The 230,686-nt window shown below is 69.6% G+C and carries 202 protein-coding genes and 4 tRNA genes (2 of these 206 only partly in view); 81 read left to right on the top strand and 125 right to left on the bottom strand.

Annotation, left to right across the window (positions count from 1 at the left end):
• The 3 genes from FB390_RS17175 to FB390_RS17165 all read left to right on the top strand — a co-directional run.
• A protein-coding gene (locus FB390_RS17175) for a 2-oxoacid:acceptor oxidoreductase subunit alpha (RefSeq protein WP_141809835.1) crosses the window boundary here: on the top strand, positions 1-1,474 show its 3' portion. It extends 488 nt beyond the left edge of the window; only the last 1,474 of its 1,962 coding nucleotides appear in the window; the start codon falls outside the window, past its left edge; it ends in the stop codon at positions 1,472-1,474.
• Positions 1,474-2,553, top strand: coding sequence for a 2-oxoacid:ferredoxin oxidoreductase subunit beta (locus FB390_RS17170; protein ID WP_141809834.1), 1,080 nt, complete (start codon positions 1,474-1,476; stop codon positions 2,551-2,553). Before FB390_RS17175 ends, FB390_RS17170 begins: the two co-directional genes overlap by 1 nt.
• Before the next feature lie 101 nt (positions 2,554-2,654).
• Complete coding sequence (locus tag FB390_RS17165; protein WP_141809833.1) at positions 2,655-3,806, top strand: FIST signal transduction protein; 1,152 nt, start codon at positions 2,655-2,657, stop codon at positions 3,804-3,806.
• Between the two features lie 110 nt (positions 3,807-3,916).
• Here the strand turns inward: FB390_RS17165 and FB390_RS17160 are convergent, their stop codons facing one another.
• The 3 genes from FB390_RS17160 to hisS form a co-directional block, all read right to left on the bottom strand.
• Positions 3,917-4,924, bottom strand: coding sequence for a malate dehydrogenase (locus FB390_RS17160; protein WP_141809832.1), 1,008 nt, complete (start codon positions 4,922-4,924; stop codon positions 3,917-3,919).
• A gap of 128 nt (positions 4,925-5,052) precedes the next feature.
• Positions 5,053-5,634, bottom strand: a complete 582-nt coding sequence (locus tag FB390_RS17155) for a hypothetical protein (protein WP_425465909.1) — start codon at positions 5,632-5,634, stop codon at positions 5,053-5,055.
• A gap of 192 nt (positions 5,635-5,826) precedes the next feature.
• On the bottom strand, positions 5,827-7,107 hold the full coding sequence (gene hisS / locus FB390_RS17150; protein WP_141809830.1) for a histidine--tRNA ligase: 1,281 nt from the start codon (positions 7,105-7,107) through the stop codon (positions 5,827-5,829).
• Positions 7,108-7,246: 139 nt separating this feature from the next.
• Here hisS and FB390_RS17145 point away from each other — a divergent pair, with 139 nt between their 5' ends.
• Both FB390_RS17145 and FB390_RS17140 read left to right on the top strand, forming a co-directional pair.
• The gene (locus FB390_RS17145) at positions 7,247-8,116 is read left to right on the top strand and encodes a peptidylprolyl isomerase (protein ID WP_141809829.1); all 870 of its coding nucleotides are present in this window, start codon (positions 7,247-7,249) and stop codon (positions 8,114-8,116) included.
• Between the two features lie 414 nt (positions 8,117-8,530).
• Positions 8,531-9,085 carry a hypothetical protein gene (locus tag FB390_RS17140; protein ID WP_141809828.1) on the top strand — a complete coding sequence of 185 codons (555 nt, stop codon included), beginning with the start codon at positions 8,531-8,533 and terminating at the stop codon, positions 9,083-9,085.
• A gap of 62 nt (positions 9,086-9,147) precedes the next feature.
• Here FB390_RS17140 and FB390_RS17135 read toward each other — a convergent pair whose 3' ends face one another.
• From FB390_RS17135 to FB390_RS17025, 23 genes are all read right to left on the bottom strand, one after another.
• On the bottom strand, positions 9,148-9,531 hold the full coding sequence (locus FB390_RS17135; protein ID WP_245910580.1) for a DUF4913 domain-containing protein: 384 nt from the start codon (positions 9,529-9,531) through the stop codon (positions 9,148-9,150).
• A 151-nt stretch (positions 9,532-9,682) separates the two neighbouring features.
• The gene (locus tag FB390_RS17130) at positions 9,683-11,527 is read right to left on the bottom strand and encodes a type IV secretory system conjugative DNA transfer family protein (RefSeq protein WP_141809827.1); all 1,845 of its coding nucleotides are present in this window, start codon (positions 11,525-11,527) and stop codon (positions 9,683-9,685) included.
• A 40-nt stretch (positions 11,528-11,567) separates the two neighbouring features.
• Positions 11,568-12,095, bottom strand: a complete 528-nt coding sequence (locus FB390_RS17125; protein ID WP_246124066.1) for a hypothetical protein — start codon at positions 12,093-12,095, stop codon at positions 11,568-11,570.
• Between the two features lie 101 nt (positions 12,096-12,196).
• On the bottom strand, positions 12,197-13,858 hold the full coding sequence (locus tag FB390_RS17120) for a peptidoglycan DD-metalloendopeptidase family protein (RefSeq protein WP_141809826.1): 1,662 nt from the start codon (positions 13,856-13,858) through the stop codon (positions 12,197-12,199).
• A 61-nt stretch (positions 13,859-13,919) separates the two neighbouring features.
• On the bottom strand, positions 13,920-14,228 hold the full coding sequence (locus tag FB390_RS17115) for a transposase (RefSeq protein WP_067779958.1): 309 nt from the start codon (positions 14,226-14,228) through the stop codon (positions 13,920-13,922).
• 79 nt (positions 14,229-14,307) lie between these two features.
• The gene (locus tag FB390_RS17110) at positions 14,308-16,638 is read right to left on the bottom strand and encodes a hypothetical protein (RefSeq protein WP_141809825.1); all 2,331 of its coding nucleotides are present in this window, start codon (positions 16,636-16,638) and stop codon (positions 14,308-14,310) included.
• A 7-nt stretch (positions 16,639-16,645) separates the two neighbouring features.
• The gene (locus FB390_RS17105; protein ID WP_141809824.1) at positions 16,646-18,136 is read right to left on the bottom strand and encodes an SCO6880 family protein; all 1,491 of its coding nucleotides are present in this window, start codon (positions 18,134-18,136) and stop codon (positions 16,646-16,648) included.
• Entirely contained in the window at positions 18,133-19,611 is a 1,479-nt protein-coding gene (locus FB390_RS17100; protein WP_141809823.1) for a hypothetical protein, read from the bottom strand. The genes FB390_RS17105 and FB390_RS17100 overlap by 4 nt, the downstream gene beginning before the upstream one ends.
• Positions 19,605-20,456: a DUF8175 domain-containg protein gene (locus FB390_RS17095; RefSeq protein ID WP_141809822.1), complete on the bottom strand. Its 852-nt coding sequence runs from the start codon at positions 20,454-20,456 to the stop codon at positions 19,605-19,607. The genes FB390_RS17100 and FB390_RS17095 overlap by 7 nt, the downstream gene beginning before the upstream one ends.
• Entirely contained in the window at positions 20,450-21,262 is an 813-nt protein-coding gene (locus FB390_RS17090) for a DUF8175 domain-containg protein (protein ID WP_141809821.1), read from the bottom strand. The genes FB390_RS17095 and FB390_RS17090 overlap by 7 nt, the downstream gene beginning before the upstream one ends.
• Positions 21,263-21,418: 156 nt before the next feature.
• A complete protein-coding gene (locus FB390_RS17085; RefSeq protein ID WP_246124065.1) occupies positions 21,419-22,081 on the bottom strand; it encodes a DUF8175 domain-containg protein in 663 nt (220 codons plus the stop codon).
• Positions 22,082-22,112: 31 nt separating this feature from the next.
• Positions 22,113-22,385, bottom strand: a complete 273-nt coding sequence (locus FB390_RS17080) for a hypothetical protein (protein WP_067779947.1) — start codon at positions 22,383-22,385, stop codon at positions 22,113-22,115.
• 7 nt (positions 22,386-22,392) lie between these two features.
• Complete coding sequence (locus FB390_RS17075) at positions 22,393-22,689, bottom strand: hypothetical protein (protein WP_097248000.1); 297 nt, start codon at positions 22,687-22,689, stop codon at positions 22,393-22,395.
• Between the two features lie 40 nt (positions 22,690-22,729).
• Positions 22,730-23,374: a hypothetical protein gene (locus tag FB390_RS17070; RefSeq protein ID WP_067779941.1), complete on the bottom strand. Its 645-nt coding sequence runs from the start codon at positions 23,372-23,374 to the stop codon at positions 22,730-22,732.
• Entirely contained in the window at positions 23,371-24,252 is an 882-nt protein-coding gene (locus FB390_RS17065; RefSeq protein ID WP_141809820.1) for a MinD/ParA family ATP-binding protein, read from the bottom strand. The genes FB390_RS17070 and FB390_RS17065 overlap by 4 nt, the downstream gene beginning before the upstream one ends.
• 16 nt (positions 24,253-24,268) lie before the next feature.
• Positions 24,269-25,195, bottom strand: a complete 927-nt coding sequence (locus tag FB390_RS17060) for a DUF8176 domain-containing protein (protein ID WP_141809819.1) — start codon at positions 25,193-25,195, stop codon at positions 24,269-24,271.
• A 56-nt stretch (positions 25,196-25,251) separates the two neighbouring features.
• The gene (locus tag FB390_RS17055; RefSeq protein WP_141809818.1) at positions 25,252-26,889 is read right to left on the bottom strand and encodes a cutinase family protein; all 1,638 of its coding nucleotides are present in this window, start codon (positions 26,887-26,889) and stop codon (positions 25,252-25,254) included.
• Positions 26,890-27,282: 393 nt separating this feature from the next.
• Positions 27,283-29,751 (bottom strand): RelA/SpoT family protein, encoded by a 2,469-nt coding sequence (locus FB390_RS17050; RefSeq protein ID WP_141809817.1) that lies wholly within the window; start codon positions 29,749-29,751, stop codon positions 27,283-27,285.
• 263 nt (positions 29,752-30,014) lie between these two features.
• The gene (locus FB390_RS17045; protein ID WP_141809816.1) at positions 30,015-30,932 is read right to left on the bottom strand and encodes an alkaline phosphatase family protein; all 918 of its coding nucleotides are present in this window, start codon (positions 30,930-30,932) and stop codon (positions 30,015-30,017) included.
• Positions 30,933-31,152: 220 nt separating this feature from the next.
• Positions 31,153-31,557: an HIT family protein gene (locus tag FB390_RS17040; RefSeq protein ID WP_141809815.1), complete on the bottom strand. Its 405-nt coding sequence runs from the start codon at positions 31,555-31,557 to the stop codon at positions 31,153-31,155.
• Between the two features lie 87 nt (positions 31,558-31,644).
• Entirely contained in the window at positions 31,645-32,286 is a 642-nt protein-coding gene (locus FB390_RS17035; protein ID WP_141809814.1) for an NUDIX hydrolase, read from the bottom strand.
• 58 nt (positions 32,287-32,344) lie between these two features.
• Positions 32,345-33,598: an adenylosuccinate synthetase gene (locus FB390_RS17030; RefSeq protein WP_141809813.1), complete on the bottom strand. Its 1,254-nt coding sequence runs from the start codon at positions 33,596-33,598 to the stop codon at positions 32,345-32,347.
• Positions 33,599-33,668: 70 nt separating this feature from the next.
• Entirely contained in the window at positions 33,669-34,619 is a 951-nt protein-coding gene (locus tag FB390_RS17025) for a hypothetical protein (protein ID WP_141809812.1), read from the bottom strand.
• A 385-nt stretch (positions 34,620-35,004) separates the two neighbouring features.
• Between FB390_RS17025 and FB390_RS17020 the strand changes: the two genes are divergently transcribed.
• From FB390_RS17020 to FB390_RS17005, 4 genes are all read left to right on the top strand, one after another.
• Complete coding sequence (locus FB390_RS17020) at positions 35,005-36,387, top strand: XRE family transcriptional regulator (protein ID WP_141809811.1); 1,383 nt, start codon at positions 35,005-35,007, stop codon at positions 36,385-36,387.
• Between the two features lie 129 nt (positions 36,388-36,516).
• Positions 36,517-37,347, top strand: a complete 831-nt coding sequence (locus FB390_RS17015; protein ID WP_141809810.1) for an isocitrate lyase/PEP mutase family protein — start codon at positions 36,517-36,519, stop codon at positions 37,345-37,347.
• 123 nt (positions 37,348-37,470) lie between these two features.
• On the top strand, positions 37,471-38,697 hold the full coding sequence (locus tag FB390_RS17010) for an MFS transporter (protein WP_141809809.1): 1,227 nt from the start codon (positions 37,471-37,473) through the stop codon (positions 38,695-38,697).
• 67 nt (positions 38,698-38,764) lie between these two features.
• Entirely contained in the window at positions 38,765-39,214 is a 450-nt protein-coding gene (locus tag FB390_RS17005) for a TIGR03667 family PPOX class F420-dependent oxidoreductase (RefSeq protein ID WP_141809808.1), read from the top strand.
• Between the two features lie 71 nt (positions 39,215-39,285).
• Here the strand turns inward: FB390_RS17005 and FB390_RS17000 are convergent, their stop codons facing one another.
• Complete coding sequence (locus FB390_RS17000; protein WP_141809807.1) at positions 39,286-40,890, bottom strand: peptide ABC transporter substrate-binding protein; 1,605 nt, start codon at positions 40,888-40,890, stop codon at positions 39,286-39,288.
• A gap of 202 nt (positions 40,891-41,092) precedes the next feature.
• On the opposite strand from FB390_RS17000, the gene FB390_RS16995 reads away from it, so the two are divergent.
• Genes FB390_RS16995 through FB390_RS16955 form a run of 9 tightly spaced genes read left to right on the top strand, consistent with a single transcriptional unit; the run spans position 41,093 to position 49,767 of the window.
• Positions 41,093-42,388 (top strand): lysine N(6)-hydroxylase/L-ornithine N(5)-oxygenase family protein, encoded by a 1,296-nt coding sequence (locus FB390_RS16995; protein WP_141809806.1) that lies wholly within the window; start codon positions 41,093-41,095, stop codon positions 42,386-42,388.
• Positions 42,385-42,801, top strand: a complete 417-nt coding sequence (locus FB390_RS16990; protein ID WP_221639284.1) for a cupin domain-containing protein — start codon at positions 42,385-42,387, stop codon at positions 42,799-42,801. The genes FB390_RS16995 and FB390_RS16990 overlap by 4 nt, the downstream gene beginning before the upstream one ends.
• On the top strand, positions 42,798-44,342 hold the full coding sequence (locus tag FB390_RS16985) for a class I tRNA ligase family protein (protein ID WP_141809805.1): 1,545 nt from the start codon (positions 42,798-42,800) through the stop codon (positions 44,340-44,342). The genes FB390_RS16990 and FB390_RS16985 overlap by 4 nt, the downstream gene beginning before the upstream one ends.
• Before the next feature lies 1 nt (position 44,343).
• Positions 44,344-45,387 carry an NAD(P)/FAD-dependent oxidoreductase gene (locus FB390_RS16980; RefSeq protein ID WP_141809804.1) on the top strand — a complete coding sequence of 348 codons (1,044 nt, stop codon included), beginning with the start codon at positions 44,344-44,346 and terminating at the stop codon, positions 45,385-45,387.
• Between the two features lie 16 nt (positions 45,388-45,403).
• Complete coding sequence (locus FB390_RS16975) at positions 45,404-46,702, top strand: ATP-grasp domain-containing protein (RefSeq protein ID WP_141809803.1); 1,299 nt, start codon at positions 45,404-45,406, stop codon at positions 46,700-46,702.
• Positions 46,699-47,022, top strand: coding sequence for an avidin-fold protein (locus FB390_RS16970; protein WP_141809802.1), 324 nt, complete (start codon positions 46,699-46,701; stop codon positions 47,020-47,022). The genes FB390_RS16975 and FB390_RS16970 overlap by 4 nt, the downstream gene beginning before the upstream one ends.
• A complete protein-coding gene (locus FB390_RS16965; protein WP_141809801.1) occupies positions 47,019-47,222 on the top strand; it encodes a hypothetical protein in 204 nt (67 codons plus the stop codon). Before FB390_RS16970 ends, FB390_RS16965 begins: the two co-directional genes overlap by 4 nt.
• Entirely contained in the window at positions 47,219-48,592 is a 1,374-nt protein-coding gene (locus FB390_RS16960; RefSeq protein WP_141809800.1) for an FAD-binding oxidoreductase, read from the top strand. The genes FB390_RS16965 and FB390_RS16960 overlap by 4 nt, the downstream gene beginning before the upstream one ends.
• Complete coding sequence (locus FB390_RS16955; RefSeq protein WP_141809799.1) at positions 48,589-49,767, top strand: acyl-CoA dehydrogenase family protein; 1,179 nt, start codon at positions 48,589-48,591, stop codon at positions 49,765-49,767. The genes FB390_RS16960 and FB390_RS16955 overlap by 4 nt, the downstream gene beginning before the upstream one ends.
• A gap of 51 nt (positions 49,768-49,818) precedes the next feature.
• Here FB390_RS16955 and FB390_RS16950 read toward each other — a convergent pair whose 3' ends face one another.
• The 4 genes from FB390_RS16950 to FB390_RS16935 form a co-directional block, all read right to left on the bottom strand.
• Complete coding sequence (locus FB390_RS16950; protein ID WP_141809798.1) at positions 49,819-50,610, bottom strand: class I SAM-dependent methyltransferase; 792 nt, start codon at positions 50,608-50,610, stop codon at positions 49,819-49,821.
• Positions 50,611-50,642: 32 nt separating this feature from the next.
• Positions 50,643-50,861 (bottom strand): excalibur calcium-binding domain-containing protein, encoded by a 219-nt coding sequence (locus FB390_RS16945; protein WP_185757062.1) that lies wholly within the window; start codon positions 50,859-50,861, stop codon positions 50,643-50,645.
• Positions 50,862-50,984: 123 nt separating this feature from the next.
• A complete protein-coding gene (locus FB390_RS16940; protein ID WP_141809797.1) occupies positions 50,985-52,601 on the bottom strand; it encodes an ABC-F family ATP-binding cassette domain-containing protein in 1,617 nt (538 codons plus the stop codon).
• Positions 52,602-52,791: 190 nt separating this feature from the next.
• The gene (locus FB390_RS16935; RefSeq protein ID WP_185757061.1) at positions 52,792-53,292 is read right to left on the bottom strand and encodes a winged helix-turn-helix transcriptional regulator; all 501 of its coding nucleotides are present in this window, start codon (positions 53,290-53,292) and stop codon (positions 52,792-52,794) included.
• Between the two features lie 80 nt (positions 53,293-53,372).
• Here FB390_RS16935 and FB390_RS16930 point away from each other — a divergent pair, with 80 nt between their 5' ends.
• The gene (locus FB390_RS16930) at positions 53,373-53,789 is read left to right on the top strand and encodes a nuclear transport factor 2 family protein (protein WP_141809796.1); all 417 of its coding nucleotides are present in this window, start codon (positions 53,373-53,375) and stop codon (positions 53,787-53,789) included.
• Between the two features lie 3 nt (positions 53,790-53,792).
• Here the strand turns inward: FB390_RS16930 and FB390_RS16925 are convergent, their stop codons facing one another.
• The 7 genes from FB390_RS16925 to FB390_RS16895 all read right to left on the bottom strand — a co-directional run bounded on the left by FB390_RS16925 (position 53,793) and on the right by FB390_RS16895 (position 63,457).
• Entirely contained in the window at positions 53,793-55,862 is a 2,070-nt protein-coding gene (locus FB390_RS16925) for a CocE/NonD family hydrolase (RefSeq protein WP_246124064.1), read from the bottom strand.
• 139 nt (positions 55,863-56,001) lie between these two features.
• Positions 56,002-56,574 carry an adenine phosphoribosyltransferase gene (locus FB390_RS16920; RefSeq protein ID WP_141809795.1) on the bottom strand — a complete coding sequence of 191 codons (573 nt, stop codon included), beginning with the start codon at positions 56,572-56,574 and terminating at the stop codon, positions 56,002-56,004.
• 37 nt (positions 56,575-56,611) lie between these two features.
• Entirely contained in the window at positions 56,612-58,324 is a 1,713-nt protein-coding gene (locus tag FB390_RS16915) for an ABC transporter substrate-binding protein (RefSeq protein ID WP_141809794.1), read from the bottom strand.
• 27 nt (positions 58,325-58,351) lie between these two features.
• Positions 58,352-59,581, bottom strand: coding sequence for a protein translocase subunit SecF (secF, locus tag FB390_RS16910; protein WP_141809793.1), 1,230 nt, complete (start codon positions 59,579-59,581; stop codon positions 58,352-58,354).
• On the bottom strand, positions 59,578-61,272 hold the full coding sequence (secD, locus tag FB390_RS16905; RefSeq protein ID WP_141809792.1) for a protein translocase subunit SecD: 1,695 nt from the start codon (positions 61,270-61,272) through the stop codon (positions 59,578-59,580). The genes secF and secD overlap by 4 nt, the downstream gene beginning before the upstream one ends.
• Positions 61,273-61,375: 103 nt before the next feature.
• Entirely contained in the window at positions 61,376-61,726 is a 351-nt protein-coding gene (gene yajC, locus FB390_RS16900; protein ID WP_141809791.1) for a preprotein translocase subunit YajC, read from the bottom strand.
• Positions 61,727-61,966: 240 nt separating this feature from the next.
• On the bottom strand, positions 61,967-63,457 hold the full coding sequence (locus tag FB390_RS16895) for a flavin-containing monooxygenase (protein ID WP_141809790.1): 1,491 nt from the start codon (positions 63,455-63,457) through the stop codon (positions 61,967-61,969).
• Positions 63,458-63,534: 77 nt separating this feature from the next.
• Here FB390_RS16895 and FB390_RS16890 point away from each other — a divergent pair, with 77 nt between their 5' ends.
• Entirely contained in the window at positions 63,535-64,185 is a 651-nt protein-coding gene (locus FB390_RS16890) for a TetR/AcrR family transcriptional regulator (RefSeq protein WP_372508100.1), read from the top strand.
• Between the two features lie 169 nt (positions 64,186-64,354).
• Positions 64,355-64,921: a DivIVA domain-containing protein gene (locus FB390_RS34635; RefSeq protein WP_281292309.1), complete on the top strand. Its 567-nt coding sequence runs from the start codon at positions 64,355-64,357 to the stop codon at positions 64,919-64,921.
• 18 nt (positions 64,922-64,939) lie between these two features.
• On the opposite strand, the gene FB390_RS16880 is transcribed toward FB390_RS34635, so the two are convergent.
• From FB390_RS16880 to FB390_RS16860, 5 genes are all read right to left on the bottom strand, one after another.
• Positions 64,940-65,455, bottom strand: a complete 516-nt coding sequence (locus FB390_RS16880; RefSeq protein ID WP_141809788.1) for a GtrA family protein — start codon at positions 65,453-65,455, stop codon at positions 64,940-64,942.
• A 107-nt stretch (positions 65,456-65,562) separates the two neighbouring features.
• On the bottom strand, positions 65,563-66,648 hold the full coding sequence (gene ruvB / locus FB390_RS16875) for a Holliday junction branch migration DNA helicase RuvB (RefSeq protein ID WP_141809787.1): 1,086 nt from the start codon (positions 66,646-66,648) through the stop codon (positions 65,563-65,565).
• Between the two features lie 6 nt (positions 66,649-66,654).
• Positions 66,655-67,260 (bottom strand): Holliday junction branch migration protein RuvA, encoded by a 606-nt coding sequence (gene ruvA / locus FB390_RS16870; protein ID WP_141809786.1) that lies wholly within the window; start codon positions 67,258-67,260, stop codon positions 66,655-66,657.
• Positions 67,257-67,826 (bottom strand): crossover junction endodeoxyribonuclease RuvC, encoded by a 570-nt coding sequence (ruvC, locus tag FB390_RS16865; protein ID WP_067779840.1) that lies wholly within the window; start codon positions 67,824-67,826, stop codon positions 67,257-67,259. Before ruvC ends, ruvA begins: the two co-directional genes overlap by 4 nt.
• Before the next feature lie 186 nt (positions 67,827-68,012).
• A complete protein-coding gene (locus FB390_RS16860; RefSeq protein WP_141809785.1) occupies positions 68,013-68,519 on the bottom strand; it encodes an O-acetyl-ADP-ribose deacetylase in 507 nt (168 codons plus the stop codon).
• Positions 68,520-68,594: 75 nt separating this feature from the next.
• Between FB390_RS16860 and FB390_RS16855 the strand changes: the two genes are divergently transcribed.
• The 3 genes from FB390_RS16855 to FB390_RS16845 all read left to right on the top strand — a co-directional run bounded on the left by FB390_RS16855 (position 68,595) and on the right by FB390_RS16845 (position 69,743).
• Positions 68,595-68,801 carry a DUF5988 family protein gene (locus tag FB390_RS16855; protein ID WP_141809784.1) on the top strand — a complete coding sequence of 69 codons (207 nt, stop codon included), beginning with the start codon at positions 68,595-68,597 and terminating at the stop codon, positions 68,799-68,801.
• 76 nt (positions 68,802-68,877) lie between these two features.
• The gene (locus FB390_RS16850) at positions 68,878-69,240 is read left to right on the top strand and encodes a metalloregulator ArsR/SmtB family transcription factor (protein ID WP_141809783.1); all 363 of its coding nucleotides are present in this window, start codon (positions 68,878-68,880) and stop codon (positions 69,238-69,240) included.
• Complete coding sequence (locus FB390_RS16845; protein ID WP_141809782.1) at positions 69,237-69,743, top strand: SRPBCC family protein; 507 nt, start codon at positions 69,237-69,239, stop codon at positions 69,741-69,743. The genes FB390_RS16850 and FB390_RS16845 overlap by 4 nt, the downstream gene beginning before the upstream one ends.
• A 54-nt stretch (positions 69,744-69,797) precedes the next feature.
• Here FB390_RS16845 and FB390_RS16840 read toward each other — a convergent pair whose 3' ends face one another.
• The 4 genes from FB390_RS16840 to FB390_RS16825 all read right to left on the bottom strand — a co-directional run bounded on the left by FB390_RS16840 (position 69,798) and on the right by FB390_RS16825 (position 73,191).
• Positions 69,798-70,550, bottom strand: a complete 753-nt coding sequence (locus FB390_RS16840) for a YebC/PmpR family DNA-binding transcriptional regulator (protein ID WP_141809781.1) — start codon at positions 70,548-70,550, stop codon at positions 69,798-69,800.
• A 144-nt stretch (positions 70,551-70,694) separates the two neighbouring features.
• Entirely contained in the window at positions 70,695-71,528 is an 834-nt protein-coding gene (locus tag FB390_RS16835) for a C1 family peptidase (protein ID WP_141809780.1), read from the bottom strand.
• A gap of 140 nt (positions 71,529-71,668) precedes the next feature.
• Positions 71,669-72,319 carry a pyridoxal 5'-phosphate synthase glutaminase subunit PdxT gene (gene pdxT, locus FB390_RS16830; RefSeq protein WP_141809779.1) on the bottom strand — a complete coding sequence of 217 codons (651 nt, stop codon included), beginning with the start codon at positions 72,317-72,319 and terminating at the stop codon, positions 71,669-71,671.
• Positions 72,320-72,372: 53 nt separating this feature from the next.
• Positions 72,373-73,191, bottom strand: coding sequence for an acyl-CoA thioesterase (locus FB390_RS16825; RefSeq protein WP_141809778.1), 819 nt, complete (start codon positions 73,189-73,191; stop codon positions 72,373-72,375).
• Between the two features lie 186 nt (positions 73,192-73,377).
• Between FB390_RS16825 and FB390_RS16820 the strand changes: the two genes are divergently transcribed.
• Positions 73,378-73,989 (top strand): nucleoside/nucleotide kinase family protein, encoded by a 612-nt coding sequence (locus tag FB390_RS16820; protein ID WP_141811836.1) that lies wholly within the window; start codon positions 73,378-73,380, stop codon positions 73,987-73,989.
• A gap of 235 nt (positions 73,990-74,224) precedes the next feature.
• Here FB390_RS16820 and FB390_RS16815 read toward each other — a convergent pair whose 3' ends face one another.
• The 13 genes from FB390_RS16815 to FB390_RS16755 form a co-directional block, all read right to left on the bottom strand.
• Complete coding sequence (locus FB390_RS16815) at positions 74,225-74,716, bottom strand: WKL family lipoprotein (RefSeq protein WP_141809777.1); 492 nt, start codon at positions 74,714-74,716, stop codon at positions 74,225-74,227.
• A gap of 194 nt (positions 74,717-74,910) precedes the next feature.
• The gene (pdxS, locus tag FB390_RS16810) at positions 74,911-75,831 is read right to left on the bottom strand and encodes a pyridoxal 5'-phosphate synthase lyase subunit PdxS (protein WP_067779814.1); all 921 of its coding nucleotides are present in this window, start codon (positions 75,829-75,831) and stop codon (positions 74,911-74,913) included.
• Positions 75,832-76,271: 440 nt separating this feature from the next.
• The gene (locus FB390_RS16805) at positions 76,272-77,315 is read right to left on the bottom strand and encodes an NUDIX hydrolase (protein ID WP_141811835.1); all 1,044 of its coding nucleotides are present in this window, start codon (positions 77,313-77,315) and stop codon (positions 76,272-76,274) included.
• Complete coding sequence (locus FB390_RS16800; protein WP_141809776.1) at positions 77,315-78,439, bottom strand: glycosyltransferase family 4 protein; 1,125 nt, start codon at positions 78,437-78,439, stop codon at positions 77,315-77,317. The genes FB390_RS16805 and FB390_RS16800 overlap by 1 nt, the downstream gene beginning before the upstream one ends.
• Positions 78,436-79,410: a phosphatidylinositol mannoside acyltransferase gene (locus FB390_RS16795; RefSeq protein WP_141809775.1), complete on the bottom strand. Its 975-nt coding sequence runs from the start codon at positions 79,408-79,410 to the stop codon at positions 78,436-78,438. Before FB390_RS16795 ends, FB390_RS16800 begins: the two co-directional genes overlap by 4 nt.
• A 70-nt stretch (positions 79,411-79,480) precedes the next feature.
• Entirely contained in the window at positions 79,481-80,143 is a 663-nt protein-coding gene (pgsA, locus tag FB390_RS16790) for a phosphatidylinositol phosphate synthase (protein WP_141809774.1), read from the bottom strand.
• Positions 80,144-80,196: 53 nt separating this feature from the next.
• Positions 80,197-80,781, bottom strand: coding sequence for an ATP adenylyltransferase (locus FB390_RS16785; RefSeq protein WP_141809773.1), 585 nt, complete (start codon positions 80,779-80,781; stop codon positions 80,197-80,199).
• The gene (thrS, locus tag FB390_RS16780) at positions 80,778-82,838 is read right to left on the bottom strand and encodes a threonine--tRNA ligase (RefSeq protein WP_141809772.1); all 2,061 of its coding nucleotides are present in this window, start codon (positions 82,836-82,838) and stop codon (positions 80,778-80,780) included. The genes FB390_RS16785 and thrS overlap by 4 nt, the downstream gene beginning before the upstream one ends.
• 311 nt (positions 82,839-83,149) lie before the next feature.
• Positions 83,150-83,767 carry a (2Fe-2S)-binding protein gene (locus tag FB390_RS16775; RefSeq protein ID WP_185757060.1) on the bottom strand — a complete coding sequence of 206 codons (618 nt, stop codon included), beginning with the start codon at positions 83,765-83,767 and terminating at the stop codon, positions 83,150-83,152.
• Positions 83,764-84,195 (bottom strand): TIGR02611 family protein, encoded by a 432-nt coding sequence (locus FB390_RS16770; protein ID WP_141809770.1) that lies wholly within the window; start codon positions 84,193-84,195, stop codon positions 83,764-83,766. The genes FB390_RS16775 and FB390_RS16770 overlap by 4 nt, the downstream gene beginning before the upstream one ends.
• Before the next feature lie 112 nt (positions 84,196-84,307).
• A complete protein-coding gene (locus tag FB390_RS16765) occupies positions 84,308-86,551 on the bottom strand; it encodes a SulP family inorganic anion transporter (RefSeq protein WP_141809769.1) in 2,244 nt (747 codons plus the stop codon).
• A gap of 225 nt (positions 86,552-86,776) precedes the next feature.
• Complete coding sequence (locus tag FB390_RS16760) at positions 86,777-89,047, bottom strand: SulP family inorganic anion transporter (protein WP_141809768.1); 2,271 nt, start codon at positions 89,045-89,047, stop codon at positions 86,777-86,779.
• A 358-nt stretch (positions 89,048-89,405) separates the two neighbouring features.
• A complete protein-coding gene (locus FB390_RS16755; protein WP_141809767.1) occupies positions 89,406-90,692 on the bottom strand; it encodes a cytochrome P450 in 1,287 nt (428 codons plus the stop codon).
• 305 nt (positions 90,693-90,997) lie between these two features.
• Between FB390_RS16755 and FB390_RS16750 the strand changes: the two genes are divergently transcribed.
• The 3 genes from FB390_RS16750 (at position 90,998) to FB390_RS16740 (ending at position 110,710) form a co-directional block, all read left to right on the top strand.
• A complete protein-coding gene (locus FB390_RS16750) occupies positions 90,998-92,674 on the top strand; it encodes a GMC oxidoreductase (protein WP_246124062.1) in 1,677 nt (558 codons plus the stop codon).
• Between the two features lie 167 nt (positions 92,675-92,841).
• Positions 92,842-110,238, top strand: coding sequence for a non-ribosomal peptide synthetase (locus FB390_RS16745; protein WP_185757059.1), 17,397 nt, complete (start codon positions 92,842-92,844; stop codon positions 110,236-110,238).
• 298 nt (positions 110,239-110,536) lie between these two features.
• Positions 110,537-110,710, top strand: a complete 174-nt coding sequence (locus tag FB390_RS16740; RefSeq protein ID WP_185757058.1) for a hypothetical protein — start codon at positions 110,537-110,539, stop codon at positions 110,708-110,710.
• A 64-nt stretch (positions 110,711-110,774) separates the two neighbouring features.
• Here FB390_RS16740 and FB390_RS34630 read toward each other — a convergent pair whose 3' ends face one another.
• The gene (locus FB390_RS34630; protein ID WP_141809765.1) at positions 110,775-111,329 is read right to left on the bottom strand and encodes a hypothetical protein; all 555 of its coding nucleotides are present in this window, start codon (positions 111,327-111,329) and stop codon (positions 110,775-110,777) included.
• A gap of 321 nt (positions 111,330-111,650) precedes the next feature.
• Here FB390_RS34630 and FB390_RS16730 point away from each other — a divergent pair, with 321 nt between their 5' ends.
• Positions 111,651-112,478 carry an SDR family NAD(P)-dependent oxidoreductase gene (locus FB390_RS16730; RefSeq protein ID WP_141809764.1) on the top strand — a complete coding sequence of 276 codons (828 nt, stop codon included), beginning with the start codon at positions 111,651-111,653 and terminating at the stop codon, positions 112,476-112,478.
• Between the two features lie 36 nt (positions 112,479-112,514).
• Here the strand turns inward: FB390_RS16730 and FB390_RS16725 are convergent, their stop codons facing one another.
• The gene (locus tag FB390_RS16725) at positions 112,515-112,880 is read right to left on the bottom strand and encodes a winged helix-turn-helix transcriptional regulator (RefSeq protein WP_185757057.1); all 366 of its coding nucleotides are present in this window, start codon (positions 112,878-112,880) and stop codon (positions 112,515-112,517) included.
• Positions 112,881-112,963: 83 nt separating this feature from the next.
• Here FB390_RS16725 and FB390_RS16720 point away from each other — a divergent pair, with 83 nt between their 5' ends.
• Both FB390_RS16720 and FB390_RS33555 read left to right on the top strand, forming a co-directional pair.
• A complete protein-coding gene (locus FB390_RS16720; protein WP_141809763.1) occupies positions 112,964-113,827 on the top strand; it encodes an NAD(P)-dependent oxidoreductase in 864 nt (287 codons plus the stop codon).
• Positions 113,828-114,466: 639 nt separating this feature from the next.
• The gene (locus FB390_RS33555; RefSeq protein ID WP_185757056.1) at positions 114,467-114,619 is read left to right on the top strand and encodes an excisionase family DNA-binding protein; all 153 of its coding nucleotides are present in this window, start codon (positions 114,467-114,469) and stop codon (positions 114,617-114,619) included.
• A 232-nt stretch (positions 114,620-114,851) separates the two neighbouring features.
• Here the strand turns inward: FB390_RS33555 and FB390_RS16710 are convergent.
• Positions 114,852-114,923, bottom strand: a tRNA-Val gene (locus tag FB390_RS16710).
• A 397-nt stretch (positions 114,924-115,320) separates the two neighbouring features.
• Between FB390_RS16710 and FB390_RS16705 the strand changes: the two genes are divergently transcribed.
• The 4 genes from FB390_RS16705 (at position 115,321) to FB390_RS16690 (ending at position 116,924) form a co-directional block, all read left to right on the top strand.
• Positions 115,321-115,393: transfer RNA gene (locus FB390_RS16705), tRNA-Gly, on the top strand.
• A gap of 45 nt (positions 115,394-115,438) precedes the next feature.
• Positions 115,439-115,509 (top strand) — tRNA-Cys (locus FB390_RS16700).
• Between the two features lies 1 nt (position 115,510).
• Positions 115,511-115,585, top strand: a tRNA-Val gene (locus FB390_RS16695).
• Positions 115,586-115,730: 145 nt separating this feature from the next.
• Positions 115,731-116,924 (top strand): sigma-70 family RNA polymerase sigma factor, encoded by a 1,194-nt coding sequence (locus FB390_RS16690; protein WP_246124061.1) that lies wholly within the window; start codon positions 115,731-115,733, stop codon positions 116,922-116,924.
• A gap of 240 nt (positions 116,925-117,164) precedes the next feature.
• On the opposite strand, the gene FB390_RS16685 is transcribed toward FB390_RS16690, so the two are convergent.
• A complete protein-coding gene (locus tag FB390_RS16685; RefSeq protein ID WP_246124060.1) occupies positions 117,165-118,121 on the bottom strand; it encodes a hypothetical protein in 957 nt (318 codons plus the stop codon).
• Positions 118,122-118,491: 370 nt separating this feature from the next.
• Here FB390_RS16685 and FB390_RS16680 point away from each other — a divergent pair, with 370 nt between their 5' ends.
• Positions 118,492-119,520: a hypothetical protein gene (locus FB390_RS16680; protein ID WP_141809761.1), complete on the top strand. Its 1,029-nt coding sequence runs from the start codon at positions 118,492-118,494 to the stop codon at positions 119,518-119,520.
• Here FB390_RS16680 and FB390_RS16675 read toward each other — a convergent pair whose 3' ends face one another.
• From FB390_RS16675 to FB390_RS16655, 5 genes are all read right to left on the bottom strand, one after another.
• The gene (locus FB390_RS16675) at positions 119,521-120,426 is read right to left on the bottom strand and encodes a LysR family transcriptional regulator (protein ID WP_141809760.1); all 906 of its coding nucleotides are present in this window, start codon (positions 120,424-120,426) and stop codon (positions 119,521-119,523) included.
• A 70-nt stretch (positions 120,427-120,496) separates the two neighbouring features.
• On the bottom strand, positions 120,497-122,065 hold the full coding sequence (locus FB390_RS16670) for a flavin-containing monooxygenase (RefSeq protein WP_141809759.1): 1,569 nt from the start codon (positions 122,063-122,065) through the stop codon (positions 120,497-120,499).
• 129 nt (positions 122,066-122,194) lie between these two features.
• Positions 122,195-123,511 carry a cytochrome P450 gene (locus FB390_RS16665; protein ID WP_141809758.1) on the bottom strand — a complete coding sequence of 439 codons (1,317 nt, stop codon included), beginning with the start codon at positions 123,509-123,511 and terminating at the stop codon, positions 122,195-122,197.
• Between the two features lie 132 nt (positions 123,512-123,643).
• A complete protein-coding gene (locus FB390_RS16660) occupies positions 123,644-124,870 on the bottom strand; it encodes a cytochrome P450 family protein (RefSeq protein WP_141809757.1) in 1,227 nt (408 codons plus the stop codon).
• Between the two features lie 58 nt (positions 124,871-124,928).
• Positions 124,929-126,425, bottom strand: coding sequence for a flavin-containing monooxygenase (locus FB390_RS16655; protein ID WP_141811830.1), 1,497 nt, complete (start codon positions 126,423-126,425; stop codon positions 124,929-124,931).
• 412 nt (positions 126,426-126,837) lie between these two features.
• On the opposite strand from FB390_RS16655, the gene FB390_RS16650 reads away from it, so the two are divergent.
• Positions 126,838-127,377, top strand: coding sequence for a GNAT family N-acetyltransferase (locus FB390_RS16650; RefSeq protein WP_425465869.1), 540 nt, complete (start codon positions 126,838-126,840; stop codon positions 127,375-127,377).
• A gap of 12 nt (positions 127,378-127,389) precedes the next feature.
• Here the strand turns inward: FB390_RS16650 and FB390_RS16645 are convergent, their stop codons facing one another.
• The 3 genes from FB390_RS16645 to zapE all read right to left on the bottom strand — a co-directional run bounded on the left by FB390_RS16645 (position 127,390) and on the right by zapE (position 129,498).
• Positions 127,390-128,142, bottom strand: coding sequence for an alpha/beta fold hydrolase (locus tag FB390_RS16645; RefSeq protein ID WP_141809756.1), 753 nt, complete (start codon positions 128,140-128,142; stop codon positions 127,390-127,392).
• A 153-nt stretch (positions 128,143-128,295) separates the two neighbouring features.
• Complete coding sequence (locus FB390_RS33550; RefSeq protein ID WP_185757055.1) at positions 128,296-128,448, bottom strand: hypothetical protein; 153 nt, start codon at positions 128,446-128,448, stop codon at positions 128,296-128,298.
• A gap of 30 nt (positions 128,449-128,478) precedes the next feature.
• On the bottom strand, positions 128,479-129,498 hold the full coding sequence (gene zapE, locus FB390_RS16635; protein WP_141809755.1) for a cell division protein ZapE: 1,020 nt from the start codon (positions 129,496-129,498) through the stop codon (positions 128,479-128,481).
• 35 nt (positions 129,499-129,533) lie between these two features.
• Between zapE and FB390_RS16630 the strand changes: the two genes are divergently transcribed.
• The 4 genes from FB390_RS16630 to msrB all read left to right on the top strand — a co-directional run bounded on the left by FB390_RS16630 (position 129,534) and on the right by msrB (position 133,799).
• Entirely contained in the window at positions 129,534-130,295 is a 762-nt protein-coding gene (locus FB390_RS16630; RefSeq protein WP_141809754.1) for a pyrimidine reductase family protein, read from the top strand.
• A gap of 32 nt (positions 130,296-130,327) precedes the next feature.
• Positions 130,328-131,884, top strand: a complete 1,557-nt coding sequence (locus FB390_RS16625) for an alpha/beta hydrolase (protein ID WP_141809753.1) — start codon at positions 130,328-130,330, stop codon at positions 131,882-131,884.
• 95 nt (positions 131,885-131,979) lie between these two features.
• Positions 131,980-133,359: a glycosyltransferase family 87 protein gene (locus FB390_RS16620; RefSeq protein WP_246124059.1), complete on the top strand. Its 1,380-nt coding sequence runs from the start codon at positions 131,980-131,982 to the stop codon at positions 133,357-133,359.
• Complete coding sequence (gene msrB / locus FB390_RS16615; RefSeq protein ID WP_067779651.1) at positions 133,356-133,799, top strand: peptide-methionine (R)-S-oxide reductase MsrB; 444 nt, start codon at positions 133,356-133,358, stop codon at positions 133,797-133,799. Before FB390_RS16620 ends, msrB begins: the two co-directional genes overlap by 4 nt.
• Positions 133,800-133,884: 85 nt before the next feature.
• On the opposite strand, the gene hemQ is transcribed toward msrB, so the two are convergent.
• From hemQ to hemE, 3 genes are all read right to left on the bottom strand, one after another.
• The gene (hemQ, locus tag FB390_RS16610) at positions 133,885-134,580 is read right to left on the bottom strand and encodes a hydrogen peroxide-dependent heme synthase (RefSeq protein WP_141809751.1); all 696 of its coding nucleotides are present in this window, start codon (positions 134,578-134,580) and stop codon (positions 133,885-133,887) included.
• A 96-nt stretch (positions 134,581-134,676) separates the two neighbouring features.
• Positions 134,677-136,023, bottom strand: a complete 1,347-nt coding sequence (locus FB390_RS16605; RefSeq protein ID WP_141809750.1) for a protoporphyrinogen oxidase — start codon at positions 136,021-136,023, stop codon at positions 134,677-134,679.
• Positions 136,024-136,265: 242 nt separating this feature from the next.
• Positions 136,266-137,321, bottom strand: a complete 1,056-nt coding sequence (gene hemE, locus FB390_RS16600) for a uroporphyrinogen decarboxylase (RefSeq protein ID WP_141809749.1) — start codon at positions 137,319-137,321, stop codon at positions 136,266-136,268.
• A 204-nt stretch (positions 137,322-137,525) separates the two neighbouring features.
• On the opposite strand from hemE, the gene FB390_RS16595 reads away from it, so the two are divergent.
• Positions 137,526-138,077, top strand: coding sequence for a DUF3000 domain-containing protein (locus FB390_RS16595; RefSeq protein WP_246124058.1), 552 nt, complete (start codon positions 137,526-137,528; stop codon positions 138,075-138,077).
• 22 nt (positions 138,078-138,099) lie between these two features.
• Complete coding sequence (locus tag FB390_RS16590; protein WP_141809747.1) at positions 138,100-139,368, top strand: ribonuclease D; 1,269 nt, start codon at positions 138,100-138,102, stop codon at positions 139,366-139,368.
• A 46-nt stretch (positions 139,369-139,414) separates the two neighbouring features.
• Here the strand turns inward: FB390_RS16590 and FB390_RS16585 are convergent, their stop codons facing one another.
• Positions 139,415-139,807, bottom strand: a complete 393-nt coding sequence (locus FB390_RS16585; protein WP_141809746.1) for a PPOX class F420-dependent oxidoreductase — start codon at positions 139,805-139,807, stop codon at positions 139,415-139,417.
• 140 nt (positions 139,808-139,947) lie between these two features.
• Entirely contained in the window at positions 139,948-141,843 is a 1,896-nt protein-coding gene (dxs, locus tag FB390_RS16580) for a 1-deoxy-D-xylulose-5-phosphate synthase (RefSeq protein ID WP_141809745.1), read from the bottom strand.
• Between the two features lie 243 nt (positions 141,844-142,086).
• On the opposite strand from dxs, the gene glsA reads away from it, so the two are divergent.
• The 3 genes from glsA (at position 142,087) to FB390_RS16565 (ending at position 145,592) form a co-directional block, all read left to right on the top strand.
• Positions 142,087-143,952: a glutaminase A gene (gene glsA, locus FB390_RS16575; RefSeq protein ID WP_141809744.1), complete on the top strand. Its 1,866-nt coding sequence runs from the start codon at positions 142,087-142,089 to the stop codon at positions 143,950-143,952.
• Positions 143,953-144,016: 64 nt separating this feature from the next.
• On the top strand, positions 144,017-144,700 hold the full coding sequence (locus FB390_RS16570) for an SIMPL domain-containing protein (protein ID WP_141809743.1): 684 nt from the start codon (positions 144,017-144,019) through the stop codon (positions 144,698-144,700).
• A gap of 88 nt (positions 144,701-144,788) precedes the next feature.
• The gene (locus tag FB390_RS16565; RefSeq protein WP_141809742.1) at positions 144,789-145,592 is read left to right on the top strand and encodes an enoyl-CoA hydratase; all 804 of its coding nucleotides are present in this window, start codon (positions 144,789-144,791) and stop codon (positions 145,590-145,592) included.
• A 48-nt stretch (positions 145,593-145,640) separates the two neighbouring features.
• Here FB390_RS16565 and FB390_RS16560 read toward each other — a convergent pair whose 3' ends face one another.
• The 4 genes from FB390_RS16560 to FB390_RS16545 all read right to left on the bottom strand — a co-directional run bounded on the left by FB390_RS16560 (position 145,641) and on the right by FB390_RS16545 (position 149,855).
• A complete protein-coding gene (locus FB390_RS16560; protein ID WP_141809741.1) occupies positions 145,641-146,006 on the bottom strand; it encodes a VOC family protein in 366 nt (121 codons plus the stop codon).
• 105 nt (positions 146,007-146,111) lie between these two features.
• Positions 146,112-146,414, bottom strand: coding sequence for a DUF1330 domain-containing protein (locus FB390_RS16555; protein ID WP_141809740.1), 303 nt, complete (start codon positions 146,412-146,414; stop codon positions 146,112-146,114).
• Between the two features lie 26 nt (positions 146,415-146,440).
• Positions 146,441-147,841: a class I SAM-dependent RNA methyltransferase gene (locus FB390_RS16550; RefSeq protein WP_141809739.1), complete on the bottom strand. Its 1,401-nt coding sequence runs from the start codon at positions 147,839-147,841 to the stop codon at positions 146,441-146,443.
• Positions 147,842-147,863: 22 nt separating this feature from the next.
• Positions 147,864-149,855 (bottom strand): APC family permease, encoded by a 1,992-nt coding sequence (locus FB390_RS16545; protein ID WP_141809738.1) that lies wholly within the window; start codon positions 149,853-149,855, stop codon positions 147,864-147,866.
• Between the two features lie 193 nt (positions 149,856-150,048).
• Between FB390_RS16545 and FB390_RS16540 the strand changes: the two genes are divergently transcribed.
• Positions 150,049-150,714: a potassium channel family protein gene (locus FB390_RS16540; protein WP_141809737.1), complete on the top strand. Its 666-nt coding sequence runs from the start codon at positions 150,049-150,051 to the stop codon at positions 150,712-150,714.
• Positions 150,715-150,716: 2 nt separating this feature from the next.
• Complete coding sequence (locus FB390_RS16535) at positions 150,717-151,388, top strand: potassium channel family protein (RefSeq protein WP_141809736.1); 672 nt, start codon at positions 150,717-150,719, stop codon at positions 151,386-151,388.
• 34 nt (positions 151,389-151,422) lie between these two features.
• On the opposite strand, the gene FB390_RS16530 is transcribed toward FB390_RS16535, so the two are convergent.
• The 3 genes from FB390_RS16530 to FB390_RS16520 form a co-directional block, all read right to left on the bottom strand.
• On the bottom strand, positions 151,423-152,055 hold the full coding sequence (locus tag FB390_RS16530; RefSeq protein ID WP_141809735.1) for a sigma-70 family RNA polymerase sigma factor: 633 nt from the start codon (positions 152,053-152,055) through the stop codon (positions 151,423-151,425).
• Positions 152,056-152,193: 138 nt separating this feature from the next.
• Complete coding sequence (locus FB390_RS16525) at positions 152,194-152,934, bottom strand: DUF3159 domain-containing protein (protein ID WP_141809734.1); 741 nt, start codon at positions 152,932-152,934, stop codon at positions 152,194-152,196.
• 5 nt (positions 152,935-152,939) lie between these two features.
• The gene (locus tag FB390_RS16520) at positions 152,940-153,317 is read right to left on the bottom strand and encodes an OB-fold nucleic acid binding domain-containing protein (protein WP_067779602.1); all 378 of its coding nucleotides are present in this window, start codon (positions 153,315-153,317) and stop codon (positions 152,940-152,942) included.
• A gap of 126 nt (positions 153,318-153,443) precedes the next feature.
• Between FB390_RS16520 and FB390_RS16515 the strand changes: the two genes are divergently transcribed.
• A complete protein-coding gene (locus FB390_RS16515) occupies positions 153,444-154,163 on the top strand; it encodes an alpha/beta fold hydrolase (protein ID WP_185757053.1) in 720 nt (239 codons plus the stop codon).
• An 87-nt stretch (positions 154,164-154,250) separates the two neighbouring features.
• Here FB390_RS16515 and FB390_RS16510 read toward each other — a convergent pair whose 3' ends face one another.
• Together FB390_RS16510 and dut are read right to left on the bottom strand one after the other, a co-directional pair.
• Positions 154,251-155,105, bottom strand: a complete 855-nt coding sequence (locus tag FB390_RS16510; protein ID WP_141809732.1) for a DUF3710 domain-containing protein — start codon at positions 155,103-155,105, stop codon at positions 154,251-154,253.
• Between the two features lie 7 nt (positions 155,106-155,112).
• Positions 155,113-155,613, bottom strand: a complete 501-nt coding sequence (gene dut / locus FB390_RS16505; protein WP_141809731.1) for a dUTP diphosphatase — start codon at positions 155,611-155,613, stop codon at positions 155,113-155,115.
• A 62-nt stretch (positions 155,614-155,675) separates the two neighbouring features.
• Between dut and FB390_RS16500 the strand changes: the two genes are divergently transcribed.
• A complete protein-coding gene (locus FB390_RS16500) occupies positions 155,676-156,188 on the top strand; it encodes a DUF3093 domain-containing protein (RefSeq protein ID WP_141809730.1) in 513 nt (170 codons plus the stop codon).
• Between the two features lie 54 nt (positions 156,189-156,242).
• Here the strand turns inward: FB390_RS16500 and FB390_RS16495 are convergent, their stop codons facing one another.
• Complete coding sequence (locus tag FB390_RS16495; RefSeq protein ID WP_067779587.1) at positions 156,243-156,545, bottom strand: DUF4193 domain-containing protein; 303 nt, start codon at positions 156,543-156,545, stop codon at positions 156,243-156,245.
• A gap of 377 nt (positions 156,546-156,922) precedes the next feature.
• Between FB390_RS16495 and cei the strand changes: the two genes are divergently transcribed.
• Positions 156,923-157,600 carry an envelope integrity protein Cei gene (cei, locus tag FB390_RS16490; RefSeq protein WP_141809729.1) on the top strand — a complete coding sequence of 226 codons (678 nt, stop codon included), beginning with the start codon at positions 156,923-156,925 and terminating at the stop codon, positions 157,598-157,600.
• A gap of 40 nt (positions 157,601-157,640) precedes the next feature.
• Here the strand turns inward: cei and FB390_RS16485 are convergent, their stop codons facing one another.
• Entirely contained in the window at positions 157,641-158,546 is a 906-nt protein-coding gene (locus tag FB390_RS16485; RefSeq protein WP_141809728.1) for an inositol monophosphatase family protein, read from the bottom strand.
• 173 nt (positions 158,547-158,719) lie between these two features.
• Here FB390_RS16485 and ppgK point away from each other — a divergent pair, with 173 nt between their 5' ends.
• The 4 genes from ppgK to FB390_RS16465 all read left to right on the top strand — a co-directional run bounded on the left by ppgK (position 158,720) and on the right by FB390_RS16465 (position 162,682).
• Complete coding sequence (gene ppgK / locus FB390_RS16480) at positions 158,720-159,478, top strand: polyphosphate--glucose phosphotransferase (protein ID WP_141809727.1); 759 nt, start codon at positions 158,720-158,722, stop codon at positions 159,476-159,478.
• Between the two features lie 234 nt (positions 159,479-159,712).
• The gene (locus tag FB390_RS16475) at positions 159,713-161,092 is read left to right on the top strand and encodes an RNA polymerase sigma factor (protein WP_141809726.1); all 1,380 of its coding nucleotides are present in this window, start codon (positions 159,713-159,715) and stop codon (positions 161,090-161,092) included.
• Between the two features lie 245 nt (positions 161,093-161,337).
• Positions 161,338-162,417, top strand: coding sequence for an MHYT domain-containing protein (locus FB390_RS16470; RefSeq protein ID WP_141809725.1), 1,080 nt, complete (start codon positions 161,338-161,340; stop codon positions 162,415-162,417).
• Between the two features lie 7 nt (positions 162,418-162,424).
• A complete protein-coding gene (locus tag FB390_RS16465) occupies positions 162,425-162,682 on the top strand; it encodes a rhomboid-like protein (protein ID WP_342780445.1) in 258 nt (85 codons plus the stop codon).
• 156 nt (positions 162,683-162,838) lie between these two features.
• Here the strand turns inward: FB390_RS16465 and FB390_RS16460 are convergent, their stop codons facing one another.
• Genes FB390_RS16460 through FB390_RS16450 form a run of 3 tightly spaced genes read right to left on the bottom strand, consistent with a single transcriptional unit; the run spans position 162,839 to position 165,262 of the window.
• Positions 162,839-164,020: a cation:proton antiporter gene (locus tag FB390_RS16460; protein WP_141809724.1), complete on the bottom strand. Its 1,182-nt coding sequence runs from the start codon at positions 164,018-164,020 to the stop codon at positions 162,839-162,841.
• Positions 164,021-164,023: 3 nt separating this feature from the next.
• Positions 164,024-164,506 carry a cation:proton antiporter regulatory subunit gene (locus FB390_RS16455; protein ID WP_067779578.1) on the bottom strand — a complete coding sequence of 161 codons (483 nt, stop codon included), beginning with the start codon at positions 164,504-164,506 and terminating at the stop codon, positions 164,024-164,026.
• 60 nt (positions 164,507-164,566) lie between these two features.
• The gene (locus FB390_RS16450; RefSeq protein ID WP_246124056.1) at positions 164,567-165,262 is read right to left on the bottom strand and encodes a GAP family protein; all 696 of its coding nucleotides are present in this window, start codon (positions 165,260-165,262) and stop codon (positions 164,567-164,569) included.
• A 109-nt stretch (positions 165,263-165,371) separates the two neighbouring features.
• On the opposite strand from FB390_RS16450, the gene FB390_RS16445 reads away from it, so the two are divergent.
• Both FB390_RS16445 and FB390_RS16440 read left to right on the top strand, forming a co-directional pair.
• Positions 165,372-166,592, top strand: a complete 1,221-nt coding sequence (locus FB390_RS16445; RefSeq protein ID WP_246124055.1) for a sensor histidine kinase — start codon at positions 165,372-165,374, stop codon at positions 166,590-166,592.
• A 29-nt stretch (positions 166,593-166,621) separates the two neighbouring features.
• On the top strand, positions 166,622-167,269 hold the full coding sequence (locus FB390_RS16440) for a response regulator (protein ID WP_141809722.1): 648 nt from the start codon (positions 166,622-166,624) through the stop codon (positions 167,267-167,269).
• Positions 167,270-167,279: 10 nt separating this feature from the next.
• Here FB390_RS16440 and FB390_RS16435 read toward each other — a convergent pair whose 3' ends face one another.
• Complete coding sequence (locus tag FB390_RS16435) at positions 167,280-167,639, bottom strand: DUF952 domain-containing protein (protein WP_141809721.1); 360 nt, start codon at positions 167,637-167,639, stop codon at positions 167,280-167,282.
• A gap of 274 nt (positions 167,640-167,913) precedes the next feature.
• Between FB390_RS16435 and FB390_RS34265 the strand changes: the two genes are divergently transcribed.
• Positions 167,914-168,108 carry a DUF7455 domain-containing protein gene (locus FB390_RS34265; RefSeq protein WP_029903635.1) on the top strand — a complete coding sequence of 65 codons (195 nt, stop codon included), beginning with the start codon at positions 167,914-167,916 and terminating at the stop codon, positions 168,106-168,108.
• Between the two features lie 161 nt (positions 168,109-168,269).
• Here FB390_RS34265 and FB390_RS16425 read toward each other — a convergent pair whose 3' ends face one another.
• Entirely contained in the window at positions 168,270-168,995 is a 726-nt protein-coding gene (locus FB390_RS16425; protein WP_141811827.1) for a TetR/AcrR family transcriptional regulator, read from the bottom strand.
• A gap of 373 nt (positions 168,996-169,368) precedes the next feature.
• Between FB390_RS16425 and FB390_RS16420 the strand changes: the two genes are divergently transcribed.
• Together FB390_RS16420 and FB390_RS16415 are read left to right on the top strand one after the other, a co-directional pair.
• Positions 169,369-170,937: a DEAD/DEAH box helicase gene (locus FB390_RS16420; RefSeq protein ID WP_246124053.1), complete on the top strand. Its 1,569-nt coding sequence runs from the start codon at positions 169,369-169,371 to the stop codon at positions 170,935-170,937.
• Positions 170,937-171,485, top strand: coding sequence for a hypothetical protein (locus FB390_RS16415; protein WP_141809719.1), 549 nt, complete (start codon positions 170,937-170,939; stop codon positions 171,483-171,485). The genes FB390_RS16420 and FB390_RS16415 overlap by 1 nt, the downstream gene beginning before the upstream one ends.
• A gap of 27 nt (positions 171,486-171,512) precedes the next feature.
• On the opposite strand, the gene FB390_RS16410 is transcribed toward FB390_RS16415, so the two are convergent.
• Positions 171,513-172,253, bottom strand: coding sequence for an SDR family NAD(P)-dependent oxidoreductase (locus FB390_RS16410; RefSeq protein WP_141809718.1), 741 nt, complete (start codon positions 172,251-172,253; stop codon positions 171,513-171,515).
• 105 nt (positions 172,254-172,358) lie between these two features.
• Here FB390_RS16410 and FB390_RS16405 point away from each other — a divergent pair, with 105 nt between their 5' ends.
• On the top strand, positions 172,359-172,955 hold the full coding sequence (locus tag FB390_RS16405) for a TetR/AcrR family transcriptional regulator (RefSeq protein WP_141809717.1): 597 nt from the start codon (positions 172,359-172,361) through the stop codon (positions 172,953-172,955).
• Positions 172,956-173,054: 99 nt separating this feature from the next.
• Here FB390_RS16405 and FB390_RS16400 read toward each other — a convergent pair whose 3' ends face one another.
• On the bottom strand, positions 173,055-174,821 hold the full coding sequence (locus tag FB390_RS16400) for a DEAD/DEAH box helicase (protein ID WP_141809716.1): 1,767 nt from the start codon (positions 174,819-174,821) through the stop codon (positions 173,055-173,057).
• Positions 174,822-174,987: 166 nt separating this feature from the next.
• Between FB390_RS16400 and FB390_RS16395 the strand changes: the two genes are divergently transcribed.
• Positions 174,988-176,097, top strand: a complete 1,110-nt coding sequence (locus FB390_RS16395; RefSeq protein WP_141809715.1) for a YihY/virulence factor BrkB family protein — start codon at positions 174,988-174,990, stop codon at positions 176,095-176,097.
• Positions 176,098-176,119: 22 nt separating this feature from the next.
• On the opposite strand, the gene FB390_RS16390 is transcribed toward FB390_RS16395, so the two are convergent.
• A complete protein-coding gene (locus tag FB390_RS16390) occupies positions 176,120-176,356 on the bottom strand; it encodes a DUF3039 domain-containing protein (RefSeq protein ID WP_067780064.1) in 237 nt (78 codons plus the stop codon).
• A gap of 107 nt (positions 176,357-176,463) precedes the next feature.
• Here FB390_RS16390 and FB390_RS16385 point away from each other — a divergent pair, with 107 nt between their 5' ends.
• A complete protein-coding gene (locus FB390_RS16385) occupies positions 176,464-176,877 on the top strand; it encodes a DUF3099 domain-containing protein (RefSeq protein WP_141809714.1) in 414 nt (137 codons plus the stop codon).
• A 6-nt stretch (positions 176,878-176,883) separates the two neighbouring features.
• Here the strand turns inward: FB390_RS16385 and FB390_RS16380 are convergent, their stop codons facing one another.
• Positions 176,884-178,179, bottom strand: a complete 1,296-nt coding sequence (locus FB390_RS16380; protein WP_141809713.1) for an MFS transporter — start codon at positions 178,177-178,179, stop codon at positions 176,884-176,886.
• A gap of 241 nt (positions 178,180-178,420) precedes the next feature.
• On the opposite strand from FB390_RS16380, the gene FB390_RS16375 reads away from it, so the two are divergent.
• The 3 genes from FB390_RS16375 to FB390_RS16365 all read left to right on the top strand — a co-directional run bounded on the left by FB390_RS16375 (position 178,421) and on the right by FB390_RS16365 (position 181,961).
• Positions 178,421-179,161: a VOC family protein gene (locus FB390_RS16375; protein WP_141809712.1), complete on the top strand. Its 741-nt coding sequence runs from the start codon at positions 178,421-178,423 to the stop codon at positions 179,159-179,161.
• A 117-nt stretch (positions 179,162-179,278) separates the two neighbouring features.
• On the top strand, positions 179,279-180,796 hold the full coding sequence (locus tag FB390_RS16370) for a DUF7782 domain-containing protein (protein WP_141809711.1): 1,518 nt from the start codon (positions 179,279-179,281) through the stop codon (positions 180,794-180,796).
• Between the two features lie 196 nt (positions 180,797-180,992).
• Positions 180,993-181,961 carry a sigma-70 family RNA polymerase sigma factor gene (locus FB390_RS16365; RefSeq protein ID WP_067779550.1) on the top strand — a complete coding sequence of 323 codons (969 nt, stop codon included), beginning with the start codon at positions 180,993-180,995 and terminating at the stop codon, positions 181,959-181,961.
• A gap of 136 nt (positions 181,962-182,097) precedes the next feature.
• Here the strand turns inward: FB390_RS16365 and FB390_RS16360 are convergent, their stop codons facing one another.
• From FB390_RS16360 to FB390_RS16350, 3 genes are all read right to left on the bottom strand, one after another.
• Positions 182,098-182,406, bottom strand: coding sequence for a DUF4333 domain-containing protein (locus tag FB390_RS16360; RefSeq protein ID WP_141809710.1), 309 nt, complete (start codon positions 182,404-182,406; stop codon positions 182,098-182,100).
• An 87-nt stretch (positions 182,407-182,493) separates the two neighbouring features.
• Positions 182,494-185,181: a bifunctional acetate--CoA ligase family protein/GNAT family N-acetyltransferase gene (locus FB390_RS16355; RefSeq protein WP_246124052.1), complete on the bottom strand. Its 2,688-nt coding sequence runs from the start codon at positions 185,179-185,181 to the stop codon at positions 182,494-182,496.
• Positions 185,174-186,439 (bottom strand): acetoin utilization protein AcuC, encoded by a 1,266-nt coding sequence (locus FB390_RS16350; RefSeq protein WP_141809708.1) that lies wholly within the window; start codon positions 186,437-186,439, stop codon positions 185,174-185,176. The genes FB390_RS16355 and FB390_RS16350 overlap by 8 nt, the downstream gene beginning before the upstream one ends.
• A 185-nt stretch (positions 186,440-186,624) precedes the next feature.
• Between FB390_RS16350 and FB390_RS16345 the strand changes: the two genes are divergently transcribed.
• Together FB390_RS16345 and galE are read left to right on the top strand one after the other, a co-directional pair.
• Positions 186,625-187,314: an iron-dependent transcriptional repressor DtxR gene (locus FB390_RS16345; protein ID WP_141809707.1), complete on the top strand. Its 690-nt coding sequence runs from the start codon at positions 186,625-186,627 to the stop codon at positions 187,312-187,314.
• A 3-nt stretch (positions 187,315-187,317) separates the two neighbouring features.
• A complete protein-coding gene (galE, locus tag FB390_RS16340) occupies positions 187,318-188,298 on the top strand; it encodes a UDP-glucose 4-epimerase GalE (RefSeq protein WP_141809706.1) in 981 nt (326 codons plus the stop codon).
• A 71-nt stretch (positions 188,299-188,369) separates the two neighbouring features.
• On the opposite strand, the gene FB390_RS16335 is transcribed toward galE, so the two are convergent.
• Both FB390_RS16335 and FB390_RS16330 read right to left on the bottom strand, forming a co-directional pair.
• The gene (locus tag FB390_RS16335; RefSeq protein ID WP_221639282.1) at positions 188,370-189,737 is read right to left on the bottom strand and encodes a DUF4192 domain-containing protein; all 1,368 of its coding nucleotides are present in this window, start codon (positions 189,735-189,737) and stop codon (positions 188,370-188,372) included.
• A 273-nt stretch (positions 189,738-190,010) separates the two neighbouring features.
• Positions 190,011-190,718 carry a sensor domain-containing protein gene (locus FB390_RS16330; RefSeq protein ID WP_246124051.1) on the bottom strand — a complete coding sequence of 236 codons (708 nt, stop codon included), beginning with the start codon at positions 190,716-190,718 and terminating at the stop codon, positions 190,011-190,013.
• Between the two features lie 298 nt (positions 190,719-191,016).
• On the opposite strand from FB390_RS16330, the gene FB390_RS16325 reads away from it, so the two are divergent.
• The 4 genes from FB390_RS16325 (at position 191,017) to speD (ending at position 196,943) form a co-directional block, all read left to right on the top strand.
• Positions 191,017-191,949, top strand: a complete 933-nt coding sequence (locus FB390_RS16325) for a PAC2 family protein (protein ID WP_141809705.1) — start codon at positions 191,017-191,019, stop codon at positions 191,947-191,949.
• 65 nt (positions 191,950-192,014) lie between these two features.
• A complete protein-coding gene (locus tag FB390_RS16320; RefSeq protein ID WP_141809704.1) occupies positions 192,015-194,513 on the top strand; it encodes a DEAD/DEAH box helicase in 2,499 nt (832 codons plus the stop codon).
• A gap of 97 nt (positions 194,514-194,610) precedes the next feature.
• Entirely contained in the window at positions 194,611-195,726 is a 1,116-nt protein-coding gene (locus tag FB390_RS16315) for a type III PLP-dependent enzyme (RefSeq protein WP_141809703.1), read from the top strand.
• An 8-nt stretch (positions 195,727-195,734) separates the two neighbouring features.
• Positions 195,735-196,943, top strand: a complete 1,209-nt coding sequence (speD, locus tag FB390_RS16310) for an adenosylmethionine decarboxylase (RefSeq protein WP_141809702.1) — start codon at positions 195,735-195,737, stop codon at positions 196,941-196,943.
• Positions 196,944-197,065: 122 nt separating this feature from the next.
• Here speD and FB390_RS16305 read toward each other — a convergent pair whose 3' ends face one another.
• The 7 genes from FB390_RS16305 to FB390_RS16275 form a co-directional block, all read right to left on the bottom strand.
• Positions 197,066-198,460, bottom strand: a complete 1,395-nt coding sequence (locus tag FB390_RS16305; RefSeq protein ID WP_141809701.1) for a cation:proton antiporter — start codon at positions 198,458-198,460, stop codon at positions 197,066-197,068.
• Between the two features lie 225 nt (positions 198,461-198,685).
• Complete coding sequence (locus FB390_RS16300) at positions 198,686-198,889, bottom strand: tautomerase family protein (protein ID WP_141809700.1); 204 nt, start codon at positions 198,887-198,889, stop codon at positions 198,686-198,688.
• Complete coding sequence (locus FB390_RS16295; RefSeq protein ID WP_141809699.1) at positions 198,889-199,626, bottom strand: SDR family NAD(P)-dependent oxidoreductase; 738 nt, start codon at positions 199,624-199,626, stop codon at positions 198,889-198,891. The genes FB390_RS16300 and FB390_RS16295 overlap by 1 nt, the downstream gene beginning before the upstream one ends.
• A gap of 80 nt (positions 199,627-199,706) precedes the next feature.
• Entirely contained in the window at positions 199,707-200,297 is a 591-nt protein-coding gene (locus FB390_RS16290; protein WP_141809698.1) for a TetR/AcrR family transcriptional regulator, read from the bottom strand.
• Positions 200,298-200,321: 24 nt separating this feature from the next.
• On the bottom strand, positions 200,322-200,879 hold the full coding sequence (locus FB390_RS16285; protein ID WP_221639280.1) for a gamma-glutamylcyclotransferase family protein: 558 nt from the start codon (positions 200,877-200,879) through the stop codon (positions 200,322-200,324).
• 119 nt (positions 200,880-200,998) lie between these two features.
• Positions 200,999-201,778, bottom strand: coding sequence for an MBL fold metallo-hydrolase (locus tag FB390_RS16280; RefSeq protein WP_141809696.1), 780 nt, complete (start codon positions 201,776-201,778; stop codon positions 200,999-201,001).
• Between the two features lie 40 nt (positions 201,779-201,818).
• Positions 201,819-202,727, bottom strand: coding sequence for a hydrogen peroxide-inducible genes activator (locus tag FB390_RS16275; RefSeq protein WP_141809695.1), 909 nt, complete (start codon positions 202,725-202,727; stop codon positions 201,819-201,821).
• A gap of 110 nt (positions 202,728-202,837) precedes the next feature.
• Here FB390_RS16275 and FB390_RS16270 point away from each other — a divergent pair, with 110 nt between their 5' ends.
• From FB390_RS16270 to FB390_RS16260, 3 genes are all read left to right on the top strand, one after another.
• Positions 202,838-203,425: a peroxiredoxin gene (locus FB390_RS16270; RefSeq protein WP_067779506.1), complete on the top strand. Its 588-nt coding sequence runs from the start codon at positions 202,838-202,840 to the stop codon at positions 203,423-203,425.
• A 107-nt stretch (positions 203,426-203,532) separates the two neighbouring features.
• Positions 203,533-204,072, top strand: coding sequence for an alkylhydroperoxidase, AhpD family (gene ahpD / locus FB390_RS16265; RefSeq protein ID WP_141809694.1), 540 nt, complete (start codon positions 203,533-203,535; stop codon positions 204,070-204,072).
• 167 nt (positions 204,073-204,239) lie between these two features.
• Entirely contained in the window at positions 204,240-204,914 is a 675-nt protein-coding gene (locus FB390_RS16260) for a PhzF family phenazine biosynthesis protein (RefSeq protein WP_141811824.1), read from the top strand.
• Positions 204,915-204,923: 9 nt separating this feature from the next.
• On the opposite strand, the gene FB390_RS16255 is transcribed toward FB390_RS16260, so the two are convergent.
• The 4 genes from FB390_RS16255 to FB390_RS16240 form a co-directional block, all read right to left on the bottom strand.
• Entirely contained in the window at positions 204,924-205,502 is a 579-nt protein-coding gene (locus tag FB390_RS16255) for a DUF5134 domain-containing protein (RefSeq protein ID WP_185757050.1), read from the bottom strand.
• A 127-nt stretch (positions 205,503-205,629) separates the two neighbouring features.
• Positions 205,630-207,453, bottom strand: coding sequence for a vWA domain-containing protein (locus tag FB390_RS16250; protein WP_221639278.1), 1,824 nt, complete (start codon positions 207,451-207,453; stop codon positions 205,630-205,632).
• 2 nt (positions 207,454-207,455) lie between these two features.
• Entirely contained in the window at positions 207,456-208,514 is a 1,059-nt protein-coding gene (locus FB390_RS16245; RefSeq protein ID WP_141809692.1) for an AAA family ATPase, read from the bottom strand.
• A gap of 77 nt (positions 208,515-208,591) precedes the next feature.
• Positions 208,592-209,623, bottom strand: coding sequence for an AraC family transcriptional regulator (locus FB390_RS16240; RefSeq protein ID WP_246124050.1), 1,032 nt, complete (start codon positions 209,621-209,623; stop codon positions 208,592-208,594).
• Between the two features lie 239 nt (positions 209,624-209,862).
• On the opposite strand from FB390_RS16240, the gene FB390_RS16235 reads away from it, so the two are divergent.
• Positions 209,863-210,573 carry an SDR family NAD(P)-dependent oxidoreductase gene (locus tag FB390_RS16235; protein ID WP_185757049.1) on the top strand — a complete coding sequence of 237 codons (711 nt, stop codon included), beginning with the start codon at positions 209,863-209,865 and terminating at the stop codon, positions 210,571-210,573.
• On the opposite strand, the gene FB390_RS16230 is transcribed toward FB390_RS16235, so the two are convergent.
• Positions 210,570-212,207, bottom strand: coding sequence for an acyl-CoA synthetase (locus tag FB390_RS16230; RefSeq protein WP_141809689.1), 1,638 nt, complete (start codon positions 212,205-212,207; stop codon positions 210,570-210,572). The two genes, FB390_RS16235 and FB390_RS16230, sit on opposite strands and share 4 nt — an antisense overlap.
• A gap of 99 nt (positions 212,208-212,306) precedes the next feature.
• Between FB390_RS16230 and FB390_RS16225 the strand changes: the two genes are divergently transcribed.
• A complete protein-coding gene (locus FB390_RS16225; protein ID WP_221639276.1) occupies positions 212,307-212,795 on the top strand; it encodes a GNAT family N-acetyltransferase in 489 nt (162 codons plus the stop codon).
• Positions 212,796-212,804: 9 nt separating this feature from the next.
• Here the strand turns inward: FB390_RS16225 and FB390_RS16220 are convergent, their stop codons facing one another.
• Positions 212,805-214,028 carry an aminotransferase family protein gene (locus FB390_RS16220; protein WP_141809688.1) on the bottom strand — a complete coding sequence of 408 codons (1,224 nt, stop codon included), beginning with the start codon at positions 214,026-214,028 and terminating at the stop codon, positions 212,805-212,807.
• A 435-nt stretch (positions 214,029-214,463) separates the two neighbouring features.
• On the opposite strand from FB390_RS16220, the gene hrpA reads away from it, so the two are divergent.
• Positions 214,464-218,531: an ATP-dependent RNA helicase HrpA gene (gene hrpA / locus FB390_RS16215; RefSeq protein ID WP_141809687.1), complete on the top strand. Its 4,068-nt coding sequence runs from the start codon at positions 214,464-214,466 to the stop codon at positions 218,529-218,531.
• 88 nt (positions 218,532-218,619) lie between these two features.
• Here hrpA and nrdR read toward each other — a convergent pair whose 3' ends face one another.
• From nrdR to FB390_RS16200, 3 genes are all read right to left on the bottom strand, one after another.
• Entirely contained in the window at positions 218,620-219,090 is a 471-nt protein-coding gene (gene nrdR / locus FB390_RS16210) for a transcriptional regulator NrdR (RefSeq protein WP_067779472.1), read from the bottom strand.
• Positions 219,091-219,210: 120 nt separating this feature from the next.
• On the bottom strand, positions 219,211-220,458 hold the full coding sequence (locus FB390_RS16205; RefSeq protein WP_141809686.1) for a hypothetical protein: 1,248 nt from the start codon (positions 220,456-220,458) through the stop codon (positions 219,211-219,213).
• A 138-nt stretch (positions 220,459-220,596) separates the two neighbouring features.
• Positions 220,597-221,043, bottom strand: a complete 447-nt coding sequence (locus tag FB390_RS16200; protein ID WP_141809685.1) for a hypothetical protein — start codon at positions 221,041-221,043, stop codon at positions 220,597-220,599.
• Positions 221,044-221,306: 263 nt separating this feature from the next.
• On the opposite strand from FB390_RS16200, the gene lexA reads away from it, so the two are divergent.
• Positions 221,307-221,984, top strand: a complete 678-nt coding sequence (gene lexA, locus FB390_RS16195; protein ID WP_097248151.1) for a transcriptional repressor LexA — start codon at positions 221,307-221,309, stop codon at positions 221,982-221,984.
• A 2-nt stretch (positions 221,985-221,986) separates the two neighbouring features.
• Here lexA and FB390_RS16190 read toward each other — a convergent pair whose 3' ends face one another.
• The 4 genes from FB390_RS16190 to FB390_RS16175 form a co-directional block, all read right to left on the bottom strand.
• Positions 221,987-222,355, bottom strand: a complete 369-nt coding sequence (locus tag FB390_RS16190; protein WP_246124049.1) for a helix-turn-helix transcriptional regulator — start codon at positions 222,353-222,355, stop codon at positions 221,987-221,989.
• Positions 222,356-222,574: 219 nt separating this feature from the next.
• Complete coding sequence (locus FB390_RS16185) at positions 222,575-223,456, bottom strand: SDR family oxidoreductase (RefSeq protein WP_141809683.1); 882 nt, start codon at positions 223,454-223,456, stop codon at positions 222,575-222,577.
• 41 nt (positions 223,457-223,497) lie between these two features.
• Positions 223,498-224,307, bottom strand: coding sequence for a class I SAM-dependent methyltransferase (locus FB390_RS16180; protein ID WP_141809682.1), 810 nt, complete (start codon positions 224,305-224,307; stop codon positions 223,498-223,500).
• 157 nt (positions 224,308-224,464) lie between these two features.
• Positions 224,465-225,382: a LysR substrate-binding domain-containing protein gene (locus tag FB390_RS16175; RefSeq protein WP_141809681.1), complete on the bottom strand. Its 918-nt coding sequence runs from the start codon at positions 225,380-225,382 to the stop codon at positions 224,465-224,467.
• Positions 225,383-225,499: 117 nt separating this feature from the next.
• Here FB390_RS16175 and FB390_RS16170 point away from each other — a divergent pair, with 117 nt between their 5' ends.
• A complete protein-coding gene (locus FB390_RS16170) occupies positions 225,500-226,570 on the top strand; it encodes a YeiH family protein (protein ID WP_141809680.1) in 1,071 nt (356 codons plus the stop codon).
• Between the two features lie 79 nt (positions 226,571-226,649).
• Positions 226,650-227,294, top strand: coding sequence for a histone deacetylase (locus tag FB390_RS16165; RefSeq protein WP_185757048.1), 645 nt, complete (start codon positions 226,650-226,652; stop codon positions 227,292-227,294).
• Positions 227,295-227,310: 16 nt separating this feature from the next.
• Here FB390_RS16165 and casI read toward each other — a convergent pair whose 3' ends face one another.
• The 3 genes from casI to FB390_RS16150 form a co-directional block, all read right to left on the bottom strand.
• On the bottom strand, positions 227,311-228,978 hold the full coding sequence (gene casI, locus FB390_RS16160) for a steroid-22-oyl-CoA synthetase (RefSeq protein WP_141809679.1): 1,668 nt from the start codon (positions 228,976-228,978) through the stop codon (positions 227,311-227,313).
• 37 nt (positions 228,979-229,015) lie between these two features.
• Positions 229,016-229,567, bottom strand: a complete 552-nt coding sequence (locus FB390_RS16155) for a nuclear transport factor 2 family protein (RefSeq protein WP_141811820.1) — start codon at positions 229,565-229,567, stop codon at positions 229,016-229,018.
• Between the two features lie 124 nt (positions 229,568-229,691).
• Positions 229,692-230,686: the 3' portion of a PucR family transcriptional regulator gene (locus tag FB390_RS16150; protein ID WP_246124048.1), read on the bottom strand. 184 nt of this gene lie beyond the right edge of the window; the window shows 995 of its 1,179 coding nt (coding positions 185-1,179); its start codon lies beyond the right edge, outside the window — the gene reads right to left on this strand; it ends in the stop codon at positions 229,692-229,694.

The following is a 230,686-nucleotide window of genomic DNA, read 5'->3' as shown; positions in this document are numbered from 1 at the left end:
CGGCCAGCGCGCGAAGAACATGTTCGCGCTCGGCCTGCTCTCCTGGATGTACGGCAGGCCGATCGGCGGCACCGAACGCTTCCTGCGCGAGAAGTTCGCCGGCAAGCCGGACATCGCCGAGGCCAATGTGCTCGCCTTCCGCGCGGGCTGGAACTACGGCGAGACCACCGAAGCCTTCGCCACGACCTACGAGATCGCGCCCGCCACACTCGCGCCGGGCACCTACCGCCAGATCACCGGCAACACCGCGCTGGCCTACGGGCTGGTCACGGCGGGACAGCTGGCCGGGCTGCCGGTCTTCCTCGGCACCTATCCGATCACGCCGGCCTCCGACATCCTGCACGAGCTGAGCAAGCACAAGCACTTCGGCGTTACCACCTTCCAGGCCGAGGACGAGATCGCGGGCATCGGCGCGGCCCTCGGGGCCGCGCTCGGCGGCGCGCTCGGTGTCACCAGCACCTCCGGGCCCGGTCTCGCGTTGAAGAGCGAGACGATCGGTTTGGCGGTGATGACCGAGCTGCCGCTGGTGATCGTCGACGTGCAGCGCGGCGGACCCTCCACCGGTCTGCCCACCAAGACCGAGCAGGCGGACCTGTTGCAGGCGCTGCACGGCCGCAACGGCGAGTCCCCGGTGGCGGTGCTCGCGCCGCGCTCCCCCGCCGACTGCTTCGCCACCGCCGTGGAAGCGGCCAGGATCGCGCTCACCTATCGCACGCCGGTGCTGCTGCTCTCCGACGGCGCCATCGCCAACGGCTCGGAGCCGTGGGCGATTCCGAACGTCGCGGAGCTGGCGCCCATCGATCCCGGCTTCGAACCGGACGCCGACGACGAGGCCGGATTCCAGCCTTACGCGCGCGATCCGGAAACCCTGGCCCGCCCGTTGGCCGTGCCCGGCACAAAGGGCCGCGCGCATCGCATCGGCGGACTGGAGAAGGCCGACGGCAGCGGCAACATCTCCTACGATCCGGCCAATCACGAGCTGATGGTCCGGCTGCGGCAGGCCAAGATCGACGGCATCGCCGTCCCCCGACTGGAGGTCGACGACCCCGACGGGCGCGCCGAACTGCTGCTGATCGGCTGGGGCAGTTCCTACGGCCCGATCGGCGAGGCCTGCCGCCGCGCCCGCCGCCGCGGCGTACCGGTCGCCCAGGCGCACCTGCGGCATCTGAATCCCTTGCCGCCCAACCTCGGTGCGGTGCTGCGCCGCTATCGGACGGTGGTCGCGCCGGAGATGAACGGCGGCCAGCTGGCCATGCTGCTGCGCGCCAAGTACCTGGTGGACGTGCGACCGTGGACGAAGATCGCGGGCACCGCCTTCTCGGCGCAGGAACTCGTCGGCGTCATCGACGCAGCGCTGGACGGCTCCCTCGAGGACATGGAACAGGACAAGGCGTTCGCCGCCCGCGCGCGGGCCACCTATCGGACACAGGACACACGGCGCGCGGCCACCGCCGAGCGGATCGGGGGCAACTGATGACCATCGTCGAAACCTCGCTCATCGGAACCGATCTCGGTCTCTCCGGAGTCTCCGGAGTGCCCGGCGCGGACGGCCCTCAGAAGGTCAAGGACTTCACCTCCGACCAGGAGGTGCGCTGGTGCCCCGGGTGCGGCGACTACGTCATCCTGGCGACCGTGCGCGGGTTCCTCGCCGAGCTCGGATTGCGCAGGGAGAACTTGATGTTCGTGTCGGGGATCGGCTGCTCGAGCCGCTTCCCGTACTACCTCGAGGCCTACGGCATCCACTCCATCCACGGCCGCGCGCCCGCCATCGCCACCGGCCTTGCCGTGACGCGCCCGGATCTCTCGGTCTGGGTCGTCACCGGCGACGGTGACGCGCTGTCCATCGGCGGCAACCACCTGATCCACGCCTTGCGCCGCAACGTGAACATGACGATCCTGCTGTTCAACAACCGCATCTACGGCCTGACCAAGGGCCAGTACTCGCCGACCTCGGAGCAGGGCAAGATCACCAAGTCCACGCCGATGGGCTCGGTCGACCACCCCTTCAACACCCTCTCGCTCGCGCTGGGAGCCGAGGCCACCTTCGCCGCCCGCGCCATCGACTCCGACCGCGCAGGCCTCACCGAGGTGCTGCGCGCCGCCGCCGAACACCGCGGCACGTCCTTCGTCGAGATCCTGCAGGACTGCCCCATCTTCAACGACGGCTCCTTCGACGTCCTGCGCCGCGGCGACGCCGAATCGCGACTGATCCCGCTGCACCACGGACAACCGCTGCGCTTCGGCGCGGAGGGCGAATTCGCCGTCGTGCGAAGCGGTTTCGGTCTGCGCGTGGCTCGCACGGCGGACGTCGACGAGGCCGACATCGTCGTGCACGACGCCTACACCGACGACCCGGAATACGCCTACGCCCTCTCCCGCCTGTCCGATCAGGACCTGGGTCACGTGGTCACCGGCATCTTCCGCAGCGTCACCCGCCCCACCTACGACGACGCCGTGCGCGCGCAGAACACCGCCGCCGCCGACCGCAACCCCCTCACCCCCGACTCGCTGCAAACCCTGCTCACCGGTCCCGAAACCTGGACCGTCGCCTGACCCTCGCGGCGCCTCCCCACGCTTCGCATCGGCTGACGCCTGCGAAGCGTGCGATGGCCGTGCCAGGTGTCCCCGCGACCGCCGCGCCCTACGATGGATTTGTGCGGATCGCGGTCGGACTCTCCACCGCGCCCGACGCCAAGGACGCCGGCGCGGAGGCGGCCATGCGTGCGCGCGACCGGCTCGCGGGTGCGTCGCCCTCCCTCGCTGTGCTCCTCGCATCGCGAGCACACATAGACGCGGCTGCTGCCGTGCTCGACGGCGTCCATCACGCGGTCCGCGTACCCGCGCTCGTCGGATGCGTGGCGCACGCGGTCGTGGCCGGGCGGCGCGAGCTCGAGGACGAACCCGCGGTGGCGGTGTGGCTGGCGGCCGGTGCGGCCGCCGAGACGTTCGAACTGGACTTCGTCCCCACGGCCTCGGGCGGGCTGCTCGCCGGCTACCGCTTCGACCGCGCCGCGCACGATTTCCACCTGTTGCTGCCCGACCCCTTCACCTTCCCGGCCGAAGCGCTGCTCGAGCACATGAACGCCGATATGCCCGGCACCATCGTGATGGGCGGGCTGGTGAGCGGCGGCCCGCGTCCGGGCGGGAGCAGGCTGTTCCGCGACCACGAGGTGGTGTCCTCGGGCGCGGTCGGCGTGCGGCTTCCCGGACTGTCCGGTGTGCCGGTCGTGTCGCAGGGCTGCCGCCCGATCGGACAGCCGTACATCGTCACCGATGCGCAGGGCGCGGTGATCAACGAACTCGGCGGCCGATCGCCGATCTGGCGGTTGCGCGAGATCGTCGACGCGCTGCCGCCCGATCAGCAGGAACTGGTGGCGCGTGGCGTGCAGATCGGCATCGTGGTCGACGAGCATTTGGCCATCCCGGGGCAGGGCGATTTCCTGATTCGCGGGCTGCTCGGCGCGGACCCGGCGAGCGGCGCGATCGAAATCGGCGAGGAAGTCGAGATCGGCACCACCGTGCAATTCCAGGTCCGCGATGCGGTCGTCGCCGACCGGGACTTGCGCGCCGCACTCGTGCAGGCCCGCGCGGCGCTCCCCGGCCGCCCCGCCGGCGCCCTGCTGTTCACCTGCAACGGACGCGGCAGGCGAATGTTCGGGGTCGCGGATCACGACGCCACCGCCATCGAGGACGTGCTCGGCGACATTCCGCTCGCGGGCTTCTTCGCCGCGGGCGAGATCGGCCCGGTCGCGGGTCGCAACGCGTTGCACGGGTTCACCGCATCGATGGCGCTGTTCGGCGAGTGAGCGTCTCCCCGCAGCGGCTACCGACGACCTGGACATCGGCTGGCCTCGCGACGCGCCTCGCAGAGGTACATACCGCGAGGCGAGTCAGCGAGCCCCTGTAGTCGACCCGCTCAGCCGCGCTTGGCGAAGCCGAGGTCGACGACGGCGTCGCGTTCCTGTTCCAGTTCGGCGACCGTGGCGGTCAGGCGGGCACGAGAGAAGTCGTCGAGCGAGAGGTCGGGGACGATGGTGTAGCCGCCATCGGCGCAGGTGACCGGGAACGAGCTGATGAGCCCCTCGGGGACGCCGTAGGAACCGTCGGACGGGACGGCCATGGAGGTCCAGTCGCCTTCTGGGGTGCCGAGGACCCAGTCGTGGATGTGGTCGATGGCGGCGCTGGCCGCGCTGGCGGCCGAGGACGCGCCGCGGGCCTGGATGATGGCGGTGCCGCGCTGCTGCACGGTGGGAACGAAGTCGTCGCGCAGCCAGGCTTCGTCTACCAGTTCGAGGGCGGGACGGCCCGCGATGGTGGCGTGGCCGACGTCGGGGTACTGGGTGGCGGAGTGGTTGCCCCAGATCGTCACGCGGGCGATGTCGGCGGCGGGCGCGCCGGTCTTCTTGGCCAGCTGGGCGATGGCGCGGTTGTGGTCGAGACGGGTCATCGCGCTGAAACGCTCGGCGGGCACGTCCGGGGCGTTGCTCATGGCGATGAACGCGTTGGTGTTGGCCGGATTGCCGACCACGAGCACCTTCACGTCGTCGGCGGCGCTGGCGTTGATGGCTTGGCCCTGCTCGGTGAAGATCGGGCCGTTGGCGGCGAGCAGATCGGAACGCTCCATGCCCGCCGTGCGCGGGCGCGCGCCGACCAGCAGCGCGACGTTGGCGCCCGCGAAACCGACCCACGGGTCGTCGCTGATGTCGATGGAGTCCAGCAGCGGGAACGCGCCGTCCTCGAGCTCCATCGCCACGCCCTCCAGGGAGGCGACCGCGGCCGGGATCTCGAGTAGCCGCAGCCGCACGGGCGTATCCGGTCCGAGCATCGCGCCGGAGGCGATACGGAACAGCAGGCCGTAGGCGATCTGCCCGGCTCCACCGGTCACGGCAACGGTCACGGGCGTGTTCCGAGCGGCGGTGCTCACACGAACTCCTTGCGTTGGACGGATACTCAGGCCCAACCGTACTCGGCCTCACGTCCGCCGAAACCCGCCCGTGAGCAACGCCTCACGCCGTAGAAGGGGGCGTTTTCGTGGGGCATATGCGGCCGGGATCAGCCGAGTTCGGCGACCTCCCGGTCGGTCAGCACCACGGGCGACACGTAGTCCTTCGCGCGGGCCAATTGCACGGCCCGATACAGGGGGCGTTCCTCCAGGCGGGCGTCGCGCGCTTCGGCGCGCAACTGGTGCACGAGCAGCGCCGAGACCGCGACCGCCGCGGCCAGGTGGCTGGCCGCGAGGGCATCGGCGAGCTTGCGCAGCCCGAGCAGGTGCAGCTCCCGTCCGCTGCCCGCGTCGGTGTACATGGCGAGCGGGACGAGCTGGACGTCCGGGCCCGCGGTGACGCGCAGCACGATGCGGCTCAGCCGCGCGGGAAAGACCAGGAGCTCGACGCCGGTGGCCGCCGCGACCTCGACCCGCCGTTCGCCGAACACCCGGCGGGCGTGGATGGTGGTACCCGTCACCCACATCCGGCGGCGCCGCAGCGCCAAGGCGTAGCCCACGGTGGGCAGGCCGACGACCAGACCGATGGCGACCGCGATCGGCCACTCGACCACGGTCGCCGCGAGCAGCGCCGCGCCGATCCCGACGCCGGCCGCCGCCAGCGCCAGCCTGCGCAGCATCGGCTCGTACATCTCGGGGGCGACGAGATCGAGTCCGACCGGCGTAACCGATTCCGGCTGACCAGGATTCGCGTCCACTCTCCACCTCTCCGCAAGGTCACCGCACCGGCGGTGCGCAGACACGGTACCGCGCGCGAATCCGAGGGGTGCGGCGTTGGGCGGCGCACGGGACTTTCGTCCTCGCGCCCCGCCCGCCGCGCCGGGTCAGTGCCCCGCGATCAGCGCCTCGCGCAGGATGCCGACGACCTCGCTGAGCGGCACGTGCCGCTGGTCGCCGGTCGCCATGTCCTTCACGGCGATGCTGTTCTCGGCCAGGTCGCGGTCGCCGAGCACCACGGTGAACTTCGCGCCGGAGCGGTCGGCCGCCTTCATCGCGCCCTTCACGCCGCGCCCGCCGTAGGCGAGGTCGACGCGGATGCCCGCGCCGCGCAGCTGCGCCGCGAGCACCACGAGGCGCTGCTTGGCCGCGTCGCCCAGCGGCACGCCGAACACCTCGCAGCGCGACGGAACGGCCGCCGACTTGCCCTCGGCTCGCAGCGCGAGCACGGTGCGGTCGACGCCGAGACCGAAGCCGATCCCCGACAGCGGCTGGCCGCCGAGCTCTTCCATCAGCCCGTCGTAGCGGCCGCCGCCGCCGATGCCGGACTGCGCGCCCAGCTGGTCGTGCACGAACTCGAACGTGGTCTTGGTGTAGTAGTCCAGGCCGCGCACCATCCGCGGGTTCAGCACGTACGGCACGCCGAGCGCGTCGAGGTGGCCGAGCACCTGCTCGAAGTGCGTCTTGGCGCTCTCGGAGAGGTGATCGATCATCAGCGGGGCGTCGGCGGTGAGCTCGCGGACCTCGGGACGCTTCTCGTCGAGCACGCGCAGCGGGTTGATCTGCGCCCTGCGCTTGGTCTCCTCGTCCAGCGGCAGGCCGAACAGGAAGTCCTGCAACAGCTCGCGATACTGCGGACGGCAGGTCTCGTCGCCGAGCGAGGTGATCTCCAGCCGGAACCCGTCCAGACCGAGACTGCGGTAGCCCGCGTCGGCGATCGCGATGACCTCGGCGTCCAGCGCCGGATCGTCCACGCCGATCGCCTCGACGCCGACCTGCTGCAACTGCCGGTAGCGGCCGGCCTGTGGGCGTTCGTAGCGGAAGAACGGACCCGCGTAGCACAGCTTGAGCGGCAGCTGACCGCTCTTGTCCAGGCCGTGCTCGATCACGGCGCGCATCACGCCCGCGGTGCCCTCCGGGCGCAGCGTGAAGCTCTCGCCCTTGCGGTCGGCGAAGGTCCACATCTCCTTGCTGACCACGTCGGTGGACTCGCCGACGCCCCGCGCGAACAGCGCGGTCTGCTCGAACACCGGCAGCTCGATGTGCCCGTACCCGGCCAGTCGGGCCGCGTGCACGAGGCCGTCGCGCACGGCGACGAACTCGGCGGAGCCGGGAGGCACGTAGTCCGGTACCCCCCGCGGGGCGGAGAAGCTGCTGGTCTTGGTCACGATGGTCCAGTTTCCACCACCACCGCCCGTCAAGTCCAACCGGTTTGCCTCCGACCCGTCCGAGGAACTTCCGAGCGGTCTCAGGAAGAGATGGCACACTCTTACCTCGGAAGCAAGCCGACACGGGAGGAACGTGGTAGTGCCGAGCAACGAACAGCGACGAGCAGCGGCCAAGCGCAAGCTCGAGCGCCAACTGGCCAACCGGGCCGAACGGGCGCGCCGACGCAAGCAACTGACCATCGCCGGATCCGTGCTCGGTGTGGTCGTCGCGGTCGCGGCCGTCACCGGCGTCTACTTCCTCACCAAGGGCGAGGACAACCAGAACAGCGCCTCCGAGACGAAGGACGCGTCGCTGTCCGCCGCCGCGCCGCCCGCCGCCAAGGCCAAGCCCGAGCTGGTCGACTGCACCTACCGCGACGGCGCCAAGCCCGCCGACAAGCCGGTGCAGAAGCCGTCCAAGGCGCAGGGCATCCCGACCACCGGCGGCGACGCCAAGGTCAGCCTGAGCATGGACACCAATCAGGGCCCGATCGGCCTGACCCTGAACAACGCCGAATCCCCCTGCACCGTCAACAGCTTCGTCAGCCTGGCCAGCCAGAACTACTTCGACGGCACCGACTGCCACCGGATGACCGCGGACGAGACGCTGAAGGTGCTTCAGTGCGGCGATCCGACCGGCACCGGAATGGGCGGTCCCGGTTACGAATTCGACAACGAGTACCCCACCGATCAGTACGCCGAGGGCGACCCGAGCAGCCAGGTGCCGATCGACTACAAGCGCGGCACGCTGGCCATGGCCAACGCGGGCCCCGGCACCAACGGCAGCCAGTTCTTCATCGTCTACGGCGACTCGCAGCTGCCGCCGCAGTACACCATCTTCGGCACGGTGGACGAGAACAGCATGGCGACCCTGGACAAGATCGCGCAGATCGGACAGGACAACTCCAACGGTCCCGGCGACGGCAAGCCCAGCGCCCCGGTGACCATCCAGTCGGTTCAGCTGGACTGAATCACCGGCAACTTCGTCGGGCCCGGCGCCGTGATCGGCGACCGGGCCCGAACCTTGTGCGCTACGGCAACTCAGGGTAGGCGAGCCTAATTATCCGGCGGCACAGGACTTGTGCCGGAACTACTCCGGCGCTTCGCTGCGCGAGTCGGAATTGTGCGATATATGCTGTTACCGGCACGTCCGTACGGTTGTGCCACGCGTTTCTCGGGTAATCTCGAAACAAGGAGTTCGCGTAGCGTAGCCATCCCTAAAATGGGCGATCCCCAGCCACAAGGGATGCCGACGACACGAGTTCTCCTGGTGTCCACGTTTGCAGGCGGGGCATCCGCCGACGGGCTACAGTTCCGCGTGGCGGTGTCCGTGACGAAGCACCACAATCATCCATAGTGATCACTGCAGCATCGGGGAGCAGCCATGTCCGAGGAACTGGACGACATCGGCCGGGAAACCGCGGCCATGATGAAGAGTATGTTGCAGCTGGCGACCCTGGTCGCACTGCGCACCCGTGAGCGTGGTCAGAAGGAAGCCGAGGCGCGCGCCAAGATCACCGAGGCCCGCATGAAAGAGGCTCGCGAACTCCAGATTCGGGAGGCTCGCGACGCCAAGGCCAAGGACCCGCGCAACCTCGAGCTCGCGCGCATGGTGGAGAAAGCGGCACCGGCCAAAGGCATTTCACTGGAGAAGGATCGGTTCTCCGCGCAGGCCGAAGCCACGCGCATGGCGGCCACCGCGTCCGCCGCGAAACAACCGGTCGTTCGGTACGATTCGGCCGAGCGGCGCATGGCGATCGCGGCGCATCTCTCGCGCATAGGCGTCGCACCGGAATTGGCGGCGGTCCGCATGCTCATCGAGGTAGGGCAGGGACAGCCGCCGGAGGAAGCGGTCCGGGCCCGCACCGAGGAGAACCGCTCCGTCGCGGCGCGTGGTCGCGAGCCGGACGCCCGTGGCCTCGAACGCACCCGGCAGTAATCCACTCCGAAAACCGAAACATCAAGAACGCCCGCTGAATTCAGCGGGCGTCTTGGTGTCGGCTAGACCCGGAAGTCGCCGACCGTCGGATCGCCGAACATGCCTTGCGCGGGCGACTTCAGCGGCAGCGGGCTCAGCATGTCCTTGTGCCCGTTGCGCACACTGCAGTACTTGAACGGCCCGCGCGGGTCGAACAGCTTGGTCATGTGCGGGTCGGCGTGGTCGAGGAACCAGACACTCAGTCCGGTGCTCGGTTCCATGCGGTAGTGCTCCCAGGCGCGCCACAGCGCGTCCAATCGAGCCACCGCCTCGGCGTGCTTCCACCACTCGGGGCACCACACCGTTTCGCTGATGTCGGTCACCTGCCGCCGGTAGACCAGGCTCAGGTAGTTCTCGACGAATTCGACGACGTTGGTGTAAATCATGTGCTGCTGCTGTTCCGTCACGATTGCGCCTCGCTGACGCTCGGCTCCATCGCGACGGGTCGTGCTGTGTTGATGGTTCGCTCGCTACGCTCCCTCACGGGTCGCGCCTCGCTGACGCCCGGCTCCATCGCGACGGGCCGTGCTGTGCTCATGGTTAGCTCGCTACGCGCGCTCACAGGGGCCGAACCTCCTCGACTTGCCCGGCATCGGGTTGCTGCGGGGGGACCTTGGTCAGCGAGGGCGAGCCGATCAGGTCCGTGATCTCGGTCTTGCGTTGCGGATCGTGCTGCGCGATCGACTTCTTCACGTCCGCAGCGTACTCGCCCTCCCACCACGGAACCGTTCGGATGAGCACCGCGGGCTGACCCGAGGTGAACACGATCGCGCGGCCGCGCGGCAGCGTGGTGAGCGCGTTGACGCTGAACGTCCTCGACGAGCCCAGCGATCGCGAATAGCTCTTGCCGCCTTTGGATTCCGAGACCGAACCGGAGATGGAGTCGTACTCGCCGATCGCCTCGGAGCGGTCGCGCAGGAAGTTCATGTCGTCGACGCCGCTGCCGAGCACCTTGATGTTGGCCGCCGACCACAGCGCGAGCATGCCCGCGTCGCCCCAGCAGCGCGCGCCCTGCGCCCAGGACTGCAACACCGTCATCACGACGATGCCGCGCGAACCGAAGTGGCTGTACTGCTTGGGCAGATCCTTCCAGCGCACCACGTTGGCCGCCTCGTCCAGCACGGCGAGCAGCGGGATCGGCAGGCGGCCGCCGCGCGAGCGGGACGCCTTGCGCATGGCCACGTCGATGACCGCCTCGGTCAGCGCGCTCACCAGCGGCGCCGCCGAACCACGCCCTTCCAGCGAGAGGCAGTACAGCGTGCCGTTGCGCTCGATGAACTCGAGCTCGTCGAACTGCCTTCGGGTCTGGCCGGTGCTCGGGTCGGCGCCGGGCAGGATCCAGTCGTGCACGTTGGACAGCTGCAGGCAGCGCACCATCTTCTTGGCGGTACCGAAAATGCCGCTGCGGGTGCGGGGATCGGCGTTGTACTGCATCGCGAGGCCGGAGGCCATGTAGTGATGGCGGGCGTTGCGCAGCAGCTCGATCGGTTCGGTGTCGACCGGGTTGGTGACCCAGTCCCAGACCTGCACGATCGGCCGCTGCCCGACCGCCGCGGCGAGGAACAGCGCGGCGAGCAGATCCTCGGCCTCGGGATCGAAGAACTCGTCGGACTTGGACTCGGCGCCGTTGTCGGCGTCGGCGAAGTGCCCGGCCAGCCGCTGCGCGCGCATCTCACAGCCCTCGTGCCGCGCGTCGACCCAGTCCAGCGGGTTCCAGTACCAGCTCGGGCTCTCGTCGGCGACGCCCTGCGGGTCGAACACGAACGTGGGGCTGCCCTTGGACTCTCGCACGTCGCGGGTCGCGTCGACGACGTCGCGCTTGTTCGAGGTGGACAGCACCGGGCCGATGGCGGACAGGATCGCCGGGATGACCCGGGACGTCGACTTTCCTTGGCGCGGACCCCAGATGTCCAGGTGCAGATCCTCGTAGGAGCCGTACAGCATGACGCCGTCGACGACGCCGACGCCGATCGGCACGCCGGGCGCGTCGTCGTAGCCGAGGTTCATCCCGAGCTGTTCGGCCTTCTCCCGCACGCCTGCCTCGGTGAGCGCGCGGATCGCGCCGCCCGATCCCATGTGCTGGGCCTTCTCGTCCACCGGCAGTGCGCCTTTGGTCTTGCGCTTGGTCATCTGCCTGCGCACCACCAGGTACGCGACGGCGCACGACACCACGATCAGCAGAATGACGGTCGCGCCGGTCGGCCAGGTGTACTTGCCGCGCGCTATCCCGGCGACGATCTCGATCGGGTTGATCGGCAAATCCTGCGGCTCGGCCGCCATCTGGTTGCCGAGATGCAAAGCGACCAAGAGCGTTCCGATCACCACGGCACCGGCATAGACCGATAACAGGCCGAGATCGGGTCCGGGTATCGCCGGATCCGTCACCTTCTTCTTCTTTGCCATGTCTGCCTCCTCGAATCGCCGTGCGGTCGAAAGCGTGTGGTCAGCGGAACGCGTCGAGCCGCCAGCCGTCCGGCGTGCGCACCACGGTGGCGATCACCGTCGCGGGCGCCAGCGGTTCCTTGCGCCCGTTCGGGTAGACGACGGTCTGTTCGATGCCGATCTTGAACTGCGCCAGGTCCGGATCGAGCCCCGGCGGCGGCCGGTCCCCCGAGGCGAAGGTGAACGCCTCGACGGTGGCCTTCGCCTTGGCCCAGTCCGCCCACTGCAGCGAGGGCTTGGGCGTCTCGGTGACCGACGGATCGCTGTCCAACATTCGTATCATGCTGGGCCCCAGCCATTTTCGCGCCCTGGCCAGCGATTCGCCCGGCGCCTCGCTCGCGGGCCGCCAGGTGTAGATCTCGCGCAACGCCGCCACCGCGACACCGTCGGGCGTCACCGGGTCCGGCGCGGGAACGTTCTCGAGCAGCCTGGTCGTGGACGTGGCGCGCTGCGGCGCACCGGAACCCGATTCGCCGGTCTCGTCGCGCCCACAGGCCGCGATCGTCATCGCCACGCTCAACACCAGCATCACCACCAGTTTCGCGCGTGCAGTTGCTCTGTCTTTCAAGGCTAACCGCCCGGACCGACACGGTGGTGGTCCGATCAGCACTCGCGCCTCGGCGTGTTCGCTCACAGTACCCTCCGCAGCCGTGCGTCGCCGGGCACCGCGACCTCGATCACGCCGCCGCCCGACCGCGCGTCCGAACCAGGCACGGACTGGATCATGCGTCCGTCACCGGCGTAGATTCCCACTTCAGCGGGCCCGCGCGGCCCGAAGGAGCTGAACACCAGATCTCCCGGTTGCGCCTTGCTCCTCGGCACCTCGTCGCCCGCCTCCCACTGCTGTTCGGCGGTGCGCGGCAACGTCACCGCGCCCGAGGAGGCCGCGAACACCGCGGCCGCGGTCAGGCCCGGGCCGTCCATGCCGCCGCCGGTGGGACCCTGCGGCCCGCCACCGCCCCACACGTACGGTGTGCCGAGCCAGTCGTGCGCGGCCTCCAGGATCTGTTCGCCGCCGCTGCCCTCCTGCGGGCTGAAACGTCCCGTCGAACCCGGCGCGCGGTACTGCGGTTCCATCGCGAGGATGTTCGCCACGTAGGGCCGGGTCTCGGAGTAGTGCGCCGCATACTGATTCGGCATGCCGCCCGACGCGAGCACCGCGCCCTCGCCCGCGTTGTAGGCCGCCAGCGTCAGCGCGGTGACATCACCCTGGACGCGCCCTTCGGCCACCCACTGGGTGACCTTGCGGGCGATGGCGCACATGTAGCGGCCCTGCCCGATGATCGCGTCGCCGTCGTCCCACACGCTGGCCACGCCGTTGCCGTCGGCATCGATGACGTACGGCCTGCCGTCGTCGGGGTTGGTCGCGGCCGCGGTGCCGGGCAGGAACTGCGCGAGACCCTGTGCGCCCGCGGGCGAGGTGAGGCCCCTGCGGAAACCGGATTCCTGCCTGCCCTGGGCGGCCAGCAACGAGGACGTGATCTGCGGGCACAGCGAACCCGCGCGGCGGTACCAGATCTCGAGTTCCTGGGGCACCTTGCCCGCGGCGAGCGCGCCGCCCGCGCTGCCGAAGCCGCGCTGGCAACGCGGATCGGCGGAGTACCACTGCGCCCCGCCGAGATCCGGGGTCGGCGCGCCGTCCAGCCACGGAAGCGGGTCGATCTGACGGCCGCCGGTGAAGCGTCCGCCCGGGACGATCTCGAAATGCAAGTGCGGACCGCTGGATTCGCCGGCCGAGCCGACCGCGCCGATCTGCTGACCCGCACGCACGCTCTGCCCCACCCGAACCAGCACGCCGTGATCCCACATGTGCCCGTACACAGCCGAATACGACCGGCCGTTGGTGTCGACCGAGTCGACGACGATCCAGTTGCCGAAGCCCGAGGCCGGTCCGGCCGCCACCACCCGGCCGTCGGCGACCGAGAAGATCGGGGTGCCGTCGCTCGCCGCCATGTCGACGCCGCGGTGCCCGCCGTTGCGGGAGCCGAAGGTGTCCGAGATCGTGAAGGTGCCTGCGGCCATCGGCAGGGTGCGCCGGATCGGGCCGATGCCCGCGGCCAGCGAGGGAGTGCCCGTGACGCTCGGATTCGCCTGGGCGGCGGTCGATTCGGCGGCGGCGGGACTGTCGCCCGGCGCGTCGCCGCCCAGCGGGGGCAGTGCGGTCTGTGAGGGGCCGAGCACCGACGCGTCCTCGCACGGGTCCTCGACGGCGGGCAGCACCACGACCAGTACCAGGGCGATCAGTCCGATCACCGCGCCGAGGGCCGTCCACAACACGCCGCGGGCGGTCACCACGCCCTCGCACGGGGACGCGGCGGGGCGCCGGTAATCGAATGCGACTCGGGGGGAATGGTCACGTGTGGCGTCGGGCTTCGTTGAGGGTGTCGGCGAGGGTGCGGTTCATTTCGGCGGCGGCCGCCAATTGCTGTTGCAGCAGCGCCACTTTCCGGCGCAGCGCGGTCGCGTCCATGCGTTCCAGTCCGGGGCCTTCCGCGGCGCGCACCCAATTGCGCACCGAGTTGGTGTGGACGCCGATCTGCTCGGCGACCACCCGGCATGCCTCGGATTCACTGCGTAGTTTGCCGGTCAGCGCGATGACCTGCTCGACGGCGGCCTTACGCACTTCCGGCGACACTCTGCGATACGAACGATGCGGCATCATGCGGCACTCCTTCCGCCGAACAACACCGCCCATCCAGGCGCTCGGCCGATCCTTGTTGCTTCGCGTCCTGGACGGTATCTCATGCCGCGCTCCCGTTCGGGGATTCACCGCCACGCGCGGTGGATTCGGTATTCGGGCCGCCGGTGAATTCACTGAACCGCTGGTTCGTGTCGTGGATCCCGCTTTCCTTCTCCGACAATGTGAATTCCATGTGGAAGGGAATGCCGGGACGCCGATCCTCACCGATCTTCAGCAGGAATTTACCCGTGCCCGGCGGAGAGGGGCGCTGCTGGCCCGGTTTCAGCGCCTCACCCGTCAGTGCCTGTGGCGCCGACCATCCGGTCACCATCTCCTCCTCGGCGGAGGTGAACGGCACCGTGCTGTCGAGCCGCTTGACCTCTTCGGCGGGCAGCGCGCCGAAGATCTTGGCGCGCGCCCGCTCCAGGAAGCCGAGCGCCTTGGCGATCGCGGCTTCGGAGCCGAGTGCCTGGAGGTCCTTGATCGTGTGGCTGATCATGATCAGCGCCGTGGCCAGGCCGCGCTGCAAACGGGTCAGCTCGTCGACGCGGTCGACCATGAAGTCGCCGAGGCCGAGCACCTGCCACAGCTCGTCCATCACCACCTGGAAGTAGCGCTGCGGGCCGAGACCCGCGTCGGCCAGCACGTGCGCGGCCTCCACCGAGGCGAAGCCGTCGGCCCAGCAGGCCAGCATCACAGCGGCTTTGAGCTTCTTGTCGCCGGTCGGGATGTGCGAGACGTCGATGCAGACGGCGACCGCCTCGGTGTCGATCGGCACCGAGGTCTGGCCGTTGAAGACCGCCCCGAAAGGACCCTGGGTGAGCGCGCGCAGCGAGCGGCGCAGGTTCTTGATCGCGACCTGGTACTCGGCGGGATCGTCGGCGCCCGCGTCGAGCTGGAGTTCCTCGCCGCCCGCCTGGATCACCTCCAGCAGGTTCTCCATGATAGGCGGCTGGTCCGGGGTGTAGCCGCTGCCCGGCTGGTAGAGGATGCGCAACGCGGTCGAGATGAGCGTTTCCTCGTAGTCGCGCACCCGCGCGCCGCGCACCAGCTCGATCAAGCCCGCGATCAGCGTGACCTGCCTTGCCCGCATGTCTTGCAGCACTTGCAGTTGCAGCGCGGGGAACTCTTCCAGCCGCGGCACGACCGAGCCGAGCACACCGGCCGCCAGCGGGTTCAGCTTGCCGTGGCCGTAACCCAGATCGATGATCTGACCGCCGACCAGTTCCACCAGCTTGCGGTAGTCGGGCTTCACGTCCGCGAGCACCAGCGGCGTGATGCCCTGCGCGATGCCGCCGAGCACGATCCGGCGCACCAGCGAGGACTTGCCGAAACCGTTGAGGCCCAGCACGAAAAGGCTCGGTGCGGTGATGAAGCTGCCGCGCATGAACCAGTTCATCGGGTCGAAGCAGACCGGGGCTCCGGTGTGCAGGTGTGAGCCGAGCGGCGTGCCGATCAGCGGCGCGCCGGCGCCGACCGACCACGGCCACAGACCGGCCACCTGCGCCGTCGTGGCGCGATATTCGACGGGGCGGCCGACCACGTTCATCCGGCCGCCGCCCGCGCCCGCGTAGCCGCGGTCGGTGAGTTGGGCGGTGCTGCGGTCGAATCCGTCCTCGATGGTCTGTTCGGCGCGCGCGGCGTAGTTGCGGCGGCGGATGTCGTCGGTGCGGATGCGGAAGGTCGCCCATGCCGCGCGCAGGCCCGAGCCCTCCCGGCTGACGGCCTCCAGCCGGGCCCGCGTCGAGTCGTCGAGCAGCGGCGGGCCGGACTGTTTGCGCTTGTCCGCCTTGGCTTTCGCGCGCCGGGCGGCCTTGTCGACATGTGGTGCGCCCATGGCGCGGTCGGCGGTGTAGTCGACCTTCGCCGGACGCTGCTGAGCGCGCCCGCCGCGACCGTTGTCGGAGCGGACGGGCCGCTCGCCGCGCATCGGCCGTTCCGCAGGCCGTTGTGGCCGAGCGCCGTTGGCGCGCGCGCGTTCGTGGGCGGCCCGCTCGGCGCGCGCGTGCTCGGCGCGGGCCCGGTCCATCGGAGGGCGGTCGGCGTGCGCCCGCTCGGGACGGACGCCGTCGGCACGGCCGGGGCGCGCGCGCCGCTCGCCTCCGTCCCGAGGCTGCCGCCGCTCCCGATCGGACACCTCCCCCAGACCGGTCCGCTCCTCGCCGCTCACCCGCGCCGGATCCCCGGCCGGACGCCGCCTCCGCTCGGGCGTCTCGTCGATGCCCGAGCGCTGGCCGCCGCGCCGGCTCGTGCCCTCGACGGGCGGGCGGTGCGGCCTGCCCTCGGTCGAGGGGCGGCCCCACGCCTCGCGTTCGACGTCCTCGCGTCGCCTGCCGCGGCGCGCCTCCGCCTCGTCGCGCTCCCGTACGGGTGGCTCGTTGTCACGTGCCATGAATCGCTCACCCCGCCAATGCCTTCGGAATCGTCGCGTGCTCCGGCAGGATCACCCCGCACCCGAGGGAAGCCGCGAAGGCCGCCGCCTGGTACCGGTAGCACCGCCGGATCTTCAAACGCGCCTGGGTCGACAGGTCGCGCGTGATGGCCTCGATACGCGGCAGATCGCCGCGCAGGGGCTCGGTGATGGTCACCAGCGCCCCGAAGCGGGTCACACCGTGACCCCTCGCCTGTTCCTCACGGGCCTGCTGGGTGGCGCCCACCCGCAGGGTCGCGGCGGCCGAGACGACGCCGCGTTCGCTTTGCTGCGCCACCAGCGCGTTCTTGAAGTCGTCGTCGACGATCTCGGCGGCGTCGGCGGCCGAGTGCGGCCGGTAGACGATGGCGATGCGCTTGCGCGGCACCTCCGGGTTCGGCGCGAGCAACCGCTGCAACACCCGCTCGTCCACCGCGCCCTCGGGGGCGGCGTCCATCTCCCAGGTGACCGACCGGCCGCCGTCGTGGATGAAGTGGTCCCACTTCTCGTCGTGCGAGACCGGGCCCGCATCGGCCCAATCCAGCCCGTGCCCTTCGGGTTCGGAGGCCGCGACCTCGAGGTCGGCCTGCGAGGCCGGGTCGTAGCTGCGCCGGATGAAGGCGATCACCTCGTCGGCCGACATCGGCTGGGCGCGCACGCCCGCCTCGGCGAGCGCCGCGCAGATGCCGGGCAGCCGCCGGCCGATCTCGACGGCTTCCTCGGCCGGGTTCTTGCGACGCTCGGCGGTGGTGGCCTTGAACGTGATGGCGACGCGCGGCAGCAACTGCACTCGCTCCTGCGGCAACTCGGTGGCCAGCTCGTACATCACCTGCTGGGCCAGTTCCGGCGCCTCGGGGCGGGTGATGGTGGAAACCTCGGTGAGCAAACGGTTTCCGGTCTCGGGAACGGTGTCGATGACCGGGACCACGGCCACGATGTCGCTGGTCTGGCCCACCGAGGCGAGAAAGGTGCCCCAGGCCGAGACCCAGCGGTCGATGACCGGCTGGTCCACCGCCTCGTGGCCCTGCGGCCAGGCCCGTAGCACCACGGTGTACTGGGCGAACTGCGGCAGGTGGATCATGCCGAAGCTGTAACCGCCCGCGTCGATGCCCTCGTACAGCTTCGAGGGCGCGAGCAGGCCGGGCAGCCGGGTGACGCCGCCGGGGATCCGGGAGAACCGTCCGCCCCGATACACGTGTTCGCCGCGGTTCCGCGAGCGCATCCAGTTGAACATCATCAATCCCGTCTCGTAGCCGGAGCGGCCCCCCGTCCGCCACACCAGTGGAACCATCACGGCGACGCCGACGCCGCCGACGATGAGACCCCATTGGAAGCCGCCGACCATCGCGCAGATGAGCGCCGTGATCACGACCACGAAGCCGATCACGGTCTCTTCCCAGCGCAGGCCGAAAAGACCTGCGCTGCGCGGCTTCTGCCAGAGCCCGTAGGAACGGCGCTCGTAGGGTTCGGTCATCGTCATCGCGGAATGGTGCTCCTCCCGAGGTCGGGCGACCGGTTCGCCCAACGGTCGCCTGCCACATCACCCATGGAATCGTCGGCGTTGCGCATACTGCCCGCCGCGGCTCTCGCCGCGCCGATGCGGCCTGCCGCTCGCGCCGCTCCGGACGGTACTCCGGCCGAGCCCTGCGGCTCGGAGGCGCGCGGTGGTTGACCCGCCGCGCCCCCGCCGCCACCGCCGCGCGGGGGCGTGGGACGTGGTGCGCCACCGCCGCGTCCGCCGCCCGCGCCACCCGGCGGGCGCGGGCCGGAGCCGCTGCCGCTGACGTAGCCCGCCGAACCGGGCGAGGCCGCGGCCTTGACCCCGACCGCCTTGGTGCCCATGGCGCCGAGCGCCAGCGCACCGACCACGGCGCCGCCCGTCCAGGCCAGACCCGAGCCGCCGGAACCGACGATCGCGACGGCCGGGGTGACCAGCCGCATGAGCGCGGGCAGCACGAACGCCACGCTGCACAGCAACACGATGGCGACCAACATGCGCTGTGCCTCTTCGCCTTCCGGCAGGCCGGTGGTCGAGGTGAGCCCGTCCACGTGGCCCGCCGTGGTGAACGCGATCATGTAGACGATCGCCGCCACCGGTTTGAACAACATGAAGGCGATGATCCAGCCGATCAGCTTCTGATACGAGGATTTGCCGATGTTCATGCCGGACGCGGCGGCCGCCAGCGGCAGCACGCCCGCCGCGATGATCAGCAGACCCTGGCGGACGATGGCGAACACGATCTGCGCGAGCGCGCCGAGCAGGCCGACGATCGCGATGATCAGCACGAGACCTGGCGAGAAGGCTTGCAGCTTACTGGTTTTCACCATCAGCTCGGCAAGATCTTTCGCGTTGCCGTTGGTGGAGTCGTTGATGATCCATTCGGCGAACCGATCCGAGGCCTGCGTGCCCGCCACGATGATGGCGCCGAGCATCCAGGAGCTGAACACGACCCTGGCGAACATGCGGAAGGATTCGGCCGCTTCGCTCACTGCCGCACCGCGTCTCGCCTCGGCGAGTCTCGCGCCCGACAGGATGACCGAGGCTATGAGCAGCAGGATCTGGATCTGATAGGTGTAGTCGTTGATCCTGGTGAACAACGAACCGTTGTCGCTGGCCGCCTCGTTGGGCACCTTCATCCAGAACGTCAGCGCCAGGATGATGGCCTCGCCGAGGCCGTTCATCAGCGAGTCCACCACCTTGCCGAAGGTGGAATCCCACGCCTTGTCCTTGATGGCATCCGCGGCTTGGTCGGGGTGCGACGTAGCATTGCCCGCCTTGCACACCGCGGACGCGGCGTCGCCGAGGGAGATCCCCGGCAGGCCGACGCCGTCGAGGGTGTCGTGGATCTCGTTGCACGTCTCGTCGAAGCCGTAGGTCTGGCCGTAGGCCACCGTCGGCGTCGCGATCATCACGGTGAAGATGACCGCGAGGATCGTCACTAGTTTTTTCACCATCGTGTCCACCCCTCGATGCTCCGCAGGGACTCGATCTGGACTTGCTGCTCGCCGGTCACCGGCCTGAGCTTCCAATCGCCGTCGCGCCAGACGACCGCAAGGCGCATGCCCACCCATGTTGGTTGGCCATCAACTGTTTCTCGTGCCTTTCTCGCGAACCGCACGATCGCGGAATCGTCGGCGTAGCTTTCGATTCGGTACGCGTCCGAAGCGAACAGCAGGGGTCTGAGCTTCTCCGGTATCCGTTCGGAGACCTTGCCGTCGGCGACCAACCGGTCGTACTCCGCCAGGTACTCCGGAGACACCTCGACCAGCCGGAGCAGCAGGTCTCGATCGCGCGGGTTGGCGTTGGTGCGCCAGTAGATCTGTTCGGCGGCGAGCGCCGCGCCCCGCGGGGTGTGCGCGAAACCGACGGCGGCGTTGCCCTCGATACGCGCGGGCCCGTCCGAGCCAAAGAAACGCACGACGGGACCGCCGAACAGCTTCTGCCAGATGCCTTCGCCCTCGGCGGGCGCCGGAGCGGCGGTGAGCCAGTCCGGCTGATCGGGTCGCGTCGGCAGACCCGAAACCTGTGCCAGCGCAACGCCGGCCGGATTCACGGGGACGTCCACCGGCCTGCCGAAGAGGTCGGCCTCCCGTCCCGCGAAGCCGACGAGGCCGTGCGGACCCGGCGGTCCGGCGATGGGTTCCGTCGTTCCGGTCGCGGTCGCCTCGGCGGCCACGCTTCCGTCGCGCGTCGCGGACACCGTCACGCCGACGGCGATCGCCACCGCCAGCGCCGCGCCGAAACCGAGGAGGGGTAGCGGTGCGCGCCCGCGGCCGGATACCGGGCCCGCGGTCACCATTTCGTCCACCCCTCGAGCGACTCGATGTATTCGGTCTGCGCGCCGTTGCTCGTCGCGGGCTTGAGCCGCCAGTCGCCCGCGTCCCACACCATGACCAACCGCAGCGCCGCCCACAGCTGCTTGCCGTCGACGACCGGCCCGCGCGAGGCGAACCGGACGATGGCCAAGTCGTCGGCGTAGTTCTCCACCTTGAACGCGTCGGAGGCGACGAAGTAGCGAGTCACCTTCTCCGGCTGCTGTTTCGGCAGCCGGTCCTCGTCGAGCGCGCGGTCGTAGGCGGCGATCTGCTGTGCCGAGACGCGCACCTGCCGCACGTAGAGGTCGCGGTCGGCGGGGCGGGCGTTGAGCCGGTAGGTGATCTGCGCGGCCGCCAGCGCGGCGCCCTGCGGGGTGTGCGCGTAACCGACGGCGAGCCCGTCCTCGATGCGGGTCGGCCCGTCGGAGGTGGAGAACGGCACCGATGCGCCGTACACCCGCTGCCAGCCGCGCGGGGCCAGGGTGCCCTCCGGCGCCGCGGTCAGCCAGTCCGGGTCGGACGGCTTGCGCTGAGTTGTCGGATCCTGCGGAAGCGGTTGTCCCGCAGGGTTGTTGGGAACGTCGACGCGCCTGCCGAACAGGTCGACCTCCGGGCTCGCGAAACCCTCGCCGGTCGTCGCGGCGAATTCGGCCTCGTTGTTGCCGGTGGCCTCCTCGTCGCGACCCAGATAAACCACCGCACCGACGATCACGATGAGCGCGAGCAGCGCCGCGGACGCGATCGCACCGAAGGAGACGCGATCGCGCGCGTAAGACTCCTTCTCACTCACGACTCCACCTCGCTGACGCTCGGCTCCGTCGTGCGCGAGAGCACACTGCGCTGATGGTTCACTCGCTGACGCTCGCTCACGACTCCACCTCGCTGACGCTCGGCTCCGTCGCGCGCGAGAGGACACTGCGCTGATGGTTCACTCGCTGGCGCTCGCTCACTTCGGCGCCTCCAATGTCACTATGTCGGTGGGTAATACGTCGATGGCCTCGACCGGGCGGGCGGTCGAATCGGGGTCGGGCAGTCGTAATCTCCAGTCCTCGGCGAACCACTCGACGACCGTGTGGTTCACCGCTTTCGAGCCGTCCGAATACTCGGTGTACACGTCGACGGCGGTGCGTTGGTCGGTGTAGTCCGTGATCTTGTATCCGAGCAGCCGCGGGGCGTACTCGGGGTCGGCGGGCCCGGTGATGGACAGCTGCACCCGGCTCACCGCCCACTCGTCGCGCGCGGGACCTGGAACTACTTCGGCTGCGATCACCTTCGGCCACTGGTCGTCGGCGGCCACCGACAAGCGCACGGTGTGGGTGATGGCGGCGACGGCCGCACCCGGCGGCGACTGCTCGAAACCCGTTGCGGCGCCGTCGGCGAGCGACTCGGGTCCCTGGTCGGTGTGCGGCAGTGCCACGCCTTGGTAGGCCTGCCAGCGCAGCCCGCTGGGCCGCGCGGCGAGATCCGGGCCCGCGGGCTCGTCCGCGCCGCCGCAGCCGACGGCGGCCACCAGCAGTACCGCGCCGACCACCCCGGCCGCGGATCTGCCGCGCCGCCCCGCGCTGTGCGGGTGCGCCACCGAACGCGGCCGCGCCGCTGTGCAGTTCATGTCCGAACCGTCTCCATCAGAGTCCCGCGGCTCACGTCGGCAGGAACGCCAACGCGATGCCGGAGGCGGTGCTGGCGACGATCGCGCCGATCAGGCTCATCACCACGCCGTGGGTCGCGTCGTTGACGGCCAGATCGCTGCGGAAGGCGATCCACAGCCTGCCCGCGGACAGGATCATCCAGGCCAGGCACACCAGCAGCACGAACCACAGCAGCCAATTCAGCAGCTGCATCAGCGGTTCGAGCACCTCGGAGGGCATCTGCTTGTAGGCGAGCAGCTCCGTCGACATTCGCACGGTGGACATGGTCGTCCTAGGTGCCGATGACGGCGTTCATGATGGTGCCCGCGCTGGTGGCGACCACGCCGCCGATCATCGCGCCCGCCACCATCTTCGGCGATTCGAGCCCGCCGCCGGTCCACTTCTCCCAGGCGAACTTGCCGCCCGCGTAGATGATGCCGCAGATGCCGGACAGCAGTACGAACCAAGTCAGATAGCGGACCAGCTGCAGGATCTTCTCCGATCCGGGTGGCGCCTCGGGCGTCGGGTTGCCGACCTGGGCCAGCACGGTGCCGTACGTGTCCTGCACGGCGAGGAGGAACATGCTCATCGGATGCCTTTCTCGAAATTGCTGCGCGCGCCGGTCGACCTCACGAATCCTCCCCCTCGTCGAAAGCCGCTGTGCTGTCCAGCTTCTCACGCACCGCGGAGACGATGTCGACGCCCAGCTCGCGCACCTCCAGCGGGACCTCGGCCAGCGGATCGATCTTGCGTTTCTTCTCCGGCATCGGATCTCCCGGCGTCCACACCGGCAACTGCTCCGGCTCGACCAGGGTCCACTCCTCGTACCACGGCACCTGCCACAGCGGGCCCGCCAGCGAGCCGACCACGTCGCGGTAGCGCCGGATCTCGGCGGGCATCCTGCCGGGCCGCGCGGCCACGGTGATCAGGCCGAGCACCTCGGAGGGGCCGCCGAAACCGAAATGGTGCTGGCGCAGCAGGTCGTGCGCGCGGGTCAACCCGGCGATCGTCTCCCTGGCCACCAACACGACGAACGGGGATTCACGCTCGAAGACGCCTGGCCAGCGGCGGCTCGAATCCGCCGCGGGCGCAAGCACATGCGCGAGGGTAGTTGCTCCGGCTCCGCCGTGCACACCCAGCAGCCAGACCAGCGGCGCGCGTCCGACACCGGGCACCGGACGGTCCCAGACGGGCGCGCGACGGGACTCGGGCGGCGCGACGACGCCCGCGGGCTGCGGATCGAGTTTCCGGCGAAGTTTCATGGCGGCGGTCATGATGCCACCCCCGCCAACAGCACCCCGTACGCGCGGCGGGTCTCGGCGGCCAGCGCGCTGTGCCGGACGAGTTCGCCGCGTGCCAGATGCGGATCGTAGGGAATCTCCCTGATGTCGCGGACCCAGCCGCCCAGGTGTTCACGCAAATGATCGGCAACCCGCGAATCCGCGCCGGGCTGCTGATGCGAGACGACGATGGTGGTGTCGCCGACGATGCCCGCGCCCTGCCCCTCGGTCGAGTCGCCGAACTGATCGTCGAGCCATTCCAGGGTGACGCGCAGCCGGTTCGCGGCGTCCGGTCGCGCCGGAATGGCAAGCACCAGAGCGACATCCGCGTCGTCGAGCAGCGGACGCAGCTGGCGTCCCGCGATCGGGCTGCCGCCGTCGTAGACCGCGGTGAATCCCGCGTCCTCCACCGCGCGCGCGACCGTCAGATACGTGGCGCGGCGGCGCAGCGGGGCGGCGTCGCGCCAGAGCAGGCCGATGCCGGAGCTGGCGCGGGACAGGCACTCCTTCAGCGGGGCCGGTTCGTCGTCGCCGCGCCCGTACAGCCACGATTGCAGACTGATCGGGTGCAGGTGCTCGTCGGCGCCGCGCAGCGCGAGATCGCTGCCTGCCGCGGTGGCGTCCACCGCGACCGTAGACGTTCCGCCCGAACCCAATTCGCCAGCGATACCCAGGGCGGTCGTGGTGGTTCCCGCGCCACCACACCCGCCGACCACCAGAATCGGCCGCTGTGTCGGGCCGGTGTCCTCCTCGCCGTCACCCCGCTTGCCGCGCCGCAACCGCACCACCGGAGCCTTCGAACGCGCTTGACGACCCGGCGGAGGGCCCTCCTCGGGCGCCTCGTCGAGCCAGCGGCTCCAGTCCTCTCCCATCGTTCTCAGCTCTCCTTCATCCGGCCGCGATACCCGTGATCAGGGTGCGGCCGCCGATCACCGCGGTGGTGACCGTCTGCTTGTTGTACGTGGCGGGCGCTCCGCCCGGCCGGTACTCGGTGACCTCCACCGAATACATGTCGCCTCCCACCGTCGCGACGCGCACGCAGTGCGTGGTGCCCTCCGGGACGGTGTCGATTCCACGCTGAATCGTCGGGGCGGCGGGGACCGCCGCGTCCGGCGCGACGAATGCCCGTGCCCGCTCGCCGGACCGCTCCACGTAGTAGGCGTACTGGAAGGCGAGCACGACGTCCGGGCCGCTGTGCGTGCCGCCGGCCTCCGCGCTGCGGATCAGCCGTTCGGCGCGCTCGGTAGGACAGCCCGAGGTGATGCCCGCCTGCGCGCTGCCCGCGGTGAATTGCATCGGCGGCGTGGTCGGCGCGACGGCGGCGCGGTTGCCCGAGGACCGCAACAAATACAGCGCACCCACCGCGACGAAGGCCAGCAACAGGACCGCAACGATCAACACCAGGACGACGCGGCCGCGGCGCGAGGCCGGGTGGTCGCGCAGCGAGCGCGGGTGCGGGCGGACGAGCGGCGCGGGCTCGTCGTCGTAGTCGTCGTCCTCCGGCCACGGGAAGCGGACCAGATCGCCGTCGCGCGGTGCGTAGTCGTCGTCGGGGCCCGGCGCGTGGACGGCGACCCAATCGGACCAGCCGCCGGTGAATTCCGCGCGCCGCGAAGCCAGATCCGCCGGAACCTCGTTCCGCGCGCGCGCCTCCTCGGGATCCTCTTCCTCGCGGATATAGTGCGGATACCGAGCCGGTCCGTCGTCCTCCACCGGATCGAGGCTCGCGTCGTCCTGCTGCGCCGGAGCGGGCGCACCGTTGTCGGGTTCGAGCGCGTCGTACCAGCGGGACAGATCTTTGTACGACTTCAACATTCCCCCATTCCCGCAGAGCCAGGCACGTGGTATCGCATCGTCGGACCTCTCGGCGATCAGTTCGTGGAGAACGGGTAGGCGTTGTTGGCGGTGCCGGGTCGCTCGGTGGGCGGAATCGAGGTCGCGCCGCCGGATGAGGCGCCATCGGCTCCTGTCCCGAACGGAAATTGTCCCGTACCGGACGAATTCGGCGTAGTCGACGCGCCGGTACTTTCGCCGAAGAATCCGGTAGGCGGCTTGGCGGCCCCACCCTGCGGCTCGGCGCCCGCGCCGAAGCGATCGGCCAGGTCACGGGCCAGTGCGGCGAACCAGTCGGCGACGAAGCGGGTGGGCGCGTCGCCGTTGGCGGCCACCGCCGCGGTGCTGTATGCGCCGTGCCGTTGCACGGTGTCCCAATACCGCACCCAGGTCGTGACGTCGATCAGTTCGCGGTTGTCGGTGATGTTCTGCACCACCGCGTCGAACGCCTGGGTGACCAGCCGGGACACCGTCGTCGGCGGGATCAGTTGTGGAATGGCGCCGATCAACTTCGAGCCGAGCAACAGCAGACCGGCCGCCGGATTGGAGAGCCCCGCGCCGGCCAGCTGCGAGATCGCCGCCGGACCGATCACCGTCTTGACGACGGTGGCGACCGCGTTGAGGCCGATCATGCCGACCTTCAGCAGAGCGCGCAGCGCGCCGTTCAGATCCAGCGGGGTACGCGGGTCCGAGGCGTCGGCGATGCGCTGGGAGATCGACTTCTTCGGGGAGAGCGACAGATTCGCGAGCGAGGTACCCTGCACGTCCTCGTCGACGACCTTGGTCGCGGTCTTGATCGAGGTGAACGCGAGCGCCTGCGCGATGGAGACCAGCGAGGCGATGGGGTCGCCGCCGCTCAGCTTGGCTTGACCCGCGACCGACGCCACGGCCTTCAGAATCGGCGCGCCCTGCGGCGCGTCACAGGCGAGATCGCCTGCCGCACAAAAACTCGCCACGCGACCGGTGAGGGCCGCGAAGTTGGCCGCCTGGTCCCGTTCCGGGCCGATGCCGCCGCCGTTCGCCGGCGTCTGCGGCAGCGCGGCGATGGTCGCGATCTCGGCGCCCGTGGTGCCGGGCGCGGGATCCGGCGTCCGCTTGCCCGGCGAGCCGGGGAACAGCGGCGCGCCCGGATTGCGGGTCGGGTCGGCGAACAGCGCGACGGCCGCGACCCGGTCGGCGGGCACCACGCCGCGGCCCTGCCCGACCTCCTGGGCGAAGACCGAGGCGACGTGCGCGCCCTGGGAGTAGCCGACGATGGCGAGGCGCGTGTCGGCGCACCGTTGGGCGACCTGAGCGGCCATGTCCCGCAGCCGCGTCAACCCGCCTTGCACGGACTCCACGTACGGCGCCGGGCCGCCGTTCACAAAGCCGCCGAAACCGGATTCGTATGGCACGTAAGCGCGATCGACAAGGCCGGGCCGAGCGGCCTTGGCCAGCAACGGCATGAAGACCGTGGAGAGCATGCCGGTGTCGGTGGTCGGCGCGGCGTCCGGGGAGGACTCCCCCGTGCCCTGAACGCCCAAGGCGTACAACGCCGGACAGTCGTCGATGGCCAGATCGGTCGAGGGGGCGGGGGAATTCGGCGGATCGGCGAGCGCGGGGCTCGCCGTCGCGGCGGCGACGGCAACGGTGGTCGCGACCACCAACCCCGAGAGTCTTGCCGTGTAATCAGTCATAGCGATCCGCAATCAATCCCGTGTTGCCGCAGCTACCCTCAACGCCATGAAACGCAATAGACCGTAACAGATTCCGGCTATTACTGCCGCAACAGAGAAAACTTTTCGCGAAACGCCGAAGCATAACGCACACCGACCGGCGCGGCGCGGAGATCGGCCCGGCAAGTTTCCGACCGATCGCGCGAGACCGCTACCGAGGAGCGATAATTGGGCTCTACCGGGCCAGCAACCCCTCTTGACGACCCAGCAAACATTTCAGGTTCGCCAGCAAACTCGCCGCGCGGCAACGCTTTCCGGGGCGGCATTCCGGTCGCTCAGGCGCGCTGAATCGACCGGAATGCCGCGGCTACCCGACGAACGCGGGTTATCGCTCGAGTCCGCGACGGACGGGCCTCAGGCGGCCGAGGTGACGCGGTAGACGTCGTAGACGCCCTCCACGTTGCGCACCACGTTCAGCAAGTGGCCCAGGTGCTTCGGATCGCCCATCTCGAAAGTGAACTTGCTGATCGCCACCCGGTCGCCGTGCGTGGCCACCGAGGCGGACAGAATGTTGACCTTCTCGTCGGCGAGCACCTTGGTGACATCCGACAGCAACCGGGTGCGGTCCAGCGCCTCGATCTGGATGGCGACCAGGAAGACCGACGAGGGCGAGGGCGCCCACTCGACATCGATGATCCGCTCGGCCTGCTCGCGCAGCGAACCGGCGTTGGTGCAGTCGGTCCGGTGCACGCTCACCGCGCCGCCCCGGGTCACGAAGCCCATGATCTCGTCGCCGGGGACCGGCGTGCAGCACTTGGCCAGCTTGGCCACGGTGCCCGGCGCGCCGGGGATCAGCACGCCCGCGTCGCCCGTGACGCGCTGACGGCTCGGCGTGGTGGACGGCGTCGAGCGCTCGGCGAGCTCGTTCTCCACGTCGCCGATACCGCCGAGCTGGGCCATGAGCCGCTGCACGACATGGTGCGCGGAGACCTGGTGCTCGCCGACGGCGGTGTAGAGGGTGGAGATGTCGGTGTAGTGCAGCTCGTGCGCGACCGCGGTCATGGCGTCGACGCTCATCAGCCGCTGCAGCGGCAGTCCGACGCGGCGGACCTCCTTGGAGATCTGCTCCTTGCCGCTCTCCAGCGCCTCCTCGCGGCGTTCCTTGGCGAACCACTGCCGGATCTTGGCCTTGGCGCGCGGCGAGACCACGAAGTTCTGCCAGTCCCTGCTGGGACCGGCGTTCTGCGCCTTGGAGGTGAAAACCTCGACCACTTCACCGTTTTCGAGCTGACGCTCCAGCGCGACGAGACGTCCGTTGACGCGCGCGCCGATGCAGCGGTGGCCGACCTCGGTGTGCACGGCGTACGCGAAATCGACCGGAGTCGACTTCTGCGGCAACGTGATCACGTCACCCTTCGGGGTGAACACGAAGATCTCGGGCGACTTCAGGTCGAAGCGCAGCGACTCCAGGAACTCCGCGGGGTCGGCGGCCTCGCGCTGCCAGTCGAGCAGCTGGCGCATCCAGGCCATGTCGTCGACTTCGGCGGCGTCACCGGAGTGCTTGCCGCGGGTCTCCTTGTAGCGCCAGTGCGCGGCGATGCCGAACTCCGCGGTGCGGTGCATGTCCTGGGTGCGGATCTGCACCTCGAGCGGCTTGCCGTCCGGACCGACCACGGTGGTGTGCAGCGACTGGTAGACGCCGTAGCGCGGCTGAGCGATGTAGTCCTTGAACCGGCCCGCCATCGGCTGCCACAGCGAGTGCACCACGCCGACCGCCGCGTAGCAGTCGCGGACCTCGTCGCACAGGATGCGGATGCCGACCAGGTCGTGGATGTCGTCGAAGTCCTTACCCTTGACGATCATCTTCTGGTAGATCGACCAGTAGTGCTTGGGCCTGCCCTCGACGATCGCGTTGATGCGCGAGGCGGCCAGCGTGTTGACGATCTCCGCGCGCACCTTCGCCAGGTAGGTGTCGCGGGAGGGCGCGCGGTCGGCGACGAGACGGACGATCTCGTCGTACTTCTTGGGGTGCAGGATCGCGAACGCGAGGTCCTCGAGCTCCCACTTCACGGTCGCCATGCCGAGGCGGTGGGCCAGCGGCGCGATGACCTCGAGCGTCTCCTTGGCCTTCTTCGCCTGCTTCTCCGGCGGCAGGAAGCGCATGGTGCGCATGTTGTGCAGGCGGTCGGCCACCTTGATCACCAGCACGCGCGGGTCGCGCGCCATGGCGATGATCATCTTGCGGATGGTTTCGGCCTCGGCGGCCGCGCCGAGATTGACCTTGTCCAGTTTGGTGACGCCGTCCACCAGATGCGCGACCTCGGCGCCGAAGTCCGCGGTCAGCTGCTCGAGCGAGTAGCCGGTGTCCTCCACCGTGTCGTGCAGCAGCGCCGCGACCAGCGTGGTCGTGTCCATACCGAGCTCGGCGAGGATGTTGGCGACGGCCAACGGGTGGGTGATGTAGGGATCACCCGACTTGCGGAACTGGTGCGCGTGGCGTTCGTCGGCGACGTCGAATGCCCGCTGCAGCAGGGTCAGATTCGCCTTCGGGTACAGCTCGCGGTGCACCGTCGCGAGCGGTTCGAGCACCGGCTTGACGGCGGCGATGCCGCGCTGACCGGTCATCCGGCGGGCCAGCCGCGCACGCACCCGCCGTGAGGCGGAGGTGGGGACCGCGGCGGTGCCGGGCTGGCGCTGCGCCGGTTCGGCCGCACGCTGCGTCGTTCCGGACGGACGCTGGGCCCGATCGGGCTGCCGCTGGGGCACATCGTTGGGCGTCGGCCGGGCGGGCTGCGGGCTCGCGGGGGCGGCCGCCGCACCGTTCGACTGCGGGGCAGATGCCGCCGATTGCTCGACATTCGCCTCGCCCAGATGCTGAGTCATGCCACCACCTCTCCACGCCGCGGTCGGACCACCCTATCCGACCGCTGCAACCGCCCAGACCACAACTTTAGTCCCCGGCCAGGCACACCGTCGGATCCGCAGCTGCCGAGACCGGAAGCTGTCCGGTTTCCAGCCCCGCGACCGGACTTCTCGAGGCGATCACGGGAGCCCCACGGAGGATTCCTCCGAACCGAACTTCACCGAGGCAGAACGGATTTGCCACCGTCATTCGGGAGGGTAGAACGGCGTAGCGGCGACCCGCGCTACCACTCGCGGGCGGCAGCCGGACGGGCCGGCATGGAACCGCCGTCCAGGCCGCGCGGGACCGGGACGCCGAGCAGATCCAGCGCGGTGGGGGTGATGTCGACGAGGGCGTAGTGCGCGTCGGTCACGCCGGGGGCGAAGGCGGGTCCGCGCGCGATGACGAAGGTGGCGGTCTCGTCGCGGGTCTGTCCGCCGTGGCCGCCCTTCGGGAGGTGGCCGTGGTCGGTCGTGACCAGCACGGTCCAGCGCTCGCCGTGGCGCGCGTCCGCGGCCGCGACGATCCGGCCGACCTCGCGATCCGCCCGGATGGTCGCGTCCAGGAAGGCCTTGGACGCCGCCCCGTGCCGGTGACCGGCGAAGTCGATCTGGTCGAGGTGGACGAAAAGGAAGTCGGGGGCGTCCCCGGTGAGCTCGGCGATCGCCGCGTCGGCGGTGGCGGCGTCGGTCTTCGCCTCGTCCGGGTCGTCCGGTACCGGCTCGGTGACCCGGATCCGGCTCGCGCGCGGCGTTCCGCTGCCCGCGATGGTCGCGATCTTCGACCACGTCGCGACGGCGGCTGTGCGGCGTCCCGCGCGCTCCAACAGGGTGAACACCGTGGGGTACCGGTCGAAGGGGGCTGCGTCGAAGTCGTTGTGGGTGACGCCGTGCTTGCGGTCCCACACGCCGGTGAGGGCGGTCGCCCAGGACGGGCCGGACAGGCTGATGTGCGGCACGAGCGAGGTTTGGGAGAGGGTGCCCGCGGCGACCAGCCGCAGCAGGTTCGGCGCGCGGGCCTCGCGGAGCTTGGCATACATCGCGCCGTCGAGGCCGATGACGAGAACCTTGGTGCGACCGGGGGCGGCGGTGGCGGTGACCGCGCCCGGGACCAGGGCGGCCGCCATGACGGCCGTGGCCCGCAACAGCGACCGTCTTCGCATACCGTGACGATGACGGCCCGCAGACCGGTCCCACCAGCCTTTCCCCGGTCTGTTCATCGAGCTTTCATCGCCCGACTCGGCGCCGGTCGCCTCCCTGAACTCCGGCCGAACGCCGCGCGACCGGCGGGTGCCCGGCCGTGTCGATCGCTCGCTCCCCGCCGCAGTTCGCCCTGGCGGCGCTCACCGAGATCGGCGGCGCGTGGCTGGTGTGGCAGGTCCGCTACGGAAACTGTTCAGGCGGCCCGAAGTAGGGCGACAGCCGTGCGCAGAGCTGGTCGAGACCGGCATCGTCCAGGATCGGGGCGCCCGCCCACTCGTCCGCGCCGAACCAGGGAATCTCATCCGGCGTCCCCGTCGGCCTGGCGAAGACGTGCTGGTGGAAATGCGCCCAGGTGCGGCCGGTGATCGCGGAGAAGACGTGCTCCGGCGCCAGCTCGTGGCGCAGCGCACGCGCGGCGCGCGCCACCGCCCAGCCGACGGCCCTGCTCTCGTCGTCGCCGAGGTCGGCGACGCCCGCGGTGTGGCGTCGAGTCTCCACGAACAGGTAACCGGGCAAGCGCCCCTTGCTCAGCGGCCGGTGGGTGACCACGACCAGCTCGTCGGCGAAGAGGAGCGGCCCGACCAACGGTCCTTCGCCCCGGTGTTTCGCACAGATGCCGCATGGAGTCCCCACCGGGCCACCGTACGGCAGACAATCCGTTGCGGCCCAGGTTTATTCGGCCCAGGAGGGTTCGTCCGAGGTGAAGGCCCAGACGGCGGCGGGGCGGCCGGTGGGTTTGGTGCGGCGGCGTTCGGTGGTGCGTTCCAGGCCGGGGAGGGCGGCCAGGGTCCGGTTGAGGTTGGCCGGGTCCGGGCGCAGGCCGAGCAGCGAGGTGCTCAGCTCGACGGCTCTGGTGGCGGGGAATTCGGCGCCGAGCATCGCGCGGGTGAACACGGCGTCTTTCCAGAGCAGCCGGGCCAGCACGGCGCGGGAGTCCTCGACGATGCGGTTGTGGTCGAACGCCAGGGTGGGCGTCGCGTCGAAGGAGACCCACTGGGCCGGGCCTTCGTGCGGGGCGACCACCGCCCACATGGCGATGGACAGGGTCGGGCCGCGCGGGTCGCGGTGCGGTTCGTCGAAGGTGACGAGCTGGCCGACGGCGCCGATCGCCGCGTCGGGGACACCGAGCTTGGTGTGCACCGCGCGGCGGGCGGCCGCGGCGAGGCGCTCGCCACGGCCGAGCAGCACGCCGGGCAGCGCGAGTTCGCCGGTGAACGGTTCGTGGCCGCGCGGCGCGATTCCGATCGTGACCCCGGCGTCCTCGGGCCAGAACCGGAGCGTCACCACGTCGACCGACACAACGGATTGCTCCACGCCGAACCATCCTGCCCTCCCCCGGTCGCCCCGTGCGCGCCCGGCCCGGCCGCGCCTTTCAGGCGGCGACCTCCGCCCGCCACCCGGTGCGATCGGCCCGGCTCGGACCGTCCGCGCTGAGAACGACCGGCGCGCCGAGCGTCCGCTCGAACCAGGACAGCCGATCCTCGGGCAACTCGGTGAGTATCGGCTCGGCGGTGGCGAGCAACTCGGTGAGCCGCCGCTGGTGTTCGAGATCGCGCCACGGACCGAGCGGCAGGTCGCGGACGATTCCCGCACTGGTTCGGTAATCCGTTGCGGCGAAGCCGGTTCCGATTGCATCCAGGTGGTTGACCACGAGCCCGTCGACACCACCGCAGGCCGCGACGGCGTAGCGCAGCAGCACCGCGTCGAGATGACCGAGGCGGAACGCACCCTGGTACTCGCCGAAGCCGTTGTGCGGCTCGGGAATCGCGAGCCCCGGGTCCTCCGTCGGCAGCGGGCCCGCACCGTGCCTGGTCTGGTAGGTGCGCGTGACGCCGATGGTGTACCCCGCGTGACCGATCGCCGCCAGCATGGCGCGGGCGTTGCGCGGCTCGACGGTGGACCAGGTGGTGTGCGGGTGAAATCCGCGCCACTCGTCGAGCAGCACGCCCTGCGCGCCCTCGAAGACGAGGCGGCCGCGCCGGGCCGCCGCCGCCAGGTACCGTCCGTCCACGATCCGCACCGCGGCCGCGAACTCCCGGTACATGTCGACCAAGTCGTCGATCGGCTCGTAGCGGTGCGCGCTCGCCGCGATCAACGGACCGTAGTGCGCGGCCAACGCGCGCAGCTTGGCGCGCAACACCGCGGGGTTGCGGCAGTCGGCCACCGTCGGCGCGTCGTGTTCGAGGGCGTACCAGGCGGTCTCGCCGATCCCCCGGCCGCAGGACCCGTGCCGCGCCGCACCTCGGGCGTCTTCGCGAGCCCGGTTGGCAGCGATGTGGATCGGCGTCGTCAGCAGTGCGCGGCCGTCGATACGCAACAGCGCCAACGGATCCCGCACGCCCGACGCCAGCAGCCGCCGCGCCTCCCCCGCCAACGCGATCGGTTCGACGAGCATGTGCTCGGAGAGCAGGGTCGGCACGCCGGCGAACGTGCCGGACCCGAACTGCGCGAACGTGTGGTGCCGCCCGTCGGCGATCACGTTGTGCGCGGCCTGCGCGCCGCCGTTGAAGCGCACGACCACGGACACGTCCAGACCCGCCTCGGGCGAGCACAGCCAGTCCACCGTCGCCCCCTTCCCCACGTCACCGAAGCCGAGGTCGACGACGATCAGATGCGAGCCGTTCATGCTGTCCCGCCTTCCCTTTCACGAACACCGAGCGCGCCGCGCCGACCCCGCGACGGTGCGGCGCACCCACTCAGCGCGACCCACCCGGCAGCGCCCGCACGGCCGGACGCGCGTGCGCGCCCAGCGCCTTGCCCACCGAATCCACCTCCGCCGCCGATCCGACGTCGCGCAGATCCGCCAGACCCGTGTCGATGTCGACCCGTCCCTCCGCGAGCCCGACGGTGAGCGCGATGAGTTCGCACACCGCGGCCGGATCGTCGAGCTTCAGGAAGTTCTGGCCGAGCAGCCCGCGCCAGTGCTCCGCGATCTCGGGATCGTCGTAGTAGCTGGACTGGTTCGGCAGGACGTAGTGCACGTGCCACTTCTCGGCCAGCTCGCGATAGATCGAGTCGACCGCGATATCGCTGCGCACGTGATCGCCGATCACCGCGCGGATGTGCCGCGAGGCGAGCCTCGGCTTGTTCAGCTCGTCGCCGATGAGGAACAGGTAGCCGCGCTTGCGCCGCTTCTCCCACGCGTCGGTGACGACGTGGGTGGCCATGAAGTAGGCCGCCAGTTCGTAACTTTCGGACTTCTGGCCGCCACCGCCGCCCTCGAGCAGGATGTCGCGCAACTGCTGGTCCATCCGGTTGTCGGATTCGAACTGGCCGATCTGCAGCGGCGCCCGGTCGGTGTCCGCGTCGCCGACCGCGCCGAACAAAATCTGCGGATCGTCGGCGTACTTCTTGCGCTGGAGCAGTCCGTGCAGCTTGCCGAGTTTGTCCTGCATGATGATCGGCACCTGCCCCATCGAGCCGGTCACGTCGAACAACACCGCGATGGGCAGCGAGTTGCCGTGCTCGGCGGAGTCCCGGCATTCGCGCGCGCCGACCCCCAGCGGGTCGAGCGACGGATGCGCCCGCCAGCTCGTGTACGGCCGCTCCCGCATCTCGGCGGTGTAGCCGAAGTCGTCGATCCCCCGGCTGGCGCGATAGGTCTTGGCCGCCCGGTAGGCGGTGTCGTCCCAGTGTCCGTATCCCATGTCGCCACTCCTCTCGTGTGCGTAGTTTTAGTGTAAGTGACTAAAACTCGAGCGGTCAAGGGACCTGACCGAACGAAGGCGCATCGGGTTGTTAATACCCAAGGCACACACCGCGATTCAGGCTTAGGCGGCACGTCGCCTATTGCATGCCATAGCGACGCTGGCCGTTCACCCTCCGGATGGACGATCGCGGAACGGGAAATTCGGACTCGCCGGACGCGCGGTGCGGAGCTCCCCGGAAGTGCGGTCTGAATCAGGGGCAAACCGCCGAGGCCGGTGCTCGCTAGGCGGTGCGCGTCATGGGGGGAGCCGACAGGGTCGTCGGCTGCCAGGCTGCGGCATAGGGGCAAGTGTGCCGCAACGCATTTCAGGGAGTGGAGCACCGATGGGGAGACGAGAGAAGCCGATCGATATCCGGTCGGGCCCGATCGCCGCGTTCGCGGGCGATCTGCGCAAGTTGCGGGCCGCGGCGGGCAATCCGTCCTACCGGCAACTGGCCAGCGTGGCCCTCTACTCCCCTTCCGTCTTGTCGGACGCCGCGGGCGGCCACCGGCTGCCGACGCTGCCGGTGGCGCTGGCGTTCGTCCGCGCCTGCGGCGGCGACCCCGGGGAGTGGGAGCGCCGCTGGCGCGAGGCGCGCGGAGACGGCGCGCCCACCGAGCCGCTGCCGATCGTGGTGGACGAGACGGCCGACGCGGGACCGCCGCGTCCGGTCCAGCTGCCCATCGGACCGGACGATTTCGTCGGCCGGGTCGCCGAATTCGACGGCACGCGCGCGGCGACGGCGGGCATCGCCGACTCGCGAGTCCCGGTGGTGGTGCGCGGGCCGGTCGGCGTCGGCAAGACCGCGTTCGCGCTGCGGTTCGCGCACCGGCTCGCCGAACAGTTCCCCGACGGGCAGCTGTTCGCCGACATGGCCGCCATCCGCGGCGACGACGCCGCGCCCCTGGAGGTGATGGCCGGTTTCCTGCGCGCGCTCGGCGTGCCGCCCGACCAGGTACCCGCCGACGACATGCACCGGATCGGGCTCTACCGCTCGATGCTCGCCGAGCGCCGGGTCATCGTGCTGCTCGACAACGTCCGCGACGAACCGCAGGTGCGCCCGCTGCTGGCGCGCTCGCTCAACAGCCAGATCGTGGTGACCAGCCGCTCACGGCTGCTCGGCCTGGACGGGGTACGCCGCGTCACTCTCGGCCCCCTCCCCCGCGCCGAGTCGGTCGACCTGCTGCGGCTGCTCATCGGCGGCGACCGGGTCGGAGCCGAACCGGCCGCGGCGAGCAGCATCGCCGAGTTCTGCGGACACCTGCCCCTGGCGCTCACCATCGCGGGTCGCAAGATCGCCGCGCAGCCGGGGCGCCGCCTGTCGGAGATCGCCGCGCGCCTCGCCGAGGGCGTGAACGTGTCGAACTGGCTGCGCATCGGTGACGTGAGCCTGGCCGACGCGGTACTGCCCGCCTACCTGTCGCGTCCGCCGTTGGCCAAGCACGTGCTGCACATGCTCGCGGGCGGGGCCGACGAGGTCACGCCCGCGACACTGGCACGGACCTTGCACATCTCGATCGAATCGGCCGAGTATGCGATGGACAGTCTCATCGACGGCGGTCTGCTGCACCGGGTCTCGGAGCCCGACCGCTATGTGATGTCGCCGCTGATCGGTCAGGTCGTCGCGCAGGAGGCGGACCGGTTCGCGCTGCGCCGCGGCGCCGACGAACTGGACGCCGACCCGCTACGCGCGGCGATCGGTTTCGACAGCGGATTCGGGCGCTGAGCCGAACATGTTGTCCGGCATTGACGTTCGTTTGTCCGCGGTGGTTCCCGGCAGCGCCGATCCGGCCGATTCCGGGGTTAGGTTCGTCGAGTTCGACCAGATCAGGACAACAACTCAGAAGGAGCCGACGTGGCGGACGAGATCCAGCAGAGCCGGGCGAACGCGTTTCGAAACCTGCACGTGGCAGGCACATTCGTGCTGCCCAACGCATGGGACCCGATCAGCGCCGCGGTGATCGCGCAGGCGGGCGCCCAGGTGATCGCCACCACCAGCGCGGCCGTGGCCTGGGCGCTGGGCCGCACCGACGGCCAGCGGATGACGCGGGAGGAGGCCGTCGCCCAGGTGGCCCGCATCGTCGCGGCCGTCGACGTGCCGGTCACCGCCGACGTGGAGGGTGGCTACGGTCCCGCGCCGGAGGACGTCGCGGCCACCGTCGCCGCCGTTGTCGGCGTCGGCGCGGTCGGCGTCAACGTGGAGGACTCCACCGCGCCGGTCGGGCCGCTGTTCGACCGCGCGGCACAGCGCGACCGGTTGCGCGCCGCCCGCACCGCGGCCACCGAGGCCGGCCTGCCCGAACTGGTGATCAACGCGCGCACCGACGTCTACCTGTTCGGAATCGGCGCGCCCGAGGACCGCTTCGACGAGGTGCTGGCCAGGGCGGTGGAGTATGCCGAAGCCGGCGCGGACAGCCTGTTCGTCCCCGGCCTGCTCGACCTGCCGACGCTCACCGATCTCGCGGGCAAATCGCCGATTCCGCTGAACGTGATGACCGGGCCGGGCGCGCCGAGCGTGCCGGACCTGGCCGCCGCGGGAGTGCGCCGGGTCAGCCTCGGACCGGCGCTGGCCCAGGCCGCCTACGCGCGGGCCGCGGCCGCCGCCCGCGAACTGCTCGACACCGGCACCTACACCGAACTCGCGGACGCGCTGGACTTCGGCGCGGTCGAAGCGCTGCTGCGCTGAGCTGACGAGCGCTGCTGCGCTGAGCCGACGAAGCGCGGCCGCGCCGACCTCTCCAAGCGCTGCCACGCCGAGTAGTCCAAGCACTGCCCGCACCTCTGCCGCCCCGGCGACCAAGGACTCACGATGAACGCAATCGAAACCGACTCTCGCACTGGCGTTTTCGCCGCGCTGCGCCAGACCCCGCGCCCGGTCGTCTACCTGCTCATCGGCGTGCTGGTGAACCAGCTCGGCGCCTTCGTGCAGACCTTCCTGGTGCTCTACCTGACGCATCGCGAATTCAGCATCGGCCAAGCCGGTCTCACGCTCACCGCCTACAGCGCGGGCGCGGTGTTCGGGACCATGCTCGGCGGCGAGCTGACCCACCGGCTCGGCCCGCGCTCGACCATCATCGCCGCGATGACCGGATCCTCCATCCTGCTCGCGGTGATCCCGCTGCTCGCGACGCCGGGCATGTTCGCGGTGCTGCTCGCGGCGGTCGGCGCGGCCGGCTTGGTCACCCAGTCCTATCGACCGGCGGCGGCGCTGATGCTCGGCGATCTGATGCCGGAAGAGCATCGGGTGATGGGCTTTTCGATGATGCGCATCGCGCTCAACGCGGGCGCGGCGCTGGCGCCGCTGATCGCCGCGGCGGTGATCCTGATCGACTGGAATCTGCTGCTGTGGCTGGACGCCGCCTCCGCCCTCACCTACGCGGTGCTGGCGCTGCTGCTCCTGCCCAACGTGACGGCGGTGCAGGACGCGCCGGAACCGGCGACCGAGCGGCGCACCGGCTACGGCGTGATCCTGCGCGACCGGCGCTACCAGCTGTTCCTGGCTTCGGTGCTGATCGGCTCGATCATCTACGTGCAGTACACCGTCGCACTGCCGCTGAACATCACCGCCGATGGTCACTCCACGGGCCTGTACAGCGCGGTGCTCGTCACGGCCTCGGTGGTGCTGATCCTGTGCGAGCTGAAGATCACCTCTTACGTCAAGCATCTGCGGGCGCCGCTGGTCGGCGCGGTGGGCACCGCGATCATGGGGCTCGGCGTGGCCGGATACGCCTTCGCCGAGCACGGCGCCGCGCCGATCCTGCTGGCCACCGTGGTGTTCGTGCTCGGCGTGATGATCAACGGCCCCACCATGTTCGCCTACCCGTCGACCTTCCCCGCGGCGGTGAAGGCTCGCTACATCGGCACCCATCAAGCCACCTTCGGCCTCGGCATGGCGCTGGGCCCCACGCTGGGCGTGCTGGCGTGGGATCGCCTCGGCGCGGGGATCTGGCCGCTGTGCGGTGTGCTCGGGCTCGTCGCGGCCTGGTGCGCGTACGCGGGGATGCGGGCGGACGACACAGCGGCTACGGACGGCTAGCCTCGTATCCGCACGTCCCCCGAGAACCGCTGCCGAACAGGCACTTTCGCACGAGACGAAGGCATCCATGAACCTGACATCCCATCTTCCCTCCGGTCGGCGCGCGCACGTCGAGGGCAGGCTGCGCGGCAATCTCATCGCGTGGCTGACCACGGTCCGCCCGGACGGCAGGCCCGACAGTGTGCCGGTGTGGTTCCTGCTGCGCGAGGACGAGACGGTCCTCGTCTACAGCCAGCCCGGCAAGCGGAAGCTGCGCAATGTGGCCGCCAATCCGCACGTGAGCCTCGGTCTCGACGTCACCGACATCGGCCGCGACATCGTGCGCCTGGAGGGCACCGCCGAGCTCGCGCCCGATGCGCTGCCCGCGGACCGGGAACCCGGGTACGCGGCCAAGTACGCCGAACGCATCGGCGCGATGTTCGGCACCCCGGCGGAGTTCGCCGCGCTGTTCTCCGCCGCCCTGGTCATCACGCCGCAGCGGCTGCACAGCAGCGGCTCGGTCAGCGCGCTCGACTAGCGGCGAATCATCCTCCGGCACAAACGAAAAGGCGGTGGCGTTCGAAACGCCACCGCCTTCGTCGTGTCCGGTCAGTCCATCTCGACCGCGAACAGATCCAGTTGCAGCAGCTGCGAGACGGCCACGTCCCTGGTCCGGTTCGACCAGCCGGACTGCACCTTCTGGAACCACAGCGGGATCGCGGGCATGTCCTGGAGGATCTGGCGCTCGGCCTGCTGGTACAGCACCCAGCCCTCGCGCTCGGCCGGCGCGGCGTCCGCGGCGGCGAGCAGGGCGTCGACCGCGGGGCTGGAGTATCCGGTGCCGTTCACCGCGGCGCCGGTGCGGAAGATCGGGTTGAGGAAGTTCTCGATGGACGGGTAGTCGGCGACCCAGCCGGAGCGGAAGATCGTCGACATGCGGCGGTCGTTGATCAGCGTCCGGAATTCGCCGAACGTCGGCACGGGCGCGTACCGACATTCGCGGCCGAGTGCCTTGCCGATCGTCGCGCAGGCCGCGTCCATCCACACTTGGTTGGCCGAGTCGTCGTTGGAGGTCAGTTCGATCGGCCCTTGAAAGCCGGTCGATTCGAACAACTCGCGCGCTCGCTCGGGGCGGTACTCGCACAGTTCCCCGCACTGCCCGGCGACGTATCCCGGCACCGTGGACGGCACCAGTCCGTCGGCCAGGATCTTGTCCCCGTCGAAGGCCGTGTCCACCACGTACTTCCGGTCGATCGCCATCGAGATCGCCTGTCGCAGGCGCGGGTCCGCGTACCGGGGGTCGTAGAGCGGGAAGGAGACGGACTGGACGCCGAGGTAGGTGTGCGACAGGTTCCGCCCGGACAATTCGGTCTTGTACCGGCCACCCGCCAGCGCGTCGGCGGGGACGAAGTCGAGATAGTCCAGTTCGTTCGCCACCACGTCGGCGTAGGCGTCCTCGAGGGCCTTGTAGAACCGGAACTCCACGCCCTCGATGTGCGGCTTGCGCGTGCCGCCGTAGGCCTCGTACCGGTGCACGACGATGTTCTCGCCGGGGGTGTGCGAGACGAAACGGAAGGGGCCGTTGCCGACGGGTTCGGCCTCGAACGCGGCCCGGTCGGCGAAGAAGCTGCTCGGCAGCGGGAAGAACGCCGCGTAGCCGAGCTGGGTCGGGAACGCCGAGAACGGCGCCGAGAGGGTGACCTCGAAGCGGCGATCGTCGAGGATCCGCAGACCCGAGAACCCGGTCGCCGCACCATCCCGCAGCGCCTCGTAGCCCTGGATGTGCGACAGGTACGTGGCGCCTTGCAGTTCGTTCGGCCCGTAGGCGGTGTAGTTCCAGGCGTCCACGAAACTCTGTGCGGTGACCGCTGTTCCGTCGTGGAAGGTCCAGCCCGGAGCGAGGGTGACGGTGTAGACACGCGAGTCGGCGGTGACGATGGATTCGGCCACCGCGTTGCGGGGTTCGGCGGTGACGGTGTCGTATTCGACGAGACCGGTGAACAACGCGTTCACGATCTTGACGCTGTCGCGTTCGGTGGCATCGCCCGGGATCAGCGGGTTCTCCGGCTCGGTCCCGTTGTAGCTCAGAATATCTCGATCCGAGGAGTCCGCGGCGGGCTCGCCGCCGCAGGCGACGGTGAGCAACGCGGCGGACGCGACGGCGGTGATCCCCGCGGCGATGCGGAGCGCTAGTGATCTGGTCGAGGTGCTCATCTGGCCAGCTCAGCAGAGCGCGAAATTGATCGGCAGTGCTGTGCCGCAGAAACATTCAATCGACTGTCAGGCGCGATAGACCGGCCGGACGGCCCCGCTGTCGACAGGTTGTCGTGCGGATCGGCGCGCGGGTTTCGGTCAACTCGCGCAGCGCATTCACTGGGTCGGAGCAACTGATACCCATCGAGACTCAGGTGGAAATGTGAGCGATCACGAAGTCGACGTCCTGGCCATCGGCGCCGGACCCGCCAACCTCGCGCTGGCTGTCGCGCTCGAGGAATCCGACGCGCCGCGGCTGGCCCAGCGGACCCTGCTGCTCGAGCAGCACCCCGACGTGAAATGGCAGCGCAACCTGTTGCTTCCGTGGGCGCGCAGCCAGGTGTCGTTCCTCAAAGACCTGGTGACACTGCGCAATCCGCGCAGCCGGTTCTCCTTCCTCAACTTCCTGTACGAGCGCAAGCGCCTGGACGAGTTCGTCAACCTGTCCACCTTCAACCCCTACCGCTGGGAGCTGTCGGACTACCAGCAGTGGGTCGCGCATTCGCTGGAGCGGGTCTCGGTGCGCTACGACGCCCGCGTCACCAGGATCGCGCCGCGGCGCACCAGCGACGGCAGGCTCGTCGGCTGGACCGTCACCCTCGCCGACGGTGACACCGTCGACTGCCGGGACTTGGTCGTCGGCACCGGCCGCGACGCGCACATCCCCGAGGTCTTCGAAAACTTGCCCCAGGATCGGGTGATTCACAGCACCCAGTACTGCACCCGGGTCGCGCAGCTGCCGACCGACCGGCCGATCCGCCCGGTCGTGATCGGCGGCGCGCAGAGCGCCGCGGAGATGTTCATGGCGCTGCACACCGATCTGCCGCTCAGCGCGCCGACCATCGTCATGCGGTCCATCGGCCTGCAGAACTACCAGACGAGCAAGTTCGTCAACGAGCTGTTCTTCCCGTCCTTCGTCGACGAGTTCTACCACTCCGAGGCCGACGTGCGCGGCCGCATCCTCGACGAGGTGCACCTGACCAACTACGCCGGCCTGGCCCCGCCCTTCCTCGACGAGCTCTACGCCATGCTCTACCAGCAGCGCATGCTCGGCCAGGAGCGCTCGACGGTCCGCTCGATGACCGAGGTGGCCGGCGCCAGGATGGACGGCGACGAGGTGGTGCTCGAGCTGCGCGACCGCAAGAACGGCAAGGTCGAACCGCTGCGCTGCGACGTGGTGCTGCTCGGCACCGGGTACGAGCAGACGATGCCCGCGCTGGTCCGTGATCTCGCGGACGAACTCGGGCTCGACGAGGTCTCGGTGAGCCGCCGCTACCGCCTCGATCTCGGCGAATCCGCCTGGGGCGCGGTGTATCTGCAGGGCGTCAACGAACAGACGCACGGCATCTCCGACACCCTGATCAGCGTGCTCGCGCACCGCTCGCAGGACATCGTCGACGACATGCTCGACCGCCGCCACGTCACCGCGGGCGCCTTCCCGGAAAGCCGCACGGCATGATCGAGATCCGCAGCCTGAACCGGGAGGGCCTGACCGAGGCCTACGGCGTCGCCTCCGAGCGTCTGCTGCCCTGGCCCGCGCTCAACGCGCCGTTCGAGGGGGCGTGGTGCGTGCTGCGTCCCGGCGACGTCTCCACCGCGCACGCCCACCACGAGTACGAACTGTTCATCGCGATGACCGGTCGCGCCGTCCTCGAGGTGGACGGCGAGCGGCGCGAATTCGTGGCGGGCGACCTGGCCCACCTGCTCCCCGGCACCACCCATCACGTCCGCAACGTCGGCGACGCCGATTTCGAGTGGTACGCGATCTGGTGGGACACCGACATGTCGGCCGAATTCGTGCGCAGGCATTCGACCGAGTCGCCGATCAAGGCGAGCAACGCTGTGCCGCAGGAAGTTTCGGTGTCATCGTGAACGGCCCCACCGTCGTCATCTCCCCCGCGCCGACCGCCAACGGCGACCTGCACCTCGGCCATATCGCGGGTCCGTTCCTCGCCGCCGACGTCTACACCCGCTACGCCCGCGCGACGGGCGGGCAGGTGCTGTTCGGCACCGGCGTGCAGGACACCTCCACCTATGTCACCACCACCGCGCACCGGCTCGGCATCGAGCCGCAGGCGCTCGTCGAGCGCTCGGCCAAGGAGGTCGAGGCGACGCTGGCGGCGCTCGGCATCGCCGTCGACGCCTTCACCGGATGGGAGCGGCGCTTCACTTCCTATGTCGCCAGGGTCGTCACCGAACTGCGGGCCAAAGGCGCGCTGCGGTTGCGGCCGATGCCGTTCCCGTACGCGCCGAGCACCGGCGAATACCTGGTGGACGGGCACGTCGCGGGCGGCTGCCCGGTCTGTCTCGCCGACAGCTGCGCCGGATTGTGCGAGAGCTGCGGGCACGCGGTGACCGCGGGCGAACTGCTCGATCCACGCTCGACGCGAAACCCCGAGGAGCGGTTGGAGATCCGCGAGGTCGAGGTGCTCGTCCTCCCCATGGAGGACTACCGCGAGCGGCTGCGCGCCCACTTCGCCGAGGCCGCGGGGCTGCTGCGCCCGCACGCGGCGCAGGTGGTCGCCGAGCTGCTGGACCGTCCGCTGCCGGACTTCCCGGTCACCTATCCGATCTCCTGGGGCATCCCGGCGCCGGAGCTGCCCGGGCAGGTGGTCAATCCGAACGCCGAGCCGGTCGCCTGGACGATGTACTGCTCGATGCTCGCGGCCGAGAACCGCGGCATGGAGCCGAGCTCGGAGGACGCGCTGTGGCGTCCCGAGGCCGCGGCGCGGGTCGTGTACTTCCTCGGCATCGACAACATCCACCCGTTCGGGATCTCGGGGCTGGCGATGCTGCTCGCCCTCGGCGACTACGCGCTGCCGAAACTGTTCCTCACCAACGAGTTCTACGAGCTGCGCCACGAGAAGTTCTCCACAAGCCGCGGACACCTGGTGTGGGGCCGCGACCTGGCGGCGCGGGCGCCGCGCGACCTGATCCGCTTCCACCTGGCCTGCAACAGCCCGGAATTCCAGCGCACCAGCTTCAGCCACGACGAACTGGTCGCGCTGACCAAGACCCGGCTGGTGGAGCCGTGGAACCGGGTGGCCGCCAAGGCCGACGACTGGGTGTGGCGCGGTGCGCTGCCGATCTCGGATCGGGGCCGGTCCGAGGCGCTGCGCATGGTCGAGCGGTTCGAGGTCGCCTACGAGCTGCCCGGCTTCAGCCTGAACCGGGTCGCCGAGACGCTGACCCAGCAGCTGGCCCGGCTGGACCGCGTGCCGGTCGCCGACGGTGGCGACTTCTGCCATCAGGTGGACGTACTGGTGCGTTGCGCCGCACCGTTGCTCGTCGATCTGGCCGAAGCGGCGCTTGCGGGTTCGGACATGCTGCCGGGGACCGATCCGCGCGACGTGGCGCGGCGCACCGTGATCGAACCGGTCCGGCTGCCGCGACTGCATGCGGTGCGGGGCTGACATGACCGACGTCGTCATCGCGGGCGCCGGTGTCACCGGCCTGATCGCGGCCGTGCGCTGCGCGCGGGCCGGGCACCGGGTCACGGTGGTGGATCGGGGCCCGATCCCGAACCCGGCGTCGAGTTCGTTCGATCACCACCGGGCCGTTCGGGCGCTGAGCCCCGGCGACCCCGCCGCGACCGCGGCCGCGGCGGCGCTGCACCGGCGCTGGCTGCGGTTGCAAGCGCTGCTCGGCGGCCCCTTCTACCGGCGCATCGGGGTGGTCACCGGTTGGCCGGCCGCGTCGATCGACTTCGCCGTGGCGGAGGCTCGCCGCATCGGGTTACCGGTGCGCGTCGTCGAGCCGAAGTCGCTGCCCCACATCGTGTTTCCCTCGGACCACTACGGACTGCTCGAGGCCGACGCGGGCGTGCTGCTCGCCGAACGGGTGCTGCACGCCGCCGCGCGCTGGTTGCGCGCGCAGCCCGCGGTCACGCTGCTGCCCTGGCGGCAGGTGGTCGAGGTGGACACCGACGCCGCCAGGCTCCGATTGCGCGACGGCGCCCGGATCGGTGGCGATCTGGTGCTGCTGGCGACCGGGGCGTGGACGGGCGAACTCGTCGACGTGCCGACCGTGCTGCACCGGCAGACGACCGTCTACCTGCGCCCGCCCGCCGATCTGGCCGCGTGGTGGGAGCAGGCGCCCAGCGCCGGGCGGATCGGCGCGGACGGCACCGGCTGGCTCATGCCACCCGGGGCGGGCACCTTGCTCAAGCTCAGCTCGTCCCGGCTCTGCCGCACCGTGGAGGCCGTCGGCACGGACGCCGAAAGTCTCCATGCCGCACGAGATCACGTGGATCACGTGCTGGCCGACGCGCACCGGTACCGCATCGCCGCGGTCAAGCAGTGCCACTACACCGTCGACGCCGCGACCGGCGGCGCCACCCTCGCCCGGCCGGGACCCGCGGTCTTGGCCCGCGCCGCCACCGGCGGCGACGGGTTCCGTACCGCACCGCTGGTCGCCGACCACCTCGTCGAGCTCGCGGCCGCCCGACCGGCCGCCTGATGTGGAAGGAACCACCATGACCCCCACCAACGACGTGCTGCTGGTGATCGGCAGCGGACTGCGCCTGTACCGGGAATACCTGGTGCGCTCGGTCACGGCGCGGGCGCGCTCCCGCGGCCTGGATCTCGTGCTGCTCAACAACCTCGAACCCACCTGGCAGCACGCCTATTTCGACGAGATCGTGGTCGCCAACGTCTTCGACCACCCCCTGCTGGCCGCCGAGGCGCGCAAGGTCGCCGCCCGCAGGCGGGTGGTCGGCGTGCTGTGCTGGGACGAGCCGCTGGTCCAGCCCGCTGCCGACCTGGCCGACGAGTTCGGCGTGCCCGGCCTGACGGCCACCGGTGTGCGCGGCTGCCGCGACAAGAACCGGACCCGCGCGGTGCTCACCAACGCCGGGCTCGTGCAACCCCGTTTCGAGCTCACCGGCACGCTCGAGCAGGCGCGGGCGGCCGCCGACCGCATCGGCTACCCGGTGGTGGTGAAGCCGCAGGCGCTCGGCGCCAGCATGGGCGTGGTGCTCGCCGCCGACCGCACCGAGCTCGACGCCGCCTTCGCCACCGCCACCGGCGCGAGCACCATCGGCGACGAACCGTTCCGCGGCACCGCCATCGTCGAGGAGTTCGCGGTCGGCCCGGAGATCAGCGTCGACGCCGCGGTCTACAAGGGCGAGTACCTGCCGATGTTCCTGGCGCGCAAGCGGACCGGGCTCGAGCCCTACTTCGAGGAGCTGGGCCATCTCGTCGACGCCGCCGACCCGCTGCTGGCGGACGAGGCACTGATCGGCACGCTCGCCGCCGCGCACCGCGAGCTCGGGGTGGAGAACGGCATCACGCACACCGAGGTCCGGCTGACCGCGCGCGGGCCGCTCATCATCGAGGTCAACGGCCGGCTCGGCGGCGATCTCATCCCGTTCCTCGGCAAGATCGCCACCGGCATCGACCCCGGCGAGGTGCTCGTCGACGTCGCCACCGGGCACCGGCCCGCGACCAGCCCCACCCGCAAGGCCGCGGCGGGCATCCGCTTCGGCTATCCCGAACGCGACACGCTCGTGCGCTCGGTGACGGTGCCCGAGCACGCGCCCGGTCTGGTCACCGCCGCCGCGATGGTGGAGCCCGGCGCGGAGCTGCGGCTGCCGCCCGGCGGCTACATCGCCCGCCACTCGTTCGTCGTGTGCGAGGCCGCCGACGCGCCGCGCTGCTCCGAATTGCTCAAGGCGGCAAGCGCTTCGGTCGCGCTGGTCGGAGATCCGCTGGAACCGCTCGCGCCCGGCGCCGCGTTCACCCTGCCCGCCGGACTCCTGGACGCCGACAAATGATCGACTACGACGGCCGCCGGTTCCGCAACCCGGACAGCGACGACGGGGTCGTCGCGCGCTACCACCAGCGCGGCGATCTGGTGTGGGCGTCCTTCGCGGGCGGCAAGGTGCGCCGCGGCGCGCTCAACGGCCTGTGCGACGCCGACGGCGTGCTGCACCTGGCTTACACCATGGTGCTGCACGGCGGCGACATCGTCTCGGGCTTCACCCGTTCGGAACCGGAGCCCTCCGACGGCGGACCGCTGCGGCTGCGCGAGGAATGGGAACGCTACGGGCCCAACGCGAGCAGCGGGATCTCCTACCTGGAGGAGATCCGATGAACCGGCTGCTGCACCGGTTCGGCGTGCGATCGTGGGACGGGTCCGCCGGTGCGGATCTCGACGGCATCGACCCGCGGCGGCAGCTGCCATCGCCGGGCACCGGAGCCGACCGTCGGTGGGCGGCGATCGGGCGTGGCACGCCCGACCTCGCATCCGCCGCCGGAAGCGGTGGCGCGACCTCGGCGGAGGTGGTCCGATGATCGCGAGCCTGGACCGCCTGGACGCCGGGACGGTGCGCTACCCCGGCGACGACGGCTTCGAAGCGGTGAGCGCCCCGTTCAACAAGCGCTACGCCGACATTCGGCCGAGCGCGGTGCTGTCGGTCCGCGACGCCACCGATGTCGCGCGCGCCATCCGCTGGGCGCGCGAGGAAGACGTGCCGCTGGTGGCGCGCGGCGGCGGGCACAGCTACGCGGGCCATTCCGTCGGCACCGGGCTGGTGCTCGACCTGCGCGGCCTCGGCGAGGTGCGGGTCGATCCGGCGAACGGTCTGGTCACCGTGGGCGGCGGCGCGACCAACGGCGCGGTGTACGCCGCGCTGCAAGAGCACGAACTCGCCGTCCCGCTCGGCAATTCGAATCAGGTCGGCATCGGCGGGCTGGTGCTCGGCGGCGGCGTGGCCGCGGTGTCGCGCGCGTTCGGGCTCACCGCGGACGCGCTGGTGGCGACCGACATCGTGCTCGCCGATGGCAGCACGCTGCGCTGCGACGCCCACGAGAACGCGGACCTGTTCTGGGCCTGTCGCGGCGGCGGCGGCGGAAATCTCGGGGTGAACACGTCGTTCACGTTCCAGGCTCGCGACACGGTGCCCAGCTCGACCTGCCTGCTGCTGTGGGAGTGGCGCGACGCCCGGCGGGTGCTTGCGATCATGCAGGAGATCATGGCGGCCGCGCCCGACGAATTCGCGGCACGCATCGGCGCGAGCCGCGCGGGCGACGATCCCGGCGTCGTCTCCGTGATCGGCCAGCACCTCGGTCCCGCGACGGAATTGCGGGAGCTGCTCGCACCCGCGCTCGCGGCCGCGACGCCGCGCCGGGTCGACATCGCCGACCGAGACTACTGGCAGGCCAAGGACTTCCTGCACCACGAGACCTCCGGCGACCCGTTCGCGGTGCGCACCCGATGCACGCCGAAACCGTTGACCGAGGCCGGAATCGACGTCGTCGTCGATGCCGTCGATCGCTGGCCGGGCAGCGCCAACCCCGACGGCGCGGGCGTCGCGCTGTTCACCTGGGGCGGCGCGATCAACCGAATCCCCATCGGCGACACCGCTTTCCCGCACCGCGACACCCTGTTCCTCGTCTCCATGGACACCTCGTGGAGCACGACCGACTCGGCGCGCACGATGTGGTGCAACCTCGAATGGCTCGACGGCCTCTACGCGGAGCTGGGCGGTTACGCCACCGACGCCGCCTACGTCAACTTCACCGACCCCGCCCTCACCGACCTGTCCGCCTACTACGGACCCAACCACGCCCGCCTGGCGCGGGTGAAGCACCGGTACGACCCGGACGGCTTCTTCCGCTTCCCCCAGGCGATCGCCGCACTCAGCAAGGAGACCCAGGGATGACCCTCGTCGACGAACCACCCACCACCTCGCTCGGCGCGGGCGCCGAGATCCTGGCCCGCGCCCAGGCGCTGGCGCCCCAAATGCGCGAGCGCGCCGAGGAGATCGAGGCCGCCCGCCGCCTGCCCGCCGACATCGTCGAGCTGCTGCGCGACGCGGGCGTCTTCCGCATGGCGTTCGCCCGCGACTGGGGCGGGCCCGAGCTCACCTCGATCGAGCAGACCGAGGTGGTCGAGGCGCTGGCCTACGGTGACGCCTCGGTCGGCTGGTGCGCCATGATCGGCTCCGACACCGGCCTCTACGCTCGCTTCCTCGACGAGCCGGTCGCCAAGGAGATGTTCCCGAGCCTGGACATGGTGACCGCGGGTCTGCTGTTCCCGACCGGCCGCGCCGAGCGCGTGCCAGGCGGGTTCCGGCTCAGCGGACGCTGGCAGTTCGGCAGCGGCATCACGCACGCCGACTGGGTGGTCTCCGGCGCGTTCGTCGTGCGCGACGGCGAACCCGAGCGCGACGCGTCGGGTGCACCGGATTCGCGGCTGTTCATGGTGCCGCGCGCGCAGGTGGAGGTCATCGACACCTGGCACACCACGGGGCTCGCGGGCAGCGGCAGCTGCGACTACCGCATCGCCGAGGTGTTCGTGCCCGACGAGCACACGCTCGAATTCGCTTCCGTGCGGCACGGTTTCGGCCCGCTGGGCCAGCCCGAGGTGCACATGCGCAACATGCCCGCCGTGCCGTTGGGCGTGGCGCGGGCCGCGCTGGATTTCGCGCGCGCCGAATCCGCCGCCAAGTCCGACGACTACCGCGTCCAGGTGACCATCGCCGAATGCGAGGCCGAGCTGCACGCCGCCCGCTCCGGCGTCTACGCGGCGCTGCGCCGCCAGTGGGAGATTCTCGAGGCCGGCGGCACACTCGACGAACTCACCCCGACCGAACGCACCGCGCTTCCCCTCTCGCGCCTGCACGCGTTCCGCACCGCCCGCACCATCGTCGGCCGCCTCTACGACTTGCGCCAGACGGCCGCCATCTACCGGCCCTCGCCGCTGGACCGCTGGCTGCGCGACACCAACACCATGTGCCAGCACATCGTCGCCCAGGACCGCATCCTCCAGTCCGCGGGCGCGTATCTGATGGGCGGCACGCCCTCGTTCAAGCTCTGCCTCGGTGTGGTGAGCTGAGCGACCGGGCCGCCATTTTTCTCCGTCGAAAGGGAGAGATGGTGGCCCGGTTCAGTCCGAGGGGCGGCGGACGAGGATCTCGAGGCGGACGAAGGTCTGGTCGTAGGTCCCGTCCGGACGCAGCAGTTCGTCGGTGGCGGCGACGAGCTCGTCGACCAGGCGATGCGCGTCGGCGGCATCGGCCTGCCGGGTGAGGGACACCGACGCGGTCGTGCGCAACATGTCGGCGAGCTGGGCGCGGGTGAACGGGCGCAGCTGGGCGACCGTGCGGACGCCGTCGGCCGGGATGTCGAATCCCGTGGTCCGCAGCATGTCGAACACGGTCCCGGCGTCCGGGAACGGCCTGGGCGGTCGCAGCCCGTTGGCCACCGCGATGCGCTCGAGCAAGGCCATCAGGCCCGCCATGTTCCCCGCGCCGCCGGATTCCGAGTGGAACCAGCCGCCCGGTCGCAGCGTCCGATACACCGCGCCGAAGACCGCAGGATAGTCCGCGACCGCGAGCCAGTGCAGCATGGACCGGCTCACCACCAGATCCGCGACGCCTGGCTCGAGGTGCCGATCGAACTCGGTGGCCGAGGCACGCACGAACTCCAGGTTCGGCGCCGAGTACCGGTCCGCGGCCGCGAGCATGGACGGATCCTCGTCCACTCCGATCACGCGCCCGCGCGGCACCGACTCCGCGAGCACGGCGGTGAACTCCCCGCTACCGCACCCGAGATCGACGACGGTGTCCTCGGGCTCGGGCCGTATCCGCGTCAGGAACCACTCGTCCACCGCACGGTGATGTGCCGAAGTCTCCGCGTACTCCGCACCGAGCCACCGCGACCGCCGCTCGCCCGCCATCCCCCGATCCTACGACCGGGCGGCGGGACAGATCAGCGCTTGGATTCGCAGGCGATGCCGTCGCCGTCGCGGTCCAGGTGCTCGGCGTAGCCCGGCTCACCCTCGTAGAGCGGGGCTTCGCCGGCTTCCCGGACGGCGGCGCAGTTCTTGTAGTACGGCTCCGAGTGGGCCGTACCCGCGGCGGCGGAGCCCAGCGCGACCAGGGCGGCGGCGGCGAAGAACGTGCTGGCGAGGCGTCGGGCGAACTGCACCGAGTCGACCCCCTTCGATCCTGGGCAGGGCCTCGGAAGCGCTGCCCGACAGTGCTTTTCGTCTCCAATCGGACGACTCGGACATATTGCCAGGCGGAAGCACCGGTTCGCAAGGCGCGCATGTCAGACCGTCGGCTCCTCCGGCACGTCCTCCTCGACGACTCGATCGGCGTCGACCAGCCCGTCCTCGGTGAGTTCGAGCTGCCGGGTGACGCCGATGTCGTCGAGGAAGCGCGGGTCGTGGCTGACCACGATCAGCGCGCCCTCGAATCCGGCCAGCGCCTGGGTGAGGTGGTGCAGGCTCGGCAGATCGAGGTTGTTGGTCGGTTCGTCGAGCAGCAGCAGTTTCGGCGCGGGTTCGGCGAGCAGCAGCATGGCGAGGGCGGCGCGCAGCCGCTCGCCTCCCGACAGCGCGCCCGCGGCGACGTCGGCGTCCGCGCCACGAAACAGGAAGCGCGCCAAGTGAGATCGGATCCGCAGTGGCGTCGCCTCCGGTGCGGCGGCGGACACGTTCTCGAACACCGAACGACTCTCGTCGAACACGTCCAGCCGCTGCGGCAGCATCCGCCACGACACCTTCGGCGGCGCTTCCGCGATCCGGCGCAGCAGCGTCGACTTGCCGACACCGTTGCGCCCGGTCAGCGCGATCCGCTCCGGGCCCGACACCCGCAGGGGGACCGTCGGTCCGCAGGCCAACGTCACCTCGTCCAGCGCGAGCACGTCCTGCCCCGGGTAGAGCCGGGTGCCGGGCAGATCGATGCGAATCTCCTTGTCGTCGCGAACGAGTTCCTCCGCCTGCTGGAGCTGCTCCTTGGCGGTGTCGAGCCGCTCGATGTGGGTGTTGCGCAGCTTGCCCGCCGACACCTGCGCCGCCCGCTTGCGCGCACCGGCGAGGATCTTCGGCATGTTCTCGGCCTGCTTCTTGCCGTAGCGCTGCCTGCGGTCGAGCTTGACGCGCGTCTCGACCAGTTCCTGCGCCTGCCTGCGCACATCGTTGCGCGCCTCGCGCAGCGCGGACCGCGCCGCCTGCTGTTCGGCCTCGACGATGCGCTCGTAGTCGCTGTAGTTCCCGCCGAACAGCCGCAGCTCGCCGGCCCGCAGTTCCGCGATGGCGTCCATCCGCTCGAGCAGTTCGCGATCGTGGCTGACCGTGAGCACGGTGCCGGAGAACTGCCCGATCACCTCGTAGAGGCGTTCGCGCGCAACGTGATCCAGGTTGTTGGTCGGCTCGTCGAGCAGCAACACATCGGGCTCGGCGAGCAGCTCGGCCACCAGCCCGAGCAGCACCGTCTCACCGCCGGAGAGGGTGTCCAGCCTGCGGTCGAGTCCCTCGGCCGAATCGGCGACGTAGTGCAGCCCGAGCCTGCCGAGCAGCGCGACGGCGCGCTCCTCGACATCCCATGCGGCGCCGACGGTCTCGAAATCGCGCTCGTCGCCCGCACCGGATTCGATGCGGTGCAGCGCCTTTCGCACCGCGTCGATGCCGAGCACCGCGTCGACCCGTTCACCGTCGGCCAGCCCGAGGTCCTGGCGCAGGTAGCCCAGATGCCCCGAGACGGTGACCGATCCGCGCGACGGCGTCAGCTCACCGGCGATCAGGCGCAGCAAGGTGGATTTCCCGGCGCCGTTGACGCCGACGAGGCCGATGTGCCCGGCCGGGAACACCGCGCCGAGTCCTTCGAACACCGGAGTGCCGTCCGGCCAGGAGAAAGTGAGATCGGAAACAGACAGAAAGGTCATGCGGAACCCCTGAGGTCGCGACGGAAACGCGGCGCGCGAGATGCGGGCCGCCCGAAAGCGCTACCTCAAAGAAATCAACGCATGCTCCGATCGACGGGGACAAGACCGCTCCAGGCTAGCCACCCAACCGGTGATCGCGCCAGTGCAATTTCGCTCACATGCCGCGATCTCGCCGCCTACCTGGCGCGAATCAGTCTGCGGCCGCGATGAAATCGCCCACCAGCATCGTCCCCGGCCCCCGCCGCGCGCCGGGTCCCGGCTCCCACCGCACCGTCTCGGCGGTGAGCGGTTCGCCGCATTCCTCGCACACCACCACGCCCGAGGCGTGCCGTCCGCACGGGCGGTGGACCGAGACAACGGGCGGCCCCTCGGGCCCCGCTTCCCACTTGTCCCCCCAGGCGATCAGCGTGGCCAGCACCGGGTACAGCTCGCGCCCCTTGGCGGTGAGCAGGTACTCCCGCCGCACCGGATTCGTCTGGTAGACCCGCGATTCGACGATGCCGTGCGCGCGCAACGTGTCCAGCCGGGCGGCGAGCACGTTCGAGGCGATGCCGAGATCGCGCCGGAGGTCCTCGAAGCGGGTCATCCCGACGAACAGGTCGCGCAGGATCAGCGGCGTCCACCGCTCCCCCACCGCGTCCAGCGTGCGGGCGATCGAGCAGACGATCTCGGAAAGGTCAGCCTTGGCCACCACCTCATCCTAGTCCGTTGCAAAAAACAAGTGACTCGGTTACGTTCGATCGCATAGACCAACGGAAGGGGTACCCGGACATGTCGGATGTGGTGGACCGGTTCTGCGCGGCGACCGAGACAGCAGATATCGACGCGCTGATGGACACGCTCGCCCCGGACGCCGAGCTGCGTTCGCCGATCTCGGGCACCCTCGTCTTCCGCGGCCACGAGGACCTGCGCGTCCTGCTGACGGTCGTCTACCGCGGTGTCTCCGGACTGCGCTGGACCGCGCGGATCGGCGACGGTCCGCGCCGGGTGCTGCTCGCGGAGGCGAAGGTCGGCCCGTTCCGTATGACCGAGGCCATGGTCCTCGACTTGGCCGAGGACGGGCGCATCCGCAGGCTCGACCCGCACCTGCGCCCCTGGCTCGCCCTCAGTTTCCTCGCCGCCAAGCTCGGCCCCGGCCTGCTGCGCTACCCGGCGATGATGCGGCGGGCACGGAGCGCCGAAGCATAAGGTCTAAGGGTTCGTCCGCAGCGGCCGATCGGTGGGCAGGTTGACGTAGCTCGGCTCGTCCGGATCGATGGCCAGGAACTGCGCTTTGAGCTCGGTGTTGTTGAGCATCGGCCGGAACGCGACCGCTTTGGGCGGGTTGCCCGCGAACACGTCGACCCGCAGCCGGTGTCCGGGCTTCAGCACGGCCTGGGTGGGGATGACGGCGATGTCGAGCGCGATCGGCTCGCCCGGCGTGACCGGCAGCACGCTGTCCAGCGTGATCGGGTTGTGCGGCGCGGAGTAGTCGCCGGAGGGCGACCGCTCGCTCTTCGCCTCGTCGACGGCGCGCATCGAGGTGGTCAGCTGGCCGGCGGTCAGGACCAGCGAGGTGCCGTCGGGCGCCACGTCGTTGATGGTGACGTTCCAATAGCCGTCGACGGCGTCGTGCACGGTGTTGAGGTGCACGTTGATCGGCCCCGAGATCACTGTCGGCTCGGCGACCGGCGGGCTGGTGAAGGTGAGCGCGTTGCGTTCGGCGATACGAGAATCCTTGGCGCACATGTCCAATACGGCGCTGAGGCCCGCCGATCCCTGGGCGGTGTCCCGGGAGCAGATCGTGGTGAGGCCCGGCGCGATGGTGAGCGTCTCCGCGTCGGCCGGGCGAGTCCGGCTCAGTGAACCGTCGTACGCCACGTCGTCGGCGGTGCCGCTCGGCGCCGCGGACAAGTAGACGCGGCGGTGCACGACGCCGGGCTTCGGAAAGCGTTCCAGGGTGACCCAGTCGCCGCCCTGCTCCCAGACGACGATCGGGCCGAAGTCGTCGATGCCGTTGTCGACGTCCTTGAGCCACCGGTCGAACCACGCGCGTTGCAGTACGTCCAGGCGGGGCGGCGCGCCGGGCACACCGGTCCCCGCGCCGGGATTGGCGTGATAGGTGTCGCCGACGACGAGCTTCTTCTTGTCGTCCGGCAGCGGCATGGCGTTGTACAACTTGGTAGCGCTGTTGGCGAAGATGTCGTGCCAGCCGCCGTAGACGAAGGCCGGGACGTTCACTCGCTCCGGACGCCCGAGAATGCCCTGCCGGAACGGACTCTCGGCGTCGAGCGCGGCGGCCAGCGCCGGCGGCACGTCGTCCAGCGACGGCGTCGTCAGCGCCTGGGCGAGCAGATCGAAGTTGGTGTTCGGGTCCGACACTCGCTCGCGGAACCACGCCCAATCGAAGGTGCCGTTGAGCATCGAGGCCACGTCGGGGATCAGCTTGAGCTGGTTGACGTTGCTCAGCCACATCGGAAGGAACATCGTGCCGATGCCGCCGCCGGGCGCGACCACGTCGCGCATCAGGTCGCTGCCCGGTTCCACAGGAAAGATCGCCTTCAGCGGCTCGGGCGCGTCCTCGGCGGCCCGCAGCTGGTTGATCCCGGCGTACGATCCGCCGCTCATCGCGATATCGCCGTTCGACCACGGCTGCGCGGCGGCCCACTGGATGACCTCGCGGGTATCGAGCTGTTCGCGGGTGCCGAGGGTGTCCCAGCTGCCCTGCGAGTACCCGGTCCCGCGGACGTCGACCACGACCAGGTTGTAGCCGCTGCGGATCAGTTTGCGATCGATGCCGAGGACCGTCTGCACCGTGCCGCCGTCCAGCGCGTGCACCAGATCCTCGAACCCGCTGATGGGCGTGCCGGAGAGGTTGAGCCGCCCGGCGAAATCCATCGTGAGCTGCTGCAGCCCCGGCACCGCCAACGCCGAGTCGATGAGATTCGTCATCAGCTTGGTGTAGGGCGTGAGGTTCACGATCGTCGGCAGCGGCTTCGTCTCCACCGGACCACCGGTCTGGGCGGGCCGGTACACATTGGCCTTGAGGACGATGCCGTCGCTCATCTCGATGGGAACGTCCCACTGGATGTTCACATCCGAGTACGGCTGCGGTCCGTCGTGCAATTCGGTCCACCGATCGGCCAGAGCCGCCAAGTCCGGCTGTTCCGGTGCCGGGTGGAAGGCCCCGATCGCGACCACCGCCAGAACGACCGCGACCGCGCCGACCACCGATCTGATCACCGAGCCCGACAGCCCCCTCGGCTGCAATGTCCTGGCCACCCCTGCCCTTTCCATCGTCACCGGTCAGTCGACACCGACTGGGACGATAGCAATCGGCTACCGGGGAATCGCGGAACTTCGGGCCGGTCGGCACGTCGAAACATGCCGCGTCAACGGTCTGGCACGACCGCCAAAGGGGTCAGATCCGGACGACGGAGGTCAGCGGGTAGTCGCCCTGACGGCTCCGGCCCTCGAGGAAGCTCAGCTCCAGAACGACCGCGGCCGAGACGACCTCGGCGCCCGCCGCGCGGAACAGCTCCGCGGCCGCGGCCAGGGTGCCGCCGGTGGCGAGCACGTCGTCGAGCAGCAGCACCCTGCGGCCCGCCAGGTCGACGCCGTCACCGGGGATCTCCAGCGCGGCGGTGCCGTACTCGAGGCTGTATTCGCGCGTCAGCACGGGCGGCGGCAGCTTGCCCGCCTTGCGGACGGCGAGGACTCCGGTGCCGAGGGTGGCGGCGACGCCCGCGCCGAGCAGGAAGCCGCGGGCGTCCACGCCGGCGACCAGATCCGCGTCCGGCGCGCAGGCGGCGAGGCAGTCGATGACCGCGCGGAAACCCTCGGGATCGGCGAACACGGGGGTGAGATCGGCGAAGCGAACGCCGGGCGTCGGGAAGTCGTCGCGCCAGCGGGTCAGGCGTTCGACCAGCTCGGCCGCCTTGGTGGTCCGCTCGGCGACAATCTCGTCGGACTCGACCGCCGCGTGCTTACTCATCGACACCTCTCCATGATCACTCACCCACCAACACCTGTCACCGCCGCAACACCCAGCGGTCCATGTTCCAGCCGGTGCCACCCTGGGTGGGACCGGCCACACCGTTGCGCAGACCGTCGCCGAAAGCGATCGTGCGCGGAGTGGCGAACAGGGGAATGCTCGGCATCTCCGACCACAACAGGTTCTCGGCCTCGGTCAGCAGACCCAGCTGCGCGGCCGAGTTGTCGTCGGCCGCAAGCTGATCGGTGATCGCATCGTAGCGGCCGTTCCCGAATCGTCCGAAATTGAGCCCGTTGCCGGTGCGCAACGCGCTGGTCGCCGCCACGCCGGTCAGCGAACCGGCCGGACCCGGCGCGCCCGCGGTGCTCGCCAGCACGGCGTCGACACGCCCCTCGGCGAGCTGACCGGGGCGGAAGTCGGGCGCGCCCGCGTCCACCACGGCGATGCCCGCGGGTTTGCACGCCTCGGCGATCATCCGCACCGTCTTCGCGCGGCGCTCGTCAGGGGCCAGATAGCCGATGCGGATCGTCGGATTGGCCGCGCGCGCCGAGGCGAGCGTGGCGGTGGCCGCCGAGACGTCGCCGCCACGGTAGCGTTCGGCGGCGCCGGTCGTCGCCCCGTAGAACAACGAATCCTGCTGTGTGGTACGGGAATTCAGCGGGCCGGCGCCGAGTCCGGTGGTCGGCACGTCGGCGGCCTTGCCCAGGGTGTCGAACAGGGCCTGGCGCGGCACGCAGAGCGCGAAGGCGCGGCGCGCCTCCACCGACCCGAACACGCCGCCGGTGGCCAGCACCAGCTGCTCGGCGCCGCGGCCCGGCACGGTCTTCGCCGAGAAGCCGCCCAGATCGAGGTCTTGCACCGAGTTCGCGCCCACGTCGACCACGCTCACGGCGTTGTCGGAGACCTTGCTCTTCAGGTCGGCGGTCTTGTCGAAGACCACGATGCGCCCGGTCTCGGCCTTGTTGCCCCACCACCGTTCGTTGGCGATCAGCACCAGACCGTCCTTCGGGCTGAAGGATTCGATCCGGTACGGACCCGAGGACGGGAACCGCGACAGATCGAGCTTCTCCGCGCCGATGGTCCAGCCGGTGTTCCAGAAGTCGGCGAGCCGCTGCACCGCGCCGAGATCGCCGGACTGCACGGCCGACACCACGTTCGGCACGTTGGCCACCCGCGCGGCGACGTGGGCGGGCATCACCTCGCCCGCGGTGAACAGCTCGCGCCACGGACCGAACCGCCGGTCCGGGCGGAACACCACGGTGGCGTCCTTGGACCCGGGCTGACACTCGACCCGTTCGATGTCCGCGTAACCCGCGGTGTCGGCGGCGTCGAAGAGCGAGCCGCCGTCGGGCTTGGTGAAGCGCCCGCTGTGCGCGGCCCAGGTCAGCACCAGATCGTCGCAGGAGGTCGGCACACCGTCGGAGTACACACCGTCGGGGTTGAGCCGGTACTGGATGGTCTGGGACTCGCCGGGCACCTCCTTGGCGGTGCCGAAATCGGTGTCGGCGACCTGTTGCCCGTCGGGTCCGGTGTAGAAGAACCCGGTGAGCACGCGCTGGAACACCGCCGCCGAGCCGCTGCTCGCGCCGAGCGTGCTGCCGCCGTTGTAGCTGGCGATCACGGCGTCGACGGCGTAGCCGATGGAGGGCACCTGGTTCTGGCCGGAGCACCCGGCCGCCATTCCGGCGGCGAGGGCGCCCGCGGCGACCGCTCCGATCAGACGCACCGCAACGCTGCGTGGCTGTCGCATCGAACGAAACCCCCTACCGTCGGTTGGTCAGTGCCTCTTCTTCTGTCGCTTCCCGGAGGGCCGGGCGCCCGGGCGCGGGGACTGGCTCGGCTCCCGGTACCGCCGGGCCGGGGCGTCCGGCAGGCCGCGACCGGTCGCGGCGACCACGCGCTGCTCGGCGGCCGCGCCCGCCCGGGCCGCTGCGATCCCGGAACGCTTGGTCTGCACCTTCTTGGTGTGCGCGGCCACCGGACCCCAGCGCTCCTTGATCGAGACCAGCAGCGGGGTGGCGAAGAAGATCGACGAGTAGGTGCCGACCAACAGACCGACCAGCTGCACGAGCGCGAGATCCTTGAGCGTGCCGACGCCGAGCATCCACACCGCGATCACCATCAGCCCGACGATGGGCAGGATGCCGATGAGCGCGGTGTTGATCGAGCGCATCAGCGTCTGGTTCACAGCCAGGTTGGCCTGTTCACCATAGGTGCGGCGGCTCAGATGCAAGATACCCCTGGTGTTCTCCTCGACCTTGTCGAACACGACGACCGAGTCGTAGAGCGAGAAGCCGAGGATCGTCAGGATGCCGATCACCGTCGCGGGGGTGACCTCGAAGCCGACCAGCGAGTACACGCCCGCGGTGACCAGGACGTCGAAGACGAGCGCGGCCAGCGCGGCGATCGCCATGTCGCGCTCGAAGCGGACGGCGATGTAGATCGAGACGATCACCAGGAACACCGCGAGCGCCCGCAGGGCCTTCTCGGTGATCTGGCTGCCCCAGGTCTCGCTGACATCCGAGGTGCTGATCGCGGCCCGGCTCGGAGTGCCGTTCTTGTCCAGGGGCTTGAACTCTTCGAACAGCGCGCCGTTGAGCTTGTCGACCTGCTGCACGTCGAGCGCCTCGGAGCGGATCAGCATCGTGGCGGTCGACCCGGTGCCGACGGTCTGCACGGAGACCGGATCGGTGCCGATCGCCTCGCGGTACACGTCCTCCACCTGGGAGGTGGTGGCGTCGCCCGCCGGGAACTGGATCCGGGAGCCGCCCTCGAAGTCGATGCCGAAGTTGAATCCGCGGAACAGGATGGTCGCCAGCGAGATCAGCACGATCACGGCGGTGATGCCGTACCACATGCGCCTACGGCCGATGACATCGATGGCGCCGGTTCCGGTGTAGAGACGGTTGAAGAAGCTGTGCTCGGACGCGCCCTGCCCGTAGGCGTAGTCGTCGAAGGGCCGTTCGGCGTCCTTGCGCAGCGAGGGACTGGTCTGGCTGTTGGTCATCGCGTCCTCACGCCTTCTGCGACTGCGGCTTCTGCGGCACGGCGCTCACGCGCGACCTCTTGGATCGCGCCGAGGCCGTTGACCGACGGTTTCGACCAGAACACGCTCCGCGAGGCCAGCAGCACCAGCGGCGCGGTGACCAGGAACACGACCACCACGTCGAGGATGGTGGTGAGGCCGAGGGTGAACGCGAAGCCCTTGACCTGTCCGGCCGCGAGCCAGTAGAGCACCGCGGCGGCGATGAAGCTCACCGCGTTACCGGACAGGATGGTGCGGCGGGCCCGCTGCCAGCCGCGCGGCACCGCCGAACGGAAGCTGCGGCCCTCGCGCATCTCGTCCTTGATGCGTTCGAAGAAGACCACGAACGAGTCAGCGGTCATACCGATACCGATGATCAGACCCGCGATGCCCGCCAGGTCGAGCGTGAACCCGATCCAGCGGCCGAGCAGCACCATGATGCCGTACACGGCCAGGCCGGAGGCGATCAGCGACAGGCCCGTCAGGAAGCCGAGCATGCGGTAGTAGACGAGGCAGTACAGCAGCACGATGGCCAGGCCGACCGCGCCCGCGATCAGACCGGCGCGCAGCGAGGAAAGACCCAGGGTCGCCGAGACGGTCTCGGCCTCGGAGGTCTGGAACGACAGCGGCAGCGAGCCGTACTTCAGCGTGTTCGCCAGCTCCTTGGAGCTGGTGGCGGTGAACGAGCCCGAGATCTGGGTGGTGCCGCCGAGCTGCGGACCCGCCTGGACCTGCGGTGCGCTGACCACCTTGGAGTCGAGGGTGAACGCGACGCGCTTGTAGAGGTACTCGCCGGTCAGGTCGGCCCAGGCGTCGCTGCCGGTCGACTTGAACTCCAGGTCGACCACCCAGCGCGACTGCTGCTGATCGAGGTTGGCGACCGCGTTCTTGATCTCCTGACCGTCGATGCGGCTCTTGTCCAGCAGGAAGACCTCGGTGCCGTCCTGCGAGCAGGTGACCAGCGGCAGGTTCGGGTCGTCGTTGCCCGCGAGCGGGTCGGCCTTGGCGCAGTCCAGCGCGGCCATCGCGGCCTGCTGGGTGGCCGGGTCGGTGCTCTGCCTGGTCGCCTTGGCCGCCGCGATCTCGCGCTGCGCCTCTTCCTGCGGGGTCAGGCTCGGATCGACGGGCTCGGTGGGCGCCTGCGCGGGGAAGACGCGCTGCTGCGGCGCGGGCGCTTCCTCGGCGGGCGGCTCCTGCGCGGGCGCCTCGGGAGCCGGCGCCTCGGTCGGGACCTGCTGTCCCGCGTCCGGCACTGGCAGCTGGGCGGGGGGCGTCTGCGGAATCGTCGCGCCCTTCGGCACGGCCTGCAGCACCGGACGGATGTAGAGCTTGGCGGTGGTGGCGAGCGCGCGGGCCTGCTGGCCGTCGTCGCCGGGCACCGTGATCACGATGTTGTCGCCCTCGATGGCCACCTCGGAGCCGGAGACGCCGAGACCGTTGACGCGGTTCTCGATGATCTCCTGCGCCTTCTGCAGGCTGTCCTGGCTCGGCTTGCTGCCGTCCGGGGTGCGGGCGGTCAGCGTGACCCGGGTGCCGCCCTGCAGATCGATGCCGAGCTTGGGGGTCGGGGACTTGTCACCGGTGAAGAACACCAACGCATAGATCACGGCCAGCAGCGCGGCGTAGACACCGAGCAACCGGAGCGGATGCGCCGATCCCTGGGAAGGTGGCACAGTTCGTATCTCCTAGGCGGGAAGTCGAGGGTGGATCAGGCGCGCACACGCGTACGCCGCCGAACGCTACAGCGTTCGGCGCGCGGTCGTGGCGCAGCCGACGTCAGTCCTTGGTCAGCCGGGTCTCGGTCTGCTCCGGCGTTTCCTCGGCGGTAGCCGCCGGGGTCTCGTCGGTACCGGACTCGTCGGCGGTCGTCTCGTCGACGGTGCGGACCTCGCGGATCGCCTGGCGCAACCAAGTGGTCACGACGTCCTCGGCGATCTCCAGGTCGACCGTGTCGTCGTCGAGGTCGACAACAGTGCCCCACAGACCCGACGTAGTAGTCACCGCGTCGCCGATCTTCAGGCTTTCCTGCATGGTCGCTACCGCCTCGGCCTCCCGCTTCTGGCGGCGGATACCGAGGAACATCGGCACGAGCAGGGCTACCAGTAGCAGCGGAAACAGAAGTTCCATCGTCGAAGTCAGTCCCTGTCTTGTGGGTGGGATGGACAAGTACCACCACAGTCTGCCAGCTGTTGTCGGCACTGCCACACCCGCACACCCTTGACGTGCGCCACTCGGGTCGTCCCCAGCGGCGCGCGGCACGTCGGCGGGCGTACTCCTCCGCCGCCGACAGGGCAGCAAGACCGTCCGGTTCGGACACACGAATGCCCCGTGACCAGGAATTTTCCCGGTCACGGGGCAAGTGCGATATCAGGCCGACACGCCGTAGACGTAGTCGTCGAGCGGGAAGCTCACCGCCTTGCGGTGCGTGCTGACCGTGCTGTTCGGGCGCAGCAGCGCCGCCTCGCCGTGCTGGTTGAAGTAGTAGCTGCGCGCGCTCGCGCAGTCGCCGCCGTAGAACACCGAGGCGCCGAGCTTGTCGGTGACCGCGTCCAAGAAACGGGCGTTGGCCGCCTCGGTCACCTCGAAGGTGGTCTCGCCACGCCGGAACAGTTCGCCGAAGAGCCTGCCCATGTGCTTCATCTGCGCCTCGATGGTGGTGAAGTAGGACAGACCGCTGTAGGAGTACGGGCTGTTGAGGCTCAGGAAGTTCGGGAACTTCGGCACGGTGATGCCCTCGTAGGCCTGGAATCGGTTGTCGCGCCAGAACTTTCCGAGGTTCACCCCGTCGCGGCCGATGATCTCCACGGCCGGGAAGTTCACGTCCCACAGGTTGAAGCCGGTGGCCAGGATCAGCGTGTCGATCTCGGTCTTGTGCCCGTCGGCGGTGACGATGCCGTCGGCCTCGACGTGGTCGATCGAGTTCGTCTCCAACCGGACGTGCGGCGCGTTGAAGGTCTTGAAGTAATGGTTGGAGAAGGTGGGGCGCTTGCAGCCGAAGTCGTAGTGCGGGGTGAGCTGCTGCCGGGTCCGCTTGTCGCGCACCTGCGCGCGCAAATGCGCCTTTGCCAGCAGGCCCGCGCCCTTGTTCAGCACTTTGGCCTGCTTGAAATGCAGCACGCCGACCACCATCAGCGCCTCGAGCATCGAGGTGTTGACCATGCGCGCCGCCTTCTGAGTGGCGGGCACGTTGGCGAACAGCTTCTGCACCGACGGCGGGATCGGCGCGTCGACCTTCGGCACCACCCAGATCGGGGTGCGCTGGAAGACGGTGAGCGCGGCGGCCTTCTCGGCCACCTCGGGCACCAGCTGCACGGCGGTGGCGCCGGTGCCGATGATCGCGGCGCGGCGGCCGGTCAGATCGAAATCGTCCTCCCACGCGGTGGTGTGGATGATCTTGCCCGCGAACGACTCGATACCGGGGAACGGCGGCGTGTAGGGCTGCGAGAGGAAGCCCGTGGCCGTGAGCAGGTAGCGGCCCGTGACGGTCTCACCGCCCGCGATCGAGACGACCCAGTGCTGGTTCTCCTCGTCCCAGCGGGCGCCGTCCACCACCGTGCCGAAGCGCATCCTGCGGCGCAGGCCGTACTTGTCGGCGACGTGCTCGGCGTACTTCTTGAGCTCCTTGCCCGGCGCGAACAGCCGCGACCAGTAGGGATTGGGCTCGAACGAGTAGGAGTAGGTCACCGAGGCGATGTCGACCGCGAGGCCCGGGTAGTGGTTGACGTGCCAGGTGCCGCCGAGATCGTTCTCGCGCTCCAGGATCACGTAATTGCTCAGTCCGAGCCGGTCGAGCTCGATGCTCGCGCCCATGCCACCGAAACCCGCACCAACCACGACCGCGTCGTACTGAGGCGCCACGTCGAACCTCCAAGCTGTGAATCAGTTGTCACGGAATGACACATCATTCCGCTTGTGACGACCGTATCATCGTCAGGGTGACGAAGCCATCCACCCGAGCGACCCGGTCGGCGGCCGGAAGCGCGCTCCAGCGACGCAAGGCCGAATTGCGGCAGGAGATCATCGACACGGCGTTCGTCTGCTTCGCCGAGAAGGGCTACCACGCCACCGGCATCGCCGACATCGCCAACGAGCTAGGCATCGGCCACGGCACCTTCTACCGGTATTTCGCCAACAAGCGCGACATCATCGACCACGTCATCGACGATCTGTCCGCGCGCATCGTCGACGCGCTCGGCACCCAGAACGCACCGGACGCGGCGGGCTCGCTCGACGAGTACCGCGCCCAGCTCGAGCGCATCGGCACGGCGCTGTCGCACATCCTCATCGAGGAGCGACGCATCCCGCAGCTGCTGCTCTTCCACGCCACCGGCATCGACGACGAACTCACCGCGCGGCTCTACGGCCTGCTCGACACGGCCGACGCGCTCACCGCGGGATACCTGGAGCACGGCGTCGAAATGGGTTATCTGCGCGCCGATCTGGACACCGCCAACACCGCGCGCGCCGTGACCGGCATGCTGCTGGCCGCCGTCATCCACGGCATGCGCGACCCGGACGAGGCCGCGATCCAGGGGCTGAACCAGGCGATCCGCCGCCTGCTCATCGACGGCGTGCGGAAGGACTGACGACCCGCCGTGCGAATCGCCCCCGGCGACTACAGTGTGGGTGCACAAGCCGGCACTGGTTCGCATGGGGGCGTTCGTGTTTGCAAGAGACGTGTTCGCGCGAGACCGCGCGGTCCGAAATACCGGCATTCGACCGGAACCGAGCGGTGACCCTGACACAATGTCGCGGATGATGACCCCCGAGGACGTGAGCCGCATCCATTTCGCCACGCAGGCATTCGGCCATCGCGGCTATCACGCCGACGAGGTCGACGCCTTCATGGAACTGGTCGCCGCCACCCTCGACGGTTACGGCGCGCTCACCGCCGACGACATCCGCCACGTCGCGTTCGGCGCGCCCCGCTTCGGTGCCCGCGGCTATCAGGCCGATCAGGTGGACGAGTTCCTGGACCGGGTACGCGCGGAACTCGAACACCGCCAGAACGGCACGCGTCCGCTGCCAGCGGGCGGCAACGGCCCCGGCCCCGCTCCCCTGCTCACCCCGGACGACGTGCACCGGATGCGGTTCACCCAGTCCTCCGTCGGCCGCCGCGGCTACCACGAGGAGGAGGTGGACGCCTTCCTCGATCTGGTGGCCGCCAGCCTCGCGCACGGCGGGCCCGGCAGTCTCACGGTCGGCGACGTGCGCGCGGTCCGTTTCACCGAGGCGCGGCTCGGCACTCGCGGATACCAGCGCGACGAGGTCGACGCCTTCCTGGATCTGGTGGTCACCGCGCTCGAGCACGCGCACCACTGAGACCGGTCCGAGGCCGAATCAGCCCTGGATGCTGTGCAATTCGGCCTCGTGGAGGTCGTCCGGGAACACGAAGCGGCGCAGCGCCCAGAACCGGAAGGCCATGGCGAGCAGCACGCCGAGGATCTGGCCGGTGACGAAGTTGGCCACCGCCTGGGTCACCGGCCCGACGTGCGGCACCCGCAGGTCGAGCACGTACAGCGAGATCGCCTGCGGGATCATCGTGACGCCGATGCCGAGCGCGCTCACCGCGAAGAACAGCGCGGCCTCGTGGTGGCGCTGACGGCCGCCCCTGGTGCGGAAGGACCACTCGCGGTTCAGGATGTAGGACGCGATGGTGGCGATGAGCACGCCGAGCAGGCGCGCGGTCAGCGGCTTCTCGCCGAGCACCGTCAGCTTGGCGGCGTAGACGACGCCGGTGTCGATGAACCAGGTGATGGCTCCGACCGTGGCGAACTTCAGCAGTTCGCGGTGCTCGATCGCCTTGCTGCGATACGGCTCGGGGATGCGGTCGAGCACGGAATGGACCACCGTCATGTCCCGACTCTATCGGCGCGCGCTCGGGCGCGCCGCTCGCGCGGACCTGGCATCGGTGGGACAGGACATTCACCTGCTGTCCGGTGCCCGCGCACGCGAAAGTCGGGTCAGTCGAACAGGTCCAGCGTGGGGTGCGGTTCGCGGCCGCGCACCTCGATCGAGCCGAACACCAGGTCGGGCGGCGGCACCAAGCCGAGGTGTTCCCAGGCCGCGGCTGTGGCGACACGACCGCGCGGGGTCCGCGCCACCATCCCGGCGCGCACCAGGAACGGCTCGCATACCTCCTCGACCGTGGCCGCCTCCTCCCCCACCGCGACGGCGAGGGTCGAGACGCCCACCGGTCCGCCGTTGAAGCTTCGGACGAGGGCGCCGAGGACCGCGCGGTCGAGCCGGTCCAGCCCGAGCGAGTCCACGTCGTAGACCTCGAGCGCGGCCTCGGCGATGGGCCGGGTGATCAGGCCGTCCGCGCGCACTTCGGCGTAGTCGCGGACCCGGCGCAGCAGCCGGTTCGCGATGCGCGGCGTGCCGCGGGACCGGCCCGCGATCTCCGCGGCCGCGTCGGTCTCGATGGCGACGCCGAGGATGTGCGCCGAGCGCTGCAGGATGCGCAGCAGCTCGTCGGGTTCGTAGAAGTCCATGTGGCCGGTGAAGCCGAAGCGATCGCGCAGCGGGCCGGTCAGCGCTCCGGACCGGGTGGTGGCGCCGACCAGCGTGAAGGGGGCGATGTCGAGCGGGATCGAGGTCGCGCCCGGCCCCTTGCCGACCACCACGTCGACGCGGAAGTCCTCCATGGCCAGGTAGAGCATTTCCTCGGCGGGGCGCGCGATGCGGTGGATCTCGTCGATGAACAGCACGTCGCCCTCGACCAGATTGCTCAGCATGGCGGCCAGGTCACCGGCTCGCTCCAGCGCCGGGCCGGAAGTTATGCGCAGCGCGGTGCCGAGTTCGGCGGCGATGATCATCGCCATGCTGGTCTTGCCGAGACCGGGCGGACCGGACAGGAGCACGTGGTCGGGGGTGCCGCCGCGCTGTTTGGCGCCGCGCAGCACCAGGGCGAGTTGTTCGCGGACCCGGGGCTGGCCGATGAAATCGTCGAGCGACTTCGGGCGCAGGCTCGCCTCGATCTCCCCGTCGGATTTCAGATAGCTTGCGCTGACCGGGGATTCGACCGCATCGGTTTCGTCGTGATCCATCACGGCCTATCGGTTCTTGCCGAGCAGCGAGAGCGCGGCGCGCAGCGCGGTCGAGGTGTCGGCGGCGGGCTGGTCGGCCAGCACGGTGTCCACCGCCTGTTCGGCCTGCTTGGCGGGGAAGCCGAGCCCCGTGAGCGCCTCCACGACCTGCTCGCGAACCGGGGTGACCACCGGCGCGGGCGCGCTGCCGGGCGGTCCCGCCTGCACCGGAACGAGATTCACCTTGTCGCGCAGTTCCACCACCATGCGCTCCGCTCCGCGCTTGCCGATGCCGGGCACCCTGGTCAGCGCGGCGACATTGCTCTCGGCCAGCGCCTTGCGCAGCGCCTCCGGCTCGAGCACCGCGAGCACCGCCATGGCCAGGCGCGGGCCGACGCCGGAGACCGTTTGCAGCAGACCGAACAGGTCGCGGGCCTCGGTGTCGGCGAAGCCGTACAGCGTCATCGAGTCCTCGCGCACGATCATCGCCGTGTAGAGGCGGGTTTCCTCGCCGCGGGTCAGCGCGGCCAGTGTCGAGGGGGTCGCGTTGAGCCGGTAGCCGACGCCCGCCGCCTCGATCACCGCGTGGTCGAGCGCGATCTCCAGCACCTCGCCGCGTACCGACGCGATCACCCGCGCACCGCCTTCCGTTGTTCCGCCAGTCGTTCGGTGTAGCGCCGCCGCGCCTCGGCCGCCTTGGCCTCGGCCGCGGCCATCCGCTCCAGCAGCGGCGCCCGCCAACAATGACAGATCGCCAGTGCCAGCGCATCCGCCGCGTCCGCCGGTTTGGGCGCGACCTGGAGGCCGAGGATGCGGGTGACCATCGCGGTCACCTGCGCCTTGTCCGCCGTGCCGTTGCCGGTGACCGCGGCCTTCACCTCGCTCGGCGTGTGAAAGGCCACCGGAATCCCGCGCCGCGCCGCGGCCAGCGCGATGACCCCGCCCGCCTGGGCGGTGCCCATCGCGGTGCGCACATTGTGCTGGGCGAACACCCGCTCGATCGCGACCGCCTCCGGCCGGTGCGTGTCCATCCAATGCTCGGCGGCGTCGGCGACACGCATCAACCGCTGCGCCAGTTCCATGTCCGCGGGGGTGCGCACCACATCGACATCGAGCGCGGTGACCTTGCGACCGAGCCCACCCTCCACGATGCTGAGGCCGCACCGGGTGAGCCCGGGGTCGACGCCCATCACCCGCACGAATTCCCCTCTCGCAGACACGAACAACTGTTCGAGAGTCTAACGGAGCGCGGGCACGCGGGTCACCAGCGACACGGTCGGCACGCGGGGAGGACGCTTCCGGACGCAGCCCGTGCACGGTCCGAGCGAAGGCGGCGATACTCCTGCGCGACGCACGCGCGTACAGCCGCAGAGGAGGCGAAGCGCTTACGCGTGTTCGGCGAAGGCGGCGTAGGCGCGTTCGTCGAAGAGCACGAAGCGCACGGTTTCGACCGCGGTGTCGGCGGCGCGGACGGTCTCGACCGCGATGCGCGCGCCGTCCTCGATCGGCCAGCCGTAGATGCCCGTGGAGATGGCCGGGAAGGCGACGGTGCGCGCGCCGAGTTCGTCGGCGACCCTGAGGGATTCGCGGTAGCAGGAGGCCAGCAGCTCGGACCGGTCCTCGGTGGCCGACCACACCGGGCCGACCGTGTGCACCACCCAGCGCGCGGGCAGCCTGCCCGCCGTCGTGGCCACCGCCTGTCCGGTGGGCAGACCCTTGCCGTAGCGCGAAGCGCGTAGGTCACGACACTCGGACAGGATTTCCGGACCGCCTTTGCGGTGGATGGCGCCGTCGACTCCCCCGCCGCCGAGCAACGAGGAGTTGGCCGCGTTCACCACCGCGTCGACCGCCTGCTCGGTGATGTCGCCACGCACGAACTCGATACGGACCATGCCGGGCATTCTCCCGCGCCCAGCGGTCCGGCGAAAATGCCGAGGTAGCGGCGGCGCCGGAACTACCATCGGACGATGAGCAACGGTGCGAAAGCCCTCCTCGAAGGCGGACCGGCGGATTTGCCGGAGCGGATCGTTCCCATCACTCCGCCGGGGATCGAGCTGAAAATCCCCTTCAAGGACGGCTACGAACATTTCAAGGTCACCCAGCGGCAGGCCGACACCGAGTCGGGTCGCCTGACCGTCTACGAGTGGTGTGACCGCACGAAGATCGCCGAATAGCTTCGGGGCGATTCCGCGTGGGCTCGTCCGACGCGACCCATGGACAAATTCGTAACTAAGTGGTTACGCTTTTCGCGTGGACGAGGTGGCCGCGGCGATCGCCGACCCGGTGCGCAGGGAAATCCTGGAGATGCTGCACGGCGCAAGGCTGACCGCGGGCGAGATCGCCGAGCGGTTCGAGATCAGCAGGCCCGCGGTGAGCAGGCACCTGCGGGTGTTGCGCGAGAGCGGGCTGGTGCGCGACGAACCGATCGGCCGACAGCGCTTCTACGCGCTGAACGCCGAACCGCTCGCGGAGCTGGCCGGGTGGATCGCGCGCTTCGAGCGGCCCGCGGGCTGGGCCCAGCGCCTCGACGCACTCGAAACCGAGATCTATCGCACCCGCCGGGAGCGCAGGCAGCCTCCCGGAGAACGCACGACGAGGGAGAACACGGCATGACCAAGCAACCCACCGGGCGCCTGCTGCCCGCCGACCAAGGGCGCGATCTGGTCCTGACCAGGACCTACCGCGCCCCCATCGCGGACGTGTGGGCGAGCCTCACCGAATCGGACCGCACCGCGCGCTGGTTCGGCCCGTGGAAGGGCGAGGCGGGACCGGGTCGCACCGTGCAGGTGCAGATGGTCCACGAAGACGAGCAGCCGTGGATGGACATGACCATCGACGCCTGCGAACCGCCGCACCGGCTGGCGGTCTCCGCGATCGACGAGTACGGCTCCTGGGTCCTCGACGTGCGGCTGACCGAGACCGACGGCGTCACCGAACTGCGTTTCACCCATCACCTGCGCACCGACGACGAGATCGCGCAGGCGCCGCAGGTCGGCCCGGGCTGGGAGTACTACCTGGACCTGTTCGGCACGGCGCGCGACGGCGCGGAACCGCCGAACTTCGACGACTACTACCCGCCCATGGCCGACTACTACCGCGCGCAGCTCGGCGCCTGACCCCGGAAAACGACAGCGAGCCCCGGACCGGTCCGGGGCTCGCCGTGTGACAGCTCAGTCTTCGAGCTGCGCGAGGACCTCGTCCGAGACGTCCACGTTGGTGTAGACGTTCTGCACGTCGTCGCTGTCCTCGAGGGCGTCGACCAGCTTGAACACCTTGCGCGCCCCGTCGGCGTCGACCGCGACCGACACCGACGGCTGGAAGCCGGATTCGGCGGAGTCGTAATCGATTCCGGCCGCCTGCAGCGCCTTGCGCACGTCGATCAGATCGCTCGGGTCGCTGATGATCTCGAAGGACTCGCCGAGGTCGTTGACCTCCTCGGCGCCCGCGTCCAGCACGGCCATCAGCACGTCGTCCTCGGACAGCCCGTTCTTCTCCAGGGTGACGATGCCCTTGCGATGGAACAGGTAGGCCACCGAGCCCGGGTCGGCCATGTTGCCGCCGTTGCGGGTCATCGCGACGCGCACCTCGCCCGCGGCGCGGTTGCGGTTGTCGGTGAGGCACTCGATGAGCACCGCGACGCCGTTGGGGCCGTAGCCCTCGTACATGATGGTCTGCCAGTCGGCGCCGCCCGCCTCTTCACCGCCGCCGCGCTTGCGGGCGCGCTCGATGTTGTCGTTGGGGACCGACGACTTCTTGGCCTTCTGAATGGCGTCGTACAGCGTCGGGTTGCCATCCGGATCACCGCCACCCGTGCGGGCCGCCACCTCGATGTTCTTGATCAGCTTCGCGAAGAGCTTGCCCCGCTTGGCGTCGATCGCGGCCTTCTTGTGCTTGGTGGTGGCCCATTTGGAGTGGCCGCTCATTCCCTACTTCCTTCAGGTCGGTTGCACTGGGAGTGACCGCCGGGGACGGCGGCGCCCCGGGGGAGGGATCGAGCCGCGTGCCAACCGAACGGACAACTCCTCCAGCCTAATGGACGCCGTCCGGACGGCGTTCTCCCCAGCCCCTCAGAGCGAGACCACGTATGCCTCCGGGAAGAAGGCGCCCTTGATGTACTTCGGCGACGCGTACGCGAAGCCCTTGTCGCCCCACGCGGTGCCCCAGCTGTTGCGGACGATGAAGTGCCCGCTGGGCAGGTAGCCCACGATGGCGACGGCGTGCCCGCCGCGTTCGGTGCCCGCCGCGAATTCCTCCAGGAAACCCCCGTTGGCGGTGGCGTTGTCCCAGGTGTCGTCCACCATGAACCCCGCGAGGATCGGGCGGCCGTCGGCCAGCACGGTCTTCCACTGGTTGAGGTTCTTGCCGACGTTGAAATACGAGGCGATGCGCAGGGTGGCCGCGTGCGCCCAGAAGGTGTTCTCCTGGCCGCGGTACATCTTGGTCTGGATGTGGAACGGCAGCAACGACTCCTCGACGACGCCGTACTTCTTGCAGACCTCGACGGCCGACTTCAACTCGGTGCCCGCGCCCTCGATGAAGGTCTCCGGCCGCTGGAAGAACGCGTCGGTCTCCTTGGAGGCCATCCACACGAACCGCGGCGAGACTCGTCGGTCGCTGTTCAGCTTGCTCGCGGTCACCAAGTGGTAGCGCATCAGTCCGTCGCCGGTCGCCCAGCCGACGCAGGACCCGGTGTCCTCCTGGTCGCCGATGGTCCACCAGTCGCGGCGCAGGTCCACCGAGTTGGGCAGTGCGGTGACGGCGCCCAGCGCGCCGACGGACAGCGCGTCGGTGAACGTCCAATCCCGCGCGGTGTCGCGGGAGGGGACCAGATTGCAGATCCGTGCCTCGGCGGGCACCGGCTCTTCGCTGTTCGCACGGGGTGCGGAGATGACTTCGGTCATGTTCGTGCTTCGTTCGTCCGGTGGTGTCGCCACCACGCCCGGGTCGGTCGGGATCGCCCGGATGGCAGCGATGATTCACCCCGCGGCGCGGCGAAGCGCGAGTACTCGGTTACCCGTTTCACCAGCGGGTTCGGCGCGAACTACGCAGCTCGGACCAGATCGACGAACATGCGGTGCACGCGGAGATCGCCCGTCACCTCGGGGTGGAAGGAGGTGGCGAGCACCTTGCCCTGGCGCACCGCGACGATGCGGCCCTCGAACGGGCCGGAGGGCACCGTGGCGAGCACCTCGACATCCGCGCCCGCCCGCTCGACCCACGGCGCGCGGATGAAGACCGCGCGGACGGGTCCGTCGGCCAGACCCGCGAATTCCAGATCGGTCTCGAAGGAGTCGACCTGGCGTCCGAAGGCGTTGCGGCGCACCGTCATATCGATGCCCGACAGATGCTTGGCGTCCGGCCGGGTGTCGAGCACCTCGGAGGCCAGCAGGATCATGCCCGCGCAGGAACCGAAGGCGGGCATGCCGTCGCGCAGCCGCGCGCGCAGCGGTTCGAGCAGCTCGAACGCCTCCAGCAGCTTGCTGATCGCGGTCGACTCGCCGCCCGGCAGCACCAGCCCGTCCACGGCGGCCAGCTCCGACGCCCGCCGCACCAGCACCGGCTCCGCGCCGCACTGTTCCAGCGCCGCGACGTGTTCGCGCACATCGCCCTGCAGGGCCAGCACACCGATGGTGGGCCGGGACGGCGTCTGCCGCGCTTCGGCGGCGGGTGCGGCGACCGATGATGCGTTCACCCCGCCGAGCTTATTAGTCCCGTCGCTGTGTGCCCGCTCACGGTCGGCTTCGGTCAGCCGCGCAGGGTGCGGATCAGTCCCTCCTGCACGACGGCCGCGACGAGTTCGCCCGCGCGGTTGAAGATCTTGCCGCCGGTGAGCGCGCGGCCGAAACCGGCCGAGGGCGAGGACTGGTCGTAGAGCAGCCAGTCGTCGGCGCGGAACGGTCGCAGGAACCACATCGCGTGGTCCAGCGACGCGTCCTGGGTCCGCTCGTCGGGATGGGTGACCTTCGAGGAGCCGAGCAGCGTCATGTCGCTCATGTAGGCCAGCGTGCACACGTGGAACAGCGGGTCGTCGGGCAGCGGGTGCCGGTAGCGGAACCACACCTGCTGCTGGGAGACCACGCCGTCGCGGCGCGACACCGACTCCTGCGGCACGGTGCGGATGTCCCAGTGCTCCCATTCGCGCATCGCCCACAGCCGTTCCGGGCTCATCGAGGTCTGGGCATCGGGGAGGTCTTCCGGCGCCGCCACCGCGGGCATCACGTCCTGGTGTCCCGGGCCCTCGTCGCCGACGTGGAACGAAGCCGACATCGTGAAGATCGCCGCGCCGTCCTGCACGCCGGTGACCCGGCGGGTGCAGAAGGAGCGGCCGTCGCGGATCCGCTCCACCAGGTACACGGTCGGTTCCTGCGGATTGCCCGGCCGCAGGAAGTATCCGTGCAGCGAATGCACCTGGAAACGCGGCTCCACCGTACGCACCGCCGACACCAGGGCCTGCCCGGCGACCTGGCCGCCGAAGGTGCGGGGAAGCTGGGTCTTCGTGGACGCGCCACGGAAGATGTCCCGCTCCAGGCGTTCGATCTCCAATGCCTCTTCGATTGTCGCCATGCGCTGAGGTTAACCCGCGGCGTCCGATTCACCCCGTTCGGCCACCGGCCGGGGATGCCAGGGGGTTGCGGCATGTCGCGCTCGTCACAGCACGACGGCAGCGGAATTCGCCGCGGCTCGGCCTGCCACCCGGGTCGCGCCGGGCCGCAGGAAGACCCGCGGGCGGGCGTCTGCTGTGATGGAGCGGTGCCGCAGTTCGTGCCGATCACCCAGGACGGCCTCGCCGATCTGCTCGCCGACCGGCTCCACGCGCTGCCGGGCCGTCGCGTGATCGCCGTCGACGCGCCCGACGCCGCACAACCCGTCGCGTTCGCCGAGCGCGCCGCCGAAAGACTGCGCGGGACAGGACGTTCCGCCGAGGTGGTCGCCCTGCACGACTACGTCCGCCCCGCCTCGCTGCGCATGGAATTCGGTCGCGAAGACGAATTCTCCTACCGCACAGCGTGGTTCGACTACGATGCGGTCCGCCGCGAGGTGGTCGACGCGCTGCGCGAACACGGCCGCTGGCTGCCCGCGCTGTGGGACGAGACCGCCGACCGCTCGGCCCGCGCTGCCGTCCGCGCCGCACCCGCCGATCTGGTTCTGTTCCTCGCGGGTCCCATGCTGCTCGGCCGCGACCTGGCCTTCGATCTGACGGTGCGCCTCGACCTCAGCGAAACGGCGCTGCGCCGCCGCACGCCACAGGACGAGCACTGGACCATCCCCGCGCTGCTGCGCTACGACCGCGAGAATTCCGAGACGCCAACGTTTTCGGCGCGCTGGGATCATCCCGATCGCCCGGCGCTCAGCCGAGACTGAACCTGCGCGCAGCCCTATATCCGTTGCGCCGCATGGTGAATCAGGTATCCAGGCGCCGAAAAAGAAACACCCGGACGCGATGCGCGCCCGGGTGTTGTTCAGCTCCTGCGGTTTCGACGGCGTCCGACGAGTGGCACACATAGCGGTAGCGGAGCTTCCGCTACCCCCGACGTTGTGCGCCACTCGCCCGCCGAGACGTGTGCGGCACGATCCGCGCTCCGGCGGATCAGCGCTGTCAGGCGCAGGCGGCCGACTGCTGACCGAGGTTGGTCAGCATCCCGCAAGCCCACGCCTTCTGGACCTTCCACGTGCCGTCCTCGGCAACGAACGGCACGTCGGCGATGTTCTCCTGGTTGTTCAGCACGATCTTGGCCTTGGCGTTGATGGTGTCGCCGAAGGCGTTCACCTCGGTCACCACGACGCTCGCCCCGGTCTGCTGGTACGCCTGCGCCAGCCGGCCGGGCAGCTCGGGATCGGCCTCGGCGCCCTGGATCATCGCCAGCTTCTCCTCGTTCGGCACCGCCGGATCGAGCGCCCGCTGCAGTTGCGCGTTCAACTGCTCCACGGTCGGCACCGGCGGCACATTCGCGGCGGTGGCCTTGGCGCTGGTCGTGGTGCGGGTCGGCGCGGTCTCGCTCTTGTCGTCGCCGCCGCACGCCGTCAGGCTCAGCGCCGCCGCGACGGCCAGGCCCGCGATCGCGATTCTTCCGGGGTTGCGAAGCTTCAACTCTTGATCCTTTGCGTTCGAATCGGTCGGCTGTCACCGGCGACCCGTCCTGCTCGCCGTGCCCCGAAACCTACTCAGCGGCTCTGTGGGAACTCTGAGATCGGGATGTGGCGCTTCGAAGAGTCGAGAGCCGCGAACGGGAAACGCCCGGTCCCTGGCTGAGCCGGGAACCGGGCGTCACGAAAACAGCAAGCTCACCAACCGCGTTCGGCGAGCCGGTGCGGCTGCGCGATCTCCTCGACGTTGATGCCGACCATGGCCTCGCCGAGGCCGCGGGAGACCTTGGCCAGCACGTCCGGGTCGTCGTAGAAGGTGGTGGCCTTGACGATGGCGGCGGCGCGCTGCGCCGGGTTGCCGGACTTGAAGATGCCCGAGCCCACGAACACGCCCTCGGCGCCGAGCTGCATCATCATCGCGGCGTCGGCCGGGGTGGCGATGCCACCGGCGGTGAACAGCACGACCGGCAGCTTGCCGGTCTCGGCGACCTCGCGGACAAGCTCGTACGGCGCCTGCAGCTCCTTGGCCGCGACGTAGAGCTCGTCGGCGGGCAGGGCGGCGAGCTTGCGGATCTCCTGGCGGATCTGGCGCATGTGGGTGGTCGCGTTGGACACGTCACCGGTGCCCGCCTCACCCTTCGAGCGGATCATGGCCGCGCCCTCGGTGATGCGGCGCAGCGCCTCGCCCAGGTTGGTGGCGCCACAGACGAAGGGAACGGTGAAGTTCCACTTGTCGATGTGGTTGGTGTAGTCGGCGGGGGTGAGCACCTCGGACTCGTCGATGTAGTCGACGCCGAGGCTCTGCAGGATCTGCGCCTCCACGAAGTGGCCGATGCGGGCCTTCGCCATGACCGGGATCGACACGGCGCCGATGATGCCCTCGATCATGTCCGGATCGCTCATCCGGGACACGCCGCCCTGGGCGCGGATGTCGGCGGGCACCCGCTCGAGCGCCATGACCGCGACCGCGCCGGCGTCCTCGGCGATCTTGGCCTGCTCGGGGGTGACGACGTCCATGATCACCCCGCCCTTGAGCATCTCGGCCATGCCGCGCTTGACGCGGGCGGTGCCGACGGTGTTGGTGGTCTCGGGCGTGGTCACGGCAAACTCCTGGGTCATGTGCGCCTATCAGGTCGCGCGGAACGAAACGACCTAATTCTAGGCGTGCCGAGAAAGCCACTTGATAGCCAGTTGAGGGCCACTGGACTGGTACCGAGGTCGGCCCGGGGGCCAGCCGCGCGTGGTGTGACGAGCGCCACTCCCCCAGTGGAATCGGCTTACGGCTATCAGCGAACCGTTCGCAATCGAGCCCGCGTGGAATCCGCCGGGCCGACTCGGCTCAGAGCGGAGCCACGACCAGTAGCTGGGCCCAGTACTCGGCGGCCGACGGGCCCACGAGCGGCAACAGGAAATCGAACAGCAGATACGACATGAACTAGCTACCTCCAACACCGGACAAGGACCGCCCCGCGTCATCGCGCGGCACCGACTCCGGATACCCACGGGGACGCGATCCAGTCACGAAGCTATCACGATCGTGAACCAGATCACAGGCGCGCTCAGCGGATGGAGCGGACCTCGGGGTCGTCGGAGCCAGCGGCGATCCCGGCGGCCTCGGGAAGCAGTTCGTCCAGGTGGTAGGGGTAGACCGTCTCGCCGGAGCGGTCCAGGGCCGCGATGTCGGCGGGCGTGCACCACTGGTGCCCGGTGATGGATCGGCGCTCGATCACGGTCAGGTTGCCCGGTTCGGGCGTGAAGGCGCGCACCCGCAGCACGAAGAACAGCTCCTCGGCGCGGATCAGCTCCCCGTCGAACGGGAACACCGCCACGCGCCGCCAGATCGGGCCGCGCAGGCTCTCGGGATCGGCGCGATACCCGGTCTCCTCCCACAGTTCCCGCACCGCGGCCGCGCGCAGCGACTCACCCGGCTCCACACCGCCGCCGATCGTGAACCAGAACGAGACCGCCGGGGTCTTCGGGTCGTTGCCGCGCATCAGCAGCACCCGGTCCTGCTCGTCGAGCAGGACGACGCGCGCCGAGGTGCGGATCGTGTCCACCGCGAGACCGGTCGAGGCGGCGGGCGTCGCGCGCTCGGTGATCTCGAAATAGGTGGGCAGTGGCGCGGTACCGCCCAAGTGCAGCAGGCGGACCGGGCGGCGGGTGCGCAGCGCGAGCGTGTCGCGGACGGCGTCGTTGTGGAAGCGCCGGGCGATCAACACCCTGGCCTCGGCGTCGGCGAGTTCGGCGACCAGCTGCGGGCGCAGCTGGGCGATGTCGACGGCCGAGAGCGCCGAGGAGAGCTGGTTCTCCACCGTCTCGCGTTCCGCGCGTCCGGCGCGTTCGGCCCGATCGGCCAGGCTGGACAGCCGTTTGGCCTGGTCGGTCAGCGCCGGGTCGGAGACCGGACCGGCGATCGCCATCGCCACCGCGCGCGCCACCACCGCCCGCCTGGCCAGCGCCGAGTCCAACGCCTGCCAGGACTGGTCGGAGCGCACGTGCAGCCGGTCCAGCCGGTTCGCCGTGGAGTAGGCCCACAGACCGATCGCGACGACGACCGCCGCGATCAGCGCGAGAACGAGAACCGTTGTGGCCGAGAAGGTGATCATCCGGCGGCCCGCACCCGGGTGTCGCCGATGGTGACGGTCTCGTAGACCCGCAGGATCTGCTCGGCGACCACCGGCCAGTCGTATTCGCCGACCACCTGATTGGCCGTGTGCACCAGCGATTCCCTGCGCACCTCGTCGGTCAGCACGGTGTCCAGCGCGGCCGCGAGCCGCGCCGAATCCCCGACCGGGACGAGCATGCCCGCGGTGCCGTCGCGCAGCACCCTGCGGAACGCGTCGAGTTCGCTGGCCACCACCGCGGTGCCCGCGGCCATCGCCTCGATCAGGATGATGCCGAAGCTCTCACCGCCGAGGTTGGGCGCCACGTAGACGTCGGCGCTGCGCATGGCCGAGGCCTTCTCCTCGTCGGAGACCTGGCCGAGGAAGCGCAGGTGCCCCGCGTTCGGCCCGGCCTCGCGCCGCAGCCGCTCCTCGTCGCCGCGGCCGACGATCAGGATCTCCACGTCGGGGTGGCGGCGCACCAGCTCCGGCAGCGCGCCGAGCAGCACATCCATGCCCTTGCGCGGTTCGTCGTAGCGTCCGAGGAACAGCACCGTGCCGCCCGCGCGCGGATAGCCCGGCAGCATCGGAGCGCGCGCGAAGGCGGCCACGTCGACGCCGTTCGGGATCTCCACCGCGTCGGAGCCGAGCGCCTCCACCTGCCAGCGCCTGGCCAGCTCCGAGACCGCGATCCGTCCGCTGATCTTCTCGTGGTAGGGCCGGAGCACGCCCTGAAAAGTGCTGAGTACCAAAGACTTCGTGGTCGAGGTGTGGAACGTCGCGACGATCGGGCCCTCGGCGATCTTGAGCGCGAGCATGGACAGGCTCGGCGCGTTGGGCTCGTGGATGTGCAGCACGTCGAAATCGTTGCCGTCGATCCAGCGGCGGATCCTGGTGTAGGCCATGGGGCCGAACGAGAGCCTGGCCACCGAGCCGTTGTAGGGGATCGCCACCGCGCGTCCGGCGGAGACGACGAACTCGGGCAGCGGGGTGCCCTCCGAGGCGGGCGCGAGCACGCTCACCCGGTGCCCGCGCTCGATGAGCACCCGCGCGAGCTCCACCACGTGCGCCTGCACACCGCCGGGGACGTCGAACGAATAGGGACAGACCATGCCGATCTTCACGGCGCCTCGTCTCCTCCGCCCTGCGCTTTTCCACCCTGCGCCGCGAGTCCGCCCTGCGCGGCGGCGATCCTGGCCCGCCGTTCCTCGGACAGGTCGCTCTCCCACAGCGGTTGCAGCATGTGCCAATCGGCGGGGTGCTCGGCGATATTGGCGGCGAAACGGTCCGCCAGCAGCTGCGTCGCCGCCGCCACGCCACCCGAGACGTCCAGCCGCTCTTCGCATTTCAGGCCCCATGCCTCCACGCCGTCGTCGTCGACGGTGAACCAGGCGTGCACCGGTATGAGCGCGGCGCCGGTCTCGATGGCCAGCTTGGCCGCGCCCGCGGGCATCCAGGTGCGTTCGCCGAAGAAGGTGACCGGCACCCCGCGACCGGTGAGATCCCGCTCGCCCATCAGGCAGACGATCTTGTTCTCACGCAGGCGCTCGGCCAGCACGCCGAACGGTGGCTGCTCGCCCCCGGTCAGCGGGAACACCTCGAAACCGAGGCTCTCCCGGTAGGCGACGAAGCGCTCGAACAGCGACTCCGGCTTCAGGCGCTCGGCGATCGTGGTGAGACCGCCGTAGTTCTGGACACACCACAGCCCGGCCATGTCCCAGTTGCCCGAATGCGGCAGCACCAAGATCGCCCCGCGCCCCTCGGCCAGCGCCGCGTCCAGGTACTGCAGTCCGCCCACGGGTAGCCGCGAGGACTTGCCCAAGGCCGCGTGGTCCATCGTCGGCAGCCGGAACGCCTCGCGCCAGTATCGGGCGTAGGAGCGCATGCTCGCCCGGATCAGCTCGTCGGGCACCTGCTCGGGCGGCACGCCGAGCACGCGAGCGAGGTTGCGCCGCAACTGGATCGGGCCGCCGTCGCGCGCGGCCAGCTCCCCGCCCCAGTCGAACACGCGACGGGCCGCGCCTTCCGGAAGCGCCCGGACCAATCGCCAGCCCGCCGCGTAACCGGCGTCGCTCAACCGTTCCCCGATACTCACCGTTCCCCCGATCCCACAGCACCGACGGTACGACCGAAAACCCGAACCGGTGCGCGGAGTCTCGGTGCGCTCACCGGGCCTCCTGCGGCGCGGCGGGCGGGATGACCTCGCGCGCGCCGGGCGAATTGCGCACCGCGAGCACCCGCTGGAACACCGTCACGATGCTGAGCACCGCGAGGATCCACATGGCCACGTGCACCGCCCAGGTCAGCCACTCGATGCCCCAGTGACCGCCGAGACCGGTGAAGCCCGCGCCGACGAGCACGATGATCAGCCGGTCCGGGCGCTCGATGATGCCGCCGTCGGCGGACAGGCCGCTCGCCTCGGCGCGCGCCTTGGCGTAGGAGATCACCTGCGAGGTCACCAGCACCACCAGCGTGGCGAAGAACAGCCACTTGTTGTGCTCGTGGTACACCGCCCACCAGGCCAGACCGCCGAAGATCGCGCCGTCGGCGACCCGGTCGCAGGTGGCGTCCAGCACCGCACCGTATTTCGTGCCGCCGCCGCGCGCCCGCGCCATGGCGCCGTCGAGCATGTCGAACATGACGAACAACCAGATCACCATGGTGCCCCAGAACAGGTGACCGGTCGGGAAGAGCGTGACCGCGGCCGCGATCGAGGCCGTCGTTCCGATCAGGGTGACGGCATCCGGGGTCAGGCCGGTGCGCACCAGCGCCTTGCCCAGCGGAGCGGTGGCTTTGGCGAACGTCTCACGGCCGAAGAAACTCAGCACCGGCTACACCCGCATCCGGTCGGCTCCGACGGACGACGCACCGCGGTGCTCGATCACTCCGTCTCCTTCCACGCTGCGGCGAGCAGAGCTCTGGTCTCGCGCAGCAACTGCGGCATCACCTTGACCCCGCCCACCACGGTGATGAAGTTCGCGTCGCCGCCCCAGCGCGGCACGATGTGCTGGTGCAGGTGGTCGGCCAGCGAGCCACCCGCGACGCCACCGAGATTGAGCCCGACGTTGAAGCCGTGCGGGCGCGAGACGCTTTTCATCACCCGGATGGCCCGCTGGGTGAACGCCATCAGCTCGGCGCTCTCGGCGTCGGTGAGGTCCTCCAGGTTGGCCACCCTGCGGTAGGGCACCACCATCATGTGCCCTGGGTTGTACGGGTACAGGTTGAGCACCGCGTACACCAGCTCACCGCGGGCGATGATCAGGCCGTCCTCGTCGGACATCTTGGGGATGTCGGTGAACGGATGCCCGGTGGCGTCCTTCGGACGGGATCCCGCGGCCTCGGTGATGTAGGACATCCGGTACGGCGTCCATATTCGCTGCAGCCGATCGGGTTCGCCCGCACCGATGTCCACGATGTTCCCCTGCTCCGTGTCGTCGTCCAGGCCGTAGAGCCCGTCCGCGGTCATGCCCGGCCCGCCGGCACGATCTCGAACCCCTCGGCGGTCGGCGAGGCGTTCTCGCGGCGCGCGATCCACGCGACGACGGTGGCCACCGCGTCGGCGACCGGCACCCCGTTGACCTGGGTGCCGTCCCGGAAGCGGAAGCTCACCGCGTCGGCGTTCACGTCGCGCTCACCGGCGAGCAGCATGAACGGCACCTTCTGCGCGGTGTTGTTGAAGATCTTCTTCTGCATGCGGTCGTCGCTGCGGTCCACCTGGGCGCGGATGCCCTCGTCGTGCAGCCGCTCGATCACCCGATCCAGGTGCGGCGCAAAGGCTTCCGCGACCGGGATGCCGACCACCTGCACCGGGGAGAGCCAGGCGGGGAAGGCGCCCGCGTAGTGCTCGGTGAGCACGCCGAAGAAGCGCTCGATGGAGCCGAACAGCGCGCGGTGGATCATCACCGGCCGCTGCTTGGTGCCGTCGGAGGCGGTGTATTCCAGGTTGAAGCGCTCGGGCAGGTTGAAGTCGAGCTGAATGGTCGACATCTGCCAGGTGCGGCCGAGCGCGTCCTTGGCCTGCACCGAGATCTTCGGACCGTAGAACGCGGCCCCGCCCGGATCGGGCACCAGCTCCAGGCCGGAGGCCGAGGCCACCTTGGACAGGGTCTCGGTGGCCTCCTCCCAGATCTCGTCGGAGCCGACGAACTTCTCGGGATCCTTGGTGGACAGCTCCAGATAGAAGTCGTCCAGGCCGTAGTCCTTCAGCAGGTCCAGCACGAAGCGCAGCGTGTCGGTCAGCTCCGCGTGCATCTGCTCCTTGGTGCAGTAGATGTGCGCGTCGTCCTGGGTCATGCCGCGCACCCGGGTCAGGCCGTGCACCACGCCAGACTTCTCGTAGCGGTAGACCGAGCCGAACTCGAACAGCCGCAGCGGCAGTTCCCGATACGACCGCCCGCGCGCACGGAAGATCAGGTTGTGCATCGGGCAGTTCATCGGCTTGACGAAGTAGTCCTGGCCCGGCTTGCGGACGGTGCCGTCCTCGTTGAGCTCCGCGTCCAGATGCATGGCCGGGAACATGCCGTCCCGGTACCAGTCCAGGTGGCCGGAGACCTCGAACAAGTGCCCCTTGGTGATGTGCGGGGTGTTCACGAACTCGTAGCCGGCGGCCACGTGGCGGCGGCGCGAGTACTCCTCGAGCTCCTTGCGGATGATGCCGCCCTTGGGGTGGAACACCGGGAGGCCGGAGCCGAGCTCGTCGGGGAAGCTGAACAGGTCGAGTTCCAGGCCGAGCTTGCGGTGGTCGCGGCGCTCGGCCTCGGCGAGCAGGTGGAGGTACTCGTCCATGGCCTCCTGGGATTCCCAGGCGGTGCCGTAGATGCGCTGCAGATCCTCGCGGTTCTGGTCGCCGCGCCAGTAGGCGGCCGAGCTGCGGGTCAGCTTGAAGGCCGGGATGAACTTGGTGGTCGGGATGTGCGGGCCGCGGCACAGGTCGCCCCAGACCTTCTCGCCGGTGCGCGGGTCCAGGTTGTCGTAGATCGTCAGCTCTTTGCCGCCGACCTCCATGACCTCCGGGTCGTCGATGCCGGACTTGTCGCTGATCAGCTCGAGCTTGAACGGCTCCTTGGCCAGCTCGACGCGGGCCTCGTCGATCTCCACCACGCGACGCGAAAAGCGCTGGGCGCCTTTGACGATCTTCTTCATCCGGGATTCCAGCTTGGCCAGATCCTCGGGGGTGAAGGGCCGGTCGACGCGGAAGTCGTAGTAGAAGCCGTCCTTGATGGGCGGGCCGATGCCCAGCTTGGCCTCGGGGAACTCCTGCTGCACGGCCTGGGCGAGCACGTGCGCGGCCGAGTGCCTGATCACGCTGCGTCCGTCTTCGGTGCTTGCGGCGACCGCCTCCACCTCGACGTCGGCGTCCGGGGTCCAGGACAGGTCCTTGAGCTGGCCCTCGCCGTCGCGCACCACGACGATGGTGTCGGGTCCCTTGGTCGGCAGACCCGCCTCGCGCACCGCGGCGCCCGCCGTAGTCCCGGCCGGCACCCGGACGAGGGTGGCTTGGCTGATCGGGGCTGAGGTCGTCACGGCGGCGCTCTCCTTGGCGTTCTCGTGGGCGGGCCTGTTCCCGCGCGTCGTCACCGGGCGGCAATCGCCCGGCGCGACCAATGCTAGCTGTCCCGCCGTCCTGCGATTCGCGCCGGTCGCGAGCGCCTCGAGCGTGGCGTCACGAGCCGAGTGCCACGTCCCCGGCCGGGTTCTCGGCGTATCCGGCGCGGGGTCGGTGTGCGCGAAACCCGCTGTCACGGCGGGGTAGCTGGTTGTCGGCGTGTCGGCACCCATCTTGCAGGACATCGCGCCGGGCGCAACTCGAATACCGCCGCCGCGAGCGGGGTGGATCAGGACCCCGCGGCGAGCTTCGCCAGCAGTGCCTCGCGGTCGGCGGCGGGGCGCTTGGGGCAGCTCGTGCACATCTCGCAGCCCGGGATCTCGAAGACGAGGCAGCAGGAGATCCGCCGGACGAAGGTGCGACCGCCGACTTCCACGAAACGCGGCATCGGCAGCTTCTCGCCGACCTGGGCGGCCAGTTCGGCGCCCGCCGCGCCGTTGCCCGCGTCGAGGGCGCGGTTGCCCATCGCGTCGGCGGCGATGGCCCACAGGGCGGGCACGCCCGCGCCGGAGACCGCGGCGACGGCCGGGATCACCACCGCGAGGGTCTCCCCCAACACCGCCGCGGACCGCGCCGCGTCGGGAGCGTCGCACGCCGCGATGCGGACGCGTTCGACACCACCGTCGGGCCGGATCTCGCAGTCGATGCGGTCCAGCGCCGGTTCGGGCGGCAGCTGGCCGGTCGCCGCCGCCCGCGCCAACGGCTCGACGAGCGCGGAGGCGACCATGCACCACCACAGCGTGCCCGCGATGCGGGTCGATGAGGTGCCCCAGGACCGGCCCATCTCGGTGATTCGTGCCGTCAGCCACTCCGGTGACGTGAGTGTCGCGCCGGGGACCGTGCTCACCACTTCAGGGGACTGCGCAACCATTCCGATTCGACTCCGATCCAGCCGCCGACCAACTCGTACGTGCCGAGAACCCAGAGCGTCGCGACCACCAGCAACGCGGTGAATATCGCCGCGGTCGCCCGCATGGCAAGGCCCCGCGAGGAGTACCAGGCCATGCCCTGCCGGTACCTGTCCCGCAGCCAGGTCAGCGCCCGGCGCGCCCAGGCGAATTCGGTCGCGAGAATGCCGAGACCGGCGAACACGATCGCCCAGCCCGGACCGGGATACGGAATCGCCAGGATGCCGAGGGTCAGCACCAGCAAGCCGATCACCGCGACGCCGATACGGTAGGCGAGGTTCAGCGTAGGGCGGGTGGCCACGCCGGTGCGGAAGGCGCGCCATCCGGTCGGCTCGTCGGTCGGTCTCTGGTCCAGCTCGGCACTCACATCAGCCAGCGTACGAGAAAGCCGGAGGGCGCAGATCGCGCTCGAGCCTGGCGAACACAGAGAACACCCGCGGGAGCCGAAGCGGCGCCCGCGGGTTGTCCCTACTCATCGATCAGACCAGTTCGGGCACGGGGCGCTCGTCCACGTCCTCGATGTGCGCGAGACCGTCGATCGTCACCTCGACGACCCGCGCGCGACCGATGTCGAAGAACAGACCCGACACCCGCACGCCCCGCTCGATCACGGCCCGGCGCACCGCCGGGTGGCGGTGCAGCGTCTCCAGCTGCAGCGCGACGTTCACCATGCTCAGCTGGTCCACCTCGCCGTAGCCCGCGGCACGTGCCGCCTCCGCGACCGGGTGGCCCGCACGGAATTGCTCCAGGCTCGGGTGCGCGTGCGCCAGCCACGGCCCGATGCCGGGACCGGTGTCGGCGCCCGAGTACAGCGCCTTCATGGCGCCGCACGACGAGTGGCCGCAGACGACCACCGAGCGCACGTTCAGCTCCTCGAGCGCGAACACCAGCGCCGCCTCCACCGAGGCGTCGCCCGTCTCCGGCACCAGATTGCCGACGTTGCGGACGGTGAACAGGTCGCCTGGACCGCTGTTGGTGATGACGTTGGGCACGATGCGCGAGTCGGAGCAGGCCAAGAAGAACGAGTGCGGATCCTGCCGGTCGGCCAGGCTGTCCAGGTGCGGACGCACCACGTGGGCGTGGCTGCGGTGGAAGGCGGCGACGCCCGCGGCCAGCGGGTTGGGGTGCTTGTCCTCGCGCCGCCACGGGCCGAGGATCTCGTCCCACACCGCGCGACCGAAACCGCGCGCGGGCGGCCCGGTCAGCGCGTCGGCCATCCGCGCCGTGCCGATCTCCACGAACTCGACGCTGCCGCCGCCGTGTTCCTGCTGGCGCACCCACTCCTCGATGGCCTCGAAGGCGGCGTGGTCCAGGAAGTCGACGGTCATCTCGACCGTCACGTCGGCGCCCGCGGGCACCTTGGCCAGTTCGGCCGAGAGCTTCGGCAGCGCGAGGAAGGTGCAGGAACCGTCGATGGTGACCAGCCAGCGCTGCGACTGCGGGATCTGCTCGGCGGTGATCGCCACCCGCACCACCCGCCACAGCAGCAACCCGAAGGCGAGCGCGAGGCCGATCATCACGCCCTCGAGCAGGTTCAGGAAGACCACGCCGAGGATCGTCACCGAGTAGACGAGCAGATCGCCGGTGCGGCGGGCCAGCTTGATGTGCGCGAGCTTGACCAGCTGGATGCCGATCACGATCAGCAGACCGGCCAGCGCGGCCTTCGGGATCTGCTGCACGACCGCGGTCAGGGCCACCGAGAACAGCAGGACCCAGACGCCGTGCATGATCGCCGAGGCGCGGCTGCGCGCGCCCGCCTGGACGTTGGTGGCGCTGCGCACGATCACGCCGGTGACCGGCAGGCCGCCGAGCAGGCCGGACAGCACGTTCGCCGAACCCTGACCGATCAGCTCCCGGTCGAAATTGGTGCGGCGGCCGTTGTGCATCTTGTCGACCGCGACCGCCGAGAGCAGGCTCTCCACACTGGCGATCAGCGCGATGGTGAGCACCATGAGCGCGACCGCCGACCAGCCGCCGTCCGGGATCTCCGGCAGCCCGATGGCGTCGAACAGCGAACCCTCCAGCACGATGCGCTCGACCTCGGTCGGCAGCACCATCGACAGCACCGTGCCGATGAACACCGCCACCAGCGGACCCGGCACGACCCGGATTTTCTCCGGCGCGTACTTCCAGCCGAGCATCACCGCGATCACCACGGCGCCGACCAGCGCGTCACCGCCGTGCAGCGACATCAGCTGGCCGGGAAGTTCGGTGATGTTGTTCCACGCCGAGCTGTGCGACGACCCGCCGAGCAGCACGTGCACCTGCTGCAGCGCGATGGTGACACCGATGCCCGCGAGCATCGCGTGCACCACGACCGGCGCGACGGCCAGCGCGGCCCGCGCGATGCGGCTGAGACCGAAGATGATCTGCAGGATGCCCGCGGCCACCACGATGAAGCCGGTGACCTTCCAGCCGAACTTGTCGATGGATTCCGCGACGACGACGGTGAGGCCGGCGGCCGGGCCGCTGACCTGCAGCACCGAGCCGCCGAGGGTGCCCGCGACGATGCCGCCGATCACGGCGGCGATCAGACCGGCGAGCACGGGCGCGCCGGAGGCCAGTGCGATGCCGAGCGAGAGCGGCAGCGCGACCAGGAAGACCACGATCGATGCGGGTAGATCGTGGCGCAAGACGGATGTCAGACGATCGGACAGAGTGCCCGGGCCTTTGCCCGGCGCAGGTGGGGACAGCGGTGGAGCCAGATCGCTCTCGACAGCCATGACTTCTCCTTCGCCGACTCGACGCCGCGGCGTCGAGGTCGGTTGACGATCAACATGTCCAGCAGGGCAATAGACCGCGAACCGGCATCTCGCGGTGAAGCAGTTCCCGACACGGCACTGGGCCGAGATGTAAACCCGTTCAAGGGTATTGGTAAAGACTTAGCAAAGCCTGAGAACTGCGGTAGAAGTGTCACTTTCCATATCGCGGTTTCGGTGTGAAATCGTTCACATCGTCGTCGAAATACGCCGTCCGGCAACCCCTTCCGTTCGCGACCGCATCCCGCCGCCGCGGGCCCGGACCGGCTCGGCCGTGACATTGCTGTCCACATCGTCGAACTCGGCGATTCCGTCCACCCGCACCTCGATGAGGCGCGCGGTCGCGAAGTCGAAGAACAGGCCCGACACCGCCACCCCGCGTTCCTCGATGCCTTGGCGCACAGCGGGATAGGCGTACAGCGTCTCCAGCTGCACCGCCACGTTGACCATGCCCAGCTGGTCCACCTCGCCGAACCCGGCGCGCGCGGCGGCCTCGGCGACCGGATGCCCGAGCCGGAACCGCTCCAGCGCGGGCCTGGCGTGCGCAAGCCAGTCTCCCAGGCCCGGACCGGCCTGGACCTCTCGGTGCAGCGCCTCCATCGCGCCGCATCCCGAATGCCCGCACACCACCACCGCGCGCACGTCCAGCTGTTCCAGCGCGTAGACCAGCGCGGCCTCGACCGAGACGTCGCTGCCGCCGACCGGCACCAGATTGCCGACGTTGCGGACGGTGAACAGGTCGCCGGGGCCGCTGTTGGTGATGACGTTGGGCACGATCCTGGCGTCCGCGCAGGTCAGGAAGAACGAGTCCGCGTCGTGGCGGTTGCGCAGACCGTCCAGGTGCGGGCGCATGAGGTGCGCGTGGCCGCGGTGATAGGCGGCGATGCCCGCCGCGATCCGGTCCACCCGGCTGCCGGTGCGCCGCCACGGCCCGATCACCTCGTCGAGCACCTTGCGCGAATGTCCGCGCTCGGGCGGGCCGTGCACGACGGCCGCCATGCGCGCGGCGCCGAACTCGGCGAAATCGACTGGGGCGCCGGAGTCTTCGCGCTGCCGCGCCCAGTCGGTGATCAGTTCGTAGGAGGCGTGGTCGAGGAAGTCGACCGTCATCTCCAGCGTCACCGGGACGCCGGGCGGCACCTTGGCCAGCTCCGCGGTGAGCTTCGGCAGCGCGAGGAAGGTGCAGGTGCCGTCCATGGTCACCACCCAGCGCCGCGCGCCTGCCACCTGCTCGGCCAGGATCGTCACCCGGACCACCCGCCACAGCAGCAGCGCCACCGACAGCGCGAGCCCGATCGCCATGCCCTGCAACAGATTCAGGAAGACCACGCCCAACACAGTCGCCAGGTAGACCGCCAGATCACCGTTGCGCCTGGCGAGCCGGATGTGCGCCAGCTTGATCAGCTGCACGCCGATCAGGATGAGCAACCCGGCCAGCGCGGCCTTGGGTATCTGCTGCACGAGACCGGCCAGCGCCACAGCGAAGACCAGCACCCAGAGGCCGTGCAGGACGGTGGCGGCCCGTGTCTGCGCGCCCGCGTTGGCGTTGGTGATGCTGCGCACGATCACCCCCGCAACGGGCAGTCCGCCGAGCATGCCGGAGGTCATGTTCGCCGCGCCTTGGCCGATCAGTTCGAGATCGAGATCGGTTCGGTGACCGGGCCGCGCCTTGTCGACGGCCACCGCCGAAAGCAGGGTCTCCACGCTGGCGATGAGCGCGATGGTGATCATCGCGACGCCTACCGCGAACCAGCCGCCCGTCGGAATCGCGGGCAGGCCGATGGCATCGAACATGGCGCCGCTCAACACGATTCGATCCACGTCGAGGAACAGCGACAGCAGCGTCGCCACCACCACCGCGACCAAGGGACCTGGCACCGTGCGCAGCTTGCGCGGCAGGAAGCGCCACGCGATCAGGATCGCGATGACCACCAAGCCCACGCAGAAGTCCGCGTGGTGCACCGACACGAGTTGGTGCGGTAGCTGGATCAGGCTCTGGAACGGTGAACTCAGCGACGCGCCGCCCAGCAGCACGTGCACCTGTTGCAGGGCGATGATCACGCCGATACCCGCCAGCATCCCGTGCACCACCACCGGCGCGATGGCCAGCGCGGCCCGCGCGATTCGACTGAGCCCGAACAGAATCTGCAACACACCCGCTCCGATCGTGATGAAACAGGTTGCCGCCCAGCCGAAATGGTGGACGCTCTCGGCGACCACCACGGTAAGGCTCGCCGTCGGCCCGCTGACCTGGACGGCCGAGCCGCCGAGCAGCCCGGCCACCACGCCGCCGACGACCGCGGCGATCAGACCCGCCGCGACGGGCGCGCCGGAGGCGACCGCGATGCCCAGCGAAAGGGGAAGGGCGACAAGGAAAACCACGACGGAGGCGGGGACATCGTGATGCAGGATCCGAGCGAGCTGCGACGTCCGTGGTGCGAGATCGGTGTCGGTCGACATATTTCTCCTTCGCCGTCTCGGCGGCAGCCGATCCGGTTCATCGGGCAACATGCACTGGCATCGAAAGCGGGCGGTGGGCGAAGCTTGGTGGAGCCGGGGAGCGAGCGGGTCGAGCGGCACTTCGGCGAAGCGGCGACCTCGTGGCGCACAGGTCGTCTCAATGGTAAAGACTTCGCAAAGCGCGTGGAAAGTTATATGGTGCGAACGGGACAACCGCTATCGAACTGTGATGCAAGTCACAGTTGAGTGGCAGGCTCGCCGACCTCCGCTTCGATCGCACACGGCGGCAGATCGGTCACCTGGGGGCGCACGAAGGACCGCCCGCGACTGCCACGCGCACCGCGGAGCCGCTCGACGGCTAGTTGGCGGATAGTTCGGCGGGCATGGAGCGGTAGCTGTTCAGGTTCACCAGGCCACGCGGGATCGGCGGGCCATCCAGACGCAAATCCGGGTACCGCTCGAAGAGGGCTCGCAGCCCGATGGCGCCTTCCAGCCGGGCGAGATGGGCTCCCAGGCAGCTGTGCACCCCGCTGCTGAACGAGAGATGTTCCGCGGCGTTGGCCCTGGTCACATCGAATCGTTCGGGATCGGGAAAGACGGCGGGGTCCTTGTTGGCGCCCTGCAGCAACAGCAGGATCAGGGAACCGGATTCGACGTGCTGATCGGCGATATCGACGTCACAGCTCGCGATGCGGCCGGTTATCCGGATGGGACCGTCGTAGCGCAGGACCTCCTCGACCGCGCCCGGCCACAGCTCCGGCTGCGCCATCAGCAATTCCAGCTGGTCCGGATGGCGTGTCAGCAGGGCGATTCCGTTGCCGAGCATGTTCACCGTCGTCAAGAATCCGGCGTCGAGCAGCAGGGCCGCGTTGGCCACCTGCTCGCGGCGGGTGAGCTCGCCACCTGTCACCAGCATGCTGAGCACATCGTCGCCCGGTTCGGCGGCGAGCCCGGCGATGTGCTGGTCGAAGAACCGCTGCCCCTCGGCCAAGTCTTCGATAGCGCGGCGGAAAGCGGCCCAGGTCAGGCCTCGATCGAGCAGCGGCGCACCGGTGTCTCCCCACCTCAGCAGGGTCGAATGCATGTCGGCGGGCAACCCGAGGATTTCGGCGATGATCGCGATGGGCAACCGCTCGGAGAAGTCGCGGATCAGATCCGGCCGCGGCGTCGAGCTCAAGCGTTCGAGCAGCTCATCGGTCACTTCTACGACCCGCTCCTCGAGTTTGGCTATCGCCTTGGGAGCGAATGCCTGCCCGACCAGGCGTCGGTATTTGGTGTGCTCCGGCGGATCGGTCACCAGCATCGAGGGCGGTTCCGCGAGGTTGGGAAGCCCCAGATCCGTCTTGGTCAGTACCCATCGGATCTGCTTCGGCACGGCTCGATTGTTGGGCGTGACCGTGCCGAAGCGGCGGTCCCGCAGGATGAGCCTGCACAATTCGTGGTCCGGGGTCACGCGCACCTGCTGCGCTATCGTGGGCATCCGGCCCCGCTGCCGGATCTCCTCTACGGAGCGTGGCGCGCCGCGCTCGCGATCCGGACCGACCACGATCTGCGCGAAGGGATCGCCCCGACGCGCCGACACCAAGAGATAGGTCCGTGCCAGGCGATGGAGGAACAGCCATCGTATCCACGCGCGCGCCAACATTTTGCCACCTCCCACGCTGGATCTCCCCATCGTAGAGCGACGCCGCCCGCACGGTGGCTAATAGTTGGCTAGCCAACGTCGACGACGTCGGCGACCGGGACCGGAAGGCACTGTTCATGGCCCGCACGGTGGGTCGATCGCACCGACTCCGACTCCCCGGTCCTGGCACGCAGGTAGCGTGGTAGAGCGGATTATGTCTTGCTCAGCAAGCTCCCAGGACGCACCTCGCGATGATCATCGCCAGGTTCCGGCCCGCCCGCGCGTAACCGAGTTTCCCAGCACGAATCACGAGGTATGGGGATGCGATGGAGCGACATTCGGATCACCTGAGGGCCACGATGGACCGGCGCGGTTTCGTCAAAGGCGTCGGCATCGCCGCCGCGATGCTGGGTCTCGCGGGTGGCAGCTCGCTCGCGCCGGGCGCTTCTCCGGTGCGGGCCGACGACTACAGCCCGAGCCCGAATTCGTTGCTGTACCGCGTGCTGGTGCCGGAGATCTTCGCGCCGCTGCCGGATCCGGCCGACCATGTGCCCGCGATCGTCGTCGGATCGGGGTTCGGGGCATCCATCGCCGCGCTGCGCCTGGCACAGTCCGGGACCGAGGTCGCGGTGCTAGAGCGCGGGTCGCGCTGGCCGAATGATCCGTGGCGCAACATCTTCGCCGTCGATACGATTCCGGATGGCCGTGGCTTCTGGCATCGCACCACGTTCACCGGCGTGACCAGGGCCCCTGTGTCGTTCGATTCGTTCGGCGGGGTCCTCGACGTTTCCAATTACCCGGGCATCGATGTGTGGCGCGGTGCCTGCGTCGGCGGTGGCTCGGTGGTGTTCACCGGGGTGATGATCGAGCCCGAGCAGCGCTTCTTCGAGCATGTGTTCGGCGGTGCGGTCGGCTACCGCGAGATGCATGACGTCTACTACCCCAGAGTCCGCGATATGTTGCGGCCGAGCCCGATACCGGACGACCTCTATCACTCCGTGGCGTTCGCGCACTCGCGGGCCTGGGACGATCAGGTCCGCGCCGCCGGCTATCTGCCGCAGCGTATCGACGGCATGTGGAATTGGAACATCATCCGCGACGAGCTGGCCGGACGATCGCAGCCGTCGGCGACGGTCGGCTGTTCGAACCTCGGCAATTCCAACGGCGCGAAGTTCGACCTGAACCAGAACTACCTGCGCTATGCCGAGGGCACCGGCCGCGCCCGGATCTACCCGGGCCACCGCGTGGACGCCATCGCCAAGGAACCGGGACCATCGGGTCGCTATACCGTCGCCTTGACCAAACTGGCGCCTACCGGCGAGGTGCTGCGGACCAGGACGCTGACCTGCGACCGGTTGTTCCTCGGTGCGGGCTCTATCGGCACCTCCGAGCTGCTGGTGCGCGCGCGGGATACCGGCGCGCTGCCGGACCTGAACGAACACGTCGGCGAAGGCTGGGGCAGTAACGGTGATGTCGGCTTGGCGCGACCGCTGACCTCACTCGAGCTAGGCACGCAGGGCGCACCGTCCGCGAGCCGGATTCTGGACGAGGCGGGCACACCTGTGTCGCTGGAGAGCTGGTTCATCCCCGGCGTGACGCCTTTCGACATCACCACTCTCGGATCGCTGGGCATCGTGCTCGACGACACCCGCGGCCGGTTCGTCCACAACCCGGCCGATGGGCGAGTGGACCTGCAGTGGCCCGACAACGGCGCAGCCGGCTACCTCGCGCGAGCCCTGGAAGTCAACGACAAGGTGGCGTGCGACTGCCCGCCCATCGCCCTACGGGTCATCGGCGGGGACGCATCGTTCACCTCACACCCGTTGGGCGGCGCTGTGATCGGACGAGCAACCGACGAGTACGGTCGGGTGCGCGGTTATCGAGGCCTGTACGTGATGGACGGGGCGGCTGTGCCCGGCAGCACCGGAACCGTGAACCCGGCGTTGACGATCAGCGCGCTGGCCGAGCGCAATATCGAACAGATCATCAGTTCTGGGGAGTAGGCCGAGACGCACGTTCGGGCATCTCATCGACCCCGCTGCGCCCGGCGCTCGATCACGAGCGAGCAGACGCATTCCGTAATCGGGCATCGAACGTAATGGCATCGAGGCGTCGAACCACAGCGAATGATTCTTTCAGTCGAGCCGATCGCTATACGCGCCCGATATCTATGTGGCGGAGCCGGGGAGCGCCGACTATCACTTTCGAAAAAATAAACGCTATTACGCGACGCGGATCATGGTTTCGGGGGTGTCCCGTACCAATCAGTCGGCTTATACTGGGGCGCGGTCGGGTCTGGAGGCAAGTGATGACCGCGCGACCGCAGTTCCCGCCCGACCAGAGATCAGACGGGAACTCCGAGCCCGACGTGTCGGTCACTCAGCTGGTGCCGCTGTCCGCGGGGCAGCGGGGGCTGTGGCTGGCACAGAAATTGAGCCCGGATGTGCCGATATGTGAGGCACAGTATCTCGAGTTCCATGGGGATCTGGATCTCGACTTACTTCGCGAGGTTTCGATTCGAGCGGGCCACGAATGCCAATCGGGGTATATGCGACTGGTAGAGATCGACGGTGAGCCGTATCAGTTGTTCGACCCGTCGCTGGATTCGACCGGACCGCTCATCGATATGCGTGGTGAACCGGACCCCGTGGCGGCGGCTTTGGAGTGGATGCGCCGGGAGTACACCTCACCTTTCGATATGCTCCGCGACCGGTTGCTGAGATGGGTGGTTCTGCAGGTCGGGGATCGGCATTTCCTGTGGTACCTCAAGGGCCACCACGTCGCAGGGGACGGCTACGCCGCGATGACGGTGATGAACCGGGTCGCGGCGCTGTACACAGCGGCGGTGCAGGGCCGGACGGCGGAGCCGAACCGGGCCGCGGACTTGCGCACCCTCTACGAGGCCGATCGCAGTTACCGAGAGTCCGAGCGATTCACCAGCGACAAAGCATATTGGCTGGACAGGCTCGCCGACGTCGAGGACGAGTCCAGCCTGGCCGACGGATACGCACCGGCACGCGCGGACAGTGTCGTGGCAAAAGGCGAACTGCCCACCGAGACGGTAGGGCGGATCGCCCATTCCGCGGAGGCGTTGGAGGCGAGCCCGGCCGCGGTGGTGATCGCCGCGTTCGGAAGCTACCTTGCCCGTATGACCGGCCGGGACAAGGTCCTGGTCAATATTCCCGTATCGGGTCGTACCACCGCGGTGCTGCGGCGGTCCGCCGGAGTCTTCGTCAACGTTGTGCCGCTTCCGATTACGCTCGGTACGGACGACACGATCGCGACGCTGGTGCGGCGCGTGCAGTCCGACCTGGTTGGAGCGTTACGGCACCAGCGGTGCGGACTCACCGACATTCGCGCCGCCGCGGGACACAACGGGCAGCGGCGTTTCGCGGGCCCGCTGGTGAATGTCATGTTCTTCCACCAGGAACTCCGGCTCGGGTCGATGACCGCGGAATTCCATATTCTCAGCTCAGGGCCGGTCGAAGATTTGCTTGTCGACCTCTACCAGGCCGGAGACCCGCCGCAGACGATCCTCCACTTCATGGCCAATCCCAACCTCTACACGGGCCCTGAACTATCGGCGCATTACACCAGATTCGTACAGTTCCTCGACGAGTTCGCCGCCGCCGCACCGGACACCGAACTCGAGCGGGTCCACCCAGACAGCGTCCGCCACGGCGCCGGGATACGGCGCCGCCGCGAGAACCTGGCGTTCTGGCGAGCCACGCTCGCGGACCTTCCCGAGGAGCTCCGTCTCCCGGTGGACAGGGCACGGCCGGTGATGATGTCGGATCGGCGGGCCACCCTCAGCTACCCGATGGGCGCCGAGTTGGTTCGGGCGTTGGAAACGCTCGCGCGGCAGCGTGGTTCGCCACTGTTCATGGTGATCCATGGTGCGTTGGCGGTCCTGCTCGCCCGGTTGAGCGGTTCGACCGATATTCCGATCGGCACGCCGGTCGCCGTACGCGGCGCGACCGAATTCGACGACGTGGTCGATATGTTCGTCAACACCCTGGTGTTGCGGACGGAGGTCGATCTCGACGAGTCGTTCACCGACCTGCTCGGCCGGGTCGGACAGCTCGATCGGGATGCCTTCGGGCATGCCGATCTTCCGTTCGAGCAACTGGTGGAGCGACTCGATCCGCAGCGGTCGCGGTCGCGACACCCGCTGGTCCAGGTGATGCTGGCTTTCCGGAATCTGGAGCGGGTGGCGCTGGAGTTACCAGGTCTGGATGTGTCGGTCGCCGAACTCTCCGACGAGGTAACTCGTTTCGACCTGCGGGTCGTGTTGTCGGACGATCATGACAGTGGCGGCATGGCGGTAGCGGTCACCTATGCCACTGATCTGTTCGATGCCGCGACGATCGATTCTTTCGCACACCGGTGGATCCGGATACTCGAGTCGATAGCCACCGACCCCACCGTTGCGGTGGGGGGCATCGAGGTGCTCGAGCCTGCTGAGCGAGCCGATCTGGTGTCGCGCTCTGGTGCGCCCACGGCCGCGCCCACTACTTTGGCCGACTTGGCGACCGCGGCGGCCGCACGGGATCCCGACGCCGCAGCGATCGTTTTCGACGGGCGGCAGCTGACCTATCGAGAGGTGGACGAGCGTTCGAATCGGTTGGCTCGGTTACTGATTCAGCGAGGTGTCGGTCCGGAGGATGTTGTCGCGATCGGTATTCCGCGCTCCCCCGACTCGGTACTCGCGGTATGGGCGATCGCCAAGTCGGGCGCTGCTTTTCTGCCGATCGACCCGACGTATCCCGTCGAACGCATCACCCACATGCTGACCGATTCCAAGGCGTCGATCGGTCTGACGGTGACCTCCGCGCGAACGCGATTGCCCGACGACATCGACTGGTTGATACCGGAGGACCTCGGCGAGGCCGAGGACCGTCCTGTCACCGACGATGACCGGGCACGCCCGCTACGTGTCGATGACGTCGCCTATGTCATCTATACCTCCGGATCGACCGGACTGCCCAAAGGCGTCGCGGTCACCCACCGCGGGCTCGGCAACTGCGCCGCCGAGCACCGCGATGCCTTGCACATCGAATCCGATTCTCGGATAGCGCATTTGGCTTCGCCGAGCTTCGACGTGTCGGTACTGGAATTGTTGTTGGCGTTGTGCGCGGGCGCCACGCTGGTCATCGCGCCCAGCGATGTCTACGGTGGCGCCGAACTCGGCGAACTACTCGACCGCGAGCACGTCAGCCACGTCCTGATCACGCCAACGGTGTTGTCCACGATCGACCACAATCGTTGGCCGCTACCGGATTTGCGATACCTGCTGGTCGGCGGCGAGGGCTACGGCACCGAGTTGGTCGAGCGATGGGGCGACTACGGCCGGAACATATTCAACGAATACGGGCCAACAGAGGCCACCATCGCCGTGACGCTGACTTCCCCGTTGGTGGCGGGTGAGCTGGTTACGATCGGTGGCCCGATTCGCGGTGTCTCGCAATGGGTGCTGGATCAGCGGCTGCAACCGGTGCCCGTTGGTGTGGCGGGTGAGTTGTATGTCGCGGGCCCCCTGCTGGCTCGCGGATACCATCGCCGGGCAGCTTTGACGGCCGAGCGTTTCGTGGCGTGTCCTTGGGCGCCAGGCGAACGGATGTATCGCACGGGGGACGTGGTCCGGTGGACAGCCGATGGAACGCTCCAGCATCTCGGCCGATCCGATTTCCAGGTCAAGATTCGCGGTCTGCGCATCGAGCTCGGCGAGATCGATGCGACGCTCGCCGCCCACGAAAGCGTCGGCTTCGCCGTGACCATCGGCCATCGCAACGATTCCGGGGGCGAGTCACTGGCTTCGTATGTTGTTGCCGCGCCCGGTGCTTCGATCGATACGACGACCCTGACCGAGTACGTGGCCGACCGGTTGCCGTCCTATATGGTCCCGTCCGCGATCATGGTGCTGAAGCGTATTCCCTTGACGCCGGTGGGCAAACTGGACCGCAAGGCCCTACCGGATCCGGTATTCACCGACTTCAAGGCGTTCCGTTCACCCCGGACGCCCCTCGAACGCAGGATCGCCGAATCATTCGCCGAGGTATTGAGAATCGATGCCGTCGGCCTCGACGATTCGTTCTTCGCCCTCGGCGGGGACAGCGTGGTCGCGACCCGGGTTGCCGCGCGACTCGGGGCCGCGCTGGGTACCGAGATTCCGGTGCGGCTGTTGTTCGAGGCGCCCACGGTGGCGGCGCTCGCTACCCGTATCGAGCAGCATTCCGGCACGGGGCGACAACGCCCACCGCTGATCGCCGGACCGCGCCCGGATCTGGTGCCATTGGCTCCGGCCCAGCAACGGATGTGGTTCTTCAACCAGTACGACATCAGCTCGGGGGCATACAACGTGCCGATCGCCATTCGGTTGCGTGGCGAGTTGCGCGTGGACGCCCTGCGATCGGCCATGGTCGACGTGCTGCGCAGGCACGAGTCTTTGCGGACACGGTACCCGGACCACGACGGAATGCTGATCCAGCTGATCGAACCCGCCGACGAAATAGACGCCGAGCTGGCCTTGGTGCCGGTTCCGCCGAGCGAATTGGCCGCGGCGGTAACCGAATTCGTCAGCGAAGGCTTCGACGTGAGCACCCGGGCGCCGGTCCGTGCCCGATTGTTCCGCGCTGCCGGTAGCGAGGAGCCCGACTACGTGCTGGCCGTCGTGGTGCACCACATCGCCGCGGACGGTTTCTCCATGGCACCACTGGCCCGCGATGTGACGACTGCGTACACCGCGCGGATCCACGGAGAAGCCCCTTCGTGGACACCGCTGCCTGTCCAGTACGCGGATTACGCCCTGTGGCAACGAGCTACCCTCGGCTCGCCCGACGATCCGGAATCGCTGGGCGCCGAGCAGATCCGGTACTGGACCGAAACTCTGGACGGGGTTGCCGAAGAGCTTGGTTTGCCTGCCGACAGGCCACGGCCGGTGGTGGCGTCCAATCGGGGTGCCACCATCGACTACACCTTGGACGCCGAATTGGTGCGGGCGCTGGAACAGCTCGCGCGACAACATAATTCGTCACTGTTCATGGTGATCCACGGCGCACTGGCGGTGCTGCTCGCCCGGCTGAGCGGTACCACCGATATCCCGATCGGCACACCGATCGCCGGGCGCGGCGCGGCGGAACTCGACGACGTGATCGGCATGTTCGTCAACACCCTGGTGTTGCGGACCAGAATCGATCTCGATGAACCGTTCGCCGACCTGCTCGATCGGGTCAGGCAGATCGATCTGGATGCCTTCGGACACGCCGACGTGCCGTTCGAGCAACTGGTGGACCAACTCGCTCCCCAGCGGTCCCAGGCCCGGCACCCGCTGTTCCAGGTGATGCTGGCCTTCCAGAATCTGGAAAAGGTGAAGCTCGAACTGCCCGGGCTCGATGTATCAGTGGTCGACCTCCCCAACGAAGTGTCTCGTTTCGACCTGCAGGTCGTACTGTCGGACAACCACAACGGTGGCGAGATGGCGGTGGCGGTCACCTACGCCACGGATCTGTTCGACACCGCGACGATCGACTCCCTCGCACACCGGTGGATCCGGATACTCGAGTCGATAGCCACCGACCCCACGATTCCGGTCGGGATGATCGAGGTGCTCGAGGTCGCCGAACGTGCCGATCTGCTGTCGCGCTCCGGTGCGCCCGCGGCGGCGCCCGCCACACTGGCCGACCTGTTGACCTCGGCGGCCGCAAGGGATCCCAAGGCCACAGCGATCGTTTTCGAGGGGCGGCAGCTGAGCTATCGAGAGGTCGACGAGCGTTCGAATCGGTTGGCCCGGGCACTGATTCAGCGAGGTATCGGCCCGGAAGACATCGTCGCGATCGGCATGCCCCGCTCCTTGAATTACATACTCGCGGTATGGGCCGTCGCCAAATCGGGCGCTGCTTTCCTGCCGATCGACCCGACCAATCCCGTCGAACGCATCACCCACATGGTGACCGATTCCAAGGCGGCGATCGGTCTGACCGTGACATCCGCGCGAGCACAACTGCCCGACGACATCGACTGGTTGACATCGGAGGACCTCCCCCAGGCCGAGAACGGCCCCGTCACCGACAGCGACCGGGTACGCCCACTGCGTGTCGACGATATCGCCTACGTCCTCTACACCTCCGGATCGACCGGACTGCCCAAAGGCGTCGCGGTCACCCACCGCGGGCTCCGCAACTGCGCCACCGTGCACCGGCATTTCATGAGAATCGAATCGGGTTCTCGTATCGCGCATTTGGCTTCGCCGAGCGTCGACGTGGCGGTACTGGAATTGCTGGACGCGGTGTACTGGGGCGCGACCATGGTCATCGCGCCCAGCGATGTCTACGGCGGCGACGAACTCGGCGAACTACTCGACCGCGAGCACATCAGTCACGTCCTGATCACACCTTCGGCGTTGTCCACGGTCGACCACAATCGTTGGCCGCTACCGGATTTGCGGAACCTCCTGGTCGGCGGCGAGGACTGCGGCATCGAGTTGGTCGAACGCTGGAGCGTCGACGGCCGGAACATGGTCAACGAATACGGCCCCACCGAGGCCACTATCGCCACGACGCTGACCTCACCGATGAGGGCAGACGAACCGGTCACCATCGGTAGCCCGATTCGCGGCGCCTCCGTATGGGTGCTCGATCAACGACTACAACCCGTATCGGTCGGCGTGACAGGCGAATTGTATGTCGCGGGCGTCTTGCTGGCCCGCGGATACCACCGCCGGGCGGGCCTGACCGCCGCGCGCTTCATCGCATGCCCATGGGCGCCCGGCGAACGCATGTACCGCACGGGAGACTTGGTCCGATGGACGGCCCAGGGAACGATCCAACATCTCGGCCGGTCGGATTTCCAGGTCAAGATTCGCGGTCTGCGCATCGAGCTCGGGGAGATCGATGCGACGCTCGCCGCCCATGAGACCGTCGATTTCGCCGCCACGATCGGTCACCGCGGCGATTCCGGGACCCAGTCGCTGGTTTCGTATGTCGTTGCCGCGCCGGGCAACTCGATCGACACCTCGCTGCTGACCGATTATCTCACCGGCCGGTTGCCGTCCTATATGGTCCCGTCCTCGATCATGGTGCTGGAGCGGATTCCCTTGACCGCGGCGGGCAAGCTGGATCGCAAGGCGCTACCGGATCCGGTATTCACCGGCGACAAGCCGTTCCGAGCACCCGAGACACCCCTCGAGCGCACGATCGCCGAAGCGTTCGCCGGTGTATTGGGTATCGACACGGTCGGCCTCGATGATTCGTTCTTCGCCCTCGGCGGCGACAGCATCATGTCGATCCAGCTGGTCACTCGGGCCGGGGCGGCGGGTGTGGTGTTCTCCGCGCGCGACGTGTTCGAGCGCAAAACCGTTGCCGGGCTGGCCCAGGTCGCCGTCCGCGACAGCACCGCGGCGACCTCCCTTCCGAAGGAACTGCCAGGCGGGGGTGTCGGGCCAATACCGGCGACGCCGAACATTCGACGGCTGATCGAACGCGCGGAGTCCGGGTTCGACCGCTTCTCGCAGGCAGTGATGCTGGCTCCGCCTGCGGGGATCGACCAGCAGCGCCTGACGGCGGCGGTGCAGGCGGTACTCGATCGGCACGACATGCTGCGCGCGCGGTTGCGCCCGGGCGACGAGGACAGCTGGACGTGGGAGGTGCTGCCGGTCGGGAAGATTCGAGCCGAAGCCGTCGTCCATCGGGTCGCGATGGCGGGGAAGCCGGGAAGCCTCGAGTTCCGTGCGTCGGCGGCAGCGGAGTTGGATGCCGCCGCGAGCAGGCTCGATCCGGGCGCCGGGATCGTGATGCAGGTGGTCTGGTTCGATCCGGTCGACGCGGCGGAGTCGAGCAGAGCGCTCGTGCTGGTGCATCGTTCGGCGATCGACAGGGCGTCCTGGCGGGTGCTGGTTGCCGACCTGGCGGTCGCATGGACGCGGATCGAGTCCGGCGAGCCACCCGATCCGGCCCCGGTCGGGACATCGATGCGCAGGTGGGCGCACGGGTTGGTCGAGGCGGCCCAGCGCCCGGAGCGGGCCGCCGAGCTCGACCTGTGGCGGGGGATGTCGGTCGGGGACGATCCGGTGATCGGGTCCCGGCTCCTCGACCCCGCGATCGATGTGGCTGCCACCGTCCGCACGGTCGAGGTCGAGGTGTCCCCCGAGGTGACCGAGGCGCTGCTGACCGACGTGCCCGCGGCATTCCACGGCAGTGTGGGCGACGGGCTGCTGGCCGTGCTGGCGGTAGCGGTGACGAAGTGGCGGCGCGAGCGTGCGACGGACGCCTCCGGCGGCCCGCTCGCGGACATGGTGATCGATCTCGAAGAGCACGGCCGTGCGGACGGCGCCGTTCCGGGCTCGGACCTGGCTCGGACGGTCGGCTGGTTCGCCACGAGTTTTCCGATGCGCCTTGATCTCTCGGGCATCGATCTCGACGACGCGTGCGCCGGTGGGCCGGCTATGGGGGCAGCGGTCAAGTCCGTCAAGGAACAACTGCGCGCGGTCCCCGACCACGGAATCGGCTACGGCTTGTTGCGCTATCTCAACGAGGACACCGGACCGATTCTCGGGACTCAGCCGACGCCGCAGATCGCGTTCGACTACGTCTCCACGAAGATTCCCGGAGGAATCCGGCCGGCGGGGTGGATGCCGGAGGACCACGACCTCGCGGGCGCCGAGCTCGCCGGTGTGCAGAATCCGGATATGCCGGTGTCGGCGGTGCTCGACATCGAAGCCTTCACCCTCGACGAGGAGGGCAGGCCGCGGTTGCGGGCGATCTGGTCGTATCCCGCCGGGGTTCTCACCGTCGACGAGGTGCGCGAGCTGGCGGAGTCGTGGCGCCGGGTCGCGACCGCGTTGGCGACACATATCCACCGTGCCGGGGCCGGGGGGCGGACACCGTCGGATCTGGATCTGGTCGAACTCGGGCAGTCCGAGATCGAGCGACTGGAAGACAGCTATCCGGAGTTGAGCGACGTCTGGCCATTGACTCCGTTGCAGGAGGGGTTGCTGTTCCATGCGCTGGTGTCCGAGGAGTCGATGGACGCCTACTCGGTGCAGTTGGTCCTCGAACTGGGTGGGCGGATCGACCCGGAGCGGCTGCGCCGGGCCGGGCAGGTGCTGCTCGACCGGCATGCGAATCTGCGCACCGCATTCGTCTCCGACACCGCCGCCGGACCGGTGCAGGTGGTCAACGAAAACGTCGAGGTCCCATGGTCGGAGCTCGACCTGTCCGAGCTGGCGGACGGCGCACGGGAGCGCGAATGGGATCGGCTGATGGCCGCGGACCGGGCGGCCCGATTCGACCCGGCTACTGCTCCCCTGCTGCGCTGGATGCTCGTCACCACGGGGCCCGAGCACTACCGGCTGGTGCTGACCAATCACCATCTGCTGCTCGACGGCTGGTCGACGCCACTGCTCCTGAAGGAGTTGCTGATCCTCTATGCCGCCGACGGCGATGCCGCGATCCTGCCTCGGATACGTCCCTACCGTGACTTCTTGGCGGAGATCGCCGGGCGGGACCCGGCCGCGTCGCTCGACGCATGGGCCCGCGCGTTCGACGGCGCCGACGGGCCGACCCTGGTGGCTCCGGCCGATCCCGGCCGCCCGTACACCGAATCGCGTGCGGTAGTCGGCGAACTGACCGAGGAACAGACCGCGTCGCTGGCCGACCTGGCGCGGGCCCGTGGCGTCACCCTCAACACCGTGGTCCAGACGGCATGGGCGATCGTGTTGGGCGCGTTCACGTCCCGGGAGGATGTGACATTCGGCGCCACGGTGTCCGGACGGCCCCCGGAGATCGCGGGCATCGAGTCGATGATCGGGCTGTTCATCAACACACTGCCGGTGCGCGTCCGCCTCGATCCCGCCGAGAGCTTGGAGCAGTTGCTCGACCGAGTCCAGGCGGAGCAGGCCGGGCTGCTCGGTCACCACTACGTGGGTCTGACCGACATCGAGCGGGTGGCCGGGCCCGCGGCGGTATTCGACACGATCACGGTGTTCGAGTCCTTCCCGATCGATCGCGGCGGGCTGACCGCGGACACCGATATCGCGGGCATGCGGCTGCTCGACGTGAGCAGCATCAACACCGCGCACTATCCGCTGGGAGTGGTCGCGCGGGTCGACACACGACTGCACGTCGAGATCGTCTACCTGCCCGAACTCTTCGATCAGGACACGATGGACGCGACCCTGCGGAGGCTCCTGCGCGTCATCGGCGGCATTGCCACCGACCCGGATCTGCCACTGGCGCGGCTGGATCTGCTCTCACCGGCGGAACACCGGGAGTTGACGCCGGTCTCGGGTGACCCGGCGGTGCCGGAAAAGGTGTTGCCGGAGTTGCTGGCGGCGGCGGTGGACAGGGATCCGGGAGCGGTCGCGGTGGTGTTCGGGGATCGGTGGTTGACGTACGGCGAGCTGGATGCGGAGTCGAATCGGTTGGCCCGCTTGCTGATCGGCTGGGGTGTGGGGCCGGAGGCGAGTGTCGCGGTGGGTCTGCCGCGGTCGGTCGATTCGGTACTGGCGGTATGGGCGGTGGCCAAGTCGGGGGCAGCGTTCGTGCCGGTGGATCCGCAGTACCCGACGAGCCGGATCGAGCACATGCTCACCGATTCCGGTGTGGTGGTAGGGATTACACGGCCGGAGTGGCGTGATCGGTTGCCAGCGACCGTTCCGTGGTTGCTGCTCGGCGAGCCGGAGGTCGCGGCGGCGACCGCGGGGTTGCCATCGACGCCGGTGACCGACGCGGATCGGACATCGGCGGTGCGGGTCGACAATGCGGCGTACGTGATCTACACGTCCGGCTCGACAGGTGTGCCGAAGGGTGTGGTGGTATCGCATCGAGGGCTGGCGAATCTGGTGGCCGAGGAATGTTCGCGGTTCGGCATCGGGCCGAGCGCGCGGGTGCTGCATTTCGCGTCTCCGAGTTTCGATGCGGCGCTCCTGGAACACCTCTTGGCGTTCGCGGCAGGCGGGCGGCTGGTGATCGCGCCCCCGACCGTCTACGGCGGAGCCGAGCTGGCGCACATCATGTCGCGTACGAAGGTGACTCACATCGCGCTGACGCCCGCGGCCTTGGGGACGGTCGATCCCGACGGGCTCGAAGACCTCGGGACCATCGTAACCGGTGGCGAATCGCCTTCACCCACACTGGTGTCGCGGTGGGCGCCCGGCCGACGGTTCTTCAACACCTACGGCCCGGCGGAGGCCACGATCCTGACCGATGCCGGTGCGCCGATAGCGGCAGACGAGGCGGTGACGATCGGCGGGCCGATCCGCGGGGTCGGCCAGGTCGTGCTCGACGCGTGGCTGCGGCCGGTGACGATCGGGGTCGTGGGCGAGTTGTATCTCGCGGGTCCTGGGCTGGCCCGCGGCTACCGCAACGGGATGGGTCTGACGGCATCGCGGTTCGTCGCCGATCCGTTCGCGGGCCCGGGGCAACGCATGTATCGGACCGGCGACCTGGTGCGGTGGCTACGACTACCGGACGGGAGTCTGACGCTCGACTATGTGGGCCGGTCGGATTTCCAGGTCAAGATTCGTGGTTTCCGCGTCGAGCTCGGCGAGGTCGAGGCGGCTCTGGCCGCCTGCCCGGGTGTGGCCCGAGCAGCGGCGAATGTGCACCGGGACCCCACCACCGGCGACCGGTTGATCGGGTACGTGGAGCCCGAGCACCGCGCGGATCTCGACGCGGCCGCGGTCCTCGCGTTCGCCGCGGAGCGGTTGGCCTCGCACATGGTGCCCGCGACCGTGATGGTGCTCGACGCGCTGCCGGTGACGGCGAACGGCAAGATCGATCGCGCCGCTCTGCCCGAGCCCGACTTCTCCACGGGCCGAGCCGAATTCCGGGCACCGGCCACGGAAGTGGAGAAGACGCTGGCGACACTGTTCGCCGAGGTATTGGGTATCGACACGGTCGGGGCGGATGATTCGTTCTTCGCCCTCGGCGGCGACAGCATCATGTCGATCCAGCTGGTGACGCGAGCCAGGGCGGCGGGTGTGGTGTTCTCCGCGCGCGAGGTGTTCGAGCGCAAGACAGTCGCCGGGCTGGCCGAGATCGCCGTTCTCGACGACAGTGCCGCGGCGGCCTCCCTTCCGGCGGAATTGCCTGGCGGGGGTGTGGGACCGGTACCGGTGACGCCGATCATGTGCTGGATGATCGAGCGCGGCGGCTTCGACCGCTTCTGCCAGTGGGTGATGCTCACTCTGCCGACCGGCATCGACGCCACCGGAATCGGCGCCACCGTCCAGGCGGTGATCGATCACCACGACATGCTGCGGGCCCGACTACAGCGGGAACCCGCGCAGACATCGGGGTGGACGCTACGGGTGCAGCCGACCGCGATGCCCGCCGCCGGCTTGATCCGGCAGGTGCCGGTGGATCTGGCACCGGACAGCAGCGCCTTCGCGGCGCTTGCCGACGCCGAGGCGAACGCGGCGGCCGAACGCCTCGACCCCGCGGCCGGAGTCGTGCTGCAGCTGGTCTGGTTCGACTGGGCCGGACAGCCGGGACGGCTGCTCGTCGTCGCGCACCACCTGGTGATCGACGGCGTGTCGTGGCGGATCCTCGTCCCCGATCTCGCTGCGGCGTGGGCCCAGCTCAGTGCCGGGCAACGGCCGCGGCTCGCGCCCGTCGGCACCTCGATGCGGCGTTGGGCGCATGCTCTGCACACCGCCGCCGAGAGCCTCGACGAATTCGACTGGTGGCAGCGCACACTCGCCGCTGAAGATCCGCCGATCGGTGCCCGCCCGATCGATCCGGTCGTGGACGTGCAAGCTACCGCCGCCACCGTCGAGGTGGCGCTCCCTCCCACGGTGACCCGTGCCGTACTCACCACGCTGCCCCGTGCGTTCCGCGCCAACGTGGACGACGCCCTCGTCGCCGGGCTCGCGCTGGCGCTGACTCGATGGCGACGCCGTCACGACGACACCGGCACCGAGACGCTGCTCACCCTGGAAAGCCACGGCCGCGACGACACGGTGCTTCCCGGTGCCGACCTCACCCGCACCATCGGATGGTTCACCACCACCTACCCGGTCCGGCTCGACCTGTCCGATATCGACATCGACGACGCTTTCGCCGCCGGAGGCGCCGCCGCGGCGGTCGTCAAGTCGGTCAAGGAACAGCTCCGGCAGGTCCCCGACCACGGGATCGGCTATGGGCTGCTGCGCCATCTCAACGCCGGTACCGCCCGGATCCTCCGTGAACTGCCCACTCCCCAAGTGAGTTTCAACTATCTCGGTCGGCTCGACACCACCCCCGCGACGTTGCGCGGCATCGGGTGGATGCCCGTCGGCGACGGCCCCGATGGCGGCAGCATCCAGAATCCCGACGCACCCGTCGCAGCCGTGCTGGGCATCAATGCGGTCACCATCGATACATCGGACGGGCCTACCCTTACCGCCGCCTGGGAGTATCCGACCGGACTGCTCACCTCCGCCGAGGTCACCGAGCTCGCGGGACTGTGGCGCGACGCGGTGACCGCTCTGGCCGCACACGCTTCCCGTCCCGGCGCAGGCGGGCTCACCCCCTCCGACGTCGACCTGGTCGACCTCGACCAAGGCGCGATCGACCGGCTCGAGACCGGACGTCCGGCACTGGAGGACATCTGGCCGCTCACGCCGCTGCAGGCAGGGTTGCTGTTCCACGCCCAGCTCGCCGACGGCACCTTCGACGCCTACATCGTGCAACTCTGTCTGGAACTCGGCGGGCGCGTCGACACGGACCGGCTGCGCCGCAGCGCCCAGGCGCTCGTCGGACGGCACCCGAACCTGCGAGCCGCGTTCGTGCGCGATGGCGCAGGCGAAGCGGTCCAAGTGGTGCACCGGCACGTCGAGGTGCCGTTCACCGAGATCGACCTGGCCGGACGCGACGACACGGAAGCCGCGCTCGAACAGCTGATGGACACGGACCGCCGCGCATGCTTCGACGTGACCGCGGCGCCGCTGCTGCGATTCACCCTGATCACCACCGCACCCCGGCGGTATCGGCTGCTGTTGAGCATGCACCACATCCTGATAGACGGCTGGTCCACGCCACTGCTCATCCGCGAGCTGCTGACCCTCTACGCCGCCGACAACGACCCCACGGTGTTGCCTCCGGTGCGTCCCTACCGGAACTACCTGGTGTGGCTGAACAGCCAGGACCGGGACGCGGCGGAAGCCGCGTGGGCGCGGACATTCGAGGGCGCGGTCGAGCCGACTCTGCTGGCGCCCGCGGACCGCGGCCGCCGGCCCACCGTCGCCGCGCGCGAAGTCCAGGTACAGCTGAGCCAACAGCGCACCGCGGCCCTTGTCGCGGTGGCCCATCGACAAGAGGCCACCCTCAACACCCTCATCGAAGCCGCCTGGGCGATCGTGCTCGCCACCTCGACCGCCCGCGAGGACGTGGTCTTCGGTACCACCGTCTCCGGGCGCCCGCCGCAGATCCCCGGCATCGAGTCGATGATCGGGCTGTTCGTCAACACCGTGCCCGTCCGGATCCGGCTCGATCACCGCGAAACCCTGGCCCAGCTACTCCGGCGAATCCAAGCCGAACAAGCCGCGCTGCTCGACCATCAGCACCTCGGGCTCGCTCGGATCCAGCGCGTGGCCGGTCCCGGTGCGATGTTCGACACCGTGACCGTCCTGGAGTCCTACCCGGTCGACCGGGCCGGGCTGTCCGAAGACACCGACATCGCGGGACTGCATGTGCTCGACGTGCACGGACGCGACGCGGCGCACTATCCGCTCGGCCTGGTCGTCCATCAGGACACCCGAGTGCACCTGACCTTCAAATACCTGCCGGAACTGTTCCCACGACACCAGATCGACGCCATCGCCGACCGAATGCTGCGAGTGCTCGGCACCATCGCCGAACACATCGACCTCCCGCTGACCCAGCTGCAGCTGCTGTCGCCGGTCGAACGAGCCACGCTGGTACCAGTTCGCGGTCGGCCCGGTGGTGTGCTGTCGGTATTGCCGCGGGTGTTGACGGCCGCGATGACGCCGGACGCCGAAGCGGTGGTCTGCGACGGCGCGAGGCTGTCCTACCGCGAACTCGACGAGACCTCGAACCGGTGGGCGCGGGTACTGATCGAGGCGGGAACAGGACCGGAATCGTTGGTCGCCATAGCGTTGCCACGCTCCATCGACGCGGTGATCGCCGTGTGGGCGGTCGCCAAATCCGGTGGCGCGTTCGTTCAGATCGACCCCGCCCATCCCCGGGACCGGATCACCGGCATGCTCACCGATTCCGGTGCCGCCGTAGGGCTGACACTCGGGATCCACCGAGACCAACTGCCGGACACCACCGGATGGCTCGCCGTCGACGACCCGTCCTTCACGGCGACGACAGCCTCGGCGTCCCCCGCCCCGATCACCGACCACGACCGCACGAGCACGCTACGGCCACAGCACCCGGCCTACCTGCTCTATACGTCGGGCTCTACCGGAATTCCCAAAGGCGTCATGGTCACTCACAGCGGAATAGCGGACCTGGCCGCCGAAACACGGGAACGGTTCGGCCTCACCCCGGCCTCCCGAGTGCTGGGCGCCGCTGCTCCGACCTTCGACGTCTCGGTCCTCGAATTGGTCGGCGCCGCAGCCGCGGGCGCCACACTGGTCCTCGCACCAGCACCGGTAGTCGCGGGCACCGAACTGGCCGAGGTGATCGAAGCCGAAAACGTCACCCATGCCGCATTCACCCCGACGGTGCTCGCCTCGCTGCCTCCCGGCGAACTCGACACCCTCCGCACCCTGATGGTCGGCGGCGAGACCTGCCCACCGGACCTGGCAGAACAGTGGATACCAGGCCGGACGGTGATCAGCTCCTACGGTGCTACCGAAACCACCGTCATGAGCTGCGCCGGCGCACCGTGGACCCCGAATGGTCCGATCACGATCGGCGGCCCGACCCGCGGATTCACCGCCGTCGTGCTCGACCGCAGACTACGCCCCGTCCCGCTCGGAGTCGTCGGCGAACTGTATGTGTCCGGACCGGGCGTCGCCCGCGGTTACCACAAGCAACCCGCCACCACGGCATCCCGATTCGTCCCCGACCCCTATGGCCCGCCCGGGACACGGATGTACCGCACCGGCGACCTGGTCACCTGGACCCCCGACCGAACACTGCAATACAAGGGGCGCAGCGACCTACAACTCAAAATCCACGGCCACCGCATCGAACGCGGCGACATCGAAGCCGCGCTGTGCAGCCACCCCGACGTCACCCACGCCGCCGTCACGATCCACACCCAGCCCAACGGCGACAGTCAGCTCACCGGCTACGTCGTACCCACCCCGCACACCACACCCGACCCCATCGCACTGACCACCTACCTCGCGGCCCGGCTACCGACCCACATGATCCCGACCAGGATCCTCACCCTCGACCGGATCCCCCGCACTTCCACGGGCAAACTCGACTACAAAGCCCTGCCCGCACCCGACCGGCGACACTCCCGATTCCGTTCGCCGTCCACCCCACTCGAGGCCACTGTCTGCGACGACTTCACCCGGACTCTCGGCATCGAACGAGTCGGCGTGGACGATGGCTTCTTCGCCCTCGGCGGCAACTCGCTGGCCGCCGCCCAACTGGTGGCGCAGCTGGCGGAATCGACCGGCGCCACGGTACCGGTTCAGTGGGTGTTCACCGACCCGACACCGCAATTGCTGGCCCGACGCATCGACGCCCGCCTGCGCGGCCTCGAGGAACAGGATCCCGGCGACGCACTGTCGGTCCTGCTCCCGCTGCGTGCTGCCGGCGCCGATCCACCGCTGTTCTGCGTCCACCCGGCCGTCGGATTGGCCTGGGGTTTCAGCGGACTCGTGCAGCACCTCGATCCCGACCGTCCCGTCTACGGACTGCAGTCCCCGACGCTGACCGACCCCGCGGCGCGGTTCGACACGCTCGATCAGCTCGCCGCCCGCTACGTCCGGGAGATCCGGTCCGTCCAGCCTCGCGGCCCTTACCATCTGCTCGGCTACTCGCTCGGCGGCACCATCGCCCACGCGATCGCCGTCCAGCTCCGCCGCGACGGTGACCACGTCGCGACCCTCGCCATGATGGACACCCGAGTCGTCACCGACCGCGGCATCAGCACTCCGACCCCCACCGCCGTGGACTTGCTGACCGAGTTCGGCGGCCTCGCCGCTTCCGAGCTCCCCGCCGACCTCACCTTCGAGGTCGCGGCCGACTTGCTGCACCGGCAGGGCGGACTCTTCACCGCCTTGACGCCCGAGCATCTGGTGACCCTGCACCGCGACTACACCCGGCTCGCCGACCTCACCCGGAACCACCGGCCCGCATCCTTCGACGGTGACCTGATCTACTTCAGCTCCACCGCGGACCACACCGACGACGGCCCCTCTCCGGCCCTCGCATGGAACGAACACATCACCGGCCGGATCACCGAACACCGCATTCCCGCCCGGCACGAACGAATGACCGAGCCGGACGCACTCCGCGCGATCGGACGTGTTCTCACCGAGCACTTACGGTTCACCGATACCCCCTCGCCGCAGGTCCTCCCCTCGGCCGCCCGCGCCACACAGCAGAATCCTGGAGCTGGGAACGATGGGAGACTACGACGGGCGAGCGAAGCTCGATGATCACCGTCTCGATCGGGCAGCACTTGCATCGGCGGGAGGCCGCTCCATTCTCTCGAAAAGCGCTGACCTGCCGCTTTTGAGTGGTCCCAGCTGGGATCGAACCAGCGATGCCACACTTCTTCCTAGCGCTTCCATCTAGGCCAAAAGTCTGCTCTACCAGGGATTTTCACTTCACAACCCGCATTGCACTACATCGCCGACCGACGGCTCACGCATACCCCACATTCCAAATAGCGGTACTACATCAGCAAAACAAGCACCGAGCGACCACACGCTGATGCCGATGTGGGTGCGATCAGTGAAAGTTCCGAAGCGCGTCTTCGCGGTGTTATCGGTCCCGATGCAGGTGGGCGTCGTGCGCAGCGCGATCATCGGCGAATACCCGGCACTGCGCGCTCTGCTCGGAACCATCTCCGAGCGCCTCACCGACCGGCTCATGCAGGAACTGAACTGCCGCGGCGACCTCGACTGAGAAGACCCCGCCGATGTCGCCTACGACTGGCCCGCAGCGAAAAGCTGGTCGAATAGCGGAGCTGCTAGAGGGCGCAGCCGATCACACGGGCATCCTCGAGCGGAACACCGTGCCTGTTCACACAGTCGATTGCGTCGTCGACCCCCATCAGGCGCCACCCAACCGGTGCGGAGTACTTGAACATGTACACGACCGGGTGCAGGGTGCCTTCCGGTTGGCTCAGCGCCGTCGCATAGTTCCCGCTGCACCGCGCATTCTGGAGATCGGCCAAGGGAATGTCGGGCGATGCCGTCATTCGCAGCGTGGTGATGAGGTATTCGCGGGTAACCACCGCGCAAGGTGCGGCCGTCGTCGGTGCGGCCGTGGTCGGTGCGGCCGTGGTCGGTGCGGCCGTGGTCTCCGGCGCCGACGAGGTAACCGGCTCCGGCTCCTCGTCGGCAGGTGATGTGGTGTCGGCCGTGGGCGCGACGGTTCCGGGGGCGGGGGCTGTGCCCCGAGCGGATGTGGAAACGGTGCTCGATGCCGAAGGGGCGGCATCGGAGGCGCCCTCGCCACCGCACGCCGTGAGAGCCACCGCGAGGGCGGCCGCCGCGGTCGCGAGCAGAACAGATCGGGTCATAATTCCTCCGCACTAGAGGCCGCCCAATTGGCGGCCGCTTCCAGATCATCTGAGCGCGTGAAGATTTCATTACAACCGCGAACTATCGTGGAACTCACAAGACGAATCAGAAGGGGACATCCTCGTGAACACCGACATGCGAGAGCGTGGCCGGGTGGTGCCCACCTCCGCAGGGCTCACCCGTGCCCTGCGTGACCGCAGGAACTCACCATCGTGGAATGGCTCGAGTCACCGGGAGACACGACCTAGTGCGGGATGAGTAGTCATCGATGTCGGCCCATCGCCACGCGAATTGCCCAGCGGTGCGGTAGTTTTCGAGGAATGTCGAAGATCGCTATCGTCACCGGCGGCAATCAAGGCTTGGGATTGGCACTGGTGCGTGGGCTGTGCCGCACCCTCCCGGCGGGCTCGACGGTCTATCTCACCGCTCGCGACCCCGATCGCGGGGCGGCGGCGGTCGCGCTGCTGGAGGCCGAAGGACTGCGGCCCGCATTCGAAGTCCTCGACGTGTCCGACGACAGTTCGGTGCGTGCAGCGGCGGAGCGTATCGCCACCCGGCACGGCGGTGTCGATATCGTCATTTCCAATGCGGCGGCACGTATTTCACCCGAACTCGACAACGCGTCGCAGGTGCGCGGTTTCGTCGACACCAACAACCATGGGACGCGGCGGATGCTCGACGCGTTCCTGCCGCGGCTGCGCGACGGGGCGCGCTACGTGGTGGTGGCGAGCTTTTTCGGGACACTGACACAGCTGGATCCTCGGTTGTGGGAGCGCTTCGATCGTCCGGGTATCTGCCTCGGCGACATCGACCGCGTGATGGACGAGTACGTCGATGCGGTGGAAGCGGGGCGCGCGGCAGACGAGGGCTGGCCCGAGTGGATCAATGTGCCGTCCAAGGTCGGACAGGTTGCCGCCGCGCGGATCGCGGCGCGTGACCTGCCGCCCGAGCGCGACATACTGGTGAACGCCGCATGCCCGGGCTTGGTCGATACCGACGCTTCGCGCCCCTGGTTCGACAACATGGACCAAGCGCTCAGCGCCGACGACGCGGCGATCGACGTCAACTGGCTGGCCACGCTGCCCGCCGGGACCACCGAGCCCCGCGGTGAATTGGTCCAGTACCGCAAGGTGATTCCGTTCCGCTGAACGCGAGCATCCCCCGCCGGGACGGCGAAGACACAGTCAGTGACGGCCGGAGGATGTGGGGGCATCCATGAGATGTTCACGGCCCCAAGCTTCCAAAGGCAGCAGGGCGTTGTTGAGCAGTTCGCCCAGCGGGGTCAGCGAGTATTCGACGCGGGGGATCACCTCGTCGTACACCTCGCGGTGGACGATCCCATCGGCCTCCAGCTCCCGCAGTTGCGTGGTGAGGACCTTCTCGGAGACACCCGGTACCTGGCGGCGCAATTCACCGAATCGGTGCGGGCGCTCGCTCAGCGGCCACAGGATCATCATCTTCCACTTGCCGTTCAGTACCGAGAGGGTGGCGTCGAGCCCACACGTGTACGCGCCCGGCCTGCGTCCGATCGGCACGTCTGCCCCTTCCATTACCTGTTCTCTTTCCCGGAAGTGCGTACCCACTTCCATGTGCGTACTTGTTCGATCCGGATGCCTGGCCAAGAGTAGCCGTCATGTCCGATCACTCGAAGAAGTCGCTAACTGTCCTCGGCCTCGGCGATATGGGCTCGGCCCTGGTTCGCTCGTGGCTGGCCGTGGGGTACGCCGTCACGGTCTGGAACCGCAGTGCCCGGCCGGCTCCGGAGGGGGCCGTCGTCGCGTCCACCGTCGCCGACGCCGTCGCCGCGAACTCTCTCGTTGTCGTGTGCCTTCTCGATGACGCGTCGGTTCGCGCGACACTGGACGGCATCGATCTGACCGGTCGGGACATCGTCAACCTGACTACCAGCACCCCCGCCGAGGCCCGCACGCTGTCCGACTGGATCGCCGTGCGCGGCGGACGTTTCCTGGACGGCGGGATCATGGCCGTTCCATCGATGATCGGTGTCGCCGACTCCGGTGGGTACGTCTTCTACAGCGGCTCGGCCGAGCTGCACGAGACTCACGCCGAGGCTTTGGCCGTACCCGCCGGTGTCACCTACGTCGGCGCCGACGCCGGGTTCGCGGCTCTCTACGACATCGCCCTGCTCAGCGCGATGTGGGGCATGTTCGCCGGCGCCACGCACGCGTTCGCCCTGATACGTGCGGAAGACATCTCGCCGGTGGAGTTCGCCCCCCTCCTGGTCGGCTACCAGCAGGCGATGGCCGGATATGCGTACGGCACCGCCGCCCAGCTGGCGAGCGGCGACTACGCCGAGGGCGTCGAGTCGAATCTGGCGATGATGGTCACCACGAACGGGACATTGCTGCGTACCGCTGCCGAGCAGGGCGTGAGCCCCGAACTCCTGACGCCATTCATGGCACTGATGGAGCGGCGGGTCGCCGAGGGCGGCGGGAAGGAGTCGACCACCGGCGTCGTCGACCTCCTGCGACGCTAGGGGCCCCGCCCGTTCGGCAGCATCCTTCGGCATCAGCAGGCTCAGCCGCGGCGCAAGACTGACACTGCACCTGTCTGACACATCGACCGCGGCGAGCACACCTCGATCAGGACTGGCTTCGGACGCGCCGGCTGGAGGCTTTCGATCACCGCCGTACCGGTCGGGTCGAGTGCGCGGGCGCTCGAGACCAGGACCTCGAGCCAGGGGATTTGGGCGCACTCTTGGGGTGAAACCGAAGCTGGTTGCCCATAACTCGGCACGGCAAGCCGAAAACTGCTGCGCGGCAAGACCGGGACCGAACACGGCGGGCAACTTCTGCGCTTAGCCGTCAGCCCGGTCGACTTTGCACCCTGCCGATGCCCAACGATCGGGATCGGTATCCGATCTCATTGCCGATGACCACACGGTGACCATCGCACTTTGATCTGGCTGTCGCGGTTGCGGGCGACGGGCTCATCCGAGCCTGCGCAGGGAACACTTCGCTGACCCGGATCTCATTCCGCGTGCGCGGGGAGCACTGGCAGTTTGCATAGGGGTAACGGCCTTACAGGGCTCATCCTCGCGTGCACGGGGAGCACCAGTTCGGCGGTAGCGCCGACGGCGCGGCCGCGGGCTCATCCCCGCAGCGGGGAGCAAGACGTGTCGATCGAGTTCGCAGCTGAGCGCGCCAGTGTGACCAAGGACACAAACAGACGGATGATTGCCGATGGCACTCCGCCGGCCTACAGATTCAGGGGGCAGATACGCATTGCACTCGAAGACATCGATGCTGCTATGCGCCCGCTGCGCTGAGGTACGGCGCCGGAGCCCTCGGCACCGACCAGTCCAGCCCTGACAACGTCTCATTCGACGACACCCTCAGCCCAGCACTCCTATCCGGCTGCGACAAAGGTCACATCGGGAGATGGTAGCGACCACTACTTGAGCTGAGGCAAGTGCCAGATTAGATGCTGATTTGTCGCACGTTTATTGCACGCGGTCGGGCTATTTCTCTCGAAATAGCCCCCGACCTGCAGCTTCTGAGTGGTCCCAGCTGGGATCGAACCAGCGACCTTCCGCGTGTGAGGCGGACGCTCTCCCGCTGAGCTATGAGACCGAACTCTCCGTTCGGATGGCGACTCGATGGCCTTCCGAACGAGATGGAACATTAGCACGATCTACCGGTCAGCCACCAAATCGCCACTTGGACAGCACCAATTCGCCCTGTTGCCGGTGAGTCGTCCTGATGCGGATGAGACCGGCCGGACCGTCCCCAATGCCCCCGCCCTTACCCCGAGCGGCCGATTCCGGGCCCTCCTCGCCCCCTCCAGCCGAAGCGACGCCGCGACACACATACCTCCCCAGTCCCTCGCACCCCATCGATCGCATCGGCCACACTCGCAACTTCACCGTTTCCGGCCGTTCTACCAGCGGATTTGTACCTTTCACCGGGCGTCGGCTAATGTTCTGTCTCGCACCGAGGAGGCCGGAACGAAAGCCCCCGAGATGCAAATGCGGATGTAGCGCAGCTGGTAGCGCATCACCTTGCCAAGGTGAGGGTCGCGGGTTCGAATCCCGTCATCCGCTCGAGAGGTAGGGCCAGGCAGTGTAAACAGCCTTCCCCCTTTGCGCGGTGGAGTGGCCGAGTGGTGAGGCAACGGCCTGCAAAGCCGTGCACACGGGTTCGATTCCCGTCTCCACCTCGCGCGATTAGCTCAGCGGGAGAGCGCTTCCCTGACACGGAAGAGGTCACTGGTTCAATCCCAGTATCGCGCACCACCGTCTCACAGATCAGACCCGGTTTCGACCGGGTCTGTTTTTGTTTGTGCCCACGATTGCTTCGAGCGTCTGGGCGAGTGTGGGCCTTCGAAGGCTCGGCCTCGTAGGGCCCGGATTGTCGGAGGCTCTCGTTAGGCTGCCGGTTGTGGCTGGTGAATTGGGGTTTGGTGGCGCGCGGGACGGGGGTTTGTTCGTCGACGACATCCAGGGGGAGGTGTCGTTCGGGCTCGAAGAGGTGAACGAGGGGGTTGCGGGGATGGTGGGGGTATTCGGGGAGCGACGGAAGCGGGATGCGGAGATTTTGGGGTATCGGCTGGGGATCGGCGGGGAGGGGCCGGAGACGTTGGCCCGAATCGGGGCGCGGTTCGATCTAGCGCGGGATCGGGTGCGGCAGTTGCACACTCGGGCTGTCGGGCAGATGTTGCGGGAGGCGGCGCTGAGCCGGGGGCAAGCGGAGGTGTTCGAGCAGCGGTATCCGGTGGATGGGCGGGATTCGGCGCTGACGCGGGCGCTGCTGGTGGAGACGTACGCGACCGATACGGACTTGGCGGCCAACGAGTTGTCGTATCTGAAGCTGCGGCTCGCGGGACACGCGCCGGAGGACGCGAAACGGATCGCCGGGTACGTCATGCAGCGGATCATGGCGTGGCAGAAGAAGACGAACCGGCAGCTGGCGAAGTTGCGCGACGCCGAACCCGCGGCCGCCACGGAGGTCGGTGAGTGGTCGGCGCGCATCGAGTGGACTTCGGGCGCGCCCGCCGCGCTGCCGACGAGTTCCGCGCGGACGGTCGACGGTGACGACGACGGCCGCGGACGGTTCTACCTGGACAAGGTGGGCCGCGACGTCGGCTTCGACTCCGCGCTCCAGGCCAGGCTGCTGCGCACGCTCAACGCGGCCGACCTGGTCGAGACGTTCCAGGAACATCCGGTGGCGGTGCCGTACGACATCGACGGTTCCGAACGCGTCCACTACCCGACCGTCGGCGCACGTCTCACCGACGGACGGGTGGTGCTGATCGATGTGCAGCCGCTCGGCCACGTCGCCTTCCACGTCAACCGCGTCAGGTCCGCGGCCGCCCGAGCCCGCGCACACGCCGAAGGATGGGGGTGGCTGGTCTGGACGGGCAGCCGCCTCGGTCTGCCCGAGCTGGCCCGCCGGGAGGTAGACGCTCGCCACGAGGCCGAACTCGCCGAGCTCATCGAGCGCGGGTCCGTGCCCTGGCACGAAGTACGACGGCTGCACAAGGACAGCGGCCTCGAGCTGCTCGATTTCACGACGCTTGTGCTCCGCAATGAATGGCGTTGGGACCGCGGCCCCTTCCGCCTGACCCGCCCCTGAAGCCCTCCCCCAGCCCCGCCACCAAGACGGCGCACCTGCCAGCACAGCTGTGCACCCGGCTCGCCGCGAGGTGAACGACCGTCACGAGGAAGGGCCCGCCGAACTCACTCGACGCGGCCCGGTGCCGTCTCGCCGACTTCGTCCAACGCGGTCTGATGCCGTGCGGGAGGATTGCCCGCCGAGAGGCGGGGCCCGCCGCGATGAGGGACTCGCCGAACTACGTTCACGCACCTCGCGCGCTCAGCGCACCACCATCGCCGCCGCGAGGAACGTCACGATCAGCAACATCGCGCAGTAGGTGATCAGCTGCCAGTGGCTGACGGTCTGCTGTAGGCCGGCGATGGTGGCGCGCAGGCTGTTGTCCACACGGTGGTGGTCGGCGAGCTTGCGGTTCACCTCGGCCAGCGCGTCTGCCTGTTCCTGGGCGTCGTGTTCGGCGCGCTCCAGGCGGGCGGTCAGCTTCATGACCTGTTTCTGCTTGTCACGGACCGATTTCCGGGAGAGGGCGAGCGCGGTGCGTTGATTCATCAACTCCTGCCGCTGCCGGGCGATCACCGCCGCCTGCGTTCTCGTGTGATGCTCCCAGTCGGTCACGGTGGCCCATCCTCCCGTCATCTCGTCGCGGAAACCCCAGACGATCTCACCCGATACCCAGCCGCGCAAGAACTCGCGCAGTTCGAACGGGTCCCGCCGGGGCATCGCGACCGCGCTCTGCTCGGCGTCGAGCATGCCCATCTCGGCGAGGTAATCGCAGGCGGGCGGGGCGAAGTCGGCGATGCCGAGGGCAGGCAAGTGGGCGACCCAGTAGCCGGGCTGGCACAGCCACAGCACGCCGTCGCAGCCCGCCTCGCGCAGCCGGGCCGTGTGCTCCAGGGCGAGGGTCCGGTCCAGCGCTCCGCCGCGCACCTCGATGGCATAGGTCCGCTCGCCGATCCGCCAGAGGATGTCGACGCGGATGCCCCCGATGCGCCGATCCACGTCGGCCTCGTCGGCGCCGAAGGCGACCAGCCTGCCGCACAACCAGTACTTGAGGCGCTGGATATCCCATTGGGCGTAGGCGCATCCCGGACACCGGCAGCTGTACCGGGACCGATCGCTCACCGCGGCGCGGATCTCGTCCTGGACATCGGCGATGCCCAATTCGGCGAGCACCGCCCGACGCCCGCAAGCCTGCTCCACACGCTGCGTCGTTCTCACGCGATCACTCCCCTGCCCAACACCGCACGGTCTCGCGACCTACTCCATAGATCAAGAGTGCGCCTATCTTCCTCCGCTCGCCAGCCCCCTTTACCCCGCGCTCGGGTGCGCCGCACCCGCCGCGAGGCCGCTCACCAGGCGATGTGCGCTGCGTCACAAGGGTTTTCGCAGCGACATGCGCGAGAAACACCACAGAAATTTCGGTCGATTGATACTTGCCGCCAATTCGGTGACGCGGCCGGGCGCGCCGGATCGCCCGCCCGCCGTCACGGCCGCGACGGCCGGTGCTCGCCCCGCGCCGCCAAAAGGCTGCGGATAGAATCGCCGGGCCACGCACGTAGTTCGGGCATCGACGGGGAAGAAGGTACGCATGGAGCACGGCCAGCAGGGCGCCGAGTCGGTCGGCGCGATCTTGTCGGGCATCGCGGAGCTCCTGCGCGAGGTGAGCGACAAGCTCGACAGCGTCGCCGCCCGGGTGGGCGAGGACAACGGCGTCGAGGCGCGCCTGAAGAAGCTGGAGGCGTGGGCCTTCCGCACCGAACAGAACGTTTCGTCGTTGGAAGCCCGGCTCGACGACGCAGCCTCCGGCGCTGCCGTCGAACGCACCGCCCCGCGCGCCCGCGCCGAGCACCGCGCTCCCACGGCGCGCACCGACGCGACGCGGCCCGAAACCCTACGGCCCGAAACCCCGCGCCCCGAAACCACACGCTCCGAAACACTGCGCCCCGAAGCCACACGCTCCGAAACACTGCGCTCCGAGGCCACGCGCTCCGAAACGCCGCGCCCCGAAACCACCCGCACGGAAACTTCGCGCCTCGACACGCCGCGCGCCGAACGCCTACGACCACCAACGCCACCCCGCCAAGAACCCGCGCCAGAAGGGCCGCGCACCGACAGCTTGGAAGTGGCCGCCGTCGCGGCGCGCGTGGAGCAGCAGCCCGCCGCGTCGAACGGGCTACCGCGCCGCGAGCCCGTCTCCGTCCCGCCCGCGCTGCACGATTGGGTCGAACCGAACGTCTCGCGAGGCGCGCCCTACGACGCCGCGCCCGAACCGATCTCGAACGCGCACGTGGAGCCCGCGGAGATCGCGCCGCGGACGGAAGCACCGCAGGAACGCCTGGACTACGGCAGCGTCGGCACGCCCGGTGTCGACACCGCGCCGCGGCTGAACGGTCGCCTGGAGACGCCGACGCTGACCAGCCGCCCCGAGACCAACCTCACCGCACCGCGCGCCGACCGCGAGGAACCGACCGCCGCACCCACCCAGCATCGGTCGGCCATCGAGGACAACTCGCACGTCGACAAGTTGCAGGCCATGCTCGACGAACTCAAGCGCAATCCGTCGGGCCCCTTCGGCAGACCGCTCAGCACACCCCCTGGCGACCTGCCCGCGCAATAGTCACCCGCTCGCGCTCGGCGCGAGCAACCCGCGGATCGATTCCCGCAACCACCGATGCCCGCTGTCGGCGGTGTTGCGCGGGTGCCACGCCATGCCGATCGTCACCTCCGGCAACGGCAGGGGAATGTCGAAGGCGCGCAACCCCATCGCCCGCAGCGCGTCGTCGGCCAGCCGGGCGGGCGCGGGGCAGACGAGTTCGCCGGAGCGCACCGCGAGCAGCGCGGTGCTGAGATCGGGGACGATCGCGACCACCCGGCGCGTGCGGCCGTGCAACGCGAGGCGGTCGTCGATCGGGCCGCGGGCGCGGCCGTGTCGCGAGATGGCGAGGTGGGCCGCGGCGGCATAGGCGGCCACGGTGACTCGTTCGGTGATCAGCGGATGGTCGGGGGCGGCGACGCCGACGAGGTGATCTCCGAGCACCCGCTGCACGGTGATCTCGGGATCGCTGCGTTCCAGGACGCCGACCGCGATGTCGGCGCGGCCGTCTCGCAGCGCCGACGACCCCTCCGCGCCGTCGGCCAGGAAATGCACGGTGACGCCGGGCGCCCGGCGCCGCACGGCGGCGAGCAGCGGGGCGGCGAGGTGGGCGCGGACGGTGTCGTCGGCCTGCACGGTGAATCCGCGCCGCAATCCGGCGGGGTCGGCTTCCGCGCGGGTGTCGAGCAGCGCGCGGCCGCGTTCGACCAACGCGGCGACCTCGTACCGCAATTCGAGGGCCCGCGGTGTCGGAACCAGGTTCCGCCCGGAGCGGACGAGCAGCGGATCGTCCAGCACCCGGCGCAGCCGTGCGAGCGTGCGGCTCATGGCGGGGGTCGAGGTGCCCAGGCGTTCGGCGGCTTTGGTGACGCTGTTCGTGTCGAGCAGCGCATCCAGAGCAACCAGCAGATTCAGGTCGAGGGCATCCACTCGCGGATTATCACAGACGCAATTCGGACGCGTGCGCGTTGCGCCGGTGACAATCCGCGAGCACCGCGGCTCAGGCCTGAGACGGGTGCGGGTCGCGCTGCGGGTACGGCTCGGCCGAAGCCGTGGCCGCCTCGGTGGGCGCCGGGCCGGGCGGCGTCGGCGCCGCCGGAGTCTGCCCGCGCTCCGAGAGTCCGCGATAGGCGGCGGGTTTCACGGGCCGGAACCACTGGGCGAGCCGGGTGCGCAGCGGGAGCCGGAACTTCAGGTCGGCCAGCATCTCGTCGATGTTGTGCAGGGCGAACGGGGTGATGGTCGTGCCGTGCGCGTGGTGGCCGCCGGTGCCCGCCGCCATCCACTGCAGCCGGGTGTCGATGTGTTCGCCCATCTCCTCCTGCGACGGCAGCGCGAGACGGCCGCGCAGCAACGCGGCGGTCCAGTGCGCGCCGACCTCGGCGCTGAGCGTGCCGAGCAGCGAGGAGTTGTAACCCGCGAAGGTCAGGTTCGGTACCTCGGTCGGCAGAATGTGCCGGTAGAGACGGAAATTGCCGTCGTCGTCGGTGAGCCTGCGCTGGATGTACGGGGTCAGGAACGGCACCCGCTGCTGGAAGCCGGTGGCGCACACGACGATGTCGGCGGGCAGGACCTGCCCGTCGGACAGCCACGCGGCACAGCCGGCGGGCGTGCCGGACAGCTCGGTGACGCTGGTGTCGCGCAGCACGGTGATCCGGCCGTCGCGGATCTGCTCGAAGAATCCCTCGGTGGCGATGCTCGCGGTGCTCTGCGCGATCTCCTCGAACCGGCCCTCCGGGACCAGATCGAGCTCGCGCAGGCCGAGCTTCTTGGTGGTGAGTTCCTGGATCACGTCGAAATCGGTGTCGCGGAAGCTGTGTCCGGCGCCGTGCAGGAAACGTTCGAAGCCGCGCGGGCTGTGGTAGCGGAAGTGCGCCTCGCCGAGCCGGGTGAGGAACAGCCGCTCGAAGTCCAGGCCGGTGCTGAGCTTGCGCGGCATCTTCCACAGCAAACGCCGAGCGACCACCGTGGTCTCGGCCGCGACGTGGCTGACCGCCTCGGCGATGTCACAGGCGGACTGGCCGTATCCGACGACCACCACCGACTTCCCGCGCGCCTGCTCGACGTCGAGGAATTCCGACGAGTGATAGAGCTGTCCGCCGCGCGCGAGGAAGGCCTCCGCGCCGCGGTAGTCGGGCATCGCGGGTTCGCTGAACACGCCGTTGGCGACGACGAGGTGGTCGCACGAAGTGCGGTGCACGCCCGTCTCGTCACGGATCTCCAGCAGCCAGCCGCTGTCCACCGGGTCGGCGGCCACCACCTCGGTGCCGAGGCGGAGGTTCTCGCGCAGCCCGAAGTGCCGCACGTATCCCTCCAGGTAGGCCTGCATCTGGGCGCCGTCGGGCACGCGCGGGTAGTCCTCGGGCATGGCGAAGTCCGAGAAGCGGTAGGTGTGTTTGCTGTTCAGCGTGCGCAGCCCGGGATAACGCCGGGTCGCGCTCCACACACCACCGACATCGGGAGCCCGTTCGAACACCTCGACCGGAAAACCCGCTCGGCTCAACACCTTCGCGCAGGCTAGGCCTGCGATGCCCGCACCTACGACCGCGATGCGGTTACCGCTCGTCATGGCCACCGAGATTACCCGCCCGCGGCGCGGCGCAAAGCTGGCGGGCGCAGATTCCTCGGATCTACGCCTACCTCCACCTCTTCTCCGGCCATGCGCGGGCTGACGACGGACTCCGTCCGGCTGTGTCATCTACCGTGGTGTGACCACGATTCTGGCCTTGCCGCGCGGGACTGTGGTGATATTCCGCACCCGTCCGCGCTCGGGGCGTGCGTCGGCGAGCGCCAGCGTGTGCCTGATCAGGACCTCGCGTAGAACCGCCGTCCCCTCCATCAGCGCGAAGCCCGCGCCGATGCACCGGCGCACGCCACCGCCGAACGGCAGCCACGTGTTCGGTTCGACCTCGCCGTCCAGGAACCGCGCCGGGCGGAAGGCGGCCACGTCGGGATAGCTCTCGGGCCGACGATGCGCGAGGAAGATCGAGCAGCTGACGGTGGTGCCCGCGGGCAGCTCCCATTGGCCGATCGTGGTGTCCTTGGTGAGTTTGCGTACCGCGCCGGGGATCACCGTGTGCAGACGCATCGCCTCCTTCAGCACGGCTTCCACCGCCTTGTCGTCGTCGGCTCGCACGGCCCGGTAGGTCGCGAGCTGTAGCGCCGGATCGGCGGCGAGTTCGTAGAGCGCCCAGGACAGCGCGGCCGCGGTGGTCTCGTGCCCTGCCAGCAGCAAGGTGACCAGCTGATCGCGCAACTCCGCGTCCGACAACGGCGCTTCGCCGCCACCGACCTGTAGCAGCCGGGACAGCACGTCGGTGCGGTCGGCCAGATCGGGGGCCGAGCGGCGCTCGGCGATCTCGCGGTAGAGCAGGTCGTCGATCGCGGCGAGCGTGTCGTGGAAGGACCGCCACGGCCAGTAGCGCTGCAACCGCGGGATCCGCAGACCCGCGTACTGCAGCGGGCTGATGGTGACGATGCGGTGCAGGCGCGGCGCCAGTTCGGCGCGAGTGCGTTCGTCGGTGACGCCGAAGACCACCCGCATGATCACCTCGAGGGTCAGCGCGTTCATCCGGTCCAGCGTGACCACAGTCGAGCCGGGCCGCCAGCCGGCGGTCTCCGCGGCGGCGATCTCGCTCACCAGGTCGCGATAGCCGCGCAGGGCCGTCCCGTTGAACGCGGGCATCAGCAGCTTGCGCGCCCTCGCGTGTTCGGCTTCGTCGGTGAGCAGCACCGAATGCGGACCCATCACCGGACCGAGGATGTTGTTGGCCTCTCCCGCGTGCATGTCGTACGGGTCCCCGGCGAAGATCTCCTTGACGTGCTCCGGGCGGGAGAACACCACGAGCCGATCGGCGAACGGCGGAATGCGCAACGAGAAGACCTCGCCGTAGCGGCGGCGCAGCACCGGAAGCAACGCGGCGCGGTACCGAATGTAGAGATAGCTCTGCGCGAACACCGGAAGGACCGGGCCGGGCGGGTACCCCGCTACCGTCGGTGCGTGCCCTCGACTCATCGGTCCTCCTGAGGTGTCCGCGGGGGTGTGCGAACTCAGCGTGGCACACCCCCGCGGCCCCCGGAACCTCGTCGGCGCCGCTGTGCACAACCGCGGCCCTGTGGATGATTTCGCCGAGTCGCCGCGCGAAACTCAGCGCAGCGCGGGCGACTTGGTGGTCTCCACCGGCAGATCCAGGACACCGCGGAACAGCACGCTCTCCCGCCACAGGATGTCGTCGGCGTCCACCGCGAGCCGCATATCCGGATACCGCTCCAGCAGCCGCGAGATGGCGATGCGCGCTTCCAGCCTGGCCAGGCCCGCACCGAGGCAGTAGTGGATGCCGTGCCCGAAGGCGAGGTGGCCGTTGGTGTTTCGGTCGGCGTCGAAGGCGTCCGGCGCGTCGAAGCGCTTCTCGTCGTGGTTGGCCGAACCCAGCGCGACCAGGACGAGTTCCCCGGCCGGAATCTCGGTCTCGCCGATGACGGTCGGCACCGTCGTGTAACGCAGCGTCGCCATGTTCACCGGGCCCTCGAAGCGCAGCATCTCCTCGATGAGCGCGGGCACCTGCTCCGGATTTTCCCGCAGTGCAGCGTATTTCGGCGGATCGGCGAGCAAGGTCAGCATGGTGTTGCCGATCAGGTTGACCGTGGTCTCGTGGCCCGCGATGAGGATGAGGAAGGCCATCGAGATGATCTCGTCGTCGGTGAGCCGGTCGTCGGCTTCGCTGGCGGTGAGCAGATCGGAGAGCAGGTCCGCGCCGGGCCCCTCGGCGCGGCAGCGGGCGAGCAGATCCTCGAAATACGCCACGATCGCGTCGGTGGCCACGCGCATCCGCGCCGGGTCGGCCAGGGTGATGTCGGAGACCACCGCCGACCACTCCTTGAACTGCTCGCGATCGGCGGCGGGCACGCCGAGCATCTCGCAGATCACGGTGATGGGCAGCGGAAAGGCGAACTCGTCCATCAGATCCACCGGGCCCTCGGCCGCGGCGAGGCGGTCTAGCAGTTCGTCGGTGATGGCGGTGACGCGCGGGGTGAGCGCCTCGATGCGAGCGGGGGCGAACGCGGGGGTGACCAGCTTGCGCAGCCGGGCGTGGTGCGGCGGATCGGTGTTGAGCAGGTGGTAACTGAGCCGGGCGTTGACGGCGCCGACGCCGCTCTCGCCCGCACCCTCCCTGCGGGCCCCGGCGCCGGTGTCGGTGTGCGGGTCCTTGCGAATCGTCGGATTGCGCAGCGCCTCGCGTGCCGCGTCGTAGTCGACGATCAGCCAGGCGCGCACGCCGGTGCGCAGCTGGATCTGATGCACCGGGCCCTGCGCCCGGAGCTGCTCGTAGAAGGCATACGGTGTACGAAAGAATTCCGGTGGCAGCTGTCTCATGATCGATTGGCCTTCCCCAGTCGCGAGTTATGTTGCGCCACTTCGATAGTGGCACGCGTCACGATGATCGGCCAGTATCGGCGCACTGGCCGCCGCGGTCGCCGATCCGGACGACGGTGAACGATTCGGCGGGGTGGCGGCGCAGCATCTTGCCGAACGCGCGCGCCGAGGCGGGCCACGGATTGGTCACCCGGCCGGCGCCGTGCTTGTACCAGCTCTGCTCCATCGCGGGCCAGACGGTCTTTGCCATGGCCTTGGCCAACCAGAGCTGGTGGCTGTGCGCCGCCTCGGCGGTCACCTCGATCGCGGCGGCGCCAAGTTCGGCACGCCAACGCAGACAGCGCACGATGAAGTCGACCTGGCACTCCTTCATCGTGGGATTGCTTCCCGCCGGGTTGAACGTGTTCGGCCCGGCGATGAGAAAGGCGTTGGGGTAACCGGGCACCGCCACACCGAGAAACGCGGACGCGCCGGTCGCCCACTGTTCGTGCAGCACCGCGCCGCCGCGGCCGCGGACCGTGACCGGGACGAGGAACTCCGAGGCGCGAAAACCCGTCGCGTAGATCAAGACATCGCAGCGGCGCAACGTTCCGTCGACGGTCTGGATGCCGTCGACGGTGACCCGCTCGATCGCCTCGGTGACCAACTCCACTGCGGGGCAGTTGAGCACCGTATAGAACCGGCTGTCGAAGACGATGCGTTTGCCGCCGATGGGATAGCCGGGCGTCAGCTTCGCGCGCAGCGCGGGATCGGGCACATGCCTGCGCAGATGCCTGCGCGCTGCCCACTCCACTGGCCGCGCCGACCAGCCGCGCCGCATGACCGGAGCCAGCACGCGGTCCGCGCCGTGATAGAGCATCCGGCGATAGAGCCGGTGCGCGCCGGGAATCCGCAGTGCCGCACGGGTAACCGGGCCGAACTCCGGCCGCGGCTTCGGCAGCACCCAGTGCGGCGTCCGCTGGAAGACGAACACCCGACGCGCCGTCGCCGCGAGATCCGGCAGCATCTGGGCGGCAGAGGAGCCCGTGCCGATCACCGCCACGGTCCGGTCGCGCAGGTCCACACCGTGATCCCATTCGGCCGAGTGGAACGCGGGCCCGCCGAACTCCGCGCCGCCGGGCAGGTCGGGGATGTTCGGGCGGTGCAGCTGGCCGACCGCGAAGACGACCACTTCGGCCACCGAGTGGTGACCGCATTCGGTGCCGAGTCGCCAGTGTCCGGTGTCGTCGAGGTAGGTCGCCTCGGCGATGGCGACACCGAGGCGGAGATGCCGCGCCAAGCCGTGTTCGTCGGTCACCCGGCGCAGATACGCCAAGATCTCCGGCTGGCCGGGGTAACGCACGCGCCGGTCGCGGTAGGGCGCGCACGACAGCGAGTACAGGTGCGAGGGCACATCGCACGAACAGCCCGGATAGGTGTTCTCGCGCCACACGCCGCCGACCTCGTGCCCCTTGTCGAAGATCAGGAAATCCTCGATCCCGGCGCGCTTCAGCGCGACTCCCATCGCGATGCCGCCGAATCCGGCTCCGATCACCGCGACCGCGCAGTCCAGCATTCCGCTCAACCCTCCTCACCGTCGGATAGACCTCTAGACAACCGCTAGCTACCTTGAATCTTCGTCTCGGACGAGGCGATGGATGGGAGCAGAATCCCGCCGAATGACTCTCGGTCTCAACGGGAGTCAGCAGAAGACAACGGGCGTGGGAAAAGACTGAACAAACGACAGAAGGATGTCCGAATATCTGATAGCACACTTTTGGCTAACCGATGGCGACCGACAGAAAGGAGCTGCGAGCGCCGCCAGGTTCGCGTGCGGCGCCGCGTTTACGCCATCGCCGCCGAGGAACCCGAGGGCATCCGGGGAACAGCTGCATCGCGCACGGCGCCACCACCGTCCGACCACGCGGGACCACATCGCGTGAGTGCGGATCGTGCGTGGTTTCGCGCGAACATGCTCTACTGGACGCATGAGCAACATCCCAGTCATCGTCGACCGGGCCGGATTATGGGACGCCGAAGCCCTCAGTGACGTTGCGGCCGCGACCTTTCCGCTGGCCTGCCCGCCCGACGCCACCGCGGACGACATCGAGATCTTCCTGGCCGAGGTGCTGTCCGGCGAACGATTCGGCGAATACCTGACCGACCCCGCGCGGACGGTGCTCAAGGCGGTCGCGGGCGGCGACATCGTCGGCTACGCGATGCTGCACGCGGGCGAGCCGGCGGACCCCGAGGTGGCGAGGGTCGTCGATCTGCGGCCGGTCGTCGAGATCAGCAAGATGTACGTCCTGCCCGGTCACCACGGCACGGGGGTGTCGACGGCGCTCATGCACGCCGCGCTGGAGCGGGCCCGCGAGGAGGGTTACGCGGGCGTGTGGCTCGGCGTCAACCAGGAGAACACCCGCGCCCAGCGGTTCTACGCCAAATACGGTCTGCAGACGGTCGGCACCAAGACCTTCCCCGTCGGCAACCAGCTCCACCACGACTACGTGATGCGCTTGGTCTTCTGACCGCGGCGGAACTCAGCGCACGAAATCGACAAGGGCGTCCTTGAACCCGGGATTCATCACGGCCAGCATGTGATCGCCGGGGACGACCACACAGCGACCGTCCGGCAACGCTGCGGCGAGGCGCTCGGGCTCGGCGGCGAAGGGATCGTCGGAGCCCGCGAGAACCAGCGCGGGGACGGTGATGTCGTCGAGCGTGCCGATCGGACGGTCGTCGAGACCGGTGACCACGGCGCGGATGGCGTCCAGGTCGGCGCGGACCGCGTCGGCGAGGACGCGGAACTGGCGGGCCGCCCGCGGCGCGCCCGCGCCGTCGCCGTTCATCGCCAGTCGAATCTCCTCGGGTTCCACCACTCGCCGGTCCACGCCGCCGCAGTCGAGCACACCCGAACCGATCCCGCCCACAGCGAGTTTCGCGACTCGCTCGTCGGCCGCGGCGACCAGCAGCGAGATCACTCCGCCCATCGAATAGCCCACCTGCGCGACGTCGTCGAGGTCGAGTTCGTCGTAGAGCGCGCGCACGTCCCGAGCCATCGCCGACCACGAGTACCGCGCCGCGTCGTGCGGCTTCTCCGAGCGCCCGTGCCCGCGCGCGTCCAGCGAGACGACCCGGTGTCCGGCGGCTTGCAGCGCGGCCACCACGCCCATGCTCATCCAGTTGGCGTTGGTATCGGCGACGACACCGTGCTGCAGCACCACCGTGCGACCTTCGCCGTCCCACACGCGGTAGTTCAGCTCCAGCCCGTCCCAGGTCTTGAACTTCGACATGTCCGGATCGTAGTCACACCATGCCCGCCGCGATCCCGGTCGAGCGATGAGATGCCCGCGCTGGTCGACCGGTGGCACCGAGCACCGGTCCCCGAACCGGCGTCGGACGCTCAGGCCGGCATCTTGGCCCGCAACGCGGCGATGCGGCGTCGGTCAGGCCCAAGCCGTCGTGCGCGTACGCGTCGAAGCCGCCGTAGTCACCGTGGCGCGATCGACGCCGAGCAGGGTCAGCAGCACCGCCGTGGCCAGGTCGGCCGGTGTCGCGTTGTCGAGCTGCCCGGTGCGATAGACCAGACCGGTGCGCACGAGAGTCGGCGGGCAGTCGTGCGGGCCGGTTCAGGCCGCGGCAGCCTCGAAACGGGACAGCGCCAGCAGACGCGAGATGGCGCGCAGGTACTTCTTGCGGTACCCGCCGTCCAGCATCTCCTGGGAGAAGATCTCGTCCAGTTTGGCGCCCGAGACGGTGACGGGGACGCTGGCGTCGTACAGGCGGTCGGCGAGGACGACGATGCGCAGCGCGACGGCCTGGTCGGTGACGGGGTGCACGCCGGAGATGAACACCGCCGAGAGCCCGGAGATCAGCGCGCCGTACTTGGACGGATGCAGCGTGCTCAGGTGCTTCAGCAGGGCGTCGAAGTCGTCGAGCGTGGAACCCGGTGTGGCCGAGGCGCGTTCGGCGAGCAGGTCGGCCGAGGTCGGCTCCGGCGCGGGCGGCAGGTCGCGATGCCGGTAGTCCGGTCCGTCGACGCGCACGGCCTCGAAGATCGCGCCGAGCTTCTTGATCTCGCGCATGAAATCCTGTGCGGCGAAACGCCCTTCGCCCAGCTGGCCGGGCAGGGTGTTGGAGGTGGCGGCGATCGACACGCCGCGGGCGGACAGCTCGGTCAGCAGGCGCGACACGAGCATGGTGTCGCCCGGATCGTCGAGCTCGAATTCGTCGATGCACAGCACGCTGTTGGCCGCGAGCCGCTCGACGGCGTTGTTGAAGCCGAGCGCGCCGACCAGGTTGGTCAGCTCGCCGAAGGTGCCGAAGGATTTCGGCGCGGGCGCGCTGTGGAAGATCGAGGCGAGCAGGTGCGTCTTGCCGACGCCGAAACCACCGTCGAGGTACAGGCCCGCGCCGCTGACCTGCTTCTTCTTACCGAACAGGCCCTTCTTGCCCGCGGCCTTGTGGATCTTGGCCACCTGCCCGGCGAAGTCCTCGGCCTTGCGCACGGCCGCGGCCTGGCTGGGCTCCTTGGGGTCCGGGATGTAGGAGGCGAAACTGACCTCGTCGAACATGGGCGGAGGCACCATTTGGGCGACGAGCTGGTCCGCCGGAACCTCCGGATGGCGATCGACAAGGCGTTCTTGCATGGACGAAGCCTAAAGACGTGGTGTGATGTGACTTCATGCAGCGTATCCACAATGCGATCCAGCTCACAGAGCTGAGCCGCGAAGACCTCGCCAGGCTGTACGCCTACCCCTTCGACCTCCAGGCCCCCTGGGTCCGCGCGAATTTCGTCGCAAGCATCGACGGCGCCGCGACCAGCGAGGACGCGACCGCCGGTCTCGGCACCCCGGCCGACAAGAAAGTGTTCATGCTCCTCCGCGAACTCGCCGACGTGGTCCTGGTCGGCGCGGGCACGGTTCGCGCGGAGAACTACGGCGGCGCGCGCACCAGCGCGACCCGCCGCAGGGAGCTCTACGACCGCGGGCTCGGCGGACACCCCGACGGCGCGCCGCCGCCGATCGCGGTGGTCACCGCCAGCGCCGCGCTGGAACCGGGCTGCCGCCTGTTCACCGACACCGCGGTGCCGCCGCTGATCATCACCACCAGCACCGCGCCCGCCGACCGCAAGCTCGCGCTCGCCGAAGCCGGCGGCGTGGTGATCGAGGCGGGTGGCGTCGCGGTGACACCGAAAGGTCTGCTCGCGGCGCTCGCCGAGCGCGGGCTCACCCGGGTGCTGTGCGAGGGCGGTCCGCACCTGTTCGGCGAACTGCTGGAAGCGGACGCGATCGACGAGCTGTGCCTGACCACCGCACCGGTGCTGGTCGGCGGCACCGCACGCCGAATCTCGCTGTCCGCGCACGAGTTCCGGATGCCGATGGAGCGCAGGCACATCGTGCTCGACACCGACGGCACGATGCTGACCCGATGGGCCCGTCGGTGAAACACGCGTCCGAACCTGGCAGGCTGTAGCGCATGCGCTGGACTCGAGCCGCCGTGCTGGCCTCGGCACTGTCGATGATGATCGCCGGATGCGGTGCGGGCCCGTCCGATCGTCCCGTCGTCGCCGTCGAGCATCCAGCCGTCGGCGGCGGGGAGACCTCGGCGTCGACCCCGCCCCCGCCGCCCAACGCCGAGGTGCCCAAGACCGACCTGACCTGGCGCGAGTGCACGACGCCGACCCTGAATCTGCTCGGTCTCGGCCCCGCGCCCGCCGGTCTGGTGCTGGAGTGCGCGGAGTACTCCACGCCGATCGATGCCGCGGGCAGCGTGCTCGGCAGCTTCCGCACCGGCGCGATGCGGGCCCGTCTCGCGCAGACCCCGACCGACGTCGCACCGCTGGTCCTGACCTCGGGCACGGACCGCTCCTCGACCGCGACGCTCGCCGGCCTGGCCGTCGGGCCGGCGAGCACGCTGCTCGGCGCGCGCCCGATCGTCGCGGTGGACCGGCGCGGCCTCGGCACCTCCCAGCCGATCGACTGCCTGCCGCCCGACATCCGGCGCGGCCTCGCCGACAACGCCCAGTTCGGTCCGGACGCGGCCGATCCGGTGCAGGCGGTGGCCGCGCTCAGCCGGGAGGCCACCATCTCCTGCCGCGATTTCCTACAGCCCTACGAAGGCACCTTCGACGCGCCGCACGCGGCCGACGACATCGAGCAGCTGCGCAGGCAGTGGCAGGTCGAGCACATCGACCTGCTGGGCACCGGAAACGGCGCGCGGGTCGCGCTCAGCTACGCGCGCAAGTTCGGCGATCACCTGGCGCGGCTGGCGCTCGACTCCCCCGAGGCCGTCGGCGCCGACTCGGTGACCGCCGAGGAGCACCGCCTGCAGGGCGCGGAGGCGGCGCTCACCGCGTTCGCCCAGCGCTGCACCGGGCTCGGCTGCTCGCTCGGGCCCGACCCGCGCGCGGCGATCACCGACCTGGTGCGCAGGGCGGGCGAGGGCGGGCTCGGCGACATCTCCGCCAACGCGCTGCTCACCACGATCAGCGGCTTCCTCGGCTCGCCGCGCGCCGATCAGGCCAACCGGATCACCGAACTGGCCGACGCGCTCTCGGCGGCCGGGCGCGGCGACCGGGCCGCGCTCGGCAACCTGGTGCTGCGCGAATCGGCGGCAACCGCGAGCGACGGCCAGTTCGTCAACCGCTGCACCGACATTCAGCAACCGCCCACCCCCACCAAGGCGACCGAGCTGACGGCCGCGTGGGGTCAGAAGTATCCGGTGTTCGGCCGGAGCGCGGCGATCGCGCTGATGGGCTGCTCGGCTTGGCCGGTCGCGGGGGCGCCGCCGCTGCCGGAAAAATTCACCCTTCCGGTGCTGGTGCTCGGCGGCATCGCCGACCCCGTGGTGGGCAACGGCGGGCAGGCCTCGGTGACGGGCGCGCTGGGCGCCGCGGGCGCGCGGCACGCGTCGACGACCTGGCAGGGCTGGGGGCACCCGGTCTTCACCCACTCGGGCTGCGCGCAGCGATTGCTGCTGGACTACCTGAAAGAGGCGCGGCTTCCGCAGGACGGCAGCGCCTGTCCAGCCTGAACCCGCCGGTCATAGCCTGATTGCATGGCCTGTCTCGCCGCGCCGAGACATATCCCGGCAACCTATCCGCCGCCCATCCGGTGTACCGTGCCCCAGTGTTACTTCGACAGCTCGAGCCTCGCACCGCTCGCACCACCGCCGAGGTGATCAAGTTCGCACTCTGGCCTCTCGCGGTCATGACGGTGCTGAATCGGGTATTCATCAAGGCTGTCAACGGGTTCATCACCGACGACTACAAGCCGGTCTACAACGCCTCGCTGGCCTTCCTCAACGGCCGCCCCGTCTACACCGCCAACTTCGACTCGGTGGACCCGCACTACCTGTATCCGCCGGGCGGCACGCTGCTCATCGCGCCCCTGGCGCTGATCGATCCCGAGAAGTCGCGCTGGTGCTTCATCCTGCTGAACGCCGCCGCCATCCTGCTCGCCTGGTACCTGCTGCTGCGACTGTTCAAGTACACCCTGAAGTCGGTGGCCGCGCCCGCGCTGCTGCTGGCCATGTTCATGTCCGAGACGGTCATCAACACGCTCGTCTTCACCAATGTGAACGGCTGCGTCCTGCTGGCCGAGCTGCTCTTCCTGCACCTGTTGCTAGCCCGGCGCGATTTGTGGGCCGGCGCGATACTCGGATTGAGCATCACCGTGAAACCTGTGCTGGCGCCGCTGGTGCTGATCGCGGCAGCGCGCGGGCAGTGGAAGGTGTTCATCACCGCCATCGGCGTGCCGGTCGCGCTCACCGCGATCGCCTGGCCGCTGCTGAAGGATCCCGAGCAGTTCTTCAGCAGGACCGTCCCTTACCTGCTGGAGACCAGGGACTACTTCAACAGCGCGATCGCGGGCAACGCCGCCTACTACGGCCTGCCGGACGCGCTCACGTGGGGCATCCGCCTCACGATGGCTGGACTGGTGGCGATCTCGCTGTGGATTCTCTACCGCTACTACCGCGACGACGAGCTGTTCTTCGTCACCACGTCTTCGGGTGTGCTGCTCACCGCGATGTTCCTGCTGCCCGGTCTCGGCCAGATGTACTACTCGATGATGCTGTTCCCGTTCCTGATGTCGGTGGTGCTGCGCAACTCGGTGCTGCGCAACTGGCCCGCTTGGCTGGCGATCTTCGGGTTCATGTCCTACGACAAGTGGCTGTCGGACCGCTGGCAGAGCTTCGGGCGCAACCTCGAGTACCTGCGCATCACGTTCGGCTGGGGCCTGCTGCTCATCGTGGTGTTCTGCGTGCTCGGCGATCGCTACCTGGCCGCCCGCCGGGAAGGCCGCCTGCCGTTCGGCATCGATCCGGTGTGGATGCGGACCGCGCCCGACAGTCGCGACACCGCCGAAGCGGAGGCCGCGAACGCGGCGCCCGAGGACGCGACCGAGTCCGTCACGGCGCCCGCCGACCAGGCGCAGGCCCCGGCTTCGCCCAGGTCACACAACGGGTCGGCGCCGGCCGAGGAGAAACGTATTAGCGTGGAGCAATGAGTTCCGACGCCGAAACGTCTCTACCCGCGCCACGACTCCAGCTGACGCCGCAGCAGTGGCGCGCCAAGCTGGATCCCGAGGAGTACGCGGTGCTACGCGAGGCCGCGACCGAACGTCCCTTCACCGGTGAGTACACCGACACCAAGACCGAGGGCGTGTACAGCTGTCGCGCCTGTGACGCCGAATTGTTCCGCAGCACCGAGAAATTCGAGTCGCACTGCGGGTGGCCGTCGTTCTTCGATCCGGCGAAATCGGACGCGGTGATCCTGCGTTCGGACAATTCGCTGGGCATGCACCGTGTCGAAGTGCTGTGCGCGAATTGCCACAGCCACCTCGGCCACGTGTTCGAGGGCGAAGGCTATCCCACGCCCACCGACCAGCGCTATTGCATCAACTCCATCGCTCTGCGGCTGCACCCCTCGGACAGCGCAGCCGGGTAGCCGACCGAACGCTCAGCGCAGAATACGGGTTCGCCAGCGCGCCGTGCATGCCCCGAAAACCCGGGGCACGCACGTCCGTCGTCGATCAGGGCAGCGCCGCGATGAGCTTGTCGACCTCCACGCGGGGGCCGGTGAAGAACGGCACCTCTTCGCGGACGTGCAGGCGCGCCTCGGTGGCCCGCAGATCGCGCATGAGATCCACGATCCGGTGCAGTTCCGGCGACTCGAAAGCCAGGATCCACTCGTAGTCGCCGAGCGCGAACGAGCTCACGGTGTTCGCGCGCACGTCCGGGTAGCCGCGGGCGGCCTTGCCGTGGTCGGCCAGCATCTTGCGACGTTCCTCGTCGGGCAGCAGGTACCACTCGTAGGAGCGCACGAACGGGTACACGCAGATGTAGTTGCCCGGGTCCTCACCGGCCAGGAACGCCGGGATGTGGCTCTTGTTGAACTCCGCGGGGCGGTGCAGCGCCACATTGCTCCACACCGGGGCGCTGGCCCGGCCGAGCTCGGTGGTCCTGCGGAAGTCGGAGTACGCCGCCTGCAGGTCCTCCACCCGCTCGGCGTGCGTCCAGATCATGAAGTCGGCGTCGGCGCGCATGCCCGCCACGTCGTAGATGCCGCGCACCACCACGTCGCGCTCGGCGAGCCCGTCGAAGAACGCGCGCGCCTCCTTGACGGCTGCCTCACGGTCCTCGCCAAGCACGCCCGGCTGCACCTGGAACACCGAGAACATCAGGTAGCGGATGGTGGAGTTGAGAGCTTGATAGTCGAGTCGCGCCATGTTTCCTATCGTGCCACTGGGGCGAACGCGCACCGCCGCGCGGGGCGGCGTAGGACAGCCGACGCCCTGCTGTCGCGCAGGAGAGGCTGAGCGCGATCAGCCCAGGGATTCGGCGATGCGGCGCGCGGCGTTCTCACCGGAGGCGACGCAGGCCGGGACGCCGACGCCGTGCAGGTAGGCACCCGCCAATGCGAGGCCGTCGAGTTCGGCTGTGGCGGATTCGATTTCGGCGATGCGGTCGACGTGGCCGACGGCGTACTGCGCCAGACCGCCCGGCCAGCGCTGCACGATCGCCTCGACGGGATCGATGACGGCGCCGGTGACGGTGGCGAGGTCTTCGGTGGCGGCGGCGATCAGGTCGGTGTCGGACCAGGACAGCGGGGCGTCGTCGCCGAACTTGCCGAAGGAGGCGCGCACCAGCGCGGTCTTACGCTCGGCCAGATGCGGCCACTTGCGGCTGGACAGTGTGAAAGCCTTCGCGCGCAGGGGTTCTCCGGTCGCCACCAGGATGCCGGAGTTGTCCGGCAGCGCGGTGTCCTGCGGCAGCGACAGCGCGACGACGACCGACGAGGACAGCTCGATCCCGGCGGCCGCGTCCGCCGCCCGCGGCGCGACGTAGCGCAGCAGCTTGGCGGTGACCGGCGCTGGGGTGGCCAGCACCACGGCGTCCACGAGACCGAGCGGATCGAGTACCCAGCCGCCGGTGGCGCGGGCGAGCCGGGTGGCCGGTGTCGCGGTGACGAACCGGGCGGACGCGGCCTCCGCCAGCGCGTCGAGCAGCACCCGGTACCCGTCGCGGATACCGCCGAACACCGGCGCGTCCGACGGCGGCGGCAGCGCGGCGGCCACGGCGTGGGTGAGGCTCGGCGCGCCCGCGTCCAGTGCGGCGGCCAGGCCGGGCAGGGCGGCGCGCACGCCGATCGAGCGGGAGCTGCCCGCGTACACCCCGCCCAGCAGCGGATCGACGCTGCGCTCGGCGACCTGCGTGCCGAACCGGTCGGCGACCAGGCTGTACACGTCCAGGTCGGCGTCCAGGTACCAGGTCAGTGCGCGCTCGGGTTCGGCGGCGACCCGCGCCAGCGTGTCGGCGTCGACCAGGCCGCGCAGGGACTCGGCGTCGGAGGGAATGCCCATGAGGGTGCGCGGCGGCAACGGGTGCGCCGCGCCACCGGCCCAGACCAGGGGACGCCGCCCGGCGGGTGTCACCAGCTGGTCGCTCAACCCCAGTTCGCCGAGTAGCGCGGGCACTTCGGGCCTGCGCCCGACGAACGCCTCCGCCCCCAGATCCAGTGGCTCGCCGCCCATTTCACCGGTGTGCAGGATGCCGCCGAGCCGTTCGGCGCGATCCAGCACCACGATGTCGGCGTCCGCGCCGAGCCGCGTGCGCAGCCGGTACGCCGCAACGAGACCACTGATCCCACCGCCGACAATCGCGATCCTCATGTCTGCGACGGTATCCCGTTCGCCGCCCGTTTCCACCGCCGCCTCGCTGTCCGATTCGTCACGCCCGGCGGCCACAGGCCGTCGCAGGCCGTCAGAACCCACGCTGCCCCGGGTAGTCCGGCCTCGGCGGACGATGGACCTTCCTGGTCGTCCGGCAGCAGCTCGATTTCGGCGGGTGGCAGGGGCCGGGCACGGCTGCCCCGCCGTGACCTCGGCGCGACGGCCCAGCCGAGGGGCGAGTTCTAGAGTTCGTGAACGAGCTCGACCAGGGCGGTGAGCACACCGGGGTCGGTGTCGGGAAGAACGCCGTGCCCGAGGTTGAAGATGTGGCCCGCGGCGCCCATCGTGATGGCCTGATCGGCCTCGCGGGCGATGCGCCTCGCCTCGGCTTCGACGGCCTCGGGTCCGGCGAAGAGGATGGCCGGATCCAGGTTGCCCTGCAAGGCTTTTCCGGCGCCGACGCGGCGGACCGCCTCGGTCAGCGGAACCCGCCAGTCGACGCCCACCACGTCGGCGCCCGCCTCGCCCATCGCGCCGAGCAGCTCGCCGGTGCCGACGCCGAAGTGGATGCGCGGCACGCCGGCGTCGGCGATCTCGGCGAACACCCGCTCGGAGTGCGGCAGCACGAAGGTGCGGTAGTCGGCCAGCGAGAGCGCGCCCGCCCACGAGTCGAACAGCTGCACCGCGTCGACGCCCGCGGCCAGCTGCGCCTGCAGGAACACGATGGTGATGTCGGTGAGCGCGCCGAGCAGTTCGTGCCAGGTCTTGGGATCGGCGTGCATCATCGCCTTGGTGCGCTCGTGATGCTTGCTCGGCCCGCCCTCGACCAGGTACGAGGCCAGGGTGAACGGCGCGCCCGCGAAACCGATCAGCGGGGTCTGGCCGAGCGCGTCGGTGAGCAGTCGCACACCCTCGGTGACCGCGTGCACCTCCTCGGGCCGCAGCCGGGGCAGCGCGCGCACGTCGTCGTGGGTGCGCACCGGCGCGGCGACGACGGGGCCGACGCCGGGCACGATGTCGAGGTCGATACCGGCCGCCTTGAGCGGAACGACGATGTCGGAGAACAGGATCGCCGCGTCGACGCCGTGCCTGCGGATCGGCTGCATGGTGATCTCGCACACCAGCTCCGGGTCGAAGCAGGACTCCAACATGCCGATACCCGCGCGCAGTTCGCGGTACTCGGGCAGCGAACGTCCGGCCTGGCGCATGAACCACACCGGGCGCCGACTCGGGGTGGCGCCGGTGGCGGCGGCCAGGAACGGGGCGTCGGTCAACCGGCGGCGAGTGTAGGTGCTCATCATCGCTATCGTATGCGCGCCCGGCGGGCGGCAACGGACCGGCCGAACCGGGCCGTCACGGGGCCTGAGCGGCGCGCCTCCGCCCGCGCCGGGGACACAAGGTCTACCGTCGCTTTTGTGACACCGCTCGACTTCCGCGACGGCGCCGCACCGACCGAAGGCCCCCAAGGCGAACCTGCTCCATTTCGCGCCGCGGTCGAGGCGATGGGCACCGCAACTGTGCATCCTCGGATCGAGCTCGCGCCCATCCGGCCGCCGCAACGCCTCGCGCCGTTCTCCTACGCCATCGGCGCCGAAGTCAAACACCCCGAGACACCCGTGGTTCCGGTCGAGTCCGAGGGTGACGCGTTCGGCAGGCTGATCCTGTTGCACGACCCGGACGGCGACGACGCCTGGCACGGGGTGTTCCGTCTGGTGGCCTACATCCAGGCCGACATCGACGCCGCGCTGGCCACCGACCCGCTGCTTCCCGAAGTGGCCTGGAGCTGGCTGGTCGACGCGCTCGAGTCGCGTTCGGAGCCGTTCACCGCGCTCGGCGGCACCGTCACCTCGACGAGTTCCGTGCGCTACGGCGACATCGCGGGGCCGCCGCGCGCCCACCAACTGGAGCTGCGCGCCTCGTGGACCGCGCTCACCACGGAGATGCGTCCGCACGTCGAAGCGTTCTGCGAGGTGCTGGCCTATTCGGCGGGTCTGCCGCCCGCGGGAATCACCCATCTGCGCCCGGAGTCCTATACCAGCAACGACCACAACTGACCACAACGTAAAGTTCAGGTCTATGCCGGTAGGAGACCAGCCCGAAGATGGGCGCGCGGGAGACAGCACAGCGGAACCTCTGCTCGCCCCCGTCGATGGAGTGCCGCCGGTCCTGGCCACCGCGGACGAGGTCGCCGCGGCGGCGGCGAAGCTTGCGGCGGGCACCGGTCCGCTCGCGGTCGACGCCGAACGCGCCTCGGGTTTCCGTTACTCCGCCCGTGCCTATCTGATCCAGCTGCGCCGCGCGGGCGCGGGCACCTTCCTGATCGACCCGATTCCGGTAGCGGACGCGCTCGCGCCGCTGGCCGAGACGATCAACGACCTGGAGTGGGTGCTGCACTCGGCCGATCAGGACCTGCCAGGGCTCGCGGAATTGGGGCTGCGTCCCGCGCGGCTGTTCGACACCGAGCTCGGCGGCAGGCTGGCCGGATACGAGCGGGTCGGCTTGGCCGCGATGGTCGAGAAGCTGCTGGGACGGGCGCTGCGCAAGGGGCACGGCGCCGCCGACTGGTCGACCCGCCCGCTGCCCGCCGACTGGCTCAACTACGCCGCGCTGGACGTGGAGCTGCTGCTGGAGCTGCGCGCCAAGGTCGCCGCCGACCTGGAGGTGCAGGGCAAGACCGATTGGGCGGCACAGGAATTCGAGCACATCCGCACCACCGAACCGCCGGCGCCCAAGGCCGACCGGTGGCGGCGCACCTCCGGCATCCACACCTTGCGCCGCGCGCGTCAGCTCGCCGTCGTGCGCGAGCTGTGGACGACGCGGGACGCGCTGGCCCGCGCCCGTGACGTCGCGCCCGCGCGCATCTTGCCGGACTCGGCCATCGTCTCCGCCGCGACCGCCGACCCGCGCACCATCGCCCAGCTGCGCACCCTCCCGGTGTTCGGCGGCCCGCGCCAGCGCCGGTATTCGCGGGAATGGCTCGGCGCCATCGATCGCGCCCGCGCGCTGCCGGACAGCGAGCTGCCCCCGCTGACCCAACCGTTCGACGGTCCGCCCCCGCCGAACCGCTGGGAGCGCCGCGACCCGATCGCCGCGGCCCGCTTGGCCCGCGCCCGCGCCGCGATGGGCGAACTGTCGCTAGAGCACGCCATCCCGGTCGAGAACCTGCTCTCCCCCGACCTGGTCCGCAGACTGTGCTGGGACGGACTGCCGGAATACGACCGCGGCGACACCGCCGAGCTCGCGGCCGCAGTCGACGGTTTCCTCAAGTCCGGCGGGGCGAGGCCTTGGCAGCGCGAACTCGCCGTCCCCCGCCTCACCATCGCGCTGGCACCGACGCCCGACTGAGTCCAGCGTCGTCGGACGGCCTACCGGCGATGCCCGCCTGCCTCGGTCAGACGTCGCGGCCGACGGGTCGCGGGCTGTCCAGCCCCCACGAGATGATCCGGCGCGGATGGATTCGAATCACCTCACCGCTGAGTCCGCCGCTGCTGTCGACCGCGTCGCGCAAGGGCTCGGCAACGCCGCGAATCTCGATCCCCCGCGCGACGGGCGGATCCACCGACTCGACGCTGTCGACGAGGAACGCGACGCGCGGGTTACGCAGTACGTTGCGCCACTTCTGCGTGGCGGCCAGCGCGTGGCCGACCACATCGACTGTCCGCCGATCCTCGGCCAGATGCACGCCGACCGGGCGGATCTGCGGATCGTCGTTCGGACCGACCGTCCCGAACCTGCCGATCGGCTGCTGCTCGAGGAATTCGATTTCCGCCTGTGTGAAGACCACAGCGCCTCCTCCTATGGACTCGGCCATGTAGTTGAAATTTGTACTAGTGGTAACGGGAGCGGATCCAGCAGGTATTCCCGGCCTACAACGCGACGCGCCCCGCACTCGGGTCCGAGGCGGGGCGCGCGGAGATCGCGGGGTCAGCCGGCGTCGAGCCAGCCGGTGATACGCCGGGCGATATCGATCGGGGTGAGGCCGAGTTCCTCGTGGACCTGGTTGCGCGAGGCGTGGTCCAGGAACCGCTGCGGTACGCCGAGGTCGCGGGTGGGGACGTCCAGGCCGGAGGAGCGCAGGCGGGCCGAGACGGTGGAGCCGATGCCGCCGTGCAGACCACCGTCCTCGAGGGTGACCACCAGGCGGTAGTTCTCCGCGAGCTTCACCACCGTGTCGGAGACCGGCAGTACCCAGCGCGGGTCGATGACGGTGACCGAAACGCCCTCCGGCGCGAGCAGGTCCGCGACCCGCAGCGCCGTCTCGGCGAACGAGCCGACCGCGACGATCAGCACGTCGCCGCGCTGCGCCTGCGCTGAGCCCTCGGCGTCCGGCAGCCGCAGCACGTCCACGCCGTCGAGACGTTCGACCGCCGGGATGTCCTCGGTCACACTGCCCTTCGGGAAGCGCAGCGCGGTGGGTCCGTCGTTCACGGCCAGTGCCTCGCCCAGTTCCTCACGGAGGGTGCCGGCGTCACGCGGGGCGGCGACCCGGATGCCGGGGATGATGCCGAGCACCGACAGGTCCCACATGCCGTTGTGGCTGGCGCCGTCGGAACCGGTGATGCCCGCGCGGTCCAGCACGACGGTGACGGGCTGCTTCAGCAGCGCCACGTCCATCAGCAGCTGATCGAAGGCGCGGTTGAGGAAGGTCGAGTAGATCGCGACCACGGGGTGCAGACCGCCGAGCGCGAGACCGGCCGCCGACGCCATGGCGTGCTGTTCGGCGATGCCGACGTCGAACATGCGGTCCGGGAACCGCTCGCCGAACGCGGCGAGACCGGTCGGGCCTGGCATCGCGGCGGTGATGGCGACGATGTCGTCGCGCTGTTCGGCGTGCGCGATCAGTTCCTCGGAGAACACCGAGGTCCAGCCGACCGCCTTCGGGCCGCCGACGGGACGTCCGGTCAGCGGGTCGATGGGGTCGCAGGCGTGCATCTGGTCGGCGACGTGGTTCTCGGCGGGCGCGTAGCCGCGACCCTTCTGGGTGACCGCGTGCACCACCACCGGACCGCCGAAGTCCTTGGCGCGGCGCAGCGCCGCCTCCATGGCGGCGACGTCGTGGCCGTCCACCGGGCCGACGTACTTGAGCCCGAGATCGCTGAACAGCTCCTGCGGGCTCACCGCGTCCTTGATGCCCGCCTTCACCGCGTGCACCATCGAGTAGGCCGACTCGCCCACCCGCGGAATGCTCTTGAGAATCCGCTTGCCCGCGTCCAGCGCGACCTCGTAGGCGGGCTGGGTGCGCAGCGCGGTGAGCCGGTCGGCGAGGCCGCCGATGGTCGGCGCGTAGGAGCGGCCGTTGTCGTTGACGACGATCACCACCGAGCGGTCCGGCGCGGCGGCGATGTTGTTCAGCGCCTCCCAGCACATGCCGCCGGTGAGCGCGCCGTCGCCGACGATCGCGACGACGTGCCTGCCCTGTCCGGTGAGCTGGAACGCCTTGGCCAGCCCGTCGGCGTAGGACAGCGCCGCGGAGGCGTGCGAGGACTCCACCCAGTCGTGCGCGCTCTCCGCACGGCTCGGGTAGCCCGACAGACCGCCCTGCTTGCGCAGACCGTCGAACTGGTCCTTGCGGCCGGTGAGGATCTTGTGCACGTAGGCCTGATGGCCGGTGTCGAAGATCAACGGGTCGGCGGGCGAATCGAAGACCCGATGCAGCGCGATGGTGAGTTCCACCACGCCGAGGTTCGGTCCCAGGTGACCGCCGGTGGCGGCGACCTTCTGCACCAGGAACTCGCGGATCTCCTCCGCCAGTTCCTTCAGCTCGGCCACGTTCAGCCGGCGCAAGTCTTCGGGCGTGTCGACCCGGGAAAGCACTCCCACCTGAACTCGCTCCCTCCGGATAGCGCTTCTGATCCGATCAGTCTACGGAGCGGTGACAGTGCCTCTTTCCGACAACTGCCTGTCACCAGCCGACTTCGTCGCGACATGTGAGACTGGACACGCGCGAGCCGGACGAAAACGTCCGGCCGTGCGCTCTACGGTATACCTGTCGGCCACGCGGGGCCGGACGGAGTACGCCCGAAGTTCGCGCACGCCCGCGGCGAACGGCCATACAGTGGTCGGGTGGCCGAGCCCGAGCGAGCGGTTCCGCGAACGACCGATTCCGGTGTGGTGGCACGCATCGTCGCCGACGTGTACGCCGAGTGCCTGGCCGACCGGTCCGGGGAGCCGGCCGACTACATTCCCGAACTCGCTGCGGTGCAAGCGGATTCGTTCGGCCTGTGCGTGGCCACCGCCGACGGACGGGTGTACGGCGCCGGTGACGTGCAGGCTCCCTTCACGATCCAGTCGATCTCCAAGCCGTTCACCTACGCGCTGGCGCTCGCCGATCGCGGGCCCGCCGCGGTGGCCGAGCGGATCGACGTGGAGCCCTCCGGCGAAGCGTTCAACGAGATCAGCCTGGACCCGGTGACCGCGCGTCCGCGCAACCCGATGATCAACGCGGGCGCCATCAGCGCCGCCGCACTGATCGGCGGTCGCGACGCCGCCGAGAAGTTCGAGCGGGTGCGCCGCTGCTACTCCCGCTTCGCCGGGCGCGAGCTGCGCGTGAACGAGGCCGTCTACGCCTCCGAGGCGCGCACCGGCTACCGCAACCGCGCCATCGGCTACATGCTGCGCTCCTTCGGCGTCATCGACTCCGATCCGGACGAGGCGGTGGACCGCTACTTCCGGCAGTGCTCTATCGACGTCACCTGCCACGACCTCGCCGTGATGGCCGCGACACTGGCCAACAACGGCGTCAATCCGCTCACCAGGGAGCGGGCCCTGTCGAGCACGCTGACCGAACAGGTGCTGAGCGTGATGACAACCTGCGGGATGTACGACGCGGCGGGCGAGTGGGTGAGCACCGTCGGCATGCCCGCCAAGAGCGGGGTCGGCGGCGGCATCCTGGCGGTGCTGCCCGGGCAGATCGGGATCGCCGTCTACTCCCCGCGCCTGGACCGGCACGGCAACAGCGTGCGCGGTGTCGCGGCCTGCCGGGAACTGTCGCGGCGGCTGGAGCTGCACTTCCTGCACGTCACCCGGTCGGCGCGCACGGCGATCCGCGCCGACTACACGGTGGTGGAGGTGCCCTCCCGGACGCGGCGCAGCACCGAGGAGATCGCGGTGCTCGACGAGCACGGACACCGGGCCAGGATCTACGAACTGCACGGCGACCTGCTGTTCGCGGGGGCCGAGGGCGCGGTACACGCGATCGAGAAGCGAGCCGGAGAACTGGACGCGCTGGTGATCGACCTGCGCCGGGTGGGTGAGGTCAGCGCGATCGCGGTGACCATGCTCGACGAGCTGCGACGCGAGCTGGCCGCGACCGGGTGCCTGGTCGCGCTGGTGGACCCGGACGCCAAGCTGGGGCGTCTGGTGTCGAGCGTGGACCCCGCGGATCCACGCGGCCGGGTCTTCGTCGACCGCGACACCGCCACGGAGTGGTGCGAGGACATCGTGCTCGCCCGCCACCGTCCCGCCGACGAACCGGCGTGCACGTCGATCACGGTCGAGGAGCATCCAGCGCTCGCGGCGCTCGCCCGCGAGGCGCGGGCGCGGCTGGCGGAGGATTTCGAGATGCGCACCGTCGCGCGTGGCGAGGTGATCGCCCACCGCGGCAGCAGCCGTTCCGGGCTGTATCTGATCTTGGAGGGCCGGGTCCGGCTCAGCTTCGAAGGCGCCGACGGACGCGCCCACCGGCTGGTCACACTCTCGGCGGGCATGTCGTTCGGCGAGATACCCATGCTGGTCGGCACTCCGTTCGTGAACGAGGCGCGGGCCGAGACAACCGTCCGAGTCGCGGTGCTGAGCCCCGCCCGCTTCGACATGCTCGCCGAACGCGCGCCGGAGCTGAAGCTGGCGCTGCTGGAACGGCTGGCGGCGGGCGCGTACGCCCAGATGGACGCCGCCGTGCGCGCGATCGCGGTACGCGGCGGGGACTATTGAACCGAATATCCGTTGAGCCGGCGACGAGGACCGGCAGCACCGAGCGAGCGAGGAGCGCAGCGACGTGAGCAAGAAGAAGTCCGACACCGGCACGGTCACCACCTTCGGACAGGGCAGCGTGCGCGCCACCCCGGATCTGATGCGCGTCACCATCTCCATCGAGACGAAGGCGAGCAAGGTCGCGCTGGCCTACGGGCAGGCGGGCGAGCGAGTCGCCGCGGTCACCGCGGCGCTGCGCGGAAACGGCGTCGCCGACACGGACATCGCCACCAGCGGTCTGTCGGTGCGCACCGAGACGATATGGACCGAGGGGCAGGGCAACCGCATCACGGGCTATCTCGCGACCGCCGATCTGACGGTGGCGCTGCGCGACATCGACGCCGAAGCGGGAGCCGACACCGGACCCGCGACGATCATCGCGGACGCTGTGGAGGCGGGCGGCGACGACGTCCGGCTCGGCGGGCTCACGCTCACCTTCGCCGATGAGGCCGGTTTGCTCGCGCGGGCCCGCGACGCGGCCTGGGACAACGCGCTCGCCAAGGCCGAGCAGTACGCCGCGCGGGCGGGCCGGGCGCTGGGCACGGTGCTGGAGATCACCGAGAACGCCGCGTCCGCACCGCCTTTCGCACCGCGGATGCGCGCCGTGTCCGCGCCGGTGGGCGAGGTCGCGTTCGCCGCGGCGGTGCCGGTCGAACTCGGCGAATCGGAGGTCTCGGCGAGTGTGCGCGCCACCTGGGAATTGGACTGACGGAGCGACGGATTCGCCGCGATCGGCGTACGGGCGACCCTATAGTGAAGGCGCGCGGCGGACCCGGCGCCGCGGGTCAGGAGCCGCCATGTCCTTCGTGCTCGTCGACCGGCCGCGGCCGCACGTCGCGCTGGTGACGCTGAACCGGCCGGAGCGGATGAACGCCATGGCCTTCGACGTGATGATCCCGCTGCGCGAAGCACTCGAACAGGTGAGCGCCGACAACGACGTCCGCGTGGTGGTGCTGACCGGTGCCGGGCAAGGCTTCTGTTCGGGCGCCGACCTCCAAGGCGCCGGGCGGGTGCCGAACACTGCTGGCCTCACTCCCACCACGGTCGCGCGGCGCTCGATGGATCTGCTCAACGATGTGATGATCACACTGCGCCGTATGCACCAGCCGGTGATCGCCGCGGTCAACGGCGCGGCCATCGGCGGCGGGTTCTGCCTGAGCGTCGGCGCCGACATCCGTATCGCGGGCGAGGACGCCTACTTCCGCGCCGCGGGCATCAACAACGGCCTCACCTCGACCGAGCTGGGCATGAGCTTCCTGCTGCCGCGCGCCATCGGCTCCGCGCGCGCCTTCGAGATCATGCTGTCCGGACGCGACGTCGACGCCGTCGAGGCCGAGCGGATCGGTCTGGTCTCCCGCACCGTGCCCACCGCGAAGCTCCTCGACACCTGTTACGACCTCGCCGAACGCATCATCGGCTTCAGCAGGGTCGGCACCGAGCTCACCAAACGGATGCTGTGGAGCGGACTGGAGGCGAGCAGCTTCGAGTCGCACATGCAGCAGGAGGGCCTCGCCCAGCTGTACGTCCGCCTCACCACCGACAACTTCGACGAAGCCATCCGCGCCCGCCGCGACCGCCGCCCACCCCACTACGAACACTGACCGGACCAGGTCACGCGTCGGCGACGTCCGAGGCGAAGGGTTCGGAGTTCAGTCCGCCAGGAACTCGAGCCGATTTCCGACGCCGTCCACGGTGAAGAACCGGCGCCGCCCGGGGATTTCCGCGGGATCGGCCCAGCGCACCGGATGCCCCGCACCCGCGACCGCCTCGGCAGTCGCGTCGATGTCGACGACGAACGCGGGATGCGCCTTGGCCGCAGGGCGAAAGTCGGCCTCCACGCCCACGTGCAGCTCGCCGTCCGGCCCACCGTTGCCGGGCACCCGGAACCAGCAACCGCCACGCGCCGCCAGCAGCGGCGGCTTCCGCAGCTCCGGCCAGCCGAGCACACCGGTGTAGAACGCCCGCTGCGCGCCCTCGGACCCCGGCGGACAGCTCACTTGCACGTGATGGATCACGACATCCCTCCCTCTTGCAGCGCCCGGTCACCTTCCAACGCAAGGACTCTCGGGTATGCCGCCGACTCTACGCGGGTCGGCCGTCCGGATCGCGGCGCTCGCGCATCAGTCCGGGCGGTGGTCGAGACCCTTCACCAGCAGGGTCAGGGTGTCGGCGCCCGCGACCCGGTCCTTGGAGATCTCCTGGTACTCCGGGGATTGCGACCAGGCGGTGACCGCGGCCTCGTCCGGGAACGACATCAGGACCACCTTCTCGCGGTCGGTCGTACCTTCGAGGGTGGTCGGGGTTTCGTCGGCTGCGAGCAGCGTGCCCTGGTACTTGGTGAACACCGACATGAAGCGCGCCTGGTAGCGGTCGTAGGCGGCGCGGTCGGTGAACTTCAGCTGGGCGATCACGTACACGGTCATGGCTTGGACTCTAAACGCCCGGCCGGTCAGCGCTCCAGCAGCGCAAGGCATTCCACGTGGTGGGTCGCGGGGAAGGCGTCGAAGGCGCGCAGGCCGGTGAGGCGGTAGCCGTGCGACCGATAGAGGCCGAGATCGCGGGCGAACGCGGCCGGGTCGCAGCCGATGTGGACGATGCGGGCGGGCTCGGCCGTCGCCACCGCCGCGACGACGTCCTTGCCCGCGCCGGCGCGCGGCGGGTCGAGCACCACGGCGCGCGGCGCGACGCCGCCCAAGTGCTCGGTCACCCAGCGCTCGACACGTTCGGCGCGCAGATCCACCCAGGGCAGGTCGCGCAGCGCGGCCTGCCCGTCGGCCACGGCGGAACGCGCGGACTCCACCGCGAGCACCGATCCCTCCGCACCCACTCGATCCGCCAGCCGCGCCGCGAAAACCCCTGCGCCGCTGTAGAGATCCCAGGCCAGGTCGCCTCGGTCGAGGCCCGACCAGTCCGACACCACGTCCGAATAACATTGCGCCGCAAGGCGGTGAGCCTGCCAGAACCCGGTCGCCGCGATCTCCCAGCGCCGTCCGGCCACGTATTCCACGGCGCGCCCGGTGCCGTCGACGACCCATTCATCGCGGGCGGCGTGCGTCGCGGCCCGCCGCGCCACCGCCTCCCGGCGCGCCTCCTCCGGATCCTCGGCCCGCTCCTCCCCGCGGCCCGCCGGTCCCGCGACACCGCGCGGCCGCTCCGAGCCCTGGTTCCGGTTCCCGCCGTCCCTGCGCCGGCCGCGCGGCCCGCCACCGTGCCGTCGCCCCCGCTTGGCGGTCACCTGCTCGGCGGGCGGCAGTTCCACCAGGTGCCGCACACCGTCCCCGTCCACCGCGACGACCAGATCCGCACCCGGCGTCCAGATACGGTCCGCGATGCCTTCCATCGCACCGGAAACCGGTTGCGGGCAGCGCAGATCCGCGATCACCTCGGTGCTGCGGTAGCGATGCATACCGGCCCGCCCCTCGGCGTCGACCGGCAGCCGGATCCTGGTGCGCCAGCCGCCGCTCGCGTCGTCGGGATAACCGGCGATCGGTTCGACGACGATCTCACGCTCGATCCCCGCGAGCCTGCGCAACTGCTCGGCGACCACCGCCGCCTTCAACTGCCGCTGCGCGGCGGGCGTGGCATGTGAGAAGTCGCAGCAGCCCGCGCCGCCCGGCCCGGACACCGGGCAGGTCGGCGGCACCCGATCCGGCGAAGGCTCCAGGATCCGCACGGCGTCCGCGCGGCAGAACGAACCGCCGCGGTCCTCGGTGACCGTGGCGCGCACCAGCTCACCGGGCAGCCCGTGCCGGACGAACACGACCCGGCCCTCGTGCCTGCCGACGCAGAACCCGCCGTGTCCGGGCGGGCCGAGCCGCAGGTCGAAGGTCCTGCCGAACCAGTCGGTCATCGCGCGGACCCGCTCGGGGCGCTCATACCCGGTCCTCGTAACCGCGCCGCACCGCGCCGGGCGCGTTGATCTCGCCCGCCTGCCCGGCCCGCGTCGTCGACGAGCTCAACTGCCACGGCACCGAGGTCACCATGACACCGGGCTCGAAGAGCAGCCTGCCCTTGAGCCGCAACGCGCTCTGGTTGTGCAGCACCGTCTCCCACCAGTGGCCGACCACGTACTCGGGAATGAACACCGTCACCACGTCGCGCGGCGCGTCGCGGCGCACCCGCTTGACGTAGTCGAGCACCGGCTTCGTGATCTCGCGGTAGGGCGATTCGATCACCTTGAGCGGCACGGTGATATCGCTCCTCTCCCATTCCCGCACCAGCGCCCTGGTGTCGGCCTCGTCGACGTTCACCGTGATCGCCTCGAGCGTGTCGGGGCGGGTGGCGCGGGCGTAGGCCAGTGCGCGTCGTGTCGGCAGGTGCAGCCGGGAGACCAGCACGATCGAATGCGAACGGCTCGGCAGCACGCCGTCCCACTCGTGCTCGTCGAGCTCCCTGGCGACCGAATCGTAGTGGCGGCGGATGCTCTTCATCACCACGAAGATGGCGACCATGGTCAGGATCGCGATCCACGCGCCCGCGAAGAACTTGGTGATGAGAACGATGACGAGCACCGCGCCGGTGGCGCTCAGGCCGACGGCGTTGATCACCCGGGAACGCTGCATCCTGGCCCGCTGCGCCGGATCGGTCTCGGTGCGCAGCAGCCTCGTCCAGTGCCGCAGCATGCCGGTCTGGCTGAGCACGAACGAGACGAACACGCCGACGATGTAGAGCTGGATGAGCTTGGTGACCTCGGCGCCGAAGAACACGACGAACGCGATCGCCGCGCCGGACAGGAACAGAATGCCGTTGCTGAAGGCCAGCCGGTCGCCGCGGGTGTGCAGCTGGCGCGGCAGGTACCGGTCCTGCGCCAGGATCGAACCGAGCACCGGGAAGCCGTTGAAGGCGGTGTTGGCGGCCAGCACCAGGATCAGCGCGGTGACGATGGTGATGAAGAAGAAGCCGATCGGGAAGCCTTGGAACACCGTCTCGGCGATCTGGGCGATCAGCGTCTTCTGGTGGTAGTCCGCGGGCGCGCCGACCAGGTGTTCGGTCTCGTGTGCGTACACGATGCCGATCTTCTGCGCCAGGATGATGATGCCCATCAGCAGCACGATCGCGATGCCGCCCAGCATCAGCAGCGTTGTCGCGGCATTGCGTGACTTGGGCTTGCGGAACGCGGGCACGCCGTTGCTGATCGCCTCGACACCGGTCAGCGCGGCACAGCCCGACGAGAAGGCGCGCGCGATCAGGAAGGCGAAAGCGAGACCGTACAGGTGCTCGTCCTCGGCCTCGAGCTGGAACCCGGCCGATTCGGCCTGCAAGTCCTCGCCGAGCACCACGATGCGGAACAGCCCCCAGCCGAGCATGACGACCATGCCGACGATGAACGCGTAGGTCGGGATCGCGAAGGCCTTGCCGGATTCCCGGACGCCACGCAGGTTCATGGCGGTGAGCAGCGCGATCGCCGCCACCGCGAACAGCACCTTGTGGGTGGCCACGAACGGGACGGCCGAGCCGATGTTGGAAGCGGCCGAGGAGATCGACACCGCGACGGTGAGCACGTAGTCCACCAGCAGGGCGCTGCCGACCGTGAGCCCAGCGGTGGGACCGAGATTGGTGGTCGCGACCTCGTAGTCGCCGCCACCGGACGGGTAGGCGTGCACGTTCTGGCGGTAACTGGCCACCACGACGGCCATGACGAAGGCGACGGCGAGGCCGACCCACGGTGCGTACAGGTAGGCCGAGACGCCAGCCACCGAGAGCACGAGGAAGATCTCCTCCGGCGCGTAGGCGACCGAGGACATGGCGTCGGAGGCGAACACCGGAAGCGCGATTCGCTTCGGCAACAGCGTGTGGCCCAGCGAATCGCTACGGAAGGGCCTGCCCAGCAGCATCCGCTTGGCTGCCGTCGTCAACTTGGACACTGGAGCGAGCATAGATCCCCCGGCCCTTGATCGCCCGTGGGGTGTCGCTGCGCGTCTACGCAGGCCCAAGGGTCACAAAGAGGTTTGCCCGCCACCCGAAGGGGGAAAGTGGGCCATGGACACATCCGGCGGGTACGGTTCTGCGGACAGGCAAGTAGACCGAACGCCATTGGTCCAGGAGCGAGGTTGCACGGTGTACGTAGTGATCATGGGATGCGGTCGCGTCGGCTCGTCGCTGGCTCGCGCCCTGGTCCGCATCGGCCACGAGGTCACCGTGATCGACCGGGACCCGAGCGCGTTCCTGCGGCTGGGTAACGATTTCCCCGGCGAGCGTCTGGTCGGCGTCGGCTTCGACCGAGATGTGCTGACCCGCGCCGGAATCGAGCGAGCCGAGGCGTTCGCCGCGGTCTCCTCCGGCGACAACTCCAACATCATCTCCGCCAGGGTGGCCCGCGAGACCTTCGGTGTCGAGCGCGTGGTCGCCCGGATCTACGACGCCAAGCGCGCGGCGGTCTACGAACGGCTCGGCATCCCGACCATCGCCACGGTGCCGTGGACCACCGACCGTTTCATGCGCACCCTCGTCGGCGATTCCAGCACGACGACCTGGCGCGATCCCACCGGAACGGTCGCGGTGACCCAGCTGACGCTGCACGAGGACTGGTACGGGCGCACGGTGCGCGACCTGGAGCGCGCGATCTCCGTGCGCGTGGCGTTCATCATCCGATTCGGCCAAGGCCTGCTGCCCGACAGCAAGACCATCGTCCAGGCCGACGACATCGTCTACGTGGCCGCGACCTCCGGCAACGTCGGCGAGGTCGTCGCGCTGGCCGGCAAGCCCCCCGCTAGCGAGGACTGATCATGAAGGTGGCCATCGCCGGGGCAGGCGCCGTCGGCCGATCGATTGCCCGCGAACTGCTACGCAGCGGACATACGGTGATGCTGATCGAGCGTCAGCTCGACCACATCGATCCGGACGCCATCCCGGACGCCGTCTGGGTGCACGCCGACGCGTGCGAGCTGGCGCTGCTGGAGGACGCCGGGCTGGAGACCTACGAGGTGGTCATCGCGGCCACCGGCGACGACAAGGCGAACCTGGTGCACAGCCTGCTCGCCAAGACGGAGTTCGGCGTGCGCCGGGTGGTCGCCAGGGTCAACGACCCGCGCAACGAATGGCTTTTCGACGAGTCGTGGGGCGTCGACGTGGCGGTCTCCACGCCGCGCCTGCTCGCCTCGCTGGTCGAGGAGGCGGTCTCGGTGGGCGACCTGGTCCGCCTGATGACGCTGCGCCAAGGACAGGCGAATCTGGTCGAGATCACCTTGCCCGCCGACACCGCGCTGGCGGGCAAGCCCGTCCGTACCCTGACCCTCCCCCGCGACGCCGCGCTGGTGACGATTCTGCGCGGCGGGCGGGTGATCGTGCCGCAGGCCGACGATCCCTTCGAGGGCGAGGACGAGCTGTTGTTCGTGACCTCGGTGGAAGCCGAGGAAGATCTGCGGGTGGCGCTGGCCCACCACGGCATCAAGCCATAACACCCCGATACGGTTTGCTGCCGCGGTTCGGGGCTCAGGACGCCGGCTGCAGCTGCGCCCGCAACTTGCTGAGGGCGCGGTGCTGCATCACCCGGACGACGCCGGGGCTGGTGCCGATGGCCTCCGCGGTCTGCGCGGCCGACCAGCCGAGCACGATCCGCATCACCAGCACCTCGCGGTGCGCCGGAGCCAGCACCTTCATCAATTCTCTTGTGGCCGAGCGGCGTTCCAACGCGAGCGCCCATTCCTCCGGACCCGCGGCCGCCGACGGGGAGTCGGGGACGTCGGCGACGGGGTAGGTCGGGTGCATCTGCGAGCGCCGGAACGCGTCGGCGATCTTGTTGGCCGCGATGCCGTAGACGAAGGCCAGGAACGACTTGCCCTGATCCTGGTACCGCGGAATGGCGTTGACGGTGGCCAGCAGGATCTCCTGCACCACGTCGTCAGCGGTGACGTGCAAGTGGGCGGTGTTGCCGAGGCGGGCGCCGGTGTAGCGGCGGACCAGCGGGTGCACCACCCGCACGATCTCCGACACCGCGCGCTTGTCGCCTGCGGCGGCGGGGCCGATCAGCTTGTCCAGTTCGGCCGCCACCCGGCGGCTCTCCGACAGCGCGGGGCTGGAGTGGGCGTGGGTCTTGGTGGTCGAAACCGTGTGCTCGGTAGCCAATGTCCGAGTCCTTTCTGGCCGATCGTTGCGTTTCTCGTGTTGCAAACGATCGTCCGATGAACTCGGCGCACCAACCAGATACCCCAGGGTGGGTAGTGCCCCACCTCGGCGGTGAGGCGGCCCCACCCCGGTTCCGTATCAGGCGGTTTCGGCCTTGGCGCGCGGCAGATGACCCGCCCGGCGCACGGCCCAGATGGTGACCGCGAAGGCGACGGCGGTCAGCGGCCAGCCCATCGCGATGCGGGCGACGGCGAGCCACCCGGTGCGGTCGGTGTCGTACAGCTGGGACTGGACCAGATATCTGGCGGCGAAGACCACCACGAAGGTGGCCGTCGCCAGGTCGTAGAGGCGCAGCGCCCTGCGGTCGGCGCGCCAGCCGGAGCCGTGGCCGTTCAGGACGCCCCAGATCACGCCGACGAGCGGCCAGCGCACCAGGATCGAGGCCAGGAATACGCCCGCGTAGACCAGGCTGGTGTAGATGCCGAACAGGAAGAAGCCCTTGGCCTCGCCGACCCGGTACGCGATCAGCGCGCAAACGCCGACGCCCAGAAATCCGGAGATGGCGGGTTGTACCGGATCGCGCCGGATCAGCCGCCACACCAGCACGGCGGCCGCGACGCCGAGCGCCGTCCAGATCGCGGCGGTGAGACCGGCGAGGGTGTTCACGGGGACGAAGACGAGCACCGGCAACGTCGAGTAGATCAGGCCGCTGAAGCCGCCCAGCTGCTCGAGCAGCGTCTGTTCGGCGGCTTCCTCACGCACGGCCTCTTCGGCCGAGGCATGACGGCCATGCAGGCGCCGGTGAGCCGCGGCGTCGATCGGTCGCTCGATATCGGTCGGCGTGCCTCGATCGGCGCCGTGGTCGTTGCTCGAAGGCATACGTGTCAGCTGTTCCCGCGTAATTCGTAGTAGGGGTTGAAGATCACCTTACGGCCGTCCCGGTCACCGACCCGGCCGCGGACCAGAATGCGCCGCCCCGGTTCGATGCCGGGGATGCGCCGACGGCCGATCCACACCAGGGTGATGGCATCGGTGCCGTCGAAGAATTCTGCCTGAACACTGGCGCCCACCGCCTTGGGGCAGGCTTCCACACTCCGTAGACGACCGAGCATCGTCGCTTCGTCACCGCGACGACACTCCGACGCCCGACACGCGCCCGACGCCTCTGCGGTCTCGGCCAGCTCCTCGGCATCGAGTCGGTCGATGTCCTCGGTCAGCCTGCGGCCCAGACGTCGAAAATACCCTGAGGCTGCGGATGGCATTGCACGCTCTCCTGCTGCACAGATGGCGCGGGTCTCACGCCATCGTGGTTGTTCGGTGACGACCGGCTGTTGGCCGTACACCCGCCACTGTAGATGCCCGCGGTCACCCCCGCTACGCTCGACCCGGTGTTCGACTCCACACATGTCACGACGGCCACACGACCTGCGGTTCCGCTCGTCGTGGCGCTGCCGGGCACCGGCTCCGACGCCGATTTCGCCCGGCGTGCCTTCGGTCCGGCGAGCGTCGCCCGCGGATTCGAATCGATTGCCGTCGAACCGGATCCGCAGGCGGTCGTGGCCAGCTGCCGAGCCGCGCTGGACGCGGCCGCCGCGCGCGGACCGGTGCTCGCCGCGGGCATCTCGCTGGGCGCGGCGATCGCGCTGGAATGGGCGGGCGCGCACCCGGAATCCGTCGCGGGCGTCGTCGCCGCCCTGCCCGCGTGGACGGGCTCGGACACCGCCCGCTGCCCGGCCGCGCTCAGCGCCGCCGTGACCGCCGAGCAACTGCGCGCCGACGGCCTGGAGACGGTCATCGCCAGAATGCGGGCGAGCAGCCCGCGCTGGCTGGCCGACGCCTTGACCCAGTCCTGGCGCTCTCAGTGGCCGCACCTGCCGCAAGCCCTCGAGGAAGCCGCCGACTACAAATGGCCGAGCACCGACCGCCTCGCCACGCTGGACGTGCCGGTGGCGGTCGTCACCGCGGTCGACGACCCGGTCCACCCCCTCGCCGTGGCCGAGGAGTGGGCCGATCTGATCCCCCGCGCCCGGCTGTTCCGCACCACCCTCGACGAATTGGGCGCCGACCCGGCGATCCTCGGACGCCTCGGATTCGCCGCCTTCGACTGACGACCTCTTCTTCGCGGCCCGTTCACCCGCCTCGCGGTACGGACAACCTGTCCTGTCGCGAGGCGGGTGCGGAGCCGGTGAAACGGATCAGTTCAGGCCGAGCTGCTGCATGGCGGAGCCGTCGGCGCCGCGACGCGGCTGGGGCGGCAGCGTCTGCGGCTGGGCGGGCACCGGGTTATGGACCGCGGCGGCTTGGGCGGCCATCTGAGCCTGTTGCGCCTCGACCTGCGCCTGGTGCGCGGCGGCCAGCTGTTCGGCGAGCTGCTGCGGCAGGACGACCGGCAGCGGATCCCGCACCGGCAGCGGGTCGGTACCGCGCCGGATGACCGTCTCGCTGAGGATCGCCCGGGCCGCGGACACCAGCGGCGTGCCGTCGTTCACCGCGCCCGAGGGACCCGCCGCGACCAGGCGCACCATCCAGCGGTAGCCGTCCACGCCGATGAAGCGCAGATCGGCGCCCTCCGTGATGGCCAGGACCTCCCGGCCCCACGGACCGGTCTCGATCGCGACCCGCGCGCCGTCCTTGCGCAGCGAGTCGGCGAGGTCGGCTGCCACCGCCCGCCACTGGCCCGGCGATTTGGGCGCGGCGTAGGCGGCGACGGTGATGCGGCCGTGCTCGGTGGCCAGGTGCACCGCCTGCGGGGTGCCGTCGGGCGTCATCTCGACCTGTAGCTGGCCGCCCGGTGGCACCGGCAGGATGACCGAACCCAGGTCGAGCCGCTGCTCAGCGACTCCTTCGAGCAGCTCGGCCACTTCGTCGTAGTCGTAGGGGCCGGTCCGCTCGCCCTCCGGGCGTTCCGCGAAACCGGCGGTGTCCTCGGCGAATTCGTCGTAGGACAGCTCGTCGTACTCGGCGTCGTAGTCCACGTCGTCGTACTCGGCGCCGTATTCGTCGTACTGGTCCTCGAACCGGTCCGACCGCTGCTTTTTCTTTCCGAACATCGTCGCCTCACGCCTCCCGGCCGGTCGCCCGGCTCACCCCGTCGGTTTCCGCGCCCAGACTGGCGTGACCGCCGCTGGACCCGTAGCCACCCGCACCCCGCGTCGTGTCGTCGAGCTGATCGACCTCGACGAAGTCGACCAGCTCGACCCGCTGCACGAGCAGCTGCGCGATCCGGTCGCCACGGCGCAATTCGATGCGCGTGCGCGGATCGTGATTGATCAGGCACACCTTGATCTCGCCCCGGTAGCCCGCGTCCACGGTCCCCGGCGTGTTCACCACCGACAGCCCGGTCTTGGCGGCGAGCCCGGACCGAGGATGGATCAGCCCCACCGTGCCGACCGGCAGCGCCACGGCGACACCGGTGCCGACCAGCACCCGCTCCCCCGGCTCCAGGATGACGTCCTCGGTGGTGCACAGGTCCACGCCGGCATCGCCCGTATGGGCGCGCGTCGGCACGGGAATGCCCGGATCCAGCCGCAGCAGCGGTATCGGTGAAAGTGCGCTCACGTTGGTCGAGCCTACGCGTACCTCGGCGTTCGCCTGGCGGGACGGTGGCCTACTGTTGAGTCGTGTCGGACAGGCCCAACCCTTCGGTGACGGACAACGAGAAACAGGCCAGCCAGCCCTACGACGAGCGGCTCTGGGTGCCGCTGTGGTGGTGGCCGGTCGGGTTCGGCATCGCCGGGTTGCTCGCCGCCGAAATCCACATGGGCGCACCGGGAATCCGGGCCTGGCTGCCCTACGTCCTGCTCATCCCGATCGCGGCGTGGGTGCTGCTGTGGTTCAGCCGCCACAAGGTGGCGGTGGCCGCCGACGCCTCGGGAACACCGGAACTGCGCGTAGACCGGGCGCACCTACCGGTGAATTTCGTGTCTCGCGCGGCGGTGGTCGCCCCCTCCGCGAAGAGCGCGGCCCTCGGCCGCCAGCTCGATCCCGCCGCGTATGTGCAACATCGTCCCTGGATCGGTCCGATGGTGTTGTTGGTCCTCGACGACCCCGATGATCCGACGCCGTACTGGTTGATCAGTACGCGCCGGCCAGAAAAGGTCCTTGCCGCGCTCGGGCTGCCGAGCGCGGGCTGACTGTTACCTTCGGCCGAACCCTCGGTTCGGCCGGATTCCGCATTCCGCGAAGTATCAGGCTGCGCAATCCATGCAAATCATCTGACCGCCTGCCTCGCTCGCCAGCCTGCTGCGGTGGTGAACAAGGAAGCAGCTGGAACAGGTGAACTCGTCGGCCTGCTTCGGAATCACCCGAACCGAGAGCACTTCCTCGGACAGATCCGCGCCGGGAAGCTCGAACGACTCCGCGGTATCGGATTCGTCGATATCCACGACGGCGGACTGCGCCTCGTTGCGACGAGCCTTCAGCTCCTCCAGCGAATCTTCCGACACATCGTCGGATTCGGTGCGCCGCGGTGCGTCATAGTCGGTTGCCATGTCGTCTTCCCCTCGTCCTTACTCCGTATATCCCGGACCGGCTGCCGACACGCCGATTCCTCGCCGGAATCGAGCGCCCGCACCGCCCCGCCGGTGGTGCACATCACACGTGCACCGGTCACCTATCAGGGGGGATCACTAGGATCCATACCCGGTAGCGCTCGGTAAACGCAGGACATGCCCTACTTGTTCCCGCGACCGACCCACCGTTTTCGCCGCTGGTGATTCGATCTGGGCCGCCAGACAATAGCGGACGGCGCGACAAAAGTCGCAATCAAAACACAGCCGAGTCGAAACTGTCGGGGAATCGACACCAACGCTGGAACTCGCCGAGACCTTCCGCACCGGCGTCGCGACATTTTCGTAGAGTGTGGCTCGTGGTTTCACTGATCACCGAAGGCACCGCGACGGATTCGCAGGGACGACCCTACGCTCGGCGCCGCCCCCAACCCTGGCTCATCATGCTCGGCGTCATGGCGCTGATCTGCGCGATCGTGTGGATCAAAGCGCTGACGACGCAGGACACCGACACCACCGCGATGGCCTGCAACTCGCCGAGCCCCGCCAGCGATCCGGGCGCGGCCCCGGCGCCCAAGCTCGGTCAGCGGGTCGGCGCTTCGCGGCTGGAGGACGTGGAACCCGCACCGCTCACGGCGAGCAAGGTGCGCGTGCTGAACGCGAACAACCAGCGTGGCCAGGCCGCGCACGTCGCGGCGCAGCTCGGTGATCTCGGCTTCGCGAGCGCACCCGGCACCCAGTACGGCAACGATTCCATATACGTCAACGGCGACCTGGAATGCACCGGGCAGATCCGCTTCGGCGTGAACGGCAGGCCCGCCGCGGCGTCGGTGCAATTGGTCGCGCCGTGCGCCGAGCTGATCGAGGATCAGCGCGAGGACGACAGCGTGGACCTGGTGCTCGGTTCGCTGTTCCGGGATCTGCGGCCGAGCAACGACGCCGAGGAGGTGCTGCGTTCGCTGAAGAACCCGGCGCCCGGCGCCAGCCCGGCGATCGACTCCGAACTGCTCGACGCCGCGCGCGCCGCGCACTGCTGATCCGGCGCCGAGCCCACACCCCCAGGGAGCCGCTCCCGGATCACCGATCCGGGAGCGGCTCCGTCACGCCGACTTCGGCCAGCAGCTCACCGAGTTCCCGTGCGATGCCCGGCGCCGCGGCGACGACGAGATCGCCCGCCGCGCCGGACGCGGTCGCGGGCGGAAGCGTCAGGAGCGCGCCCGCTTCCGCGGCGATCAGCGCGCCCGCGCCCCAGTCCCAGGCGTTGAGCCCGTGCTCGTAGTACGCGTCCACCCGCCCGGAGGCCACATGGCACAGGTCGAGCGCGGCCGCGCCGAAGCGGCGGATGTCGCGGATCCGGGGCAGCACCCGGGCGAGGAGTTCGGCCTGCCGCGCGCGCCGGTGCGCGCCGTAGGCGAAACCGGTGGCCACCAACGACATCGAGAGGTCCTCGACCGGATTGCACCGCAGCTGTTCGACCGTGCCGTCGGCGGCCGTCGCCGTGGCGCCCAAGCCGAGCCCGGCGCTGTAGGTGACCGCCCGCGCGACGTCCACCACCGCGCCCGCCACGGACCGCCCGTGGCGCATCGCCGCCACCGAGACCGCGTAACCGGGGACGCCGTAGAGGAAGTTGACGGTGCCGTCGATCGGGTCGACGACCCAATGCACCAAGTCGTTGCCGGCGGTCATGTCGCCGCCGCCTTCCTCGCCGACGATCGGGTCGCCCGGCCGTCGCTCGGCGAGCAGCGCGCGGATCAGCTCCTCGCTCTCGGTGTCCACCACGGTCACCGGATCGGTCGCGTGGCCCTTGGCCCGCACGGCGCCGTCGGTCGCGGCTCCGGCCGGGCCGAACACCTCGGGGCGGCGGGCGCGGACGTGGGCCGCGGCTCGTTCGGCGAGCTCGATGGCCACGCGGCGGAGTTCGGAGGCGGTCTCGGCGGCGGACTCTTCGGCTACTGGGGTACTGGATTCCGGCACGCCGTCCATCGCATCACAGATGCTTCCACGTGCGCAGCCTCGATCGCGCATTACTCTTGTCGTGCACGACACAGCGCCGTCGTCGGGCACCCCAGCGCATTCCGCCCGGAGGCGGCCGCGTGGGCCCGGTACGGCGGGCGCTGTCATCACAACCGGCCAGCTAAGGGAACGAGGGGTTAGCCATGTCCGCTCGGGGGCACGCATTCGGGATCGATATCGGCGGCAGCGGCGTCAAGGGCGCCGCGGTGGATCTGGCCACCGGCGAGCTGCTGCACGAGCGGATCAAGATCGCGACCCCGTATCCTTCGACACCGCACGCCGTCGCCGACGCGGTGTCCAAGCTGGTCGCCGAGGCCGACTGGTCCGGCCCGGTGGGCATCACGTTGCCCTCCGTCGTCCTCGAAGGCGTGGCCCGCACCGCCGCCAACATCGACAAGACCTGGATCGGCACCGACACGCGCACCCTGTTCTCGGCGGCGCTCGGCGGCCGGTCGGTCACGGTGCTCAACGACGCGGACGCGGCCGGGCTCGCCGAAGACCGCTACGGCGCGGCAAGGGATTTCGACGGGCTGGTGCTGCTGCTGACCTTCGGCACCGGCATCGGCTCGGCGCTGCTCTACAACGGCACCCTGGTGCCCAACACCGAACTCGGCCACCTCGAGGTCGGCGGCATGGAGACCGAGCACCGCGCCGCGGCCTCGATCAAGGATCGAAACGGCCTCAGCTATGAGCAGTGGGCCGCGGAGGTCAGCACCGTGCTGATCGGTCTGGAGAACCTTTTCTGGCCGAAGGTGATCGTCGCGGGCGGGGGCATCAGCCGCGATTCCGACCGGTGGATTCCCTTGCTGACCAATCGGACTCCGGTGGTCCCCGCCCGGCTACGCAACACCGCGGGCATCGTCGGCGCCGCCATGGCGATCGCTTCGGGCGTGGTCCCGTGACCTGCCCGGCGCCGCGCGACCGACGGGTCGGCGACGACGCGGAAGACGCGCGAGGCGGGCGTCCGACAACTGGCATCGCGCCGTGAGTACCCTGGTTGGATCGTTACAATGGAACATGCCCGGCGGTGAGCCGGAGAAACCCGACCGGCCCTCCGCCGGTGAAACCCGACAGACCGCTCCGCCGGAACACCACTCTGGCGTGACGCCGCACGAGACCGTCACGAAAGGGCGTACGTGGTAGCCACGACCCGTCAGACCGCCGAATCGGCCGACGCCGACTCCACAGATGTAACCGCAGCACGGCCGGTCCGCAAGGCTGCCGCCAAGAAGGCACCGGCCAAGAAAGCCGCGGCCAAGAAGGCGCCCGCGAAGAAGGCCGCCGCCGCGAAGAAGGCGCCCGCGAAGAAGGCCGCCACCAAGAAGGCGGGCCCGGACGGCGAGCCCGGCGCCGAGGAGGCGTTGGAGGACGAGGCTCTCGATCTCGAGGATCTGGACGATCTGGAGGTCGACGAAGGCGATCTCGCCGAAGACGCGGACTTGGTGGACGACACGGCCGAGGACGTCGCCGAGGACGAGGAAGAAGCCGAGAGCGCCGAGGAGCCGTCGGAGAAGGACAAGGCGTCCGGCGATTTCGTCTGGGACGAGGAGGAGTCCGAGGCGCTGCGGCAGGCCCGCAAGGACGCCGAGCTCACCGCTTCCGCCGACTCGGTGCGCGCCTACCTCAAGCAGATCGGCAAGGTCGCGCTGCTCAACGCCGAGGAGGAGGTCGAGCTCGCCAAGCGGATCGAGGCCGGCCTCTACGCGGCGGAGAAGGTGCGCGAGTTCGCCGAAGCCGGCGAGAAGCTGCCGGTCGCGATGCGCCGCGATTACAACTGGATCGTGCGCGACGGCAACCGGGCCAAGAACCATCTGCTCGAGGCCAACCTGCGACTGGTCGTCTCGCTGGCCAAGCGCTACACCGGCCGCGGCATGGCGTTCCTGGACCTGATCCAGGAGGGCAACCTCGGTCTGATCCGCGCGGTGGAGAAGTTCGACTACACCAAGGGCTACAAGTTCTCCACGTACGCCACCTGGTGGATCCGGCAGGCCATCACCCGCGCCATGGCCGACCAGGCCCGCACCATCCGCATCCCGGTGCACATGGTCGAGGTCATCAACAAGCTCGGCCGCATCCAGCGCGAGCTGCTCCAGGACCTGGGCCGCGAGCCCACCCCGGAGGAGCTGGCCAAGGAAATGGACATCACGCCGGAGAAGGTCCTCGAGATCCAGCAGTACGCGCGCGAGCCGATCTCGCTGGACCAGACCATCGGCGACGAGGGCGACAGCCAGCTCGGCGACTTCATCGAGGACTCCGAGGCCGTGGTCGCGGTCGACGCGGTGAGCTTCACCCTGCTGCAGGACCAGCTGCAGTCGGTGCTGGAGACGCTGTCCGAGCGTGAGGCGGGCGTGGTCCGGCTGCGCTTCGGCCTCACCGACGGCCAGCCGCGCACCCTGGACGAGATCGGCCAGGTGTACGGCGTCACGCGTGAGCGCATCCGCCAGATCGAGTCCAAGACCATGAGCAAGCTGCGCCACCCCAGCCGCTCCCAGGTGCTGCGCGACTACCTGGACTGACACGCACGGACCTGCGGGCCCGCATTCCTTGTGCCACTTGCCATTTCGGCGGCACGACGGGAATGCGGGCCCGTTGTCGTTCGCGGGGGGAGTTGCGCTGGCCCATACCACTTTCCAGATGGAACCAAACCGGAAAGTGATCCAAAACACTTCAGGGAACGCGGTTTTGCGACGCCCGCTGCCGTACTGTCTGTCGCACATGTTTTTCAATCGCCGGGCGGTCTCGGCCCGGCCATGGGGTTCACGTGCTCGACATTCACCACTTCACGTACGGGTGGTTGACACCACTGCTTGCCTACATCATGTCCTTCACCGGATCGCTGCTCGGGTTGCAGTGCGCCGCGCGGGCCAGGGCGGGTCGAGGTAGGGCCGGTTGGCTCGTGCTCGCCTCGTTCGCGATCGGCGGCACCGGCATCTGGGTCATGCATTTCATTGCGATGCTCGGCTTTTCGATCACCGGCGCGGAGATCCGCTACGACGTTCCGCTCACCCTGCTCAGCGCGGCGACCGCGATCGTGGTGGTCGGCATCGGGCTGTTCGTGGTGGTCACGCCGCAGCCGACCCTGGTCGCCCTGCTCGCGGGCGGCGCCGTCACGGGCCTCGGCGTGGCGGCCATGCACTACGTCGGCATGTTCGCGATGAGGTCCAACGCGACCATCGGCTACGAGCTGCCGATGGTGGCGCTCTCGGTGGTGATCGCGGTGGCCGCGGCGACGGTGGCGCTGTGGTTCACGTTGCGGGTCAACGGTTTTCTCGCAACCACCGGCGCGGCGGGGATCATGGGCCTTGCCGTGTGCGGTATGCACTACACGGGCATGGCGTCGATGCACGCGCACGGCTCGGGCCATGGTGCGCCGGTCGACGGGACGGGAGCGATGCAGTTGCTCGCGCCGCTGATCGTCGGCATCAGCATCGTGACCATGCTGCTGCTGATCGCCGTCAGCCTCACCGCGATCGAGCGCGATGCCGAGCTGCCGCCGCTGCGCGCGGCCATCGTCCGTCCCGCCAGCGAGGACCTGGCTCCGCAGCCCAAGCCCCGCGTGGCCCCCGCGCGCTCGGCCGCCGACGATCTCGCACCGCCGCCACCTCCCCGCCCCGCAGCGGTGCACGTCACCCCGGAGAATTTCGCGACGCTGTCCCCAGCCACCGTGGGACCGACCGCCGAAGATCTCGTGCCCTCGCTCCCGCCCTACGTCACTTCCGTGCCCCAAGCCGCCGAGGTTCCCGCACCCGAACCCGGCCCGCAGTCGGCCGCGATCTCCGCCGCGCCGGTGACGGGGACACCGTACTGGCCGACGACGCACGACGTTCCGCGTCGGCGGTAACGCGCGGATCCGGGCGGCCGCCGAGCGCTGGCTCGGCACCGGCCGCTGGATCCTGTTGTTCGCCACCGGGCACATCGGCGCCACGTTGATCACCGTCACCGGGATCGACCGCTGCCTCATCCCGCTGCGCGTGGCCACCGCCCCGGACGTCGGCGCCGGCTACGGGTTCACCACGGTGCTCGCCGCGATGGCGTTCCGATTTCGCGGCGTCGTCCGGGTTCTGTGGGCGGCGGCGCTGGTCGCCGTGCTCGGCGCGACCACCTGAATCGGACCGACTTTCACCGGCTACGGGCATCGGTGCGCGGCCCCACCGCCTTCTGGACTCGTGTCGAACGGCAACGCGCCGCGACACCGGACGAAACCCAGGCGCACGCGCGCATTCGCTCCGGCCATGCGCGGGCTTTCGGCGGACGCCAGCCTCTCAGGGGGTGACCGCGGGGCCCGGCTCGCGTTTCACGAAGCCCACCAGCGGCTCCACCACCCGCGCCGCGATGGGGCCGAGCACCGCCATCAGCAGCACGTAGGCCGAGACGAGCGCGGCCAGTTCGCCGGCGACCGCGCCGGTCGTCACCGCCAAACCCGCGATGACGATCGAGAACTCGCCGTGCGCCACCAACGCCGCGCCGGCCCTGGCCCGGCCCATCCGCCGGATACCCTGCCGCTGCGCGGCCCACCAGCCGGTCGCGACCTTGGTCACCGTGGTCACCACGGTCAGCAGCACCGCCCAGCCGAGTACCGGCGGAATCGCGCGCGGGTCGGTACTCAACCCGAAGGCGACGAAGAAGATGGCCGCGAACAGATCGCGCAGCGGCTCCAGCAGTTTCGCGGCCTGGTGCGCGGTCGACCCGGAGATCGCGATGCCGAGCAGGAACGCTCCGACCACCGCCGAGATGTTCAGCGCCGAGGCCGCGCCGGCCACCAGCAGCGCCGCTCCGAGCAACTTGAGCAGGAACACCTCGTTGTCCGAGCTGTCCACGATGGCCGAGACATAGCGGCCGTAGCGCAGCGCCACCACCAGCACGAGCGTGATCGTCGCCAGCGCGACGCCGAGCGCCCGCAGTCCGCTGATGAAGCTCAGGCCCGCCAGCAGCGTGGTGAGGATCGGCAGGTAGACCGCCATGGCAAGGTCCTCGAACACCAGAATCGAGAGCACGACCGGGGTTTCGCGGTTACCGAGCCGGCCGAGATCGTTGAGCACCTTGGCGACGATGCCCGAGGACGAGATGTAGGTGACACCGCCCATGGTGAGCGCTCCGAGGAGGCCCCAGCCGAGCAGCAGCGCGACCACCACACCCGGGATCGAGTTGACGACGATGTCGACGAGGCCCGCGGGCCACGACCGCCGCAGACCGGTCACCAGCTCGGCGGCGGTGTATTCAAGTCCGAGCAGCAGGAGCAGCAGCACCACGCCGATCTCGCCCGCGACATGGCCGAACTCGTCGGCCTCGGCGAGATCGATGAACCCGCCCGACCCGAACGCGAGTCCGCCGAGCAGATAGAGCGGGATCGGCGACATGCCGACCCGTCCCGCCACTCGCCCCAGCATGCCGAGAGCGAAAAACACCGCTCCGAGCTCGAGCAGGGCGAGCGCGGTCGTGTTCACCGGTCAACCGTGCGAGAGGATCTTCGCGGCGGCGTCCAAGCCGTCGGGAGTACCGACGACAACGAGCAGATCGTCTGCGGCGAAGGTGAAATCGGGTCCGGGCGAGGGGTGCAGCTGACCGGCGCGCATCACCGCGACGATCGAGACCTTGGTGCGGGTGCGCATCGCCGTCTCGCCGAGGGCGCGGCCCTCGTACGGCGAATCCTCGGCGATCGGCAGCTGCCGGGTCGTGATGCCGGGAAGGTCGCGGTGGTCCTCGCGGAGTTTGGCCACCAGCTGCGGTGCGCCGAGCAGATTGGCGAGTACGGCCGCCTCGTCGCTCGTCAACGGCACCTGCGCGGCGCAGGCGTCGGGGTCGTCGAGCTTGGAGACGATCAGATCGATGCTTCCGTCCCGGTGGTCGACCACGCCGATCCGGCGGCCCGACCGGGCCTCGAAGTCCTTGCGTACCCCGATGCCGGGTAGTGCGGTGACGTCGACGTTCACTTGTTCAGCGTAGCCCCAGCCGGACGAAGTCCGTCCGAAGCCCCGCGCACGGCCGGGGTGCTAAACAGCGGCAAGGCCGCCGATGGCGCCGCGGACCAGGACGATGCCCGCGATGGCCAGCGCCCACCCGGTCGCGCTGTCGGCGTGGCGGGACAGAAAGGCGTCCAGCCGAGCCAGCAACGGTTCGATCCTGGTGTGCAGCAGCGACCTCCCCGCGATGAGCGCCAGCGCGGGAACCACCATCACAACGCAGTACCCGGCCAGCAGCGCCACCGAACCTCCGATCGGCACGTCACCGGCGGCGAGCAACCCGATGGCGGCCAGATACGGCACCATCGAGAACGCCTCCAGCGCACCGGCGCTCACCGCCAGCACCGCTAGCCCCGCGCCCGAGCGCTGGCTGCGCAGCGCCTTGGTGCGCCACGCCGCTGTCCGGTCCGGTTCGCCCCTGGCCCGGCGCTTCTTCGAATCGAAGCGCCACGAGACGGCGAAGAGCGCGACCCCGAGCGCCAGCTGCGGTACGAGCACGACCGGGCTGCGCGCCAGCTCACCGAACCGCTCGAGCCCGGCGCCGACCAATCTCAGCAACGCGATGCCGAGCGCGAAGTAGAAGCAGGCGATCGCGGCGAGGTAGAGCAGCAGCCGCCGGGCGGGCGGTCGATCGGGGGCGAGCAGCAGCCACACGGGGACGATCAGGGTGCCGATGCTGGTGCTGTCCACCAGCGCGAGCCCGATCAGGGCGAGCAACAGTGTCACGCAGCGAGCCTCGCGGTCCGCCGGTATGTGTCGCATCGGCCGTCGGATCGATCGCGCGTCATCACTTCGGCGGACCCGGGGCCGTCGACGCGTGTGCTGTGATGGGTCGGTGAAGCAGTGGCGCGCGTTGTCGGCGACCGCGCAGGACGCGCTGGTCGCGGCCTTCGCGTTCACCTTCGGCGCGTGCCTGTATCTGTCCGGGCTGTATCCGATGACCCAGGCGAGCGTCCCCCCTTCGCTCAGCGCCCGGTTCGGTGTGCTCGCGCTGCTGTGCGCCGCGACACTGCTGCGGCGGCGCGCGCCGCTGGCGGCGCTGGTGGCGGGCGCGGTTCCGGTCGGCATCGATCTGGCGCTCGGCCCGACGGTGCCGGTGTGGATCGTCTACTCGGATCTGATCTACGCGGCCGTCCTCTACGGCACGCGCGCGGTCTCCCGCTGGGTGACGATCGGCTGCGCCGGGCTGACGACGGTCCTCACGATCGCGGTCTTCGTCGGCACCGGTGACTGGCGGGCGCTGGTGCTCGCGGTCGCCGCGGCGGCCGCGTTCGTCGGCACGCCGATCTGGTGGGCGCTGTCGGTGCGCACGCACAAGGAGATCGCCGAGGCCGAGCGCGCGCGGGTGCAGGCGATGGCTTTGGTGGCCGAGCTGGACCGGCGCGCCGCCATCGCCGACGAGCGCAAGACGATGGCACGCGATCTGCACGACGTCATCGCGGGGCACCTCTCGGCCATCGCGATTCAGTCCGAGGCGGCGCTCGGCGTGCTGAGCCGCGAGGACGCCGATCCCGCGGTGGCCGGGATCCTCGGCTCGATCCGGGCCAACAGCGTCAGCGCGCTCCAGGAGATGCGGACCATGATCGGTCTGCTGCGCCGCGACGACGGCGGCGAGGACGAGCCCGCCGCACCGCGCACCCTGGCCCAGTTGCCGATCCTGGTGGACGCCGCCAGGTCGGCGGGAACGACGGTGCGCATTGCCGATTCGCTCGACGGCGCCGTGCTGCCCAGCGCGGTGGACCAGGCCGCCTACCGAATCGTCCAGGAGGCCTTGACGAACGCGATGAAGCACGCGCCAGGCCAACCGGTCGACATCGCGGTGCGTGCCGACCCGTCGACACTCGACGTGTCGGTGCGCAATCCGGCGCCCGCACTGGCGAACTCGGCCGGATCCGCGAATTCCGAAGGGGCGCACCGCGGCCTGATGAACATGCGGGAGCGGGCCGCCGCACTGGGCGGCAGCTTCGCCGCAGGACCGGAAGCCGGAGGCTGGGCGGTGCGCGCCAGACTGCCGCTCGGTGTGCCGGAGCCGAGCGCGGGCGCGGTGCCCGCATAACGATGTGGCGGCCGAACAGCGGAGGTGGCATGACGATTCGCGTGCTGATCGCCGACGACCACGGCGCGATCCGCGCCGGGTTGCGGATGATCCTGGACAGCGCCGAGGGCATCGAGGTGATCGGCGAGGCCGCCGACGGAGACATCGCGGTGGCGCAGGCCAAGGCGTTGCGTCCCGACGTGGTGCTCATGGACGTGCGAATGCCCGGCGTGGACGGCATCACCGCCACCGAGCGAATCACCGCCGACGCGCTGGCGCGGGTGCTCATCCTCACCACATTCGACTTGGACGAGTACGTCTTTCGCACCCTGCGGGCCGGCGCGTCCGGGTTCGTGCTGAAATCCACGTCGGGACAAGCACTCGTCGACGCGGTGCGCGCGGTCGCCGCGGGCGACGGGGTGCTGGCGCCGGAGGTCACCCGGGCGGTGATCGCCGCGTTCGCGTCTTCCGGCGTCGAGGCCGAACCCGCCGCGCCGGACGGGCTCGCCGATCTCACCGAACGCGAACGCGAGGTGCTGGACTGCCTCGGCGAAGGTTTGTCGAACGCGCAGATCGCGGCGCGGCTGTTCATCGGGGAAACCACGGTGAAGACACACGTCTCGCGGGTTCTCACGAAACTCGGTGTGCGGTCCCGTGTTCAGGCGGCCATCCTGGCCCGGCAGGCGCGCGAGCGCTGAGCGGCAGCGCTCATTCCGCCAGCGGCGCGAAAGTTCCGTCCGGACCGGGCCGATACTCGTCGACAGATGTGACGACGCTCACAGGCAGGGGACCGTACAGGTGCGGGAAGAGCATCGACGCCGGATCCGTCGGCACGCCCGGCTCCCATTTCACCGGGTCCACGAGCAGTTTCGCGTCGATGCGCAACAACACCAGGTCACACCTTCCGGCGTACAGCCGGTTGGCGGGCAGGTGCACCTGCCGCGGCGTGGAAAGGTGAACGAATCCCACCTCGGCCAACGAGGGCGGCCGGTGCGCACCGGTTTGCCGCGCGTTGCGCCACTCACACCAAGTACAAAGGTGAACCAGTGTGTGAGTGTCGTACGTCACGGGTAATCTCCCAACAGACCAACTGGATAGACGTGTTCGTGGGTGATCGAGTGCGGTTCGATCCCTGACCTGGCGCGTTCGCCATCAGCGAAATCCCAGGTCGTGTTAGAGAAAACACACAGAATCACTTGCGGGAACAATGCCCCCGTCCCGAACGTCTGACAGAGTAGTCATACCACTGCTGGGAAGTAGCGGTAGCGAGCTCGTGGTGAGTGACCACGGGCCCCACACCAGGTGAACGGACTGTAGTGCCGGGAGCCAGGACGGAGGAGTCATGCCAGGAACCCTGACAAGCACCCCACTGACCGCGGTCGATCGTTGCGACCGTTGCGGGGCGGCTGCCCGAGTGCGTGCCGTTCTGCCCGCAGGTGGAGAGTTGCTCTTCTGCCAGCATCACGCGAACGAACACATGGATCGGCTGCGTGAGCTCGAGGCCGTGATCGACACGGAGTCGGCTCCCGCCCTCTGACCGGTTTTCGCTTCCCGACACAACAGCATCGAACAACAGAAGAAGGCCTTACCCGCAGCGGGCGACGATTCGTCGCCCGCTGCGGGCATGTTCGGACTTCGGTGTGCTGAAGATCACAGTGCCTCGAGCGCACCTCCGCCTTCGCCCCGGCCATGCGCGGGCTACTTGCGGACTGCGTCCGGCTGTGTCGGCCGAGTCACACCATCGAGTTCGGCGAGGATCCCATCCAATAGCCGAGTCAACCCGAATTCGAACGCACCGTCCGGATCGGCGGGCGCCTGATACCGCTCCCCCACCGCCGCGCCGACCCGTCCGGCGAGCGGGAACTCGCCGAGCGGCATGACCCGGGCCAGTTCGGGACCGTACCGCTCCCACCACTGCGCGTCGCTCAGCTCCGCCGCGCCGCGGGCCGCGGCCACCGCCATCCGCGCGTTCCCGGTGGCGAATTCGGTCAGCACCGCGATCGCCCGGTCCATCGCGAGGTCCGTGAGACCGATCCCCTCGATGGCCGCCAGCTGACGCTCGTAGCGTCGCATCCGACCCGGCCCGAGCACTGCCCGCCAAGGCGACACCTCCAGCAGCCACGGGTGCGCCAGCACCTCGGAGCGGGCCTGGCGCGCGATCGCGGCCATCCGCTCGCGCACCGGCAGCGCCGCGGGGATGGGCACGTCCTCGGCGGCGACGGCGTCGACCATCAGCACGCTCAGCGCCTCCTTGCTCGGCACGTAGGTGTACAGGCTCATCGGCCGCAGTCCCAGCTCCGCCGCGACCGCGCGAATCGACACCTTCTCGTACCCCTCGCGGTCGGCCAGTGCGACGGCCGCCGCGACCACGGCGTCGACGCTCACCGTCTGCTTCGGACCACGCCCGCCCGTGCGCGGCGGCATCGACTGCCGCCACAGCAGGTGCAGCAGTCGCCTGGCCTGGTCGTCGTCGCTCTGCTCGGGCAAGGGACTCCTCGGAACAAACCCGGTACGGTGTACGTTGTCACGATACTCCGTACGCCATACGATGATCTAGGGGTTCGCTCTGCCCAGCACACAGGCCACCTATCTGCCCGACCGTCACCTCTTCGCCCTGTGGACCTGGACGGGTCACGGACCCGGGCGCGCGCCCGCGGATCTCGGCGACCGGGAGACGCTGGCGCTCGCGCTGCCGACCGGCCCGCGCCGAGCCATCGAGGTCGTCGATGTCGACTGCGCGCTGATCTCGCCCGCGGAGCTCGCCGCACTGGATGGCGACCCGTCATCGGCACCCTGGATGTCCGACGCGGGCTCGTCGCTGCGGGTCTGGCAGACGGTCCTGCGCGCAGACGAACCCGTCGGCGCACTGCCCATCGCCGCCCACGCCGTACCGGACGCCGCGGGCACCGCGATCGTGTCCGCCGACCGCGCGTTGCGAGCCCTGCTCGACACCGAGGCGGTGGCCGCCGACCTGGCGACCACCCTGCACGCCGACCTGCGCCCCTATCAGGCGCGCGGGGTCGGCTGGCTCACCGAGACCACCGAGGCGTACGGCGGCGCGGTGCTGGCCGACGAGATGGGTCTCGGAAAGACGGTGCAGGCCATCGGTTTTCTGCTCGGGCGTGCACCGGCGGGCGCGCAGCTCGTGGTCTGCCCCACGTCGCTGGTCGGCAACTGGGCGCACGAGATCGCCCGTTTCGCACCGGAACTGCGTCCGATCGCCTGGCGCGGCGGAGAACTCGCCGCGGCCCCGGGTGACATCGTGGTGGTCGGCTACCCGATGCTGCGGCTGCACGGCCACCTCCTCGCCGAACGAGACTGGGCGACAGCGATATTCGACGAGGCGCAAGCGTTGAAGAACCCGCGCACCCAGCTCGCGAAAGCCGCCCGCGCCCTCACCAGCCCCGCCAAGGTCGCGCTGACCGGCACGCCGGTGGAGAACCACCTCGAGGAACTGTGGGCATTGCTGCATCTGGTCGCGCCTCGCCTGTTCGCCCATCGCGGCCAGTTCCGCCGCCGTTTCGTCCGGCCCATCCAGGAGGGTTCGGCCGCGGCCGCCGCCCGGCTTCGCGACACCATCGAACCGGTCGTGCTGGCGCGCAAGAAGTTCCATGTCGCCGCCGCGCTGCCCGCGAAGATCCACACCGACCTGCTCTGCGATCTGACCGCCGAACAGGAGAAGCTCTACGATCAGCTGCTGGAGCGGGCCATCGACGACGGCTTCGGTTCCGGCGCGCAACGGCAGAGCCGGGTGCTCGCCGCCCTCACCGCGCTCAAACAGGTGTGCAACCACCCGGGCCTGATCACCGGCGATCTCGCCGAGCTGCCGGGCCGTTCGGGCAAGCTCGACCTGTGCACCGACATCGTCGCCACCAACCTCGAAACCGATTCGCCGACCCTGATTTTCACCCAGTACCGGCAGACCGGTGAGTTGCTGGTCCGTCACCTCGCCGAGCAGTTCGGTGTCACCGCGCCGTTCTTCCACGGCGGACTGAACCAAGCCCAGCGCGCGGCGATCGTGCGCGACTTCCAGTCCGCGGACGGGCCGCCGGTGCTCGTGCTGAGCCTGCGGGCGGCGGGCACCGGTCTCACCCTGACCCGCGCCGCCGACGTGGTGCACTTCGACCGCTGGTGGAATCCCGCCGTGGAGGCGCAGGCCTCGGACCGCGCGCACCGGATCGGCCAGACCCGCACGGTCACCATCACCACCCTCACCTCCGGCACCACCGTCGAGGAGCACATCGCGGGCATGCACGACCGCAAGTCCGCGCTGACCGATCTGTCGGACACCGCGGGCATCGCCGCGCTGGCCCGCCTCGACGACGACCAACTCGTCGAGATCCTGCGACGGAAGCGAGAGAACTGATGGCGGACAACGAATTCGGCTACACCGCCTGGGGCATGGACTGGGTCCGGCTCGCCGAACCGCTGCGCCAGACCCGGCCCGATCCGCTGCTGCCCCGCGCCCGCAGCATCGCCCGCAACAACGGCGTCCAGGCCACCGTCGAAGGCCGCGTCGTGCGCGCGCACATCCATCGCGGCGGGCAGGCCTCGGTGACCCACCTGGAGGTGGCGCCGCTGTCCCGGCAGGCGGTGGCCGCGATCGCCGAGGTGATCCCGGATCCGACGGTGCTGACCGACGAGACGCACCGCGCGCTCGCCGCGGCGGGGGTGCGGCCCGCCGCGGTGCTCGCCGCCGTCGACTGCTCGTGCTCGGCGCGCAGCGACCGCTGCGTCCACGTGCTCGCCACGCTCTACGACATGGCGCGCCGAGTCGACGAGCACCCGCGGCTCGCCCTGGAGATCCAAGGCTATTTCGAAGCGGCGCACGCCGATTCGGAGATCACCGTCGAACAGCCGCGCTGGACGCCGATCAATTCCTTGGATCCGGATCACTTCTTCGAACCGGTGTGAGTCCGGCGGTACCGCACCGGGTGAGCGTCAGGCGTTGGTGCCGCTGTCCACCGTGAGGATCGCGCCGGTGATGCTGCGCCCGGCCGGGCCCGCCAGGAACGCCACGGTGGCGGCGATGTCGTCGGCGGTGCCGAAGCGCCCGAGCGCGGTGAGGCCTACCTGGGTCGCGGCGTGTGCGCCGTCGGCCGGGTTCATGTCGGTGTCGGTCGAGCCGGGCTGCACCAGATTCACCGTGATCGACCGCGGGCCGAGTTCGCGCGCCAGCGCCTTGGTGAATCCGTTGAGCGCCGACTTGCTCAGGTTGTAGAGCGCCAGACCGCCGAACGGGGCGTGCTCGGTGAGGTTGGTGCCGATGCTGATGATCCGGCCGCCCTCGGTCATGTGCGCGACCGCCGCTTGGGCGCCGACGAACGCGGCGCGGGCGTGCACGTGCAGCGCCCGGTCGATCTCCTCGACGGTGAACTCCTCGAACGGCTTGCTCGGGAAGATGCCCGCGTTGTTCACCAGCACGTCGAGCCCGCCCAATTCGGCGGCCGCGCGATGCACCGAGTCCGTCACCTCGCCCGCGTCGGCGCTGTCGGCACGCAGGGCGATCGCGCGCCCGCCAAGCGCTTCGATCTCGGCGACAACGGTTTTGGCGGCGGTCTCGGCGCTCTGGTAGGTCAGCGCGACATCCGCGCCCGCGGCGGCCAACCGCCGGGCGATCGCCGCTCCGATCCCCCTGCTGCCGCCGGTCACCAGTGCCACCTTGCCGGTCAGGTCGGACATCGGTACTCCTCCAATTTTTGTGTCGATCAGTACATAAATAGCTAAGCCCACGGCGACCGGCCCGTCAAGGGGTATATTTAACGATCGACACAGAAAGGAGCAGCCGTGGCCGAACGGGGTCGTCCCCGCGCTTTCGACCGCTCGGTCGCGCTGCGCCGGGCAATGGAGGTGTTCTGGGAGCACGGCTACGAGGGCGCGTCGATGAGCGATCTCACCGCCGCGATGGGCATCAACTCGCCCAGTCTCTACGCCGCGTTCGGCGGCAAGGAGGCGCTGTTCCGCGAGGCCATCGAGCTGTACGGCCGCACCGACGGCGGCTACACCGACCGCGCACTACGCGAGGAGCCCACCGCACGCGCCGCCATCGAGGCCATGCTCCGGGACAACGCCGCCGCCTATACCGCCGAGGACAAGCCGCACGGCTGCATGGTGGTGCTCGCGGGCGCGACGTACACGACCCGCAACACCGGGGTGCGCGACTTCCTGGTCGAAAAGCGCAGGGAGACCACCGAGCACATCCACGCGCGCCTGCGCCGCGGTGTAGCCGACGGCGATCTGCCCGAGCAGACCGATACGGCGGCGCTGGCCGCGTTCTACACGACGGTGCTCTACGGACTGTCCATCCAGGCCAGGGACGGGGCCGCTCTCGATGAACTCACCCGTTCCATCGATTGCGCGATGGCGGCTTGGCCAGCGGGCTGAGCCCTACCCGGGCACGGATCGATCCGCACCACGACGCCTTGCGTCCTCGACCGTTTTGCGTCTTCGACGCCTTGGGCTCAGACGCCGACGATGCGGCCGCTACCGCCGACGCAGCGCGGCGATGCGCTCGTGCAGCTGGTCGGCCGTGGCCAGCGCGGTCGGCGGCCCGCCGCACTCACGCCGCAACTCGCCGTGGATCACCCCGTGCGGCTTGCCGGTGCGGTGGTGGTGCATGGCCACCAGGCTGTTGAGTTCCTTACGCAGTTCCCCGAGCCGGTCCGCGGTGGCCACCCGCTCGGCGGCGGTCGCGACCTGCGGCGCGGGTTCCGCGATCTTCGGCTCACCGCGATCGGCCAGCTGACGCGCTTGGCGCTCGCGCAGCAGCGCGCGCATCTGGTCGGCGTCGAGCAGGCCGGGAATGCCGAGATAGTCGGCCTCCTCGTCGCTGCCCGCGAAGGTGGCGGTGCCGAACGAGGAGCCGTCGTAGATCACCTGGTCGAGCTCGGCGTCCGCGGCGAGCGCCACGAACTTCTTCTCTTCCTCGCCCGGCTCGTCCTTCTGCTTGGCCGTGTCGGTCAGCAACTCGTCGTCGAGGCCGTTCTTCTCCCGGTGCGGCTTGCCGATGACGTGGTCGCGCTGCAACTCCAGCTGCGCGGCCAGATCCAGCAGGACGGGCACCGAGGGCAGGAACACGCTCGCCGTCTCGCCGGGGCGGCGCGCACGCACGAATCGGCCGATGGCCTGGGCGAAGTAGAGCGGCGTCGAGGCGCTGGTCGCGTAGACGCCGACGGCGAGGCGCGGCACGTCGACGCCCTCGGACACCATGCGCACCGCGACCATCCACGGCTGGGTGTTGTTGCTGAACTCGGCGATCCGGTTCGATGAGGCGGGATCGTCGGAGAGCACCAGGGCCGGCCGCTCCCCCGAAATGTGTTCGAGCAGCTCGGCGTAGTCGCGGGCCCGGTCCTGATCGGTGGCGATCACCAGGCCGCCCGCGTCGGGCATGCCCGAGGCGCGCTTCTGGCGCAGCCGGATGTCGGCGGCGCGCAGCACCGCGGAGATCCAGTCGCCCGCGGGGTCCAGCGCGGTCCGCCAGGCGCGCGCGGTCTGTTCGGCGTTGAGCGGCTCGCCGAGGCGGGCGGAGTGCTCCTCGCCCGCGCTGTCGCGCCAGTGCGCGTCACCGGAGTAGGCCAGGAAGACCACCGGACGGACGACGCCGTCGGCCAGCGCCTCGGCGTAGCCGTAGGTGTGGTCGGCGCGCGACTTGGGGAAACCGGATTCGTCGGGCTCGTAGACGACGAACGGGATCTGGCTGTCGTCGGAGCGGAACGGCGTACCGGTCAGCGCCAGCCTGCGCGTCGCGTCGCCGAACGCTTCCGCGGTCGCGTCGCCCCAGCTCTTGGCGTCGCCCGCGTGGTGGATCTCGTCGAGGATCACCAGCGTCCTGCGGTTCTCGGTGCGCACCCGGTGCCGGGACGGATGCGAGGCGACCTGCGCGTAGGTGACGACCACGCCGTGGTAGTCGCCGGAGGTGCCGCCGGTGGCGTTGGAGAACCGGGAATCCAGCTGGATGCCGCTGCGCGCGGCCGAGGCCGCCCACTGGTGCTTGAGGTGTTCGGTCGGCGCGACCACCGTGATCTGGTCCACGGTGCGGTCGGCGAGCAGCTCGGCGGCCACCCGCAGCGCGAAGGTCGTCTTACCCGCGCCGGGCGTCGCCACGGCGAGGAAGTCGCGGGGCTTGGTGGCCAGGTATTTGGTGAGCGCGCGCCGCTGCCACGCGCGTAGCGAACCGCCCCCGGCTGCCGACTTTCCCGAATCGCCCGGCGTCGCTCCATCTCCCGCCGCAGCGCCATCCGACCCAGTCACGGAGAAGACAGTAGCGGCCGGGGACGGCGTGTCGCCAAACCGACGCGGCGGTCGCGATCCGCGTCACACATTCCCTGCGCGCCGCCCCGTGTTCACCTGTTGCCCGCCGACACGATGCGGGGACGGGCCGGTGCGGGAGCGTCGAGTACGCGATGCTGTAGACACCATGACCGAAGCCAGTCCCCCACCCGCGCGCGGGCCCGAGCCGATCCACAGCGGCGGCGCGGGCACGCCACCGCACGGCGCGGACGTCGTCGTCCGGCGGATCCGGCATGCCGGACGGCAGGCTCGCAGGCTGGTGGTCCGGGTGTCGGGGAAGGCGTGGGACGACTCGATCTTCGCCAAGTCCGCGGCCGCCGCGTTCTGGCAGACCCTGTCGCTGGCCCCGCTGTTGCTCGGGGTGCTCGGCAGTCTCGGTTACGTCGGCGGGTGGTTCGGCCCGGACACCGTCGAGATCGTCGAATCCAAGATCATCACGTTCAGCCGGGAGTTTCTCAGCGAGGCCGTCGTCACCGATCTGATCGAACCGACCGTCGGCGACGTGCTCGGCCGCGGGCGCGGCGCGGTGGTGTCGTTCGGCTTCGTGCTCTCGCTGTGGGCCGGATCCTCGGCGATGGCCACCTTCGTCGACGCGATCGTGGAAGCGCACGACCAGCAGGACGCCCGGCATCCGGTGTGGCAGCGCATCTTCGCGCTGCTGCTCTACGTGCTGTTCCTGGTGGCGGCGGTCTTCATCCTGCCGCTCGTCGCGCTCGGTCCCAGCCTGATCGGCCGGGTGCTGCCGGACGCGTGGCGGGAGCCGGGTCTGCGGCTGCTGGACAGCTTCTACTATCCCGGCGTCGGCCTGTTGCTCATCGTCGGCCTGACCACGCTCTACAAGCTGGCGCTGCACCGCACGCTGCCCTGGCATCGGCTGTTCGGCGGGGCGCTCGTCGCGGGCGTGTTCTTCATGGCGGCCAGCGAGGGGCTGCGCAGGTACCTGTCCTGGATCACCGCGACCGGCGTGAGTTACGGCGCGCTGGCGACGCCGATCGCCTTCCTGCTGTTCACGTTCTTCCTCGGCTTCGCGGTGATCCTCGGCGCCGAGTTCAACGCCGCGGTCCAGGAGTTCTGGCCCGCCCGCGCCACCCGCATCGAGCAGATGCGGGAATGGATCTCCAACCAGGTGCGCGGCGAGACGCCGGACGAGGACACCGACGCCGACGTGCCGGATCGCACCGACTCGGCGCGCGCGATCACCCCGGCCGCGCGAGACGCGCTCCGTAGCTCGGGATGACCGCGGTCCGAGGTCGGGGGACTCAGTCGCCCTTGCGCAGGGACTCGTAGACCTTCTTGCACTCCGGGCAGACCGGCGAGCCGGGCTTGGGCGAGCGGGTCACCGGGAACACCTCGCCGCACAAGGCCACGACCACGGTGCCCATGACGGCGCTCTCGGCGATCTTGTCCTTCTTCACGTAGTGGAAGAACTTCGGGGTGTCGTCGCCCGTCGTCTCGTCGGTGGTCGTATCCGGGCGAACCAGGGTGTCGGTACTCACGGATTCCATGATGCCGTATGACGGTCCGGTGGGTCGCCCACGCCCGAAGCCCGCGCCGAATCGACCTGGTGTGTGCGCTCGGAACACGGGAGTGGAAGACTCGGGGTATGCAGCAGTACGGCGACTCCTCCGACGCCGACGACATCGGCCGCGGTGTTCGCCCGGACGTCTCATCCACCCCTTCTCCGTCGCGCGGGTACTTCCCCGGAAACGACGACAAGCACCCGGTGCTCATCACCGAGGCCGCCCCTTCGCTCGAGGATCAGCACCGCGCGCGGGTGCGCAGGTACACGATCCTGATGGCGTTCCGCATTCCCGCGCTGGTGCTGGCCGCCGTCGCCTACAGCGCGTGGGGCAGCGCCTTGATCTCGCTGCTGATCATCGGCGCGTCGATTCCGCTGCCGTGGATCGCGGTGCTCATCGCCAACGACCGCCCGCCGCGGCGCAAGGACGAACCCAGCCGCTGGGACCGCCCTCACAAGGCCATCGAATCGCGCCCGCACAACGCCATCGACGGGTGAGTTCCCTCAGGCGACGATCCGCCTGCGGATGACGATCGACATCAGCGCCGCGAGCCCGCACAGCGCGCCCGCCACGTACCAGGCCGTGTCGTAGCTGCCCTGCACGTCGCGAATCACGCCCGCGCCGGTGGCCGCGATCGCCGAGCCGATCTGGTGTGAGGCGAAGACCCAGCCGAAGGCCACCGGCCCGTCCTCGCCGAACAGCTCGCGGCACAGCGCGACCGTCGGCGGGACGGTCGCGATCCAGTCCAGGCCGTAGAAGATCACGAAGACCCACATGCTCGGCTCGGTATGCGGCGCGAACAGCGAGGGCAGGATCAGCAGCGAGAGCCCGCGCAGGCTGTAGTAGGCCAGCAGCAGATAACGCGGGTCGACCCGGTCGGTGAGCCACCCCGAGGCGATGGTGCCCGCGACGTCGAACACACCGACCAGCGCGAGCAGTCCGGCCGCGGTGGTCGGCGGCATCCCGTGGTCGTGCGCCGCGCTGACGAAATGGGTGCCGACCAAGCCGTTGGTCGAAGCGCCGCACACCGCGAAACCGCCCGCCAGCAACCAGAATCCGCGCGTCCGCGCGATCCGCGCCAGCACGGTGAGCGCCCGTGTCGCGCCGCCTCGAGCGGTGGTGCGCGTCCCGGCAGACGAGCCGGGTTCCGCGCCGTACGCGGAAACGCCCACGTCGCTGGGGAAGTCGCGGATGAACAGCAGCACCAGCGGCACCACCGCCAGCGCCGCGCCCGCCACCACCAGCGCGGGCAGCCGCCACCCGTGCTCGTGCGCCAGCGCCGAGACCAGCGGGAGGAAGACCAGCTGCCCGGTCGCGCCCGCGGCAGTCAGGACGCCGGTGACCAGGCCGCGGTGGCGCACGAACCAGCGCCCGGTGATGGTCGCCACGAACGGCATCGACATCGAGCCGACACCGACGCCGACGAGCAGTCCCCAGGTCGCGACCAGTTGCCAGGCCTGGGTCATGAAGACGGTCAGTCCGCTGCCCGCCGCGACGAGCACCAGCGCGCAGGCCACCACCCTGCGGATGCCGAACTTGTCCATCAGCGCGGCGGCGAACGGCGAGATGAGCCCGTAGAGCAACAGATTCAGCGAGACCGCGAGCCCGATGGTGCCGTGCGACCACCCGAACTCCGCGTGCAGCGGGTCCATCAGCACGCTCGGCACGGAACGGAACGCGGCCGCGCCGAGCAGAGCGACGAAGCCGACCCCCGCGACGATCCAGGCCGGGTGCGGCCGCCGCGCCACCGGGTCGACGGGCTCGGCGGACTCGGCGGGTGAAGTGCGCAGTTCGGTCACCCGCCGAGCTTGCCGGAAAACCGCGCGCCGAACGAGTGGCACGAATGCCACAGAACATCGAGATTCCGCCAAACCGGTTCGACAGTCCTCCGGCTGCCCCCTACTGTGTCCCGGGGGCACGGCGGCCGTGTGGCCTGCACCGCACTGGTCACTCGCCGTGTCCCGCAACACCTGCTCGGCGCACTCGCCGGGCCACCACGTCGGCGGTCGCGGGTACCTCCCGCACGGCACAGGAGACAACATGATTCGCTGGGTCTGGGCGTTCCTCGACCGTCCCGCACAACGTTTCGACGCCTGCGCGACCTTCTGGTCGACCATCACCGGCACCCAGCTCTCCGCGCGCCGCGGCGACGACAACCAATTCCTCACGCTGCTACCGGATCCCGCGCTGTTCGCCGCGGCCGGGGTCAAGATGCAGTCGGTGAACGGCCTCGGCGGCGTGCACTTCGACTTCGACGTCGACGACATCTCCGGCGCCGTGCGCACCGCCCTGGACCTGAACGCCGAACTGGTCGCCAACCACCCCGACTACGCGGTGCTTCGCTCGCCATCCGGGCAGATCTTCTGCTTCACACCGAGCGGCCGCGCCAAGGGCCGCCCCGCGCCCGCCTTCCGCGCGCCCGACGGCACGCTGAGCCGCCTCGATCAGGTGTGCCTGGACATCGGCGCGGCCGATCACGAGGTGGAGACGCGCTTCTGGGCCGACCTCACCGGGTGGAAGCACACGCCGGGCCGACTCGCCGAGTTCTCCCGGCTGCGCCCGGCGGAGCCGATGCCGGTCCAGTTGCTGTTGCAGCGCCTCGGCGAGAACCGGCCGACCAGCGCGCACATCGATCTGTCCTCGTCCGATATCGAGGCCACCGCGGCGTGGCACGAGTCGCTCGGCGCGACCCTGGTGCAGCGGCACGAGCACTGGATCGTGATGACCGATCCGGGCGACGCCCTGTACTGCGTCACCGGACGCGACCCGAACGGGGTGTGAGCCGCGGCTCCTCTCCGCGGAGCGGTCACGGGCCGCTTCCTCAGCCATCCGCCGTGCGACCAGCGCGTCCGCAACCGTCGTGCGGATGCCCGCGGGTAGCGGTGGCAGAGTACCGGTGTGCCTACGAACCAGACGACCACCGGATCCCTGCTCACCGCCCTGTGCCCGGAGCTGCGGACGGCGCTGACCCGCGTCGGCTACGACGCCGACACGCTGCTGTCGGCGCTGGGACCGGACGCGCACGCGGCGCTGGGCCGGTCCGAGCCGGTGCCGGTGCGGCGGGCCGCGCGGGCGGCGGGTGAACTCGGCACGCTGATCCGGCTGCTGCTGCTCGGCGACGCCCTGCCCGAGCGCGAGGTGGCGGCCGCGCTGGCGCCGGTGGATATCGAACAGGCCGTCGCGGCGGGTCTGCTGGAGCGCGACGGCGACGAGGTCCGCGCGGCGCTGGACCTGCGTCCGCTGGACGCGGGCGAGGGCAACCGCTGGATCCTGTCCGATCTGGACGACTCGATGCGCAGGCGCACCCTCACCGAGGATCACGTGCTCGGTGTCGGCCACGCCTCGCTGTCGCTGCTGCGCGCCACACCGACCCGGCCCGTCGGGTCGGTTCTCGATCTCGGCACCGGCTGCGGCGTGCAGGCGGTGCACGCCGCCTCCTACGCGCGCACCGTCACCGCGACCGACGTGAATCCCCGCGCGCTGTGGCTCGCCGAGGCGACGGCCGCCCTCAACGGCCTCGACATCGAACTGCTGGAGGGTTCCTGGTTCGAACCGGTGGCCGGGCGACGGTTCGATCAGGTGGTGGCGAATCCGCCGTTCGTCGTCGGCCCCGCGCGTATCGAGCACACCTACCGCGATTCGGGCCTGGCCTTGGACGGCGCCAGCCAGCTGGTCGTCTCGCGCGCGCCCGAGCTGCTCGCGCCGGGCGGCACCGCGGCCATGCTGGCGGCCTGGGTGCACGTGGACGGCGAGGACTGGCGCCAGCGCGTCTCCTCCTGGCTGCCCGCCGAGGGCGTCGACGCCTGGGTGGTGCAGCGCGATGTCGCCGATCCCGCGCTGTACGTCGGTACCTGGCTGCGCGACGCGGGCCTGGACCCGCGCGATCCGGCGTCGCAGGCCCGCGCCGAGCGGTGGCTGGACGCGTTCGCCGCCGCGGACGTCGAGGGCATCGGTTTCGGCTTCGTCTACCTGCGTGCGATCGACGGCCCGACCGAGTTGCTCGCCGAGGACCTCACGCACGGCTTCGACGATCCGCTCGGCGCCGAGGCGAGCGCCTATTTCGAGCGGTCGGCCTGGCTGCGCACCGTGGCGAGTGACGAAAAACACGCCTGGACCGCACGTTTCGCGGTCGAGCCCACGACGGCGCTGGAGCGGGTGTCGCTGCCGGGCTCCGACGGCTGGGCCGAGCGCGTCGCGCGGCTGCACCGCGGCGACGGTCCGCGCTGGCAGCACGAGGTGGATGAGACGACGATCGCGCTGGTCGCGGGAATGCGGCCGGACGGACTTCCGTTGTACGAGCTGGTCGAACTGCTGGCGCTCGCCCACGGAGCCGAGGAGGTCACGCCGGAGTTCGCGGCCGACGCGCTGACCGTCGTCACCGGATTGGTCCGGCACGGATTGATCGCTCCCGTGTAAGCACGGGGCAACCGGGTATGCGTCGGCGGAGGCATCGGACAGGGAGGCGTTCCCGCCCGCGGGGGTTCTCAGGAACTTCTCAGACGTAAGTGACCGAAACCGCAGTTCAGAAGCGGTTTATCGGGGCGCGAGCGGGGAACTTTCTCTCTGTCGGGTCCGTTGATCGGAGTGAGACACCACCGACAGGAGGCAAGTCATGACCAGCCCCGCCACCACTCGAGTGCGCACCAGCGAATCGGACCTCGACGCCCAGAGCCCTGCCGCCGACTTGGTACGCGTGTACCTGAACGGGATCGGCCGCACCGCGCTGCTCTCGGCCGCAGACGAGGTCGAGCTGGCCAAGCGCATCGAGGCGGGCCTCTACGCCCAGCATCTGCTGGAAACGGGCAAGCGGCTTTCCGCCGGCCGGAAGAAGGATCTCGCCATCATCGTGCGCGACGGCCAGGCCGCACGGGCACACCTGCTGGAAGCCAATCTCCGCCTCGTGGTCTCGCTCGCCAAGCGCTACACCGGCCGCGGCATGCCGCTGCTGGATCTCATCCAAGAGGGCAACCTGGGCCTGATCCGGGCGATGGAGAAGTTCGACTACGCCAAGGGATTCAAGTTCTCCACCTACGCGACGTGGTGGATCCGCCAGGCCATCACCCGCGGGATGGCCGATCAGAGCCGCACCATCCGGCTGCCCGTCCACCTCGTCGAGCAGGTGAACAAGCTGGCCAGGATCAAGCGTGAGCTGCACCAGCAGCTGGGCCGCGAAGCCACCGACGAAGAGCTTGCCAACGAGTCGGGCATCCCGGTCGACAAGATCTCCGATCTGCTCGATCACAGCCGCGACCCGGTGAGCCTGGACATGCCGGTCGGCAACGACGAAGAGGCGCCGCTCGGCGACTTCATCGAGGACTCCGAGGCCACCTCGGCCGAGTCCGCGGTGATCGCGGGACTGCTGCACCACGACGTGCGCAGCGTCCTGGCGACCTTGGACGAGCGCGAACAGCAGGTCATCCGCCTGCGCTTCGGCTTGGACGACGGCCAGCCGCGCACCCTCGACCAGATCGGCAAGCTCTTCGGACTGTCCCGCGAGCGGGTGCGTCAGATCGAGCGTGAGGTCATGGCGAAGCTGCGCAAGGGCGAGCGGGCCGACCGCCTGCGGGCCTACGCCAGCTGACCCATCGACGCCGGGTGTTTCCGAGGCGCCCCGGCGTCCGACTTGGTGACCTACGCGGTCACCGCACAGACGCCGACCGGTGTCCGCGCGACCCGTCCCCTCCGGGTTCCGCGCGAACCGGTCGGCGAACTCGTTGTCAGGCCGGATCGACGGCGACGTCGTAGTTGACCGTGTCACCTTCCACCGAGGTCACCGTGACGGTGAGGCCGAGCGTTTCGCCGCCCGCGGTCAAGGTGCAGCGCATGGTGGTGCCAACCTTGCCCTCCAGGTCGTCGGGGCAGTCGATGCTGTCGGGCTCCTGCCCGACCTCCGCGGTCAAGGTCTGTTTGACCGACTTCTCCAGCTCGCTTTCCTTCACCTGGGGCGTGGAGGAACCGACCTCCACCGAACATCCCGCTGCCAGGAACGCAAAGGCGAAAAGCCCGGCGAGGGTAGTGGCTTTCATGTCGACACCTCTCTGGTCGAATCTCTCGGATCTTCACCAGATCGGGTGCCGCCCGGGCGGCGTTAACGCCGCTCCACAGCGGGTGTCTCATGCCAGCCGCCGCGGGCCGCTGTCGAACCGGCTCGGCTCGGGGCCGACTCGGCCGCGCGCGTAAAGGATTTCCGCCGAGGTCGGCGAGGCCAGCACGGGATCGAAGGACAGCTCGCGCATTTCGGGGAGGTCGTCGAACAGCGCCGAAATGCGTTGGGCGAGTTCGGCGAGCGCCGCCTTGTCCACGCGTGGGCTCGCCGGCGTTCCGGAGAGCAGCGGGGCCGCGCGCGGAGCGTCGATCAGCGCCGCCGCTTCGTCACTGGTCAACGGAAGCGCGCGATAGGCGCGGTCGCCGAGCATTTCGATGATCGTGCCGGACAGGCCGAACTCGATCACCGACCCGAAAGACGGGTCGTCCTGCACGCGCAGGATGCAGCCGACGCCCTTGGTCGCCATCTTCTGGATGTGCAGCACCGGGTCGCCGCAGATCTCCACCAGATCGGTGTAGGCCTGGCGCACCGCCTCCGGCCGCCACAGGTCGAGCCGCACACCGATCAAATCGGGCCTGCGCCGCCACATCTCGCCGGTCGCCTTCGCCGCCACCGGATAGCCCAGCTCCTCGGCCGCGGCCACCGCCTCCTCGGCGTCGCGCACCTCACGGAACTCGACGACCTGGATGCCGTAGCAGGTGAGCAGCTCGGCGGCCTCCAGATCGGTCAGCCAGCGGCCGCCCGAATCGCCCATCCACTTCGCCACCAGTCCCCTGGCTCGCTCGGTATCGATCCCGTCCGGGCGCACCACCGCCGACACGGGTTTGTCCCGCCACTCCGCGTAGCGGCGGACCCGCGCCAGCGCACGCGCCGCCCGTTCGGGATCCGGATACGACGGAATCGATCCGTGCACCGCCATCCCGCCCTGACCGCGCACCGCGAGCAGATTCGGAATGCCCTGCTCGGCGATGAACGTGGTGAGAATCGGTTTGTCCGCCTCGGGCACCGCGGCCGCGGCCGCCCGGATGGCGTCGGCGAACCCGGCCATCGGCAGCGGCACCGGCGGCGCGAAAACCACTATGACGGAATCGATCTCGTCGGATCGCAGGGCGGCGACGACCGCGTCGAGATAAGCGCCCGGTGTCGCCTGCGGCCCCAGATTCACCGGTTCGGCCGCGTCGAGGCCTTCGCCGCGGGCCGCGTCGACGGCCAGCCAGCTCAGCGCGGTGCTGTTGCTGATCACCGCGAGGCGCGAACCACGGGGCAGCGGTTGATAGCCGAGCAGTGCGGCGCAGTCGAACAGCTCCGAGATCGAGTCGACCTGCACGATGCCCGCCTGCGCGAACAGGTCTCGCACGATCGAGCGGTCCATATCGCGCGGGGGCTGGCTGTGCCCGGCCTGCCGCCCGCTGCTCACCGCGACGATCGGTTTGGTGCGCGCCACCCGTCGCGCGATCCGGGAGAACTTGCGCGGGTTACCGAAGCTCTCCAAGTACAGCAGGATCACGTCGGTGTCGGGCGCGGTGTCCCAGTACTGGAGCAGATCGTTGCCGGACACGTCGGCGCGGTTGCCCGCCGAGACGAAGGTCGAGAGACCCAGGTTCCGCGCGGCCGCCTCGCCGAGGATGGCCGCGCCCAACGGCCCGGACTGGCAGAAGAATCCGATCCGCCCGCGCGCGGGCAGCACCGGCGCCAGCGTCGCGTTCAGCGACACCGCCGGATCGGTGTTGGCGATGCCCAACGCGCTCGGGCCCACCACCCGCATCCCGTGCACTCGCGCCGCCGCGACCAGGTCGCGCTCGGCGGCGAGCCCCTCCGGGCCGGTCTCACCGAACCCGGCCGTCAACACCACCAAACCCTTGACGCCCTTGGCCATACAGTCGTCGAGAACCGAGTCGATCGCGGCGGCGGGCACCGCGACCACCGCCAAGTCCACCTCGTCGGGGATCTCGCGCACGGTGGCGTAGGCGCGCACGCCGCGAACGAACTTCCGGGTCGGATTGACCGGATACACCGGGCCCTGGAACACGCCCGACAGCAGGTTGGCCAGCACCACGCCGCCGACCCGGCCCGCGGCGGGCGTGGCGCCGATCACCGCGACCGACCCCGGCGCGAGCAGATTCCCGACGCTGCGCGCCTCCGAGGCGCGCTCCCGCGAATCCCGAACGGAAACCAGCGCTTCGGTGGGGTCGATGGCGAACTCCAGGTGCAGCACCGAGCCGTCCCTGGCGCGCTCGACCTGATACCCGGCCTCGCGGAAGACAGTGACCATCACGGTGTTCTCGGCCAGCACCTCCGCGACGAAGGTCTCGATCTTGTTCTCCGCCGCGGCGCCCGCCAGATGCTCGAGCAGGATGGAGCCGAGGCCGCGCCCCTGGTGCCCGTCGGCCACCACGAAGGCGACCTCGGCGGCGCGCGGACCGGTGCGGTCCAGCAGCTCGTAGCGGCCCACCGCGATGATCTGCTCGCCGAGCTCGACCACCAGGCCGACCCGGTCGTGATAGTCGACATGGGTCGTCCGGTACAGGTCCTTCGGCGAGATGCGCGGGTAAGGACCGAAATACCGCAGGTACCTGGTGCGATCGGAGAGCGCGGCGTGGAATTCCTGCAGCCGCTCGCCGTCCTCGGGGGTCACCGGCCGCAGCCGCACCACCCCGCCGTCGGAGGCGAGCACGTCGGCGAACCAATGCTGCGGCGGCGGGGGCGGCGTCGCCGGCGTGGACGGAGAGTCCGGGACGGGGATCTGCTCAGTCACGGGGGTCCTCCGGATCCAAGCCGAGCAACCCGAAGCATGCTCGGCGCGTAGCCAATACGGCCGTGTCGACGGCCCGCTGCGCACGGTCGGCGCGCGCATCCCCAGTCTCCCCCGTTCCACCGGGCCCGTCCCACGGACGGAATGTGATGTCGCCCCCTTCCCCCATGGTGCGCGGCGGCTCGGTGTTCGGCGCCACTGCGCGCACCAGATCGATCCAGTCCTGCGGCACCGGGGTTTCCGGCGCGATGTCGCGGTCGAGCGCGGTGGCCAGCAGGTGCGTCCACGCGCGCGGGACCACCCGGACCAAGCCGTAACCACCGCCGCCGACTGCGAGCCAGCGTCCCTCGGCGTACTGATCGGCGAGATCCCGCATGGCGCGGAACGCCGCGCGCTGTCCGTCCACCGTGAGCTCCAGATCGGCGAGCGGATCCTCGCGGTGGGTGTCCACACCGCACTGGCTCACCACGATCTGCGGACGGAACGCGGCGACCGCGCCGGGCACCACCGCGTGAAAACCGCGCAGCCACTGGGCATCCCGGGTCCCCGGCAGCATCGGCAGGTTGATCGCGGTGCCTTCGGCCGCGCCCGTGCCGATCTCCTCGGCCCAGCCGGTGTTGGGCCACAGGGTCGCCGGGTGCTGATGGATCGAGACGGTGAGCACCCTCGGGTCCGCGTAGAACGCGCGCTGCACGCCGTCACCGTGGTGCACGTCGACGTCGAGATAGGCGATGCGGTCGAAGCCGTGGTCGAGCAGCCAGGAGATCGCCACGGCCGCATCGTTGTAGACGCAGAAGCCCGAAGCCGACGAGGGCATCGCGTGATGCATGCCACCGCCGATGCTGACCGCCCGCCGGGTCCGGCCCTCGGCGATCTCGCGCGCCGCGGCCAGCGTGCCGCCGACGATGATCGAGGCCGCTTGGTGCATGCGCGGGAACACCGGGTTGTCCGGCGATCCCAGGCCGTAGGGCGGGGCGAGCGGCTCGCCCGCGGGCGCCACCGCGTGCTCGACCGCCTCGATGTAGTCGGCGGTATGGACGCGCAACAGTTCGTCGCGGCCCGCGGGCTCCGGCTCCAACCGCTCGACACCGTCGAGCAATCCCAGACTTTCGGCCAGCGCCATGGTGAACTTCAGTCGCGCCGGTTTCATGGGGTGCTCCGGCGTCCAGCTGTAGTCGAGGAAGCGTTCACTCCACACGACCGTGCCCGAACTCCGGTGCGCCCCTGGTTCGCGGGGCGACGCCGAGGGTGCAGTGGCCATGCTCGCAACGGTACGCGGGAAGCTACCAGCCCCGTCGGGCGTTTGTATGCAGTAGAAATGAGGCAAGTGCGAACACGGCGACAGGCCGTGCGCCGACGCGGTTCCGGTGGTGCGACGCGAACCGACGCGGCACACGGTGCTGTCGCCGTGCGTGGGTAGAATTCGTGCCGACGAAGGGGTAACAGGTGAAGGATCTGGTCGACACCACGGAGATGTACCTCCGTACCATCTACGACCTCGAGGAGGAGGGCGTGGTGCCCCTGCGCGCCCGGATCGCCGAGCGCCTCGAGCAGAGCGGCCCGACCGTGAGCCAGACGGTCGCGCGCATGGAGCGCGACGGGCTGCTGCTCGTCGCGGGCGATCGCCATCTCGAGCTCACCGAGAAGGGCCGCAGCATGGCCGTCGCGGTGATGCGCAAGCACCGCCTCGCCGAACGGCTTCTGGTCGACATCATCGGCCTGGACTGGCAGAACGTGCACGCCGAGGCGTGCCGCTGGGAGCACGTGATGAGCGAGGACGTCGAGCGGCGTCTCGTCGAGGTGCTCAACCACCCCACCACCTCGCCCTACGGCAACCCCATCCCCGGCCTCGACGAGCTGGGCATCACCGCGCCCGTCGCGGTCGAGGAGACCCTGGTCCGGCTCTCCGATCTGCCGCACGGCCCGGTGCACGCGGTCGTCGTGCGCCGCCTGGCCGAGCACATCCAGACCGATCCCGAGGTCATCGGCCAGCTGCGCGAGGCCGGCGTGGTGCCCGACGCGCGTGTGACCGTCGAGACCAAGCCCGGTTCCGTGGTCATCAGCGTGCCCGGCCACGACAGCGGCTTCGAGCTGTCGGACGAAATGGCCCACGCCGTCCAGGTGAAGCTGGTCTGATCCGTGAAACTTCTGGTCACGGGTGGCGCGGGATACGTCGGGGGAGTCTGCGCGCAGGTGCTGCTGGAGGACGGCCACGAGGTGGTCGTCGTCGACGATCTGTCCACCGGTAACGCCGACGGCGTCCCGTCCGGTGCGCGCTTCGTCGAGGGCGATGTCGCCGAGGCCGCGCCCGCACTGCTGCGCGGCGAAACCTTCGACGGCGTCCTGCATTTCGCCGCGCAATCGCTGGTCGGCGAATCGGTGCAGCAGCCGGAGAAGTACTGGCACGGCAATGTCGTGAAGACGCTGGAGCTGCTCGAGGCCATGCGGCTGACGCGCACGCCGCGCCTGGTGTTCTCCTCGACCGCCGCGGTGTACGGCGAACCCGAGCAGGTGCCGATCACCGAGGACGCGCCGACCCGGCCGACCAACCCCTACGGCGCGTCGAAGCTCGCCATCGATCACGCGATCACCTCCTATTCGATCGCGCACGGCTTGGCCGCGACCAGCCTGCGGTATTTCAACGTCGCGGGCGCCTACGGCGGGCTCGGCGAGAACCGCGTGGTCGAAACGCATCTCATTCCGCTCGTGCTGCAGGTCGCGCTCGGCCACCGCAAGGCCATCTCCGTCTTCGGCACCGACTGGCCGACTCCCGACGGCACCGCGGTGCGCGATTACATCCACATCCGCGATCTCGCCGAGGCCCACCTGCTGGCCCTGCGCTCGGCCGAGGCGGGCGAGCACCGCGTCTACAACCTCGGCAGCGGCGCGGGATTCTCGGTGCGCGAGGTGATTTCGGCGTGCGAGCGCGTCACCGGACTGCCCATCGCCGCGCAGGACGCGCCGCGCCGTCCCGGCGATCCGGCCACGCTGATCGCCTCCAGCGAACGGGCGATCGGCGAACTCGGCTGGCGGCCCGAACACAACGATCTCGACGAGATCGTGGCCGATGCCTGGGAGTTCCTGCGCTCGCTGGGTGAGCGCGCGCACAGCGCGAAGTAGCCGCTCGACGCATCGAAGTCGCGGCCGCGGCGAGGCATCGGCGCACCTCATCGGACCACAGGCGCGCCGCCTCATCGGACGACAGGTCCGAGGTCGACGCCCAGCCAAGCCGCGGCGTCGTAGCCGCTGCGGGCGAGCCTGCGCAACTGCTCGGGGCGCATGCCCGCGCGCAGCGAGGTTTCCAGCAGTATCGCCATCGCGTTGCCCGGATCGGCCTCCAACGCCGCCTCCAAGGCGATGCCCGCGAACGGTCCGTCGCCCCGGAAGTAGGCGCTGTAGCCGAGCAAGGCCGCGCTCTCCGCACGGTCCCGACCTGAGGGCAGACCGCGCACGAGGGTCAGCCACAGCCGTTCCGCGGCCGCCGCGTGATCGGAGGCGGCCAGCGCGAACATCGCGTCGCGCACCACCCGATCACGCAGTGCGGCAACGACTTCCGCGATCTCCGGTGCTGCTAGCACGGCGCCGGATTCGATGTTGGCGACCTGCCACAGCACGCGTTCCAGCGCACGCCTGCGATAGCCGGTGACGTCGTCGTGCCGCACCGCCCTGGCGAACCGGTCCCTGGCCACCGCGACAGCGCTGTCGAGTTGGACACCGACCTCCGCGCACAGCGCCGGGTCGGCGGCCACCCGCTCGGTGAGCTCCGCGCGGGAGCGCAGGATCGGCCGGCCGTCCAGCACATGCGCCAGCGCCACCGTGGACGCGCTCGGGTCGGGCACCGTGCCACGGTCCGACCCGTCCAGCAAACTCCACCACGGTCGGTTCTCCTCGATCGCGGTCACCGCCCACGCGCTACCGACCCGGATGCCGTCGGCGCCCAGCCGCTTGGCCAGCGCGGCGATCAACGCCCCCGGCGGCGAACCACGCCGCCCGCGCCCCGCCTTCCCGAGCGGTCCGCCGAGCCGGTCGTCGACGACCACGGCGAGTGTCTCCGTCGCCCGCTCGGCGGCGCAGATCTGCCCGATGAGCTCCGCGAACGACCCGACGAGACCGCGACGCGCGCCGACCGGCTCGAGATCGAACCGCAGCACCGCGGCGATCCCGTGGCTCGCGCCCGGCTCCGCAGGACCGAGCACCGCGACGATTAGCGAGCGATGCGGATAGAACCCCACCATGGCCGGCAGCGCGGCGATCAGTTCGCCGGGATCGTCCACCCGCAGCGGTCGCGCCGAGTAACCGGCGCGGTACAGCGGTGACGGCTGTGCGAGCACCGCGCTCGGCCCCGGATCGTCGTGGTTCCCGGTCCGGCGGGTTCGCGAGCCGACGGCGGACGGCCGCAGACACAATCGCCGCTGCGGCGGCCGCCAGTGCGCTGGCCCCGGCGGATGCTCGGAACGCACCGGGTCGCCCGGAGGGCGGCCGGGCGGATCGACGGGTTCGCTGCCCTCGCCGCCGCGCCGGGCGCCCGCGCCGAGCGGCGGATTCGCTGAAGTCGTCATGCCGCCATACTGCGCACCGCCCCGCCGGCCGCCGATCGTCCGACCTGCGCGAACAGTTCCCCTGTGGACAACCGGCAGCCTGTGCACGAAGCACGGCGACAGCCCCACCCGGCGGCACCGATTGTCGGACCGGGCGAGTAGGCGTCCCTTTCGACCGTTCCATTCCCATAGACAGCGCGAATCACGAAGCACCAACAGGGTTTTCGCGATCTCGGCGGGGGTCATGACTGCTGAGTTCGCGCGCACGGCAGCGACTTGGCCGGAGAACGCCGCCTACGCCTCGCGGACCTTCCGCACCGACGTGGTGAACAGCTCGTCCAGCGCCGTGGTGTCCGGCGGCGCGTCGCTGAACGTCATGTAGGTCACGGCGATTCGCACATCGCCCACCTGCCCGATCAGCGTCCGCATGGTCTGTGTCAGGCCGGGCCCGCCGACGTCGGGGGCGACGGTGCGGCGCAGCGCCAGCGTGTCGTCGGCGTCGAGGGGCGGCGGCGGATCCAGCTCGGTCGACACCGTCGTGATCGCCCCGGCCCTGGCCACCCGCATCTCGCCGCAGCGAAGCACCTGTTCGCGCAGCGTGGACAGCGGCTGCCTGGTCCGGATGAGCTCGACGGTGAGCGTGGCGCGGGACGTCTCGTCCGTGCCGACCGCGATGGCGGTGTGGTCGGGGCCGAACTGCTGTTCGGCGGGGGCGCACCCCTCCGGCCGTACGGTCGCGCCGCGGATCACGCCGCTCAGGTCCCCCGCCGCCTGGGCCGCCGCCTCCGGGGGCAGCACCACCGCGGGATAGCGCGCCGGGAACTGCGCCGGTTCGGGCAACAGCGTGGTCAATCCGGCGTCGATATGCCGCACGGTCGATGGCCGTGCCGCGACGGGCTGTCCGGTCACGGTGGATCCGCACCCGGCGAGCAGCAGCGCGCACGCGGCCACCGCGCAGGCGCCGATCGCGCGCGTGCGTCCCGTCGATCCCGGCCCAGTCACACCGCCCACTGTGCCAAAAGCATGTTCGGGATTCCCGCGCCACGCCGACCGCCGCGCGCGACTCGAGCGCCGCCGGACTGATTTCGCCGTAACCGGTGTCACCCGTCGCGACGAGGGAATACAGGTACCTACCCGGTGGGGAATGCCGGGCGTTCGAGCGATGTTGGCTCGTTCTATGGGTCGGTGTCCGCACCGTGCGCGGTGCGTGTCATCGCCATGGGGGACAATGGACATGGGTTCCCCGCGGTGCTGCCCTCGATCGGCCGCCGCGGTGGACCGCGCAGGAAGGAGTGACGCGATGGACTACGAGTCGCGAATGTACGAGCTGGAGTTCCCCGCTCCGCAGTTGTCGTCCGCCGACGGCGCGGGTCCGGTCCTCGTACACGGGCTGGAGGGCTTTACCGACGCCGGGCACGCCGTCCGCCTGGCCACGACGCACCTGCGCGAAAGCCTGGAAAGCGAACTGGTCGCCTCGTTCGACGTCGACGAACTGCTGGACTACCGCTCCCGCCGTCCGCTGATGACGTTCAAAACCGATCATTTCGCCGATTACGCCGAACCCGAGCTGAACCTGTGGGCGCTGCGCGACACCGCGGGCACCCCGTTCCTGTTGCTCTCCGGTCTGGAGCCGGATCTGCGCTGGGAGAAGTTCACCACCGCGGTGCGGCTGCTCGCCGAACAGCTCGGCGTGCGCCGCAGCATCGGCCTGAGCGCGATTCCGATGGCGATTCCGCACACCCGCCCGCTGGGTGTCACCGCGCATTCCTCGGATCGCGACCTGATCTCCGATCACCAGCGCTGGCCCGGGGAATTGCAGGTGCCGGGTAGCGCGTCGTCGCTGCTGGAGTTCCGGATGGCTCAGCACGGACACGAGTCGGTCGGCTTCTCGGTGCACGTGCCGCACTATCTCGCCCAGACCGCCTACCCGGAGGCCGCGCAGACGCTGCTCGAGAACGTCGCCGAGAACGCGGGCCTGGAGCTGCCGCTCGCCGCGCTGGGCGAGGCGGCGGCGCGCGTCCGCGAGCAGGTCAACGAGCACATCTCGGGCAACTCCGAGGTCGAGACGGTGGTGCAGGCGCTGGAGCGCCAGTACGACAGCTTCGTCACCTCCCAGGAGCGCCAGTCCAGCCTGCTGGCCGGTGACGGCGAGCTGCCGAGCGGTGACGAACTGGGCGCCGAGTTCGAGCGTTTCCTCGCCGAGCAGGGCGGCTACGACGGCGACAACACCTGACGTGGGCGCTACCGAGCGCCCATCGCGGTGACGACCTCGGCGAGGCCTGCCCTAAGCTGGTCGGAGTGGATCTGACCGAACTGCTCGACATTCCAGGAACCGACGCCGACGCGCTCTACGAGTCGTTCGGCATGTGGGCCGCCGAGCAGGGCACGCCGCTGTATCCCGCGCAGGACGAGGCGCTGCTGGAGCTGGCGTCCGGATCGCACGTCATCCTGGCCACACCCACCGGTTCCGGCAAATCGCTGGTGGCGGTCGGCGCGCATCTTTTCGCGCTGACCCGCGGGCAGCGCACCTACTACACCGCCCCGATCAAGGCCCTGGTCAGCGAGAAGTTCTTCGCGCTGTGCGAGGTGTTCGGCGCCGACAAGGTGGGCATGGTCACCGGCGACGCGTCGGTGAACGCCGACGCGCCCATCATCTGCGCCACCGCCGAGATCCTGGCCAATCTGGCGCTGCGCGAGGGCGCGGACGCCGAGGTCGGCCAGGTGGTCATGGACGAGTTCCACTTCTACGCCGACCCGGACCGCGGCTGGGCCTGGCAGGTGCCGCTGCTCGAGCTGCCGCGCGCGCAGTTCCTGCTGATGTCGGCGACCCTGGGCGAGGTCGACTTCTTCGCCCGCGACCTGGAGCGCCGCACCGGCCGCGGGACCGCGATCGTGGCGGGCACCGAACGCCCGGTGCCGCTGAGCTTTTCGTATGTGCGCACGCCCATCACCGAGACCTTGGAGGAGCTGGTCACCACCCACCAGGCCCCCGTCTACGTGGTGCACTTCACCCAGGCCGCGGCGCTGGAGCGGGCACAGGCGCTGACCAGCGTGAACTTCGCCACCCGCGCGGAGAAGGACGCCATCGCCGCGGCGATCGGCGATTTCCGCTTCGCCGCGGGCTTCGGCAAGACCCTGTCCCGGTTGATCCGGCACGGCATCGGCGTGCACCACGCGGGCATGCTGCCGAAATACCGTCGGCTGGTGGAGCGGCTCGCCCAGGACGGGCTGCTGAAGGTGGTGTGCGGCACCGACACGCTCGGCGTCGGTATCAACGTCCCGATCCGTACCGTGCTGCTGACCGGACTGACCAAGTTCGACGGCGTGCGCACTCGCAGGCTCAAGGCCCGCGAGTTCCATCAGATCGCGGGGCGGGCCGGACGGGCGGGCTTCGACACCATGGGCACCGTGGTGGTGCAGGCGCCCGAGCACGAAGTGGAGAACGCCAGGCTGCTCGCCAAGGCGGGCGACGATCCCAAGAAGCAGCGCAAGGTGCAGCGCCGAAAGCCGCCGGAGGGTTTCGTCTCCTGGAGCGAGGAGACCTTCGACCGTTTGGTGGCGGCGCAGCCGGAGCCGATGGTGTCGCGGTTCAACGTCACCAACGCGATGCTGCTCAACGTGATCGCCCGGCCTGGCAACTGTTTTCAGGCCATGCGCCATCTGCTCGAGGACAACCACGAGCCGCGCCCCGCGCAGCGCAGGCACATCCTGCGCGCGATCCGCCTCTACCGCGCACTGCGCGACGCCGGGGTGGTGCAGCAGCGGCCCGAGCCCGACGCCACCGGCCGCTACGCCCGCCTCACCGTCGACCTGCAACGCGATTTCGCCCTCGACCAGCCGCTCTCGCCCTTCGCGCTGGCCGCGCTCGAGCTGCTGGACCGCGACTCCCCCGGCTACACCCTCGACGTGGTCTCGCTCATCGAGTCGACCCTGGAAGACCCCCGCCAGCTGCTGATGGCCCAGCAGCACAAGGCGCGCGGCGAGGCCGTCGCGGAGATGAAGGCCGACGGCATCGACTACGACGAGCGCATGGAGCTGCTCGAGGAAGTCAGCTGGCCCAAGCCGCTGGCCGAATTGATCGAACCCGCCTACGAGACCTATCGCGCGGGACACCCGTGGGTCTCGGAGTTCGCGCCCTCCCCCAAGTCGGTGGTGCGCGACATGATCGAGCGCTCGATGACCTTCGCCGAACTCATCTCGCACTACGAGCTGGCCCGTTCGGAGGGCGTCGTGCTGCGCTACCTGGCCGACGCCTACCGCGCGCTGCGCCGCACCGTGCCCGACGCGGCACGCACCGAGGACCTCGACGACCTCACCGAGTGGCTGGGAGAGCTTGTCCGGCAAGTGGATTCGAGTCTGCTCGACGAATGGGAGCAGCTGACCAGCCCGGGTGCGGAGAACGACGCCGAACAGGTGGCCTTCGGCGCGGAGACAATCCGCCCGATCTCCGCCAACGAGCGCGCCTTCCGCGTGATGGTGCGCAACGCCATGTTCCGCCGCGTCGAACTGGCCGCACTGCGGCGCTGGGACGATCTGGCCGCACTCGGCACCGGCCCGGACTGGGCGAACGAACTGGCCCCCTACTTCGCGGAATACGAGCGCATCGGCACCGGCCCCGACGCGCGGGGTCCCCAGCTGTTCCAGATCGAGCAGCGACCCGGCTTCTGGCACGTGCGCCAGGTCCTCGACGACCCCGCGGGCGACCACGGCTGGTCGTTCGAGGCTGTGGTCGATCTCGCCGCGTCCGACGCTGCGGGCGAGGTGGTGTTCGACGAGGTCACGGTGTCCGAAGGGTAGGCGGGCAGCCCCTGCTCGAATACGGGTTTCAACGGATTCGTATCTGGGTAGGGGCCGCTGATACTCTCTCCGCTGCTGCCCACGCGAAAGATCAACTATGCCCGAATCTCCGTACCTTGTCATCCACTCCGAGCGAGTTCGCGAAAATTACCGCGCGCTCGATGCCGCCGTCGCCGTCCGCGGTGACGACAAGGCCCGCATTCGCTTCGCGGTGAAGGCGAGCCCGGTGCCGGAGTTGATCACTCTGCTCGATGCCGAGGGCGCGGAATTCGACGTAGCGAGCATCGGCGAGATCGAGCTGTGCCTCGGCCTCGGGGTGGCGCCGGAGAAACTCTGCTACGGCAACCCGATCAAGAAGGCCGCCGACATCGCCCGCGCCTACGCCGAGGGCGTGCGCCGCTACGCCTTCGACACCGAGGACGACCTGCTGCGCATCGTGGAGCACGCCCCGGGTTCGGAGGTCGAGTGCCGCTTCCTGGCCGCCACGCCCGCCTCGCAGACGCCGTTCGGCACGAAGTTCGGCTGCTCGCCCGCGGAGGCGCTGCGCCTGCTGGTGCGCGCCCGCGATCTGGGGCTGGTCGTGGCCGGGCCCTACTTCCACGTCGGCTCCCAGCAGCTGGATCCCGCGGCGTGGCGGATCGGCATCCAGCAGGCCGGTGAGATCGCGGAAGCGTTGGCCGCCAAGGACATTCACATCACTTCGGTGAATATCGGCGGTGGGCTGCCGATCTCCTACGCCGAGGCCGCCCCCGCGCTCGGCGAGATCGCCGCGGTCGTGAACGCCGCCGCCGCCGAATTCCTGCCCGAGACCGCCGGACTGGTCGTCGAACCCGGTCGCGCACTGGTCGGCAACGCGGGCACCATTCACGCCGAGGTCGTCGGCGTCCGCATCGCGCCGGACGGACGGCGCTGGGTGTATCTCGACATCGGCCGCTACAACGGAATGGCCGAGACCGAGAACGAGTACATCGCCTACCGGTTCGTGACAGAACGCGACGGAGACCCCGTCGACGAGGCGGTGGTCGCCGGTCCTACCTGCGACGGCGACGATGTACTGTATCAACGCACACGGGTCCTTCTGCCGACCACGTTGCGAGCCGGTGATCGCATCACCATCCTCGACACCGGCGCCTATACCGCGAGCTATTCGTCGGTGTCCTTCAATGGTTTTCCGCCCTTGACCGTTCATGTCTCGGGCGCTGAGCGAGAGTGAGTTTGCCTATGACGGCGGAATTCACCGGCTGGCATGTGCTGGCCGAGTTCGGTGGTGTCGACGCAGATCTCTGCGACGATCTCGAACGACTCGAATCGGCGTTGCGTGAGTCTCTGATCGCGGCGGGCGTCACCATCTGCGATGTCGTTCACAAGAAGTTCGATCCGCAGGGGGTGACCGTCCTCGCGCTGTTGTCGGAGTCCCACGCCTCGATTCACACTTATCCGGAGTCCGGCGACATCTTCGTCGACGTCTTCACCTGCGGCAGCATCGGCGCGGGCGCGACGAAGGCCGTCGAGATGTTGCGGGACAAGCTGTCTCCCAAAGACGTTCGCATGAAGGTCATCCAGCGGGGACACGGTGCGCAGAAGATCGAGGAGCCGGTCGGCGCGGGCCTGACCCGGATCTGGGATCTGCACGACGTGATCGTCGACACCAATACTCCGTTCCAGCACATGGTCATCGCGCGCACCGAACAGGGCATCAGCCTGTTCTCCGACGACGACCGGCAGTCCACCGAGTTCTCCCAGCTGACCTACCACGAGGCGATGATGGTGCCCGCCTTCGTGCTGGCCGAGAAGCTGGACAACGTGCTGATCATCGGCTCCGGCGAGGGCGTCGCGAGCCAGATGTCGGTGGCCGCGGGCGCCACCCACGTCGACCACGTCGACATCGACCAGCTCGAGGTCGAGCTGTGCGCCCAGCACCTGCCCTACGGCTACACGACCGAGGAACTCGCCGCGGCGGTCGCGGGCGAGGGCCCGATCACGGTGCACTACGCCGACGGCTGGGATTTCCTGGCCAACGCGCAGCAGGCCGGCACCCGCTACGACGTCATCGTGATCGATCTGCCCGACGAGCGGGTCGAGGACGCGCAGCACAACCGGCTCTACGAGTCGGAGTTCCTGTCCCGATGTCGGGCCCTGCTCGCGCCGGGTGGTGTGCTCAGCGCACAGGCGGGCTGCGCGACGATGTGGCGCAACGAGACTCTCGAGCGGTCCTGGAAGCGCTTCCACGAGCAGTTCGGCACGGTCGTGCACTACGGCAGCGACGAACACGAGTGGTCGTTCTTGTTCGGGCTGGTCGACTCCATCGCGGACCCGGTGCCCGGCATGATCGACCGCCTGGCCACCCTGCCCTACCGCCCGGAAACCATCGACGGTCGCGCCCTGGTACGCGGCGCCATCGAACCGCACGCACTGCGCGCGGCCAGGTAGGCCCGGCCCGAGAACGCCGAATCGCATCGGCGCCAAGGAGTTTCGACATCCTCGGCGCCGGTGCGATTCGTCTTTTCAGGCGCCCGGCACGAGCGCCCGTTCAGGTGGTGACGGGCGCCCGCTCAGGTCGTGACGGGTGCCGGTTCGCCGGAACGCTCCGGCTCGCCGCCCGGCTCCTTCCTCGTCGTCTCCGGCTTGGGCTGTTCACCGTCCGGGCCGAAGACCAGACCGGCCTTCCACGCGCTGCGTTCGAAGATCCGCTGCACCGGCGTCGCCATGAACGTGGTGATGATCGTCATCAGCGCCAGGATCGTGTACAGCTCACCGTTGATGAGCCCGGCCCCGAGGCCGATGTTCAGCAGGATCAGCTCCATCAGGCCGCGGGCGTTGGCCAGCGCGCCCATCGACGCGGCCTCGCGCTTGCTCATGCCCTGCCAGCGCGCCGCGAGTCCGACGGCGCCGAACTTGCCCGCGAACGAGACGATCAGCACGATCGCCGTGACCAGCAGGACCTCCGGTTCGAAGATCAGGCTGAGTTCGGTGTTCAGGCCCGAGTAGATGAAGAACGCGGGAAGCAGCAAGTAGGCCACCAGCGGCTCGAAGCGCTCGCGGATGGTGTCGAGCAACCGGCCGCGCGGCATCACCGCGCCCGCGACGAACGCGCCGAACACCGAGTAGATCCCGCACCAGTCGGTGAACCAGCTGGCGAGCAGCACCACGACCAGCACGACGCACAGCTGCGCGATCGGCAGCCCGCCCGCGCGTTCGGTGTCACCGCGCTTGGGTTCCCAGGTGTCGAGCTTGGCCAGCCAGCGCCGCGCGACGAACATCATGAACAGCAGGTAGGCGAGTCCGCCGCCGACTGCGAGGAACGCGCCGTTCATGCTGTCCTTGGTGGTGGCGACCACGGTGGCAAGCAGGATCCAGGCGCACGCGTCGTCCACCGCGGCGCACGCCAGCGACATGGTGCCGAGGCGGGTGTTCAGCAGTCCGGAGTCGTAGATGATCCAGGCCAGCATCGGGAACGCCGTGATGGCGACGGCCGCGGCCACGAAAAGCCCGCCCTGCCAGGGCTCCACCTTGTCGGTGAAGTATCCGCCGCTGCCGACCATCCACCAGCCGAGCGCGCCGCCGAGCACCAGCGGCACCGCCACGCCCGCGGTCGAGGTCGCGCCCGCCTTCCGCAGGTGTGAGGACAGGATGTCCACCTTGAACGAGGCGCCGACCAGGAACATGTACAGCACCAGGCCGAGCTGGCCGACGACGTAGATCGCCGTCAGGTTCGGGTGCGTGATACTCGCGCCTCCCACCGCGAGCGTGGTCGGGAACAGCCATTCCTGGGCCTCGGGCCAGACGAGGCCCAGAATCGAAGGCCCCAAAACGAATCCGGCGACCATGATGGCCACGACCTGCACCTGACCCAACCGGCGGAACACCGGCCAGAGCAGGCGGTAGGTCACCAGGATGACGGCTACCTGTAAGAAGAAATGAGTGGTGATTTCCAAGAGCGATGGCATCGCAGCTCCCCTCCGTCGAGCTGGATCGTGCACTGACACTGTGAGATCGCGGAGACTCTCCGGAACGCAACGCCGTGCCGCCGCATACGGTACCCGAATCCCTTGCCGTGCGACCGCTTTCCCGCCGCGCGAACCTGCGGCGAACCACTGGAGAACGCCGACGCCCGGCGCCGCGAGGCCGGAAACACGTTCCGGTCCGATCGCGCCCGCCGGGCGCCCGCGCGCTCAGGATTTCCGCGCGCGCCACTCCGCCACGTTCATCCCGCCGACGCCCCAATCGGTCAATGGCACTTCGTCGATCACCACGAAGGTGCTCGCCGGATCCTTTCCGAGCACATCCCGAAGCAGGTCGGTGACGCCCTTGATGAGCCGGCTCTTCTGCTCGACGGTCACGCCTTCGTCGGTGACCTTGATGTTGACGTACGGCATTACGCTGCCCTCCCGGAGATGAACCCGCCGTCGACGGGGAAGATGTGGCCGGTGGTGAATTCCGCGTCCGCCAGATAGAGGACGGCGGCGGTGGTTTCGGCGACCTCGCCGACGCGGTTGAGCAAAGCCAAACGGCCCGAGGCTTTCTCGTCGCCGTCGCCGAAGAGCGGCGTGCGGATGATGCCGGGCGCGACGAGATTCACCCGGATGCCGTCGGCGGCGAGCTCGGCCGCGAGGCTGGTGGTGAGCGCGTGCACACCGCCCTTGCTGACCAGCGCGGCGGAGGCGGGCAGCCCGGCGAGCGCGTGGTTGATCAGGACGGTGCCGATGTTCACGATGCTGCCGCCGCCGCCCTGCTCGCGCAGTCTGCGCACCACCGCCTGGGTGGTGAAGTAGGTGCCCTTGAGGTTGCCGTTCAGGTAGCCGTCCAGTTCCGCCTCGGTGACGTCGACGAACGGCTTGGCGCCGAAGGTGCCCGCGTTGTTCACGAGGACGTCCACCCGGCCGAACCGCTCGACCGCGGTCCGCACCAACGCGGAACCCGTTGCGGCCGATCCGATGTCGCCGACCACCTCGGCCACCTGTTCGGGCGCGCCCAGCTCGGCGGCGACCGCGGCGAGCTTGTCCGGGTCGCGCCCGTTGATCACCACGTTGTCGCCGCGGGCCACCAGGGCACGTGCGACATCGCGACCGATCCCGCTGGAGGATCCGGTCACGATGACCGTTTTGGCTGACATATTGTTTCCCTTCTTCTTGAATACGACCGGTCGTCTTGGAATGGGTACGAAATTCGGCGCCTGTGGCAGGGCACGGGAATTCAGGGTCGGAAGTAGTCGTCCAAAAGGCGCCGCAGGCACTTGTGCAGCGGTTCCAGCGAGCGGTCGATCTTCATCCGGATCACCGCCCCCTCCCAGGACTCGATGAGCAAGTCGGCGAGCTCATCGGCCGGGATGTCGCCACGCACCTGATCGCGCTCCTGCGCCTCGAGCAGCGCCTTGGCGACGCCGTCGCGCCAGGCGCGAAACGCACCGGACAGCGATTCGCGCAGCGTCTCGCTGCCCTCCAGCTCGCCGCCCAGGTTGGCGATCAAACACCCACCGGTGAAATCGGTTTCGACGAACTCGTCCATCTGCTTGGCGAAGAAATTCCGCAGCCCGCTCACCGGATCCGGTGCGGGCCCGAGCGCCTCGGCGAGGTTCCGCTGGATGCATCGGGAGTGGTAGTCGATGACCGCCCGCCCGAAGCTCTCCTTGCTGTCGAAGTAGTTGTAGAACGAGCCTTTCGGCACGCCGACCGCGTCGAGCACCTGCTTGATGCCGGTGCCGTGGTAGCCGTTGGCCAGAAAACCGGCGGCGCCTTCTTCCACCAGGAGCTGGCGGGTGTCGTCACTGCGTCGCGGTCGTGCCATGCGATGAACTATACGACCGGTCGTCTAGGAATCGCAACCGGCCGGGTCGAGCGTGCGCCGCCAGCCTCCGCACCGGGTGGCGAACGCGGTCAGATGCTGGGCGGCGAATTCCTCGGCGCACCAATCGCGCTGGGTGATGTCGGCGGTCCACACGTATGTCCACACCACGCCGGGCGCGTAACGACCGTTCTCCGTGCGGTCGGAATCCTCGTGGCGGTAGCGCGACGAACGACCCGCACGAGCACCGGGATCGGCACGCTTCGCGCCATCGAAATCCACTCGGCGCAAGTCGTATTCGTCGTCCTCGAAGGCGTCCAGTATCGCCCACTCCCCCGCGCTCAAGCCGGAGAGCACCGCGCCGCGCACCGTCGCCCGCGCATCCGCCACCAAGCCCGGATACAGGCGGCGAGGCAGTGCGGCCGCCCGCCATCCGGTCAGTTCCGCGGGCGCCAGATCGGGGCAGCGTCCGATCAGCTGGTGCAGCACCTCGGGGAATTGGAGAGTGCCGTAGACGAAGAGCGCGTGCTCGGGCGCGGACACCCGGGAGAGGCGGCCACCGGGGCGGTTGCCGATCACGTCCACGCCACTCTCCTCTCCCGCGCTGCCACCACTGTGCCTCGAGTCCGTGACCCCATTCAACGCCGCGCTCGAGCCACCACCGCACCCGGCCGCCACCGCCACCGCGCTCGGCGGGACCGGCGTCAGCCCCGCTCCGCGAGCCGAGCGAAGGCGTCGGGGTCGTGGGAGGAGAAGATGGTGATCTCCTCGCCGTGCGCCCGATTGAGTTCGAGGAGACATTCGCGGTTCTGCCGGAAGTCGTTGGAGCCGAGCGAACGCAACTCCATCAGCTGCCAGATCAGCGGGGTTCGCGGGTGCACAGGATCGATCTCGCTGCCCACGTAGAAGGCATCCCCCGCGTGCAGCAGCCAGCCGTCGCCGGTGTCGACCGCGACGCCCACGTGTCCCTCGGTGTGGCCGTACAGCGGGACGACGAGGATCTCCGCGGGCAGTCCGGGCAGGTCGCGGACCGCGCGGAAGCCGAACCACTCGGCGCCGCCGTCGATCTCGTTCGTCAGCCACTTCGGCCGGTGCGCCCACTGCGCCGGTTGGTAGCGCAGCCGGTCGAACAGCCCCTTCGACGAGTTCGCCGCGCGCAGTTCCGGGCCGTGCACGTGCACGGTCGCGTCCGGGAAGTCGACAAGTCCGCCCGCGTGGTCCAGATCCAGATGGGTGAGCACGATGTCGCGGACGTCGGCCGGGTCGTAGCCGAGCGCTTGGATCTGCCGGATCGCCGTCTCCCGTTCGAGCAGCTTGGCGCCGAGCGAGAAACGCGCGGGACCCATCATCCGGCCCGGATCTCGCACGCACTCCAGGCCGTAGCCGGTGTCGACCAGGACGAGCCCGGTGTCGGTCTCGATCAACAGGCAGTGGTCGACCATGCCCAACGCCATCGACCCGCAGTTCAGGTGGTGAATCCGCACCAGCCGAGCGTCCCAGCCGCCGACCCCGCGGTCAATGCCGTCACATCGGCCGCTGGGCGCGGATGATGGCGGCGAGATATTCGTAGTCGTCGCTGCGTGCGCTGGAGGCGCGGAACGCGAGACCGATGGTGCGGCCGGGCGCCGGATCGGCGAAGCGGGCGGTTTCCAGTGTGCCCCTGGCGGTTTCGGCGGTCACGGCCATTTCCGGGATCAGCGTGACGCCCAGCCCGCCCGCCACGCACTGGACGACGGTGGCGAGCGAGGCGGCGCGGGTGTCGCCGACCGCGCCGGGGTGGACGTCGACCGAACGGCACAGGTCGAGCGTCTGGTCGCGCAGGCAGTGGCCCTCGTCGAGCAGCAGCAGCGGCAGTGTGCCGAGCACCGCGGGCGCGATGTCCTTGCGCCCGGCCAGCGCGTGGCCGCGCGGGGTCACCAGCACGAATTCCTCGGTGTAGAGCGGAATCTCCACCAACCCCGAGTTCTCGGTGGGCAGTGCGAGCAGCGCGACGTCGAGCACGCCGGTGCGCAATCCCTCCAGCAAACGCGCGGTCTGGTCCTCGACGACCTGCGGCACCAGCGCGGGTAGCCGCTTGCGCAGCTCGGGCAGCAAAGCGGGTAGCACGTAGGGCGCGACGGTCGGGATGATCCCCATCCGCAACGTGCCGCCGAGTCCGTCGCCGGTGGCCGAGGCGACGAAGCGGTCGGCGGCCTCCAGCGTCGCCATCGCCTGCGGCAGCAACCGCATCCCCGCCGCGGTGACCAGAACCCGGCGCGTGCTGCGCTCGATCAGCTGCAGCCCCAGTCCGTTTTCGAGCGCGGCCAATGCCTGCGATAACGTGGGCTGGCTCACATTGAGCCGGGCGGCCGCGGTGCCGAAATGCCGGTATTCCGCGATCGCCACGAACGCACGCAGCTGCGAAAGTGTCGGCTGATAAGTCTGATCAGTCACGCCTATCAGTGTAGTGCGACTGATCACCTTTACCTTTCACTGCCCTTTGTGCAAGATCACAGAAGAACTTCGCACGCCCAAAAACCCCACGAAGGACGAGGAGACAAAGCATGGCCCTGCTGACCATCGGCGACCAGTTCCCGGCATACAACCTCACCGCGGTCATCGGCGGTGACCTGTCGAAGGTCGACGCTCAGCAGCCTGACGACTACTTCACCCAGGTCACCAGCGACGATCACGCGGGCAAGTGGCGGATCGTCTTCTTCTGGCCGAAGGACTTCACCTTCGTCTGCCCGACCGAGATCGCCGCGTTCGGCAAGCTGAACGAGGAGTTCGCCGACCGCGACGCGCAGGTGCTCGGCGTCTCGGTGGACAACGAATTCGTGCACTTCCAGTGGCGCGCGCAGCACGAGGATCTGAAGACCCTCCCCTTCCCGATGCTGTCGGACCTCAAGCGCGAACTGGTCACCGCCACCGGCGTCCTCAACGCCGACGGCGTCGCCGACCGCGCGACGTTCATCGTCGACCCGAACAACGAGGTCCAGTTCGTCTCGGTCACCGCCGGTTCCGTCGGCCGCAACGTCGACGAGGTGCTGCGGGTGCTCGACGCCCTGCAGTCCGACGAGCTGTGCGCCTGCAACTGGAAGAAGGGCGACCCGACCATCAACGCGGGTGAGCTCCTCACCGCCAGCGTCTGATCCGGAAGACCCACTCGCCGAACAGATCCCGCTCCCCGCTCCCGCGGGGAGCGTCTTCGAGAACGTCCCCGCGCCCGCGGGCCTGATACACACAGAGGAAACGTCGAATGAGCATTGAGAACCTGAAGAACTCCCTTCCCGAGTACGCCAAGGACCTCAAGCTCAACTTGTCATCGATCGCGCGCACCACCGTGCTGAACGAACAGCAGCTGTGGGGCACCCTGCTCGCGTCGGCGGCCGCGACCCGGTCGGCGACCACGCTGCGCGAGATCGCCGAGGAAGCCGCCGACGTCCTGTCGGCGGAGGCGTACAACGCCGCGCTCGGCGCCGCCTCGATCATGGGCATGAACAACGTGTTCTACCGGGGCAAGGCGTTCCTCGGCGGCCGCTACGACGACCTGCGGGCCGGTCTGCGCATGCAGATCATCGGCACGCCCGGCGTCGACAAGGCCGATTTCGAGCTGTGGTCCTTCGCGGTCTCCTCGATCAACGGCTGCGCCCACTGCCTGGAGGCGCACGAGCACACCCTGCGCGAGGCCGGTGTCTCCCGCGAGGTGATCTTCGAGTCGCTGCGCGCCGCCGCCATCGTGGCCGGTGTCGGCCAGGCCGTGCAGTCCACCGAGACGCTCGCCGCCGCGTCGGTCTGACGCCGCGACGGCCCGAAAGCCCCGTCTTCGCTCGGACGGGGCTTTCGGCTTTTTCCACCTCGACCGGGCCCCGCCGAGGAGTGACCAGCGCCACGTTTGCTCTCCGGTAGCCGAGGGTCGGAGCCGGTAGGCTCGCGTGCATGGGCACACAGGATGAACCGGAAGCCATGGGCACACGGGTCGAGGTGGTGCGCGTATTCACGGATGCGACCGGACGCCTCGGCAATCCACTGGGCATCGCCCGTGCGAAGGACGTCGGCGAGGCCGATCCGCAGGCCCTCGCGGCGCGGGCCGGATACAGCGAGACGGTCGTGGTCGAGGACCCGGTCGACGAGATTGCCCGCATGCGGATCTACACCCCGGCCATCGAACTGCCGTTCGCCGGGCATCCGTCGGTCGGCACCGCGTGGTGGCTCGCCGAACAGGGCATCCCCGTGCGGGTGCTGGACATGCCCGCCGGGCCGGTGCCCGTCGAGCTGGCCGACGGGCTCACCTGGATCAAGGCGCGCGGCGAGTGGGCGCCGGACTTCACCTTCCACCAGCTCGACAGCCTCGACGAGCTGGCCACGCTGCGTCCCGAGGAGTTCCCCGGCGGACCGCACTACCTGTGGTGCTGGACCGAGGAGCACCGTGCCACGGTGCGCTCGCGAATGTTCGCCCCCACCATGGGCATCGAGGAGGACGAAGCCACCGGCGCGGCAGCCGTCGCGCTCACCGCTCTGCTGCGCCGCAGTCTGATCATCACGCAGGGACAGGGCTCGCAGTTGTTCACCGAGTGGGACTCCGACGGCTGGGTGCGCCTCGGCGGACGGGTCGTCGCCGACACCGTCGTAGAACTCTGATTCCCGGCCTCATCCGAGCGCCGCGGCGACGAGCATGTACGCCATACCGAGATCCATCACCACGTGCGGCACGACGGCCGCCGACCCGACCGCGCCGACCGGGTGCGCGAGCCGGTGCCAGCCACCGCCGCGCAGGCACAGCACCGTGAGCCCGTCGGCGACGAAGAGCGCGGCGAGCGCATAGGCCGCGAGAGGCGGCGGGCCCGCGTGACCGGTGGCCGAATGCCCGGACATCGCGTAGAGCATGGCCGCGGCGGCGAGCGCGTGATATCCGATCGCGAAGATCTGACCCGCCGGCACGGCGCCGCGCGCCGCGCGCCATTCCACGATCCGGCTCACCAGCAACGCGCCGAACGCGACCGTCATGGCGATCAGCACGCCGCGCACCGCGTGCGGACTCGCTTCGGTCGGGAAGATCAGCATCACCAGCATGATCAGGCACATGACCAAGTGGGCGGCATCCGATTCCGAGTCCACATGCCCGCGAACGGGTCTCGCCAACCGCAGCGTCACGATCGCCGACGTCACCAAGAACGCCGCCACCACCGACCACCGCAACGCGGCGTAATCCTGCACGAACTCGGCCACACCCCACCACCTTTCGCCGCGGCGATCGTGAGACTGCCCTTCCATGCTCGCATTCCGGACCGGGTTAGGATGCCCTTTCTCACTACTCCCGAGAGAGAACTCCCGACCCGGTCACGGACACCCCGGCTCATCGCATCCGGAAGACCGGACCATTCGGACGAAACGGCAGCGACGCGCCCGCGGGCACGAGGTAGGCGTGCTCGCGGCGCACTCGCAGCACATCGCAGGCGCCGTCGGTGATGATCAGAATCGGTCCGTCGGCGGGAAAGTCGTCGGCGCGTTCGAGCAGCCGAACCCCGGGCTGCAAGACGGTGCCGCCGCGGCCGCGCACCCGCACCCCGCGCGCGATCTCCTCGACCGGTAGATATCCGGCGTCGTAGGCCGCGGCGTCGCAGTACACCACCCTGGCGCGCGGCACGTCCCTGGCCAGCGCGTAGGAAGCGATAGCGCCCAAGCCTTTTCCGAGCAGCGCCGCGTCCATCGAGCCCGAGGTGTCGAGCACGACGCCGAAGGTCGGCAGCCGCGCGCTCTCCTCCGGCCGCACCCAGGCCGGGCGCGGGATACCGGGCGCCTGCCTGCGGGAAGCGCGGGCGTAGCTGCGGCGCTTGTCGACCGAGGGGACGTGCTCGTCGAACCAGTGCGCAAGCTGCGCGTCCCACGGCAGCGGCGGCTGGTCCATGGCGCGGATCGCCTCTTCCAATGCGGCGGGAAGATAGCCGCGCCCACTGTTCAGGTGATAGGCCAGGCCGGTGGACAGCGCGTTGCGGTAGTAGTCGTCCAGGTCGACGTAACGGCCCGCGCCGCCGGAGTGCGGAAGCGGTTCGCCGAGCACGTCACCGCGGCCGCGCCCGCGCAACGTGGCCAGCTTGCGCAGCCGTCGCAGATCCGTCGCGATACGGTCGTACACCTCTTCCGCCGAGCAGCCTTTCAGCGCGGGGTCGTACAGCAGGCCCTCGGGCATGATCCCGACCCCCAGCTCCACCAGCCAGCCGTTCACCACGTAGTCGCACGCGATGTTGAACAGGTACGGGTCCCGCCAGGCGGTGCGTTCGCCGTGTCGCAGTGCGGCGTGCAGCATTTCGTGCGCGAGCACGAAGCGCCACTCCTCCTCGTTCAGCCCGGCCAGCGGGTTGACGTAGATCTCCGCCGCCTCGGCGTTGACCGCGGCGATGGCGATGTCCCAGCCGCGCGCCAGATCCGCGTCGGCGACGAGCGTCATCCCGGCCGCCAGCGCGCCGAGCAGCGGATAGGACGAGACGAACCAGCTCAGCGCCGCTTCCCACGCGCGCTGGGGCCGACGGCCCTCGGAGGTCGGCTCGCCGCCCGCGACGGTCAACGCGTCGCGGGCGGCGGCGGCGATGCCCGCGGCGAAGCGTGCCGGGTCGTCGGCGCGCTCGGCCGCGGCGGCGCCGCTGATCAGGAAGTCCGGCTCGTCGGCGCGCCGGTATTCGACGGGAACGGCGGTGTCGCGCCAGCGCGCGGCCGTCGCGTGCTCGTCGGAAATGCTCGGCGCGATGGGGAATTCGGTCGGCCGGCGCCCGATCTTCATGGTGGTCAGATACTGGTCGACGACCGCGCAGCAGGCGGCGCGATAGGCGGGGTGTGGTTCGGCCTCGTCGATCGACCAGCTCTCGGTCAGATCGATGTCGGTGACGATGTCGGCCGGGTCGGCCACGCGCGGATCCAGGTGACCGAACCCGGCGTGCAGCAGGCAGTGCGCGAAAACCCAAGCCCACTCGGCGGCTTCGGCGCGGCGCTTCGGGTGGTAACCGACGCCCGCGCCCGCGATGCGCGCCCACACCTCCGGCGAGGTCCGACGCGGGTCGAGCTCGTAGAGCCGACCCGGCAGATACCGGAAGGCACGATGCGCCTGAACCATGCCCCAGCCGTCCAGCACCGCTTGGCGCCAGGGGTCGACGGTCGCGCGGCGCTTCCCGCGCGCGGCGCCCACGGCTACCGCCGCGCGGCCAGGCGCGGCAGGTCGCGGGTCACCTCGACCAGGAACCACGAGGGCAGCACCGGCGCACCGTCGGCGTCCGAGGCGATCACCAATTGCGCGCATTCGACCGAGATCTCGGCCAGCTCGACGAGCATGGCCTTGGCCCGCAACACGAATCGGTGCAGCGCGGCGGACACGTGCTTGCGGGAGCCAGGCAGTTCCTTGATGAGCCGGGCGCGGAAGGTCTCGGACAGGAAGTACAGCAGGTCGCGGTCGCCGGGATCGCGCGGCCAGTCGGCCTCGCCCTTGATCACGGCGTCCAGATCGTAGGCGTGCCGGATGGTCTTGACGAAGGCGCGGAACCCCGAGGCATGCGCGTGGGTCAACGTGCCCGCCGCGAGCACCTCGAGCAGCGTGTCGTCGAGATCGTCGCCGCAGGAGTGCAGTGCGTCGGAGAGCATGTGCCAGCCGCGCGGGGTCGAGAAGGGCGCCTCGGTCTTGGGCGCCGCCGACCACAGGTGATCGGGGCGCTGGGTCACGTAGCGCACCACCCAGGGATGGATGTCGTTGTGCGCGGCCCACTTCAGCCAGTCGTCCACGTCGGCCCGCAGGTGCAGGTGCACCATGCGGTTGACCAGCGCCGAGGCCATCGGACGGGCCAGCGCGTTGTCGGTGGCCCGGTTGCCCGCGCCGATCACCACCGAACCGGCGGGCAGCTCGTAGCCGCCGATGCGGCGGTCCAGGATCAGCGAGTAGAACGACTTCTGCACCTCCGGCGCCGCCGCGTTCAGCTCGTCCAGGAACAGGCAGTACGGCGTCGGCCTGGCGATGAGCTCGGGCGGCGCGAATCGGCTGCGGTCGCCGACGATCTGCGGCACACCGATCAGGTCCTCCGGCGCGAGCTGGGTACCGAGCAGCGTGACGCACTCGAGCCCGAGCGATTCAGCGAACGAGCGCACGAGCGAGCTCTTGCCGATACCCGGGGCGCCCCAGAGAAACACCGGCCGCACCAGAGCGACGTGCAGCAGCAACTCCGGCAGCTGGTCCGGGGTCACCGTGACCGTCGCCTCCATACTCTTCCTCCCCCGTCGAGAACTACGAGGGTCGAAGGTACGCGCGCGGAACCTTTCTCGGCCACCGGTTTTCCGCGTCAGACGGGTCGACCGTGCCGTTCCGCGGCGGCGCGGGCGAACCGGCCGGGAGACACGCCCCGCCACTGTTTGAACGCGTTGGAGAAGCTCGGCGCGCCCGAGTACCCCATGCGGTAGGCGACGTCCTCGACGGTCAGGCCGGTGGCCAGCAACTCCTCGGCCAGGTTGCCGTAGGTCTCGCTGCACAGACTGCGATACGACGTGCCCTCGTCGGCCAGGCGGCGGCGCATGGTGCGCAGACTCATGTGCAGCGCGGCCGCCACGTCCTCCTGGGAGACGCGCCCGCCCAGCCGGTGCAGCAGGACCTCCCGCACCGATCCGGCGATGCCCTTGGCCAACCCGCGCCGTCGCAGCAGGTGTGCGCACTGCTCCTCGAACAACGCCGCGGTGAGCGGGCTGGCTTGCGGCAGTGGGTCGTCGAAGCCCGCGGTGTCGAAGACGACCAGGTGCGGTCCGGCGCCATCGGTGGCCGTGAGGCCGTACCGGTCGAGGATCGGTTGCAGCCGGGGACGCAGGCCCCAGGCGACCTGTCCGCCGAGGATCGGCGCCGGCGCGTGGTACACCGCTGTCCAATTCGTCAGCAGCACCGCCACATCCCGCTCCAGCAAGAAGCCGCGCAGTCGCGGCGGCACGTCGCGGTCGTCGGCGTAGAGCAGCAGCGTGTCATCCTGGTAGACGTGCCGGGTGCGGGCGAAGGTCGTGGTCATCCGGATGTAGCGCATCAGCAGGTCCATCGCGGACCGCACCGTCGGACTGCTGAGCAGCGCCAGTCCGAGCGCGCCGTAAGTCGTGACGTGCGTACGCATTCCGGCTTCCAGGCCGAGGCCGGGGCGGTCGTCGAACCGGGTGACGATATTGCCGATGAGGGCCAGCTCCTGCGCCGCGGTGACCTCCATGCCCGGCGTCGTGAGCTGCGCGGGCTCGATCCCGGTGTCGCGCAAGCATTCCGCGAGCGGCAGCCCGTGGTCGCGCGCCAAGTCGACCAAGACAGCCGACAACGTCACCGAGCGACGCCACTCCCACGAAGACACCGTTTCATCGTCGTCCGGCATGGCCGGATTCCGCATGGTTTTGGCCGGACATCGCAAGGACAGCCGGACGTCCTGCCCGTCCGGGTGGTCGGCGCGGCAAACGCCGCGCGGTCGGCGGCACAACTGGCCGATATCCGAAATGTCCTGACCCGACATCGCATGGCATCGACACCGCGCCGCGCCCTACCGTCGAGGCCCGAGGCGAAAGCGGGCGAAATCACATGTCGAAGAAGACACTTGTGGGCAAACGGGTAGCGATCACCGGCGGCGCGCACGGCGTCGGCCGCGAGATCGCGCTGGCCTTTCTCGCGGCGGGCGCGGACGTGGCGCTCGGGGACGGCGACACGGGCCGGGCCCGCGCGGTGGCCGAGCAGTTCGCGCGGATGCACGGTGGCACCGCTGTCGGTCTCGCGCTGGACACCGGCGACAGCGCGCGTTTCGCCGAGTTCCTCGCCCGCGCCGAACGCAAGCTCGGCGGGCTGGACGTGGTGGTGAACGCCGCCGACACCGCGCCGAGCGGATCGTTCCTGAGCGAGTCCGAGATCGAATCCGATCACCAGATCGACGTCAACCTGCGCGCGGTGATCACCGGATCCCGTTTGGCCGGACGGCGTTTCGTGGAGCAGGGGCACGGCCACATCGTCAACATCGGCTCGGCGGTCGGCGTCACCGCGGCGCTCGGGGCGGCCGTCTACAGCGCGACCAAACACGCCGTCGTCGGGCTGGGCACCGCGCTGCACCGCGGTCTCGCCGAACAAGGCGTGCTGGTCAGCACCATCGCCCCCGGATACGCCCCGGCCCCAGAACTGGTCGCCGACGCCATCGTCGACTGCGTCGAACACCGTAGGAGCGGACTCGTCGTGGTCCCACCCGACCGCTGGCTGCGCACCGCCGTCCCCGGTCGCACCCGGCTCCGCCGAACCCTCGGCCGCGTGTTCGGCGTGGCCTAACCCATCTCCCGCAGGACGCGTTTGAGGACTTTGCCGGTGGGGTTTCTGGGGAGTCGATCGACGAAGAGAACGTCGCGCGGCACCTTGAAGCGGGCCAGGTGGGTTTTGACGTGGTCGCGGACTTCGTCTTCGGTGAGAGTGTGGCCCGCGCGGACCACCACGACCGCGCGCAGACGCTGGCCGTAGCTGTCGTCGTCGATGCCGAAGGCGCTGACTTCCTCGACCGCTGGGTGGGCGGCGAGCAGTTCCTCGACTTCGCCGGGGAAGACGTTCTCGCCGCCGGAGACGATCATGTCGTCGTCCCGGCCGTCGATGAAAAGCCTTCCGGCGCTGTCGAAATGGCCGACGTCTCCGGTGGACATCAGCGAGCCGATGCGGTCCTTGTCTCCCCCGCCCGTGTAGCCCTCGAACTGGTAGTTGTTCCCGACGAAGATGCGTCCGGTGCGGCCCTGCGGCAGCTCGGCGTCGTTCTCGTCGAAGATCTTGACGGTCGTGCTCGGTACCGGGGTGCCGACGCAGCCCGGCTCGACCGCCAGGTCGGCGGGCGTGGCGATGGTCGCGTACGCCACCTCCGTGGAGCCGTAGACGTTGTAGACCACGGGACCGAACGCCTCGGTGACCCGCACGCACAGCTCGGCGCCCAACTGCGAGCCCGCGACGAAGATGATCCGCAGCCGCGAGAAGTCGTGTCCGGCACGGGCGCGCGGCCCGAGATCGACCAGCCGTTGCAGCATCACGGGTACCGCGATCATCGCGGTGGCGCCATGCCGGTCCAGGCTGTCGAGCACCGCCTGCGGATCGAAGCGACGCCGGATCACCAGGGTCGAACCGAAACCGACGGCCATCACGGCGTGCGCGAAGCCGAGGGTGTGGAACAGCGGCGCGGGACATTCGGTGATCTCTTCGGCCCGGAACGGAACCCGGCCGAGGATCGCGCCGAGCGGCGCCAGCGACGTCGGCTCCCGGCGCGGCGCGCCCTTCGGGGTTCCGGTGGTGCCACTGGTCAGCAGGATGATCCGGGCCGCGGTGCTCGGTCGGCGCGGCGGTTTCCTGGAGCCGCCCGCGATCAGGTTCTCCAGCGTGTCGACCGCGGGCGCGTCGGTCCAGGCGCGGTAGCGCCCACGCGGTGTGCGCAGATCGCCGAGCACGCCCGCGAATTCGTCGTCGTAGACCAGCAGGTCGGCGCCTTCGCGCGCCAGCACCTCGCGCAGCTGCGGGCCTGCGAAATCGGTGTTCAGCAGGATGATCTTGGCGCCGCACTTGGCCGCGGCGAACACCGCGTAGTGGAAGCCGCGGTGGTTGCGCGCGAGCACGGCGACGCCCTCGCCGTCGCGCAGACCGCGCGCCCGCCAGGCGTTGGCCAGCGCGGTGGTGCGTTCGTCGAGCTCGCGGAAGCTCACCGTGCCCAGTTCGTCGATGATCGCGGCCCGGTGCCGGTACCGCAGCGCCGCCACCGTCACCAGTCCGCCGAGCATGCCCGAGCGCAGCACCGCGAAACCCATGCGGGCCAGCCGATCCGGCCGTTGCGGGGTGGCCAGGCCGGCGCGCACCGCGAGGCTCGCGTAGTAGGTCTCGTCGGCGACGCGGCGGGCCGCGGCGACCGCGACGGAGCCGAGGGTGTTGACACGGTTCATAGATCCACCTGAGCTGAAGCACGCGAGGGCGAGTGCCCTCACAGTAAGGTGTCTCACACAGTCCCGTCGAGAGCCCGATCCACGACCATGATGGACGGTATGTCGAGCCGTACCGGAGAACAGCGCACCACCCCGCGCATCACCGTCGACGACCTCACCGGCTCCGACATCGCCGCCCTGCTGGCCACCCACCTGAGCGAGATGCGCGCCAACTCGCCCGACGACAGCATGCACGCGCTGGACCTGTCGGCGCTCCGCCATCCCGACATCACCTTCTGGAGCGTGCGCGAGGGCTCGGACCTTCTCGGTTGCGGGGCGCTCAAACAACTCGACGCCAGCCACGGCGAGATCAAATCGATGCGGACCGCCGCCGAGCACACGGGTCGGGGCGTCGCGACCGCCCTGCTCACACACATCGTCGACGAAGCGCGCGCCCGCGGCTACCGCAGGCTCAGCCTGGAGACCGGCGCCGCGCCCTATTACCTTCCCGCCCAACGCCTTTACACGCGCCACGGGTTCGCGTTCTGTCCGCCCTTCGCCGATTACGCCGAAGACCCGCACAGCGTGTTCATGACGCTGGCACTGTGAGCCGGAGGGTCAGCCGAGCGCGCGGGTGAACGCGGCGGCCAGCTCGTCGACCTGGGCGTCGGTCATCACGAACGGCGGCGAGACCTGCATCGCGCCCTGGCCCGCGGCCCGGCTCGAAACACCCTGGGCGCGTAGCTCTTTGACGAACGCGGGCGCTTCGGCCGGGTCCGCCAGCTGCACCGCCGCCACCGCGCCGAGCCCGCTGCGCACCTCCGCCACCCGCGGATGCGCGGCCAACGGCGCGAGCTTCTCGTGCAAGGTCCGTTCCAGCCGTGCCGCCTCGGCGAGCAGGTTCTCGCGTTCGATGATGTCGAGGTTGACCAGCGCCGCGACGGCCGAGGCGGCGTGCCCGCCGTAGGTGTACCCGTGCCGCCACCACACGCCGCCGCCGAAGAACGGCTCGGCCAGTTCCGGCGCGACGAACACCGCGCCCATCGGCAGGTAGCCGCTGGTGAGTCCCTTGGCGGTGGTCATGATGTCGGGCCGCAGGTCGAAGCGGCTGGACGCGAACCAGCTTCCGCCGATGCGCCCGAATCCGGTGACGACCTCGTCGGTGACGAACAGGATCCCGGCGTCGTGGCAGATGCGGCGCACCTCGTTCAGGTATCCCTCCGGCGGCAGATACACCCCGCCCGCGCCGATGATCGGCTCACAGAAGAAGGCGGCGATGTGTTCGGCGCCCACCTCCTCGATCAGCGCGAGCAGCGCCTTGGCGTCGTCCCAGGCGACGGTGCGGGCGTCGGGCATGAGCTCCCCGTATCCCTCGCGGTTGAGCGGCAGTCCCGCCAAAGCCGTTCCGGCCACGTGCATTCCGTGATACGCGCGTTCCCGGCCCACCACGATCGTCTTCTCCGGCCTGCCCACCTGGTGCCAGTAGCGCCTGGCCAGTTTGGCGGCGGTGTCGATCGCGTCCGACCCACCCGAGGTGAAGAAGATCTTGCTGCCCGGCACCGGCGCGATCGTCGCGAGCCGCTCGGCGAGTTCCCTGGTGGGCGCTTCGGCGAGGTCGCCGAAGTTCGAGTAGTGCGCGATCTCGCGCAGCTGGGCGGCGACGGCGTCGGCGATCTCGGCGCGGCCGTGCCCGACGTTGGCGAACCACAGTCCGGCGGTGGCGTCGAGATATCGGGCGCCCGACTGGTCGTAGACGTAGGCGCCCTCGCCGCGCGCGATCACGAACGCGCCGTCCCGTTCGACGGCGCCCATATCGGCGAATCCATGCCACAACGCGCTCATGCCTTCGCCTCGCCGGCGCTCGGCTCCGGCATGCGCGGGGCGCACTGGCACATGATTCGCTCACTACGTTCGCTCATGTCACCACCTTTACCTCAGCGAAGCCGGAATCGAACCGACCGCGACGCGGCTCACCCGCACCGGACAACCGAGACCTCCGCCACCGGAGCCCATGCCCGGACCGCGGGGCATGGGCGACGCGATCGCTGGGAGCACCCACCTACCGCGGCGACGCCGAGTACACCGAAGGCAACACCGCGTCCTCGCACCACCAGCGCCGCGTCCGAGCCCGCGTCCATGGGCCGATCTTCGCATACCTCGGCACCAGCGACCCGCCGATTCGACACCGTCGGCATACGTTCGGCTATCGGTGCGGGCGCCCGTGGCGGCCCGGCAGCGGCGGGCGGTGAGGCCCGGCCCGGTAGGCTGGACGACGCAATGACCAGGACAGCTGATACCGGAACCCGCGAGCTCCGCACCCGCCTGGCGAATCTCTCCCTCCGCGACGAGTACCGGCTGCGGCGTCGGCTGGACCGGGCGCGCGGCACGGACCTCGAGGAGATCGCCGCCGACATCACCGCCGCCGAGCTGCGCGTGGAAGCGCGCCGAGCGGCGGTGCCGCGGATCCGCTACCCGGAGCAGCTGCCCGTCACCGCCCGTCGCGCCGACATCGCCGAGGCCATCGCCGCCAATCAGGTGGTGATCGTCGCGGGCGAGACCGGCTCCGGCAAGACGACGCAGATCCCGAAGATCTGCCTGGAGCTGGGACGCGGAATTCGCGGCGCGATCGGGCACACCCAGCCGCGCAGGCTGGCCGCGCGCACCGTCGCCGAACGCATCGCCGAGGAGCTGGACACCGAACTAGGTGACGTCATCGGCTACACCGTGCGGTTCACCGATCAGGCCTCCGAGCGCACCCTGGTCAAGCTGATCACCGACGGCATCCTGCTCGCCGAGATCCAGCGCGACCGCCTGCTGCGCCGCTACGACACGATCATCATCGACGAGGCGCACGAGCGCAGCCTCAACATCGATTTCCTGCTCGGCTACCTCAAGCAGCTGCTGCCGCGCCGCCCCGACCTGAAGGTGATCATCACCTCGGCGACCATTGATCCGGAGCTGTTCGCCAAGCACTTCGCCGACGAGAAGGGCACGCCCGCACCGATTGTCGAGGTGTCGGGCCGGTCCTACCCGGTCGAGATCCGGTACCGGCCGCTGAGCCTGGAACTTCCCGCCGCCGACGAGGACGACGAGGACACCCGCGTGGTGGACCGCGACCCCGTCGACGCGATCGGCGACGCGGTGCGCGAACTGTTCGCCGAGGGCGACGGTGACGTGCTGGTCTTCCTCTCCGGCGAACGCGAGATCCGCGACACCGCCGACGCGCTGCGCGACCTGAAGCTGCCGCGCACCGAGATCCTGCCGCTGTACGCGCGACTGTCCACCGCCGAGCAGCATCGTGTCTTCGCGCCGCACACCGGCCGCCGCGTGGTGCTGGCGACCAATGTCGCGGAGACCTCGCTGACCGTGCCCGGCATCCGCTACGTGATCGACCCCGGCACCGCCCGCATCTCCCGCTATTCGATGCGCACCAAAGTGCAGCGGCTGCCGATCGAACCGGTCTCGCAGGCCTCGGCGCGGCAGCGGTCCGGGCGCTGCGGCCGCGTCGCGGACGGCATCGCCATCCGGCTGTACGCCGAGGACGATTTCGAATCGCGGCCCGCGTTCACCGAACCGGAGATCCTGCGCACCAACCTGGCCGCCGTCATCCTCCAGATGACCGCGCTCGGGCTCGGCGACATCGAGAACTTCCCGTTCGTCGAGGCGCCGGACAAGCGCGCGATCCGCGACGGCATCGCGCTGCTGGAGGAACTGGGCGCGCTGGCCCGCGGCGCGGCGGGTCCCGACGCCGCGTTGGCGCTCACACCGGTCGGTCACGAGATGGCGCAGCTGCCGGTCGATCCGCGCATGGCCCGGATGCTGGTGCAGGCCAACGGCAACGGCTGCCTGGCCGAGGTGTTGATCATCGTCGCGGCGCTGTCGATCCAGGACGTCCGTGAGCGGCCCGCGGAGTTCCAGCAGGCCGCCGACACCAAGCACGCGCGTTTCGTCGTCGAGGGCTCCGATTTCCTCGCCTACCTGCGACTCTGGGACTACCTGACCGAGCAGCGCAAATCGCTGTCGTCCAACCAGTTCCGGCGGATGTGCCGCGAGGAGTTCCTGCACTACCTGCGGATCAGGGAGTGGCAGGACCTGCACGGGCAGCTACGCACCATCACCAAGGGACTGGGCTGGTCCACCGACGGACGTGGCTCGCGAACCGTCGCCGCCACAACCGAATCCGAGCCGACGGGTCGCACGGCAGACGAGTCCGCGGGATCGAATCGCAGACGGCGCGGGGGCCGCGGCACGCCGAAGACGCCGGAGGTCGCACTCGAAAGCGACGGTCTCCCTTGGGATTCCACCGCGATTCACCAATCGCTGCTGGCGGGCATGCTCTCGCACATCGGCGTGCGCGAGGCGGAGAGCCGGGAGTTCCTCGGTGCGCGCGGCGCGAAGTTCATGATCTTCCCCGGCTCGTCGCTGGCGAAGAAGCCACCGCGCTGGGTGATGGCCGCCGAGCTCGTCGAGACGTCGCGGCTGTTCGGCCGCATGGCGGCCAGGGTGGAACCCGAATGGGCCGAGCGCCTGGCGGGCGACCTGGTGAAGCGCACCTACTCCGAACCGCACTGGTCGGCCAAGCGCGGCTCCGCGCGCGCGTACGAGCGGGTCACGCTGTACGGGGTGCCGCTGGTGACGAGCCGACCGGTGGACTACGGCCGCATCGACCCCGAGGTATCCCGCGAGCTTTTCCTCCGGCACGCGCTGGTGCAGGGCGAGTGGCAGACCAAGCACGAGTTCTTCCATCGCAACCGGGAGCTGCTCGACGACGTGGCCGACCTCGAGCACCGAGCCCGTCGACGCGACATCCTGGTCGACGACGAGGTGCTGTTCGAGTTCTACGACCAGCGCGTCCCCGCCGACGTGGTCTCGGCGCGGCATTTCGACAGCTGGTGGCGCACCGCGAAGCGGAAAGATCCCGCGCTGCTGGACTTCTCGAAGTCGACGGTGGTCAACGAGAACGCGGCGGCGCTGGACCCGACGGACTTCCCCGACGCGTGGCGCCAGGGCGAGCTGAGCTTCCCGCTGACCTATCAGTTCGAGCCGGGCCAGGAGGACGACGGCGTCACCGTGCGCATCCCGGTCGAGCAGTTGGCGCACGTGCGCGCCGTCGGCTTCGACTGGCTGGTGCCCGGCATGCGCGAGGAGCTGGCCGCGGCGCTGATCAAGACGCTGCCGAAGTCGTTGCGGCGCAGCGTGGTTCCCGCGCCGGACTTCGCCGCCGCCGCGCTCGCGGCGCTCACCCCGCGCGCCGAACCGCTGCGCACCGGTCTGGCCAGGGAGCTGTCCCGGCTCGGCTCGGTGACGATCACGCCGAACGATCTCGATCCCGCCGCGCTGCCCGACCACCTGCGCATGACCTTCGCCGCGGTCGACACCCGCGGCCGGGTGCTGGCCAAGGGCAAGAGCCTTGCGGCGTTGAAGACCCAACTCGCCGAGCAGGTCTCGGCCTCCGTGGCGCGCGCGACCGCGGGCGCCGAGCGAGCCGCGGCCACCGTGTGGACCTCCGAATCCCTCGGCACCGTCGAGCCGACGGTGCGGCGCAAGGTCGCCGGGCAGACGGTGACCGGATACCCGGCGCTGGTGCCCGAAGGCGAGGGCGTCGCGGTGCGGGTGCTCAGCTCGCCCGCCGAACAGGCCGCCGCGATGCGGGCGGGCACCCGCGCCCTTGTCCTGCACGCGATACCGACCTCGGTGCGCACCGTCACCGCCGGGCTCTCGCCCACGGATCGTCTTGCGCTGAGCCAGAATCCGTACGGTTCACTGGAGGCGCTCGTCGAGGACTGCCGCGCGGCGGCCGCCGACGAACTGATCGCGGGCGCGGGCGGTCCGGTGCGCAGCCCGGAGCGATTCGAGGCTCTCGTCGCCGCGATCCGTCCCAAGCTCGCGACCGAGGTCGCCCGCGTCGTCCGCGCGGTGGTGCCGGTGCTGGCCGAGGCGCACCGGGTGACCTCGGCGCTGGGCGGCGCCGCCGAGCGCGACATCGCCGAGGACGTCCGCCACCAGCTCGACGATCTGGTCTTCCCCGGCTTCGTCTCCGAATGGGGCAGCGCGCGCCTGCGGGACCTACCCCGCTATCTGCGCGCCGCACTGGTCCGTTTGGAATCGTTGCCCGGTTCCGCCGTGCGCGACCGGCAGGGCATGGCCGAGCTCGATCGCGTCCTCGCCGCGTACGACCGTTTGCTCGCCGCACTGCCCGAGGGACGCAAGCAGGCGCCCGATGTCACCGAGATCTGGTGGATGATCGAGGAATTCCGGGTCAGCCTGTTCGCCCAGAAGCTCGGCACGCCGTATCCGGTGTCGGCCAAGCGGATCGAGAAAGCGATCGCCGCGATCCGCCGTTAGCGGGCAGTGCGGACGCTCGCCGGGCCTTCGCCGAGCGACCGCGAGCCCGCCGGATCACGTTGTCCGGCGGGCTCGGAGTCGAAGCGGATCAGTCGGCGGCGACGCCCGCCGCGGCGCGCGCCTCGCGCATCTCCCGGATCTCGCGTTCGAAGTCCTCGGCGGAGGTGAAGGACCGGTAGACCGAGGCGAAGCGCAGATAGGCGACCTCGTCGAGGTCGCGCAGCGGGCCGAGGATCGCCAGGCCGACCTCGTGGCTGGGCACCTCGGGCGAACCCGTCGCGCGCACGGCGTCCTCGACCTGCTGGGCCAGCAGGTTCAGGGCGTCGTCGTCGACCTCGCGGCCTTGGCATGCCCGCCGCACGCCGCGGATGACCTTCTCCCGGCTGAACGGTTCGGTGACGCCGCTGCGCTTGACCACGGACAGGATGGCGGTCTCGACCGTGGTGAAACGCCGCCCACAGTTCGGGCAGGAACGTCGACGGCGGATGGCCGCGCCTTCCTCGGCCTCGCGCGAGTCGACCACCCGTGAGTCAGGGTGTCGGCAGTACGGGCAATGCATCCGAGAGATCCTTCGTCGATGTACCCGGCACAAGGTAAACCCCGATTGACACGCGGTATACCTCCATAGCTCTTCGAGGATACCCGTGCCGGTACCGGGCGTTTCGTCCGGCGGGCCGCATCACTCGACTAGTTGCCACCGGGCGGTCAGATCGGCGAGCAGTTCGGGCAGGCGCGGCACGAGCCGCCCGCGGGCGAGCTTGTGCCAGAACGACTCGCCGAGCACGGCCGCGGCGAGGACGGCGTCGGACTCCATGTCGATGTGGCGCGGCACCAGGTCGCCCATGATGTAGGTCCAGCGGTCCTCCCGGTCGGCCCAGTTGAAGGCGGGCAGCGCGGTGCGCAGCGCCATCGATCGGCCGCCGAGATCGGCGCGCACGGTGGCCGGGGCGAAGATGCCGGGCGCGCGCACGCCGGGCACCGCGGGTTTGCCCGCGATGGTGCTGACGTAGGTGAGCACGCGGCCGATGCCGTCGCGCCCCGCGGCGGTGACGTCCCACTGATCGGCGATGACGCGGTTCTGCTCCCGGTCGGTCATGCGGATCAGCGCGTCGATGTAGCCGTCGCGGGTGCCCGTCGTGATCGATTGCCAGGCGGCACGGATGTCCGCGTCGATGATCCCGGCGGCGTACATCTCGTCGATTCCCGGCATGCCGAGCGCGACGAAGGCTTCGTGCATCGGAACGAGGTCGGTGAAGATGTGCTTCTGCATGATCATCAGCCGGGTCTGGTACCAGGCGACGTCCTCGGCGGACAGCCGCGCGCCCTCGGTGGCGAGCAACCGGATGTCGGCGGGCAGTTCGCCGACCAGTTCCCCGGGGGTTCCGCGCAGTAGATCGGCGACCGCGTTGCCGAGTCGATGGATGCCGGGCACGTCGAGGACGACGCCGACATCGCTCATGTCGAAGAAACCGGAAGCGAACGAGCCACCCGCGATCCCGGCCAGGCCCGCCCAGTAGAACTCCGGATGCGATGTGGTCAGCCGCAGATAGTTGACGTACACCTGGTTGAAGGTGCGCTCGTTGGCCCGCACACCCCGGCTCGGATCCCACCCGGCCAGATCGATCGCGGCGTTGTCGGTCGCCACCACGAGCCAGTACTGATGCAGCAGCGTCGCATAGCGTTCCGGCGCGATGCCGTCGGCGCGCGCTTGGTCCAGCGCCGCGCGCAACGTCGGTTCGTCCAGGGGCAGTGCGGGATTCAGTCCGCCGCCGTACTCACCGTCGCCGTTGACCGACGGAAGGTCCAGATAGCCGTGGTAGGCGGGGTCGGCGTGGGCGGCGGGAATCGCGCCGAGTCCCAACAGAAGACAGAAGAACAGCCCGGCGAAAGCCGGGAGCGTTCGGCCCGCTGTGTGTCGCTGCGTCATTGCAAGAGGTCCCGAAATCGTTCGAGGCAGGTGTTGCCTGGGTCACGTTTTCAGCACAGTAGCAACGCGTTCTAGTTCTGGATCGAGATTTTCGGCCACGCTTCGCGGCGCGATCGAACGGCGCCGCGCAGACCGCGATCAGTGCGGGAAGTCGCCGTAGTGCGGCTGCTGTCCGATCTCCGCGGGAATCGAAGTGGAGGGAATGGTCTCCTCGAAAGTGCCGGCACGCCAATGGGCCAGGCCGAACAGCGCCACGACGACGAGCGCGCTCAGCAGGGCCGCGACCGCGAGCACCGCGAAGCCCAGCTGCGCCTGCTCGACGGTCGGCACGGGGTGCGAGCCACGGGGCCGCCGCGCGGCGGGCGTGCGCACGGGACCGCGCCGATACAGTTCCACGGTCCCGCCCGGCCTGCTCGTGCGCGGGCGGCGATCCGCCACCGCGCGCCCCAGCCCGTCCAGCGCGCGCAGTCCGCCGCGGTGCGCGCGCCGCACCCGAGGCACGGAGTCGAAGCCCAGATCGTCGATCGGCCCGTCGGAGGCCGGAGCGGATTCGGTGGCGCTGATTTCGCGGATCGCTGTGTTCATCGGACAAACCTCCGTGGGGATGCAGGCGGGATGGCTCGAAGGGAGTCGCTTTCGATCACATGTTCGAAGAACTGATGTTCGAATTTCTACCACGCGGCGGCGCCGAAGTCAGCACGAAACGCCCGACATGCGTCGAACAGATGTTTGAAACCTGGGCGTCACCGGACTAAATTCGAAAAGCGACATCAACGACAGGAAGGGCGGTTGCGGTGAGCCACACAGACGACACGGGCGACGAGAGCGGAGTCGGCGGCGACCCGTCGCTGACCGGGGCAGATCTCACCGTGCGTCAGCGCAAGGTGCTGGAGGTCATCCGGACCTCGGTGAGCGAGCGCGGCTACCCGCCGAGCATCCGCGAGATCGGCGACGCGGTCGGACTGACCTCCACCTCGTCGGTCGCCCACCAGCTTCGGGCCCTGGAACGTAAGGGCTATTTACGCCGCGACCCCAACCGCCCACGCGCGGTCGACGTCCGCGGGCTCGACGAGGCGGTGCGCGCGGTGACCAGCCTGCCCGGCGCCGCGATCGAGGACGCCGAGGCCGCCGCGATCGATCCGAGCCGTCCGACCCCGACCTTCGTCCCGGTGCTGGGCCGGATCGCCGCCGGTGGGCCGATCCTCGCCGAGCAGGCCGTGGAGGACGTGTTCCCGCTGCCGCGCGAATTGGTCGGCGACGGTTCGCTGTTCCTGCTGAAGGTCGTCGGCCAGTCGATGGTCGACGCCGCCATCTGCGACGGCGACTGGGTGGTCGTTCGCCAGCAGAACGTCGCCGACAACGGCGACATCGTGGCCGCGATGATCGAGGGCGAGGCCACGGTGAAGACCTTCAAGCGCAGCGGCAAGGACGTCTGGCTGATGCCGCACAACCCGCTGTTCGAGCCGATTCCGGGTAACGACGCCCGCATCCTCGGCAAGGTCGTGACGGTTATCCGCAAGATCTGAGGTCAGGCGGAATGCCCGCCGCGGGAACGAAATTCCTGCGGCGGGCACCCGTTCCAGCGCCGGAAGGCGCGGATGAACGAGGCCGATTCGGCGTAGCCCAGCCTGGTGGCGACCTGCTCGGTGGTCAGGCGCGTGTGGCCGAGCAACTGTTCGGACCGCGCCCGGCGCACCTCGTCCACCAGCGCACGAAACGAGGTCCCCTCCGCGTTGAGCCGCCGGGAGAGCGTGCGGCAACTGAGGAACAGCGCTGCCGCTACCTGCGGCAGGTCCGGGATCGCGGCCGGGTCCCGGACCAGCTCGTCGCGCACCGCGCCCGCGACGTCCGCGCGAATCCTGTTGCCCGGCAGTCGATCACGGCGTCCGATGGACACGCTTCCCGATAGTTTCGAGCCGGACATCTCCGCGAACCCCCATCGACCTTTCCGAACACAACCCGCGCGGGTCCGCGAAAACTACCAATTCCGCGCCACTTCGGCGGCGAAATCAGCGAATTCCCTTCTGGGAGAACAGCAATACGCCGAACCCCCGGAGGCTGCGGCAACTGTCGCGCCGCGAGAATCAGCGGCGATCTCCTCGACCGGCAGGCGACGCTAGTCCTCGCCGAGCGCCTGAGTCCGTGCGCTGAGCGAACGCCCGAGCCCGGCCACCTCGGCATCGACCTCCGGCAGCCAGTCCGGAGTGGTCTTGGCGCTCGAGCGCTCGACGAGCCGCGTTTGCAGCAGCGGCCGCAGCCAGCGCAGCATGCCGACCCAGGCGGGGACGTTGATGCGTCTGGCGCGCCGCGCGATGCCCCGCTCGAACCTGGCGGCACACTCCTGCACCGAGGTCGTCTTGCGAATCGGGCCCGGAAGCGCGGCGAGACCTCGCGCGACCGCGGGCAGGTCGGCGAAGCTCTCCCGCACGAGCGGGGTATCGATCCACGACATGTGCGCGGACCCGACATCGACGCCGCGGTGCGCGACCTCGAGCCGCAACGCGTTCGCGAAGTGCTCGATCCCGGCCTTGGCGGCGTCGTAGGGCGCCATCCCCGGCATCGCCAGGTAGGCCGCGAGGGACGAGACGATCAGCACGTACCCGCGCCGCTCGACGACCGACGGCAGGGCGGCGCGCACCGTGTGGAAACAACCGACGAGGTTGACGTCGATCACCCGCCGAAAGGCGGCGGGATCCACGGCCAGGACCGACCCGTAGCTGGCGATGCCCGCGTTGGCCACCACGATATCGATGCCGCCGAATCGCTCGATTCCGCGCGCGACCGCGGCCTCCATCGCGGCGAGGTCGCGGACGTCGGCGGGGACCGCCACGACATGCTCGTCGCCGCCCAGTTCCGCCGCGAGTTCGCGCAGCGGGGGCGGATCGACGTCGACGAGTATCAGGTGCGCACCGCGCGCGTGCAGCCGCCGGGCGACTTCCGCGCCGATGCCGCGGGCGCCGCCGGTGATGAGTACGACCTTGCCGGTGAAGGCGGTCATGGCTCGAGACTAGACCCCTCGATCGCGCTTCGGAACACAGTTCACGAGGCGGTGCGCACGTGTGCGATGGCGGGCGGGATGTCGCGTAAGACCGGCAGCCGCTCGAACAGCGGCAGCGTGGCGGGCAGCGGCCCGTGCGAGGGGCTGTACGACGAGACCGTCACGTCGGTGACCTTCGGACTCCACGAGCGCACCAGGTCCGCGATGTCGCTGCGCCGGACGCCCCACGGCATCGGCGGCGCCTCGTAGTGCGGGGTCTTGCGGAAGCCGCGCACCGTCTTGCGGGAGAACCAGGGCGGGATGGTGTCGAACATCAGCTGCACGCCGGGGAATCGGTCCAGGATCGCCGAGCACAGCTGCCGCACCTGGTCCGGCTCGAAGTACATGAAAAGCCCTTGCGCCGTGACGAATACGCCGCGCGACGGGTCCACCTGGTCCAGCCAGGCGGTGTCGAGCGCGCTCACGGGCAGATGCCTACACCGCTCGCTCGGGGGTAAAAATCGTTCGCGCACCGCGATCGCGTCCGGCACATCCACGCACAGCCACCGCACCTGCCCGTCGTCACAGCGCTGGAATTGCGTCTCGAGTCCGGCCGCGAGTTCCACCACCGTGCCGCCGGGGTGCGCCGCGAGCCAGGGCCGCAGCACCGCGTCGAATTTCTTGGAACGCACCGCGTGGGTGCCGTCCGGCTTGCCGAAGGTCCGCTCGTAGTCGAAGGCGATCGCGTCGTAGATCCGCTCGCAGTCGGGGTCACGCAGGATCGCGTCGGGCCGTTTGGACTCGGAGGCTCGATTGTGCAGGGTCCACAGCATGGTCAGCGGGATCCCGTCGAGTTCGACGTCGGCGCCCATGGGTTCGTCCTTCCACTCGGTCGACCGGAGTCACCCGCGCATCCCGGCCACATTAGTGAAATCGATGTTCAACAAGAACTAAGGACAACCTAACTCAGGTCTGCCGCCGCCGCAACGACTTTCATTTTCCTCCCGCAACGCTCGGCGGACAGCCGACTCAGTCGAACGATTCCGTGCGTTCGGCGATCTCGGCCAGCAGCTTCGCCGGACCGGCGGGCGGGAAACGCAAGCGCCAGACCGCGCGAAATTGCCTGGTCAGCGCGGTGGCGTCGGTCAGAGGTACCGCGACGAGCGACCCGCGTTCGAGCTCGGGCGCGGCGATCAATCGGCTGAGCACCGCGGGCGCCAGCGCCGTCGCCGCGGCGGCGAGAATCGTCGCGGCCGAGCCCAGTTCCGCGGCGGGTCTGGCGGGCTCGCCGTGGCCGCTGAGCACCTCCCAGACGGCGTCGCGGGTTCCCGAACCCGGCTCCCGCCACAGCAGCGGGGTCGCGGCGAGTTCGCGCAGCGACACCGGCCGGCGGCGGCGCGCCCAGGGATGCGTGGGCGCCACCACGACTACGAGTTCGTCCGCGCCGAGCACCCGGCTGCCGAGGTCGGTGGGCGGATGCGGACCCTCGACGAATCCGATGTCGGCGGCCTCGCGGCGGACCAGCTCCAGCACTTGGCTGCTGTTGGCCACCTCCAAGGCGACCGCCACTTCGGGATGAACACCGCGCAGCGCCTGCAACCACTGCGGAATGCGGTGGTCGGCAATGGTTTTGGAGGCGGCGACGCGCAACCGTGGGACGCTGCCCGCACGGAGAGCGGACACCGCGACACCGAAGGAGCGGGCCGCCTCGAGCACCGGGCGCGCATGGTCGACGACGGCGCGGCCCGCGTCGGTCAGCGCGGAGCCGGTCGGCCCGCGGTCGAGCAGCCGCAGGTGCAGCCTGCGTTCCAGCGCGCTGATGCGCATGCTGGCGGCGGGCTGGCTGATGCCGTGGCGGCGGGCGGCCGCGCCGAGGCTGCCGAGTTCGGCGACCGAGACGAGCAGATCGAGGACGTCCAGATCGGGCGTTCCCGGAGGCAGCGTCATGGGCGCGGATTCCGGACCCGGCGGCCCAGCGCACGAGGGGCGGACATAAGAGAATCTTATGAGGTCGTCCGAAAGCGCTCTCTACCTGGGTGCTGTCCGTGCCGCGAGGGTGGAAGCGTGTGCTGCTCACTTCGCCTTCTGCCAGGGCTCGCGCTGGTCGCGGGGCTCGCCACCGTCGCGACGCTGATCGGCCGGGCGGTGCCGGTCGTCGGCGCACCGGTGTTCGCGCTCGGCGCGGGTGCGCTGGTCGGGCTCGCGTACCGGCGATCGGTCGATGAGGACGGGGTGTTCGGCCCCGGGCTCGAGGTGACGAGGCAGCGTGTGCTCGGGCTCGCCATCGTGCTGCTCGGCTTGGGGCTGCCGTTCGGCGCGGTGCTGAGCGTGGGGCGGCAGACGGCGGTGGTGTTGGTCGGCACGGTGATCGCGGGCGCGGTCGCCGCGGTCGTGGTCGGTCGGTTGCTCGCGCTCGATCGGGAATCGGCGACGCTCGTCGCGGTGGGGTCGACGATCTGCGGCGCGTCGGCGATCGCGGCGGCGACCGCGGTCATCAAGCCGGACCGGGAGCGGGTCGCCTACGCGCTCGGCACCATCTTCGTCTTCAATGTCCTTGCGGTGCTGGCCTTTCCACCGCTCGGCCGATTGCTCGGCATGTCCGAGGAGGCGTTCGGGCTGTGGGCGGGCACGGCGATCAACGACACCTCCTCGGTGCTGGCGGCGGGTGCGATCTTCGGGCCCGCGGCGGCGCAGTTCGCGGTGATCGTGAAATTGGTGCGCAGTCTGCTGATCGTGCCGATGTGTGTTGGTCTGCATCTGGGGCAGCGCGGCGGTCGGGGGACCGGCGGCGGGCGATATGGCGGCGGGCCGCGCGACAGCCAATCCGACGGTGGGCAACGGAGTGCCGGTGCCGAGGACCGCCGCGCGGCCTGGCGGGTGATCCCGCTGTTCGTGGTGCTCTTCGTGGCGGCCTCGGTGATCGCCGGGTTCGGGTTGGTTCCCGAATCGTGGTCCGGGCCGCTCGGCGCGGTGAGCGCGTGGTTGATAGCGGCGGTGCTGGCGGCGATCGGGACATCACTGTCGTGGCAAAGGGTGCGCGTGGCCGGCGTTCGTCCGCTGGTCTTCGGCGGTGCGATCGGCCTGGTGCTCGCGTTGTCCTGCTTGGCCATACAGCAAGTCACCGGATGGCTGTGAGGTTGCCGACCGGATGGTTCGGGACCACCCGATCGCGGCCATCGAGCAGACATCCGTCGAGACGAGGGACAATGACAGGGTGACGTGCCTCGTGTGGTACGCCGCCTACGGCTCCAACATGCATCACCGCCGCCTGCACTGCTATCTGGAGGGCGGCCGACCCGAAGGCGGCGCGATCGAACTTCCCGGGTGCCGCGACCATTCCGCGCCGCGGCGATCCCGGCCGCTCATGCTGCCCGGTCTGCTCTACTTCGCCACCGAATCGCTCACCTGGACGGGCGGCCGCGGCTTCTACGCGCCGGACGCCGCGGGCGAGACCGCCGCCCGCGCCTATCTGCTGACGGCCGCGCAGTTCTCCGACATCGTCGCCCAGGAGATGTACCGCCCGCCGGGCGAGGACCTGGACCTCACCGAGGTGCTCGCCACCGGCCGCACCGCGCTCGGCCCCGGCCGCTACGAAACCCTCGTCCGCGCGGGCACTCTCGACGGCCATCCCATCCTCACCTGCACCGCCCCCTGGCGCCACACCGACCTCCCCGGCAACCCGCCCTCCCCCGCGTACCTGCGCCATTTGGCCGCGGGCATCACCGAATCACACGGCTGGCCGCTCCCCCGCACCGCCGCCTACCTGGCGACCCGCCCCGGCGCCGACCTGCACTGGACGCCCACCTCCGTCACCAACCTCCTCCGCACCACCGATCCCCCACCGGTGCCCGCCGAATGACGTTAGCCCCCGCGCGCTACAGCAAATGCCCACGTCCGTATCGGGCGAATTCCGTCTCCAGCTCGGCTTTGTCCGCCGTAGACATGAGCAAGTACTGCGCGTTCTCTCGTCCAGTCCGTCGGTACACCGGGTCCGCGGTGCGCCACGCTTCGCGTTGCAGCTCGCGCTTGAGCACCTTGTTGGAACCGGTCACCGGCAGACAGGCGGATACTCGTAGCAACCCCGGCATATCCTTGCTGCCGAGATCGTCTTGGCTACCGAGGAATTCGGTGAGATCCCGTACATCGAACGCGGCCGGGTCGGCGACCTCTACGGCTGCCATCACCTGATCGCCTGCGCGCGGGTCGGGAACGGCGAATACGGCCGACGCGAGGACAGCGGGATGACGGCGCAGCACCCGCTCGATCGACAGCGCCGAAATGTTCTCGGAGTCGATCCGAATCCAATCTCCCTTGCGCCCAGCGAAATACAGGAAGCCGTCCGCGTCGAGGTAGCCGAGATCGCCGGTCCAATACCAGCCGTTGCGCAGACGTTCGGCATCGGCGACGTCATTCTTGTAGTAGCCCTCGAAGACCAAAGTGCCCGCTTTGTCGACCATTTCACCGATGGCCTCGTCCGCGTTCAGTACGCGGCCGTGTTCGTCCAAGACGGCGGTCGCGCAGTCCCGCAGGGTTTCCGGATCGACCACCGCGACCCCGGGATGGGCGGGTCGGCCAAGGGCCCGCGCCGGTGCGGCCGGGTCGTTCGCGACCAGGCCCGAGCCCTCGCTGGAACCGTATCCTTCGAACAGTTTCGCGCCGAAGCGGCGCTGGAACTCCGCCTGGTCGTCCACCGACGCCTCGGTGCCGAAGCCCCGCACGAGACGATTGTCGGAATCCTCGGGAGTCTCGGGGGTCGCCAGTAGATATCCCAGCGCCTTGCCGACATAGGTGAAGAAGGTCGCGCCGAAATACCGGACATCCGAAAGGAAGCCCGACGCGGAGAATTTCGGTGTCAGGCATATCGTCGCGCCGTTGGCCAGCGCCGGAGCCCACAGCGCCATGATGGCGTTGCCATGGAACAGGGGCATGCAGCAGTAGTCCACGTCCGCGCGGACATGGCCGAACTTGTCGGTGGCCGCGTACGCGATCGCCGCCAAGCGCCGCTGGCTGCATTTGACGGCCTTGGACTGCCCCGTGGTCCCGGAAGTGAACAGCAACAGCAGCAGCAACTCCCCGCCCGCGTGCGCCACCACCGGCTCGGCGCGGTATTTCGCCACCAGCTCCGCGTAGGCGGGATCGTCGACGATCAGGAACCGGTCGTCTTCCAGCCCCAGATCGAGACCGCGCAGGCGACCCATCCCCGCCGTATCGGTGACGATCAGCTGACAGTCCACGTGCCGGATGTCGGCTTCGAGCTGAGCGGTGCCGCGGGTCGGATTGATCCCGGCGACGGTGGCGCCCGCCAGCGCGGCAGCGCCCAGCCAGAAGCTGAAGTCGGGTACGTTGTCCAGCAGCACGCCGATATGAAAAGGCCCGTCGCGCCGCAACTCCCGGGCCAGCGCCGCGCGTGCGGCCGATTCCCGCACCACCGCGTCCCACGTCCAGTCGCGGGTGCGCGTGCGCAGCCCGAGCCGATCGTCACCGAGCCGGTCCAGCAACATCGACGCGATGTCCCCGTGCCGTGCCGTGCGCCCGTCCTTCATAGCGAGATCACCTTCCATACACCGACTGTCGCCTACTTCACGAGCCCGAGTGCACGAGTTCGACGTACTCGCACGGCAATTCGTCGAACGACAGCTTGGTGACCCGCACCGGGCCGGAATGATAGGAATCCTCGCCCTGGATCAGACCGTCGGCGTCGATCGGCCAGAGCAGCAGCTGCCGGAACACGACCAGGTAATCGGCCTGCGGATCATCGACCGGAAGGCCCATCTGCCGCGCGTAGATACCCGGGTAGATCTGCTTCAGGAAGCCTTCCGTCACCACACAGTGGTCGTCGACCACCAGCCGATCCAGCTCGAATTCGAGGACGTTGGTGCGGCTGGCGACGAAATCGGCGTAGTAGCCGCGCACTCCGTCGTAGCCCTTGGGGCCGACGTCCTGCCCGGCGTTCCAGAAGTGATAGGCCGGATTCGGGACCAGGGTCCGCATCAGACCGTCGAGGTCGGGTGTGCTCTCGGCCTTCATGTGCTCGATGACGATGGCGAGCACGGCGCGGTGCCGCTCGTCGGTCGTGTCGGCCAGCCGTTGTTCCAGCAGCTGCCAGGTGCGAGTCGGATCGATGACGGCCATGGCGCGAAACTCCTTCACGTTCACCGGGTATGTCCACAGATCGTCGCCGACTCCGATGACGCGGATCAGCCGCCGGATGTCGCCGAAATCCCGCGAAAGACCCGACACACGTCGGATGCCGTCGTCACCGATCACGCTCGGCCAGCTCGGTCGCCGACAGCGCCATGCGGCGGACCGTCAGCACCAGGGTGGCCTGGAAGCGGTCCAGCGCGTCGTCTATGTCCCACCCCATGACGCCCTCCACCTGGGCGATTCTGGCGGCGACCGTGCTGTGGTGGATGTGGAGTTCTCCTGCGGTCCGGCGCAGCGAACCGAAAACGCAGAACGCCTCGAGGGTGTCGACCGCGAGTGCCCCCGCCTCCGTGGCGGCGAACGCGTTGATACGCAGCACATCCGCGTTGCCGAGCAGCCGATCCACCGGCAGGTCGGCCAGCAGTTCCAGCGAACCGAGCCGATCGAAGGCCACCGCCCGCCTCCCCTGCCAGGTCGACGACGCGAAACGGAGCGCCCGGCGGGCCTGATCCCAGGAAACAGCCGCGGCCACCGCCGGATTCAGCTCGCCGATCCCGACCCAGGGCCCCGTGCCACCACCACGTGATACCGGAAAAGCCTGCGTGATGGCGGTATTCAGGGCGTCGGAGAAGGTGCGGCTGTCGGGGCAGCCCTGGATCAGCACCGCGGTCGTATCGCCGAGGGCGGCCGAACAACACAGCGACACCCGGTCCGCGACGATCCGCACCGCCTCCCGGGCGGACGGACCCGAGATGGCGAGGACCCGGACGGCCCGCGTCGCGTCGACGCCGAGCAGGTACAGCGCGCGAGCCCGATCCGCGCGATGTTCCTTGTCCGACAACACCACTTCGAGTAGACCGCGATCGCCGAGGTGCAACGTGTCCGGCGGCGACCGCCGCGCGGCCACCACCCGAAGGCTGTGACGCAGCCGGTCGAGCAGGACGCCATCCAGGCGGCGATCGCCTTCCCGGCGCTCAACCCACACCGTCGGTTGGGCTCCGCCCGATACGTCGGCGCCGACCGAGATCTCCGCGCCGACCGTGATTTCGGCGCCGTCGGATGTCCCCGGCACCGGCCGACCGGCCGCGTCGTACCGGACGACCCGGC

It is taken from the genome of Nocardia bhagyanarayanae (assembly GCF_006716565.1).
Classification (GTDB): domain Bacteria; phylum Actinomycetota; class Actinomycetes; order Mycobacteriales; family Mycobacteriaceae; genus Nocardia; species Nocardia bhagyanarayanae.
Note: the sequence above shows the minus strand (reverse complement) of the source record. Positions and strands in the feature narration are given on the sequence as shown.

Bases quoted from the DNA above. Each gene is read 5' to 3' on its own strand.
- FB390_RS16420 (WP_246124053.1), top strand. From the start codon at position 169,369: ATGTCCGACGCGGGCTCGTCGCTGCGGGTCTGGCAGACGGTCCTGCGC.
- FB390_RS16300 (WP_141809700.1), bottom strand. From the start codon at position 198,889: ATGCCGTACGTCAACATCAAGGTCACCGACGAAGGCGTGACCGTCGAG.
- FB390_RS16745 (WP_185757059.1), top strand. From the start codon at position 92,842: ATGTGGCGGAGCCGGGGAGCGCCGACTATCACTTTCGAAAAAATAAAC.
- FB390_RS16965 (WP_141809801.1), top strand. From the start codon at position 47,019: ATGAACCGGCTGCTGCACCGGTTCGGCGTGCGATCGTGGGACGGGTCC.
- FB390_RS16220 (WP_141809688.1), bottom strand. From the start codon at position 214,028: ATGAGCGCGTTGTGGCATGGATTCGCCGATATGGGCGCCGTCGAACGG.
- FB390_RS34635 (WP_281292309.1), top strand. From the start codon at position 64,355: ATGATGACCCCCGAGGACGTGAGCCGCATCCATTTCGCCACGCAGGCA.
- hrpA (WP_141809687.1), top strand. From the start codon at position 214,464: ATGACCAGGACAGCTGATACCGGAACCCGCGAGCTCCGCACCCGCCTG.
- speD (WP_141809702.1), top strand. From the start codon at position 195,735: ATGACGGCGGAATTCACCGGCTGGCATGTGCTGGCCGAGTTCGGTGGT.
- FB390_RS16295 (WP_141809699.1), bottom strand. From the start codon at position 199,626: ATGTCAGCCAAAACGGTCATCGTGACCGGATCCTCCAGCGGGATCGGT.
- FB390_RS17025 (WP_141809812.1), bottom strand. From the start codon at position 34,619: ATGGGATACGGACACTGGGACGACACCGCCTACCGGGCGGCCAAGACC.
- FB390_RS16410 (WP_141809718.1), bottom strand. From the start codon at position 172,253: ATGTCCGACCTGACCGGCAAGGTGGCACTGGTGACCGGCGGCAGCAGG.
- FB390_RS17125 (WP_246124066.1), bottom strand. From the start codon at position 12,095: ATGCTGGTGTTGAGCGTGGCGATGACGATCGCGGCCTGTGGGCGCGAC.
- secF (WP_141809793.1), bottom strand. From the start codon at position 59,581: ATGACCAACAGCCAGACCAGTCCCTCGCTGCGCAAGGACGCCGAACGG.
- FB390_RS17105 (WP_141809824.1), bottom strand. From the start codon at position 18,136: ATGACGATGACCGAACCCTACGAGCGCCGTTCCTACGGGCTCTGGCAG.
- FB390_RS16845 (WP_141809782.1), top strand. From the start codon at position 69,237: ATGACCAAGCAACCCACCGGGCGCCTGCTGCCCGCCGACCAAGGGCGC.
- FB390_RS16175 (WP_141809681.1), bottom strand. From the start codon at position 225,382: ATGACGCTGCCTCCGGGAACGCCCGATCTGGACGTCCTCGATCTGCTC.
- FB390_RS16230 (WP_141809689.1), bottom strand. From the start codon at position 212,207: ATGAACCGTGTCAACACCCTCGGCTCCGTCGCGGTCGCCGCGGCCCGC.
- FB390_RS16260 (WP_141811824.1), top strand. From the start codon at position 204,240: ATGGGCACACGGGTCGAGGTGGTGCGCGTATTCACGGATGCGACCGGA.
- FB390_RS16520 (WP_067779602.1), bottom strand. From the start codon at position 153,317: ATGCCATCCGCAGCCTCAGGGTATTTTCGACGTCTGGGCCGCAGGCTG.
- FB390_RS17110 (WP_141809825.1), bottom strand. From the start codon at position 16,638: ATGGCACGTGACAACGAGCCACCCGTACGGGAGCGCGACGAGGCGGAG.
- FB390_RS16200 (WP_141809685.1), bottom strand. From the start codon at position 221,043: ATGAACACAGCGATCCGCGAAATCAGCGCCACCGAATCCGCTCCGGCC.
- FB390_RS17080 (WP_067779947.1), bottom strand. From the start codon at position 22,385: ATGTCCACCGTGCGAATGTCGACGGAGCTGCTCGCCTACAAGCAGATG.
- FB390_RS17085 (WP_246124065.1), bottom strand. From the start codon at position 22,081: ATGAACTGCACAGCGGCGCGGCCGCGTTCGGTGGCGCACCCGCACAGC.
- FB390_RS17070 (WP_067779941.1), bottom strand. From the start codon at position 23,374: ATGACCGCCGCCATGAAACTTCGCCGGAAACTCGATCCGCAGCCCGCG.
- FB390_RS17000 (WP_141809807.1), bottom strand. From the start codon at position 40,890: ATGAGCACCTCGACCAGATCACTAGCGCTCCGCATCGCCGCGGGGATC.
- FB390_RS16980 (WP_141809804.1), top strand. From the start codon at position 44,344: ATGACCGACGTCGTCATCGCGGGCGCCGGTGTCACCGGCCTGATCGCG.
- FB390_RS16590 (WP_141809747.1), top strand. From the start codon at position 138,100: ATGCCGGTAGGAGACCAGCCCGAAGATGGGCGCGCGGGAGACAGCACA.
- FB390_RS16825 (WP_141809778.1), bottom strand. From the start codon at position 73,191: ATGGCGACAATCGAAGAGGCATTGGAGATCGAACGCCTGGAGCGGGAC.
- FB390_RS16650 (WP_425465869.1), top strand. From the start codon at position 126,838: ATGAGCAACATCCCAGTCATCGTCGACCGGGCCGGATTATGGGACGCC.
- yajC (WP_141809791.1), bottom strand. From the start codon at position 61,726: ATGGAACTTCTGTTTCCGCTGCTACTGGTAGCCCTGCTCGTGCCGATG.
- FB390_RS16660 (WP_141809757.1), bottom strand. From the start codon at position 124,870: ATGAGACAGCTGCCACCGGAATTCTTTCGTACACCGTATGCCTTCTAC.
- FB390_RS16760 (WP_141809768.1), bottom strand. From the start codon at position 89,047: ATGTCGACCGACACCGATCTCGCACCACGGACGTCGCAGCTCGCTCGG.
- FB390_RS16725 (WP_185757057.1), bottom strand. From the start codon at position 112,880: ATGGAAGGGGCAGACGTGCCGATCGGACGCAGGCCGGGCGCGTACACG.
- FB390_RS16680 (WP_141809761.1), top strand. From the start codon at position 118,492: ATGGAGCACGGCCAGCAGGGCGCCGAGTCGGTCGGCGCGATCTTGTCG.
- FB390_RS17065 (WP_141809820.1), bottom strand. From the start codon at position 24,252: ATGGGAGAGGACTGGAGCCGCTGGCTCGACGAGGCGCCCGAGGAGGGC.
- FB390_RS16930 (WP_141809796.1), top strand. From the start codon at position 53,373: ATGTCGGATGTGGTGGACCGGTTCTGCGCGGCGACCGAGACAGCAGAT.
- FB390_RS16970 (WP_141809802.1), top strand. From the start codon at position 46,699: ATGATCGACTACGACGGCCGCCGGTTCCGCAACCCGGACAGCGACGAC.
- FB390_RS16550 (WP_141809739.1), bottom strand. From the start codon at position 147,841: ATGACCGACTGGTTCGGCAGGACCTTCGACCTGCGGCTCGGCCCGCCC.
- ppgK (WP_141809727.1), top strand. From the start codon at position 158,720: ATGTCCGCTCGGGGGCACGCATTCGGGATCGATATCGGCGGCAGCGGC.
- FB390_RS17140 (WP_141809828.1), top strand. From the start codon at position 8,531: ATGTCCGAGGAACTGGACGACATCGGCCGGGAAACCGCGGCCATGATG.
- FB390_RS16665 (WP_141809758.1), bottom strand. From the start codon at position 123,511: ATGAGTCGAGGGCACGCACCGACGGTAGCGGGGTACCCGCCCGGCCCG.
- ruvB (WP_141809787.1), bottom strand. From the start codon at position 66,648: ATGGATCACGACGAAACCGATGCGGTCGAATCCCCGGTCAGCGCAAGC.
- FB390_RS16855 (WP_141809784.1), top strand. From the start codon at position 68,595: ATGAGCAACGGTGCGAAAGCCCTCCTCGAAGGCGGACCGGCGGATTTG.
- FB390_RS17050 (WP_141809817.1), bottom strand. From the start codon at position 29,751: ATGACTCAGCATCTGGGCGAGGCGAATGTCGAGCAATCGGCGGCATCT.
- FB390_RS17115 (WP_067779958.1), bottom strand. From the start codon at position 14,228: ATGATGCCGCATCGTTCGTATCGCAGAGTGTCGCCGGAAGTGCGTAAG.
- FB390_RS16185 (WP_141809683.1), bottom strand. From the start codon at position 223,456: ATGACCGCCTTCACCGGCAAGGTCGTACTCATCACCGGCGGCGCCCGC.
- FB390_RS16990 (WP_221639284.1), top strand. From the start codon at position 42,385: ATGATCGAGATCCGCAGCCTGAACCGGGAGGGCCTGACCGAGGCCTAC.
- FB390_RS16975 (WP_141809803.1), top strand. From the start codon at position 45,404: ATGACCCCCACCAACGACGTGCTGCTGGTGATCGGCAGCGGACTGCGC.
- FB390_RS16840 (WP_141809781.1), bottom strand. From the start codon at position 70,550: ATGAGCGGCCACTCCAAATGGGCCACCACCAAGCACAAGAAGGCCGCG.
- FB390_RS16950 (WP_141809798.1), bottom strand. From the start codon at position 50,610: ATGGCGGGCGAGCGGCGGTCGCGGTGGCTCGGTGCGGAGTACGCGGAG.
- FB390_RS16225 (WP_221639276.1), top strand. From the start codon at position 212,307: ATGTCGAGCCGTACCGGAGAACAGCGCACCACCCCGCGCATCACCGTC.
- FB390_RS16205 (WP_141809686.1), bottom strand. From the start codon at position 220,458: ATGACGCAGCGACACACAGCGGGCCGAACGCTCCCGGCTTTCGCCGGG.
- hemE (WP_141809749.1), bottom strand. From the start codon at position 137,321: ATGAGCACCTACACTCGCCGCCGGTTGACCGACGCCCCGTTCCTGGCC.
- FB390_RS16395 (WP_141809715.1), top strand. From the start codon at position 174,988: ATGACCGAAGCCAGTCCCCCACCCGCGCGCGGGCCCGAGCCGATCCAC.
- FB390_RS17100 (WP_141809823.1), bottom strand. From the start codon at position 19,611: ATGGTGAAAAAACTAGTGACGATCCTCGCGGTCATCTTCACCGTGATG.
- FB390_RS16750 (WP_246124062.1), top strand. From the start codon at position 90,998: ATGGAGCGACATTCGGATCACCTGAGGGCCACGATGGACCGGCGCGGT.
- FB390_RS16180 (WP_141809682.1), bottom strand. From the start codon at position 224,307: ATGGGCGCCGACGTCGAACTCGACGGGATCCCGCTGACCATGCTGTGG.
- FB390_RS16375 (WP_141809712.1), top strand. From the start codon at position 178,421: ATGATTCGCTGGGTCTGGGCGTTCCTCGACCGTCCCGCACAACGTTTC.
- FB390_RS16955 (WP_141809799.1), top strand. From the start codon at position 48,589: ATGACCCTCGTCGACGAACCACCCACCACCTCGCTCGGCGCGGGCGCC.
- FB390_RS16785 (WP_141809773.1), bottom strand. From the start codon at position 80,781: ATGACCGCGGACGGGCTCTACGGCCTGGACGACGACACGGAGCAGGGG.
- FB390_RS16350 (WP_141809708.1), bottom strand. From the start codon at position 186,439: ATGGCCACTGCACCCTCGGCGTCGCCCCGCGAACCAGGGGCGCACCGG.
- FB390_RS17060 (WP_141809819.1), bottom strand. From the start codon at position 25,195: ATGTTGAAGTCGTACAAAGATCTGTCCCGCTGGTACGACGCGCTCGAA.
- FB390_RS16555 (WP_141809740.1), bottom strand. From the start codon at position 146,414: ATGACCGTGTACGTGATCGCCCAGCTGAAGTTCACCGACCGCGCCGCC.
- FB390_RS16765 (WP_141809769.1), bottom strand. From the start codon at position 86,551: ATGGCTGTCGAGAGCGATCTGGCTCCACCGCTGTCCCCACCTGCGCCG.
- FB390_RS16270 (WP_067779506.1), top strand. From the start codon at position 202,838: ATGGCCCTGCTGACCATCGGCGACCAGTTCCCGGCATACAACCTCACC.
- FB390_RS16525 (WP_141809734.1), bottom strand. From the start codon at position 152,934: ATGCCTTCGAGCAACGACCACGGCGCCGATCGAGGCACGCCGACCGAT.
- FB390_RS17010 (WP_141809809.1), top strand. From the start codon at position 37,471: ATGAACGCAATCGAAACCGACTCTCGCACTGGCGTTTTCGCCGCGCTG.
- FB390_RS17005 (WP_141809808.1), top strand. From the start codon at position 38,765: ATGAACCTGACATCCCATCTTCCCTCCGGTCGGCGCGCGCACGTCGAG.
- FB390_RS17055 (WP_141809818.1), bottom strand. From the start codon at position 26,889: ATGACTGATTACACGGCAAGACTCTCGGGGTTGGTGGTCGCGACCACC.
- FB390_RS34630 (WP_141809765.1), bottom strand. From the start codon at position 111,329: ATGACCCGATCTGTTCTGCTCGCGACCGCGGCGGCCGCCCTCGCGGTG.
- FB390_RS16595 (WP_246124058.1), top strand. From the start codon at position 137,526: ATGGGCACCGCAACTGTGCATCCTCGGATCGAGCTCGCGCCCATCCGG.
- FB390_RS16425 (WP_141811827.1), bottom strand. From the start codon at position 168,995: ATGCCGCCGCGCACGGGCGGGCGTGGTCCGAAGCAGACGGTGAGCGTC.
- FB390_RS17155 (WP_425465909.1), bottom strand. From the start codon at position 5,634: ATGTACGAGCCGATGCTGCGCAGGCTGGCGCTGGCGGCGGCCGGCGTC.
- FB390_RS16625 (WP_141809753.1), top strand. From the start codon at position 130,328: ATGCGCTGGACTCGAGCCGCCGTGCTGGCCTCGGCACTGTCGATGATG.
- FB390_RS16880 (WP_141809788.1), bottom strand. From the start codon at position 65,455: ATGACGGTGGTCCATTCCGTGCTCGACCGCATCCCCGAGCCGTATCGC.
- FB390_RS16385 (WP_141809714.1), top strand. From the start codon at position 176,464: ATGCAGCAGTACGGCGACTCCTCCGACGCCGACGACATCGGCCGCGGT.
- FB390_RS16335 (WP_221639282.1), bottom strand. From the start codon at position 189,737: ATGACGACTTCAGCGAATCCGCCGCTCGGCGCGGGCGCCCGGCGCGGC.
- FB390_RS16495 (WP_067779587.1), bottom strand. From the start codon at position 156,545: ATGGCAACCGACTATGACGCACCGCGGCGCACCGAATCCGACGATGTG.
- FB390_RS16655 (WP_141811830.1), bottom strand. From the start codon at position 126,425: ATGCTGGACTGCGCGGTCGCGGTGATCGGAGCCGGATTCGGCGGCATC.
- FB390_RS16565 (WP_141809742.1), top strand. From the start codon at position 144,789: ATGTCCTTCGTGCTCGTCGACCGGCCGCGGCCGCACGTCGCGCTGGTG.
- FB390_RS16365 (WP_067779550.1), top strand. From the start codon at position 180,993: ATGACCAGCCCCGCCACCACTCGAGTGCGCACCAGCGAATCGGACCTC.
- FB390_RS16670 (WP_141809759.1), bottom strand. From the start codon at position 122,065: ATGACGAGCGGTAACCGCATCGCGGTCGTAGGTGCGGGCATCGCAGGC.
- FB390_RS16315 (WP_141809703.1), top strand. From the start codon at position 194,611: ATGCCCGAATCTCCGTACCTTGTCATCCACTCCGAGCGAGTTCGCGAA.
- ahpD (WP_141809694.1), top strand. From the start codon at position 203,533: ATGAGCATTGAGAACCTGAAGAACTCCCTTCCCGAGTACGCCAAGGAC.
- FB390_RS16325 (WP_141809705.1), top strand. From the start codon at position 191,017: ATGGACTACGAGTCGCGAATGTACGAGCTGGAGTTCCCCGCTCCGCAG.
- FB390_RS16510 (WP_141809732.1), bottom strand. From the start codon at position 155,105: ATGTTCGGAAAGAAAAAGCAGCGGTCGGACCGGTTCGAGGACCAGTAC.
- FB390_RS16415 (WP_141809719.1), top strand. From the start codon at position 170,937: ATGGCGGACAACGAATTCGGCTACACCGCCTGGGGCATGGACTGGGTC.
- FB390_RS16835 (WP_141809780.1), bottom strand. From the start codon at position 71,528: ATGACCGAAGTCATCTCCGCACCCCGTGCGAACAGCGAAGAGCCGGTG.
- FB390_RS16730 (WP_141809764.1), top strand. From the start codon at position 111,651: ATGTCGAAGATCGCTATCGTCACCGGCGGCAATCAAGGCTTGGGATTG.
- FB390_RS16305 (WP_141809701.1), bottom strand. From the start codon at position 198,460: ATGCCATCGCTCTTGGAAATCACCACTCATTTCTTCTTACAGGTAGCC.
- FB390_RS16535 (WP_141809736.1), top strand. From the start codon at position 150,717: ATGAAGGTGGCCATCGCCGGGGCAGGCGCCGTCGGCCGATCGATTGCC.
- FB390_RS17030 (WP_141809813.1), bottom strand. From the start codon at position 33,598: ATGAACGGCTCGCATCTGATCGTCGTCGACCTCGGCTTCGGTGACGTG.
- FB390_RS16155 (WP_141811820.1), bottom strand. From the start codon at position 229,567: ATGGCCGTCATCGATCCGACTCGCACCTGGCAGCTGCTGGAACAACGG.
- FB390_RS16605 (WP_141809750.1), bottom strand. From the start codon at position 136,023: ATGAGGATCGCGATTGTCGGCGGTGGGATCAGTGGTCTCGTTGCGGCG.
- FB390_RS17130 (WP_141809827.1), bottom strand. From the start codon at position 11,527: ATGGCAAAGAAGAAGAAGGTGACGGATCCGGCGATACCCGGACCCGAT.
- FB390_RS16360 (WP_141809710.1), bottom strand. From the start codon at position 182,406: ATGAAAGCCACTACCCTCGCCGGGCTTTTCGCCTTTGCGTTCCTGGCA.
- casI (WP_141809679.1), bottom strand. From the start codon at position 228,978: ATGAAGGACGGGCGCACGGCACGGCACGGGGACATCGCGTCGATGTTG.
- zapE (WP_141809755.1), bottom strand. From the start codon at position 129,498: ATGCAAGAACGCCTTGTCGATCGCCATCCGGAGGTTCCGGCGGACCAG.
- FB390_RS16960 (WP_141809800.1), top strand. From the start codon at position 47,219: ATGATCGCGAGCCTGGACCGCCTGGACGCCGGGACGGTGCGCTACCCC.
- FB390_RS16940 (WP_141809797.1), bottom strand. From the start codon at position 52,601: ATGACCTTTCTGTCTGTTTCCGATCTCACTTTCTCCTGGCCGGACGGC.
- FB390_RS16290 (WP_141809698.1), bottom strand. From the start codon at position 200,297: ATGGCACGACCGCGACGCAGTGACGACACCCGCCAGCTCCTGGTGGAA.
- FB390_RS17095 (WP_141809822.1), bottom strand. From the start codon at position 20,456: ATGGTGACCGCGGGCCCGGTATCCGGCCGCGGGCGCGCACCGCTACCC.
- msrB (WP_067779651.1), top strand. From the start codon at position 133,356: ATGAGTTCCGACGCCGAAACGTCTCTACCCGCGCCACGACTCCAGCTG.
- FB390_RS17170 (WP_141809834.1), top strand. From the start codon at position 1,474: ATGACCATCGTCGAAACCTCGCTCATCGGAACCGATCTCGGTCTCTCC.
- FB390_RS16440 (WP_141809722.1), top strand. From the start codon at position 166,622: ATGACGATTCGCGTGCTGATCGCCGACGACCACGGCGCGATCCGCGCC.
- FB390_RS17045 (WP_141809816.1), bottom strand. From the start codon at position 30,932: ATGCGAAGACGGTCGCTGTTGCGGGCCACGGCCGTCATGGCGGCCGCC.
- hemQ (WP_141809751.1), bottom strand. From the start codon at position 134,580: ATGGCGCGACTCGACTATCAAGCTCTCAACTCCACCATCCGCTACCTG.
- FB390_RS16485 (WP_141809728.1), bottom strand. From the start codon at position 158,546: ATGGACGGCGTGCCGGAATCCAGTACCCCAGTAGCCGAAGAGTCCGCC.
- FB390_RS17020 (WP_141809811.1), top strand. From the start codon at position 35,005: ATGGGGAGACGAGAGAAGCCGATCGATATCCGGTCGGGCCCGATCGCC.
- FB390_RS34265 (WP_029903635.1), top strand. From the start codon at position 167,914: ATGCCAGGAACCCTGACAAGCACCCCACTGACCGCGGTCGATCGTTGC.
- FB390_RS16920 (WP_141809795.1), bottom strand. From the start codon at position 56,574: ATGAGTAAGCACGCGGCGGTCGAGTCCGACGAGATTGTCGCCGAGCGG.
- FB390_RS16755 (WP_141809767.1), bottom strand. From the start codon at position 90,692: ATGTTGGCGCGCGCGTGGATACGATGGCTGTTCCTCCATCGCCTGGCA.
- FB390_RS16630 (WP_141809754.1), top strand. From the start codon at position 129,534: ATGCAGCGTATCCACAATGCGATCCAGCTCACAGAGCTGAGCCGCGAA.
- nrdR (WP_067779472.1), bottom strand. From the start codon at position 219,090: ATGCATTGCCCGTACTGCCGACACCCTGACTCACGGGTGGTCGACTCG.
- FB390_RS16645 (WP_141809756.1), bottom strand. From the start codon at position 128,142: ATGTCGAAGTTCAAGACCTGGGACGGGCTGGAGCTGAACTACCGCGTG.
- pdxS (WP_067779814.1), bottom strand. From the start codon at position 75,831: ATGACCCAGGAGTTTGCCGTGACCACGCCCGAGACCACCAACACCGTC.
- FB390_RS16915 (WP_141809794.1), bottom strand. From the start codon at position 58,324: ATGCGACAGCCACGCAGCGTTGCGGTGCGTCTGATCGGAGCGGTCGCC.
- FB390_RS16720 (WP_141809763.1), top strand. From the start codon at position 112,964: ATGTCCGATCACTCGAAGAAGTCGCTAACTGTCCTCGGCCTCGGCGAT.
- FB390_RS16245 (WP_141809692.1), bottom strand. From the start codon at position 208,514: ATGGAGGCGACGGTCACGGTGACCCCGGACCAGCTGCCGGAGTTGCTG.
- FB390_RS17075 (WP_097248000.1), bottom strand. From the start codon at position 22,689: ATGAGCATGTTCCTCCTCGCCGTGCAGGACACGTACGGCACCGTGCTG.
- FB390_RS16860 (WP_141809785.1), bottom strand. From the start codon at position 68,519: ATGGTCCGTATCGAGTTCGTGCGTGGCGACATCACCGAGCAGGCGGTC.